The sequence below is a fragment of the Candidatus Pelagibacter sp. FZCC0015 genome, from assembly GCF_007833635.1.
Classification (GTDB): domain Bacteria; phylum Pseudomonadota; class Alphaproteobacteria; order Pelagibacterales; family Pelagibacteraceae; genus Pelagibacter.
In genome coordinates, this window is record NZ_CP031125.1 from 804,428 (window position 1) to 1,035,113 (window position 230,686).

245 protein-coding genes, 3 tRNA genes, 1 other RNA gene and 2 riboswitches (2 of these 251 cut by a window edge) are annotated in these 230,686 nt (G+C 29.0%); of the genes, 152 read left to right on the forward strand and 97 right to left on the reverse strand.

All coding sequences use genetic code 11. The annotated features are described in order from the left end of the window. From dnaG to DT059_RS04245, 4 genes are all read left to right on the forward strand, one after another. Positions 1-467 carry the final stretch of a DNA primase gene (gene dnaG, locus DT059_RS04230; RefSeq protein WP_145597035.1) on the forward strand. The gene continues 1,309 nt to the left of window position 1, outside the view, so the window shows 467 of its 1,776 coding nt (coding positions 1,310-1,776); its start codon lies beyond the left edge, outside the window; the stop codon is at positions 465-467. Between the two features lie 67 nt (positions 468-534). Beyond that, entirely contained in the window at positions 535-2,355 is a 1,821-nt protein-coding gene (gene rpoD / locus DT059_RS04235) for an RNA polymerase sigma factor RpoD (RefSeq protein WP_145597037.1), read from the forward strand. 4 nt (positions 2,356-2,359) lie between these two features. After that, positions 2,360-2,434 (forward strand) — tRNA-Val (locus DT059_RS04240). A gap of 58 nt (positions 2,435-2,492) precedes the next feature. After that, positions 2,493-2,569: transfer RNA gene (locus DT059_RS04245), tRNA-Ile, on the forward strand. A 44-nt stretch (positions 2,570-2,613) separates the two neighbouring features. Here the strand turns inward: DT059_RS04245 and DT059_RS04250 are convergent. Continuing rightward, positions 2,614-3,207 carry an MlaC/ttg2D family ABC transporter substrate-binding protein gene (locus DT059_RS04250; protein WP_145597039.1) on the reverse strand — a complete coding sequence of 198 codons (594 nt, stop codon included), beginning with the start codon at positions 3,205-3,207 and terminating at the stop codon, positions 2,614-2,616. Between the two features lie 19 nt (positions 3,208-3,226). Beyond that, on the reverse strand, positions 3,227-4,021 hold the full coding sequence (locus DT059_RS04255) for an MlaA family lipoprotein (protein ID WP_145597042.1): 795 nt from the start codon (positions 4,019-4,021) through the stop codon (positions 3,227-3,229). Positions 4,022-4,125: 104 nt separating this feature from the next. On the opposite strand from DT059_RS04255, the gene DT059_RS04260 reads away from it, so the two are divergent. The 20 genes from DT059_RS04260 to ligA all read left to right on the forward strand — a co-directional run bounded on the left by DT059_RS04260 (position 4,126) and on the right by ligA (position 26,257). Next, on the forward strand, positions 4,126-4,863 hold the full coding sequence (locus DT059_RS04260) for an N-acetylmuramoyl-L-alanine amidase (RefSeq protein ID WP_145597044.1): 738 nt from the start codon (positions 4,126-4,128) through the stop codon (positions 4,861-4,863). A 31-nt stretch (positions 4,864-4,894) separates the two neighbouring features. Next, positions 4,895-5,251: RNase P RNA component class A (rnpB, locus tag DT059_RS04265), an RNA gene on the forward strand. A gap of 177 nt (positions 5,252-5,428) precedes the next feature. Beyond that, positions 5,429-5,887 (forward strand): division/cell wall cluster transcriptional repressor MraZ, encoded by a 459-nt coding sequence (gene mraZ / locus DT059_RS04270; protein ID WP_145597046.1) that lies wholly within the window; start codon positions 5,429-5,431, stop codon positions 5,885-5,887. Between the two features lie 10 nt (positions 5,888-5,897). Next, positions 5,898-7,379: a cell division protein FtsZ gene (ftsZ, locus tag DT059_RS04275; protein WP_145597048.1), complete on the forward strand. Its 1,482-nt coding sequence runs from the start codon at positions 5,898-5,900 to the stop codon at positions 7,377-7,379. An 18-nt stretch (positions 7,380-7,397) separates the two neighbouring features. Continuing rightward, positions 7,398-8,408 (forward strand): 16S rRNA (cytosine(1402)-N(4))-methyltransferase RsmH, encoded by a 1,011-nt coding sequence (gene rsmH / locus DT059_RS04280; protein ID WP_145597050.1) that lies wholly within the window; start codon positions 7,398-7,400, stop codon positions 8,406-8,408. After that, a complete protein-coding gene (locus DT059_RS04285; protein WP_145597052.1) occupies positions 8,405-8,710 on the forward strand; it encodes a cell division protein FtsL in 306 nt (101 codons plus the stop codon). Before rsmH ends, DT059_RS04285 begins: the two co-directional genes overlap by 4 nt. Continuing rightward, positions 8,710-10,401, forward strand: a complete 1,692-nt coding sequence (locus DT059_RS04290; RefSeq protein ID WP_145597054.1) for a peptidoglycan D,D-transpeptidase FtsI family protein — start codon at positions 8,710-8,712, stop codon at positions 10,399-10,401. The genes DT059_RS04285 and DT059_RS04290 overlap by 1 nt, the downstream gene beginning before the upstream one ends. A gap of 2 nt (positions 10,402-10,403) precedes the next feature. Further along, positions 10,404-13,247, forward strand: coding sequence for a UDP-N-acetylmuramoyl-L-alanyl-D-glutamate--2,6-diaminopimelate ligase (locus DT059_RS04295; RefSeq protein WP_145597056.1), 2,844 nt, complete (start codon positions 10,404-10,406; stop codon positions 13,245-13,247). Continuing rightward, positions 13,248-14,333 carry a phospho-N-acetylmuramoyl-pentapeptide-transferase gene (mraY, locus tag DT059_RS04300; RefSeq protein WP_145597057.1) on the forward strand — a complete coding sequence of 362 codons (1,086 nt, stop codon included), beginning with the start codon at positions 13,248-13,250 and terminating at the stop codon, positions 14,331-14,333. After that, entirely contained in the window at positions 14,333-15,631 is a 1,299-nt protein-coding gene (gene murD, locus DT059_RS04305; RefSeq protein WP_145597059.1) for a UDP-N-acetylmuramoyl-L-alanine--D-glutamate ligase, read from the forward strand. The genes mraY and murD overlap by 1 nt, the downstream gene beginning before the upstream one ends. Then, positions 15,618-16,739: an FtsW/RodA/SpoVE family cell cycle protein gene (locus DT059_RS04310; protein WP_145597063.1), complete on the forward strand. Its 1,122-nt coding sequence runs from the start codon at positions 15,618-15,620 to the stop codon at positions 16,737-16,739. The genes murD and DT059_RS04310 overlap by 14 nt, the downstream gene beginning before the upstream one ends. 3 nt (positions 16,740-16,742) lie before the next feature. Continuing rightward, positions 16,743-17,807: a UDP-N-acetylglucosamine--N-acetylmuramyl-(pentapeptide) pyrophosphoryl-undecaprenol N-acetylglucosamine transferase gene (locus DT059_RS04315; protein WP_145597069.1), complete on the forward strand. Its 1,065-nt coding sequence runs from the start codon at positions 16,743-16,745 to the stop codon at positions 17,805-17,807. Next, positions 17,797-19,194, forward strand: coding sequence for a UDP-N-acetylmuramate--L-alanine ligase (gene murC / locus DT059_RS04320; protein WP_145597070.1), 1,398 nt, complete (start codon positions 17,797-17,799; stop codon positions 19,192-19,194). Before DT059_RS04315 ends, murC begins: the two co-directional genes overlap by 11 nt. Then, positions 19,191-20,096 carry a UDP-N-acetylmuramate dehydrogenase gene (gene murB / locus DT059_RS04325; protein ID WP_145597072.1) on the forward strand — a complete coding sequence of 302 codons (906 nt, stop codon included), beginning with the start codon at positions 19,191-19,193 and terminating at the stop codon, positions 20,094-20,096. The genes murC and murB overlap by 4 nt, the downstream gene beginning before the upstream one ends. Before the next feature lies 1 nt (position 20,097). Beyond that, positions 20,098-21,009: a D-alanine--D-alanine ligase gene (locus tag DT059_RS04330; RefSeq protein ID WP_145597074.1), complete on the forward strand. Its 912-nt coding sequence runs from the start codon at positions 20,098-20,100 to the stop codon at positions 21,007-21,009. After that, positions 20,990-21,661, forward strand: coding sequence for a cell division protein FtsQ/DivIB (locus DT059_RS04335; protein ID WP_145597076.1), 672 nt, complete (start codon positions 20,990-20,992; stop codon positions 21,659-21,661). The genes DT059_RS04330 and DT059_RS04335 overlap by 20 nt, the downstream gene beginning before the upstream one ends. Next, entirely contained in the window at positions 21,654-22,355 is a 702-nt protein-coding gene (locus tag DT059_RS04340) for a hypothetical protein (RefSeq protein WP_145597078.1), read from the forward strand. The genes DT059_RS04335 and DT059_RS04340 overlap by 8 nt, the downstream gene beginning before the upstream one ends. A gap of 64 nt (positions 22,356-22,419) precedes the next feature. Continuing rightward, entirely contained in the window at positions 22,420-23,340 is a 921-nt protein-coding gene (gene lpxC / locus DT059_RS04345) for a UDP-3-O-acyl-N-acetylglucosamine deacetylase (protein ID WP_145597080.1), read from the forward strand. Between the two features lie 48 nt (positions 23,341-23,388). Further along, positions 23,389-24,234 carry an outer membrane protein assembly factor BamD gene (locus DT059_RS04350; protein ID WP_145597082.1) on the forward strand — a complete coding sequence of 282 codons (846 nt, stop codon included), beginning with the start codon at positions 23,389-23,391 and terminating at the stop codon, positions 24,232-24,234. After that, positions 24,227-26,257, forward strand: a complete 2,031-nt coding sequence (gene ligA / locus DT059_RS04355; protein WP_145597084.1) for an NAD-dependent DNA ligase LigA — start codon at positions 24,227-24,229, stop codon at positions 26,255-26,257. The genes DT059_RS04350 and ligA overlap by 8 nt, the downstream gene beginning before the upstream one ends. On the opposite strand, the gene DT059_RS04360 is transcribed toward ligA, so the two are convergent. Further along, the gene (locus tag DT059_RS04360; protein WP_145597086.1) at positions 26,240-27,934 is read right to left on the reverse strand and encodes an aminopeptidase P family protein; all 1,695 of its coding nucleotides are present in this window, start codon (positions 27,932-27,934) and stop codon (positions 26,240-26,242) included. The genes ligA and DT059_RS04360 overlap by 18 nt on opposite strands. Next, positions 27,931-29,967 (reverse strand): ATP-dependent helicase, encoded by a 2,037-nt coding sequence (locus DT059_RS04365; protein ID WP_145597088.1) that lies wholly within the window; start codon positions 29,965-29,967, stop codon positions 27,931-27,933. The genes DT059_RS04360 and DT059_RS04365 overlap by 4 nt, the downstream gene beginning before the upstream one ends. A gap of 35 nt (positions 29,968-30,002) precedes the next feature. On the opposite strand from DT059_RS04365, the gene DT059_RS04370 reads away from it, so the two are divergent. Further along, the gene (locus DT059_RS04370) at positions 30,003-31,493 is read left to right on the forward strand and encodes a hypothetical protein (protein ID WP_145597090.1); all 1,491 of its coding nucleotides are present in this window, start codon (positions 30,003-30,005) and stop codon (positions 31,491-31,493) included. On the opposite strand, the gene fumC is transcribed toward DT059_RS04370, so the two are convergent. After that, positions 31,481-32,869, reverse strand: a complete 1,389-nt coding sequence (fumC, locus tag DT059_RS04375; RefSeq protein ID WP_145597091.1) for a class II fumarate hydratase — start codon at positions 32,867-32,869, stop codon at positions 31,481-31,483. The genes DT059_RS04370 and fumC overlap by 13 nt on opposite strands. Before the next feature lie 67 nt (positions 32,870-32,936). On the opposite strand from fumC, the gene DT059_RS04380 reads away from it, so the two are divergent. Continuing rightward, entirely contained in the window at positions 32,937-33,308 is a 372-nt protein-coding gene (locus tag DT059_RS04380; protein WP_145597092.1) for a nucleoside triphosphate pyrophosphohydrolase family protein, read from the forward strand. Here the strand turns inward: DT059_RS04380 and nadC are convergent. Together nadC and nadA are read right to left on the reverse strand one after the other, a co-directional pair. After that, positions 33,305-34,138, reverse strand: a complete 834-nt coding sequence (nadC, locus tag DT059_RS04385; protein WP_145597094.1) for a carboxylating nicotinate-nucleotide diphosphorylase — start codon at positions 34,136-34,138, stop codon at positions 33,305-33,307. The two genes, DT059_RS04380 and nadC, sit on opposite strands and share 4 nt — an antisense overlap. A 4-nt stretch (positions 34,139-34,142) precedes the next feature. Continuing rightward, positions 34,143-35,132: a quinolinate synthase NadA gene (gene nadA, locus DT059_RS04390; RefSeq protein ID WP_145597095.1), complete on the reverse strand. Its 990-nt coding sequence runs from the start codon at positions 35,130-35,132 to the stop codon at positions 34,143-34,145. Positions 35,133-35,187: 55 nt separating this feature from the next. Between nadA and DT059_RS04395 the strand changes: the two genes are divergently transcribed. After that, a tRNA-Leu gene (locus DT059_RS04395) sits at positions 35,188-35,273 on the forward strand. Positions 35,274-35,299: 26 nt separating this feature from the next. After that, positions 35,300-35,461 (forward strand): hypothetical protein, encoded by a 162-nt coding sequence (locus DT059_RS07290; RefSeq protein ID WP_168189245.1) that lies wholly within the window; start codon positions 35,300-35,302, stop codon positions 35,459-35,461. Positions 35,462-35,466: 5 nt separating this feature from the next. Here the strand turns inward: DT059_RS07290 and ygfZ are convergent, their stop codons facing one another. Next, complete coding sequence (gene ygfZ, locus DT059_RS04400; RefSeq protein WP_145597097.1) at positions 35,467-36,357, reverse strand: CAF17-like 4Fe-4S cluster assembly/insertion protein YgfZ; 891 nt, start codon at positions 36,355-36,357, stop codon at positions 35,467-35,469. 43 nt (positions 36,358-36,400) lie between these two features. On the opposite strand from ygfZ, the gene DT059_RS04405 reads away from it, so the two are divergent. After that, complete coding sequence (locus DT059_RS04405) at positions 36,401-37,708, forward strand: dihydroorotase (protein ID WP_145597099.1); 1,308 nt, start codon at positions 36,401-36,403, stop codon at positions 37,706-37,708. Here the strand turns inward: DT059_RS04405 and DT059_RS04410 are convergent. After that, positions 37,701-38,036 carry a DMT family transporter gene (locus DT059_RS04410; protein WP_023854905.1) on the reverse strand — a complete coding sequence of 112 codons (336 nt, stop codon included), beginning with the start codon at positions 38,034-38,036 and terminating at the stop codon, positions 37,701-37,703. The genes DT059_RS04405 and DT059_RS04410 overlap by 8 nt on opposite strands. Next, entirely contained in the window at positions 38,036-39,931 is a 1,896-nt protein-coding gene (locus DT059_RS04415; RefSeq protein ID WP_145597101.1) for a propionyl-CoA synthetase, read from the reverse strand. Before DT059_RS04415 ends, DT059_RS04410 begins: the two co-directional genes overlap by 1 nt. A 212-nt stretch (positions 39,932-40,143) precedes the next feature. Between DT059_RS04415 and DT059_RS04420 the strand changes: the two genes are divergently transcribed. The 5 genes from DT059_RS04420 (at position 40,144) to DT059_RS04440 (ending at position 44,037) form a co-directional block, all read left to right on the forward strand. Beyond that, positions 40,144-40,911 (forward strand): bacteriorhodopsin-like, encoded by a 768-nt coding sequence (locus DT059_RS04420; protein WP_023854907.1) that lies wholly within the window; start codon positions 40,144-40,146, stop codon positions 40,909-40,911. A gap of 102 nt (positions 40,912-41,013) precedes the next feature. Next, on the forward strand, positions 41,014-42,015 hold the full coding sequence (locus DT059_RS04425; RefSeq protein ID WP_145597103.1) for a fatty acid desaturase: 1,002 nt from the start codon (positions 41,014-41,016) through the stop codon (positions 42,013-42,015). 61 nt (positions 42,016-42,076) lie between these two features. Further along, positions 42,077-42,397 (forward strand): 2Fe-2S iron-sulfur cluster-binding protein, encoded by a 321-nt coding sequence (locus tag DT059_RS04430; protein WP_145597105.1) that lies wholly within the window; start codon positions 42,077-42,079, stop codon positions 42,395-42,397. Then, entirely contained in the window at positions 42,398-43,414 is a 1,017-nt protein-coding gene (locus DT059_RS04435) for an NAD(P)/FAD-dependent oxidoreductase (protein WP_145597106.1), read from the forward strand. Continuing rightward, positions 43,411-44,037, forward strand: coding sequence for a glutathione S-transferase family protein (locus DT059_RS04440; protein ID WP_145597108.1), 627 nt, complete (start codon positions 43,411-43,413; stop codon positions 44,035-44,037). Before DT059_RS04435 ends, DT059_RS04440 begins: the two co-directional genes overlap by 4 nt. On the opposite strand, the gene DT059_RS04445 is transcribed toward DT059_RS04440, so the two are convergent. Beyond that, positions 44,038-44,553 (reverse strand): TraR/DksA family transcriptional regulator, encoded by a 516-nt coding sequence (locus DT059_RS04445; protein WP_145597109.1) that lies wholly within the window; start codon positions 44,551-44,553, stop codon positions 44,038-44,040. It abuts the gene before it with no gap. Between the two features lie 78 nt (positions 44,554-44,631). Here DT059_RS04445 and DT059_RS04450 point away from each other — a divergent pair, with 78 nt between their 5' ends. The 4 genes from DT059_RS04450 to DT059_RS04465 are packed head-to-tail and all read left to right on the forward strand — an operon-like array spanning position 44,632 to position 49,429. Further along, positions 44,632-45,954: a glycosyltransferase family 39 protein gene (locus DT059_RS04450; protein ID WP_145597111.1), complete on the forward strand. Its 1,323-nt coding sequence runs from the start codon at positions 44,632-44,634 to the stop codon at positions 45,952-45,954. Next, a complete protein-coding gene (locus tag DT059_RS04455; protein WP_145597112.1) occupies positions 45,955-46,824 on the forward strand; it encodes a glycosyltransferase in 870 nt (289 codons plus the stop codon). Between the two features lie 2 nt (positions 46,825-46,826). Continuing rightward, positions 46,827-48,272, forward strand: coding sequence for a DUF1800 family protein (locus DT059_RS04460; protein WP_145597113.1), 1,446 nt, complete (start codon positions 46,827-46,829; stop codon positions 48,270-48,272). After that, positions 48,269-49,429: a DUF1501 domain-containing protein gene (locus DT059_RS04465; RefSeq protein ID WP_145597115.1), complete on the forward strand. Its 1,161-nt coding sequence runs from the start codon at positions 48,269-48,271 to the stop codon at positions 49,427-49,429. Before DT059_RS04460 ends, DT059_RS04465 begins: the two co-directional genes overlap by 4 nt. Here the strand turns inward: DT059_RS04465 and DT059_RS04470 are convergent, their stop codons facing one another. Both DT059_RS04470 and DT059_RS04475 read right to left on the reverse strand, forming a co-directional pair. Continuing rightward, entirely contained in the window at positions 49,430-50,707 is a 1,278-nt protein-coding gene (locus DT059_RS04470) for a Y-family DNA polymerase (RefSeq protein ID WP_145597116.1), read from the reverse strand. Next, entirely contained in the window at positions 50,685-51,080 is a 396-nt protein-coding gene (locus tag DT059_RS04475; RefSeq protein ID WP_034390305.1) for a LexA family protein, read from the reverse strand. Before DT059_RS04475 ends, DT059_RS04470 begins: the two co-directional genes overlap by 23 nt. 187 nt (positions 51,081-51,267) lie before the next feature. Here DT059_RS04475 and DT059_RS04480 point away from each other — a divergent pair, with 187 nt between their 5' ends. The 6 genes from DT059_RS04480 to alaS all read left to right on the forward strand — a co-directional run bounded on the left by DT059_RS04480 (position 51,268) and on the right by alaS (position 58,277). Beyond that, positions 51,268-51,651, forward strand: coding sequence for a VOC family protein (locus tag DT059_RS04480; protein WP_145597117.1), 384 nt, complete (start codon positions 51,268-51,270; stop codon positions 51,649-51,651). 12 nt (positions 51,652-51,663) lie between these two features. Then, complete coding sequence (locus tag DT059_RS04485) at positions 51,664-52,029, forward strand: GFA family protein (RefSeq protein ID WP_145597119.1); 366 nt, start codon at positions 51,664-51,666, stop codon at positions 52,027-52,029. After that, positions 51,995-52,966, forward strand: a complete 972-nt coding sequence (locus tag DT059_RS04490) for a uridine kinase (RefSeq protein ID WP_240704585.1) — start codon at positions 51,995-51,997, stop codon at positions 52,964-52,966. The genes DT059_RS04485 and DT059_RS04490 overlap by 35 nt, the downstream gene beginning before the upstream one ends. Further along, on the forward strand, positions 52,963-54,255 hold the full coding sequence (locus DT059_RS04495; RefSeq protein WP_145597120.1) for a TolC family outer membrane protein: 1,293 nt from the start codon (positions 52,963-52,965) through the stop codon (positions 54,253-54,255). Before DT059_RS04490 ends, DT059_RS04495 begins: the two co-directional genes overlap by 4 nt. 107 nt (positions 54,256-54,362) lie before the next feature. Continuing rightward, positions 54,363-55,517: a recombinase RecA gene (gene recA / locus DT059_RS04500; protein WP_023854927.1), complete on the forward strand. Its 1,155-nt coding sequence runs from the start codon at positions 54,363-54,365 to the stop codon at positions 55,515-55,517. Positions 55,518-55,610: 93 nt separating this feature from the next. Next, a complete protein-coding gene (alaS, locus tag DT059_RS04505; protein WP_145597122.1) occupies positions 55,611-58,277 on the forward strand; it encodes an alanine--tRNA ligase in 2,667 nt (888 codons plus the stop codon). Here the strand turns inward: alaS and DT059_RS04510 are convergent. Beyond that, positions 58,269-59,483, reverse strand: coding sequence for an NADP-dependent isocitrate dehydrogenase (locus tag DT059_RS04510; protein ID WP_145597123.1), 1,215 nt, complete (start codon positions 59,481-59,483; stop codon positions 58,269-58,271). The genes alaS and DT059_RS04510 overlap by 9 nt on opposite strands. A 76-nt stretch (positions 59,484-59,559) precedes the next feature. Between DT059_RS04510 and DT059_RS04515 the strand changes: the two genes are divergently transcribed. From DT059_RS04515 to panB, 9 genes are read left to right on the forward strand one after another with little or no spacing between them, the layout of a single operon-like run. After that, positions 59,560-60,207, forward strand: a complete 648-nt coding sequence (locus DT059_RS04515; protein ID WP_145597125.1) for a phosphatidylserine decarboxylase — start codon at positions 59,560-59,562, stop codon at positions 60,205-60,207. A 3-nt stretch (positions 60,208-60,210) separates the two neighbouring features. Then, positions 60,211-61,020, forward strand: coding sequence for a CDP-diacylglycerol--serine O-phosphatidyltransferase (pssA, locus tag DT059_RS04520; RefSeq protein ID WP_145597126.1), 810 nt, complete (start codon positions 60,211-60,213; stop codon positions 61,018-61,020). Continuing rightward, on the forward strand, positions 61,020-61,931 hold the full coding sequence (locus tag DT059_RS04525; protein WP_145597128.1) for a glycosyltransferase: 912 nt from the start codon (positions 61,020-61,022) through the stop codon (positions 61,929-61,931). The genes pssA and DT059_RS04525 overlap by 1 nt, the downstream gene beginning before the upstream one ends. Then, a complete protein-coding gene (locus DT059_RS04530; protein ID WP_145597129.1) occupies positions 61,932-62,543 on the forward strand; it encodes an RlmE family RNA methyltransferase in 612 nt (203 codons plus the stop codon). A gap of 37 nt (positions 62,544-62,580) precedes the next feature. Then, positions 62,581-63,657, forward strand: a complete 1,077-nt coding sequence (guaB, locus tag DT059_RS04535; RefSeq protein WP_145597130.1) for an IMP dehydrogenase — start codon at positions 62,581-62,583, stop codon at positions 63,655-63,657. Beyond that, entirely contained in the window at positions 63,657-64,097 is a 441-nt protein-coding gene (locus tag DT059_RS04540; RefSeq protein WP_145597132.1) for a tetratricopeptide repeat protein, read from the forward strand. The genes guaB and DT059_RS04540 overlap by 1 nt, the downstream gene beginning before the upstream one ends. Then, positions 64,087-65,649, forward strand: coding sequence for a glutamine-hydrolyzing GMP synthase (gene guaA / locus DT059_RS04545; RefSeq protein ID WP_145597134.1), 1,563 nt, complete (start codon positions 64,087-64,089; stop codon positions 65,647-65,649). Before DT059_RS04540 ends, guaA begins: the two co-directional genes overlap by 11 nt. A 22-nt stretch (positions 65,650-65,671) precedes the next feature. Next, the gene (locus DT059_RS04550; RefSeq protein WP_145597135.1) at positions 65,672-66,091 is read left to right on the forward strand and encodes a VOC family protein; all 420 of its coding nucleotides are present in this window, start codon (positions 65,672-65,674) and stop codon (positions 66,089-66,091) included. Positions 66,092-66,095: 4 nt separating this feature from the next. Further along, positions 66,096-66,869, forward strand: a complete 774-nt coding sequence (panB, locus tag DT059_RS04555) for a 3-methyl-2-oxobutanoate hydroxymethyltransferase (protein WP_145597137.1) — start codon at positions 66,096-66,098, stop codon at positions 66,867-66,869. On the opposite strand, the gene DT059_RS04560 is transcribed toward panB, so the two are convergent. Then, positions 66,870-67,481 carry a TerC family protein gene (locus DT059_RS04560; RefSeq protein ID WP_145597139.1) on the reverse strand — a complete coding sequence of 204 codons (612 nt, stop codon included), beginning with the start codon at positions 67,479-67,481 and terminating at the stop codon, positions 66,870-66,872. Between the two features lie 111 nt (positions 67,482-67,592). On the opposite strand from DT059_RS04560, the gene DT059_RS04565 reads away from it, so the two are divergent. From DT059_RS04565 to DT059_RS04575, 3 genes are read left to right on the forward strand one after another with little or no spacing between them, the layout of a single operon-like run. Next, positions 67,593-68,564, forward strand: a complete 972-nt coding sequence (locus DT059_RS04565) for a TRAP transporter substrate-binding protein (RefSeq protein WP_145597144.1) — start codon at positions 67,593-67,595, stop codon at positions 68,562-68,564. A gap of 49 nt (positions 68,565-68,613) precedes the next feature. Next, the gene (locus DT059_RS04570) at positions 68,614-69,102 is read left to right on the forward strand and encodes a TRAP transporter small permease (protein WP_075484649.1); all 489 of its coding nucleotides are present in this window, start codon (positions 68,614-68,616) and stop codon (positions 69,100-69,102) included. Continuing rightward, complete coding sequence (locus DT059_RS04575; protein WP_145597146.1) at positions 69,095-70,405, forward strand: TRAP transporter large permease; 1,311 nt, start codon at positions 69,095-69,097, stop codon at positions 70,403-70,405. Before DT059_RS04570 ends, DT059_RS04575 begins: the two co-directional genes overlap by 8 nt. On the opposite strand, the gene DT059_RS04580 is transcribed toward DT059_RS04575, so the two are convergent. Beyond that, entirely contained in the window at positions 70,402-70,887 is a 486-nt protein-coding gene (locus tag DT059_RS04580; RefSeq protein WP_240704586.1) for a tetratricopeptide repeat protein, read from the reverse strand. The two genes, DT059_RS04575 and DT059_RS04580, sit on opposite strands and share 4 nt — an antisense overlap. After that, positions 70,884-71,657: a 5-oxoprolinase subunit PxpA gene (locus DT059_RS04585; protein WP_240704587.1), complete on the reverse strand. Its 774-nt coding sequence runs from the start codon at positions 71,655-71,657 to the stop codon at positions 70,884-70,886. The genes DT059_RS04580 and DT059_RS04585 overlap by 4 nt, the downstream gene beginning before the upstream one ends. Positions 71,658-71,684: 27 nt before the next feature. Between DT059_RS04585 and DT059_RS04590 the strand changes: the two genes are divergently transcribed. From DT059_RS04590 to DT059_RS04635, 10 genes are all read left to right on the forward strand, one after another. Continuing rightward, the gene (locus tag DT059_RS04590) at positions 71,685-72,359 is read left to right on the forward strand and encodes a 5-oxoprolinase subunit B family protein (protein ID WP_145597149.1); all 675 of its coding nucleotides are present in this window, start codon (positions 71,685-71,687) and stop codon (positions 72,357-72,359) included. Continuing rightward, complete coding sequence (locus DT059_RS04595) at positions 72,352-73,296, forward strand: 5-oxoprolinase subunit C family protein (RefSeq protein ID WP_145597151.1); 945 nt, start codon at positions 72,352-72,354, stop codon at positions 73,294-73,296. Before DT059_RS04590 ends, DT059_RS04595 begins: the two co-directional genes overlap by 8 nt. Beyond that, a complete protein-coding gene (locus DT059_RS04600) occupies positions 73,296-74,168 on the forward strand; it encodes a DMT family transporter (RefSeq protein ID WP_145597153.1) in 873 nt (290 codons plus the stop codon). Before DT059_RS04595 ends, DT059_RS04600 begins: the two co-directional genes overlap by 1 nt. 30 nt (positions 74,169-74,198) lie before the next feature. Continuing rightward, positions 74,199-74,284: riboswitch (glycine riboswitch) on the forward strand. A gap of 77 nt (positions 74,285-74,361) precedes the next feature. Beyond that, on the forward strand, positions 74,362-75,465 hold the full coding sequence (gcvT, locus tag DT059_RS04605) for a glycine cleavage system aminomethyltransferase GcvT (RefSeq protein WP_145597155.1): 1,104 nt from the start codon (positions 74,362-74,364) through the stop codon (positions 75,463-75,465). Then, the gene (gcvH, locus tag DT059_RS04610; protein ID WP_023854947.1) at positions 75,465-75,845 is read left to right on the forward strand and encodes a glycine cleavage system protein GcvH; all 381 of its coding nucleotides are present in this window, start codon (positions 75,465-75,467) and stop codon (positions 75,843-75,845) included. The genes gcvT and gcvH overlap by 1 nt, the downstream gene beginning before the upstream one ends. Further along, positions 75,845-78,715, forward strand: coding sequence for an aminomethyl-transferring glycine dehydrogenase (gene gcvP / locus DT059_RS04615; RefSeq protein WP_145597157.1), 2,871 nt, complete (start codon positions 75,845-75,847; stop codon positions 78,713-78,715). Before gcvH ends, gcvP begins: the two co-directional genes overlap by 1 nt. A 6-nt stretch (positions 78,716-78,721) precedes the next feature. Continuing rightward, a complete protein-coding gene (locus DT059_RS04620) occupies positions 78,722-79,960 on the forward strand; it encodes an NAD(P)/FAD-dependent oxidoreductase (protein WP_145597159.1) in 1,239 nt (412 codons plus the stop codon). Beyond that, a complete protein-coding gene (locus DT059_RS04625) occupies positions 79,953-80,717 on the forward strand; it encodes a DUF1365 domain-containing protein (protein ID WP_145597161.1) in 765 nt (254 codons plus the stop codon). The genes DT059_RS04620 and DT059_RS04625 overlap by 8 nt, the downstream gene beginning before the upstream one ends. Further along, on the forward strand, positions 80,717-81,895 hold the full coding sequence (locus DT059_RS04630; RefSeq protein WP_145597163.1) for an SAM-dependent methyltransferase: 1,179 nt from the start codon (positions 80,717-80,719) through the stop codon (positions 81,893-81,895). The genes DT059_RS04625 and DT059_RS04630 overlap by 1 nt, the downstream gene beginning before the upstream one ends. A gap of 98 nt (positions 81,896-81,993) precedes the next feature. Continuing rightward, positions 81,994-82,461, forward strand: a complete 468-nt coding sequence (locus DT059_RS04635; protein ID WP_240704588.1) for a DUF3833 domain-containing protein — start codon at positions 81,994-81,996, stop codon at positions 82,459-82,461. Here the strand turns inward: DT059_RS04635 and DT059_RS04640 are convergent, their stop codons facing one another. Next, the gene (locus DT059_RS04640; protein WP_145597165.1) at positions 82,462-83,220 is read right to left on the reverse strand and encodes an SDR family NAD(P)-dependent oxidoreductase; all 759 of its coding nucleotides are present in this window, start codon (positions 83,218-83,220) and stop codon (positions 82,462-82,464) included. Positions 83,221-83,243: 23 nt separating this feature from the next. On the opposite strand from DT059_RS04640, the gene DT059_RS04645 reads away from it, so the two are divergent. Together DT059_RS04645 and DT059_RS04650 are read left to right on the forward strand one after the other, a co-directional pair. After that, on the forward strand, positions 83,244-83,711 hold the full coding sequence (locus DT059_RS04645; protein ID WP_145598050.1) for a TspO/MBR family protein: 468 nt from the start codon (positions 83,244-83,246) through the stop codon (positions 83,709-83,711). Between the two features lie 2 nt (positions 83,712-83,713). After that, entirely contained in the window at positions 83,714-84,817 is a 1,104-nt protein-coding gene (locus DT059_RS04650) for an NAD(P)/FAD-dependent oxidoreductase (protein WP_145597166.1), read from the forward strand. Position 84,818: 1 nt separating this feature from the next. Here DT059_RS04650 and DT059_RS04655 read toward each other — a convergent pair whose 3' ends face one another. The 6 genes from DT059_RS04655 to DT059_RS04680 are packed head-to-tail and all read right to left on the reverse strand — an operon-like array spanning position 84,819 to position 92,430. Then, positions 84,819-86,264, reverse strand: coding sequence for a protein adenylyltransferase SelO (locus tag DT059_RS04655; RefSeq protein ID WP_145597168.1), 1,446 nt, complete (start codon positions 86,262-86,264; stop codon positions 84,819-84,821). A 5-nt stretch (positions 86,265-86,269) separates the two neighbouring features. Next, positions 86,270-89,038 (reverse strand): formate dehydrogenase subunit alpha, encoded by a 2,769-nt coding sequence (gene fdhF, locus DT059_RS04660; protein ID WP_072090153.1) that lies wholly within the window; start codon positions 89,036-89,038, stop codon positions 86,270-86,272. Continuing rightward, positions 89,038-90,693 carry an NADH-ubiquinone oxidoreductase-F iron-sulfur binding region domain-containing protein gene (locus tag DT059_RS04665; protein ID WP_145597170.1) on the reverse strand — a complete coding sequence of 552 codons (1,656 nt, stop codon included), beginning with the start codon at positions 90,691-90,693 and terminating at the stop codon, positions 89,038-89,040. Before DT059_RS04665 ends, fdhF begins: the two co-directional genes overlap by 1 nt. An 18-nt stretch (positions 90,694-90,711) precedes the next feature. Continuing rightward, entirely contained in the window at positions 90,712-91,551 is an 840-nt protein-coding gene (fdhD, locus tag DT059_RS04670; protein WP_145597172.1) for a formate dehydrogenase accessory sulfurtransferase FdhD, read from the reverse strand. A gap of 3 nt (positions 91,552-91,554) precedes the next feature. Beyond that, on the reverse strand, positions 91,555-92,031 hold the full coding sequence (locus DT059_RS04675) for an HPP family protein (RefSeq protein ID WP_145597174.1): 477 nt from the start codon (positions 92,029-92,031) through the stop codon (positions 91,555-91,557). After that, positions 92,032-92,430 carry an iron-sulfur cluster assembly scaffold protein gene (locus DT059_RS04680; protein ID WP_145597176.1) on the reverse strand — a complete coding sequence of 133 codons (399 nt, stop codon included), beginning with the start codon at positions 92,428-92,430 and terminating at the stop codon, positions 92,032-92,034. It abuts the gene before it with no gap. A gap of 42 nt (positions 92,431-92,472) precedes the next feature. Here DT059_RS04680 and mobA point away from each other — a divergent pair, with 42 nt between their 5' ends. The 6 genes from mobA to DT059_RS04710 are packed head-to-tail and all read left to right on the forward strand — an operon-like array spanning position 92,473 to position 98,665. Further along, on the forward strand, positions 92,473-93,081 hold the full coding sequence (gene mobA, locus DT059_RS04685) for a molybdenum cofactor guanylyltransferase (RefSeq protein WP_145597178.1): 609 nt from the start codon (positions 92,473-92,475) through the stop codon (positions 93,079-93,081). After that, the gene (locus DT059_RS04690; RefSeq protein WP_145597180.1) at positions 93,074-94,318 is read left to right on the forward strand and encodes a molybdopterin molybdotransferase MoeA; all 1,245 of its coding nucleotides are present in this window, start codon (positions 93,074-93,076) and stop codon (positions 94,316-94,318) included. The genes mobA and DT059_RS04690 overlap by 8 nt, the downstream gene beginning before the upstream one ends. Positions 94,319-94,367: 49 nt before the next feature. Beyond that, on the forward strand, positions 94,368-95,273 hold the full coding sequence (locus DT059_RS04695) for a DMT family transporter (RefSeq protein ID WP_145597182.1): 906 nt from the start codon (positions 94,368-94,370) through the stop codon (positions 95,271-95,273). Position 95,274: 1 nt separating this feature from the next. After that, on the forward strand, positions 95,275-96,492 hold the full coding sequence (locus DT059_RS04700) for an aminopeptidase P family protein (protein WP_145597184.1): 1,218 nt from the start codon (positions 95,275-95,277) through the stop codon (positions 96,490-96,492). A gap of 5 nt (positions 96,493-96,497) precedes the next feature. Beyond that, on the forward strand, positions 96,498-97,613 hold the full coding sequence (locus DT059_RS04705) for a serine/threonine protein kinase (RefSeq protein ID WP_145597186.1): 1,116 nt from the start codon (positions 96,498-96,500) through the stop codon (positions 97,611-97,613). A gap of 2 nt (positions 97,614-97,615) precedes the next feature. Further along, positions 97,616-98,665 (forward strand): threonine aldolase family protein, encoded by a 1,050-nt coding sequence (locus tag DT059_RS04710; protein ID WP_145597188.1) that lies wholly within the window; start codon positions 97,616-97,618, stop codon positions 98,663-98,665. On the opposite strand, the gene DT059_RS04715 is transcribed toward DT059_RS04710, so the two are convergent. Both DT059_RS04715 and DT059_RS04720 read right to left on the reverse strand, forming a co-directional pair. Further along, on the reverse strand, positions 98,658-98,885 hold the full coding sequence (locus tag DT059_RS04715; RefSeq protein WP_145597190.1) for a hypothetical protein: 228 nt from the start codon (positions 98,883-98,885) through the stop codon (positions 98,658-98,660). The genes DT059_RS04710 and DT059_RS04715 overlap by 8 nt on opposite strands. Positions 98,886-98,954: 69 nt before the next feature. Then, complete coding sequence (locus DT059_RS04720; protein ID WP_168189258.1) at positions 98,955-99,416, reverse strand: hypothetical protein; 462 nt, start codon at positions 99,414-99,416, stop codon at positions 98,955-98,957. Positions 99,417-99,826: 410 nt separating this feature from the next. Here DT059_RS04720 and DT059_RS04725 point away from each other — a divergent pair, with 410 nt between their 5' ends. Genes DT059_RS04725 through DT059_RS04745 form a run of 6 tightly spaced genes read left to right on the forward strand, consistent with a single transcriptional unit; the run spans position 99,827 to position 102,562 of the window. Next, on the forward strand, positions 99,827-100,795 hold the full coding sequence (locus tag DT059_RS04725) for a DUF4268 domain-containing protein (protein WP_145597194.1): 969 nt from the start codon (positions 99,827-99,829) through the stop codon (positions 100,793-100,795). Between the two features lies 1 nt (position 100,796). Then, complete coding sequence (locus DT059_RS04730; protein ID WP_145597196.1) at positions 100,797-101,069, forward strand: hypothetical protein; 273 nt, start codon at positions 100,797-100,799, stop codon at positions 101,067-101,069. Next, positions 101,069-101,728: a hypothetical protein gene (locus DT059_RS04735; RefSeq protein ID WP_145597198.1), complete on the forward strand. Its 660-nt coding sequence runs from the start codon at positions 101,069-101,071 to the stop codon at positions 101,726-101,728. Before DT059_RS04730 ends, DT059_RS04735 begins: the two co-directional genes overlap by 1 nt. Beyond that, entirely contained in the window at positions 101,703-101,903 is a 201-nt protein-coding gene (locus tag DT059_RS04740) for a hypothetical protein (protein WP_145597200.1), read from the forward strand. The genes DT059_RS04735 and DT059_RS04740 overlap by 26 nt, the downstream gene beginning before the upstream one ends. Then, complete coding sequence (locus DT059_RS07295) at positions 101,904-102,071, forward strand: hypothetical protein (RefSeq protein WP_168189259.1); 168 nt, start codon at positions 101,904-101,906, stop codon at positions 102,069-102,071. Continuing rightward, complete coding sequence (locus DT059_RS04745) at positions 102,071-102,562, forward strand: hypothetical protein (RefSeq protein ID WP_205713264.1); 492 nt, start codon at positions 102,071-102,073, stop codon at positions 102,560-102,562. Before DT059_RS07295 ends, DT059_RS04745 begins: the two co-directional genes overlap by 1 nt. A gap of 312 nt (positions 102,563-102,874) precedes the next feature. Here the strand turns inward: DT059_RS04745 and DT059_RS04750 are convergent, their stop codons facing one another. The 10 genes from DT059_RS04750 to DT059_RS04795 form a co-directional block, all read right to left on the reverse strand. Beyond that, the gene (locus DT059_RS04750) at positions 102,875-103,420 is read right to left on the reverse strand and encodes a TetR family transcriptional regulator (protein ID WP_145597204.1); all 546 of its coding nucleotides are present in this window, start codon (positions 103,418-103,420) and stop codon (positions 102,875-102,877) included. 107 nt (positions 103,421-103,527) lie between these two features. Further along, a complete protein-coding gene (locus tag DT059_RS04755; RefSeq protein WP_205713265.1) occupies positions 103,528-104,481 on the reverse strand; it encodes an SDR family NAD(P)-dependent oxidoreductase in 954 nt (317 codons plus the stop codon). A gap of 437 nt (positions 104,482-104,918) precedes the next feature. After that, the gene (locus DT059_RS04760; RefSeq protein ID WP_145597207.1) at positions 104,919-105,209 is read right to left on the reverse strand and encodes a hypothetical protein; all 291 of its coding nucleotides are present in this window, start codon (positions 105,207-105,209) and stop codon (positions 104,919-104,921) included. Between the two features lie 3 nt (positions 105,210-105,212). Further along, positions 105,213-105,755, reverse strand: coding sequence for a hypothetical protein (locus tag DT059_RS04765; RefSeq protein WP_145597209.1), 543 nt, complete (start codon positions 105,753-105,755; stop codon positions 105,213-105,215). Continuing rightward, a complete protein-coding gene (locus DT059_RS04770) occupies positions 105,752-106,135 on the reverse strand; it encodes a hypothetical protein (protein WP_145597211.1) in 384 nt (127 codons plus the stop codon). Before DT059_RS04770 ends, DT059_RS04765 begins: the two co-directional genes overlap by 4 nt. After that, positions 106,135-106,584 (reverse strand): hypothetical protein, encoded by a 450-nt coding sequence (locus tag DT059_RS04775; RefSeq protein ID WP_145597213.1) that lies wholly within the window; start codon positions 106,582-106,584, stop codon positions 106,135-106,137. Before DT059_RS04775 ends, DT059_RS04770 begins: the two co-directional genes overlap by 1 nt. Positions 106,585-106,863: 279 nt before the next feature. Continuing rightward, positions 106,864-107,331 (reverse strand): hypothetical protein, encoded by a 468-nt coding sequence (locus DT059_RS04780; protein WP_145597215.1) that lies wholly within the window; start codon positions 107,329-107,331, stop codon positions 106,864-106,866. A 2-nt stretch (positions 107,332-107,333) separates the two neighbouring features. Beyond that, the gene (locus DT059_RS04785) at positions 107,334-108,413 is read right to left on the reverse strand and encodes a Gfo/Idh/MocA family protein (RefSeq protein WP_145597217.1); all 1,080 of its coding nucleotides are present in this window, start codon (positions 108,411-108,413) and stop codon (positions 107,334-107,336) included. Next, positions 108,410-109,420 carry a Gfo/Idh/MocA family protein gene (locus DT059_RS04790; protein ID WP_145597219.1) on the reverse strand — a complete coding sequence of 337 codons (1,011 nt, stop codon included), beginning with the start codon at positions 109,418-109,420 and terminating at the stop codon, positions 108,410-108,412. The genes DT059_RS04785 and DT059_RS04790 overlap by 4 nt, the downstream gene beginning before the upstream one ends. A 3-nt stretch (positions 109,421-109,423) precedes the next feature. Next, positions 109,424-110,248 carry a phytanoyl-CoA dioxygenase family protein gene (locus DT059_RS04795; RefSeq protein ID WP_145597221.1) on the reverse strand — a complete coding sequence of 275 codons (825 nt, stop codon included), beginning with the start codon at positions 110,246-110,248 and terminating at the stop codon, positions 109,424-109,426. 47 nt (positions 110,249-110,295) lie between these two features. Between DT059_RS04795 and DT059_RS04800 the strand changes: the two genes are divergently transcribed. Further along, positions 110,296-110,742, forward strand: coding sequence for an MOSC domain-containing protein (locus tag DT059_RS04800; protein ID WP_145597223.1), 447 nt, complete (start codon positions 110,296-110,298; stop codon positions 110,740-110,742). Here DT059_RS04800 and DT059_RS04805 read toward each other — a convergent pair. The 12 genes from DT059_RS04805 to rpsF all read right to left on the reverse strand — a co-directional run bounded on the left by DT059_RS04805 (position 110,739) and on the right by rpsF (position 122,717). Continuing rightward, the gene (locus DT059_RS04805) at positions 110,739-112,043 is read right to left on the reverse strand and encodes an MFS transporter (protein ID WP_145597225.1); all 1,305 of its coding nucleotides are present in this window, start codon (positions 112,041-112,043) and stop codon (positions 110,739-110,741) included. The two genes, DT059_RS04800 and DT059_RS04805, sit on opposite strands and share 4 nt — an antisense overlap. 29 nt (positions 112,044-112,072) lie before the next feature. Then, positions 112,073-112,948 carry a DMT family transporter gene (locus DT059_RS04810; RefSeq protein ID WP_145597226.1) on the reverse strand — a complete coding sequence of 292 codons (876 nt, stop codon included), beginning with the start codon at positions 112,946-112,948 and terminating at the stop codon, positions 112,073-112,075. Next, positions 112,945-113,871, reverse strand: coding sequence for a glutathione synthase (gene gshB / locus DT059_RS04815; RefSeq protein WP_145597228.1), 927 nt, complete (start codon positions 113,869-113,871; stop codon positions 112,945-112,947). The genes DT059_RS04810 and gshB overlap by 4 nt, the downstream gene beginning before the upstream one ends. Further along, positions 113,861-115,156, reverse strand: a complete 1,296-nt coding sequence (locus DT059_RS04820) for a glutamate--cysteine ligase (protein WP_145597229.1) — start codon at positions 115,154-115,156, stop codon at positions 113,861-113,863. Before DT059_RS04820 ends, gshB begins: the two co-directional genes overlap by 11 nt. Before the next feature lie 29 nt (positions 115,157-115,185). After that, entirely contained in the window at positions 115,186-115,743 is a 558-nt protein-coding gene (locus tag DT059_RS04825) for an HD domain-containing protein (protein WP_145597231.1), read from the reverse strand. Between the two features lie 3 nt (positions 115,744-115,746). Next, on the reverse strand, positions 115,747-117,228 hold the full coding sequence (gene purF, locus DT059_RS04830) for an amidophosphoribosyltransferase (RefSeq protein WP_145597233.1): 1,482 nt from the start codon (positions 117,226-117,228) through the stop codon (positions 115,747-115,749). Next, on the reverse strand, positions 117,182-117,727 hold the full coding sequence (locus tag DT059_RS04835; RefSeq protein WP_145597235.1) for a CvpA family protein: 546 nt from the start codon (positions 117,725-117,727) through the stop codon (positions 117,182-117,184). Before DT059_RS04835 ends, purF begins: the two co-directional genes overlap by 47 nt. Then, the gene (locus DT059_RS04840; protein ID WP_145597237.1) at positions 117,727-120,123 is read right to left on the reverse strand and encodes an efflux RND transporter permease subunit; all 2,397 of its coding nucleotides are present in this window, start codon (positions 120,121-120,123) and stop codon (positions 117,727-117,729) included. The genes DT059_RS04835 and DT059_RS04840 overlap by 1 nt, the downstream gene beginning before the upstream one ends. A 21-nt stretch (positions 120,124-120,144) precedes the next feature. Beyond that, entirely contained in the window at positions 120,145-121,563 is a 1,419-nt protein-coding gene (locus DT059_RS04845; RefSeq protein WP_145597239.1) for a replicative DNA helicase, read from the reverse strand. Between the two features lie 68 nt (positions 121,564-121,631). Beyond that, positions 121,632-122,090 (reverse strand): 50S ribosomal protein L9, encoded by a 459-nt coding sequence (rplI, locus tag DT059_RS04850; protein ID WP_145597241.1) that lies wholly within the window; start codon positions 122,088-122,090, stop codon positions 121,632-121,634. 1 nt (position 122,091) lies between these two features. Next, positions 122,092-122,364, reverse strand: a complete 273-nt coding sequence (gene rpsR, locus DT059_RS04855) for a 30S ribosomal protein S18 (RefSeq protein ID WP_145597243.1) — start codon at positions 122,362-122,364, stop codon at positions 122,092-122,094. After that, entirely contained in the window at positions 122,364-122,717 is a 354-nt protein-coding gene (rpsF, locus tag DT059_RS04860) for a 30S ribosomal protein S6 (RefSeq protein WP_145597245.1), read from the reverse strand. Before rpsF ends, rpsR begins: the two co-directional genes overlap by 1 nt. An 86-nt stretch (positions 122,718-122,803) precedes the next feature. Between rpsF and fabD the strand changes: the two genes are divergently transcribed. From fabD to gmk, 4 genes are read left to right on the forward strand one after another with little or no spacing between them, the layout of a single operon-like run. Continuing rightward, positions 122,804-123,730 (forward strand): ACP S-malonyltransferase, encoded by a 927-nt coding sequence (gene fabD, locus DT059_RS04865; RefSeq protein WP_145597246.1) that lies wholly within the window; start codon positions 122,804-122,806, stop codon positions 123,728-123,730. Then, complete coding sequence (gene fabG, locus DT059_RS04870; RefSeq protein WP_145597248.1) at positions 123,727-124,464, forward strand: 3-oxoacyl-[acyl-carrier-protein] reductase; 738 nt, start codon at positions 123,727-123,729, stop codon at positions 124,462-124,464. Before fabD ends, fabG begins: the two co-directional genes overlap by 4 nt. 48 nt (positions 124,465-124,512) lie before the next feature. Then, positions 124,513-124,752, forward strand: coding sequence for an acyl carrier protein (locus tag DT059_RS04875; RefSeq protein ID WP_008544320.1), 240 nt, complete (start codon positions 124,513-124,515; stop codon positions 124,750-124,752). Positions 124,753-124,760: 8 nt separating this feature from the next. Then, entirely contained in the window at positions 124,761-125,393 is a 633-nt protein-coding gene (gene gmk, locus DT059_RS04880) for a guanylate kinase (RefSeq protein WP_145597250.1), read from the forward strand. Here the strand turns inward: gmk and rsmA are convergent. From rsmA to DT059_RS04910, 6 genes are read right to left on the reverse strand one after another with little or no spacing between them, the layout of a single operon-like run. Next, positions 125,382-126,167, reverse strand: coding sequence for a 16S rRNA (adenine(1518)-N(6)/adenine(1519)-N(6))-dimethyltransferase RsmA (gene rsmA / locus DT059_RS04885; RefSeq protein ID WP_145597251.1), 786 nt, complete (start codon positions 126,165-126,167; stop codon positions 125,382-125,384). The genes gmk and rsmA overlap by 12 nt on opposite strands. Then, positions 126,164-127,129, reverse strand: a complete 966-nt coding sequence (locus DT059_RS04890; protein WP_145597253.1) for a 4-hydroxythreonine-4-phosphate dehydrogenase PdxA — start codon at positions 127,127-127,129, stop codon at positions 126,164-126,166. The genes rsmA and DT059_RS04890 overlap by 4 nt, the downstream gene beginning before the upstream one ends. Further along, on the reverse strand, positions 127,119-128,054 hold the full coding sequence (locus DT059_RS04895) for a peptidylprolyl isomerase (protein WP_168189260.1): 936 nt from the start codon (positions 128,052-128,054) through the stop codon (positions 127,119-127,121). The genes DT059_RS04890 and DT059_RS04895 overlap by 11 nt, the downstream gene beginning before the upstream one ends. After that, positions 128,032-130,662 carry an LPS assembly protein LptD gene (gene lptD, locus DT059_RS04900; RefSeq protein WP_145597256.1) on the reverse strand — a complete coding sequence of 877 codons (2,631 nt, stop codon included), beginning with the start codon at positions 130,660-130,662 and terminating at the stop codon, positions 128,032-128,034. Before lptD ends, DT059_RS04895 begins: the two co-directional genes overlap by 23 nt. Next, positions 130,652-131,725 (reverse strand): LptF/LptG family permease, encoded by a 1,074-nt coding sequence (locus DT059_RS04905; protein ID WP_145597258.1) that lies wholly within the window; start codon positions 131,723-131,725, stop codon positions 130,652-130,654. The genes lptD and DT059_RS04905 overlap by 11 nt, the downstream gene beginning before the upstream one ends. Further along, the gene (locus DT059_RS04910; protein WP_145597260.1) at positions 131,725-132,855 is read right to left on the reverse strand and encodes an LptF/LptG family permease; all 1,131 of its coding nucleotides are present in this window, start codon (positions 132,853-132,855) and stop codon (positions 131,725-131,727) included. The genes DT059_RS04905 and DT059_RS04910 overlap by 1 nt, the downstream gene beginning before the upstream one ends. Positions 132,856-132,916: 61 nt before the next feature. Here DT059_RS04910 and DT059_RS04915 point away from each other — a divergent pair, with 61 nt between their 5' ends. Continuing rightward, positions 132,917-134,371 (forward strand): leucyl aminopeptidase, encoded by a 1,455-nt coding sequence (locus tag DT059_RS04915; RefSeq protein WP_145597262.1) that lies wholly within the window; start codon positions 132,917-132,919, stop codon positions 134,369-134,371. Beyond that, positions 134,364-134,774 carry a nucleoside-diphosphate kinase gene (ndk, locus tag DT059_RS04920; protein WP_145597264.1) on the forward strand — a complete coding sequence of 137 codons (411 nt, stop codon included), beginning with the start codon at positions 134,364-134,366 and terminating at the stop codon, positions 134,772-134,774. The genes DT059_RS04915 and ndk overlap by 8 nt, the downstream gene beginning before the upstream one ends. Here ndk and purN read toward each other — a convergent pair. Both purN and purM read right to left on the reverse strand, forming a co-directional pair. Continuing rightward, positions 134,764-135,345: a phosphoribosylglycinamide formyltransferase gene (purN, locus tag DT059_RS04925; protein ID WP_145597266.1), complete on the reverse strand. Its 582-nt coding sequence runs from the start codon at positions 135,343-135,345 to the stop codon at positions 134,764-134,766. The genes ndk and purN overlap by 11 nt on opposite strands. Then, a complete protein-coding gene (gene purM, locus DT059_RS04930) occupies positions 135,320-136,351 on the reverse strand; it encodes a phosphoribosylformylglycinamidine cyclo-ligase (RefSeq protein ID WP_145597267.1) in 1,032 nt (343 codons plus the stop codon). Before purM ends, purN begins: the two co-directional genes overlap by 26 nt. A gap of 11 nt (positions 136,352-136,362) precedes the next feature. Between purM and DT059_RS04935 the strand changes: the two genes are divergently transcribed. From DT059_RS04935 to aspS, 3 genes are read left to right on the forward strand one after another with little or no spacing between them, the layout of a single operon-like run. Next, complete coding sequence (locus DT059_RS04935) at positions 136,363-137,451, forward strand: hypothetical protein (RefSeq protein ID WP_145597269.1); 1,089 nt, start codon at positions 136,363-136,365, stop codon at positions 137,449-137,451. Further along, positions 137,438-138,100, forward strand: coding sequence for a DNA replication protein (locus DT059_RS04940; RefSeq protein WP_145597271.1), 663 nt, complete (start codon positions 137,438-137,440; stop codon positions 138,098-138,100). The genes DT059_RS04935 and DT059_RS04940 overlap by 14 nt, the downstream gene beginning before the upstream one ends. After that, positions 138,101-139,885 carry an aspartate--tRNA ligase gene (aspS, locus tag DT059_RS04945; protein WP_145597273.1) on the forward strand — a complete coding sequence of 595 codons (1,785 nt, stop codon included), beginning with the start codon at positions 138,101-138,103 and terminating at the stop codon, positions 139,883-139,885. Between the two features lies 1 nt (position 139,886). Here the strand turns inward: aspS and DT059_RS04950 are convergent, their stop codons facing one another. After that, positions 139,887-140,711 (reverse strand): TSCPD domain-containing protein, encoded by an 825-nt coding sequence (locus DT059_RS04950; RefSeq protein ID WP_145597275.1) that lies wholly within the window; start codon positions 140,709-140,711, stop codon positions 139,887-139,889. Positions 140,712-140,825: 114 nt separating this feature from the next. On the opposite strand from DT059_RS04950, the gene DT059_RS04955 reads away from it, so the two are divergent. Together DT059_RS04955 and DT059_RS04960 are read left to right on the forward strand one after the other, a co-directional pair. Then, the gene (locus tag DT059_RS04955) at positions 140,826-141,185 is read left to right on the forward strand and encodes an NADH-ubiquinone oxidoreductase subunit NDUFA12 family protein (protein ID WP_075504265.1); all 360 of its coding nucleotides are present in this window, start codon (positions 140,826-140,828) and stop codon (positions 141,183-141,185) included. After that, entirely contained in the window at positions 141,148-141,555 is a 408-nt protein-coding gene (locus tag DT059_RS04960) for a DUF2155 domain-containing protein (RefSeq protein WP_145597278.1), read from the forward strand. Before DT059_RS04955 ends, DT059_RS04960 begins: the two co-directional genes overlap by 38 nt. Here the strand turns inward: DT059_RS04960 and accC are convergent. From accC to aroQ, 3 genes are read right to left on the reverse strand one after another with little or no spacing between them, the layout of a single operon-like run. Beyond that, a complete protein-coding gene (gene accC / locus DT059_RS04965) occupies positions 141,552-142,889 on the reverse strand; it encodes an acetyl-CoA carboxylase biotin carboxylase subunit (protein ID WP_145597280.1) in 1,338 nt (445 codons plus the stop codon). The genes DT059_RS04960 and accC overlap by 4 nt on opposite strands. A 3-nt stretch (positions 142,890-142,892) precedes the next feature. Then, on the reverse strand, positions 142,893-143,327 hold the full coding sequence (locus DT059_RS04970) for an acetyl-CoA carboxylase biotin carboxyl carrier protein (protein ID WP_145597282.1): 435 nt from the start codon (positions 143,325-143,327) through the stop codon (positions 142,893-142,895). Beyond that, a complete protein-coding gene (aroQ, locus tag DT059_RS04975) occupies positions 143,314-143,763 on the reverse strand; it encodes a type II 3-dehydroquinate dehydratase (protein WP_145597284.1) in 450 nt (149 codons plus the stop codon). Before aroQ ends, DT059_RS04970 begins: the two co-directional genes overlap by 14 nt. 16 nt (positions 143,764-143,779) lie before the next feature. On the opposite strand from aroQ, the gene thiS reads away from it, so the two are divergent. Then, on the forward strand, positions 143,780-143,998 hold the full coding sequence (gene thiS / locus DT059_RS04980) for a sulfur carrier protein ThiS (RefSeq protein ID WP_145597285.1): 219 nt from the start codon (positions 143,780-143,782) through the stop codon (positions 143,996-143,998). Between the two features lies 1 nt (position 143,999). Beyond that, a complete protein-coding gene (locus tag DT059_RS04985) occupies positions 144,000-144,773 on the forward strand; it encodes a thiazole synthase (RefSeq protein WP_145597287.1) in 774 nt (257 codons plus the stop codon). Here DT059_RS04985 and DT059_RS04990 read toward each other — a convergent pair. Next, a complete protein-coding gene (locus DT059_RS04990) occupies positions 144,766-146,583 on the reverse strand; it encodes an Rne/Rng family ribonuclease (RefSeq protein WP_145597289.1) in 1,818 nt (605 codons plus the stop codon). The genes DT059_RS04985 and DT059_RS04990 overlap by 8 nt on opposite strands. Positions 146,584-146,683: 100 nt before the next feature. On the opposite strand from DT059_RS04990, the gene DT059_RS04995 reads away from it, so the two are divergent. The 3 genes from DT059_RS04995 (at position 146,684) to DT059_RS05005 (ending at position 152,540) form a co-directional block, all read left to right on the forward strand. After that, positions 146,684-149,020: a penicillin-binding protein 1A gene (locus DT059_RS04995; RefSeq protein ID WP_145597291.1), complete on the forward strand. Its 2,337-nt coding sequence runs from the start codon at positions 146,684-146,686 to the stop codon at positions 149,018-149,020. Then, positions 149,020-150,121, forward strand: a protein-coding gene (prfB, locus tag DT059_RS05000) for a peptide chain release factor 2 (RefSeq protein ID WP_445082355.1) whose coding sequence is annotated in 2 segments (ribosomal slippage) — positions 149,020-149,088 and positions 149,090-150,121 — 1,101 coding nt in all. Because the reading frame shifts where the segments join, the coding sequence is not laid out codon by codon here. The genes DT059_RS04995 and prfB overlap by 1 nt, the downstream gene beginning before the upstream one ends. Next, complete coding sequence (locus tag DT059_RS05005; RefSeq protein WP_145597295.1) at positions 150,111-152,540, forward strand: AsmA-like C-terminal region-containing protein; 2,430 nt, start codon at positions 150,111-150,113, stop codon at positions 152,538-152,540. Before prfB ends, DT059_RS05005 begins: the two co-directional genes overlap by 11 nt. On the opposite strand, the gene tyrS is transcribed toward DT059_RS05005, so the two are convergent. Continuing rightward, positions 152,537-153,766 carry a tyrosine--tRNA ligase gene (tyrS, locus tag DT059_RS05010; protein WP_145597297.1) on the reverse strand — a complete coding sequence of 410 codons (1,230 nt, stop codon included), beginning with the start codon at positions 153,764-153,766 and terminating at the stop codon, positions 152,537-152,539. The genes DT059_RS05005 and tyrS overlap by 4 nt on opposite strands. Positions 153,767-153,811: 45 nt before the next feature. Here tyrS and DT059_RS05015 point away from each other — a divergent pair, with 45 nt between their 5' ends. Continuing rightward, complete coding sequence (locus tag DT059_RS05015; RefSeq protein ID WP_145597299.1) at positions 153,812-154,954, forward strand: anhydro-N-acetylmuramic acid kinase; 1,143 nt, start codon at positions 153,812-153,814, stop codon at positions 154,952-154,954. On the opposite strand, the gene DT059_RS05020 is transcribed toward DT059_RS05015, so the two are convergent. Beyond that, positions 154,951-155,595 carry an alpha/beta hydrolase gene (locus tag DT059_RS05020; RefSeq protein ID WP_445082358.1) on the reverse strand — a complete coding sequence of 215 codons (645 nt, stop codon included), beginning with the start codon at positions 155,593-155,595 and terminating at the stop codon, positions 154,951-154,953. The genes DT059_RS05015 and DT059_RS05020 overlap by 4 nt on opposite strands. A 149-nt stretch (positions 155,596-155,744) precedes the next feature. Between DT059_RS05020 and DT059_RS05025 the strand changes: the two genes are divergently transcribed. The 9 genes from DT059_RS05025 to DT059_RS07300 all read left to right on the forward strand — a co-directional run bounded on the left by DT059_RS05025 (position 155,745) and on the right by DT059_RS07300 (position 162,139). Next, entirely contained in the window at positions 155,745-156,170 is a 426-nt protein-coding gene (locus DT059_RS05025) for an Rrf2 family transcriptional regulator (protein ID WP_145597304.1), read from the forward strand. Position 156,171: 1 nt separating this feature from the next. Further along, positions 156,172-157,614: a Fe-S cluster assembly protein SufB gene (gene sufB, locus DT059_RS05030; protein WP_145597306.1), complete on the forward strand. Its 1,443-nt coding sequence runs from the start codon at positions 156,172-156,174 to the stop codon at positions 157,612-157,614. After that, entirely contained in the window at positions 157,615-158,349 is a 735-nt protein-coding gene (gene sufC / locus DT059_RS05035) for a Fe-S cluster assembly ATPase SufC (protein WP_145597311.1), read from the forward strand. Further along, positions 158,349-159,587 carry a Fe-S cluster assembly protein SufD gene (gene sufD / locus DT059_RS05040; protein ID WP_145597313.1) on the forward strand — a complete coding sequence of 413 codons (1,239 nt, stop codon included), beginning with the start codon at positions 158,349-158,351 and terminating at the stop codon, positions 159,585-159,587. Before sufC ends, sufD begins: the two co-directional genes overlap by 1 nt. Further along, positions 159,584-160,801, forward strand: coding sequence for an aminotransferase class V-fold PLP-dependent enzyme (locus DT059_RS05045; protein ID WP_145597315.1), 1,218 nt, complete (start codon positions 159,584-159,586; stop codon positions 160,799-160,801). Before sufD ends, DT059_RS05045 begins: the two co-directional genes overlap by 4 nt. Continuing rightward, on the forward strand, positions 160,801-161,265 hold the full coding sequence (gene sufU / locus DT059_RS05050; protein ID WP_075504904.1) for a Fe-S cluster assembly sulfur transfer protein SufU: 465 nt from the start codon (positions 160,801-160,803) through the stop codon (positions 161,263-161,265). Before DT059_RS05045 ends, sufU begins: the two co-directional genes overlap by 1 nt. Before the next feature lie 2 nt (positions 161,266-161,267). Continuing rightward, positions 161,268-161,567 (forward strand): SUF system Fe-S cluster assembly protein, encoded by a 300-nt coding sequence (locus DT059_RS05055; protein WP_145597317.1) that lies wholly within the window; start codon positions 161,268-161,270, stop codon positions 161,565-161,567. Next, entirely contained in the window at positions 161,567-161,902 is a 336-nt protein-coding gene (locus tag DT059_RS05060) for a HesB/IscA family protein (protein ID WP_145597319.1), read from the forward strand. Before DT059_RS05055 ends, DT059_RS05060 begins: the two co-directional genes overlap by 1 nt. Positions 161,903-161,968: 66 nt before the next feature. Beyond that, entirely contained in the window at positions 161,969-162,139 is a 171-nt protein-coding gene (locus DT059_RS07300; RefSeq protein WP_023855029.1) for a hypothetical protein, read from the forward strand. Between the two features lie 9 nt (positions 162,140-162,148). Here the strand turns inward: DT059_RS07300 and glnA are convergent, their stop codons facing one another. Then, positions 162,149-163,555: a type I glutamate--ammonia ligase gene (glnA, locus tag DT059_RS05065; RefSeq protein ID WP_075504906.1), complete on the reverse strand. Its 1,407-nt coding sequence runs from the start codon at positions 163,553-163,555 to the stop codon at positions 162,149-162,151. Positions 163,556-163,692: 137 nt separating this feature from the next. Between glnA and DT059_RS05070 the strand changes: the two genes are divergently transcribed. After that, positions 163,693-164,175, forward strand: a complete 483-nt coding sequence (locus tag DT059_RS05070) for a YbaK/EbsC family protein (RefSeq protein ID WP_145597321.1) — start codon at positions 163,693-163,695, stop codon at positions 164,173-164,175. Further along, positions 164,172-165,059, forward strand: a complete 888-nt coding sequence (locus DT059_RS05075) for a DMT family transporter (RefSeq protein ID WP_145597323.1) — start codon at positions 164,172-164,174, stop codon at positions 165,057-165,059. Before DT059_RS05070 ends, DT059_RS05075 begins: the two co-directional genes overlap by 4 nt. Here DT059_RS05075 and DT059_RS05080 read toward each other — a convergent pair. From DT059_RS05080 to DT059_RS05090, 3 genes are all read right to left on the reverse strand, one after another. Continuing rightward, positions 165,052-165,954 (reverse strand): homocysteine S-methyltransferase family protein, encoded by a 903-nt coding sequence (locus tag DT059_RS05080; protein ID WP_145597324.1) that lies wholly within the window; start codon positions 165,952-165,954, stop codon positions 165,052-165,054. The genes DT059_RS05075 and DT059_RS05080 overlap by 8 nt on opposite strands. A gap of 7 nt (positions 165,955-165,961) precedes the next feature. Beyond that, positions 165,962-166,025, reverse strand: a riboswitch (SAM riboswitch). Positions 166,026-166,117: 92 nt separating this feature from the next. Continuing rightward, on the reverse strand, positions 166,118-166,708 hold the full coding sequence (locus DT059_RS05085; protein ID WP_145597326.1) for a putative 2OG-Fe(II) oxygenase: 591 nt from the start codon (positions 166,706-166,708) through the stop codon (positions 166,118-166,120). Between the two features lie 37 nt (positions 166,709-166,745). Continuing rightward, positions 166,746-167,492 carry a sulfite exporter TauE/SafE family protein gene (locus tag DT059_RS05090; protein ID WP_145597327.1) on the reverse strand — a complete coding sequence of 249 codons (747 nt, stop codon included), beginning with the start codon at positions 167,490-167,492 and terminating at the stop codon, positions 166,746-166,748. 9 nt (positions 167,493-167,501) lie between these two features. On the opposite strand from DT059_RS05090, the gene DT059_RS05095 reads away from it, so the two are divergent. After that, positions 167,502-168,002 carry a molybdenum cofactor synthesis domain-containing protein gene (locus DT059_RS05095; protein WP_145597328.1) on the forward strand — a complete coding sequence of 167 codons (501 nt, stop codon included), beginning with the start codon at positions 167,502-167,504 and terminating at the stop codon, positions 168,000-168,002. Here DT059_RS05095 and DT059_RS05100 read toward each other — a convergent pair whose 3' ends face one another. Then, positions 168,003-168,248 (reverse strand): DUF1244 domain-containing protein, encoded by a 246-nt coding sequence (locus tag DT059_RS05100; RefSeq protein ID WP_072091233.1) that lies wholly within the window; start codon positions 168,246-168,248, stop codon positions 168,003-168,005. Positions 168,249-168,269: 21 nt separating this feature from the next. Between DT059_RS05100 and DT059_RS05105 the strand changes: the two genes are divergently transcribed. The 8 genes from DT059_RS05105 to DT059_RS05140 all read left to right on the forward strand — a co-directional run bounded on the left by DT059_RS05105 (position 168,270) and on the right by DT059_RS05140 (position 174,609). Further along, complete coding sequence (locus tag DT059_RS05105) at positions 168,270-168,836, forward strand: SRPBCC family protein (protein WP_145597330.1); 567 nt, start codon at positions 168,270-168,272, stop codon at positions 168,834-168,836. 87 nt (positions 168,837-168,923) lie between these two features. Then, on the forward strand, positions 168,924-169,385 hold the full coding sequence (locus DT059_RS05110; protein ID WP_145597331.1) for a (2Fe-2S)-binding protein: 462 nt from the start codon (positions 168,924-168,926) through the stop codon (positions 169,383-169,385). Positions 169,386-169,406: 21 nt separating this feature from the next. Beyond that, positions 169,407-171,785, forward strand: a complete 2,379-nt coding sequence (locus tag DT059_RS05115) for a xanthine dehydrogenase family protein molybdopterin-binding subunit (protein WP_145597332.1) — start codon at positions 169,407-169,409, stop codon at positions 171,783-171,785. A 7-nt stretch (positions 171,786-171,792) separates the two neighbouring features. Next, positions 171,793-172,578, forward strand: a complete 786-nt coding sequence (locus tag DT059_RS05120) for an FAD binding domain-containing protein (protein ID WP_145597333.1) — start codon at positions 171,793-171,795, stop codon at positions 172,576-172,578. A gap of 21 nt (positions 172,579-172,599) precedes the next feature. Further along, positions 172,600-172,929 carry an XdhC family protein gene (locus DT059_RS05125; RefSeq protein ID WP_145597335.1) on the forward strand — a complete coding sequence of 110 codons (330 nt, stop codon included), beginning with the start codon at positions 172,600-172,602 and terminating at the stop codon, positions 172,927-172,929. Further along, positions 172,929-173,609, forward strand: coding sequence for an XdhC family protein (locus tag DT059_RS05130; protein WP_145597337.1), 681 nt, complete (start codon positions 172,929-172,931; stop codon positions 173,607-173,609). The genes DT059_RS05125 and DT059_RS05130 overlap by 1 nt, the downstream gene beginning before the upstream one ends. Next, entirely contained in the window at positions 173,606-174,037 is a 432-nt protein-coding gene (locus tag DT059_RS05135; protein ID WP_145597339.1) for a GNAT family N-acetyltransferase, read from the forward strand. The genes DT059_RS05130 and DT059_RS05135 overlap by 4 nt, the downstream gene beginning before the upstream one ends. Further along, complete coding sequence (locus DT059_RS05140) at positions 174,034-174,609, forward strand: nucleotidyltransferase family protein (RefSeq protein ID WP_145597341.1); 576 nt, start codon at positions 174,034-174,036, stop codon at positions 174,607-174,609. The genes DT059_RS05135 and DT059_RS05140 overlap by 4 nt, the downstream gene beginning before the upstream one ends. On the opposite strand, the gene DT059_RS05145 is transcribed toward DT059_RS05140, so the two are convergent. From DT059_RS05145 to DT059_RS05200, 12 genes are all read right to left on the reverse strand, one after another. After that, positions 174,592-175,074 (reverse strand): sulfite oxidase heme-binding subunit YedZ, encoded by a 483-nt coding sequence (locus DT059_RS05145; RefSeq protein ID WP_240704589.1) that lies wholly within the window; start codon positions 175,072-175,074, stop codon positions 174,592-174,594. The genes DT059_RS05140 and DT059_RS05145 overlap by 18 nt on opposite strands. Before the next feature lie 105 nt (positions 175,075-175,179). Further along, positions 175,180-176,085, reverse strand: a complete 906-nt coding sequence (msrP, locus tag DT059_RS05150) for a protein-methionine-sulfoxide reductase catalytic subunit MsrP (RefSeq protein ID WP_145597345.1) — start codon at positions 176,083-176,085, stop codon at positions 175,180-175,182. 1 nt (position 176,086) lies between these two features. Further along, positions 176,087-176,533 (reverse strand): molybdopterin synthase catalytic subunit, encoded by a 447-nt coding sequence (locus DT059_RS05155; RefSeq protein WP_145597347.1) that lies wholly within the window; start codon positions 176,531-176,533, stop codon positions 176,087-176,089. Next, complete coding sequence (locus DT059_RS05160) at positions 176,533-176,802, reverse strand: MoaD/ThiS family protein (protein WP_145597351.1); 270 nt, start codon at positions 176,800-176,802, stop codon at positions 176,533-176,535. Before DT059_RS05160 ends, DT059_RS05155 begins: the two co-directional genes overlap by 1 nt. Next, entirely contained in the window at positions 176,802-177,347 is a 546-nt protein-coding gene (moaC, locus tag DT059_RS05165; RefSeq protein WP_145597353.1) for a cyclic pyranopterin monophosphate synthase MoaC, read from the reverse strand. Before moaC ends, DT059_RS05160 begins: the two co-directional genes overlap by 1 nt. Further along, positions 177,347-178,333, reverse strand: coding sequence for a GTP 3',8-cyclase MoaA (gene moaA / locus DT059_RS05170; protein WP_145597355.1), 987 nt, complete (start codon positions 178,331-178,333; stop codon positions 177,347-177,349). The genes moaC and moaA overlap by 1 nt, the downstream gene beginning before the upstream one ends. 73 nt (positions 178,334-178,406) lie before the next feature. Beyond that, the gene (locus tag DT059_RS05175) at positions 178,407-178,730 is read right to left on the reverse strand and encodes a GYD domain-containing protein (protein WP_080986929.1); all 324 of its coding nucleotides are present in this window, start codon (positions 178,728-178,730) and stop codon (positions 178,407-178,409) included. Between the two features lie 86 nt (positions 178,731-178,816). Then, on the reverse strand, positions 178,817-179,611 hold the full coding sequence (locus DT059_RS05180) for an ATP-binding cassette domain-containing protein (protein ID WP_072091256.1): 795 nt from the start codon (positions 179,609-179,611) through the stop codon (positions 178,817-178,819). Beyond that, entirely contained in the window at positions 179,611-180,738 is a 1,128-nt protein-coding gene (locus DT059_RS05185; protein WP_023854056.1) for an ABC transporter permease, read from the reverse strand. Before DT059_RS05185 ends, DT059_RS05180 begins: the two co-directional genes overlap by 1 nt. 64 nt (positions 180,739-180,802) lie before the next feature. Then, complete coding sequence (locus DT059_RS05190) at positions 180,803-181,726, reverse strand: sugar ABC transporter substrate-binding protein (protein WP_023854055.1); 924 nt, start codon at positions 181,724-181,726, stop codon at positions 180,803-180,805. Between the two features lie 147 nt (positions 181,727-181,873). Continuing rightward, a complete protein-coding gene (gene iolG / locus DT059_RS05195; RefSeq protein WP_023854054.1) occupies positions 181,874-182,875 on the reverse strand; it encodes an inositol 2-dehydrogenase in 1,002 nt (333 codons plus the stop codon). After that, the gene (locus DT059_RS05200; protein ID WP_145597357.1) at positions 182,872-183,999 is read right to left on the reverse strand and encodes a Gfo/Idh/MocA family protein; all 1,128 of its coding nucleotides are present in this window, start codon (positions 183,997-183,999) and stop codon (positions 182,872-182,874) included. The genes iolG and DT059_RS05200 overlap by 4 nt, the downstream gene beginning before the upstream one ends. 30 nt (positions 184,000-184,029) lie before the next feature. Here DT059_RS05200 and iolE point away from each other — a divergent pair, with 30 nt between their 5' ends. Next, on the forward strand, positions 184,030-184,932 hold the full coding sequence (iolE, locus tag DT059_RS05205; protein ID WP_145597359.1) for a myo-inosose-2 dehydratase: 903 nt from the start codon (positions 184,030-184,032) through the stop codon (positions 184,930-184,932). On the opposite strand, the gene DT059_RS05210 is transcribed toward iolE, so the two are convergent. The 5 genes from DT059_RS05210 to DT059_RS05230 are packed head-to-tail and all read right to left on the reverse strand — an operon-like array spanning position 184,933 to position 189,262. Further along, positions 184,933-185,433, reverse strand: coding sequence for a hypothetical protein (locus DT059_RS05210; protein WP_145597363.1), 501 nt, complete (start codon positions 185,431-185,433; stop codon positions 184,933-184,935). Between the two features lies 1 nt (position 185,434). Beyond that, the gene (locus DT059_RS05215; RefSeq protein ID WP_145597365.1) at positions 185,435-186,391 is read right to left on the reverse strand and encodes a hydroxyacid dehydrogenase; all 957 of its coding nucleotides are present in this window, start codon (positions 186,389-186,391) and stop codon (positions 185,435-185,437) included. Between the two features lie 42 nt (positions 186,392-186,433). After that, a complete protein-coding gene (locus DT059_RS05220; RefSeq protein WP_145597367.1) occupies positions 186,434-187,420 on the reverse strand; it encodes a phytanoyl-CoA dioxygenase family protein in 987 nt (328 codons plus the stop codon). 28 nt (positions 187,421-187,448) lie between these two features. Continuing rightward, on the reverse strand, positions 187,449-188,318 hold the full coding sequence (locus DT059_RS05225) for a 2OG-Fe(II) oxygenase (protein ID WP_145597369.1): 870 nt from the start codon (positions 188,316-188,318) through the stop codon (positions 187,449-187,451). Beyond that, the gene (locus DT059_RS05230; RefSeq protein WP_145597371.1) at positions 188,318-189,262 is read right to left on the reverse strand and encodes a ketopantoate reductase family protein; all 945 of its coding nucleotides are present in this window, start codon (positions 189,260-189,262) and stop codon (positions 188,318-188,320) included. Before DT059_RS05230 ends, DT059_RS05225 begins: the two co-directional genes overlap by 1 nt. Before the next feature lie 87 nt (positions 189,263-189,349). On the opposite strand from DT059_RS05230, the gene DT059_RS05235 reads away from it, so the two are divergent. The 3 genes from DT059_RS05235 to DT059_RS05245 are packed head-to-tail and all read left to right on the forward strand — an operon-like array spanning position 189,350 to position 191,587. Then, a complete protein-coding gene (locus tag DT059_RS05235; protein ID WP_145597373.1) occupies positions 189,350-190,327 on the forward strand; it encodes a DUF1907 domain-containing protein in 978 nt (325 codons plus the stop codon). A gap of 28 nt (positions 190,328-190,355) precedes the next feature. Then, on the forward strand, positions 190,356-190,772 hold the full coding sequence (locus DT059_RS05240; protein WP_072090655.1) for a MarR family transcriptional regulator: 417 nt from the start codon (positions 190,356-190,358) through the stop codon (positions 190,770-190,772). After that, positions 190,772-191,587, forward strand: coding sequence for a 3-methyl-2-oxobutanoate hydroxymethyltransferase (locus DT059_RS05245; protein ID WP_145597375.1), 816 nt, complete (start codon positions 190,772-190,774; stop codon positions 191,585-191,587). Before DT059_RS05240 ends, DT059_RS05245 begins: the two co-directional genes overlap by 1 nt. Here the strand turns inward: DT059_RS05245 and DT059_RS05250 are convergent. Beyond that, positions 191,584-192,375, reverse strand: a complete 792-nt coding sequence (locus DT059_RS05250; RefSeq protein ID WP_145597377.1) for an HpcH/HpaI aldolase family protein — start codon at positions 192,373-192,375, stop codon at positions 191,584-191,586. The two genes, DT059_RS05245 and DT059_RS05250, sit on opposite strands and share 4 nt — an antisense overlap. Positions 192,376-192,377: 2 nt before the next feature. After that, positions 192,378-193,820 carry an NAD-dependent succinate-semialdehyde dehydrogenase gene (locus DT059_RS05255; protein ID WP_145597379.1) on the reverse strand — a complete coding sequence of 481 codons (1,443 nt, stop codon included), beginning with the start codon at positions 193,818-193,820 and terminating at the stop codon, positions 192,378-192,380. Positions 193,821-193,912: 92 nt separating this feature from the next. Between DT059_RS05255 and iolD the strand changes: the two genes are divergently transcribed. Further along, a complete protein-coding gene (gene iolD, locus DT059_RS05260; RefSeq protein ID WP_145597380.1) occupies positions 193,913-195,757 on the forward strand; it encodes a 3D-(3,5/4)-trihydroxycyclohexane-1,2-dione acylhydrolase (decyclizing) in 1,845 nt (614 codons plus the stop codon). A 6-nt stretch (positions 195,758-195,763) separates the two neighbouring features. Then, positions 195,764-196,921, forward strand: coding sequence for a Gfo/Idh/MocA family protein (locus DT059_RS05265; RefSeq protein ID WP_145597382.1), 1,158 nt, complete (start codon positions 195,764-195,766; stop codon positions 196,919-196,921). A gap of 14 nt (positions 196,922-196,935) precedes the next feature. On the opposite strand, the gene DT059_RS05270 is transcribed toward DT059_RS05265, so the two are convergent. Next, positions 196,936-197,940, reverse strand: coding sequence for a 4-hydroxythreonine-4-phosphate dehydrogenase PdxA (locus DT059_RS05270; protein ID WP_145597383.1), 1,005 nt, complete (start codon positions 197,938-197,940; stop codon positions 196,936-196,938). Positions 197,941-198,009: 69 nt separating this feature from the next. Between DT059_RS05270 and DT059_RS05275 the strand changes: the two genes are divergently transcribed. From DT059_RS05275 to DT059_RS05330, 12 genes are all read left to right on the forward strand, one after another. Next, positions 198,010-198,984 (forward strand): Bug family tripartite tricarboxylate transporter substrate binding protein, encoded by a 975-nt coding sequence (locus DT059_RS05275; protein WP_145597385.1) that lies wholly within the window; start codon positions 198,010-198,012, stop codon positions 198,982-198,984. Between the two features lie 23 nt (positions 198,985-199,007). Continuing rightward, positions 199,008-199,514: a tripartite tricarboxylate transporter TctB family protein gene (locus DT059_RS05280; protein ID WP_145597387.1), complete on the forward strand. Its 507-nt coding sequence runs from the start codon at positions 199,008-199,010 to the stop codon at positions 199,512-199,514. After that, positions 199,515-200,993 carry a tripartite tricarboxylate transporter permease gene (locus DT059_RS05285; RefSeq protein WP_145597388.1) on the forward strand — a complete coding sequence of 493 codons (1,479 nt, stop codon included), beginning with the start codon at positions 199,515-199,517 and terminating at the stop codon, positions 200,991-200,993. Then, positions 200,990-201,739, forward strand: a complete 750-nt coding sequence (locus tag DT059_RS05290) for an SDR family NAD(P)-dependent oxidoreductase (protein WP_145597390.1) — start codon at positions 200,990-200,992, stop codon at positions 201,737-201,739. The genes DT059_RS05285 and DT059_RS05290 overlap by 4 nt, the downstream gene beginning before the upstream one ends. Before the next feature lie 2 nt (positions 201,740-201,741). Beyond that, on the forward strand, positions 201,742-202,644 hold the full coding sequence (locus tag DT059_RS05295; protein ID WP_145597391.1) for an ROK family protein: 903 nt from the start codon (positions 201,742-201,744) through the stop codon (positions 202,642-202,644). A gap of 182 nt (positions 202,645-202,826) precedes the next feature. Then, complete coding sequence (locus DT059_RS05300; RefSeq protein ID WP_145597393.1) at positions 202,827-204,083, forward strand: ABC transporter substrate-binding protein; 1,257 nt, start codon at positions 202,827-202,829, stop codon at positions 204,081-204,083. A gap of 72 nt (positions 204,084-204,155) precedes the next feature. Beyond that, positions 204,156-205,031 carry a carbohydrate ABC transporter permease gene (locus DT059_RS05305; RefSeq protein ID WP_023854022.1) on the forward strand — a complete coding sequence of 292 codons (876 nt, stop codon included), beginning with the start codon at positions 204,156-204,158 and terminating at the stop codon, positions 205,029-205,031. After that, positions 205,021-205,926: a carbohydrate ABC transporter permease gene (locus DT059_RS05310; protein ID WP_023854021.1), complete on the forward strand. Its 906-nt coding sequence runs from the start codon at positions 205,021-205,023 to the stop codon at positions 205,924-205,926. Before DT059_RS05305 ends, DT059_RS05310 begins: the two co-directional genes overlap by 11 nt. A gap of 2 nt (positions 205,927-205,928) precedes the next feature. Further along, a complete protein-coding gene (locus DT059_RS05315; RefSeq protein WP_145597395.1) occupies positions 205,929-207,023 on the forward strand; it encodes an ABC transporter ATP-binding protein in 1,095 nt (364 codons plus the stop codon). Position 207,024: 1 nt separating this feature from the next. Next, entirely contained in the window at positions 207,025-207,786 is a 762-nt protein-coding gene (locus tag DT059_RS05320) for an SDR family NAD(P)-dependent oxidoreductase (RefSeq protein ID WP_023854019.1), read from the forward strand. Between the two features lie 5 nt (positions 207,787-207,791). Beyond that, positions 207,792-208,760, forward strand: a complete 969-nt coding sequence (locus tag DT059_RS05325) for an aldose epimerase family protein (RefSeq protein WP_145597397.1) — start codon at positions 207,792-207,794, stop codon at positions 208,758-208,760. Positions 208,761-208,763: 3 nt separating this feature from the next. Further along, entirely contained in the window at positions 208,764-209,801 is a 1,038-nt protein-coding gene (locus DT059_RS05330) for a Gfo/Idh/MocA family protein (protein ID WP_145597399.1), read from the forward strand. Here DT059_RS05330 and DT059_RS05335 read toward each other — a convergent pair. Beyond that, positions 209,798-210,862: a tartrate dehydrogenase gene (locus tag DT059_RS05335; protein ID WP_145597400.1), complete on the reverse strand. Its 1,065-nt coding sequence runs from the start codon at positions 210,860-210,862 to the stop codon at positions 209,798-209,800. The genes DT059_RS05330 and DT059_RS05335 overlap by 4 nt on opposite strands. Positions 210,863-210,966: 104 nt before the next feature. On the opposite strand from DT059_RS05335, the gene DT059_RS05340 reads away from it, so the two are divergent. The 3 genes from DT059_RS05340 to DT059_RS05350 all read left to right on the forward strand — a co-directional run bounded on the left by DT059_RS05340 (position 210,967) and on the right by DT059_RS05350 (position 213,409). Next, positions 210,967-211,476, forward strand: a complete 510-nt coding sequence (locus DT059_RS05340; RefSeq protein ID WP_023854015.1) for a pentapeptide repeat-containing protein — start codon at positions 210,967-210,969, stop codon at positions 211,474-211,476. Positions 211,477-211,479: 3 nt separating this feature from the next. Continuing rightward, positions 211,480-211,773 carry a hypothetical protein gene (locus DT059_RS05345; protein ID WP_075504651.1) on the forward strand — a complete coding sequence of 98 codons (294 nt, stop codon included), beginning with the start codon at positions 211,480-211,482 and terminating at the stop codon, positions 211,771-211,773. Between the two features lie 196 nt (positions 211,774-211,969). Next, positions 211,970-213,409 (forward strand): sodium:solute symporter family transporter, encoded by a 1,440-nt coding sequence (locus DT059_RS05350; protein ID WP_145597402.1) that lies wholly within the window; start codon positions 211,970-211,972, stop codon positions 213,407-213,409. Here DT059_RS05350 and DT059_RS05355 read toward each other — a convergent pair. Next, the gene (locus DT059_RS05355) at positions 213,402-213,770 is read right to left on the reverse strand and encodes a thioredoxin family protein (protein ID WP_145597403.1); all 369 of its coding nucleotides are present in this window, start codon (positions 213,768-213,770) and stop codon (positions 213,402-213,404) included. The two genes, DT059_RS05350 and DT059_RS05355, sit on opposite strands and share 8 nt — an antisense overlap. Positions 213,771-213,839: 69 nt before the next feature. On the opposite strand from DT059_RS05355, the gene DT059_RS05360 reads away from it, so the two are divergent. Together DT059_RS05360 and DT059_RS05365 are read left to right on the forward strand one after the other, a co-directional pair. Next, positions 213,840-214,775, forward strand: a complete 936-nt coding sequence (locus tag DT059_RS05360; RefSeq protein ID WP_145597405.1) for an ABC transporter ATP-binding protein — start codon at positions 213,840-213,842, stop codon at positions 214,773-214,775. Continuing rightward, positions 214,765-215,532 (forward strand): ABC transporter permease, encoded by a 768-nt coding sequence (locus DT059_RS05365; RefSeq protein WP_023854010.1) that lies wholly within the window; start codon positions 214,765-214,767, stop codon positions 215,530-215,532. The genes DT059_RS05360 and DT059_RS05365 overlap by 11 nt, the downstream gene beginning before the upstream one ends. Here DT059_RS05365 and DT059_RS05370 read toward each other — a convergent pair. From DT059_RS05370 to DT059_RS07305, 3 genes are all read right to left on the reverse strand, one after another. After that, the gene (locus DT059_RS05370; RefSeq protein WP_145597407.1) at positions 215,529-216,668 is read right to left on the reverse strand and encodes a glycine cleavage T C-terminal barrel domain-containing protein; all 1,140 of its coding nucleotides are present in this window, start codon (positions 216,666-216,668) and stop codon (positions 215,529-215,531) included. The genes DT059_RS05365 and DT059_RS05370 overlap by 4 nt on opposite strands. A gap of 90 nt (positions 216,669-216,758) precedes the next feature. Further along, positions 216,759-218,033: an isocitrate lyase gene (aceA, locus tag DT059_RS05375; protein WP_145597408.1), complete on the reverse strand. Its 1,275-nt coding sequence runs from the start codon at positions 218,031-218,033 to the stop codon at positions 216,759-216,761. 51 nt (positions 218,034-218,084) lie between these two features. After that, positions 218,085-218,246 (reverse strand): hypothetical protein, encoded by a 162-nt coding sequence (locus tag DT059_RS07305; protein WP_023854007.1) that lies wholly within the window; start codon positions 218,244-218,246, stop codon positions 218,085-218,087. A 112-nt stretch (positions 218,247-218,358) separates the two neighbouring features. On the opposite strand from DT059_RS07305, the gene DT059_RS05380 reads away from it, so the two are divergent. From DT059_RS05380 to DT059_RS05405, 6 genes are all read left to right on the forward strand, one after another. Further along, positions 218,359-219,792 (forward strand): helix-turn-helix domain-containing protein, encoded by a 1,434-nt coding sequence (locus DT059_RS05380; protein WP_023854006.1) that lies wholly within the window; start codon positions 218,359-218,361, stop codon positions 219,790-219,792. A 172-nt stretch (positions 219,793-219,964) separates the two neighbouring features. Further along, the gene (locus DT059_RS05385; RefSeq protein WP_145597410.1) at positions 219,965-220,234 is read left to right on the forward strand and encodes a GNAT family N-acetyltransferase; all 270 of its coding nucleotides are present in this window, start codon (positions 219,965-219,967) and stop codon (positions 220,232-220,234) included. After that, positions 220,225-220,971 (forward strand): sulfite exporter TauE/SafE family protein, encoded by a 747-nt coding sequence (locus tag DT059_RS05390; protein WP_145597412.1) that lies wholly within the window; start codon positions 220,225-220,227, stop codon positions 220,969-220,971. Before DT059_RS05385 ends, DT059_RS05390 begins: the two co-directional genes overlap by 10 nt. Positions 220,972-221,021: 50 nt before the next feature. Next, the gene (locus tag DT059_RS05395) at positions 221,022-221,576 is read left to right on the forward strand and encodes a hypothetical protein (protein ID WP_145597414.1); all 555 of its coding nucleotides are present in this window, start codon (positions 221,022-221,024) and stop codon (positions 221,574-221,576) included. Positions 221,577-221,578: 2 nt separating this feature from the next. Beyond that, a complete protein-coding gene (locus DT059_RS05400) occupies positions 221,579-222,145 on the forward strand; it encodes an SOUL family heme-binding protein (RefSeq protein WP_240704590.1) in 567 nt (188 codons plus the stop codon). Beyond that, complete coding sequence (locus DT059_RS05405) at positions 222,145-222,558, forward strand: carbonic anhydrase (protein WP_145597416.1); 414 nt, start codon at positions 222,145-222,147, stop codon at positions 222,556-222,558. Before DT059_RS05400 ends, DT059_RS05405 begins: the two co-directional genes overlap by 1 nt. Here the strand turns inward: DT059_RS05405 and DT059_RS05410 are convergent, their stop codons facing one another. Together DT059_RS05410 and DT059_RS05415 are read right to left on the reverse strand one after the other, a co-directional pair. Next, positions 222,559-225,093: an ABC transporter permease gene (locus DT059_RS05410; RefSeq protein ID WP_145597418.1), complete on the reverse strand. Its 2,535-nt coding sequence runs from the start codon at positions 225,091-225,093 to the stop codon at positions 222,559-222,561. It lies immediately after the preceding gene. Continuing rightward, complete coding sequence (locus DT059_RS05415; RefSeq protein WP_145597420.1) at positions 225,077-225,742, reverse strand: ABC transporter ATP-binding protein; 666 nt, start codon at positions 225,740-225,742, stop codon at positions 225,077-225,079. Before DT059_RS05415 ends, DT059_RS05410 begins: the two co-directional genes overlap by 17 nt. Between DT059_RS05415 and DT059_RS05420 the strand changes: the two genes are divergently transcribed. The 4 genes from DT059_RS05420 to DT059_RS05435 are packed head-to-tail and all read left to right on the forward strand — an operon-like array spanning position 225,741 to position 228,017. Continuing rightward, on the forward strand, positions 225,741-226,352 hold the full coding sequence (locus DT059_RS05420; protein WP_145597422.1) for an arylesterase: 612 nt from the start codon (positions 225,741-225,743) through the stop codon (positions 226,350-226,352). The two genes, DT059_RS05415 and DT059_RS05420, sit on opposite strands and share 2 nt — an antisense overlap. Then, positions 226,353-226,808, forward strand: coding sequence for a hypothetical protein (locus tag DT059_RS05425; protein ID WP_145597424.1), 456 nt, complete (start codon positions 226,353-226,355; stop codon positions 226,806-226,808). A 40-nt stretch (positions 226,809-226,848) separates the two neighbouring features. After that, the gene (locus DT059_RS05430) at positions 226,849-227,397 is read left to right on the forward strand and encodes a tetratricopeptide repeat protein (protein WP_145597425.1); all 549 of its coding nucleotides are present in this window, start codon (positions 226,849-226,851) and stop codon (positions 227,395-227,397) included. Continuing rightward, positions 227,397-228,017, forward strand: a complete 621-nt coding sequence (locus tag DT059_RS05435) for an SOS response-associated peptidase (protein ID WP_145597427.1) — start codon at positions 227,397-227,399, stop codon at positions 228,015-228,017. The genes DT059_RS05430 and DT059_RS05435 overlap by 1 nt, the downstream gene beginning before the upstream one ends. Positions 228,018-228,019: 2 nt before the next feature. On the opposite strand, the gene DT059_RS05440 is transcribed toward DT059_RS05435, so the two are convergent. Both DT059_RS05440 and DT059_RS05445 read right to left on the reverse strand, forming a co-directional pair. After that, positions 228,020-229,315, reverse strand: coding sequence for a DEAD/DEAH box helicase (locus tag DT059_RS05440; RefSeq protein WP_240704591.1), 1,296 nt, complete (start codon positions 229,313-229,315; stop codon positions 228,020-228,022). Positions 229,316-229,395: 80 nt separating this feature from the next. Further along, the gene (locus DT059_RS05445; RefSeq protein ID WP_145597431.1) at positions 229,396-229,881 is read right to left on the reverse strand and encodes a YajQ family cyclic di-GMP-binding protein; all 486 of its coding nucleotides are present in this window, start codon (positions 229,879-229,881) and stop codon (positions 229,396-229,398) included. Positions 229,882-230,063: 182 nt separating this feature from the next. Between DT059_RS05445 and rseP the strand changes: the two genes are divergently transcribed. Continuing rightward, positions 230,064-230,686, forward strand: partial view of an RIP metalloprotease RseP gene (gene rseP / locus DT059_RS05450; protein WP_145597433.1) — the 5' portion only. 490 nt of this gene lie beyond the right edge of the window; 623 of the gene's 1,113 nt are visible here — the first part of the coding sequence; its start codon is at positions 230,064-230,066; its stop codon lies off the right edge, out of view.

A 230,686-nucleotide genomic window follows, 5' to 3' on the forward strand; every position in this document is an offset into this window, starting at 1 on the left:
AATCTTTAGAAAGTACAAAAAAATATTTTCAAGAAAGCCAGTCTTTGACTGGAGTCGAATTAAAAGAGTTTTCTTTATTATATCTGGTCATAAATAAATTAGATTTGTTGCAAGCCAATATTCATTTGATCGAAAATATTAAATTATTTACCGAGTTTAATAAAAAAATATTTGAAATGATTATTAAAAAATTAAAATCTGGTTCACAAATAACAACCCAAGATCTTGACTTAGATGTTCAATTAATTGAAAAAATAAACAAATTTGCTCCAATCAAACATATCCTAAAAAAACAATCTGATGACGATCAAAAAATAATTGAATTATTAGAGGACATCTCTAGAGATTTGATGAATTACGATCTTGAGTTCAGAATCCAGGAATTAGAATCGAAGTTTTCTGTGGATATGAGCGAGTCCACATTTAATGAGTTAAAAGAGCTCAAAAAAAAGCAGAATCTCAATTAAACTGACAAAATTATTAATAGATTTTTATTTAATTGACATTATATAAGACCTCTAAACTCAAATTATCGTGGAAAGAATTATTACAAAATCATTTGCTAGACTTATGGGTAGAGGAACTCATAGAGGTTTTATTACTTATGAAGAGTTAAGTAAATCTCTTGGCAAAAGAAATTTATCTGATGAAAATCTGTCTCAAGCTTTTATTCATATTTTAAATGAAAATATTACATTAGTTGAAAAAAAATCTGATTTTAAAGTTCTTAGAAAAAAAGAAAATTCAAATAAAGAAGAGGGTAAGACAATTGAAAAAAGTGACGACCCTATACGAATGTATCTAAGAGAAATGGGTGGAGTTGAATTACTTTCAAGAGAAGGTGAAATTGCAATTGCTAAAAGAATAGAGGCCGGTAAAGATGTAATGCTTATAGCACTTTCTCAAAGTCCAATTACAGCTCAACAATTTTTTGAATGGAATGAACAATTACAAAAAGATGAGATACTTGTTAGAGAAATAATTGATATTGATACAAACTATATGGAAGATGAAACTACAGGTCCAAGTGCTAAACAAAAAAATTCAGGTGAAACAGAAAAGGATGAGAGTGCCTCAGATGATGATGATTTTAACCCTACACTTGCTGCAATGGAAACTGAAATCAAACCAAAAGTATTAAAAACAGTAAGCACACTCACTAAAGAATACTCAAAACTTATAAAGTATCAAAAAGAAAAATTAGAATGTGTTTTAAATTCACAAAATTTTTCAACTGCAAAAGAAAAAGGATATCAAAAAATTGTAAATGATATTCTTGAAAATATTAAATCACTTCAATTATCTCCATCAGTTTTAGAAGATCTTGTTCAAAAACATTATGTAGAAAATAAAAAAATAATTTCATTAGAAGGAAATTTGTTAAGGCTAGCAATAGATCATAATATTCAAAGGAATGAGTTTATTAAATTTTATGTTGGAAATGAAATTAATCCAAATTTAAAAAAATTTTTAGACACAAATTCAATTTGGAAACAGTTTTTTAATAAAAATAAAGACGAATTTAAAAATATTAGAGATAGATTAATTGAAATTAGCTACAAACTCGGGGTTTCAGTTACAGATTTTAAAAAGCTTGTAAGTAGAATCCAAAAAGGTGAAAAAGAGTCAAGAATTGCAAAAAAAGAAATGGTTGAAGCTAACCTAAGATTAGTGATTTCAATTGCAAAAAAATACACAAATAGAGGTCTTCAATTTCTAGACTTAATACAAGAAGGCAATATAGGATTGATGAAAGCAGTAGACAAGTTTGAATATAGAAGAGGATATAAATTTTCTACTTATGCAACATGGTGGATTAGACAAGCAATAACAAGATCAATTGCAGATCAGGCAAGAACTATACGTATTCCAGTTCATATGATTGAAACAATAAATAAAATTGTTAGAACCCAGAGATTAATTTTAAGTGAATTTGGTAGGGAAGCGACACCTGAGGAATTAGCTAAAAAACTTAGAATGCCGCTGGATAAAGTTAGAAAAGTTCTAAAAATATCTAAAGAACCTGTATCTTTAGAAAAGCCAGTTGGAGATGAAGAAGATAGTAGTTTAGGTGATTTCATAGAGGACACGAAAGCTTTAGCACCGTTAGAACAGGCAATTAAGTCAAATCTTGGAGAGGCAACAACAAAAATTTTATCTACACTTACACCAAGAGAGGAAAGAGTTTTGAGAATGAGATTTGGTGTTGGAATGAATACAGATCATACATTAGAAGAAGTTGGTTTACAGTTTTCAGTTACTAGGGAAAGAATTAGACAAATTGAAGCTAAAGCTCTTAGAAAATTGAAACATCCTAGTAGATCAAAACAATTGAAAAGTTTCTTGGAAAGTTAATACTGGGCCGTTAGCTCAATAGTAGAGTACTGCATTGACATTGCAGGGGTAGTTGGAGCGTAACCAACACGGCCCACCAAAATTACTTTATCTTTAATTGATAACTTAGTAAAAATGATATAACTAACAAGAAGTTTGGGCCTGTAGCTCAGTTGGTTAGAGCAGTACACTCATAATGTATTGGTCCCAGGTTCGAGTCCTGGCGGGCCCACCAAATCCAGTAAAATTAACGTTTAGGAATTTTGAATTTTTAATATTTTAATTTTTAGAAAATTTTTCTAAAGTATCAAAAAGAGCATTTATGTCTCCATCATTAGAATTTAAAATAGAAGCGAATTCTTCTTTTTGGGTTCTTGCTAAACTAAGGCCTTCTATAATCAAATCTCTGATTAATGGATTATCAGGATTTTTTGTATAAATTCTCCAATCAATTTTTATTTCTGGTCTTTCATTAGTTGCAATTAATATGCTATTAACAATAGTATAATTTTTATTTAATACTTCTTTTCCATTTACTTCAATTTTTGGATTAGTATACTCAGACAGTCTGCTTGAAAAACTTTTTAAAAAATAACTTTCAAATAAATCAAAGAATATTTTTTTCTGATCTTCATCTAAATTTTTTCTTGCTGAACCAAGTGAATAAAATCCAACGCCTCTAATATCAACTGTTTCTTTTGCGATTGATTTTAGCTCATCAATTTTTTGTTCTTTTGAAATATTCTTTGATAGAATTTGGGACGCTCTATTTACTGTTGATTGAACAAATACATCAGGCTCAATTGAATAAACAAAACTATGGTGTAGCGAGATAAATAATACAATTAATAGAATTTTTTTTATATTATTCATTTTTTTATATAAATTTTAGCTATTTGTTATCTATTTCTTCCCAGTCGTTTTCATCTTTATAAAGAACTTCAATATTTCCTCTTTGATTGTTATTTATTTTATTTTCTCTATCTTGTAGATATAAACTTTTAACTGAGGCATAAAAATCGATTGAATTTGTCTCAAGGTTTTCAAATGATTCAATATTGTTTGCTCTAAAATCGATTCCGCTTAAAGCTTTAGAGGTTAAATAAAGACGCTCACTTAAAAACTCATTGTTACCATGTGTTGAAGCATTGTACCATGGGTCTCCACCTAACACATTGGCAAAAGATCCCGCTGTATCTCTTAAGGTTGATGGTCCTAATACTGGAAGAACCAAGTAACAACCTGAACCTACACCCCAAACAGCTAATGTCTGACCATAATCCTCTTTTTCATATTTTGGAAAACCCATTTTGTTTGCAACATCAATAGTACCAAGTACTCCTATAGTTGTGTTTACAGCAAGTCTGGCAGTATTAATTATTGCTGTCTTTATATCACCCTGAAGCAAGTTATTAGGTATTGTAATTAGGGCAGAAAGGTTTTTAACAGCATTGCTCGTGCCTTTTTGGATCGGGTCCGGTAAATTTTTGTATCCTTTTGCAATTGGTTTAATTACAGTTTTATCAAGACCTTGATTAAATGCAAAAGTAGCCCTGTTTAACTTTTCAAAACAATCATTTATTTTTTCTGGCTCTGATGCTTTCAACGCTAAGTCACCGTCAGAACCAGCATTTGCGTTGAATGCAAAAAAAGTTAGAAGTATTGTTATTACTAATTTTTTATACATATTAAATTATATATTATATTAAATAATTTTGTAAAATAACATTTAAATAAAAATGATGTCTAGAAAGTGTTTATAAATGGTCTAAATTTATACAAAAATTTAGTATGTATACAACCTTGAATTACTCACCAAACTTTGAACCAAAAAAAAGAAAATTATCAGACATAAAGTTTATAATTTTTCATTACACAGGAATGAGAAGTGAAAAAAGTGCAATAAATAAATTAACCAACAAGAACTCAAAAGTAAGCTGTCATTATTTTATCAAAAATAATGGTGAAGTTTTAACTTTAGTTCCTGATTTGTATACTTCTTGGCACGCAGGTATTTCATCTTGGAAAAAGTTTAAATTTTTAAATAATAATTCTATTGGTATTGAAATTAATAACCCAGGTCACAACTATAAATATAAAAAATTTTCAAAAAAACAAATTAATTCAGTTTTAAAATTAAGTAAATTTTTGATTAAAAAATATAAAATTAAATCTACTTGTATTTTAGGTCACTCAGATATTGCACCTAGTAGAAAAAAAGATCCAGGTGAAAAATTTCCTTGGAAATATTTATCTGAAAATAAAATTGGTTATTGGCATAATTTAAATCAAGATATTATTTTAAAGAAAAGAAATATTAATTTAGAAAAGAAAGAAAAACTAAAATTTGTTCATAATTTATATAAAATTGGATATTCAAAAAATTACAAATTATCAGATAGAAAACATTTAAAATTAATCACAACAGCCTTTCAAAGAAGATTTAGACAGCAATTGGTTAACGGCATTATTGATCTTGAATGCTTATTAATAAGCAACAATATCGTAAAAAAAATTAAATTTTCTTGAAATTTTTATAATTCTAAATAAATTAACACTGCCAGATAAACGACTTATCGCTTTAAATTTTTTTAAAGAGGAAAGTCCGGGCTCTACAAGGACACAGTGCCAGGTAACACCTGGCGGGGGAAACCCTAGGGACAGTGCCACAGAAAATAAACCGCCATAACATGGCAAGGGTGAAAAGGTGTGGTAAGAGCACACCGGTTCTATTGGTAACAATGAACGCTGGAAAACCCCACTGGGAGCAAGACTAAGTAGAGATGACATTGTTGAAAAACTAAAAGCCGTCCTTGGCTAGTCATCAGGGTTAGTTGCTTGAGCTTAAGAGTGATCTTAAGTCTAGACAAATGATAGGTTTAAATGACTGAACCCGGCTTATAGTTTATCTGGCACTTCAAATTAAAATCACTTTAAGTTTCTAAGTTTGAGCTCATTTTATATGTACAAGTGGCTATTTTATTTATTACTAAAACAATAATAGCACTAAAATATTAGGTGTTGACGTCTGGTTGTAAAACCCATAATATCCCATAAATTCCCATTTATATGGGAATAAAGGAAATTATGTTTTATGTTTTTATCAACATACGAAAACAAATTAGACAAAAAAGGGAGAGTATCTGTGCCTGCTAGTTTTAGGTCACATTTATCCAACTTAGGATACAATGGTGTTATATGTTATCCATCATTTAATAACTCATCTATAGAAGCATGCTCCCAAGATAGAATTGAAAAAATTTCTTCAGCAATTGATTCCTTAAATCCCTTTGAAGAAAAAAGAGATTACTTTGCAACATCAATATTATCAGAAAGTATAAATTTACAATTTGATAGTGAGGGCAGAATTTTACTTTCATCAAAATTATTAAAACATGCAAAAATAAAAAATAGCATGTTGTTTGTTGGTCAAGGCCAAACATTTCAAATATGGGAACCAACAGCATTTGAAAAATTTAAGATAACAGCGAGGAAAAAAGCAAATATTAATCGTGGTAATCTTAAATGGGAGCTTCAACATAACAAACAATAGGGGATAAAAGATGACAATTAATTTTAAAGCACCAGAGATAAAAGAGCTACAGCCACGATTACTAGTCTTAGGAGTTGGTGGGGCTGGCGGAAATGCAATTAATGAAATGATAGAAAATAATCTACAAGGAGTAGAGTTTATTGCAGTAAATACTGATGCTCAAGATTTGAAGCTTAGTAAAGCAAAAACAAGAATTCAAATTGGATTAAATTTAACAAAAGGTTTAGGAGCTGGTGCAAAACTTGATATTGGACAAGCTGCAGCCGATGAGTCTTTAAATGAAATTGTAAATACACTTCAAGGTGCTAACATGGTTTTTATAGCAGCTGGTATGGGTGGCGGAACGGGCACTGGTGCTGCTCATGTCATCGCAAGAGCTGCTAAAGAATTAAACATATTGACAGTAGGTGTTGTGACTCTTCCATTTTTATATGAAGGCCCCTCTAGAATGAGAAGAGCACAACAAGGTTTAGAAGAGTTAAGAAAACATGTTGATACAATAATTGTTATTCCTAACCAAAACTTATTTAAAATAGCTAACGAACAGACAACTTTTGAAGAGTCATTTAACCTTTCAAATAATGTTTTGATGCATGGGGTTCAAAGTATAACTGATTTGATGGTTAGACCCGGTTTAATCAACTTAGATTTTGCTGATGTTGAAACTGTAATGGCAGCAATGGGTAAAGCTATGATGGGAACTGGAGAAGCTGAAGGAGAAGGTAGAGCTCTAAAAGCAGCTGAGATGGCAATTAGTAATCCTTTAATTGATGACTATACTTTAAAAGGTGCAAAAGGTTTATTAGTAAATATTACTGGTGGTAAAGATCTAAAACTTTTTGAAGTTGATGAAGCTGTAAATAAAGTAAGAGCAGAAGTTGATCCTGAAGCAGAATTAATTATTGGTGCAATTACTGATACAGAACTTGATGGAAAAATGAGAGTTTCAATTGTTGCAACCTCATTAGATGGTCAGCAACCTGAATCAAAATCTGTTGTAAACATGGTTCATCGAATTCAAAATCGTAATCCTGGTTACTCTGATTTTTCAAACATGGGATCATCTCAATCTTTTAATTTTTCAAATACAACAGCATCAAATCCAATTACACATGGTGCGAATGCCTTAAAGCTTGAAAATGAGGTAATCCAGGAACAACAAACTGAGAGTACTCATAATCAGATGATGAGTGAAGAAGTTGTCCTAAATAGCAGTATGGAAAGTGAAAGTATAGTTGAGGATAATTTAGTTAATGAAATGGAAAAATCGTTTGCTCAAGAGGCTATGGAAACACCCGATGAAGAAATTCAAGGCACCGATAGCAAGGAAGAAGCGTCTAATGATCTAAGAGAATTTGGAGTTGATTCTGATGCACCAGATTTATTTAGCTCAGAATCTGATAATTCAAGCCCTGAAGATTTATTGACTTCAGATGAAGAGAAAGAAGATGATCTTGAGATACCAGCATTCTTAAGAAGACAAAAAAATTAATGGTCTTCCAAGAGATAAATGGACGCCACCATAGTACCGAAAATGCAAAAGCATTATCCGGTACTGCTAAAAGAAATTATTAGCGTTATTTCCCCTCAACATGGTGGCACATTTATCGACTGTACTTTCGGTCAAGGTGGTTATTCCAAAAAAATTTTAGATTTTAAAAATACAAAAGTAATAGCTATTGATAGAGACATAGAGAGTGCAAAAATTGCTAATCAATTAAAAGAAAGCTTTGAAGATAGATTTATTTTTAAAAATATAAAATTTAGTCAATTAAGTAATTTAAAGCTCAAAAACGAAAACATAAGAGGAATAATTTTTGATCTTGGTTATTCTTATACTCAAATTAAAGACCCACAAAAAGGACTATCATTTGAAGCAGATGGCAAATTAAATATGCAGCTGGGTTTAAATAATTATTCAGCAGAAGACTCAATTAATAAACTTGATGAAAAAGAATTAGAAAAGATTTTTAAATTTTTTGGAGATGAAAAAGAAGCAAAATACATTGCACGAAATATTATAAAAGAGAGATTAAAAAATAAAATTGATACTAAAATTTTAGTTGAAATTATCGATAAATCAAAAAAAAGAAAAAACTTTAAAGTTCATAATGCGACCAAGGTTTTTCAGGCACTTAGAATATTTGTAAATAAAGAAATAAGTGAATTAATCTATGGCCTTGTTAATGCGACTAAAGTTTTAAAAAAAGGAGGTGTTTTAGGTGTGGTAACATTTCATTCTTTAGAGGATAAAATAGTAAAATATTTTTTTAAAAGTCTCTCTGAAAATAAAAGTATTTCACGATATAGCCCTGTTGTAAAACAAGCAGAAACATTATTTAATTTAATTCAAAAAAAACCAATAACTCCTTCAGTTGAAGAGGTAAATGAAAATCCACCATCTAGATCTGCTAAATTTAGATATGTAATAAAAAAGGATGATTTTTACAATTTTGATACTGATATAGAGGAGCAATTCAGAAATTATATTGAAATTGAAAATTACGGAGACAAACTGTGAAAAAGTTTGCTTTAGCAGTAGTGATTTTTTTTTTAGTTCTATCAACAGCAATAATAAAAAATACCACAAAACAGATTGAAGATGAAATATTTACGGCAAAAGAGAATATTAGAGTTTTAAAATCTGAATTTGAAAATGTATCTTTGGAGTATGATTATTTAAGTTCAGCAGAAAAATTACTTGAATATCAATCTCTATATTTTGAGAATGAGTTAATTCAAAAAAATATAAACGACATAAAAATCTATAATATTTCAGATGATATAAATAAAATCCAAAATTATAATATTATTAAAGAGTAATGGCTGATAATAAATCAAAATTAACCATCGAAGATTATAAAAGTGATTTTACATTCAAGAAAAAAGAAAATGGATTAAATATTCAATTTAATCGTGTCGCTTTTATTTTCTTTATTTTTTTTATTATCTATTCGATTTATACAATACATTTAATTCATTTAGGTTCTCGAAAGGATAATTCAGAAAAAGTATATAATATTCCTATATCTAAAAGCAAACTTTATCGTGCAGATATTACAGATATTAATGGAAATTATTTAGCTAAGACAGTTAAATCGATTGATATTGGTTTAAAAACTTCGGATATAATTAATGAAAAAAAATTACTTCTAAGTTTAAATATTATTTTTCCTGATAAAAATTTTGATGAAATTAAAAAAAAAATAAAAACTAAAAAATTTTTTTATTTAGAGAAGAAAATTTCAGAGGAAAATTATGAAAAAATAATGAAATTAGGGGACAAATCTTTAATCCCAGAAGAAAGAGTTTTAAGAATGTATCCACAAAAAAATCTTTTTAGTCATGTTTTAGGTCAGATAGATGATGATAACAATGGTATTTCTGGATTAGAAAAATCGTTAAATGATGAACTTAGAAAATCTAAAAAGTCAATTAAACTTACATTAGATAAAGATATTCAATTTTTAATTAGAAAAGAATTAATTAAATATCAGGAAATTTTTAAAAGCAAAGGTAGTGCAGCTATTTTAATGGATGTTAACAATGGCAATATTTTATCATTAGTTTCTTTGCCTGATTTCAATCCAAATGAAAGACAATATATTACTGATGTAAATTATATTAACAGAGTAACTAAAGGAACATATGAACTTGGGTCTGTATTTAAAGTTTTTACATTTGCAAATGCTCTTAATGAAAAATTAATAGAGCCGGAAACAGAATTTTTAAATTTACCAAAATCATTAAGTTGTTATGGTTTCCCAATAAGAGAATATGACAATAAAATTCCATCTAATTTAACTGCAGAGCAAATTTTAATTAGGTCAGGTAATATAGGGTCTGTTAGAATTGCACAAAAAATTGGTGCTGAAAAATTTAAAACTTTTTTAGAAAAAATAGGAGTCCTTAGTCAAATAACATTTGATATAGAGGAAGTTGCACCACAAAAAAACTACGAATTTAGCAAATGTAAATTAGCTACAGCATCTTATGGACATGGAATAGCAACTACAATCCTTCAGTTGGCAAAAGGATATGCAATTTTATCTAACGGTGGTTTTGAAATTAACCCAACCCTTATTAATAAAAATTTAGAAAAACATGCAAAAGGAACAAGGTTATTAAACAAAGGTGTTTCTGAGCAAGTAGTTTCGGCTTTAAGAAAAATAGTTAGCACTGAAGAGGGAACAGCAAAATTAGCAAATGTTCCTAATTATGAAATTGGAGGCAAAACAGGAACAGCAGATAAAGTTCTAGATGGAGTATATTCAGAAGGGAAAGTGAATACTTTCGCTTCAATTTTCCCAACTTCAAATCCAAAGTTTGTTTTTGTTGTAATGTTAGATGGTCCACAAAAATCTAAAGATTATTATTATAAATATAGACATCGAGACGGAGGTTGGAAGGGCACACTTTTTAATACTGCTGGATGGACTTCAGTAGAAGTAGCTGGAAAGGTGATAGATAAAATTGGGCCTATTTTAGCCACAAAATATATAGAGATTAATTAATAATGCTCTTAGGAAATTATTTTCACAACATAAACAAAAATTATAAAAATTTTTATTTTTCAGGAATTTCGTTTGACACAAATAGCATAAAAAAAAATAATGTTTTTTTTGCAATCAAAGGCAATAGTTTTGACGGTAATAAATTTATTCCAGAAGCAATTAAAAAAGGATCTAAAATTATTGTAACTGAAAAAAAAGGAAATGATTTTCAAAATGGAATTTTGTATATTTATACAAGTAATATAAGAAAATTATTAGCTGAAATTGCTTTCAAAATTTATCATAAAAAACCAAAAAATTTGATTGCAGTTACAGGTACAAATGGGAAATCGTCAGTTGCTGATTTTTACTATCAATTATTAAAATTAAACAATAAAAAAGTTGCTTCAATTGGTACATTAGGTGTTAAATCAAAAAGAATTAATTTGAATTTATCTAATACCACAATAGATCCAATTCAATTAGCTAAAATTTTGACTAAGTTAAAAACTCAAAAAATAGAAAATGTAATCATGGAAGCCTCAAGTCATGGTTTGAAACAAAATAGATTAGATGGTTTGAAGTTTAATTCAGGTATATTTACCAATTTATCCCAGGATCATCTTGATTATCATAAAAATTTAAAAAATTATTTAAAAGCAAAACTTTATTTATTTGAAAAACTAATTCAAAAAAGAGGCAATGTAATTACAGATCAATTAATTCCAGAGTTTAAAAAAATAAAAAAAATTACAATTAATAAGAAATTAAAATTGCATACACTAAATGATAAGAAAAATAATCTAGAGCTTTTATCTCATAACTTTAAAGGAGAGGGGCAAGTTCTAAGAATTAAATTAAATAGTTCAATACAGGATCTAAATTTAAATTTAATAGGAAAAGTACAATTGAAAAATGTTTTAATGGCAATAATTGCTGCAAAATACAGCGGTGTAAGTTTAAATAAAATTTTAAATACAATTCCAAAATTGAAACCAGTTGAAGGAAGATTTGAAAAAATAGGTAAAATTAAAAATCAATCAAAAGTAATTCTTGATTATGCTCATACGCCTGATGCTTTAAAAACGTGTCTTTTAAATCTTAGAGAACAATTTTCTAATAAAAAAATCAAAGTTCTATTTGGTTGTGGGGGAAATAGAGATCAAAACAAAAGATCAAAAATGGGTAAAATAGCTAGTGATTTTGCAGATAACATCATTCTAACTAATGATAATCCTAGATTTGAAAATCCTCAAAAAATAAGAAGAGATATAAAAAAGGGAATTAAAAAAAAGAGAATTATTGAAATACCCAATAGAGCTATAGCAATAACTCAAGCTATTTATAATTTGAATTCAGGTGATATTTTGTTAGTTGCCGGGAAAGGCCACGAGAAAACACAAGATATTGGAAATAAGAAAGTTTTCTTTTCAGATAGAAAAGTAATTCTAAATGCTATTAAGCATAAAAATAATAATTTATCAGATAATTTAAAATTAAATGTGGTTAAAGAGGCAGCAAAAATTAAAAAATTGTCTACATCCATATCTTTAAAAAAAGCAAGAATAAATTCTCATGAAGTTAATAAAAATGATATTTTTTTTGCTATTAGAGGAAAAAAAAATGATGGTAATAAATATGTTGCAGAATCATTTAAGAGAAAAGCATCGTTAGCTGTATTAAATAAAATTCAAAATAAATTAAATAAAAGTCGACAGATTAAAGTAAAAAATACTTTAAAATTCTTAACAGATATTTCAAAAACTTTTAGGAAAAGTATTGATACAAATATTATAGCTATCACAGGCAGTTGTGGCAAAACTACACTTAAAGAATTATTGGGCAATGTATTAAGTAAAATTTCAAAAGTAAGTATTTCTCCAAAATCTTATAACAATAAATTTGGGGTTCCTTTAAGTCTTTTTAATTTAAAACAAAATGATGAATTTGGAATTTTAGAAATTGGAATGGATAAAAAAGGAGAAATTGATTATTTATCAAAAATTATAAAACCAGATGTTGGTGTGATAACAAATATAAATTATGCACATGCTAAAAATTTTAAAAATATTAAACAAATTGCTTTAGCAAAATCTGAAATTATTAATAATATAAAACCTAATGGTTATGCTGTATTAAATGCAGATGACAGCTTTTTTCAATTACATAAAAAAATTGCCATAGAAAATAAAATTAAAGTAGTTTCTTTTGGTATTAAAAGTCAGAAATCAGACATTAAATTAATTAATATACAGCCCTTTGGAAAAAAATTTAGAATTAATGTTAGATCAAATAATAAAAAAAAGTATTTCACATTATCAAACGATTTTCAAAACAATATATACAATACACTTTCTGCTTTAGCAGTTATCAGTATTTATAAAAATATATTTAAACTTAATGAAAATATTTTTCTTAATTTCAAAATTCCAGTTGGAAGAGGAGATCATTCTCTAGTAAAAATTGATAATAAAAAAATTAATTTAATTGATCAAAGTTATAATTCAAATCCTCTATCATTAAAATCAGCAATAAAAAATTTTGATAAAATAAACTCAAAAAAATCAAATAAATATCTACTAATTGGTGACATGTTAGAACTTGGTAGACATTCAAAAAAACTTCATCAATCTATTGCTCCAACAATTAATCAAACTAAGATAGATAAGGTATTCGTTAAAGGCAAAATGGCATCTATAATATTTGCAGGTGTCTCAAAAGCCAAAAAAGGCAGGATTTTATTAAACAAATCTCAAATTATTGAATTGATTAGAAAAGATATAAAGAATAATGATTATTTAATGATTAAGGCCTCACTTGCGACAGGATTCAACGAAATAGTAAAAGATCTGAAAGGATTGCATTAAATGCTTTATCAATTTTTATTAAATTTTGTAGATACTTTTAGTTTTTTAAATGTATTTAAATATTTAACTTTTAGAACAGGTTTATCTTTTTTCACCTCATTGGTTATTGTGTTGATTATTGGAGGTCCTTTTATTCGATTTTTTTCAAAACAAAAAATTTTAAATCCAATTCGGGACGATGGACCTGAAGATCATATAGTTAAAAAAATTGGTACACCAACAATGGGAGGTTTAATAATTTTATTTGGCTTATTGGTATCAGTAATATTTTGGGCAGATTTATCAAATATTAATATTTTATTTTGTATTTACATAGCAATTACTTTTGGTTTATTGGGAGCATATGACGACTTTAAGAAGATTAAATATAGCAACTCATCAGGAATTTCTTCAAAGTTTAAAATAATTTCACAAATAATATTAGCAATTATAGGAGTGAGTTTATTTGTTTATTTTAATGATTATCAAAATTTAAATAATTTATATTTTCCATTCTTTAAAAATTTAATCATAAACCTTGGATGGTTTTTTGTACCATTTGCAATATTTGTAATTATAGGTTCATCTAATGCCGTTAATCTTACAGATGGATTAGATGGTCTAGCAACAGTGCCTGTAATATTAGTTGCAGCATGTTTTGCTTTTATAAGTTATGTTACTGGAAATATCGTATTTTCAAATTATTTACAAATTCCCTACATCGAAGGAACAGGTGAGGTAGCAATTTTTTGTGGGGCAATTATTGGCTCTTGTCTAGGTTTCTTATGGTTCAATGCTCCACCTGCTAAAATTTTTATGGGTGATACAGGTTCATTATCTCTTGGAGGATCTTTAGGTGCAGTAGGAATTATCACAAAGCATGAAATAGTTTTAGCTATTACTGGTGGACTTTTTGTACTAGAGGCAGTTTCAGTAATGGTTCAGGTGATTTCATTTAAACTTACTGGAAAAAGAATTTTTAGAATGGCGCCTATTCATCATCATTTTGAGAAAAAGGGATGGCCAGAGTCTACAGTTGTAATTAGGTTTTGGATTATCTCTATCATCCTAGCAATGATTGGTTTAGCTACCTTAAAATTAAGATAATGAAAATATTTAATAATATTTTTTTAAGAAAAAAAATATTAATTTATGGTTTAGGAAAGAGTGGCATTTCATCTTATAAGTTTTTAAAAAACAAGTCTGATGTATATTTGTTTGATGACAATCAAAAAATTAAATTTAAATTTAAAAAAAAAATTATTAAACTAGAGCAAATTCAAAAAATAAATTTTGATAGAATTATTATTAGTCCCGGAATTGATATCTCAAATTGTAAGTTATCAAAATTTTTAAAGAAAAATTTTAAAAAAATTCATACCGACCTTGATGTTTTGTTTTCATTTTATAACAATGAAAGCATTACTATTACCGGAACCAACGGTAAATCTACAACTGCTAAAATTTTACATGATGCTTTAATTGATCAAAAAAGAGACTCAAGACTTATTGGGAATATTGGTAATCCAGCATTATCAGAAAAAAATATTACAAAAAAAACAATCTTTGTAATAGAGGCTTCTTCTTATCAACTAGATTACAGTAGCGTATTTAGATCAAAATATGCGGTAATTTTAAACATAACTGCAGACCACATTGAAAGACATAAAAGTTTAAAAAATTATGTAGATGTAAAATTTAAATTATTAAAATCTCAAATAAGAGGATCTTTTGCATACGTAAAAAAAGAGGATGAACTAATAACTAAAAAATTAAATAAAAATAAATATAATTCAGAAATCTACAGAGTACAGACTTCAAGTATAGATAAAAAGTTTAATAAAATTACTAATAAATATTTCCTATCTGATGGCAATAAAGAAAATTTATCATTTATATTAAAAATTGCTCCAAGATTAAAACTTAATTACAAAAAATTAATTAAAACTATTAATAAATTTAAAGGTCTAGATTTCAGACAACAAATTATATTTGATAAAAAAGATCTCACAATAATTAACGACTCTAAATCTACAAGTTTTGCTTCCTCAGAAAATATATTAAAAAATTTAAATCATGCATATTGGATCTTAGGAGGAATTCCTAAAAAAGGAGATAAATTTAAACTATCAAAAATAAAGTGTAAAAATATCAAAGCTTATATTTTTGGATCACATCATAGAAAATTTAAAAAAATTTTAAAAAATAGATTAAAAATTGAAAATTTTAAGAATTTAAAAGAAACTCTTAAAGTTATTTTTTCAGAAATTAATATACAAAAATCTAAAAAAAATATTATTTTTTTCAGTCCAGCTGGAGCTTCATTCGATAGTTTCAAAAATTTTGAAGATAGAGGGTATTATTTCAATCAGATAATTAAAAAATATATAAATGCAAAGCGATAGTATTGTTTACAAATTTTATTATCAGTGGTGGAAAAACATAGATAAATCTATTTTTTTACTAATAAGTTTATTATTTATTATTGGATTATTTTTTTCTTTAGTTTCAACTTCTCTAATAGCTTCTGATAAGTTAGATACCAACAGTTATTTCTTCTTTTTTAAACATTTGATTTATGTGTTAATTGGAATATCTCTTATTTTTATATTTTCATCATTAAATTCAGATCAATTATATAAATACTCTATTATTCTTTTTTTTGTTTCACTTATTTCTTTATTTTTAGTTCCATTCATTGGTGTTGAAGTTAAAGGTTCTAAAAGATGGATAGACTTATTTTTTTTACCAAGATTTCAGCCAATAGAAGTTCTAAAACCATTTTTGATAATAATTTTAGCAACTATTCTATGTGATATAAAATCAAATATTTTATTTAAGTATTTGATATCTATTTTTTTGATATCTTTCATTTCTTTATTGTTAATAGCTCAACCAGATATTGGCCAAACTTTATTAGTGATATTTTGTTGGGCAGTTCTAATCTTCACATCAGGAATTAATATATACATTCTTTTAGCAATATTTATTGCTGGTGCATCTTTACTTGCTTATCTTATTATTTATGTTCCAAGGTTTGATTATATTCAAGGACGTATTTTTTCATTTTTTAAAAGAGAAACAGGTACTCATAACTTCCAATCTGATAAAGCAATAGAGTCAATTACAAGTGGAGGCTTTTTTGGAAAAGGTATAGGTGAAGGAGTTCTTAAAAATAGAGTTCCCGAAGCTCATACTGACTACATTATTTCAGTAATTTCTGAAGAGTTTGGTGTTGTTGCCATAATGTTAATATTATTATTGTTTTTGATCTTAATTTATATGGTTTTTAAAAAAATAAGCTTTGAGACAAATGATAAAGTTAAACTTATTTTAATAGGATCAATTAGTTTAATATTAATGCAGGCCACAATTCATGTGGGCGTTAATATAAGATTATTTCCAACTACTGGAATGACATTGCCTTTTTTAAGTTATGGTGGTTCATCGATAATAAGCACATCAATATTAGGTGGAATAATTTTAAATTTAACAAAAAGAAAAATAACTTAATAAATGACAAAAAAAGTTTTAATTTCCACAGGTGGATCTGGAGGTCATGTGATACCAGCAATTACAATTTATAATCATATAAAGCATAAGCATGAAACCTTGATTACTACTGATATCAGAGGTCTTAAATATTTAGAAAAGAATTATAAAGCAATTATAATTAATACTCCAAAATTAAATAATTATTTGTTACTTCCTTTTTCACTTTTAAAAATACTTTTTCTCACTTTTAAATCTTTTTTTATTTTAAAAAAAAATAATATTTCAATTTTAATTTCTACAGGTGGCTATATGTCTTTGCCAATATGTTTAGCAGCAAAAATATTGGGAATTAATATTTTTTTAATTGAACCAAATATGGTTCTTGGAAGAGCAAATAAATTTTTTTTAAATTTTTCAAGAAAATTAATATGTTATTCAAAGAATTTAATTAATTTACCATCTGGAATTAATAACAAATTAATTACTGTCAAACCTTTGATACGAAAAGAATATTACGAAACTAGTGCGTATCAAAAAACTGATAATCTATTCACAATTATAATCATAGGAGGTAGTCAAGGTGCAAAAATCTTTGATGAGCTTTTAAATAAATTTTTTGTGAGTATAGCAAAACAGGTTCCTATAAAAATTATTCATCAAACAAGTGAGAAAAATGTTAATTTTTTAAAAAATTTTTATTCTCAAAATAATATTGAAAGTAGAGTTTTCAGTTTTGATCACAATCTTAATGAAGTTTTAAAACAAGGGGATTTATGCATAACGAGAGCAGGTGCATCAAGTTTAGCTGAACTATCTTTTTTAAATATTCCATTTATAGCAATACCACTTCCGTCATCAAAAGATAATCACCAGTATGAAAATGCAAAATATTATGAGGAACAGGATTGTTGTTGGATAATTGATCAAAAAAATTTTGACGACCAAAAATTTGAGAAATTTTTATTAGAATTGACAAATAAAAGCCAGGATTACATGACAAAAAAAAATAATTTACAGAAATTAAATTATCAAAATACATGGAATAATGTTAATCAAAAAATATTAAAAACTATTAATGAAAATTAAATTAGCAAAAACAGAACTTATACATTTTGTAGGAATAGGTGGAATAGGCATGAGTGGCTTAGCACTTATTATGAAAGGTAAGGGTTTTAAAGTTCAAGGCAGCGATATTGCAAATAATAAAAATATTGAAAGATTAAGAAAAGAAAAAATAAAAGTTTTCATTGGACATAAGATACAAAATATAGAAAAGGGGACTATCCTAGTTGTGTCTTCTGCTATTAAAAAAAATAATCCAGAGCTTCTTGCGGCCAAAAAAAAACAATTACCTATATATAAAAGAGGAGAAATGCTCGCCAATATTGTTTCTTTAACGAAAAATATTGTAGTAGTTGGATCACACGGTAAAACTACTACAACATCTTTAATAGCATCTATATTTCAAGAAACAAAAATTGATCCCACAATCATCAATGGTGGAGTAATAAATTCGATTAATAATTCGGCAAAGCTTGGAAAAAGTGATTGGTCTATATTAGAGGCAGATGAGTCAGATGGAAGTTTTGTTTACATACCTCCAACATACTCAATCATCACTAACATAGATCGAGAGCATATGGATTATTATGGCACTATGGATAAATTAAATAAATATTTTGAAAATTTTGTTAACAAAGTTCCTTCATTTGGAAAATCATTTATTTGTTTAGATGAAAAAAATAATAGAAATTTAATTAAAAATATTAAAAATAAAAACTTCTATACATATGGTTTGGATAAAAAATCAAATTTTTGTATAAAAAATATAAAACAATTAAAAGAATTCTCTGAGTTTGACTTAAATATAAAATTACCTAATAAAAAAAACCAATTAATAAAAAAATTCAAAATTCCATTATTGGGAAATCATAATATTAAAAATTCTGTAGCTGCGGCAGCATTAGCGTTAACAGTAGGGTTACCAATTAACAATATAAAAAAAGGACTTAAAAATTTTAAAGGGGTTCAAAGAAGATTTAATAAAATTTTCAATTTTAATAATGTAGATTTTTATGATGATTATGCTCACCATCCTACAGAAATCAAAGAAGTACTAGATGGTGTAAAAAAAGTTTATAAAGATTATGAAAAGATATGTATTTTCCAACCACACAGAATATCAAGATTAAAAGATTTAAGAAAAGAATTTACATATGCTTTTAAAGATGCGGATAAAGTTATTTTGTTTCCAATTTATACCGCAGGAGAAAAATTAAAACTTGGATTTAGCTATATTAATTTTGCAAAGGAAATAATTAAAAACTCAAGAGTTCAGTTATTTTTAGTAGATGATAAATTTCAATTAGCAAAATTTATTAAATCAAATATATACGGAAAAAAAATAGTTATAGGCATGGGTGCAGGAACTATTTCAAGTTGGATACGAGAATTACCAAATTTATTATCATGAAAGTTAATTTCAAAGAATTGATGGATGAGTTTAGTGATAATTTAAAGCTAGATTATGATTTAAAAAAAAAAAATTGGTTTAACATAGGAGGCAAAACAAAAGCTTTCTATAAGGCAGATAATTTAAAAGAATTAATTAAATTTCTTAAAAAAATTCAAAAAGAAAAAAAAATATTTATATTAGGGGCCGGCTCTAATACCTTGATATCTGATAACAAATTTGATGGAGTTGTAATCAAACTTACTCAAAATTTTAATAATATTTCTTTACATTCTGAACAAATTATAGTGGCAGGTAGTGCAGTTACAGATAAATCATTATCTGAATTTGCAATGGAAAATAGTTTAGGCGGTTTTGAATTTCTATCATGCATACCAGGAACAGTGGGTGGTGGTATTAAAATGAATGCTGGTTGTTTTCAAAGGGAGTTTAAAGATATTCTTGTTTCTATTCAGGCAGTAAATAAATCAGGTCAGGTAATAACTATACCAGCAAAAGAGATAAATTTTAAATATAGAGATAGCGGATTATCTGAAGATCTTATTTTTTTAAGTGCATCATTTAAAGGTTTCAAGAAAGATAAGAATTTAATTAATAATGAGATAAGGTTATTAAAAGAAAAAAAAAAACAAGCTCAACCAACAAAAATTAAGACTAGTGGCAGCACATTTAAGAATCCTATAGATCAATCTGATAAAAAAGTTTGGCAACTAATCAAAGAATCTGTGCCATTAGAAAAATCCTTTGGAGATGCATCAATTTCTCAAAAACATTGTAATTTTTTTGTAAATAGAGGTAATGCTAAGTTTGAAGATATGAAAAAATTGATAAATTTTGTGTCTGAATGTGTATTTAAGAAAACAGGGGTTAAATTAGAAACAGAAATTAAAATTTTAGAATAAATTGAAAAAAAAAATACTTATACTATCTGGAGGAATTTCCAAAGAAAGATTAATTAGTCTTGATACGGGATATCAAGTTGCCAAGGAGTTAAAAAAAAATGGATATAAAGTTAAAATTTCTGAACCTGATAAATTAACAGAAAATATTAAACAATTTAAACCCGATATAGTATTTAATGCTCTCCATGGGCAGTTTGGTGAAGATGGATATATTCAAAGTGTACTTGAAAGATTTAAGATTCCATATACACACTCAGGTGTCGTTGCATCATCAATAGCAATGGATAAAGAAATCTCAAAAAAATTATTTATTAAAAATAAAATTAATACCCCAAAATCATTTATTTATTTTTTTGATATAAAAAATTCAGATTTGATAAAAAAAATTAATAAAGAATTAAAATTTCCAGTTGTAATTAAACCACTTAATGAAGGATCAAGTGTAAATGTATTTATTTGTTCTAGAAAAAATATAATTAAGAATTTAAAGAAGATTAAGCACTATAAGAAAATTATGATTGAAAAATTTATTGGCGGTAGAGAAATTCAAGTCGCGATAATGGGCGATAAAAAATTAGGAGCAATTGAATTAAAACCAAAAAGAAAATTTTATGATTACCAGGCCAAATATAATTCTAAGGCAAAAACAGAGCATATTATTCCTGTAAATTTAATTAAAAAAAATTTAGATCGGGTAATGAATATGGCGCTAAAAGCACACAAAGTAATTGGGTGTAGGGGTATAACGAGGTCAGATTTTAAATATAATAATGGGAAGTTTTATTTGTTAGAAATTAATACTCAACCAGGAATGACTAAATTGTCTTTAGTGCCTGAAATAGCTGCATATAAAGGGATTAGCTTTATTAAGTTAATTGAGTGGATTTTAAAAGATGCAACAAAGAAAAAGTAAAAAAATTTTAATTTATTTTTTTTTATTAATAATTTTGGGATCTGTAAATAATTTAAGCCTAAGTAAAATTAAATTCAATAAAGTTGAAAATATTAATATTTCAGGATTAGATAGTTCAAATAGCGCAATTATTCAAAATGATCTAAAAAGCTTAAATCTAGGAAGCATTTTTTTTCTTGATGAAAATTCAATTGGCAAAGTTATAGATTCAAACACTTTAATTCAAAAATACAAAATTTTTAAAGAGTACCCATCAACACTGGATATAGAAATTGAAAAAACGGATTTTCTAGCGAAAATAAATCAAGAAGGCAAAACTTTCATTATAGGATCTAATGGAAAATTAATTAAAAATAATTCATCTATTAATAACCTTCCATTTATATTTGGCAATCCAGATATATCAGAATTTTTAAATTTAAAAAAAATTATAGATAGTTCAAATATTTTATATGATGAGATTGAAAATTTTTATTTCTTTAAATCTAATAGATGGGATGTTGAGCTAAAAAATAATATATTGATAAAACTATCCAAAGATAATCTTAAAATATCTTTAAATAATGCTTTTAAATTACTGAATAATATTAATTTAGAAAACATAAAAGTAATAGATGCTAGAATAAAAAATCAAATAATACTAAATGATTGAAGAATTTGATATTGAAACATATTTATATATTTCACCAAGTGAATTTTGGATTTATTTATTTGATAAAAAAAATTTAAAAAATTTATATAAAAAAGGTATTAAATTTAAAAATAATTATTTTATTGATGTAAATAATTTAGATAAATTTATAGAAGACAATATTTTTAAAATTGAGAAATTAGCAGGACATTTTGTTAAAAATATTGTGTTAGTTGTTGAAAATGATCAAATTATTGATTTGAATTTTGGAATAAAAAAAAAAAATTATAATAAAATTGTAGACAAGAAATTTTTACAAAATGTATTAACAGATGCAAAGGATTTATTTAGAGAAAATTATCATGATAGTAAGATAATGCATATTTTAATATGTAGATATTTAGAAAATGGAAATTATCACTCATCTTATAATGATAAATTTAAAGGAGACTATCTCTGTATAGAATTTCAATTTAAATATATTGCAAGCAATTTTATTTTTAATATTGATAAAATTTTAGAAAAATATCAAATAAAAGTAACTGGTTGTATGGATGGTAAATATATAAAAAATTACTTTTCTGACAAAAAAATAGATTTTGCTGAAATGATTTATAAAATTCAGAATGGTTTCAATGAAAATGAGGTAAGATTAATTCCAAAAAACTATAAAAATATGGGGTTTTTTGAGAAATTTTTTCAACTATTCAGTTAGAAGTGTTTTTTACTGTAACATTAGTTGTTTTCTAATTATGAAAGATCCAAACTAAAAGTTATGAGTGTCTTATTTAACTCAAAAAACAATAAAGGATAAAGTTTTATTCAAAGGAATAGCTTTACACAGCGGGCACAATGTCAGCATCTGCATCAAACCAGCTCAACCTAACTTTGGTATAGTTTTTAAAAGAGTAGACTTAAATAAAGATAACCTAGTATATCCAAATTTTATGAATGTTACTAACACATCATTAAACACTACTATTCAAAATGAGTATGGAGTAAAGGTTGCAACTATTGAACATTTAATGGGCGCTTTGTTTGGTCTAGGGATCGATAATGCTTTAATTGAAATTGATAATGAGGAAGTTCCGATATTAGATGGCTCAGCAAAAGAATTTATTAATCAAATAATTTTGTCAGGGATTGAGATAAGCAATGAACCAATAAAAATTATTAAGATAAATAAAGATATAGAATATAAAGATGGAGAAAGATTTATATCTATTCAGCCATCAACATTAAGTCTAGACATAGATTTTGAGCTTAAATATAAAAATCCGATTATTGGCAATCAAAGAAATAAAGTGAAAGTTTATGAAGATGATTTAACAAATGTTTATAACTCAAGAACTTTTTGTTTATATGAGGATATAGAATTAATTAGACAGAATGGTTTAGCAAAAGGTGGAAATTTAAATAATGCAATTGTGGTAAAAGATCACGAAATTCTTAATCCTGGAGGATTGAGAAATGAAAAAGAATTTGTTAATCATAAAATATTGGATTGTATAGGTGATTTATATACGTCAGGATATAGAATTGTAGCAAACGTAATTTGCTCTCAAGGAGGTCATTATTTAACAAACCAGCTACTAAGAAAAGTATTCAAAAATAAAGAAAATTTTTCAATTTTAGAAATTAAAGAAAAAAACTTGCCACACACTCTTATCAATAGAAATTTATTAAGATCAATTGCATAGTTAATAAAGATATCTTTATAATTTCAATTAAAAAAGTATAAATTAAATATGAACTTTAAAAGTTTTTTAAATTTTGTTTTAATTATTTTTTTATTTTTTTCGTGCTCAAAAGAGATTGAAAAAAAATCTATAATTAAGGAAAAAAGTTTAGACTTACAAGTTTTAGAGGCTTATACAGAGGGAAAAAATTCTTTAGAAGCTGGTGATGTGTTATATGCTGCAAAAAAATTTAATGAAGCAGAATTATTATATCCACAATCAAACTGGGCGCCAAAGTCTGCACTCATGGCGGCTTATTCATATTATATTCAAGATTATTACGGTGACTCAATTGCCGAATTAGAAAGATTTATTAAAATTTATTCTCAAAATAAAAATATTGATTATGCATATTATTTATTAGCTGTATGTTATTATGAACAGATAGTTGATGAAAAAAAGGATTTACAATCAATTATAAAAGCTAAACAAACATTTAATAAAGTAATTTCTGATTTTCCAAATACAGATTATGCAATTGATGCAAAATATAAGATTAATTTAATTAATAACCTTTTAGCATCAAAAGAAATGTATGTTGGCCGCTATTATGTTAAAAAAAAGAAATGGATACCAGCTATTAATCGTTTTAGAGTTGTAGTAGATGAGTATGATACAACTATTTATGTGGAAGAAGCATTACACAGATTGGTTGAAGTTTATTTTATATTAGGTTTAAAATCTGAGGCACAGAAGTATGCTAATTTGTTAGGTTATAATTATCAATCTTCAAAATGGTATGAAAATTCGTATAGTAATTTTAATAAAAGTTATAAAAAACAAATTATAGAAAAAGAAAAAAAGAAAAATTCTATATTGCGTAAAGCCAAATCTCTTTTTGACTTAGATGGATAAAAATAAAGTAATAAAGGAATATAAAAAAAAAATTAATTTACTTAAAAAGTACGATAAATTTTATTATCAGAAGAGTGATCCAATAGTTTCAGATAAAGAATATGATGAATTAAAAAAATGGGTTTTAAAAATTGAGTCTGAATATAAAGATATTAAATCAAAAAATTCACCTTCAGGAAAAGTAGGTTATAAACCTTCCAAAAATTTTCAAAAAGTTTCGCACAGAGTTCCAATGTTATCACTTGCCAATGCATTTACAGAGGAAGATTTATTAAATTTTGAAAAAAAAATTTTAAATTTTTTATCTGAAAATAAGGGGTTTAAAATTTCTTACAGTGCTGAACCAAAAATAGACGGTATTTCTGCCTCATTAATTTATAGAAATGGTATTTTTGAAAAAGGATTATCTAGAGGAGATGGAAGAGAAGGCGAAGATATAACTGCAAATTTAGAGACAATAAAAGATATCCCAAAAATAATACCAGATAAAGATTTTCCTAAAGATATTGATGTTAGAGGAGAGGTATTTATTCAAAATAGTAATTTTGAGAATTTGAAGGATAAGTTTGCTAACCCTAGAAATGCTGCCTCAGGTTCTTTGAGGCAAAAAAATCCTGAGGATACAAAAAAAATACCCTTAAATTTTATAGCTTATACTTTTGGTTTTGAGCAGGGTTTAAAGCAAAAAAAACAATCTGATTATTTGAAAAAATTAGATGAATGGGGCTTTAAAACTAATCCACTCAACAAAACAGTTGCTGGTATAAAAAACTTAATTCAAAATTATAATGAAGTTGAACAACAAAGAGCAAATTTAAATTTTGATATAGATGGTATTGTTTACAAAGTTAATGATTTTGACTTACAAAAAAGATTAGGAAATGTTGCTAATGCTCCGAGATGGGCTATTGCGCATAAGTTCTCATCAAATAAAGCAATATCTAAAATTTTAGATATTGATATTCAAATTGGCAGAACAGGAGCATTAACTCCTGTAGCAAAAATAAAACCCATAAATATTGGCGGAGTGTTAGTTTCTAATGCAACTTTACATAATGAGGATGAAATTAATAGAAAAGATATCCGAATTGGTGACACAGTAACCGTTGAAAGAGCTGGGGATGTGATCCCACATATCTTATCAGTTGATATTAATAAAAGAGAAAAAAATAGTTCTAAATTTATTTTTCCAAATAAATGTCCTTTTTGTGGCTCAAAAACAGTTAAAGAGTTTAATAAGGTCACTAAAAAAATTGATGCTGTGAGGAGGTGTTCTAGTGAAGATTATTATTGTGATAAAATTTCAATCGAAAAATTAAAACATTTTGTTTCGAAAGATGCATTTAATATAGATGGTCTAGGAAAAAAGATCATAGAAGGGTTTTGGCAATTAAATTTTATAAAATTTCCACAGGATATATTTAAACTAGATTATAAAAAAATTGAAAAACTAGAAGGATGGGGAAAACTATCTACCGAAAACTTAAAGTATTCTATAAATGAAAAAAAAAATATTTCTCTAGAAAGGTTAATTTTTGCTTTAGGTATTAGGCACATAGGATTAGAAAATGCAAAATTATTAGCTAAACATTTTATATCTTTTTTGAAATTTCAAAGTCTTTCCAAGACAAAAAATTACGATGATTTATTAAATATCGATGGAATTGGAGAAACCCAGGTAAGCTCAATGAAAGTTTTTTTCTCAAATAAAATAAATTTAAAAGTTTTAGATGAATTAGGAAAAATTTTGGTAATAAAAAATGCTACAGCCGCAAAACAAAACGGATTATTTAAAAACAAAACATTTTTAGTGACTGGTAAATTGAGTGGAATTAGCAGAGCTGAGGTTAAATCCTTAATTGAAGAAAATTCTGGAATTACAGTAAGTTCTGTCACAAATAAACTAAAGTATTTAATTATTGGAGAAAAACCAACAAGAAGAAAAGTAGAAAGTGCTAAACAACTTGATATTAAAATTATAAATCAAGAAGATTTTTTAAAAATGCTAAATAAAACTAGCTAACCATTTTTTTTCTTTTGTATTTAAAAATTTTGATATTTTTGAGTAAACCTCTAAATGATACTTAAATAGATAGTTTTTCTCAGAAATAGTCAATAAATCAAAATTAATTAAGTCTTTTTCTATTGGTACCATTGTTAAATTTTTAAAAAATATTTTTTCATCTATTTTATCTACATAAACTAAATTTTCTATACGTATTCCAAAATAATTCTTCTCATAGTAACCAGGCTCATTACTTAATATCATTCCTGATTTTATTTTAATTTTATTTATCTTAGTTATTGATTGTGGTCCTTCGTGCACGTTTAGAAAAAAACCTACTCCGTGGCCAGTTCCATGCGCATAATCTAAATTACTTTCATTTAAAAATTTTCTTGCTCTGCTATCAATTTTTTTACCAATATTATCTTTATTTATATTAGTTGTAGCAACTGCAATATGTCCCTTTAAAACTTTAGTAAAAATATTTTTTATATATTGGCTTTGATTAGAAAAACAAATTGTTCTAGTAACATCTGTGGTTCCATATTTGTATTGACCACCTGAGTCACAAAGAAAAATATCTTTTTTATTTATATATCTACAATTTTCTTTTTTAGCGCGATAATGTACTATAGCACCATTTTTACCAGAACCTGCAATGGTATCAAAACTAGGATAAAGAAAGCTTTTATTCATTTTTCTAAATTGTTCCAATTTTCTAGCCGCTTCTACTTCAGTAATTTTATTTTTATTTATTTTTTTAATCCAATAAATAAATTTTGTTAATGCTACACCATCTAAAATATGAGCATTAATCATATTGTTAATTTCTATTTTATTTTTAATCGCTTTAAAATGATAGGTAGGGTCTTCTCTACCAACAATTTTAAATTTTGATTTAATTAAATTTTCGAAGTATATAGAACATGATTTGTCATCAACTAAAAATTTTTTACCTTTAAGTTTAACTATTTTATCTGATAATTTGTTTATATCTAAAAACTGATTTAATTTAATAATTTTATTTTTTATTAATTTTTTAGATTTTTCTTTTTTACTTATTAATAATATTTTTTTTGTTTTGCTTATTATTAACCTTGAATTGGGAATTGGACTATTTGGACTATCACTTCCTCTAATATTTAATAACCATGCAACATTTTCTGGTGCACTAATAAAAATATAATCACATTTTTTTTTTTTTAAATATTTAGTTATTCTATTTAATTTTGAATTAATACTTTCACCAACGATATTTTTATTTAAAGAAAAAAAAGGGATAGAAGCATGTTCTTTCTGTTTTTTAATTTCATCTATTAGATTTTTTTCAACATATTTTATTTTATTATGTTTTAAAAAATAATTTTTAATTTGAGAATTTGTAAATAGTTTTGGATCAATACCTAAAGTTAAATTTTTAAATAACTTACAGTTTATTAACTTTTCAAATCCAAAAATTTGAAAATTTTTTCCACTTTCAGATTGACTCTGAATTGTGTATCTTCCGTCAGTAAATAAATAATTTTTATTTTTAAGAATTATGGCTAAGCCTGCAGATCCACTAAAGTTTGAGATTATTTCTAATCGATTTAATTTTGAGTATTCTGTAAAATAATCGTCATTTTTTGGAATCACATAGCCATCAATTTCATATTTCTTAAATTTACTTCTTAATTCTTTTATGTAATTTTTCATTTAATTCTCTTTTGATATCTTATCCAACCAGGACTTCTTTTACCTTCCTCAATTTCAAAATCTTGATTAAAATCAAAATCATCATCATTATTAATTTCCTCATCAAAGAATGAGTTTTTTTCTAAATATTTTTCTGGAAGTTCATCAACAAATCTTGAAGCCATGCTATCAATCCAATCTCCTTGATAAAATCTATTCATTGAAAAGGAAATTATAGCTTTTTTCTTTGCTCTTGTAATTCCTACATATGCTAACCGTCTTTCTTCCTCAAGGCCATTTTGACCTTTTTCTTCGATAGATTTTTGATGTGGAAACAACCCTTCCTCCCATCCAGGTAAAAATACAACATCAAACTCTAAACCTTTTGCTGCGTGCATAGTCATCATGTTAATTTTTTCGCCATCCCATTCCTGATCTACAGAAGTTGCTAATGAAACGTGTTCTAAAAAACTTTCTAGATTGTCAAATTCTTTCATTGCACTTAATAACTCTTTAATATTTTCTAATCTATTTTCATTATCCAAGTCTTTTTTATTTTTAAGCATTGCTGAATATCCTGATTCATCCAAAACAATTTGTAATAATTTTATATGACTTGATTTTTTTACAATTAAATCGTTTCTCCACTTCATTAAAGAATTGATAAATAAACTAAGACCAATTTTAGCTTTTGGCTTGATTAAATTTTGTTCAAGCATTTTTATTGATGATCTTTCTAAATTTAAATTATTTTCCTTAGCAAACTCATGAATGTTTTTTAAAGTACTATCACCTATCGATCTCTTAGGGTTATTCACTATCCTTTCAAAAGCCAAGTCATCTTTTTCCTGATGAATTAATCTTAAATATGCAACACAATCTTTAATTTCAGCTCTTTCGTAAAATTTTGTACCACCTAATATTCTGTAAGGCATACCAATTTTAAGAAATCTTTCCTCAAATTCACGTGTTTGAAAAATGGCCCTAACTAAAATTGCAATATTATTATAAGAAAACTTTTTTTTTATTTTTTTTTCAATTTCATCAGAAATCCCAATTGCTTCATCTTTACCATTTTTAAAACAGTTTAATTGCACTGGATCACCCTCTTCCATTGTAGTAATCAATGTTTTTCCAACTCTATTTTGATTATTAGAAATAAGGTCTGAAGCCACAGATAAAATATTCTGAGAAGATCTATAATTTTGTTCTAATCTTATTACTTTTGTATTTTTATAAACTTGATCAAATTCTAAAAAATTTTTTATTTCTGCACCCCTCCAACTATAAATCGATTGATCATCATCACCTACACAACAAATATTTTTATTTTTTTCTGAAAGAAGATTAAGCCATTTGCTTTGAATAAAATTTGTATCTTGATATTCGTCGACAAGAATATATTTAAAATTTTTTGAATATATTTCTCTAATATCTGAATTGAATTCTAAAATCTTTACTGCATGCAAGATTAGATCGCCAAAATCACAGGAGTTTAAGTCAGTTAATTTTTGTTGATAAATTTTATAAAGAGGAAGAATTGTTTTTTCATATAAATCTTTTTTATTAATTACAACTTCATCTGGATAAAATCCTTTATTTTTCCAACGATCTATTATTGCCAATATAAACCTCGGGGATAATTTTTTGATGTCAATATTTTCAGCTTTGCAAATATTTTTGATAAGTCTGATCTGATCATCCGTGTCTATAATAGTAAAGTTAGAATTTAGATTTACTGCAGATGCATGTTTTCTTAATAATTTAGCACAAATTGAATGAAATGTTCCAAGCCAAGGTAGTCCAATTGCGGATGATCCAAGTATTTTACTTACTCTATTTTGCATTTCTTTAGCAGCCTTGTTAGTAAAAGTGACTGCTAAAATCTGATTTGGAAAAGACTTTTTTTCATTGATAATATTAGCTATTCTTGAAGTTAAAACTTTCGTTTTTCCTGACCCTGCTCCAGCAACAATCAAAAGAGGTCCATCAAGATGCAGAACAGCTTCTTTTTGGGCCTCATTTAAATTTTTTAAATAATCTTTGTTTATCATTTAAAATAATACTTTATAAGCTTTCTTTAATTGTTATGAGCAAAACAAATTTTTTTTTAAAATATTTAAAAAAAATCACTACTTTTATTAATAATCTTTTAGAAAAAAATTTAAACAAATTAAATTTTAAGAATCTAAGCTTTTTATTTAAAAATAATAAAATAATTTTAACTTTTGTCGCACTTTTTGTTATTTTAATTTCTTATTTATTATTACCTACTTTTTATAATCAAAATGATATTTCAAATAAGCTGAAAAATGAGATTCAAAGTAAATTCGATTTAAATTTTAAATTTTCTAAAAATTTAAAATATAATTTTTTTCCTAAACCTCATTTTATAATCACAGACTCCAAAATTCTTAATAATGAAAAAGAAATTTCAAAAATTGGTAAATTAAAAATTTTTATTTCATTTGATGATCTTTTTTCTTTAAAAAATATTAGAGTAAGAGATTTAATATTAGAAAATGCTAATTTTCATTTAAACATAAAAAATTATAATTTCTTTGTAGAATTATTAAACAGAAGTTTCCAAGATGGAGATATAATAATTAATAATAGTAATGTTTTTTTTAAACATATAGAGGATGAAGTTTTGTTTATAATCAAAATTTTTAAAATGAAATATTATTTCGACTCAAAGGAATTAAAAAATATTTTCTATTCAGAAAATGAAATATTTAACATTCCTTTTTCAGTGGAATCCTTTTTTAGTGAAGATAACAAGAAAATTTTATCTAAAATTAATCTTAATTTAATTAAACTAAATATTGAAAATGAATTGATCTTAGAGAATGATAAAAAAGTTGGTAAATCAAGATTTAATTTAAATAAAATAAAAAGATTTGTAGATTATAAAATTGAAAAAAATTTATTGAATTTTCATGTTTTTGACAAAATAGATCAACCAAATATTTCTTATAAGGGAAAGTTTAATTTTAAACCATTTCATGCAAATTTAGAGGGTAAATCAGCTGAAATAAATTTAAATTACTTATTTGGTTCTAATGCAATCATTGCTCAACTTTTAAAAACTGAAATATTTAATAATAAAAATATTGATTTTAAATTAAGTATAAATGCAGACAATGTTTATAATAATGCAAACTTTAGAAATATTAATTTAAATTCAAAAATTCAAGAGGGATTAATTGATACTGATAATACAAAATTTGATTGGAGGAATTTTGCAAATTTTGAATTATTTGAAAGCTTAATTTTTGTTAGAAATGGAGAGTTAGTTTTGGATGGAAAATTAAAAATAAATGTGAAAGATTATAACGAGATATATAAATTTCTTTTAACACCTAAAAATTATAGAAATAAAATCGATCAAATAGATTTAAGTTTTACTTATAATTTCGATCAAAAAATAGCAGCTTTAAAGGATATTAAAATTGATAATAAAATTAATCAGAATATTAATGAAATTCTAAGTAATGTAATTTTAAAAAAAGATGATTTACAAAATAAAATTTATTTTAAAAATTTATTAAATGAAGCAATTAAGAGTTATGCTGGATAAATCATCTTTTTAGGATCCACTATCTTATTGTAATCTTTTTCGTTTATTAATCCTGTTTTTAAAGTTTCATATTTTAAAGTAGTATTATTTTTGAGTGCAGTTTTTGCAATTTTTGCTGCATTATCGTAACCAATATGTGGAGCTAAAGCAGTTACCAGCATAAGTGAATTATCTAAATGTTCTTGGATTTTCTTTTTATTAGCTTTTATTCCTTTGACACAATATAGAGCAAAATTTTTTGTGCTGTCAGCAATCAAGTCGATTGATTGTAAAATATTATGAGCAATTAAAGGTTTAAAAACGTTTAGCTCAAAATGACCATGAGATCCTGCCATAGTTATACCATTATGATTACCAATAACTTTTACACAAACCATTGTTACAGCTTCACATTGTGTTGGATTAACCTTCCCTGGCATAATTGATGAACCTGGTTCGTTTTCAGGTAAAATCAACTCTCCATAACCGGCTCTCGGACCAGAACCTAAAAATCTAATATCATTTGATATCTTCATAAGTGCAACCGCACAAGTATTTAAAGTGCCAGAAAAATTTACAATTGCATCATGAGCCGCAAGTTCAGCAAATTTATTTGGAGCTGGTTTAAATTTTATTTTTGTAAATTTAGCAATCTCTTTAACAATTTTCTTGTCAAAATTTTTCTTTGAATTTATTCCAGTGCCAACAGCAGTACCACCTTGTGCAAGAAATAAAATTTCTTTTAAAGCATACTCTATTCTTTCGATACTTTTTTTAACTTGAAAATGATATCCAGAAAACTCTTGACCAAGAGAAAGTGGAGTAGCATCCTGCAAATGAGTTCTTCCAATTTTAACAATATTTTTAAATTCGTTAGTTTTTTTTTTTAATTCTTTTTCTAAAATTTTTAAGCTTGGCAGCATTTTACTTATTGTCTGTTGAGCTACAGAGATATGCATTGCAGTTGGAAAAACATCATTTGTAGATTGTGATTTATTTACATGATCATTTGGATGAACAGGTTTTTTTGTTCCTTTTTTTCCACCTAAAATTTCTATTGCCCTGTTAGCAATGACCTCATTTACATTCATGTTTGTTTGTGTTCCAGAACCTGTTTGCCAGACCTTTAATGGAAAGTTTTCATCTAATTTACCTTTGATTACTTCATGTGATGCTTTGACTATTGCTTTAGAAATTTTACCATCAATTAATTTATCTTTAGCATGCACAATTGCAGCTGATCTTTTAATAATTGCTATTGATTTAATGATTGAAATATTAACTAAAATTTTACCTATATTAAAAAATTTATTAGATCTCTGAGTAGATGCTCCCCAATATTTATCATTTGGGACATTTATGCTTCCAATACTGTCAAATTCTTTTCTTAATTTCATTGATTAATTTTTAAGTAACAAATAATTATTAACATACAATAAATTATTAAAAACATACAGGAGCATTATGTCGAATTTTAGCAAAGTTGGCACTTTCATGAAAACTTTTGGTCAGGAAGTAAAAACAAAACCATCATTTAGTACTGACAAAATAAATAAATTAAGGATAGATTTAATAAAAGAGGAGCTAGAGGAGCTTACAGAAGCTATGAATAATAAGGACTTATTGGAAGTAGCTGATGCGCTAACAGACATATTATATGTAACTTATGGAGCAGGACATGCATTTGGAATTGATCTAGATAAATGTTTTGATGAGGTTCAAAATTCAAACATGAGCAAGTTAGACGAAAATGGAAAACCAATTTACAATGAGTCTGGAAAAGTCATGAAAGGTCCTAACTATTTTAAGCCGGATCTATCAAAATTTGTGAATTAAATTTCTAACTTAAAGTCAATTGCAGTAGCGCTGTGTGTAATACTGCCAACAGAAATTCTATTTACTCCAGTAGAAGCAATTCTTTTTACAGTTTTTAAAGTAACATTGCCTGAGGCTTCAGTCTCATAATGATTTTTAGCAATTTTAACACCCTCTCTTAAATTTTTAATACTCATATTATCAAGCAGAACAGTATTAAATTTTAGACCTAATATTGATTTAAGTTGTTTTATTTTATCAACCTCAACCGTAATTTTTTTTCCTTTTTTATTTTTTATTGCCTTTAAGACCAAAGTTTTTAAATCTGAACTAGCTATGTGGTTATCTTTAATCAGATATTCATCACTTAAATTAAATCTATGATTTGTACCACCACCTAATTTTACAGCATACTTTTGGATTACTCTTAAATTTGGGATTGTTTTTCTTGTACAACAAATTTTAATTTTTTTTCCTGCTAATTTAACAAATTTATTTGTTTTAGTTGCTATACCAGAAATATGAGACAAAAAATTTAAAGCTACTCTTTCAGCGATTAGAATATTTTTTGCATTGCCTTTAATTAAAGCTACTAAATTCCCCTTTTTAACTCTAGAACCATCTTTTTTCTTAATAATAAATTTTATTTTATCATCAATTAATGAAAAAGTTTGTTTAGCAAATAACAATCCTGCAACAATTGCACTTTGATTTGCAATTAATTTAACCGTTACAATTTTATCATCTTTAATTAAACTTGAAGTGATATCTCCTGAAGGATAAAGATCTTCGTTTAATGCTAGCTTAACAGTACTTTTGATAAATTCTTTGCTTAGTTTTATTTTGGACACTTAATTATCTGCCAATGGCTGCCATTCTTTCTACAGATATTCTGGCTTTATCAATTGTTTCTTTGTCCATAATTATTTCACCAGTTTCATTCTCTAGACAATCTAATATTTTTGGAAGTGTAATTTTTTTCATATGAGGACACATATTACATGGTTTAACAAAATCTACATTTGGATTTTCTATCTGGATATTGTCACTCATTGAGCACTCAGTAACCATCATTACTTTTTTTGGTTGATTATCTTTTACATATTTGATCATTCCAGATGTTGATCCTGCAAAATCACTTGCTTCAATTACATCAGGAGGACATTCTGGATGTGCAATAATTTTAATTCCTGGATTATTTTTTCTAATATCCTCTATTTCTTTTTTATTAAATTGATCATGAACAATACAAATTCCTTTCCATGAAATAATTTCAACATCAGTCTGAGATGCAACATATTTAGCCAAGTAATCATCAGGTAAAAATATTACTCTTTTTACCCCAAGTGATTTAACTATTTTAACTGCGTTTGCAGATGTACAACAAACATCTGTTTCCGCCTTAACTTCTGCTGAAGTATTGACATAAGATACAACAGGAACGCCTGGATATTTTTCTTTTAATAACCTAACATCTTTACCTGTAATAGATGATGATAGAGAACAGCCAGCATCCATATCAGGAAGAATAACTTTTTTATTAGGGCTCATTAATTTTGCAGTTTCTGCCATGAAATGTACTCCAGCCATTAAAATAATATCAGCTGAAGTTTTTGAGGCCTCAATTGCTAATGCAAGAGAGTCCGCAGAAAAATCTGCTACACCATGATAAATTTCTGGTGTTTGGTAGTTGTGGGCTAGAATTACAGCATTCTTCTCTTTTTTTAATTTATTAATTTTATAAATATAAGGAGCATGCACAGACCATTCAATTTCAGGCATTACCTTAGAAATTTTTTGATAAATGGGATCTGTTGCTTTACGCACTTCTTGTGTAAATTCCATGGGGATTTTTACCAATTTGAATCATGATTGTCATTCATTTATTATGGGACATATCGCGGTCGTGCTGAAATTGGTAGACAGGCACGGTTGAGGGCCGTGTGGACATAGTCCATGAGAGTTCGAGTCTCTCCGACCGCACCAAAGTGAATTTTATATAGGAGTTTTTGATGGATAAATTACTTTCAGTAATATTTATGGTTGGTGTTTTGCTTTTAGTTCTACCAAGTTTTTTACAATCAAATTCTCAGTTAAAGCAATTTCTTAAAAATCTAAGTATTTGGATTATTGTAGTTTTTATAATTTTAATGATTGTTTATTTATTTAAATAAGAAAATTAGTTTTTTATCCAATCAGGTTTATTGACATTTATTGAAGCTTCTTTAGTTTTAAAATTTACTTTTTCATCAAAGTTTTCATTTAAATATTTAATTAAAGCAAAAGGGTAGTCGCTATCAATTAAAACCTTACCTATTTCAACTTCATTGTTATAAATACTTTCACCTTCGTACAGTTTTCCATGAATTACATTTATTGGAAACAATCTTTTTGAAAGCTTGTTCTTTAATTTAATTCGCGCTGTATTTTCTTGGCCAACATAACAACCTTTTTTGAAATCAATTCCATTTAATTCTTCAAAATTACATTCAATACCAAACAATTTGTCTTTCAATTTATTTAAATCTTTAGGAACTATTCCAAGGCTATGACTAAATGAATAATATTCTTTAAGATTAGCGTCATGAAGATCTAGTTTTTTTAAAGATAAATAAAGTTTTTCTAAATTAATAATTAATCTAGCGCCCAAATCCTTATTTCTTGGATCTAAAAATATTGGATCTTCTCTATATTTAATTGTGTATCCAGGTTGATCTTTTGCTTTATCAAAAGTTAAGAATTTTTCGTAAGAAAATGCTGCTACAACAAATTCATTAGTTAAATTAAGAATTTCAAGTTTTGATCTTAGCTTATATAGGGATAATTGTTTAAATAATTCCTCTGCCTGAGGTTTTTCACAATCTAAAATATATCCAGACTTGTGTTTTACGATTATAAATTCATATAAAAATTTTCCTTGGGGTGTAAGCAATGAACTAAAACAACTATTTACATCAGTTACTTTATTTATATCGTTACTGATGAGATTTTGAAGAAACTCTTTTGCATCTTCTCCGTTAATATAAAGAATTGCTCTGTCATCTAAAATGTAAACGTTTTTAATATTCATAATTGATTAATTATAGAATGTAATATAGTAACCATTTCTAAAAATGTTAGATCTTTTAATTAAAAACGGACAATGTTACATCGATGGTGAATTAAAAGATGTTGATGTTGCTATAAAAGATGGAAAAATTCAACAGATTGGAGATATTTCAGAAGAAGCAAAAGAAACAATTAATGCAGAAGGCCACACAGTATTACCTGGTTGCATAGATACTCAAACACATTTTAGAGAACCAGGATCAACGGATACAGAGGATCTTCATTCAGGAAGTAGAGCAGCAATAGCAGGAGGTATTACAAGTGTATTTGAAATGCCGAATACCAATCCACCTACTTCTAATATGAAGGAATTTCAGAGAAAATTAGATCTCGCTAAAAATAGAATGTATTGTAACTATGCTTTTTATTTTGGAGCAACAGCAGACAATGCAGATGATTTAGCAAGTTTAGAAGGTTTGGAAGGATGTTGTGGCATTAAACTTTTTGCAGGATCTTCAACCGGAAATTTATTAGTTGCTGAAGAGGATGATATAGATAAGGTTTTTCAAAATGCTTCAAAAGTAGTAGCGGTTCATTCTGAAGATGAGGCAATTTTAAATGTTAATAAGAAATTAATAAAAGAGGGTGATGTTCATACCCATCCAGTATGGAGAAGTGCTGAATGTGCAATAGCTTCTACTAGACGAATTGTTCGAATAGCAGAAAAGCACAACAAAAAAGCTCATGTGCTTCATATTACTACAAAAGAGGAAATTGATTTTCTATCTCAACATAAAGGAAATATTACATTTGAGATTACTCCTCAGCATTTAACTCTTTATGCACCAGATTGTTATGACAAGCTTGGGACTTATGCTCAGATGAACCCGCCACTAAGAGATAAATCTCATTATGACAGATTATGGTATGGAGTGAGAAATAACTTTAATGACACTATTGGATCTGATCATGCTCCGCATTTAAAAGAAAATAAAGATAAGGTATATCCAAATACTCCTTCAGGGATGCCAGGGGTTCAAACTTTAATGCCTGTAATGTTAAATCACATTAATGATGGAAAATTATCTCTAAACCAATTGATGAATTTTGTTTGTGAAAATCCAGTTAAGATTTTTGGAATTAAAAACAAAGGATTTATTAAAGAGGGCTATGATGCAGACTTTACAATTGTTGATATGAACAAAACAATCGAAATTAAAAATGAAAATATAGAAAGTAAATGTAAATGGTCTCCATTTAATGGATTTAAATTTAAAGGAACACCCACACATACAATTATTGCAGGAAACATTAAGATGCAGGATGGAAAAATTTTAGGAGAGCCAGAGGGAACTCCTTTGACTTTTAGTTAATGGTTTTAGAAGAATAAATATTTACGAGCGTTAAACCTAATACAATTAAGAACATTCCTAAAATAACTTGCCAGCTTAAAGACTGTCCATAAAAAATATATCCAAGTATAGCAATTGTAAAAATTCCTAAACCGCACCATGTTGCATAAACTACTGCCAATGGAAGTTTAGTTACTACAATTGAGAGACAAAAAAATGCACATACATAAAAAAATATTAAAGCTCCAGTTGGTACTGGTTTTGTAAAACCTTTTGTAACAGGCAAAAGCATTGTTCCTGAAACTTCAAAGATAGTTGCTGCGATTAAAATTAGATATGTTTTTAACATTATTTTATAATTCCATTTTGAACTAAGTTTTCTTTAATTTCATCTAAAATTATTGGATCATCAATTGTAGGCGGCACTTTATAATCAATACCGTCTGCAATTTTTCTTATTGTCCCTCTTAAAATTTTACCTGATCTTGTTTTTGGTAATCTTTTAATCACAATCGCTACTTTAAATGCAGCAACTGGTCCAATTTTATCTCTAACCATTTGAACACATTCTTTAGATATAGTGTCATTATCTTTATCAACACCAGATTTTAAAACGACTAGACCAATAGGTAATTGACCTTTTAACTTATCTGCTATTCCAAGTACTGCACATTCAGCAACCGATTGATGCTCAGATAAAACTTCTTCAATGGCACCAGTCGACAACCTGTGACCTGCTACATTTATAATGTCATCAGTTCTAGACATTATCCAAATATAACCATCATCATCAATATGACCTGCATCATATGTTTGATAATACCCTTCATAATTAGACATATAGTTTTCTTTATACCTTTTATCTGCATTCCATAGAGTTGGGAATGTTCCCGGAGGCAGTGGGAGCTTTACAACGATGTCTCCCATCTCATTTGGTTTGGCCAATGATTGGTCAGGTTTGATTATTTTTACATCGTAACCAGGAACAGCTTTACAGGCTGAACCATATTTCGTTTCCATCATTTCAATACCAGTACAATTTGAGCTTATTGCCCAACTAGTCTCTGTTTGCCACCAATGATCAATCACTGGTACTTTAAGTAAATTCTCTGCCCACTTAATTGTATCTGGATCAGCTCTTTCTCCAGCAAGGAACAGGCTTTCAAAACTACTCAAATCATATTTTGAGAAAAATTTACCTTCAGGATCTTCTTTCTTAATTGCTCTAAAAGCTGTTGGAGCTGTAAAAAGAGATTTTACTTTGTAATCTGAAATAATTTTCCAAAAAACTCCTGCATCTGGTGTTCCGACAGGCTTACCTTCAAATAAAACTGTAGTGCATCCTTTAAATAATGGAGCGTAGACTATATATGAGTGACCCACAATCCAACCAATGTCACTTGCAGACCACCAAATATCATCTGAATCTATGTTGTAGATATTTTTCATAGTCCATTTGAGAGCAACAATGTGACCCCCAATGTCTCTTACTATCCCTTTAGGGGTTCCGGTTGTACCAGATGTATATAAAATGTATGCAAACTCATTTGAATTCATCTCTACACAGTCTGCATCTTTAGCAATAGATACAACTTCTTTCCAGCTGACTTCGTTTGGCGCATTTAATTTTACCTCGTGACCAGGTCTTTGGAATAATATCATCTTTTCAATTTTGTGACTGGCTATTTTAATAGCCTCATCAACAAGTGGCTTGTACTCAACTGTTCTTCCAGGCTCAAAACCACATGAAGCAGTTACTAATAACTTTGCTTTACTATCATCAATTCTGCTTGCAAGCTCATTTGAGGCAAAACCACCAAAGACAACAGAGTGAATTGCACCTATTCTTGCACAAGCTAGCATAGCAACCACTGCTTCAGGGATCATTGGCATGTAAATAATCACCCGATCACCTTTATTAGCTCCTTGAGCTTTTAATGCTCCTGCAAACTTAGAGACCTTTGACCTTAATTCTTCATAAGTGAACTTACTTTTATTACCTGTAATAGGACTATCATAGATTAAAGCTGTTTTTTGACCTCTTCCTTGATCAATATGGATGTCTAAAGCATTATAACATGTGTTTGTGACCCCATCCTCAAACCATTTGTAGAATGGTGGGTTAGATTTATTTAAAATTTTAGTCGGTTTTTTAAACCAAAAGATATTTTCAGAAGCTTCTTGCCAAAACTTTTCAGGATTTTTTATAGAATTTTCGTAAATTTCATTAAACTTAGAAGACATAAAGATTTGATTCGATTTCCTTATTTTTTTTGGTTTTTAACTTATAAATTGTATTTAATTTTAAAAATTAAGTAAAATCAATGCTTATTAGTGACAATTAAGTCTTCATAAAACTAATTTAATTTGCTATTTAACCACAACTTTGGCTTGGGGTAACTCAAGTCTAGTTTATATAAACTAAAAAATAAAAACTAACGAAGAGGGAGTTTTTTATGAAAAAACTTAAATTGTTTGCTCTTACAGTTGTTGCTCTTATGGGCGTAACTGGTGCAGCAAACGCAGAAACTGTGCTTTTAGCCTCTGATGACTTTGTTGGAATTTCATTCTGGCTAGTATCAATGGCTTGTTTAGCTGCTACTGTATTCTTTTTCTTAGAAAGAAGTTCGGTTCCAGCTGGATGGAGAGTTTCAATGACTGTTGCTGGTCTAGTAACTGGTATTGCATTCGTACACTACATTTACATGAGAGAAGTATGGATCATGACTGGTGAGTCACCAACAGTTTACAGATATATTGACTGGTTAATTACAGTGCCATTATTGATGTTAGAATTCTACTTTGTTCTAGCAGCAGTAAACAAATCAGACTCTGGAATTTTCTGGAGACTAATGATTGGTACATTAGTAATGCTAGTAGGTGGATACTTAGGAGAAGCTGGATACATCAACGCTACACTTGGTTTCATAATCGGTATGGCTGGTTGGGTATACATCTTATATGAAGTATTCTCTGGTGAAGCAGGTAAGAGAGCGGCGAAAAGTGGTAACAAATCACTTGTAACTGCTTTTGGTGCAATGAGAATGATCGTTACAGTAGGTTGGGCAATCTACCCATTAGGTTACATTTTTGGTTACCTAACAGGTGGTGTAGATGCTAACTCACTAAACGTGATTTACAACGCAGCTGACTTCTTGAACAAGATCGCTTTCGGTCTGATCATTTGGGCAGCAGCTATGCAACAACCTGGTAGAGCTAAGTAGTTTTACTTAAAATTTAAATTAAGGGCAGGTACAATTTTGTACTTGCCCTTTTTTTTTACCTTTAATAAAATTATGTATAATAACTATACATAATTTTTTGCTATGGATGTTAAATTAGAAAAATGGCACAAATGTCAAGTTGATAAAGAAGTTCTTAAAGAGCTTTCAAAGAAATCAGATTTAAAAGGACTGCAACATGTTTCGGTTTTTTTTGGACTATTATTGGTAACTGGAATTCTAGCTTATCAAACTTGGGGTACATGGTGGTCAGTATTTTGGTTTTTAGTTTATGGAAATATTTACTCTTTTTCTAATCCATTATGGCATGAGACAGGTCACAAAACTGCTTTTCATTCAAAATTTTTAAACGAACTTTTTTATTACATTTCCTCCTATATGGCTAACTTTGAACCAACAAGATGGAGATACACACATTTTGTTCATCATGGAAATACTTATTCAACAGAAAATCCTTTTGATCATGAAATTGAATATGGCAATGATTTAAAAGAAACACCAAAAAGATTAATTATAAATATTATTCCATTTTTGGATTTAATTTTTTTTAAAAAACATATTTCATTTGAAATTATTCAGCATGCATTTGGAATTAAAACAAAAGTCATGCAAGATAGCATTCCAGAAAGTGCACAAGCAAAAGCAATTTTTATTTCAAGAATTTATGTTGCTATTTGGCTTTTAATTATTTTATGGTCTATATTAGTTTCTTCTTGGATGCCTCTATTATATTTTGTGTTACCACAATTTTATGGAAAAACTTTACATAAACTTGTTGCATTCACTCAGCACGCTGGTTTAGCAAGAAACGTCAAAGATCATAGGGTTACATCCCGTGAAATGTATTTAAATCCAATACTAAGTTTTTTATATTGGAAAATGGAATATCATTTAACTCATCATATGTTTCCAACAGTTCCATCATATAACCTGGACAAATTGCATCACCATATTAAAGATCAGTTACCAAAACCAAATGATGGATTAATAGATGCTTATAAAGAAATTATTCCTGCCTTAATGAAACAAAAAGAAGATACAAGCTATTTTATAAAAAAAGAACTACCCGAACCTCAAAATATTTAAAAATATACTAAGTATGATTTTACTTACTTGTCCTATTTAGATAAGAAACTATATATAACGCATGGCAAAAATTACTTATCACACTCACGATAACAAAACTCACACGATCGATGTTCAAAACGGTTTAACTGTAATGGAAGGTGCTGTTCAAAATGATATTCCAGGAATTGATGCAGATTGTGGAGGTGGAATGGCGTGTGCTACCTGCCATGTTTATGTCAAAGAAGAATGGTTAGATAAGCTTCCAGCAAAAGAAGATGGTGAGGAAGATATGCTTGATATGGCTTTTGAACCAAAAAGTAATAGTAGGTTGAGTTGTCAGTTAATAGTTTCAGATGAGCTGGATGGATTAGAAGTAAACATTCCATCAAAGCAAGGATAAATGAATAAAACAGATGTATTAATTATTGGAGCAGGGCCTACGGGTTTATTTTGTGCTCATCAACTTGGAATTATAGGCTTGAGCTGTGAGATAGTCGACAATCTTGATAAAGCAGGTGGTCAATGTATCGAGCTTTATCCTGACAAACCGATTTATGATATCCCAGCTGTACCAGAGTGTACTGGTGAAGAGTTAACTAATAATCTTTTACAACAAATTAAACCTTTCAATGTCAAATTTCATTTAAATGAAAGAGTAGAAGAGTTAAAAAAAAATCAAAATAGATGGCATGTTAAAACTTCTGGTGGAGTAGAGTTTGATGTTGCAGCAATTGTAATAGCTGGTGGTGTTGGTTCTTTTGAGCCAAGAAAATTTTCAGTAAAAGAATGTGAAAAATTTGAGGGAAATTCTTTATTTTATTCAATTAAAGATAAATCAATATTTAAAGATAAATCTATTTCAATTTTTGGTGGAGGGGATTCAGCTTTAGATTGGGCAATTGAATTATCAAATACATCTAAAGTAAATTTAATACATAGAAGAGATGGTTTTAGTGGAGCAGAGTCTAGTGTTCAAAAAGTAAAAGATCTTAATGATCAAGGAAAGTTAAATTTATTTACGAAATATCAAATGGATTCGGTAACTGGAGATAAACAAATTGAAACTGTTAAAATAAAACATGATGAAGGTGAAATTAAAGAAATTAAATCTGATTATGTATTAGGTTTCTTTGGTTTAATCATGCAGCTTGGGCCAATTTTAGATTGGGGTTTAAATATAAATAAAAAAACTGTTGAAGTTAATACCGAAAATTTTGAAACCAATGTAGACGGAATTTTTGCAATTGGTGATATTTGTTCTTATCCAGGAAAATTAAAATTAATTCTTTCAGGTTTTCATGAGGGAGCTTTAGCAGCTAGAGGTTGTTTTAAATATGCTAAACCAGATGAAAAATTAAGATTTGAATTCACAACAACTTCTAAAGCTGCACAAGAAAGACTTGGAATTAAAAAATGATAGAACTTTTTTCTGCTAATACTCCTAATGGATGGAAAATAAGTATTATGCTTGAAGAAATTGGTTATGAGTACAAAGTAACCAAAGTTGATTTAGGTAAAGATGAACAATTTAAACCAGAGTACTTAAAAATTAGTCCATTTGGTAAAATTCCCGTCATCATTGATCATGAGAACACTAAAAGCATCTTCGAGTCTGGTGCAATCTTAATGTATTTAGGTGAGAAAAGTGGAAAATTTTATAATGAAAAAGATAGACTGGTTATTAATCAATGGTTAATGGCTCAAATGGGAACCGTAGGTCCAATGATTGGCCAACATCACCAGTTTCATCACTATAATCCTGGCAAAAGTGAATTTGGGGAAGAAAGATATTTTAAAATTACTAAAAGAATTTATGGAGAATTAGACACAAGATTAAAACAATCTAAATTTCTTGCAGGTCCTGAATACACAATTGCTGATATTGCAACATGGCCATGGATGGCGAGACATGAGTGGCATGATATTGGTTTGAAAAATTATCAAAACTTATCTAGATGGTACCAAGAAATAGCTGAACGTGAGGCTGTAGTTAAAGGTTATGCTTTTATGGATAAAGAGGCAAAAATTCCAAAAGTTTAATTAATCATCAGCATGAACTTTTTCTTCTTTTTCATGCTTTTCTTGTGCTGCAATAGTGTATTTAGCAACAGGTCTTGCCATTAATCTTTTTAATCCAATTGGCTCTGCTGTATCTAAACAATAACCATAAGTATCTTCTCTAATTCTTCTTAACGCTTTATCTATTTCTGAGATTAATTTAATCTGTCTGTTAATTGCTTTCATCTCTACATTACTATCAATATAAGAGTTTGCCTGATCAACAATATCTGCAGAAATATTATTATCATCCATCCCACCATTGTAGAGAGCTTCATTATTAGCTTTGATTAGTTCTTTTTTCCATTCAGTTAGTCTCATTCTAAAAAATACTTTATGTTTTTCACACATATATTTTTCAGTATCTTTTGGAACATAAGTTTTTGAAATTTTTACAGGACCTTTGGCTGCAACTTTAGTTGTAGTTGGTTTTGCTTTACTCACAACTTTAGTTTTTGGTTTTGATACTTTTTTCTTTGCTTTAGTAGTCTTTGGCATAGCGTAATTTTAATCGCTCGCAGTATATTCAGCAAATTAGGGGTGTCAAGCAAGCTTAATTGATATAAATATTTATAAATGACTATTAATAACAAAAATATTGATAATGTTTTTTATATTTTTGTTACAGCTCATCTAATTTTTTGGACATTGATTCCATCAATTACAAATCACAATTTACCACTGGATACAATCGAAGCTTTAGCTTGGGGAAGTAATTTAGATTGGGGATTTAATAAACATCCACCCATGAGTGCTTTTTTTCCAGAAATTTTTTATCAAATTTTTGGATCACAAGATTGGGTTTATTATTTGTTAAGTCAAATTTTTGTAATTATTTCTTTTTATTATGTTTTCAAATTTTCAAATGAAATATTTAACAACAAATTATTAGGTTTAATTTCTGTATTATTAATTGAAGCTATTTACTTTTATAATTTCACCACACCTGAATTTAATGTGAATGTATGTCAATTACCCTTCTGGTCTTTAACAGTTTATTATTCCTGGAAAATATATAGTGGTTATGAAATAAAGTTTTTAGATTGTTTTTTAGTAGGTCTGTTTGCTGCTTTTGGATTCTTGTCAAAATATTTATTTATTTATTTGTTAGCATCCATCGATCTTTTATTTATTTATTTATTTTTTTTCAAAAAGGAGAAAAAATTTGATTTTAAATATCTTATTACTATTGAAGTTTTTTTAGTTGTTTTAGTCCCACATTTTATATGGCTATATAATAATGATTTTATTACTATTACATATGGATTAGCTAGAACTGGCTTAGAGCAATCTAGTTTTTTAGATCATATTAAATTTCCAATAATCTTTTTGATAAAACAAATTGGAATATTAGTTCCATTTTTAATTTTATCTTGGCTTTTGGTTAAAAAAATTAAATTGAATTTAAATTTGAAGGATAAAAAATTACTATTTTTGTTAGCAATTAATATTTTACCCATTGTTTTAATGTTTTTAACTTCATTAATTACCGGATCGAAAATTAGAACTATGTGGATGACACCATTCTATTTATTTATTGGTACATTATTCGTTTATTTGTTCCAGGCACAAATCAATTTAAAAAAATTAAAGCCATTTATGATTGGATTTGTTTTCTTTTTCTTTTTATCACCAGCACTTTACGCTTATATTTCAATATCAAAAGACGATAAGAGAACTGATTATATGGGCAAAGAAATTGCATTGAAAACTCAATATGCTTGGGATCAACAATTTGACACCAAAATAAATGTAGTTTTGGGCGATGAATGGAATGCTGGAAACTTATCTTATCATTTAAAATCTCGACCAGTTTGGGAAGGCTTTGTTGAAAGAGAAAAACTTGATCAATTGAAAGATTATATGTGCCTTGATAGTATTTGTGTAGGATCAAGATAGATGAAATACGTGGTTTTAATTCCAATTTATAACGACAGAGAGTCTCTAAAAAAACTGGTAGAAAATATTAATTCTGAAATAAAAGATTTAAATCATGAGATATCAATAGTTGTTATAAATGATGCTTCTTCTCAACAGATAGTTGATACCTACCCAAATATTAAGAATATTAGTTCAATTGAGATAGTTAACATGAAAGAGAACAGAGGCCATGCAAGATGTATTGCATCTGGTTTAAAATATATCTTTGAAAAAAAAGAATTCGATTTTGTCATCCCAATGGATGGAGATGGAGAGGATAGACCAGAAGAAATCAAAAATTTTATTGAACTTTCAGAACAATCTAGTGAAAAATCTTTAATAGGCGAGAGGGTAAAAAGATCTGAGGGAATAATTTTTAAAACTTGTTATCAATTTCATAAATTTCTAACTTTAGCATTTACGGGACAATCAATTAAATTTGGTAACTTTACATGTCTATCCAAATCAACTGTAAAAAAACTACTAGATGAAAAAGCTACTTGGAATAGTTTTTCTGGTTCACTAAAAAAAGTAGAGAAAGAACTTGTTTCAATGTCATCTATTAGAGGAAAAAGATATTTTGGCCCATCTCAGATGAGTTTTTTTAATTTATTAAAGCATTCACTTTCAATAATCAGTGTATTTAGAAAAACCGTTCTTATTCGCTCAGCATTATTTATTATTTTTTATATATTACTGATCAAAAGCTATGCCTCGGTAATTACCTCATTACCATTAGTTTTGTTATTGATAATGATTTATTCAATTTCTAGTTTAGCTTTAAGAGAAAATATTGAAGAATTTAATAATTCCTTAACAAATATTCACGATATTGATAAAATAAAATAGTTATGAAAAACTTTTTTAGAAAAGTTGCATTTGGCTTAAAGCCTGATGAAAAAGCTCCTTCCGATCCATTAGTTTGGGCTCAAAAACAGGTCGAGTCAATTCCGGAATTTAATTGGAAGGGGAAACATATCTATTCTGAAAAAGAAATGAGAAAGTATTGGATAACGCAAAGGGTTGAAGAAAATACTACATTAAGAAAAAAATATAAAAATGATCCAGAAGGTTTTAGGAGAGCTGAACGTAAATTAGAGGCTGATACTGGAAAAAAACTTTGGCCTGCTAACGAACTGTGCATCAGACACGCAGAAGGTATAAGAAGCGACCATCCAGTTTTAGCTAAACTTTGGTATTTTTGGGGAAATCATTTTACGATAAGCGACACACAAACATTAGGCTCATATTCTACTGGAGCTTATCAGAGAGATTTTATTAGAGCCAATATGGATAAAAATTTTGAAACTATGGCAACTGAAGCAACTCTAGCTTGGCCAATGATTATGCATCTTGATAATAAAGAAAATGTAGGCCCTAAGTCTGAAAGTGCAAAGCAAGAATGGAGAAGAAGAGAAAAGAGACCGGCAACACTAAATGAAAATCATGCAAGAGAATTAATGGAGCTTCACACTATTTCTCCAAAAGCAGGTTATACGCAAGAAGATGTAATAGAGTTAGCAAAAATTATGACTGGATGGAGACCTAAGTGGAGTAAATCAAAAGATAATGGAAGTGATGTGAGATTTGATAGAGAAAGACATGAGCCAGGAAAGAAGCAAGTATTAGGAAAAATTTATAAAAGTGGAAAAAAAGGCATAGGACTTGCAATAAAAGATTTGGTTAACCATCCATCTTGTAGAGAGTTTATTTCAACAAAGCTTTGTAGATATTTGATTACCGACGAACCAACACCTGAAATGATTGCTCCAGTTATAAAAGCGTGGGAACGATCAGATGGATTTTTGCCAGAAGTTCATAAAGCTGCAATTAAAGTTGCGTTCGAATACAATGAGAAATATCGAAAATTTCAAAACCCAGAAAATTGGTGGCTTACAACGATAAATATGTCAGGATCAACTTACTCATATCCAACTAAAGAGAAGGAAATTGATAGTCTCCCACTAGGAATTAAACCTTTTGGACAAATCAGTTGGCAAGGTTGGTTTTTAGAGGATTTAGGTTGTCATCCTTATAGACAAAAACAACCTAATGGATTTTCAGATCTTGAAAAAGACTGGCTATCAACAGAATTAATTATAAGAAGAATAATGTTTGCTAAAACTGCTTTCCATAAATTCAACACACAAGATATGTTAGATGACAATATTCATGAAAAAATAATTCGTAATAACTTTGATAATCCAGATAAAATTTTAAAAATTGTATCAAAGGCAAAGACTAACGAGGAAAAACATATATTATTATTTAACTTACCGGAGGTATTAAAGGCATGAAGATATCAAGAAGAGATTTTTTAAAAGGAACTGCAACTTCTTTATTTTTAGCTGGATTTAATTTCCCAGTTTTAGCCTCAACTTCCAAAAAGAAAAATTTAATTGTTATTATGCTTAGAGGAGGAATGGATGGTCTTTGTGCTGTTCCTGTTATTGGAGATAAACGTTTTGAAAAAATTAGAAAAGGTATTTTAATTGAAAATCCTATGAAACTCGATGCTGACTTTGCTTTGCATCCTAAGCTGAAGGGGTTTAGTGAATGTTGGCATGACAATTCGGGTGCAATTGTTCATGCAACCAGTATTCCATACACAGCTCGATCACATTTTGAAGGGCAAAATTTAATGGAGTCTGGTGGAAGAGTTCCTTATCAAGAAAAAACAGGATGGCTTGGACGGGGAATGAAACTTGCAAATCTTAAGGGAGAAGGTTTGGCATTATCCTTGCCGATGCCGTTATTATTAAGAGGTGTTCCTAAAAATGACAATTATTATCCAACAGACGGAAGACTTCCAAGAGAAGAAACGCTTGAGCTTTTAAAATCAGTTTACGCAGATAGTTCAGAAGAAGAATTATTAGATATGATGAATTTTATTAAAAAGCGTAAAAATGAACAGATGGGTACAGGAGCAAGTTACAATAAAAGAAATAATAAAAATCTTGCAATGAAAGCAGGACAACTTATGTCGAATCCAAATGGTCCAAGAGTTGCGGTGTTCGAAGTGAATGGTTTTGATACTCATGCGGCACAAGGTGGAATTAATGGTACTCACACAAGATGTTTGGTTGAAATGGATACGATTATTCAAAATTTAAAAATATCTAGAACGACTTATGCAAATTCAATTATCTTAACCGTTACAGAATTTGGCAGAACAATTAAGAAAAATGGTGGAAATGGAACTGAGCACGGTTATGGAACAGCAGTATTCTTAGCTGGAGGTTTAGTGAAAAAAAGCCAAGTTCACACTGATTGGCCAGGTCTAAAACGAAAAGAGCTTTTTGATGGAAGGGACTTGAATGCTACGATTGATGCAAGATCTGTTTATGCTTCTGCCATGTCTACAGTATTTGATTTAGATTTTAACAGAATCCAAAAAGAAGTTTTCTTTGGAGATAAATTACAAAATTTATCTGATAAGCTTTTTAAAGCTTAGTTAAGCTCTAATCGTTGGTAAACAATAAAAATCAGCTGTATCGATTTTAGAAGAATATTGTCTTCTCATATTCCACTTTTTATGAACGCCTGCACTTGCAACGCTTAAAGTAGATCTTCCATATCGGTGATTAGTGTTATCAATTGATCGCATTAAGCTATTTATTTTTTCATCCTTTTCAGATGTAAATAAATTTGTTTTGTCACTTGCATTAGAAAGTCCTGTTAGCATCACACCTGCTTTTTGATAACGGTAACCATTTTTAAATATGCTTTCTAATATTGAAACTGCTGTCTTAACTGTTTCAATACTATTGTTTGTTGCAATTGGAAAATCAACTGTCTTTGCATTTGAATAGTAACCAAAATTCCTTTGGAAGGGACTGGTTCTAACAAATACTGTAATTGCTTTTGCAACTAACGACTCTGATCTGATTTTTTCAGAGGCATTTAGGCAATAATTTGCAACTGCTTCTTTTAATTCCTGAAACGTTTCAATTCTTTTTCCAAATGATCTTGAAACTACACAGCTCTTTCTTTTAGTTGTAGTAGTCTCTAATCCAATACAAGAAATTCCCCTAAGCTCCATTGCAGTTCTTGAACTTAGAACATTTGAAGATTTTTTGATCCAGGTATTAGATTTATTTTTTAACTGCTTAGCATTATAAATTCCATGCTTTTGATAAAATTTAGTTAGTTGTCTACCAACACCCCAAACATCATTAATTTCAACTTTTTCTAAAATAGGATCTAAGTTTTCAATTCCAATTAAGCTTGTTACCCCTGATTGTTTTTTCTTTGCAATATGATTTGCAACTTTACTTAATGTTTTTGTATTTGCTATTCCAATACTTGTTGGGATACCAGTCCATTGTAAAACTGTTTCTCTAATTTCTTTTCCAACCTTTTCCACTTCACTATCAGGAAAGTTTGATAAATCTAAAAAAGCTTCATCAATTGAATAAACTTCTATTTCTGAATTAAATCTCTTAAGAGTTCGCATCACTCTTCTTGATAAATCTCCGTATAAAGAATAATTAGATGAAAAAACTTCAACTTTATTTTTAAGAATAATATCTTTTGCTTTAAAATAGGGCTCTCCCATTTTAATCCCTAAAGCTTTTGCTTCATTTGATCTTGAAATAATACAGCCATCATTATTAGATAAAACAACAACAGGCTTTCTTCTTATTTTTGGATTGAACAATCTTTCACATGAGACGTAAAAAGAATTACAATCAATTAATGCTATTTTTTTAGTATGTTGAATGGATGACATAAGTAACAACTCCCCAAATAAAAATATCTTGTTCTTCGTTAATTAAAATTCTGTCAGAAAACTCTTTAGATCCAGAAGTTAAAAATTTTTTATCTCTTTCTTGAACTAAAGTTTTAACCACAAGCTCATCATGAACATTTGCAATCACCGTTGAAAAGTTTTTTGGTTTTAAACTTTTATCAACCACTAATAAGTCACCATCATTAATCCCAACATCGACCATGGATTTACCTTGAACTCTAATGATGAAAGTTGCTGGAACATTTCTTATTAAATGCATGTTCAGATCAATATCTTCTTCGATATAATCAGTAGCGGGGGAAGGAAAACCAGCGCCTGCTTTATGTAGATAATAAGGGATTGTTAGTTTCATGTTCTTGTTTTGTTCTACTTTATAGACTATTTATACAATACACTCAAGAGGTTGTATTTTGAGTCCGTAATTGAATCAAAAGTGAATCAAAACGTGAACATCGAAACTACATTTTGTATGCTTGTGGATAACTTCAACCACTAGTAGTTTAAGTTGTTTATTAAGTTATATAAATTTTAATTTGATTATGAGTATTTTAGATTTTGTAATGGTTGGTTCTAATGATTATAAAAAATCAAGTGAGTTCTATGATGCTATTCTGGAACCTTTAAAATTAAAAAAAACCGTAACAACAGAAAAGTATATTGGTTATGCTCATTCAAGTGATCCTGACAAAACTCTATTCTACGTAACAAACCCTGTAAATGGTGAACCAGCAACCTTCGGTAATGGGACACAAATAACTTTATTAGCAGACTCTAAAGAAGCCGTTGAAAAATTTTATGAAATTGCAATGTCAAAAGGAGCTACTGACGAAGGAGGACCAGGAGTAAGAAGTGATGGAAATTATTATGCTTATATCCGTGATTTAGATGGAAATAAGATTGCAGCTAAAAGTAATTTAAAATAAAAAAGGAGATATATGAAATTAAATTGTCATTGTGGAGCTGTTGAAGCAGAAATTAATGCGACAGTTAACGAATTAGCAAAAATTGTAAGATGTAATTGCTCTATTTGTAAAAGAAAAAATGCAACAATGGGAATGGTTAAAAACGAAGATTTTAAAGTTACTAAAGGAGAGGATAAATTAACTTTATATAAATATCATACTAAAGTAGCTAATCATTACTTTTGCAAAGAGTGTGGAATTTATACTCATCACAATCCAAGAAGTGCACCAGCTATGACTGGATTTAATATGGGATGTGTAGACGAGGTTAAAGTAGAAGATTTAAAAGAGGTAGCTTTCTTTGATGGTCTTAACCATCCGATGGATCAAGAAAAATAAAAATTTAATGCAATCTACTGCTGAGTGTTTTAAAAAAGTTAAAAGTGATTGTTATAAATTTATAAAATCACAAGAAACTTCAAAAGAAAAATTTAGTAACAAAGACAAGATGTTAAAGTCTTTCTTGATACCTGTAAGTTTTTGGATTGCAAAAAAAGCAGATAATAAAAAACCTTATTTTGTTGGATTAGCAGGAGGACAAGGAACAGGCAAAACAACTATAAGTTCAATAATAAAGATAATATTAGAAAAGTATTTTAAACTAAAAGTATTCAAGATCTCTATTGATGATTTTTATAAAACTAGAAAAGAAAGAATAGGTTTATCAAAAAAAGTACACCCAATGTTATTGACTAGAGGGGTTCCTGGAACTCATGATATCAGTATGATGCTAGATTTCTTTAAAAAATCTAAAGCAAAAAAATTTAAAAATATGAAGTTACCAAATTTTAATAAGGCAATTGATGACAGATTTCCTAAAAACAAATGGAACACAATCCATAAAAGACCAGATGTAATTATTTTTGAAGGATGGTGTGTCGGAGCAAGAGCAGAAACTAACAAGACATTAAAAAAATCTATTAATTCTATGGAAAAAGCTAATGATGATAAACTGGTTTGGAGAAAATATGTTAATCAACAATTAAAGACTAAATATAAAAAGCTATATTCTCAGTTAAATTGTATGATTTACTTAAAGGCAAAAAACTTTAGTTTATTACAAAAGTGGAGATTAAAGCAGGAACACAAACTATGGTTAAAAACAAAGAAAAAAGGTGGTCATAAAATAATGAGTAAAGGGGACGTAATAAATTTTATGCAAACTTACCAAAGAGTTACTCAAAACATGTTCAAAAATATGCCTAAATATGCATCTATAATTTTAAATTTAAACAGTAAACATCAAATTAAAACTGCTGTATATAAATCGAAATGAAAAAAATATTTATAATAGTTATCGCATCAATATTATATTTTAGTAATGCTTTCGCAGTTACGCTTCTTGATGCATTAAATCAGACATATAAAAATAATATTCAATTAAATGCTGAAAGAGAAAATATTAAAGTCTCAGAAGAAGATGTGAACATTGCAAAAGCTGATTACAAACCTTCTCTAACTGTTAAAGGATCAAAAAGTATTGAGGAAACAAATAAACTTACTAATCAAAGCGGAGGTGATGCAAGTGTAACTGATGTAGATCCGTTCACCACTTCAATTAAATTAGAACAAACCTTATTAGATTTTGGTAGAGGTTTAACTCTTGAAAAAAATTTAACTGCTTTAGATTTAGCAAAAGCTCAGTTAGTTAAAAAAGAACAAGATATTTTACATAAAGCAATTGATGCATTCACAAACTTAATTCTTGCTAGAGAAACGCTAGATATTAACACTAAAAATTTAAATCTTTTAATTAGACAAGTTGAAAATGATAAAATTAGAAGAGACAGAGGTCAAATTACAAATACTGATTTAGCACAATCTGAATCATCGCTTGCAGGTGCTCAAGCACAATTTGCTAAAGCAAAAAGTGACTTATTAATCAGTAAACTAAATTATGAGAATATAATTGGTAAAATCAGTGATCCAAATCAATTACAAAAAAATTCAAATGCGATAGTTAGTATTCCAAGTACTTTAAACGAAGCAATTAATCTTTCAAAACAAAACAACCCTGATATTCAAATAGCAAAATTTGATTTAGCTAAAGCGGAGAAAGAATTAGCAATTTCAGAGTCAGATTTAAAGCCGACTGCTTCTTTATCATTAGAAAGATCTTATACAGAAGACCTTAGTTCAACTTATGATGAGAGAGAAAAAGATATTTTAAAAGCAGAGATTAGTTGGCCGTTTTATTCAGGTGGAAAAAAGAGATCAACTATCAATAAAAATTCAAATTTAACTACAAGAAAAAGACTATTATTGGATGATGCTGTCAGAACTAATGAAACCAATGTAGCAAGTGCTTGGTCTAGTCTAGAATCTTCAGAAAGTTTTTTAAATTCAGTTAGAGTTCAAGTAAATGCTGCTGAAATAGCTAATGAAGGAATAGCTGCGGAATACGAAAGAGGTTCGAGAACAACTTTAGATGTTATCCAATCTAATTCTTTATTACTTTCTGCTCAAATTTCTCTAGCAAATTCAGAGAAAAACTATCTAATGGCTCAATACAATCTGCTTAAAGTAGTAGGCTTGCTTAATAGCCAATATCTAAAACTTAAGTAATTATTTGATTTTTAAGGCCAAAAAATAAATATATTGCTAATGAGAACAAAATGTGTACATTTATTTCATGATTCGAGTGTTAAAAAATTTAAAAAAAGAGGCAAAAAATGACGAAAAATAACCTAAAAGTAGTTAAATCTACTAAAGATCAAGAAATGGACGTTAAAGAAAAGAACAAAGCGTTAGACGCTGCGATAGCTCAAATTACAGATAATTTTGGAAAAGGCTCTGTAATGAAGCTTGGTGAAAAGAGAGCGATGGATATCGAATCTGTTTCGACAGGTTCTTTAAGTCTTGATTTAGCTTTAGGTATAGGTGGATTACCAAAAGGAAGAATTATTGAAGTTTATGGACCAGAGTCATCAGGTAAAACAACATTAGCATTACAAGTTGTTGCTGAAGCTCAAAAATCTGGTGGAATTTGTGCATTCGTTGATGCAGAACACGCATTAGATCCAGTTTATGCAAAAAAATTAGGTGTAAATACTGAAGAACTTTTAATTTCACAGCCAGATACTGGTGAACAAGCATTAGAAATTGCTGATACACTAGTAAAATCAGGCTCTATTTCAGTAATCGTTATTGACTCTGTAGCAGCTTTAACACCAAAAGCTGAAATTGATGGCGAAATGGGAGATCATCATGTTGGTCTTCAATCAAGATTAATGAGTCAGGCTTTAAGAAAATTAACAAGCTCAATTTCAAATACAAATACAATGATGATTTTCATTAACCAAATCAGAATGAAAATCGGAGTTATGTTTGGAAGTCCAGAGACAACATCAGGTGGTAATGCACTTAAGTTTTACTCATCTGTAAGAATGGACATTAGAAGAATTGGTGCCATCAAAGATAAAGATGAAATTATTGGTAACTCTACAAGAGTTAAGGTAGTTAAGAATAAAGTAGCACCACCATTTAAAGTTGTTGAGTTTGACTTGATGTATGGAAGAGGAATTAGCAAGATGGGTGAATTAGTCGATCTTGGTTCTAAAGCAGATATAATTGAAAAATCAGGTGCATGGTATGCTTATAAAGGTGAGAAGATTGGTCAAGGCAGAGAGAATGCTAAGACTTATTTAGCTCAAAACCCTAAAGTTGCTGCAGAGATTGAAATGGCAATTAGAGAAAAAGCAGGTGTGATTTCTAAGAAAATAGAAGGAAATCCAATTGATCCTGAAAAATTGGAGAAAGAAAAGAAAGTAGCTGAAAAAGAAGAAGCTGAAAAAGCAGAAGCTACTCCTCCATCTAAAAAGAATTAATAGGTCATCTTTATTAATAAAAGGCGCTTAATTTAAGCGCCTTTTTTCCCTTCGATATCTAGACATAGAATAAAAAAGCTGTATTTTAAAAATATGGCAGACAAAACGCTCAATGAAATAAGAAATACTTTCTTAAAGTATTTTGAAAAGAACGATCACAAAATTGTGGAATCTAGTAATTTAGTTCCCAATAACGATCCTACATTGATGTTTGCCAATTCTGGAATGGTCCAGTTTAAGAATGTTTTCACAGGGTTAGAAAAAAGAGATTATGTAAGAGCAACCACATCGCAAAAATGTGTAAGGGCAGGTGGTAAGCATAACGATTTAGAGAATGTTGGTTACACACCAAGACACCATACTTTTTTTGAGATGTTAGGAAACTTTTCTTTTGGTGATTACTTCAAAGAACAAGCAATTCATTATGCTTGGAACTTAATTACAAAAGATTTTGGAATAGATAAAAACAAACTTTATGTGACTGTATTTCATGAAGACGATGAAGCCTTTAATTTTTGGAAGAAAATAGCGGGTTTTAGCGATGATAGAATTATAAGAATAGCAACCTCAGATAATTTTTGGTCAATGGGTGAGACAGGTCCTTGTGGTCCATGCTCGGAAATATTCTTTGATCATGGTGATCATTTACCAGGTGGATTGCCTGGTACTAAAGATGAAGATGGAGATAGATTTATAGAAATTTGGAACTTAGTCTTTATGCAATTTGAGCAAGTCACAAAAGATAAAAGAATAAATCTTCCAAAACCATCTGTTGATACAGGAATGGGACTTGAGCGAATAGCAGCTTTACTACAAGGTACTCATGATAATTATGAAACAGATCATTTTAAAAAAATAATTAATTCAGCCTCTGAAATTGTAAAAGTTAAATCAGATAAATCTAACCTATCTAGTTTTAGAGTAATTGCTGATCATTTAAGAGCTAGCTCATTTTTAATTGCTGAAGGTGTTTTACCTTCAAATGAAGGAAGAGGTTATGTTCTTAGAAGAATTATGAGAAGAGGGATGAGACATTCTCATTTACTTGGATCCAAGGAACCAGTTTTTTATAATTTGTTTGACACGCTTAAAAATGAAATGTCAGGAAACTATCCAGAATTAGTTAGAGCTGAGTCTTTAATTAAAGAAACTTTAAAAATGGAAGAAGAAAAATTTTTAGTTTTATTAGACAGAGGAATAAAAATTTTAAATGATGAAATATCCAAAATAGATAAAGTGTTGCCAGGTGAAGTAGCTTTTAAATTATATGATACTTATGGTTTCCCATTAGATCTTACCGAAGATATTTTAAGAAATAAATCAATGTCAATCGATACTGAAAAGTTTCAATCTTTAATGAAAGAAAGTAGAGAACTTGCTAAGAAAAATTGGAAAGGTTCTGGTGATGCAGCGGTTGAAGATATCTGGTTTGGAATAAAAGATAAATTAGAAGCAACTGAATTTTTAGGATACGAAACTAATCAAGCTGAAGGTGTCGTTTTATCTCTTTTAAAAGACAACAAAGAAGTAGATCAGTTAAAAGAAAATGATGAAGGAATGATTATAGTGAATCAAACTCCTTTCTATGGTGAGTCTGGAGGTCAGGTCGGTGATACTGGTGAAATAGTATCAAATGATTTTAAATTTGAAGTAACCGATGTCCAAAAAAAACTAGGAGATTTATTTGTCCATTATGGAAAGGTTAAAAGTGGATCTATTAAACTTCAGGAAAGTGTAGAGTTAAAAATTAATGTAGAAAGAAGGGATAATACTCGTGCTTATCACTCAGCAACCCATTTACTACATGAATCTTTACGAAGAGTTCTTGGTACGCATGTTACTCAAAAGGGATCTTTAGTAGAGCCAAGTAGGTTAAGGTTTGATTTTAGTCACATGAAGCCTATTTTGAACGAGGAAATTGATAAAATAGAACAGTTTGTAAACACAATGGTTTCAAAAAAATCTGAAGTAAAAACTAGACTAATGACACCTGACGAGGCAGTTGAAAATGGTGCTTTAGCATTGTTTGGTGAAAAATATGGAGATGAAGTACGGGTTCTTTCGATGGGAGATGAGGACGGTAAGTATTTTTCTACTGAATTATGCGGTGGAACACACGTCAAAAACACTGGAGATATTGGTAAATTTAAGATTGTTAGTCAGTCATCAATTGCTGCAGGTGTTAGAAGGATTGAGGCTTTGAGAGACAAACAATTAGAGGAATATTTAAAAAATAAAGAGAAATTATCAAACCTATCTGCAGAAAAAGATGAGGAAACAATTAAAGATTTAAGTCAGCAAATTATAAAACTTGGAGGAAAACCAAGTTTAGAAGAAGCTGATCAAAAAACTTTAATTAAAAATTTAACTAAACAATTAGAGACTATCTCAGTAAATGCAATTTTAGAGGACAAATCAAAAAATATTATTAAAGACGAAGAAATTAATGGAGTTAAGTTAAGACTTCAAAAAATAGATGGATTACCTCCAAAAGAATTAAGAAAACTTGTAGATAAAGGTAAAAAAGATTTAGGTGAAGGTATTGTGGTTGTGTTTGCAAATAAAGATGACAAAGTTGGATTAGCTGTTGGAGTAACTGATAATTTAATTAACAAGTTTGATGCAGTTCAGTTTGTTAAAGTTGGATCTGAAATAATTGGTGGAAAAGGTGGTGGAGGCAGAAAAGACTTTGCTCAAGCTGGTGGTCAAGATCAATCAAAAATTGAAGAAGCTTTTAAAAAGCTTAAAAGTTTAGTTTAATTTCTTTTTTAAATTACCATCAATTTCATCTAAAAATTGATTTGTGGTTAAGAATTTACTATTTGGACCAACAAGAATTGCTAAATCTTTTGTCATTGATCCGCTTTCCACACATTCAATACAAACTTTTTCTAAAGTTTGTGCAAATTTGATCAGTTCTTCATTGCCATCTAATTTACCTCTATGAGCTAATCCTCTAGTCCAAGCAAAAATTGATGCGATAGGGTTGGTTGAGGTTTCTTTTCCTTGTTGATGCATTCTATAATGTCTAGTTACTGTTCCGTGTGCGGCTTCCGCTTCCATTACTTTTCCATCTGGAGTTAATAATGTACTTGTCATTAATCCTAAAGATCCATAACCTTGTGCCATAGTATCTGATTGCACATCTCCATCATAATTTTTACAAGCCCAAATATATTTACCACTCCACTTCATAGCACATGCAACCATGTCATCAATTAATCTGTGTTCGTAAGTTAAATTATTTTTTTCAAATTCATTCTTATATTCTTTGTCAAAAATTTCTTGGAAAATATCTTTAAATCTTCCATCGTATTGTTTTAGAATTGTATTTTTTGTAGACATATAAACAGGCCATTTTTTAATTAACCCATAACTGAAACAAGATCTTGCAAAGTCTTCAATAGACTTATCTAAATTGTACATTGATAAAGCCACACCAGGACCTGTAAAATTAAATACTTCATATTTAATTTCATCTTTTCCATCTTCAGATGTCCACTTCACTTCCATTTTTCCTTTTCCAGGAACTTTAAAATCTGTTGCTCTGTATTGATCACCAAAAGCATGTCTTCCAATAATCACTGGATCAGTCCAAGAGGGAACAAGTTTTGGAATATTTTTACAAATAATTGGTTCTCTGAAAACTGTTCCTCCAATTATATTTCTTATGGTTCCGTTAGGGGATCTCCACATTTTTTTTAAATCAAACTCTTCTACTCTTGCTTCATCAGGGGTAATTGTTGCACACTTTATGCCAACACCAATTTTTTTAATTGCATTTGCAGAGTCGATGGTAATCTGATCATCAGTATTATCTCTGCTTTTCATGCCTAAATCGTAATATTCAATACCAAGATCTAAATATGGAAGGATTAATTTATTTTTGATGAACTCCCATATAATACGAGTCATTTCATCGCCATCCAGCTCGACAACTGGGTTTTTTACCTTGATTTTGCTCATTAAATAAAAATTATCTTATTAATTGAATTTGATCGTTTTATATACATATTAATCGAAAATTAGCAAATAGAAGAATATGTTTAGTAAGATATTTCCAAAGATTCACACAGAAGGATACAAGTTTATAGTCATAGCTGTATTCATAACTATCATTTTTCTAATTATTAATAATTTTTTAGGATTAATAGGAATTTTACTAAGTGTCTGGGTTTATTATTTTTTTAGAGATCCAGAGAGAACAATTATAGGAGATGATAATTACCTAGTAAGTCCTGCTGATGGAGAAGTGATTAAAGTTGAAGAGGTAGATGGTCCAAAAGAACTTGGACTAGAAAATAAAAAATTTAAAAAAATAAGTATTTTCATGAACGTCTTTGATTGTCATGTAAACAGAACACCGTGCTCAGGTATTGTTGAGGATATTTTATACAAACCAGGAAAATTTTTAAATGCATCTTTAGATAAAGCAAGCGAAGACAATGAGAGAAATTATTATAAAATTAAAGATAAGCATGGAAACGATATTGTAGTCGTTCAAATTGCAGGATTAGTTGCAAGAAGAATAGTTTGCGAAACAAATAAAAATCAGGAATTAAATCAAGGTGATAGAATTGGGATGATTAGATTTGGCAGTAGAGCAGATGTTTATTATGAAAATTATGAACCACTAGTTAAAGTTGGTCAAACAGCAATTTCAGGAGAAACACTGCTGGCTAAAAATTAATTTATGGAACAGCCAAAAAACAATTTAAAAATTGTTACAGATAAAAAAACCAACGCAAGAGTGATTTTACCTAACATGCTAACTCTTATTGGAGTTTGTATAGGTTTGTCATCAATAAGATTTGCATTAGATGGAAAATTTGAATTTGCGATTATAGCAATTATGTTTGCTGCTCTTATAGATGGATTAGATGGAAGAATAGCAAGATTAATTAAAGGGACATCAAAAGTTGGTAAGGAATTAGACTCCCTTACAGATATGATAAGTTTTGGAGTAGCCCCAGCATTTATTATGTATTTTTGGAAACTAAATACATTAGGAAGATTTGGATGGTTGTTATGTTTAATATATGTAATTTGTGTTGCATTACGTTTAGCTCGTTTCAATGTAAATACAGGTCAAGCACCTTCTTGGAGAGATAATTTTTTTGAAGGAGTTCCATCCCCAGCAGGAGGCATTTTAGTTTTAACTCCATTGATATTTAGTCTTACAAGCTTTGATTTTATAAAGATAAATTATGATGTTGTTGTTCCAATTTTTTTTATTGTAACATCTTTATTACTGATCAGTAAATTTCCAAGTTATTCATTCAAAAAAATTGTAATTCAAAGAAAAGCAACCATTTTTCTTTTATTTGGAATAGTTTTATTTTTTGGATTACTTTTAATATATCCATTTAACGTTATATCTATTAGTGCAATCATATACTTATGTATGCTTCCAATCAGTTTTGTTCATTATCAAAAATTAAAAAAACAAAACGAAGATCAGAATTATAAAGATGAAGATGACGATCTCGAAGATATTTTGTGATGAAAAAAAATGTCATTGTATCATTAGCTGATTCAAATTATTTCCCTTTATTAAATGAGCTAATAGACTCTATTAAAAGATTTAAAGAGAGCTCTGAAGTTGCAATATGTATTTTGAATGCTGGTTTATCAGAGGATCAAAAAACAGAATTATCATCAAAAGTAGATGAAATAAAATCAGCAGAGTGGGATATAAAAGTTCCTGATAGTAAAATTAAAGGGCGTGAATGGTTAAAGAGCCAAGTATCTAGGGCTTTTTTACCCAAATATTTTCCAAGCTATGAAAAATATTTATGGATTGATTGTGATGCTTGGGTCAATGATTGGCAATCAGTTGATCTTTATTTTAAAGCGTGTGAGAATGGCAAATTAGGAATTACACAAACTATTGGACCAGGTTACAAGATTACTTCTAGGGTAAATTGGGTTTTTGGAAAACTAGCAATTATTAAATCTCAAAATTTTAAACATGCAATAAAATCTAATATTAATTTAGAAAAAGCTAGAAAGTTAGCCTTTGCTCCTCATATCAACATTGGTGTTTTTTCTTTAGAAAAAAATTCAACCTGCTGGAATTCGTGGCAGGAAAACTTAAAGCAAACACTTATGGGTGGAGAAATATTTGGCTCTGAACAATTAGCAATGAATATGTCTGTGTATGTTGATAATGTTGAAACTGAATTCCTTCCATTAAACTGTAATTGGATCACTAGCAATCTTTTGCCAAAGTTTGATGAGGATAAAGATACATGGGTAGAGCCTTATTTACCTAATTATAAAATTGGAATTATGCATTTGGCTGCTGGTATCTGGAAAGATAATGAAGATATGAGACTTAACAAGAGTATTAAGATTGATATTCAAACTCTTACAGGTAAAATTTTAAATAAAAGTTTAAGATTTAATAATTAATTGAAAAAAAATAAAATATCCAAGAACTGGGTTAATAAGCAGCGTAGAGATATCTATGTAAGACAATCTAAAGTAGATGGGTATCGCGCTAGATCAGCTTACAAATTAATTGAAATTGATGAAAAATTTAAAATTTTTAAAGGTGGATTGTCAGTAATTGATATTGGTGCAGCCCCAGGAAGCTGGTCACAATATGCTCTTAAAGCAGCTAAAAGTGGAAAATTAATATCGATAGATTTAAAAAAAATGGAGCCCATAGGTAATAGTGTTCAAATCCAAGGAGATTTTATTGAAGAAAAAACTCAAGAAGAAATTAAAAAAAATATAAACGGCAAAGTTGATGTAGTAATGTCTGATATGGCCGTAGATACAACTGGTATTAAAAATATAGATTCAATACAAACTGGAGAACTGTGTAAAGAAGCAATGTTTTTTGCTAAAGATTTAATGAAAGAAAATGGATATTTTATTTCAAAAATTTTTATGGGAGGAACATTTAACGAAATCGTCGCAGAAGGAAAAAAATATTTTAAAGAAGTTAAGGTTTTTAAACCAAAATCTAGCAGAAAAGATTCAAAAGAAAGTTTTATAATTTGTAAAAAAATCCGATAGAGACTTTTAATTTAAAAGGAATCGTATATAAAAGATTATGGTTCCCATAAAAGAAGCACTTACCTTTGATGATGTTACATTAGCTCCAAAGTATTCAGAAATATTACCTTCTGATGCAGACACTGGTGTATCTTTAACAAAGCATTTGAAACTTAAAATTCCACTTTTATCATCTGCAATGGATACTGTCACAGAGAGCAGAATGGCAATAGCTATAGCTAAAGCTGGAGGTATTGGAGTAATTCACAGAAACCTTGATATAAAAAAACAATTATCAGAGATAAAAAAAGTAAAAAAACAAAAATTAATTGTTGGAGCAGCTGTAGGTGCAGCATCAAATGAATTTATCAGAGCTAAAGAAATAATTAAAGAAGGTGTAGATTTAATCGTAGTAGACACAGCACATGGCCATACAAAGAAAGTTGCCGAAATAATTAAATATATAAAAAAAATAAAAACTAACAAAATTGCTTTGTGTGCAGGAAATATTGCAACACCAGAAGCTGCAAAATTCCTAATAAAGTTAGGAGTAGATATAATTAAAATTGGTATAGGGCCAGGTTCTATTTGTACAACAAGACTGGTTGCTGGAATAGGAGTTCCTCAATTAAGCGCAATTTTAGATGTAAGAAGTGGTTTAAAAAATAAAAATGTTAAAATAATTTCAGATGGTGGAATAAAATATTCTGGTGATTTAGCAAAAGCTTTTGCTGCAGGAGCTGATGCTGTAATGATCGGTTCGCTATTTGCAGGTACAAATGAAACTCCAGGAAAATTAATTAAAAAAAATGGACAGCTTTTTAAAAGTTTTAGAGGAATGGGTTCTGTAGGAGCTATGAATAAAGGTTCAGCTGATAGATATTTTCAAAAAAAACAAAAAGACTCCTCAAAATATGTACCTGAAGGTGTTGAAGGTTTTGTAAAATATAAAGGAGATGTTGGAAGTATTATTTATAAATTAATTGGTGGATTGAAATCTTCTATGGGCTATCTTGGATCAAAAACAATCATTAAATTAAGAAATAAACCACAATTTGTGAAAATTACAAAAGCTGGATTTTATGAAAGTATGGTTCATAATGTAGATGTGGTAAAAAACGATAGTAAATATTAATGAGCAAATTTTTAAAATTAATAGGATTAATACTTTTAATAGCTTCTTTTAACAGTACGACTTTTAGTAAAGAAAATTTTTTTAATGAAGCTTTAAAGTTGTTTAAAAAAGAAAAATATGAAGATGCACGTTTTTTATTTGAAAGAAATATAGTTTTTAATCCAAAAGACGCAAACTCATATTTATATTTAGCAAAAATTTATAATAAAGAAGAAGATCAAAGAAAAGAAGAATACAATTTAGAAACAGCACTTTTAATTGATCCTGATAATGAGGAAGCTTTATTAATGTTAATGAAAATTGCTTTAGAAAAATCTAATTATGAAAAAGTTAAAGATCTTTCAGATAAGTTTGTAAAAGTTTGTAAAAATTTATGTGATGAAAACAAGGATATTCAAGAGTCATTAAAAAATATAGAACCTGAAAATAATGAGTCTTGATCAAAATCTTAACAAAATCTTAATAATAGATTTTGGTTCTCAATTTACTCAATTAATTGCAAGAAGAGTAAGAGAATTAGGTGTTTTTTCTGAAATAGTTAGTCACAAAAAAATAAAACTAAAAGACATAAATCACAGTATTAAAGGAATAGTATTATCTGGCGGTCCATTAAATGTTTATCAAATAAATAAATATTCATTTGATAAAAAAATTTTACAACTTGATGTACCAGTTCTTGGAATATGTTTTGGGCATCAAATTTTATCAAAACTCAACGGTGGAAGGGTTAAACAATCAAAACATAGAGAATTTGGTCTAGCTAATGTTTACAAAAAAAATACCAGTCTTTTAACAACTAATTTTTTTGGAAACAAAAAATCCAAACAAGTTTGGATGAGTCATGCCGATCAAGTTTCAAAACTTCCTAAGAGTTTTAAAGTTGTAGCATCAAGCACTAATTCAAAATTTGCAATTGTTGAAAATAAAATAAAAAAATATTATGGGGTACAATTCCACCCAGAGGTAACTCATACAGAGAATGGAAAAAAATTAATAAGTAATTTCATTTTTTTAATTTGTAAAATTAAAAGAAATTGGTCTTCTAGGGATCAAAAAAATCAGCTTATTAAAGATGTTAGAAAACAAGTTGGAAATAATAAAGTTATTTGTGCTTTATCAGGAGGTGTGGATAGTAGTGTAGTTGCTCAATTACTGAATAAAGCTATTGGTAAAAAACTTTATTGTATTTTTGTAAATACAGGTCTTTTAAGAAAAAATGAAGAAGTACAGGTAGTTCAAACTTTTAAGAAGCGTTTAAAAATGAATTTAATTTATGTAAATGCTGAAAAGGAATTCTTAAAAAAATTAAAAAATGTTTCTGATCCAGAAAAAAAGAGAAAAATAATTGGTAATTTATTTATCAAAATATTTGAGCGATACGCTAAGAAAATTAAAAATGTTAAATTTTTAGCTCAAGGAACTCTCTATCCAGACTTAATTGAAAGTAAATCAGTTACTGGCAGTCAAACTTCTAAAATTAAATCACATCATAATGTTGGTGGCTTACCAAAAAAAATGAATTTAAAATTAGTAGAACCACTAAAATTCTTATTTAAGGATGAGGTAAGAAAATTAGGTTTAGAGTTAAATTTAAGTAAAGAAATTATTTCAAGACATCCTTTTCCTGGACCAGGCTTAGCAATTCGAATGCCAGGTATTATTACTAATGAAAAAATTAAAATTTTAAAAGAAGCTGATTATTATTTTATTCAAGCTTTAAAAGATCACGGTCTTTATCATAAGATTTGGCAAGCATATGCAGCATTGCTGCCAGTTAAAACTGTAGGTGTTATGGGAGACAATCGAACTTATGAATATTTATGTTTATTAAGAGCAATTACATCTGAAGACGGAATGACAGCTGACTATTATGAATTTAAAAAGTCTTTTATGCAAATTATTTCAAACAAAATAGTTAACAGTATAAGAGGTATAAATAGGGTAGTGTATGACGTTACTTCAAAACCACCAAGCACTATTGAATTAGAGTAGTTTTTAATTATAAATTAAGATTATGAAATATTTACATACAATGATTAGAGTTAAAGACGTGGATGAGTCTCTAAGATTTTTCTGCGATGGGCTTGGTTTAAAAGAAACAAGAAGAATGGAAAATGAAAAAGGAAGATATACTTTAATTTTTCTTGCAGCCCCTAATGATGAAAAAGCAGAAATAGAATTAACATATAATTGGGATGGTGATGAACTTGGAGAAGGTTCAAGAAATTTCGGTCATCTTGCCTATAGAGTAGATAATATTTATGAAACTTGCCAAAGATTAATGGATATGGGCTACACGATTAATAGACCACCAAGAGATGGTCATATGGCTTTTGTTAGATCGCCAGACAAAATTTCAATTGAGATTCTTCAAGAAGGAAATTTAGAACCTAAAGAACCTTGGGCTTCAATGGAAAATACTGGCTCTTGGTAAGTCGATGAAAAAAAAAATTTCAGATTTAATTAAAAAAAAAAATAAACAAAAAATTGTAAGTTTAACTGCTTACTCAAAAAACGTAGCATCAATTTTAGATAATCATTGCGATATTATACTTGTTGGAGATTCTCTTGGTTCGGTTTTATACAATTATAAATCTACAAGAGAAGTAACTTTGAGTACTATGATTGAACATTCTAAAAGTGTCAGAATGGGTATAAAAAAAAGTTTAATGATTGTTGATATGCCACATAACACCTATCGAACTCCTAAAGAAGCAGTAAAAAATGCAAAGCAAATAATGAAAAAAACAAAATGTGACGGTGTAAAATTAGAAGGTGGAAAAAAAATTTACGAAACAATCAAATCTTTAGTTAAAAACAAAATTCCAGTTATGGGTCATTTAGGTCTGCTTCCCCAGTCAGATAAAACTTTCAAGTTTAAAGGAAAAAAAAAGTTAGAGAGAAACAACATTATAAGAGACTCGCAATTATTAGAAAAAGCTGGAGTGTTTTCAATTGTTTTGGAATGTGTTGAAACTTCTTTAGCAAAGCTTGTCACTCAAAATTTAAAGATACCAACTATTGGTATTGGAGCTTCCAAATATTGTGATGGTCAAATATTAGTTTTTGATGATTTAATTGGTCTTAATCCAATGAATTATAAGTTTGTAAAAAAATATGCAAATATTAGAAATGATATTTCTAAAGCTGTTTCAAATTATTCAAAAGAAGTTAGAAAAATTAAATTTCCTAATAAAAAAAATTCTTTTTAATTAAAAGTATTTTTTAAATTCTTCATTAATTTTTAGTATTTCAAGATCAACTAATCCGCCAATTACTAATTGTAGACCTACGATTAAGATAAATATTAAACCAACATAAGCTATCCAAATATGCTTTTGTATATAATTAGCCATATATGTTGCTAATGCACCAGTAAGAACTACTGACAAAACAAGTCCAAATATCATAAATCCAAAATAACCTTTCGCTGCAGCTACAACACCAATAACGTTATCGAAACTAATCATGATATCTGCAAACAAAACTTTTCCAATACTACTTATGTAAGAAGGTTCTTTGCTTTTTTTTGTTGTAGGTTTTACTTTTTTAATGTCTAATAAATCTTTCCTTAAATCATTAACGATCCAAATTAATAATAAACCACCTAAAATCTTTATAAAATAAAATTCAAACAAAAAAGTCGCAAAAATTGCAAAAAAGATTTTAAAAACGAATGCTCCAATTATACCCCAAAGAATTATTTGTTTTCTATTTTTTGGAACAAAATTTGAAGCTATAGATCCGACTATAACAGCGTTATCTGCTGTTAATATAATTGTGATAAAAATTATATTGGTTAAAATTATGAGCTCTTCAATCAAGATAACATTATAATAGTATAATCTGACAATTTTTCAATGAGACCATAATGATAATTTTATTGATTTAATCTCTAAGAGATAATTAAATATTAATTTTAAAAAGGAGGATAGATGAAATTATTCAAATTATTTATATCTATAATTACTTCAGTATTGTTATTTGCAAACGTTTCTTTAGCTGAAAAATGGGATATGGCACTGGCTTATGGTGCTGGAAACTTTCATTCTGCTAATGCAACAGAATTTGCAAAGAATGTAACTGAAAAAAGTGGTGGAAAACTTACAATTGTTACTCACCCAGGTGGTTCATTATTTAAAGGTGGTGAAATTTTCAGAGCTGTAAGAACAGGTCAAGCACCTATCGGTGAAAGATTTATGTCTGCTCTTGGAAAAGAAGATCCTTTATATGAAATTGACTCATTACCTTTCTTAGCAACTACTTATGATGATGCTATGAAATTATATGAAGCTTCAAAGCCATATATTGTTAAGAGTCTTGACGAAAAAGGATTGGTATTTCTTTATGCAGTACCATGGCCTGCTCAAGGACTTTACAGTAAAAAGCAAATTAAAAAAGTTGGTGATCTAAATGGATTAAAATTTAGAGCATACAACTCTGCAACAATTAGGATTGCAGAGTTAACAGGAATGGCGCCAACTAAAATTGAAGCAGCTGAAATTAGCCAAGCATTTTCTACAGGTGCCGTTGAAAGTATGATTACTTCTCCTACAACTGGAAAAAATAGCAAGATTTGGGAAAATGGTGTTAAATATTTTTATGATATAGCAGCATGGTTTCCAAAAAATATGATCATAGCTAATAAAGCCGCTTGGAATAAACTTGATAAAGCAACTCAAGATCTTGTCATGAACCAAGCAGCAATTGCTGAAGAAAAGGGTTGGGAATTATCTAAACAAGGTAATACTGGAGACAAGAAAGCTTTAGCAGATGCTGGAATGGAAGTAGGCGAAGTTAATTCAGCTTTGAAAAAACATTTTGAAAAAGTTGGAGCAACAATGTCTGAAGAATGGAAAGCAAAAGCTGGAGACAGAGGTGCTGCAGTTTTATCTGCTTACAAATAAATAATCTTAAAAAAAAGGCCAACTTGTAGTAAGTTGGCCTTTTTACTAAATGTTTCAATCAATAAATAATAATCTAAATAAACTTTACAAATTTTCAGGTTATTTAGCTGCTTTTTTTTTAATACTTGTTGCAGTTTTTATTTTAATTGGAATTTCCTCGAGGATTTTTGGTTTTTACATAAGGGGTTTAGCTGAGTACTCAGGCTACTGCATGGCTGCAGCCTCTTTTTATGCTTTAGCTTTTACTTTTGTTGAGGGTGGACATATTCGAATTACTCTTTTCTTAGAAAAAGCCTCTTCATCTTATAAGAGATTTTTAGAAATATGGTGTCTGATTGTAGCAACAATTTTTTCAGGTTATTTGTCTTTTTACTTATGGAAAATGTTATTAATCTCTTATGATTTTCAAGAGAGAAGCGAAGGTGCAGATGAGATCTTAATTTGGATACCTCAAACCAGTGTAGCTATTGGATCTTTAATTCTATTTATAGCTGTTTTACATAAATTTATTTTAACAATTTTAAATAAGAATGACTGAAATATTTCTCATAATATTTTTTATAAGTGTACTTTTATTCTTTCTTGGATCTGGCATCTGGGTAGCAATAAGCATGATAGGTGTTTCAACAATTGGGATGATGTTATTTACTTCAAGACCAGTTGGGGATGCCATGGCAACTACGATATGGGGAACTTCATCATCATGGACATTAACAGCTTTACCATTGTTTGTTTGGATGGGTGAAATATTATTTAGGACCAAGTTATCTGAAAATTTATTTGCTGGACTATCACCATGGATGCAAAAATTACCTGGTGGATTAATTCATGTAAATGTTGTTGGTTGTGCACTTTTTGCTGCAATTTCTGGCTCTTCTGCTGCAACCGTTGCAACAGTAGGCAAGATGTCTATTCCAGAACTAAGAAAAAGAAAATATCCAGAAAAAATTTTGTTAGGCAGTCTAGCTGGCTCAGGAACTTTAGGGCTTCTTATACCTCCCTCAATAATACTAATAATTTATGGAGTAACCGTTCAAGAATCCATAGCAAAGCTATTTATTGCAGGAATTATTCCAGGGATAATGATTGCACTTATATTTATGTCTTACGTGATGATTTGGTCTTTAATAAATAAAAAAAGCATGCCAAAGTATGTAGAAAATTTTTCCTTTCTAGAAAAAATAAGAAAATCAAAACAATTATTACCAGTAATTATTTTAATATCAGCTGTGATTGGATCAATATACACTGGGGTTGCAACAGCAACTGAGGCTGCTTCTTTAGGTGTAGTAGGGGCTTTAATTTTATCTTACTTTCAAAAGAGCTTAACTATTGAAACATTTAAACAATCCTTGTTAGGAGCAACTAAAACATCTTGTATGATTGCTTTTATTTTAGCTGGCTCTACATTTTTATCATTAGCTATGGGATTTACGGGTCTTCCAAGAAATCTAGCTATCTGGATACAAAATATGGAGCTATCACCTTATGTATTAATTTTTGTATTAATGATTTTTTATATTATTCTTGGAATGTTTCTTGATGGAATTTCAGCAGTAGTATTAACAATGGCAATTATTGAACCAATGATTAGACAGGCTGGTTTTGATATGATTTGGTTTGGTATATTTTTAGTTATTGTAGTTGAGATGGCTCAAATTACTCCACCTGTAGGATTTAATTTATTTGTTTTACAAGGAATGGCTAACAAAGATATGGGATTTATTGCAAGAAGTGCTTTTCCATTATTTTTATTAATGATACTTGCAGTAATACTCGTTGTTATTTTTCCTGAAATTGCATTATGGATGCCTCAACAAATGGTTCAAAATATTAATTAATATTTTGATTGTTTTGTTCCATCAATAATTTCTTTTAATTCAGTGTACTCTTCGCAATTACAACTTTCTAATACTTTTAATCTTTCTTTAGCTAAATCTAATCTATTTGTGACAACATATAATTCACCCAAATATTCATTTATACCTACGTGGTTTGGATCAATTTCTAAACCTAAAAGATAATACTTTTCTCCATTTTCAAAATCTCCAAGTTTCCTAGTTGTAAAACCAAGATAGTTTAAAGTATCTGCTTGGAGTGGTTTTTTTTTGTTTGATTTGATTAATAAGGCCTGAGCTTTTTCATATCGTTTGTTGGCTTTTTCTATTTTCCCTTTTTTTTCATATTTTTTAGCCGCTTTAATTAAAGTAACAGCCTGACTATAATCTGATTTAACTTTACTAGTACTGTCTGACCCTGCGGAATATGAATTTGTTGATAGTAAAACTAAAAACAAAAGTGAATAAAAAGTTTTTTTGATCATATAAATTTTTTCATTTGGTTAAGTGGTTTTAATTGCAGCCCATTTTCTATTAAATTTTCTCTTATTGATTTTGCAGTAGATAATGAACTTTCATTATCCCCATGTATGCACACAGAGTCTATTTCACAAGGTATCTGCTTTCCACTGTGACAATTAAGTGACTGATTTTTAACCATATTTAATACGTGTTTTTTAGCTTCTTCTGGATCAGTAATAAGAGCGTGTTGTTTTTTTCTAGAAACCAAATTGCCATCATCCTCATAATTTCTATCTGCAAAAATTTCACAAGCTATACGCATGTTTAGTTTTTTGGCTGCTTCTTCCATTTTAGATCCTGTAGGAACCAAATAAATTAAATCTTTACTAATTTCGTTTATAGCTTTTGCTAAAGTAGTAGCTAAATCTATATCCTCACAAGCCATATTATTTAAAGCACCGTGTGGTTTTATGTGAGTAACATTCTCTCCATGATTTTGAGCAATTTTTTGAAGAATTTCATATTGATCAATAATCAATTGCCTTACCTCATTAGGTGAAAGGTTCATTCTTTGCCTGCCAAAATTTTCAGGGTCATTAAATGACGGATGCGCTCCAATACTAACACCATTTTTTTTTGAAATTTGAACTACTTGATTCATCGACTCATCATCACCTGCGTGATAACCACATGCGACATTTGCAGAATTAACTATTTCTAGTAAATCTGGATCATGCTTATTTGAATGATGTTTTGATTTTTCACCTAAATCGCAATTTATATTAATTTCCATAGTCTCTAATGTTAAGTATAACATGTCATGATAAAAAATATATCAAATCTTGGTGACGCAGCTTTGTACTGTGATTTTGGTAATGAAGTAAATAAATCAATTAATTCACAAGTAATAAAATATTTTAAAACTATTAAAGAAAAAAAATTTGAAGGCATAAATAATTTAACACCTTCTTATAATAAACTAATTATTTCTTTTGATCTAAAAAAAACAAATTTTAAAGAAGTAAAAAATTATATTGAAAACATTAATGCTCAAGACTCAAAAGATATAAATTCAAAAAAATTAGAAATACCAGTTTGTTGTCATGAAAATTTTTCAATGGACATTAAAAGATTGGAAGAAATATTAAAATTAAGTAGAGAAAAAATTTTAGAGAATTTTTTAAATAAGGAATATTTTTGTTACATGACAGGGTTTATTGCTGGCATGCCTTTTCTTGGTGACTTAGATGAGAATATGCGAGCTCAACGTTTAGAAACCCCAAGAGTAAAAGTACCCAAGGGATCTGTTGCATTAACTGAGCAATTTGCAAACATTTATACATTTGAAAGCCCAGGTGGATGGAATATTTTAGGAAATACCCCTTTGGATGTTTTTGATAGTTCAAAAGAAGATAAACCAAATCTAATTAACCCAGGAGATACAGTAATTTTCAAGGAAATTACTTTAGATCAGTATAAAAATTATAATGAGTAGTAATTATCTAGATATAATCAGACCTGGAATTAATACTACCTTTCAAGATAAAGGTAGGGATCATCTTTATCATATTGGTATTCCATTTAGTGGTGCTATGGATAACCGAAATTATCTTATAGCTAATAAACTTGTTAATAATAATTTAGACTCTGCAGTGATAGAGTTTGCATATCAAGGTCCTCACATAAAGTATTCAGGAGAAAAAATTAATTTTGCTATTACTGGTGATGTAATTTTTTCCATTAAAAAAAAAGATACTGAAATCGAGGGCAAATGTTACGAAAGTTATCAAATTGAAAATGGAGATGAGATAAATATCATATCTACAAATAAATCAGTTTATGGATATTTAGCATTAGGTGGAAAGTTCGATTTAAAATTTCAATGGAATAGTTATTCTATAAATACTAAAGCAAATATTGGATCTAACGATGGAAAAAAATTAGATTTAGGGCAAAGAATTAATTTAAAAAAAATAAATTCAAATAAGGATATTAAAAAAACTAATTACATTAATACTAAAATAGAAAACATAAGAGTGATTAAAGGCACTAATTTTGATTACTTTTCTGAAGAAGGTAAAAAAATATTTTATGAAAAGGAATTCACAGTATCCAAACTTTCAGACAGAATGGGCATGAGACTAGAGGGACCTAAAATTGAGAATATTGTGAACACCAACATAAAATCAGAGGGTTTGATTAAAGGTGTAATCCAAGTACCGGCAGATGGAAATCCAATTATAATGCTTTCAGATCATGGTACTATTGGTGGCTATCCAAAAATTGGAGTTGTGGCTAGTGTCGATTATGACCGATTAGTACAGATGTCTCCTGGTTCAAAAATAAAATTTAAAGAGATTAATTTATCTGATGCAGAGACTTTATTTAAGTTATATGAAATGGAAACTCAAAATTTACTATCACAAATTTAATGAATTTTTTATCAAAAATACCAGGACCTTTTTTAGTTTTTTTAGGAGCTTGTGCGTTAAGTTTTGGAGGTTTAATTGTTAAGTCTTTCGATGGATCTACACTTTGGCAAATATTATTTTGGAGATCACTTTTCTTTATTGGAGTAATTACAATTTTTTTAATCTTTACTTACAGAGGAAAAATTTTCAGTGCTCTTTATAAATCTGGAATTCCAGGTTTATTTGGAGGTATAATTTTATCTATTGGATTTGCTAGCTATGTGTTTGCTATGTATGAAACAACAGTAGCTAATGCAAACTTTATAATTCAAACTCAAGCTTTGTTTTTAGCAATTTTTGGTTACGTATTTTTAAAAGAAAAAATTTCAAAAATTACATTAACTTGCATTATTACAGCAGTAGTTGGTATCATTTTAATGTTAGGAAGTTCACTAACACCAGGTCAAATGACTGGAAACCTAGTTGCATTTATCATGCCGATATCATTTGCAATCTTAATTTTAATTGTCAGAAAATATCCAAAAGTCGACATGATACCTTTACAATTGGTTGCTGGAATTTTTGCAACACTAATAGGTTTGTTTATGTCACCGAGTATTTTGGTTTCAACAAATGATATTTTTTTAGGTTTTATTGCAGGATTTTTTCAAGTTGGACTTGGATTTATACTTATAACAATTGGAGCAAGATCAACTCCTTCAGCATTTGTTGGAATCATTATGTTAACTGAAGCTGTTCTAGGACCCATGTGGGCATGGATGTTTGCAAACGAAAACCCGCCACTTACTGTACTTTTTGGGGGAGCCGTAGTTATAACAGCAGTAGTTATACAGTTTTTGTCTCCATTACTTGTTAAAAAACTAGCCAAATAAATTTCACATAAACATTTTAAATGTGTTATAAATTTATATACGGGAGAGACTACTTTTGTAGCGCCGAAGGAGCAACCACCCCGGAAACTCTCAGGCAAAAGGACCGTACATATTAACTCTGGAAAGAGAATTATTCTCGCCGAAGGAGCAAATCTCTCAGGCACCAAGACAGAGGGGGCAAAGAAGAGTTAATATGGAAATAAAAAAAACATCACTAAATAAACTTCATCAAAGTAACAACGCTAAGTTTGTTGAATTTGCTGGCTATGAAATGCCTATTCAGTATAGCAAAGGAATTATTGAAGAGCATAAATTCACAAGATCCCACTCCGGAATATTTGATGTATCACATATGGGCCAGCTATTCATACATGGTGATGAAAGTTTAACAGAAGAATTAGAAAAAATTTTTCCATTAGATTTAAAAAATCTGAAACAAAATTGCTCAAAGTATAGTTTTTTAATGAATGAGGATGCGGGAATTTATGATGATTTAATCATTACTAAAATCGAGGAAGGATATTTAATTATCTTAAATGCTGCATGCAAAGATAAAGATTTTGAGATTTTATCTAATTTACTAGGTTCGAAATTTAAAATGAATTTAGATAACAGTAGATCTTTGATAGCAATTCAAGGACCCAAGTCTGTTGAAATTTTAAACTCAATTATAAATGGGGTTGATCAACTAAATTTTATGACAGGAAATTGGTTCGATTCTGATAATCAAAAATTATTTGTTACAAGATCAGGTTATACAGGGGAAGATGGATTTGAAATTTCAATTTCTAACGATAAAGCTGAAAAATTCGTTGAAAATTTAATAAAAAAGGGAGCACAACTTATAGGACTTGGGGCAAGAGATACCTTGAGATTAGAAGCTGGATTATGTTTATATGGTCACGAATTAGATATTAATAAAACACCGGTTGAGGCAAACCTTAGATGGGCAATCTCAAAATCTAGATTATCAAACGGAGGTTTTATTGGATCAAAAAAAATTATGAACCAAATGCAAGATGGAGCAAGCCAAGTAAGAGTAGGGATTAAACCCGAAGGTAGATTGATTGCTAGAGAAAAAACTAAAATATTTGATGATACAGATACACAAATTGGTGAGATAACTAGTGGCACGTTTGGACCAAGTGTAAATGGCCCTATAGCGATGGGTTATGTTAATAAAGAATTTTCAAAAGTTGATACTAAAATTTTGCTTGAGGTAAGAGGAAAAAAACATCCAGCAAATGTTTGCGCATTACCATTTTATAAAAAAAATTATGTGAAAGGAGTAAATTAATGAGTGAAGTAAAATTTTCAAAAGAACATGAGTGGATTACTTTAGAGGGAGATGTAGCCACAATAGGAATTACAAAACATGCAACAGAAATGCTCGGCGACATTGTTTTTGCAGAACTTCCTGAAAAAGGATCTAATGTTGAAAAAGATGGTACTGCAGGAGTAGTAGAGTCCACGAAAGCTGCTAGTGATGTTTACACTCCAGTTAGTGGTGAGGTAGTAGATACTAATCAAGCTATTGTAGACGATCCTTCTAAAATTAATGAAGATCCAGAAGGTTCAGCATGGTTTTTTAAACTTAAAATGAAAGATCAATCTGAAATGGATAGTCTTATGAACAAAGAAGAATACGATAAATTTGCAAAGGAGAGTGCTAGCTAATGTTACATAATTCTCAAAAAGATTTTTTAAAAAGACATATTGGACCTTCAGATGAAGATCAAAATAAAATGCTTAAGGAACTTAATTACAAATCACTTGATGATTTAATCAAAAGCACAGTGCCAGAAAAAATCCAATTGAAAGATGAATTAAATATTGGAGAATCTAATTCAGAATATGAAGCATTAAGAAAATTAAAAGCAATTTCAAAAAAAAATCAAATTTATTCCAACTTCATAGGAATGGGTTACTACGGCACTTATACGCCATATGTAATTCTGAGAAATATTTTAGAAAATCCAGGTTGGTATACTTCTTATACACCTTATCAACCCGAGGTAGCTCAAGGAAGATTAGAAATGCTGCTTAATTTCCAACAAATGATAGTTGATTTTACAGGAATGGATATAGCAAATGCATCTTTATTAGATGAAGGAACAGCAGCCGCAGAAGCAATGGGATTAAGTCATAGATTAAATAAAAAAGATAGTAATTTAGTTTTTGTCTCAGAAAATTGTCATCCACAAACAATAGATGTAATCCAAACAAGAGCAGAACCAATGGGATTAAAAGTACTTGTTGGAAATGAAGATGAAGTATTAGATCAATTAAAAGAAGATTTAGTTTGCGGTATATTACAATATCCAGGAACATTAGGAGATATAGTAGATCCTAGTGAGGCAATAAGTAAAATTCATAAAAAAAATGGTAAAGCAATTTTAGCTTGTGATTTATTAGCACTTGCTAAGTTAAAAACACCAAGAGAACTAGGAGCAGATATTGCTGTTGGAAGTTCTCAAAGGTTTGGAATTCCAATGGGTTATGGTGGACCTCACGCAGCTTTCTTTGCAACTAAAGACGAGTTCAAAAGATCTATGCCAGGAAGAATTATCGGTGTGTCTGTTGATAGACATGGAAACAAAGCATATAGATTATCATTACAAACTAGGGAACAACATATCAGAAGAGATAAAGCGACAAGTAATATTTGTACTGCCCAAGCTTTATTAGCAATTGTTTCTGCAGCTTATGCTATTTATCATGGTCCAGAGGGTATCAGAACTATTGCTGAGAGAGTTTCTCAATTAGCTAAAAATTTTGCAGATAAATTGAAACAATCTGGATATGAAATTTATTCAGATCATTTCTTTGATACAGTTACAATTGTAACAAAAGATAAAACTGATCAAATTTATAAAAATGCTTTGGATCAAAAGGTAAACATTAGAAGAGTAAATTCTGAAATGTTGGCAGTTTCTTTTGATGAAAAGAAAAATGTTTATAGAGTAAATCAATTGTTGAAAATTTTTAATGCAGCTGAGTCGATTAAAAAAGAAGACCCAACAGTAAGTCTGCCTAACTTACCAAAAAATTTATTAAGAACTTCAAAATATTTAGAACATCCTGTTTTTAATTCATATCACTCAGAAACTGAGATGCTTAGATATTTAAAAAAATTAGAAGATAAAGATATAGCTTTAAATAGAACAATGATTGCACTTGGTTCATGTACTATGAAATTAAACGCTACTGCAGAAATGATACCTATTTCGTGGAGAGAGTTAGCAGAGCCTCATCCATTTGTTCCTATTGAGCAGATGGAAGGATATAGAGATTTATTCACTGATCTTAAAAATTGGCTGAGATCAATTACAGGTTTTTCTGGTGTTTCACTTCAACCAAATGCAGGCGCTCAAGGTGAATATGCAGGGTTAATGGTTATAAGAAAATATCATTTAGATAGAGGCGAAGAAAACAGAAATATATGTTTAATACCTAGCTCAGCACATGGAACCAATCCTGCTAGCGCACAAATGGTAGGAATGAAAGTTGTCGTTGTTGATTGTGACAAAGAAGGAAATGTTGATTTTGAGGATTTAAAGAAAAAAGCAGAAATGCATTCTGAAAATCTTGGAGCATTAATGGTCACTTATCCGTCTACTCACGGAGTATTTGAGGAAAAAATTACAGATATATGTGAATTAATTCATAAACACGGTGGCCAAGTTTATATGGATGGCGCAAATTTAAATGCGCTTGTTGGTATTGCAAGACCTGGAAATTTTGGTCCAGATGTTTGTCACATAAACTTGCACAAAACATTCTGTATTCCACATGGTGGTGGAGGACCAGGAATGGGTCCAATTGCATGTAAAAGACATTTACAAGTTTATTTGCCTAATCATCCAGTTGTTAAGGACTGTGGACCTGCCACAGGAATAGGAGCAGTTTCAGCAGCACCTTGGGGAAGTTCAAGTATTTTATCAATTTCATGGATGTATATTAAAATGATGGGTTCTGAAGGTTTAAAATTAGCTACTCAAATTGCAATATTAAATGCAAATTATATAGCTCATAGACTTAAAGATCATTACCCAATTCTTTATAAAGGTTCAAACGGAAATGTAGCACATGAATGTATTATTGATATTCGATCTATTAAAACTGAAACAGGGATTACTGAAGAAGATATAGCCAAAAGATTGATCGATTATGGTTTTCATGCACCAACAATGTCATGGCCAGTAGCAGGCACAATGATGATTGAACCAACTGAAAGTGAAAGCTTGTCCGAACTAGATAGATTTTGTGATACTTTGATTAGCATTAAATCAGAAATAGATATGATCAAATCAGGAAAATTTGATAAAGTTGATAATCCAATTAAAAATGCACCTCATACAGATATTGAATTAACTTCAGATGAGTGGAATCATAAATATTCAAGAGAGCAAGCTGCGTATCCTGCAAAATTCTTAAAAGCAAATAAATTTTGGCCTCCGGTTGCAAGAGTAGATAACGTGTACGGAGATAAAAATATTTTTTGTACTTGTCCAAGCATGGATGAGTTTAAAGAAGATGCAGCATAATAATTAATGAAAATTGCTGTTGTTGGCTCAGGTATTTCCGGATTAAGTGCTGCTTATTATTTATCTAAAAAACATCATGTAGATCTTTTCGAGCGAGAAGATCATTTTGGTGGACACTCACACACAATAGATATTTTTTTTGATGAAAAAAAAGTTTCTGTAGATATTGGTTTCATTGTTTTTAATTTTCAAACTTATCCAAACTTAATTAATTTTTTTAAGGAAAATGATATTCAAATTGAAAAAAGCAACATGTCATTTTCAGTTTCAGTAGATAATACAAACTTTGAATATTGTGGAAAAGGTTTGAGTGGAATTTTCTCTAATAAATCAAATTTGTTTAATATAGAGTTCTTAAAAATGTTTTTTGATATCATTAAATTTTATAAAAAAAGTGATCAAGTAAATGTATCAAATGATAAAATTACTTTAGGTGAATATTTAAAAATTAATAAACTATCAAAAACATTTGTTGATTATCATATAATACCAATGGTATCTGCAATTTGGTCTATGCCTCCTTATGAAGCGAGTAAGATGCCAATTAGCTTCTTTCTTAGATTTTTCCAAAATCATGGATTGTTTAAATTGAAAAATAGACCGCAGTGGTACACAGTAACTAATAGAAGCAGAACTTATGTTAGTAAAATACTTTCCCAAATAAGTGGTGAACACTACAAAAATTACAAAGTTACAAAAGTTAAAAGAAAGTCATCAGGATTAGACCTATACTATGGTGGAGAAAGCGAATTTTTTGATTATGATAAAGTAGTTTTGGCAACACATGCTGATGAAGCCTTAAAGTTAATTGAAAATCCAACTGAGGATGAGAAAAATATTCTTTCGAATTTTAGCTACAAAGAAAATATAGCTTACATACATACAGATCAGCGGGCCATGCCAAAGAATAAAAAAGCCTGGTCTTCTTGGAATTCATCAATAGATGACAAGAATTTAGAGAAAAATTCAATTACCTACTGGTTAAATTTATTACAAAATTTAAAGTGTGATGAAAATATTTTCTTAACACTAAATCCTTACTTCAATATTGATGAGAAAAAAATATTGAGAAAAGTAAAATTTACACATCCATATTACGATCAAAAAGCGTTAGATGCTCAATCAGAGCTTATTAAAATACAAAATCAAAAAGATTTACTTTTTTGTGGCAGTTATTTTGGTTACGGATTTCATGAAGATGGAATAAAATCATCTATTGAAATGCTGAAAAACCTTAATGATTAGTTCTTGTATATATAATGGAAATGTAACCCATAAGAGATTTAAACCAAAAGAACATTTTTTTAAGTATAAAGTATTTTCATTATTTATAGATCTATCAGAGCTAAATGAGCTTAATGATAAATTAAAATTTTTTTCATTAAATAAATTTAATCTTATTAGTTTTTATGAGAAAGATCATGGTGATCGTGATGGGTCATCTCTTTTTGAATGGGTAAAAAAAAATCTAATTAATAACGAAATCAGTACAGAGAACATTAAAGTTAAACTTTTATGCTATCCAAGAATATTTGGTTATGTTTTTAATCCACTAAGTATTTTTTTTGTATATGATAGAAATGATAATTTAATTTCTATTTTATACGAAGTTAAGAATACATTTGGCGAGCAACACACATATGTTTTTAAAGTAGAGGGACAAAATAAATTAATTCAAAATAATTGCTCAAAGAAATTTCATGTTTCACCATTTATTGAAATGGATTGTAATTATTTTTTTAGAATATTAAATCCAGAGCAGAAGTTGTCAGTTGTAATTGATCAATATGATCAAGAAGGAAAAATTCTTTTTGCATCTCAAGATGGTGAAAGATCTGATTTGACAAGTAAAAACTTAATGAATTCTTATCTTAAACACCCTTTAATGACGTTTAAAATTATCTCTGCGATACATTTTGAAGCGTTTAAATTGTGGATTAAAGGAATTAAATTTATAAAGAAAAAATTTAAAATTAAAAATAATATAACAGTAGAAAATTAATGTTTTTAAATAACGCTGCAGATAAATTAGTTTTTAAATTTCTTGATAAAATAAGTCATGGTTATCTAGAGCTTACTACATATGATGGAAAAGTTTTAAAGTTTGGAAATCCAAATGAAAAATTGCATGCAAATATTTTAATCAAAAAACCAGATTTTAATTATAATTTAATTAGAGGCGGCAGTATTGGATTTGCTGAGAGCTACATGAGAGGTGAATTTGAAACTGATAATTTATCAAATTTAATTGAATTAACTGCAAGAAATATAGAAGTCATATATAAATTTTCAGGCCTTCTTGATTTTCCAATAATTAATTTTGTAAAAAATAAAATAATTAAAAATACAAAAAGTAGAAGCAAAGAAAATATTGCTAAACACTATGATCTTGGAAATGACTTTTTTTCTCTTTGGTTAGATGACACCCTTACTTACTCTAGTGCTATATTTGATGATAAATCAAAAAATCTTTCTGATGCTCAAAATAACAAATATCAAAAATTAATTGATTTAATTAAACCAAATAATGGCGACAAAGTTTTAGAAATAGGATGTGGTTGGGGAGGTTTTGCTGAGTACTTAGGTAAAAAATATGATGTTAAACTTGACTGTATCACAATATCAAAAAAACAATTTGAATACGCAAAAGAAAGAATTTTTAATTGTGGTTTAAACGAAAAAGTGAATATTGAAATAAAAGATTACAGAGATCTTAAAGGCAAATATAATTCAATTGCCTCTATAGAGATGATTGAGGCAGTTGGTCAAAATTATTTAGAGGGTTATTTTAAAACTATTAAAACCAACTTATCTGATGGTGGTAAAGCAGCTATTCAAGCAATTACTATCGATGATAGGTTGTTTGACAGATACAAAAACAAACAAGATTTTATTCAAAAATATATTTTTCCTGGTGGTTTTTTACCAAATAAAAATAGCATTAATCGTTATGTTTCTGATAATGGTTTAACTATAAATTCATATATTTCTTATGCTGACCATTATGCAAATACATTGGCTATATGGAGAAATGAGTTTTTAAAAAAATGGGATTTAATAAAAAATCAAGGTTTTGACTTAACATTTAAAAGAATGTGGGAGTTTTACCTTTCTTATTGTGAAGCTGGATTTAAGTCAAAAAATATTGATCTGATACAATTTTCAATGCAAAACAAATAAAAATAATGGAGATATTTATGCGACATATAAAAATTATTAAGTCAATTTCATTGATAATTTCATTATTCTTAATTACAAGTTGCTCAAATAATAGCGCTATGAAACCAGAAGACTTTAAAAACAAAGAACCAAGATTAATTATTGAGGAATACTTATCTGGAAATGTTAAGGCCTGGGGTGTTCTGCAAAATAGATCAGGAAAAGTTACAAGACAATTTTCTGCAGATTTAAATGGAACCTGGGATGGAAAGCAATTAATTCTTAAAGAAAAATTTAATTGGGATGATGGTGAAGTTCAAGACCGAGAATGGACAATAAACAAAATTGATGAGCATAATTACGAAGGAACAGCAGGAGATGTTGTAGGTAAAGCAATAGGATATTCTTATGGACCAGCCTTTAAATTTGAATATGTTTTATTAGTTCCAGTTAAAGGTAAAGAATTAAAAATAACTTTCGATGATTGGATTTTTAAACAAGATGATAGAGTTGCAATTAATAGAGCTACAATGACTAAATTTGGTTTTAAAGTAGCTGAATTGACAGTTGTATTTGTAAAAGATTAACTATTTTTTTTGATATTTTGTTAGTTTTCCAACTAAACCAAAATAAATTTTACTCGGTAAAAAACTCAATAGTTTTAATGTAATTGTAAGTGATTTTGGAAAATGTATTTCAAATATATTTTTGTTAATTAAACCTTCATAAATTTGATCTGCAGCATACTCAGGAGTTTTTAAAAAAGGCATTTTAAAATCATTTTTATCTGTCATTGGTGTTTTAATAAATCCAGGAGACACTAAACAAACACGTACATTGTATCTTTTAAAATCAAAGTACAAACTTTCAGCTAAGTTATTTAATGCAGATTTAGATGGTCCATATCCAGTTGAATTAGGTAACCCCCTATATCCTGCAATTGAAGAAACAATAGTAATTATACCGTTTTTTTTATCTCTAAAGTATTGTTCAACTGCTTTGATGCTATTCACAGTTCCAAAAAAATTTACTTTAAAGACATCTTCCATTTGTTCGACATCTATATCTTTTTCTTTTTTGGGATCCCATGTTCCAGTTGAAAAAAAACAAATATCTATATTTTCATATTTGTTTTTAATTTCATTAAATACTTCTTTGCATTTTTCCTTATCTGTTACATCTAAAGGAAAACCTGAAATATTTTCATAAGAATTTGAAAGCTCATTTAGTAATTCAGCTCTTCTTGCAGATATAGCAACATTCCATCCCTTACTTGCAAACTTAATCGCTAAAGCTTTTCCAATACCAGTACTACCGCCTGTAATCCAAATAGTTTTTTTAGTCATTTTTTGTTATGTATATATCTAACATGTTTAAAAATAAATTTTTAACATTTATATTGTTTCTTGCTATTACATTCTCTGCTTCATTGATTGGCGGTTTAGCTACTGTTACTTTTAAAGAGCCATGGTACTCATTACTAAATAAACCATCATTTAATCCACCCGATTGGATATTCGGACCTGTTTGGACCACCTTGTATACATTGATGACAGTTGCAATATGGCTTTATTGGCATACGAAAAATAGAGATATGAATACTGTTTATATTTATTTTATCCATTTAGTATTCAATACAACTTGGAGTGTAGTTTTTTTTGTTTTTCACAATATGGTTTTGGCTCTTTTAGTATTAATCATACTAATAGCATTGATAATCAATCTTATTTTAAGGTTTAAACGCGTCAAGTTGTTGAGTGCCTACCTAATGATTCCATATTTACTTTGGTGTAGCTTTGCACTAATTCTGAATACAAGCTTAATTATGTTAAATTAGATATGGATGATGTTGTAGTAATTGGTGGTGGAATTATAGGGGCGGCGACTGCTTATTTTTTATCCAAAGAGGGTAGAAAAGTAAAAGTTATTGAAAGAGACCCTACTTATAAAACAGCCTCATTCCCATTATCTTTAGGTGGTTTTAGAAGACAATTTTTCCAAAAAGAAAATATTTTATTAGGAAAATTTGCAAGAGAATTTATTTTCCAAATACCAGAATTATTAAAAACAGAAAAAAATCCTAATCCAACAGCTAGTATGGTAACCAATGGATATCTTTTAATGTTTGGTCCTGAACACGCTGAAGAACAATATAGAGCATTAGAAAATCACAAAGAATGTGATGCAGGAACAAAAAATATTAAAGGTTCAGAATTATCAAAAGTTTTTCCTTATGTGAATAGTGAAGGAATAGAGACAGCAACTTATACGGATAATCAAAGTGAAGGATGGATTGATCCATTTATGTTTCATAGTGCTCTTAAAAGTAAAGCAATAGAGCTTGGAGCAGAGTTTATTAAAGGTGAAGTAAAAAGTATTTCAGAAATAAATGCTAAAACAATTGTTTCTGCGGCTGGTTGTTGGACAAAAGAATTGTTAGAAGATATTCCTGTTGTTCCTCAAAAGCATACCGTGTTTAGAGTAAAATGCCCAACATATATAAAAGAGATGCCACTCAGTGGAGACTTAACAACTGGTGTTTATTGGAGACCAGAAGGTGGGGAATATTTAGCAGGATCACCTATTTCTGTATTTGATGCAAATGATTTGGAACCAGCTTGGAATGATTTTGAGGAATTAGTTTGGCCAGCTCTCGCAAAGAGAATACCTGCCTTTGAAGAATTGAAGTTAACTGGTGGATGGGCAGGTTACTATGATTGTAATAGATTAGATAATAATGCAGTTGTTGGTAAGCATCCAAAATATGACAATGTTTATATGGCCTCTGGATTTACAGGCCGAGGATTAATGCAGGCACCAGGTATCGGTAGAGCCTTAACTGAATTAATCACAACAGGATCATACCAAACAATTGATATAAGTGATTTTGCAGTTGAGAGAGTTTTGGGTAAAACCGCTAGGCCAGAGCCCTACGTTCTATAAATTAAGTTCCACAAAAAGTTTGATATTTTTCGTTGCTCGATGGAGCAGGTGTTTGATATTCTTCAATATTAATCTGATTGTCATAAGGATTTTTTAAAATAGCTAATAACTTTTTCATTTTATCTAAACTTCCTTTATCTGCTTCAGCTAAAGCTTCCTCTACTTTATGGTTTCTAGGAATTACAATTGGATTATTTGATTTCATAAGTTTGCTTTGTTTTTCCGTAGTTGAATTATTTAACTCAGATCTTTTTTTCCATTTATTTTTCCAATCGATAAAATCATTACTTTTGTAAACTTCATCAGAATTGATATCCATTAAATTACAAAAAGTATTTGTATAATCTGCTTTATTTTTTTCCATCCAATTAAACAAATCATTAATTAATTTTTTATCATTTTTATCTTCACCAAATAGACCAAGCTTGTCTCTCATCATATTCAGCCATTTATCTTCATAAATATTTTGAAAGTTATCTATTAAATCAGTTGCTAATTTAATTGCAGTATCTTCATTTTTATCAATTAGAGGAATTAAACATTCTGCAAATCTTGCTAAATTCCATTTTGTAATTGGTGGTTGATTAGAAAAGGCATATCTTCCAAATTTATCGATTGAGCTAAATACAGTTTTTGGATCATAATGATCCATAAATGCGCAAGGACCATAATCTATTGTTTCGCCTGAAATTGCCATGTTATCAGTATTCATAACTCCATGAATAAATCCAACTCTCATCCAATTGATTACTAGCTGGCATTGCTTTTCCATTACAAGATTTAACAGATCTAATGCTTTTGAATTTGATGTTTTAATTTCTGGATAATGTCTGTTTATTGTGTAGTCGACTAAAGTATTTAAATTTTCAATGTTTTGAGTTGCAGCAATATATTGAAATGTTCCAACTCGAAGATGACTTGATGCAACTCTTGTTAAAATAGCGCCTTGTAAAAGATTTTCTCTTACAACTTTTTCTCCTGTTTTGACTACAGCAAGGCTTCTCGTAGTTGGAATATTTAATGAATATATCGCTTCACTGATAATATATTCTCTAAGCATAGGTCCTAGTGCTGCTCTTCCATCACCACCTCTAGAAAAAGAAGTTCTTCCCGAACCTTTAAACTGAATGTCAAAACGATTGTCATTGTTTACTAAATGCTCACCCAATAAAACCGCTCTACCATCTCCCAACATAGTAAAGTGTCCAAATTGATGACCTGCATATGCTTGCGCAATAGTATTAGTTTCTTCCGGTATGGAGTTTCCAGAAAATATTTCTGCTAATTTTTTTTTGTCCGTTTTTGAAAAATCTAAATTTAAATTAGAGGCTAGTTCCTCATTTAAAATTACCAATTCAGGATCATGAACAGGAGTTGGTTTAATATTTTCTTTAAAAGTATTTGATAACTTTGAATATGTATTATCAAAATGCCAACCAATGGTCATTTTAATTAACTAACTTCAGCTTGATTTTCTTTTGGTTTAACTTCTGTTTTAAATTGATTAGAAATTTTTTGTACTTCAACAGAAGATACTTTGTATTCCGCACACATTGTTTCTTCATCTTTACCATGACCTGTAACCATATTAACCATATGCTCTGGGAAATGGAACGTAGTAAACACAATTCCTTCTTTAACTTTATCTGTAACCTCGACTTTAAGCGCAACCTCACCTCTACCTGAATAAAGTCTTCCAATATCACCAGTATTTAAATCTCTATGAGCCGCATCTTTAGGATGAATTAATAAAACATCTTCATCAACAATATTTATATTTTTTGTTCTTCTAGTCATTGTTGCTGCATTGTAATGTTGTAAAACTCTACTAGTTGTTAAAATCAGAGGATAGTCTTTTTGATTAGCTTCTATTTCTGATGATTCTTTCCAATCAAAGTTTTTTAGTCTGCCTTTACCTAATTTAAATGTTTCTGTATGTAAAATTTTTGTATCAGTTCCATCTTCTTGAACTGGCCATTGTAATCCAAATTTTCCAAGTCTCTCTCTAGTAACACCCTTAAAGAAAGGAACGATATCAGCAATTTCTGCTAGAACTTGATCTGCATCATAAGTTGGCTGATCAAATCCTAATTTCTGCATCATCTCAGTTACAATTAATCCATCAGGTTTAGTGCCTGGTAGAGGAGGTACAGCTCTGTTCACTCTTTGAATTCTTCTCTCAGTGTTAGTAAAAGTTCCATCTTTTTCTAAGAACGTTGTACCTGGCAGAACAACAGTTGCTAATTTTGCTGTTTCACTCATAAATATTTCTTGAACAACTAAAAGTTCTAAAGAATTCATAGCTTCAATTACATGAGCACTATTAGGATCTGTTTGAACAATATCTTCTCCAATGATCCATAAACCTTTTAATTCCTTGTTTATTGCAGCTTCAAACATTTGAGGAATTTTTAATCCTGGTTTAGTTGGGTGAGTTACTCCATATTTTTCAGTATAGAATTCTTGATGTTTTTCATCAGCTACAGGAAAATATCCAGCACCTTGGTGTGGTTGACATCCCATATCTGCTGCACCTTGAACATTGTTTTGACCTCTTAAAGGATTAACTCCGACACCTTTTCGTCCAATGTTTCCAGTAATCATTGCTAGATCTGCAATTAACATTACAGTTTTAGATCCCTGTTCATGCTCAGTAACTCCTAAACCATGGAACTCCATTGAATTTCTTGCAGTAGCATATGCAATTGCTGCTTCTTTAACTAATTGTTTATCTACACCAGCTACTTTTGCTAAATGATCAACATCTTGTCTTTCAATTTCTTTTAAGAAATTATCAAAACCTTCAGTTCTATCTCTAACAAAATCTGCATTATAAAGTTTTGATTTAATAATAAAGTGCAACATCATATTTAGAACTGCAACGTTAGTTCCTGGTCTTAGTTTAATATGATAATCAGCAAGTTTTGCAAGTTCAGTTGTAACTGGATCAAGTACAATTAATTTTTTACCTTTCATAACTTGCTGTTTTATTTTTGCACCTGTTACAGGATGAGCATTTGTTGGATTAGCTCCAATTACCAAAAATAAATCTGCATGATAAATATCTTCTGTAGAGTTAGTTGCTGCCCCAGTCCCAAAAGTTTGTTGCATTCCCCAAGCTGTTGGAGAATGACAAATTCTTGCACAACAATCTACACTGTTAGTTCCCACAGCCGCTCTAATCATTTTTTGAAAAACATAATTTTCTTCATTCGTACATCTTGCAGAAGAAATTCCAGCAAAGGCATCTGGACCATTATCTTTTGTAATTCTGTTCATTTCTTTTTTAATAAAATCATAAGCTTCATCCCAAGAAGCTTCTTCAAACTTTCCATTTCTTTTAATCAAAGGTGTTTTTAATCTGTCTGGATGATCATAAAAACTAAATGCATATCTTCCTTTAATACATGTATGACCAGCATTTACCTCTGTTTGTTTTGGAGTATCTATTGCAACAACTTTATCATCTTTTATTGATGCTTCTAAATTACATCCAACACCACAGTATGAACAAGTTGTTCTAACTTTTTTATCTACAGCTGCAGATTTAGATTGAAAAACATCTGAAATAGCATCTGTTGGACATGTATGCGCACATGCTCCACAAGATACACACGAACTATCTCCAAACATCATATCATTATCAGTTGTTATTCTAGATTCAAAACCTCTTCCGCTCATTGTTAGTACAAATGAACCTTGAATTTCATCACAAGCTCTGACACATCTTCCACAATTAATACAGTTGTCTAAGTTCATTCTCATGTAATCGTGAGAAGTATCTCTTGGTATACCTTTGTGTTGTTTAGGACTGTTGTATCTGTGATCAGCAACTCCTAAATCGTTTGCTACTGTTTGTAATTCACAATTATTATTTACCTCACAAGTATCACACTCCATTGGATGGTCTGTTAAAACTAATTCAACAATATTTTTTCTTAGACTTGTTAAAGCTTCATTTGAAGTAAAGATATGTTGGTTTTCAGCAACTGGAGTATGACAAGATGCAACCACTCTTGTTGGACCATCTTTTTCTAAAGCAACTTCTACAGAGCAAACTCTGCAAGCTCCATAAGGAGCTAGGTTTGGATCATCACATAAAGTAGGTACTTTTTTTTCACCTACATAGCTTTTTACAAATTTTAAAATAGATGTGTGTTTAGGACCAATTTCGTATGGTTTTCCATCAATATAAGCAATTTTTCTTTTTTCTGAGCTCATTAATTATCTTTCACCATATCATTTTTCATTTCATCACCAAAGTATTTTAGAATGTTCTGAATTGGAGTTGGGATTGCTCCACAAAGTGCACATAGGCATCCTTTTTGCATGGTAACCAACAATTCTTCTAGTAATTTTAAAGGAATTTTAGCTGTTTTATTCTTAGCTTGATCAAACATCTCCTTACCTCTGTAAGATCCAAGTCTTCCTGGGAAACATTTCCCGCACGATTCTTCTGCTGAGAATTCAAACAAGTGATGAATATATTCAGCCATTGGAAAATCTTTTGGAATACTAACTACACTTGCGTGACCTAACATAAAACCTTTTGCTGTGAACTCTTGAAAATCCAAATTTAAATTTTCTATTTCATTTAAAGGAACAACCCCACCTAAAGGGCCTCCTATTTGAAATGCTTTAACAGGTTCTTTGTATCCACCACCAATTTCATTAAATATTTTTTTCATTGGTGTACCCATATCAATTTCATAAACACCTGGGTTGTTAAAGAAACTATCTAAACAAACTAATTTTGTTCCAGCTGATTTTTTATTTCCAACTGAAGAAAATTTTTCTGATCCATTTAATAAAATTCCAGTTGCAGCAGCTAATGTTTCGACATTATTAACCACAGTTGGTTTTTTATATAATCCTTCGGTAACAGGGAAGGGAGGTCTAACATCAACCTCTGCTCTTCTTCCTTCAATAGATGCAATCAAAGCTGTTTCTTCTCCACAAATATAAGCACCTTGACCAATACAAATTCCAAGATCAAAAGAAAAATCAGTTCCTAAAATATTTTCACCTAGTAAATTTAATTTTTTAAGTTCATTGATGCAGCCATTAATTGCTTCAATAGATTTAGGATATTCACCTCTAATGTATAATACTCCTTCATTACTTCCTATCACATAACCACAAATTACCATTCCAAAAATAACTTTTAAAGGTTGGTCCTCTAATAAGTATCTGTCTGAGAAAGCTCCAGAGTCACCCTCATCTGCATTACAGATAACATATTTTTTATCTCCTTTTGCTTTGCTACAGAAATCCCATTTCATTCCTGTTGGAAAACCTGCACCACCTCTTCCTGTTAAATTTGAGTCTAATAATGATTTTATTATTTCTTTTTTATCTGTTTTTATAAATTTACTTAATTGCTCTTTGAATTGATTTGTTGATGATAATTTGTCATCCATTAAAAAACTTGTTGTAGCAAAACTTTTTGAGAAAAATTTTTCTTGCTTAATTTCCTCACCTTTAATTATTTGGTCAATTTTTTCTATATCTTTACCAGCATAATTTTCTCCATCATAATGGAAAGCATGGTTTTCATAACAATGACCTAAGCAGAACATTTCTCCAACTTTGTCATCACCTAGTTTTTCTTTTAATTTATCTTTTAATTTGTCTTGAGTACCTGCACACATGCATGCACTACCGTTACAAACAAAAGCTTTCTTTTCTCTATGAGAGGGTCTCAAAAATTCATAAAAGGATTCTGCACCATGGAGAGTTGAAACACCTAGGTTATGTTTTTTGGCAATCTCTTTAATATCTTGTGGATTATCGCTCAAGGTATTTTCTGAGATTTGCTTAAATAGGTTGTCTTTTAAGCCTATTCTGCCTGATAAATTACTTATATTTTTTGACACAAATACCCTTTTATTAATTTAGCCCACAATAACTTTTTTGTTATTTGTGTAAATATTAAAACTGTCCCTCTTTACGAAACCAACAAGGGTAATGTCAAATTTATTCGCTAAATCGATAGCAAGACTAGTTGGCGCACCAACGCCTATCATTATGCCTATATCTGTCATCAAAACCTTTTGAACCAATTCAAAATTTAGTCTACCTGAGCATGTTATAAATTGGTTTTTCGGATCAATTTGATTGTTCTTTAATGCACAACCAATAAGTTTATCTAGAGCATTATGTCTTCCTACATCCTCTCTGACAGCAACCAACTCTCCATTACTATTAAAAAGACCACTTGCATGAATTCCACCTGTTTTACTAAATTCTGATTGACCTTCTCTCAATGTATCTGGCGATTTAACAATTACCTCTTTTTTGATTTTGGGTTCTGATGAATGTGTTTTGTTTTTTTTAATTATTTCTAGAGCATCAAGTGAAGATTTTCCACACACACCACATGAGGAATTAGTTAAAAAGTCTCTTTTTATTTTTGCAATATTTATATTTTTAGAATTATTTAAAGTTGCTAAAATTTTATTTTGAATATTGTATTGACCAACTTTATCTCCATAACTTTCTATTGAATCAATATCACTAATATTTGTTATAATTTGTTCATTATATAAAAACCCTCTTACAAGATCCTCATCATCGCCAGGAGTTCTCATTGTTATAGATAAACTTTGATTTATCCATTTGTCTGTTTCTTTATACTTTAATGAAATCTCCAATGGTTCTTCAATTGAAATTAAATCATCTATATTTTCAAACTTATTAGATGAATACTTTAAAACTTTGTATTTTGAATTCATAAACTATTTTAATGGATAGTTCTTTTTTAATAAATATTTGTTAATTATGATTGCTAGTAACAATATAATTATACAACCAAAAATTATTGGATTGATTAAATAATCATAAGAGGCACTTCCAATAATAACTATAATTGGATTTCCACCAGCAGGTGGATGAACAATATTAAATACAATCATTAAAAAAACTCCAGCTCCAACAGCAATTGCAATATTGATATAAATAGGTAGCGGAATAAAGTTTACAAAAATTACTCCTACTAGTGCTGTTACCAAATGTCCAAAAAAAACATTTTTTGGTTGCGCAAATGGGCTTTCAGGAAAACCAAATAGTAAAACCATTGAGGAACCGAATGAAGCTGCAATAAAATATCCGAGTGTACTTTTATAAGTAAGGACTGTTAGCACACCAATTGTAAATGCAGAAAAAAAACCTGCAATTAATGCTTTTTGCAATAAGGGTTTTGTAATTTTGATCATTTATATTTTTAATGCTTTCGCAATAGTTCTTAAAGGTAAAAGCAAACACTCTTTCCTTGAAAGATTTTTTTTATTTAAAATTTCTTTAAAATCTTTCCAATGTTTTTCCATACTTACTTTTGCGTCCTCAAAAAGTTGCTCACCAACTTTTATAAATTTTTTAACATCATCAACTTTTTTTTCCTTAATTTTTCTGGATAATAGACTGACTGATGCCTGACAATAAACACACGATTTACACTGATAACCCATATCTTTTACAACATCTTCTTTAACAATAAGACTTATTTCCATCTCATCACCACATATTGGATTTTTGTTTTTTGATTTATGAGTATAGTTTTCAAGAACTTTATTGTTTTCAGTGTGTGAGGCGATTTCTAAAATTCTTAAATCCATTTAATTTCTTTAATTCAACTTTGAATGTTTTATATTTTATAGATGGATCATAACAATATTTTAGGCACTGTGCTAGCAGGCGGTAAGTCACAAAGGTTTGGAGAAGATAAATCCCAAGTAAAGTTAGCTGGTAAATTGTTAATTGATCACATGTTGACTGAAATTATTGATGAATTCAAAGAACTCTTAATAGTGTCAAATAATAAAATTAGTTTTCATAACTCAGAAAAAATTTCAATAATCGAAGATTATGAAAAAGGTCTTGGTCCGTTAGGTGGAGTTTTATCAGCTATGAAATGGATAAAAGAAAATCAAAAAGACTTCAAATGGATAGCAACTTTCCCTGTTGATACGCCTTTTTTTAAGAGACAAATACTTAAAGATTTTATTCAAAATATTAATTTCAATGAAAGTGATTTATTTTTCATTAAGTCAAACGACACACGACATAATATATTTGGCTTATGGTCGATTAATTTATTAGATAAGTTAGAGAAGGATCTAAAAAATGGAGAAAGAAAAGTAGAGTTGTGGGCTAATAATACTGGGGTAAAAATAATTAATATGGAGTTTTCAAATAATGATCCTTTCTTTAATATAAATACAAAAGAAGATTTAAAAAAAGCTGAAGAAATATTCAAAAATGATTAGTTACGATAAATCAAAAACAATTTTAAAAAAAGCCAAAATTAAAATTAAAGACGAAACTATAAAGAGTATAAATTCTCTAAATAGAGTAGTTACTACCAATATTTATTCTAATATAAATTATCCAGCAGGGAACAATGCTGCATTTGATGGTTATGCAATTAATTCAAAAGATACTAATGGATTAAAAAAAAAATTACCAAAAAAATTTAAAATTATTGGTTCAATTGCTGCAGGAATGAAACCATTTAAAAAAAAGATAAAAAAATTTGATACTGCTGAAATAATGACTGGAGGAATTATCCCAAAGGGTTTCGATACAATTATTCCTATAGAACAAATAATTTTTGCTTCTAATAAAAAATATATTTTAATTGAAAAAAAAATAAAAAAATTTAATCATGTTAGGTTTGCAGGTTCAGATTATAGAAAAGGGGAAGTTGTAATAAAAAAAAATACAATTATCCAACCAAACCATATTTTAGCTTTTAAAAGTTTAGGTATTAAACAAATTAAAGTAAAAAAAAAGATTAATATATTATTTTTTTCAACTGGAAACGAGATATCAAACAAAGATAATATTCCAAATTGGATGGTAAGAAATTCCAACACACACTATATTAAAAACTTAAATCAAAATTTTTTATTTAATTTTAAAAGTGGAAGTATATTAAGAGATAATCATCAAAATATTTTTAAACAAAAAATAAATAAATTAATTAAATCTAAAGATGATATTATTATTACGTCAGGCGCTGTATCTGCAGGTAAATTTGATTTTATACCCGATGTTGTTAAAAAATTTAAGTTATCAAGCTATTTCAAAAGTGCTGCAATAAGGCCTGGTAAACCAATAATGTTTGCAAAAATCAAAGGAAAAGAAAAGGCAATATTTGGACTCCCTGGAAATCCAATCTCTTCAGCCGCATGTTTTAGATTTTTTGTAATTCCATACATTTTAAATGCTTTAGGATTACCAGAAGAAAAATCAATTAAAGCTATTTTGACGAATGGATTTGATAAAAAAAAGAATTTCACAAGATTTGTAAAGAGTCAATTAAGCACAACTAAAAATGGAAAACTAAATGTTGAAATTTTAAAAGGTCAAGAGTCTTTTAGAATTAAATCATTTGTAAAATCAAATATTTGGGTTTTGTTACCAGCGGGAAAATCAAAATTTAAGAAGGGAGATATCGTTGATTGCTTTTTCCCCAACCTTTCAAATCAAAATTTAGTTTAGAAACGTATTTTTGTTGTAGAAAATTCTATTTACAATTAGATTTCTCATTATGTTAGAGTTAAGAAATCCAAGAATAGCCATTCCTGTTGTACTTTTTGCCGGTCTGTTGTGGTCGTTTGGTCCATTAGTGGTTCGATACATGGATAATCCGCAATTGGCACCTTGGCAGTATATTTTTGGCAGAGGTTTAACAATTTTCATCCTTTTAAATCTTTATTTATTTTTCGAGGAAGGAAAAAATTTTTACAAAAACTATTATAAAATCGGTTTATCTGGAGTAATCGGTGGATCTGGATTGGGGATCGCTATGATTACATTTATTTATTCAATTACAAATACTAGTGCTGCAGTTACTTTGCTTTGTTTAGCAGCAATGCCTTTTTTTACAGCATTATTGGCATTTTTATTTTTACAAGAAAAAATTTCTCTTAATGTTTGGATATCGATAATAATTGCAACAGTTGGTATCATTATTATGGCATTTGGAAATACTGGCGAAAAATCATTAATTGGTTTTGTATTTGGTTTAACTTCTTCAATAGGTTTCTCAGTTTTTTCTGTAACGCTTAGATGGAGAAAAGAAACACCAAAATTCACAACAGTAGCTTTTGCAGGTTTCTTTTGTTTTGTGTTTGCAACAATTATGATTTTATCAAACAACTTAGTTTTCTTTTCATCTAGCTATAATGGAGCTTTATTTTCTTTGCATGGGACACTAGTTTGTTTTGGTTTAATCTTATATTCAATTGGATCTAAAGCGATACCAGCAGCAGAATTGACTTTATTATCTTTAACTGAAGTTGTAGGTGGAATTTTTTGGGTTTGGTTGCCATTATTTGGTATTAATGAAGTACCATCCACAAATACAATAATCGGAGGCTTTTTTCTTTTTGTATCTATATTTTATTACAGTTTAATAATGAGATGGAACAAAAGATATATAGCATTAAATTAATATGGAACGACCAGATTTTTTTGAACTTAAAAACGGTGAAAAAGTAAAATTACCATTTACCGATAAAGAATATAACGATCGAGTAAGTAAACTTAGATCAGTGATGGACCAAAATGGTCTCGATATGGTTATCTTAACATCTATGCATAACGTTGCATATTACACCGGATTTATTTATTGCTCCTTTGGTAGACCATACGGATGTGTGATTACTCAAAATAAAATTTCAACAATTTCAGCTAACATTGATGCAAGTCAACCATGGCGTAGATCCCATTGCGATAACGTTATTTATACTGATTGGAAAAGGGATAATTTTTTAAGAGCCATTGTTTCAATCATTGGGAGAGATGAACCTCCAAAAAATATTGGAATTGAAAATGATCATGTCACGTTAGATATGAGGGAAAAAATAGGGTCTATTTTTACTTTCTCAGTGTTTAGCGATGTTTCAAAAGATCTAATGAAACTTAGAATGATTAAATCGAACGAAGAAATAGAGATCATTAGAAATGGCGCAAGAATTGCAGACATTGGTGGTGAAGAAATAGTTAAAAATATTAGAGAAAATAATACGGAGATCGAAGTAGCAATAGCTGCAAGAGATAGAATGGAAAGAGAGATTGTTAAAAGTTATCCAGGCGCAGAGTACATGGATACTTGGGTGTGGTTTCAATCAGGTATCAATACAGATGGAGCTCACAATCCAAAGACTAATAGAAAATTAGTTAAAGGAGATATTTTATCTTTAAATACTTTTCCAATGATCTCAGGATACTACACTGCACTAGAGAGAACTTTATTTTTAGATCATGCCGATGATGCTTCTCTTAAAGCTTGGGAGGCAAATGTTAAAGTTCATAAAAGAGGATTAGAATTAATTAAACCAGGTGTTAAATGTTCAGATATTTGTCATGAGCTAAATGAATTATTTGCCGAGCTTGGTTATCTTCAGTATCGAACATTTGGTTACGGACATTCATTTGGTATGCTTTCACACTTTTATGGAAGAGAAGCTGGTTTAGAATTAAGAGAAGATATTGATACTGTTCTTGAGGAAAATATGGTGGTGTCTATGGAGCCAATGATAATGATCCCAGAAGGTAATCCTGGTGCAGGTGGATATAGAGAACACGATATTTTGGTGATTGGTAAAGATGGAACAGAAAATATTACAAAATTTCCTTTCGGCCCTGAGCATAATATTATAAAAAACTAATCTTTATGAGCGAGAATAAAACTATTGTTAATAGTTGGAACGAGTGGGATCCATTAAAACATGTAATTGTTGGAAGAGCGGATGGAACTTGTATTCCAGCACCAGAACCAGCATTAGATGCAAAAGTTCCAGAAGATAGTGATATGCGAGGTCAGTTTGGACCAAGAACAAAAGATACTGTCGATAAAGCAAATGAATTATTAGATAACTTTTCAAACATGCTTGAAAAAAGAGGCATTAAAGTTGATCGACCCACACCAATAGATTTTAATCAAAAAACATCAACACCTGATTGGGAAGCAGAAACCATGTTTGGCTGTATGCCTCCAAGAGATGTTTTGTTAACAGTAGGAAACGAAATTTTAGAAGCTACAATGAGTTATCGTTGTCGTTGGTTTGAATATTTATGTTACCGACCACTTCTAAAAGATTATTATAATCAAGATCCTAATATGAGACACGAGTCTGCTCCAAAACCAAGATTAACGGATGCAGATTACAGAAAAGATTATTTATCAGATAAAATTGGTGTTCAAAAAAGATTAGAGTGGACTGAAAAAAAATATTTTGTAACCACTGAAGAAGAACCATTATTTGATGCAGCAGATGTATTGAGATTTGGGAAAGACTTGGTTGTACAACATGGATTCACAACAAATTTAAAAGGAATTGATTGGCTAAAGAGACATTATAAAGATCACAGAGTTCATGCTGTTAACTTCCCAGGTGATCCTTATCCAATTCATATTGATGCAACTTTTACCCCAATTAAAGAGGGTTTAATTATCAATAACCCACAAAGAAGACTTCCTAAGGAACAAAGAAAATTATTTGAAGACAATGGTTGGGAAATCGTAGACAGCGCACAGCCAGCACATAACGAACCACCGCCATTATGTTATTCATCAACTTGGCTATCAATGAATGTTTTAGTTTTAGATCCTAAAACTGTATGTGTCGAAAAAAGTGAAAAATACCAAGCTGAACAATTAGATAAATTAGGAATGGAAGTTATACCAGTAGAACTTAGAGATGCCTACGCTTTTGGTGGGGGTTTACACTGTTGTACTGCAGATGTTTATCGAGAGGGTGAACTTAAAGATTACTTTCCAAAACAATAATTATGGCAAAAATTAAAATAAAAAGAGAGCGAGTTAAATTCGCTTCTGATAATGTTGCAGGTGCCTGTCCCGAGGTATTAGATGCAATTTTAAAAGCCAATGAAGGAGATAGTACTCCTTATGGAAATGATCCAATCTCAACAGAGTTACAAGATAAGTTTTCAGAAATATTTGAAAAAGAAGTAATTGTTTTTCCTACTGCCTCAGGAACAGCTGCTAATGCTTTAGCATTATCTACAATGACACCTTCTTATGGAAACATTTATTGTCATAAGATGTCTCATATAAATACCGATGAATGTGGTGCACCTGAATTTTATACAGGAGGAGGAAAGTTGGTTCCTTTAAATGGAATAATGGGAAAAATAACTGCAGAGGAGTTGGATCAATCGATAGGTGGAAAAGGAATTGTTCATCATACTCAACCTTCATCAGTTAGCATTACTCAGGTTTGTGAAACAGGTGAAGTTTATCAATTAGATGAAATAAAAAAAATTGCAGAAATCACCCATAAACATAATCTAAATTTACATATGGATGGAGCAAGGTTTGCTAATGCACTGGTTTCTTTAAATGTAACTCCTGCCGAAATGACATGGAAATCAGGGGTTGATGTATTGTCATTTGGAGCAACTAAAAATGGATGTTTAGCAGCTGAAGCAATTATATTTTTTAAGAAAGAATTAGTAGGGGACATTGCTTTTTTAATGAAACGAGCAGGGCATTTGTTATCTAAAATGCGTTTTGTCTCTGCACAACTCGATGCATATATATCAAATGATGTTTGGTTGAGAAACGCAAAACACGCTAATGCAATGGGTAAAAAGTTAAGTGACGGTCTAAGTAAACATAATGATATTGAAATTGCTTATCCGACTGAGGCAAATGAAGTTTTTGCAAAATTTCCAAGAGAAAAAATAGAACATCTAAATTCTGAAGGTTATAAAATGAATGAAGAAGAATTAGATGGTAAAGCGGTAAGATTAGTTGCTGCTTGGAATACTAAAGATAGCGATGTTGATGAATTGTTAAATACAATTAAAGCTAACTAGGATTTTCTTTTAAAAACTCAATATATTTTATCACTTCATCATATTGTTCGTCAGGAATGTCTTTATAACTTGCGTTAAACTTACTCTTCACACAAATAGCAACATGAGCATAGGGGTTTCTTCCTTTAGGGTGATTTGGGTGGTCAGGTAATTGCCCCACCAAATAATCGCCAGCTTCCTGAATAAATTTCCACAGTTTACTTGCGTTTTCTTTATTCAAACTACTTCAATCCTTGTTTTATCTCTTCTGTGTCGAGTTAGTGTCGAGTTATCCTATAAAATCCTATAATTAATCTAAAGCTTTTTTTAGCGTACTTATTTTTTCCTCAACTTCAGCAATTGCTTTGTAGATTTCTTCTTTTTCAGCTTTGCTGATGGATGCTCCACCCGGACTGTTTTCTTGCATTGCCTTTTCTGTTACACCCATTAGTTTTCCTAATCTTTCTCCCATGTTTAGTAAGGTTCTCGAAATATCTGGTTTTAAATTACTTCCTTCTATTGCTTTATCCATAATGGCTTGGTGTACATCAAGTAAGGGATGACCTTTGTTTTTCTTCATTAATGCCACATCAATATTTATAGAATCCAAGTGAGATATGTTTCGATCTCCCTCTTTTGGATTAGCATATCTAGTGAAATGAACCTTTTCTCTTTTAGTATTTTCTAAAATTTCATTTTCTGAAAGTTGCTCTAATGCATAGTTTAGAGCTTGTTCAATTGATAAAAACTCTCTTGTTTGCTTTTTTGGCATATTTTTTTTGTACATATAAAGTCATCTTATGTACAGCAATAAAATATACTTTTTAGTATTTAAAAAGTAAAACTAAATCATTCATATCTTGATACCCCCGGGCTTCTCTCCCCGGGGGTTTTTTTTACCTAAATAATTTAATAAATTTTCCGTACATACAAAGTCACTTTATGTACAGCAATAAAATATACTTTTTAGTTTTTTGAAAGTAGAAAGATTTCATATTGTTTTGTTTTTCTTTCTAGTTACCCCCGGGCTTATCTCCCCCGGGGGTTTTTTTTAGATCAAATTTTAAGCTTAATTTTTTGTACATAAAAAAATTTTTTATGTACATCAATAAAGTAGAAAGAAAATTTTTAATAAATATTCTGATTTCATAACTAATTAACAACAAAAGAAAGGAAATAGTTATGGATAGGCAAATAAGCACGTTAGAAAATGTGGATATAAGAAATATATGGAATAATGAAGCTTCTGACTTCACTCCATGGTTAGCAGAAAATATTGATAGACTGGGAGATGTTATAGACATGGATCTAACAGTTATCGAAGAAGAAAAACCAGTTGGAGTATTTAGTGCTGACATATACTGCAAAGATGAAAATACTGAGAATAATGTTGTAATAGAAAATCAATTAGATACGAGTGACCACAAGCATTTAGGACAACTATTAACCTACGCAACAGGTTTAAATGCTAAATCAATAGTGTGGCTTAGTTCCGAATTTAAAGATGAACATAGAGCAGTATTAGATAGGTTAAATGAAATAACTGATCCAGATATTAATTTCTTTGGTATTAAAATTGAAGCTGTTAAAATTGGGAATTCAGATATTGCTGTTAATTTCAAAGTTATTAGTCAACCAAATGAGTGGATTAAAACTAGAAGTAACTATGGCTATAGATGTTCTGGAAAATTAACTCCTAGTAAAATCTTAAAACAGGATTTCTGGACTCATTTAAATAATAAAATTCAAAGCAAAGGTAGTTTTTTATCTACTCGAAAGCCAAGAGCTCAACATTATCATACTTTTAAACTTGGAAATGGAAAATCACATTTGTCTGGTTTGTTGAATAAAAGAGAAAAGTATGTAGCAGCTGAAGTTTATATACCTAAAGATCAAAGTTTATACGAGGCATTAAAACGAAATAAAACTGAGATCGAAAAGGAATTTGGAGAACCTTTAGATTGGCAAGATCTAGATGATAGTAAAGCTAGCAGAATTAAGGTCTTCAAATATAACTTCAATATTGAAAATCAAGATCAATGGGAAAGTAATTCTGATTGGTTAATAGATAGAGTTGAAAAACTGTATAAAGTTTTTTCACCTAGAATTAAACAGATCAATAACCCTGATAATCAATTTAGCATTAACTAATATGAAAAAATTATTAATAATTGTTGGTACAATTGCCTTAGCTTCCTGCACGTATAAACCCGTTATAGATACTGCAGGAAGATCGGGTACATTTAATGAAAATAAAGCTGATCAGATAACAAACGATTTGCAGCATTGTAAACAGGTAGCCAAGGAAAATACTAATCTTGTAAGAAACGTTAGTTCTTGGATGTTAAGTGAAACAATGGAAAGTAGATACCAAGTTCTCTACAAAAATTGTCTGAAAAACAGAGGCCACAGCGTTTTAAACTAATGCAATTAAAATATTGTAAAAATTGTGGAGATAGTTTTGAGACAAAAAATTTAAGAAAAGTTTTTTGTAAAGATAAGTGTCAAAGACAACACTATAGAAAAAGTCCTCAGGGGAAATTGAAAGATAAAATTTGGCGTCAATCCACTGAAGGTAAAGAATGGTGGAAAAAATACAAAAAGAGCTCTACCTGGAAAAAATGTAATGAAAATTATCAAAATGGTGATGCCTCAAAAGCAAGATATAAAAAATATAGACAATCAAAAAAAAGAAAGGTTGTTTATATTAGATACTTAAATAGCAAACCAGAAGTAAGAATAGCTAAAAATCTTAGAAGAAGACTAAATAAAATTTTAAACTTACAAAATCAAACTAAAAAAGAACATACCCTGAATTTAATTGGATGTACTGTAACTGATCTGAAAATTCATTTAGAAAAAAAATTCAAAAAAGGTATGAGTTGGTCTAACTATGGAGTTCATGGTTGGCACATAGATCACTTAATTCCGTGTTCAAAATTTAATTTAAAAAATTTAGATGAGCAAAAAAAATGCTTTAACTATGAAAACCTTCAACCCTTGTGGGCAGAAGAAAATATAAAAAAATCAAACAAACTAATCAGTGAAAGGAAATGTTATGAGCAAGAAAAAAAAGCAGGTTAAATCAGATCAGGAACAAATTGATGATATTTATAAAAATTATGAACCTGATGGTAGAGATCTAGCAGAACATCTAGCGTCCCAGGAACAATGGGTTGCTGATAATCCAGATGTTAAAATGGAAGATGTTGCTGAATATCAAGCTGAGCTTCAAAGTGAAATTGAAAGAGGCAAGTAAATGATTTCTAGCATTCTATTTTTAGTGATACTTTCTATAGTGATCTTATCTGTCGTTTTATTTTTTATTAAAAAGAAAAATGATAAAAAATCTCTAGCATTAGAGAGAATACAGATAAGGGATTATGGTAGAAAAATTAACGAAAAAACAAGATCTAGAAATAGATAATGCTGGGAAGTTTAGAGATTAAGCCTATGAAAGCTGTTAAATATAAAAATAAATTTTATAAAAGTCTCTATAATCTTTACCAATTAAATAAAACAGAAGAGACCCCTTCATTTGAGACTTTTAGAAAAAAACTATTAAAAACAAAATCGATAAGCCTAGCATTAAAGAAATCTAACAAAAAAATTCGAACTGAATATTATCAAAAATTATATCAAGAAAACAAAAATGAAAAATCAGTAAGCGAAGCATTATTTATTAGAAGAATGAGAAATGGAGCTAAATTGAGTCATGCTTTAAATAGAAAAGAAAGCAAAATACTTAAATCACCTATTACAATTGATGGTTATTCATTTTATAGTTTAACTAAATTAGCCCAGCATTTTAATTTGTTACCAAGCACAGTTATCACTAGATACAACAGAGGCCTTAGGGGAAAAAGATTAATTAAATCAAAAAAATTATGTGGTTTAGGCGATTTAGAAGAGATTTAACCACTTAATAAAATTTAAATAAACAAACTTTGTTTTATCTCTTTTGTGTCGAGTTGGTGATCGAGTTTTTTAATTAAATTGATGAATCTTTAAGCGATTTATTCAATGTAAATTTTTGATTATCCGCATAAGTACTGTAGTTTAATGTAGCTTAATGTGGAATATGTTGTCCCTCTATTCCCCCAAATAATCGCCAGCTTCCTGAATAATTTTCCAGAGTTTACTTGCGTTTTCTTTGTTCATACAACCCAATAACGTGTTTTATCTCTTCTAGTTCGAGTGTAGTTCGAGTTATCCTATTAAATCCTATAATTAATTTTTATAATTCAACGCTGCATTAAATAAATGCCTTAATACCTTTTCATATTCTCTATCATTCAGTTTGCTTAAAATAGGATTGTCGAGAGTTTTTCGTGCAACAGAAACCCCTACTAAAATTGCACCCATTAAATCATAATTAATAGGTTTAATTTTTTTCTTTATCCCATCAATTACTGGTTTTCTCATTTTTTCTCTATGAAATTTTTTAACTATATGTCCAACTTCTGGATCACCAGAATTCATACACAGCATTCTAACAAGGTTTACATCATCTTTTGGATTTGAATTTTCCATTAGGCCTTCAACCATAAAATCAACAATATTATTTGGATTTACATCAACAAACCATTCTGCAACATCTTTTAATGTTTCTTCAAAAAGCTTTTTCTTACTGCCGAAGTACCTTGAGATAAGAGCGATGTCATATTTAGATTGTTTGGCAATATCTCGAACTGAAACATTTGAATAACCTTTCGTCCAGAAAAGCTTTTTAGCAGTATTAAAAATTATTTTTTTTGAATTATTTGAATTTCTCATCTTTTAAAAAAATATAACAAGTCACCTTATAATAAATACAAGGTGACTTATAGTTTTTTAGATCAATTCAAATAGGGTCTTAAAGATTGATCCGAGAGGAAGAATATTTAAGCAGTATTCCGAGCAAATAAACCTGCTGCTACTCCTAGAACTTCACCAGTAATTTTTTCACCACTTTTACTAGCAAAGAATTTAACCATTTCACCAATCTCATTAGGGTTATATGCTCCCATTGGAAGAGGGTTTCTCCATTGTTTCATTAACGTTTCTAAACCTTCCCATGTTGGGTTTTCAGGAGACATTGCTCCTAGAACATATTTATTGTTCATGAGTTTAGTTTTTACAACAGTTGGACATATAGCATTACAAGTAACGTTATGCTTTCCCATAATTAAAGCGGTACTTTTTGCTAATCCAATTACAGCCCACTTAGTACCAGAATAAACTGGAAACCACTCTTCACCCATACGTCCTAAAACTGAAGATAAAATAGTTATTCCCCCAGAATTTTGTTTTCTCATAACTGGTATAGAAGCTTGTATAGTTTTCACAACTCCAGTCACATTTATATCAATTACAGTTTGAATTTCTTTTTCACTGAAATATTCCATCATTCCAATTTGTGTTACTCCTGCATTTGCTACAACATGATCTAATGTTCCAAACTGCTTAACAGCCATACCAACAGCATCTGATAGGGCAGATCTATCTCTTACATCTCCTTTATAAGAAATACATTTAACACCATAAGACTCTACTTTACTTTTTGCATTTGCTAGATCTAAATCAGTGGCCAAAGGATAATTTACACCCTCTAAATCACTTGCTACATCAAAAAGAACGATATTTGCTCCTGCTTTTGCAAGCTCTTCAGCACTAGCCAAACCAATGCCACGTGCTCCACCTGTGATCAGAGCTGTTTTTCCTTCAAGTTCTTTTTTTGTTTTTTTTTCATTCGCTTTAGCAGTACTTGAAGCTGCTAATGCTGTGGTACCTAATGCTACTGCACCAATTCCCTTAATTGCTTGTCTTCGACTCATATTCTTATTTTCATTATTCATAATTACTCCTTTTTGAAAATAAAGTTTAGAATCTATCATTTAAAGAGTCAACAACTGTTGACTTATATTATTATTTTATCAACAACTGTTGACAAAGACTTATTTTGATATAAATTACTGTTTTGATTTATCTATTTTAATTCGAGTATAGTTCGAGTTTAAGAGAAGAAATTGATGAGTCTTAGTCTGATTTATTTTAAGTTAATTTTTAATTACTCGCATTATTACTGTAGTTTGATGTAGCTTAATGTGGAATAATGTGTCCCTCTAATCCCCCAAATAATCGCCAGCTTCCTGAATAATTTTCCAGAGTTTACTTGCGTTTTCTTTATTCACACTATCCCATTTCTTGATTTATCTCTTCATTATCGAGTTATTATCGAGTTATCCTATAAAATCCTATAACCCAGAACTTAAATAACTAAAAATTTTTTCATTTATTTTTTTTTTTTATTATTTTTTCGATTTTTGAAATATTTTACTATGTAATAAGCAATAATTGATTGAATGGTTGCTGCTATAATTCTTAACAATATTTTATCACCAAAATCTTGTCCAGGATTTAATGATGAAGATATTACTTCTGCAATCAAACCTCCTAAAATCCCATATACTAAAATTGTTTTTTTATTTAGTAATAAAAAATTAAGAACAAGCACAATGACAAATATTATTGGATCTGCAGCCATAACTGCTATTGTGACTAGTAGAATCAGAAGAGTTGTCATTTTTTAATTACCTAAACACATTTTTTTACCTTCTTTTAAAGCTTTGTATACATTCTTTAAATTCCAAGAGTTTGTTAGTTCATCAAAAAATTCTTCTGCAGGAGCAATTTTTTTTCCAGAATCATCATAAACATTAATCAAATTTACTTTTAACTTTTCATGTTGATCTAGAAATCTTCCATGTTTTTCCAAATCATATAATCCATTTGTGAACCATACTAAGTGTCCTAACATTGCGGGATATACAGTTCTTATCTTTGAATATATCTCTACACCTAAAGTTTCGACTTTAACGGTTTTGCCAATAATTTTCATAATATTTGGATTATTTTTTGTTGTATAAAATACAAAATTATCCTCAACAGTTTTGCATACATTATTATTTCTTATAAGTAATTTGTATTCAGCACCATAAGTTATAAGCCCAGTTGTAGAAACTTGAGTATATTTATCATCTATAACTTTTTTAATTTCCCAATTTTCAATAGCATATGAATTTCCAATAAATAAAAGCCAAAGAATAGTTGTCTTTAAAATTTTTTTCATTTCTTAACTATTGTTTCGGTAATTTTATTTTTAATGACTTTTACAATTCGTAAGTCACCATTTGCTAAAGGGACAACTAGTTCAAATGTAGGTTTTTGACCATCAATATTAACTGGCCTGATGTACCAATCGTCTTTAGTTATATATCCCAAAACATATTCTCCCTTGTCATCAAAGACATCTAAAGCGCATCCATTTACACCACAATAATCATTTTGTTTTGTACAGCTGTCGTATGTAGAATAAACTATTTTTTCTGTGTCAGATGATCCTCCTAAATCTAAAATAATTTCTGGATTCAGATCTTTACAGTTTTCATCTGCTAATATTGGAATAATCCATATAAAACTTAGAAATACAATTCCTAAAAGCTTTTTCATTAAAATGGTGCCTCTGATTTTACTGAAAATCTTTTTACAACTTCCTCAATTACTGACTTTTCCATTCCTCCTGTGAAACTTTCTTTATCTTCAACATCTAGTGTAGCAATAAACCAATCTTTATTCTTAAGTTTAAAACCTAAGTTTATTTTAAGATCTTTTTTTGTTTTATTACCCGTAATCATTGCACCTATGATAGCTCCTACACCACCTGTAAGTAAACCCCCAACTAAAGCTCCACCTGTTTTCTTAAGAGCACTACTTGTTTTAAAAGGCTTTGAATTTTCGTCCAGAACCTTAAATTCTTTTACATCATCACATGCTATTTCGTAGTTTTTACCTATTCCTAATACTTTCCAACCAATAACTATTTTGTCTTTTCTAGCATTAAATATGAAGTCTCTACTAATATAATCTTTTTTATTTGATTGAGTAATTGTCAAAGGCATAAACTAGATTAGCAAATCCTGAAACCAGAGTCTATTTGCTTTAAAAATAGTTATTTGATTTATCTTTTTATTATCGAGTTATGGATCGAGTTTTTTTATTAAATTGATGAGTCTTTAAGCGATTTATTCAATGTAAATTTTTGATTATCCGCATAAGTACTGTAGTTTAATGTAGCTTAATGTGGAATGTGTTGTCCCTCTATTCCCCCAAATAATCGCCAGCTTCCTGGATCATTTTCCAGAGTTTACTTGCGTTTTCTTTGTTCATACAGTTTAGTTTTACCTAAAAAATAAACTTTTTCTAATATCTATAATTTCTCTGATTTGTTTGTCTTTAATAGCATTCCAAGAAACAAATAAAGTACATAATTGATATAAGGCAAATATCTCATTTTTTTGATTTTGAGACAAATCACCATCTGCCTCTACATAGTTTTCAAAATAAGAAATATTATTTCTCGCACAGTTTAAATAATATTTACAAGCGTCTGTTACTGTAGCAGTTGACCACCAGTTTGAATCTCTAAAAAGATTAGATATTTCTTGGTAGAAAGAACTTGTTTCAGAAATAGCTAAATCCTTTTGAACATTTTCTGAAAATTGATCTAATTCAAATTGGATTAAAGCTAAAATCTTTTTTTCGCTACTTCTCTTTACAAGTAGTTCAATGACGTTTTTATACGACATTGATTGGATTTTATTCCAATTATCAAAAAAATCGTTTGGTGCTTTATTTGAATCTGACATGTTTAATTATTTAAAGGTAACCAAGAATTATATAAAGGATTATCTTTATTGATTGGAAGTTTAATATTCTTATTTTGTCTAGAAGAATCATACACAGCGGTTACAAATTCTAGAGATTTTCTAGCATCTGATAAAGTTACTTCATCACTAGGAGATCCATCTAGTTTATTTGCAATTTCATCAAACATACCTGCATACCATGATTTTGGTTCTTTTACTTTTGATAGTACTTCATCTATTTGAGTTTGAGTTATAGGAGCTCTTGGTAAAAAGTCCCATTTATCATCAGCTGGATTATATGGTTTATCTGGTGATGCACCAGACTCAGCTGTTAACCCTTCAAAACAAAATCGAAGTCTACTCGTATCATTTGCTGCACCCAATGTAATTGAACTTGTCACTAGAGTTCCATTTTCCATTTCAATAGAAAGGGCCGAACAATCTTCAACTTCAATATCATTTACTCTAGTTGTTAATTTTGCAAAAACATTTGAAACAGGACCTAAGATCATACTAACTAAATCATGAATATGAATAGAGTGACTTAAAATTGCTCCACCTTGTTCACCTTTCCAAGTTCCTCTCCAAGGTTTTGAATAATAATCTTTACCTCTATTCCAATGAGTTTCTAAAGATGCAACCAAAGGGTTTCCTGCTAAACCAGATTTGATCAATGCTTTTAATTTTGAAAATCCTAGACCATATCGATATTGAAATACTGGGAAAATAATCTTACCAGTTTCTCTGCTAATTTTTTCTAATTCGTCTACTTCTTTAAGACTTGAAACTAATGGTTTTTCACAAATCACATGCTTTCCAGCTTCCATAGCTTTTTTACAAGCAGAAAAATGCAAATGGGGTGGAAGGCAAATATCAATGATATCAATTTCTTTAACTTTTAATACATCGTCAAAATTTAGAGAAACTTTTGTCTCAGTATTTGATTGTAATATTTTATCAATAGCCTCCCTAGTTAAACCACATAATGTGTGAACATTAAATCTCTCTGATACTTTTTGAAAATCTTCAAAATGTTTTGCCCCTATATTGGTTCCAATTATTGCTACTTGATACTTTTTCATTTTTTTTCAGCTTGCTCTTGAGCTTTAATAGCAAGTTCCATTGAAAGATAAGTAAGATCTTGAGGACATGCAGTTTCCGTTCTGTTTAAAACATCATTAATTAAATTACTAAAGTAAGGCAGCTTAACATTAGAACAATCAATATGTTTCACCTCATCATTATTTGCTAAAAATAAATGATTACCTTTTTCTGATTTTGCTAAATCTGTATATTTTCTTATTTCAATAAAACCTTTGTCTCCAAGGATTAACAATCTTCCATCTCCCCAGGTTGGGAGGGCATCTGGAGTAAACCAATCTAGGCGAACATAACCATGCCCGCCATTTCCAGTAAGGTTCACTTCACCAAAATCTTGAAAACCAGGCATATCTTTCTTTGTCGTATTTTCTATTAATGCATGGTTGATTTTTGCCTGATTTGAGTTTGTAAAAACTAAAAATTGATGAATTTGGTGAGAACCAATATCGGTAATGATACCTCCATAACTTTGACGATTATAAAACCAATCAGGTCTTTCATAATTACCCTGTCTATGAGGACCAGTTCCAATAGTTTGTTTTACTTTTCCTATTTTGCCTTCATTTACTAAATCTTCAGCTTTAGCAACTGCAGCAACGTGAAATCTTTCAGAAAAATTTATAGACCAGATCTTTCCAGTTTCTTTAACAGTGTTTTTCAAATTATTTAATTGATCTAAGGTAGTACAGCCTGGTTTATCTACCATAACATCTTTCCCAGCTTTTAATGCATCTATTGAATGACCAGCTCTATCTACAGGGATTGAAGATATTAAAATCATATCAATAGATGAGTCCTTTAATATTTCCTCTTTATTTTCTTTTCTTTTTATATTTGGATATTTTTTTTTAAATTCTTGAAGAGTTAAAGGATCTCCATCTGTCCAAAAAGAATTACAACTACAACCTTCTTTAATCATTTCATCTAGCATATCGAAAATATGACCATGATCTATTCCAATTACTCCTAGGTTAAGTGTTTCTTTCATAAACTAATAAGAACCTTTTTGTTTTGCACCTTTATAAAAAATTTCTTGCAAGTAATAATTTTCTTTTTTTCGAAGCAAAATACTTTCTTCACTCATTAAAGCATTAGTTCTATTTATAATTTCATGATGATAATATTTATCCTCACCTCTTGCAATTTGAACACTATTTTTTCCTAAAGTTTGTTTTACGTTTGTGCCTATATAACTTTGGATAACAAATCCTATTCTTCTATCATTACTTTTATTTATCCCTGATCCATGTACTACTCTTGGATGATGCAATGACATTTGACCGGCTTTTAGTTCTATAGATTTAACTTCATCTTCAGGTACATTCTCTACTGTTTGTCCTCTGGTAAGTAAATTTCCTTCATTAAATTTCTCATTATGGTCTTTAATATTTAAATGTGATTTAGGCCACATTTTCATACATCCATTGTTTTCGTTCGAATCTGTTAATGCCACCCATGCTGTGACCCAATTGTGTGGTTCTAATCCTATGTACTTTGCATCTTGGTGATAGCTTACAAAACCCTGTTCGTTAGGGTTTTTAATAAATAAAGTAGTGCTGCAAACTAAGATATTTTTTCCAATAATACTTTCTACTGCATCTAAAATTTTTGAATTATGAACAATCGAATCAAGTTTTGGTGAAATTAAATGAACATTATATCTTCCCGACTTATCTATTTCATTTGGTAGTTTTTTTTCAATTAATTCAATTTCCTTTCTTGCCTCTAATGCTTCACGACTAGACAAAACTTCAATAGGGGATATGTAACCTTGATCTTCATACTGTTTAAGTTGATTTGATGTTAGATAAGTCATATTATTTTAAAAAGATTATATGAGCTCAACTATTTCTTCAATAATTTATGGCCGAAGTATTTAAATTAGGAATTACCGCCAACAACAATCAACCAATTAAGGAAGTAAATTCAATTGAGGTTTTAGCAAATAAAGGAATAGTAGGAGATCGACATTTTCATGATTTTAATGATCCTTACAATCAATTATCTTTAATAGAGGCTGAGAATATTGATGAATATAATATTAAATTTGGGCTCGATATACCTTACATCAATTTTAGACGGAACGTTGTTACAAAAGGTATTCAGTTAAACGATTTAATTGGAAAAAAATTGAAAGTAGGAAATGTTGAATTAGAGGGAATTGAATTATGTAGACCGTGTCGACATTTGACCGAAATGCTTGATCAAAAAAATATTCTTAAAGAATTTATGAGAAAAGGAGGCCTTAGATGTCAAATTCTCACATCTTCCAAAATTAATGTCGGTGATAAAATAGAAATAATTAATTAAGGTTTTGCAGTTTCATTAACTGGATTTTCATCAAGTGTTGCAGGTGTATCGGGGTCTAGTTCTAGTCCAGCAGGTGTAATTGTTGCTGGTATAGGTGTAAAAGTTGAGTCCGGGTTTTCAACAGTTTCTCTAACTTTCATCCTATATAAACCAAATCCACCAATTATCGCATGCGCAATAATTAAAAAAACAAATAAACCATTTAATCCAAACCATTCCATAAACACAGAACATAAAATAGGACCACTAATTGCGCCTACACCAAAGATAAACTGCAAACCACCTCCAGCTGCTACGAATTTTGATTTAGGAACAAAGTCATTTGTGTGAGCAAGGTTAAGTGAAAACAAAGGAAGACATAAACTTGAATACAAACCTACAGCAATAAAAAAAATAATTTTTCTAAAAGCAAATTCATCCATGTAATAAATATTTTGAATAGGATCATTTGAAGTTAGAATTGAAATAAAGGCTAAAAAACAACTTCCAAAAGTTGTAATAACAATTACTTTTCTTCTATCAAATGTATCCGAAAAATAACCTATAGGTCCTTGGCCAATCACTCCCGCAATTGTTGCAATAAATAAAAGTATTGATGTTTCAACCAAAGAAAATTTTGCAAGTGTTGCGTAAACAGATATTAAAGAAAAAAATGCTGCATGAATGATACCAGTAAAGAATGAGCTCAATGAACCAAGTGGTGAAATCTTATACAATTCTTTAATACTTATCGTATCTATTTTTTTAAATTTAGGGGCAGGTCTTTTAGTTAATAAAATAGGAACAAGCGCAAGAGAAAGTAAAATGGAAACTAAAATAAATGGTTCGTAGTCTTCTGGTTTGCTAACATTAAGTAGCAACATACCTATAGCTAATCCAAAATAGATTACCATCATATAAGCAGACAATAGTTGTCCTCTATTTTTATTAGTCGCTCTATCATTTAACCAGCTTTCTGTAACCACATAACAACTGACTAAACTTATACCTGTTATGAATCTACTAATTGTCCACATAAATGGATTTACATAAACAACAGCGATTAAAGCACTTAAAGATGCAAGTGAAGCGAATGCAGCAAAAACTCTTATATGACCAACTTTTTGAACAAAGTTAGGTGTTGTTCTTGAGCCCACAAAGTAACCAACATAATATCCAGACATAAAGATACCAGTTGTAAAAACACTAAAATCTTCAAGTACTGATCGAATACCCATAACTTGCATTTGCAAACCATGAGCAATCATCATTACCCCTATCCCTATAAATAGAGCCCAAGACTTTTTTACTTCTTTTTGCATATATAGTTTTTAACTTTAATATTTTCTGGCTACGTAGTTTTGGTTTGTGTTTTTTTTATGGCCAGTAAAGAATGAATTGCTATCGTAATAATGATAACGATACCCCCATAGATAGTCTCGTTAGAGGGCTGTTCTTTAATAACCATCCAAACCCATATCGGTCCCAGGATAGTTTCTAATAGGAAAAATAGATTAACTTCAGCTGCAGTTATAAATCTTGGTGCTATGGTGACCAAAACAAATGGTATAGCTACACACATTACACACATTAAAGGTATATAAAAAAGATCATTTCCAACTAAAGCAAAGTCTTTAACAAAGAAAAAGGCAAATATAGCAACGCACGATTTTCCAATTACAGCAGCAGGTACTAAATCAATAGTTTTAGCGTATCTCGCAATGTTAGCATTACAAGCTAATCCAAAAGAAGTGATTAAACCAAACATATCTCCATAAAAATTGCCAAGACTTAAAGAGTCGTAAAAAATATAAACACAAGCAACAAAGGTAATTATTATAGCAACCCAAGTTTTATTATCTGGTTTTTCTTTTAAGAAAATAGCCCCTAAGATTGCTGAAAGCATTGGTGCAAGAGCCACCATTAATAAAGTATTTGCTACATTAGTATTTTGAATTGAAATAATAAAAGTAATATTACAAATAGAAAAACTAATTACATAAAAAATACCTGGATAACCAATTTTAAACAAAGCTTTTAAGAAATTATTTTTATAAAATAAAAGAAGACCAACTAAAACTACCATAAACGGTATTGCCCCTCTGTAAAAAAGCATTCCCCAAGTATCAATATTTGACAATCTTATGAGCAAAGAATCTGGAGTTATAAACATAACTCCTATAAAAGCCATCAATGAACCTTTTTGCTGATTGGTTAAATTTTTCACGCTTTAAGCTCTTTCCAAAAAGTTTTAGCTAAATTTTTTCCTGATAAGTCATAAAGTGTTTTAAGTCCAGTTGGAGAGGTAACATTTATATCTCCATTGAGTTTTTGATCTATAAAATCAATTCCTGCAAAAAAAATATTTTCTTTTTTTAAATCTTTTGCAATTAATTTTGAAATTTTAATTTCTTTACTTTTTAATTTTATATTAGTTGGTTTTGCTCCTTTACTCATATTACTTAAAATCGAACCTTTCTTTGGAACCCTTGAAATTGCACCACATACTTTTCCATTAATGATAAAAACCCTTTTATCTCCCTTACTTATTTTAGGAAGAAATTTTTGGCACATGATATGATCATGTTTTTTTATAAATTTATTAACTAATTTTGAATTAAATTTGGTTAATAAATGAATATCATTTCCACTGAAACTATGGATGGGCTTTAAAATAACTTTTTTGTTTTTTTTGAAAAATTTTTTAATTTCATCCATATTTTGAGTAAAAATAGTAGCTGGCATGTATTTTTGATATTTAGATGAATACAATTTTTCAGAAATATTCCTTACAGCGGTAGGGTTGTTAATTATTTTAACTTTAGTCTTAATTGTATCTAAAATGTAAGTTGTTGAAATATACTCAAGATTAAAAGGTGGATCTTGGCGAATAAGAATAAATTTACATTTTGTTAAGTCTAGATTTTGTTTTTTTGTAATTTTATAGAATTTTTTATTGCTATAGTTAAATTTAATAAAAAAACCCTTAGCTGTAACTTTTGAATTAACAACTGATAAGTCTTTTGGATCGTAATAGAAAATTTTATATTTTTTGTTCTGAATTTCGTTTGCTAAAAAAACACTTGTATCCGTTAAAGGTTTCAGTTTAGAAGGATGGTTTCCTTGAATAGCAACAATTTTATTTATCATATAATTCGTCTAAATTTTCGTTTTTTGAAAATTTACTAATCATATGATCTGCATTTGTTGTCTTATTATCAATTACTTTTTGTAGATGGTTTAGGAATACAGTCTCGTTATTACCTTTTTTACTTAAAACATCTCTATTCTCTAAACCTTTTCTTGAAAGGTCTAAAAGTGTAGATGACCAATAAAGAAGATCTTTACCCATTAATTGAGTGTTAAATCCCTTTTGTGGCGCCTCTAGATAAGCATTAATTATTTTATCGATCTCCCATGTTGAAATTAGTTCATCAACTTCATCTAAATTTCCATAAAGCATACCTATATTGAAAGCTGGTCCTGCACATAAACAATCCCAACCACAGGTATCCATCGATCTTAATTCAATGTATTTTTTAACTCTGTTTTCAGTAAATATTGTACTTAAGTGAGTTGTTAAGTCTGCTTCAGTTGGAAGCCTATTTCCAATTTCTTGAATTTTTCCTTCCATAAAATCCTTAAAAATATATTTCCTACCCGAAATATACTGATCTTCATTTTGTATAAATAATATAGGAAAATTAATTACAAAATCTGCATATTTTTCAAAATTCATATTTTCGAAAAATAATTTAGGCAATCCACCTCTAGAAGTGCTTTGCCAAACTTTAGATCTATAAGATGAATAGTTACTATTTTTTTTCTCAACAATTGAGGAATTAGCAAATAAAGCAATTGCAATAGGCACTATAGAATTTGCTACTCTGAACTTTTTAATAAAATCTTCTTCTGAACTATAATCTATATTTAATTGTGTGCCACATGTTCGATACATCATATCTAAACTAAGTTCACCACCTAAAGGCATATCCTTAGTCATCAATTCATATCGTTGTTTTGGATTGTTTGGGATTTCACTTAATTTAGATATTGGATCGAACCCTGCACTAACAATTTTAATATCTAATTTTTTTGTAACTTGTTTTAATTCAAACAAATAGTCTTGTGACTCTGCACAAGCTTCGTGCATATGATTTAATTTATCTCCTGATAATTCTATCTGATTGCCTGGTTCAAGCGTTATATTTTTACCACCTTTATTAAGTGCAATAATATTTTCTTTTTCAAAAACTGGATTCCAGCCAAATTCAAGTAAGGCTGTAAACATTTCTTTTATTTTTGAATAATTAATCCTTTTATTGTTTGAATTATTAAATAAAAACTTTTCATGCTCGATCCCAATTTTGAATTTTTTGGGATCTTTAATACCTGATTTAAAATAATTTATAATTTTTTCTTTTGAATCAATCATGCGCTGTAAGTAATGATTTATACCTAAATTTAAAGATAATAATAAGGCTCTTTTGCAAATATTTTTTTAACTAATGGCTTAAAATCATCCAAAGTCATACTTTTGTAATCAGGGTCAAAAGAGCATTGGTCATATTTTTCACAAAAATCTATAGTGTCTTGATAATATTTGTGGTCTTTAAATTTATCTCTTGCATTTCTGTCACCACCTAAGTGATGAGCGCTGTAGTAAGTTTGAAAAAGACCATGGTGTAGAACAATCCAATAAGTTCTTTCTGAAACATAAGGTCTTAGTATAGATGCAGCATATTGAGAATGATTCATTGGTGCTAAATCATCTCCAATATCATGAAGTAAAGTTGCAACAACCATTTCATCACTTTCTTTATTTTTAAAAGCTCTTGTTGCAGCTTGTAAGGAGTGTTCTAGTCTAGTGATTTTGTAACCTTCTAAAGTAGTGTTTTGTTTAGATAAATAATTTAAAACTCTATCAGCTGTTTGTCTTTCAAAGTTTTTCTCAAATTTTTCAAGAAGCTCATAATCTTCCTTAGTTCCATTTTTCATTTCAGTAAAATTTACTGTTTTCATAATTTAATTGTTCGATCCTGTGCTTAGTAAAGATAACTGAGTTATTTTATTATCTCCTAATTCATCCACTAATTTAACAGGGTATTCACCTGTAAAATAATGATCTGTTAATTGTGGATATGTTTCGTTTCTTTTTTCATAACCAATAGCTTTATACAATCCTTCAATTGATAAAAATCTCAAAGATTTAGCTCCAATATATTCACATATTTCATCATTTGTTTTATTTGCTGCTAACAATTCCTTTTTTGTTGGTGTGTCTACGCCATAGAAATCTGGGTATCTTATTTCAGGGCATGCAATTTTAACATGAACTTCTTTCGCACCAGCATCATAAAGCATTTTAACAATTTTGTATGACGTTGTTCCTCGAACAAGAGAGTCATCAATTAGAATAATTTTTTTATCTTTAATTGTTGTTTGATTAGCATTTAATTTTAATTTAACACCTAAGCTTCTAATTTTTTGGCTTGGTTCGATGAAAGTTCTTCCAACATAATGATTTCTAATTAACCCATGTTCAAAGTTCATTTTTAATTCTTGAGCAAAACCCATAGCAGCAGCATTTCCAGAATCTGGAACTGGAACCACTATATCGGCATCAGTATCATTTTCTTTTGCAAGCTCTCTACCGATATTTTTTCTATGCTCATATGCTGTTTTTCCTCCAATCAGGCTGTCTGGTCTTGAAAAATAAATATACTCAAAAACACAAGGTCTAACTTTTTTAGCAGGAAAGGGCTTAATACTTTTCAGTTCATTATTTTCAATTAAAACTATCTCGCCATTTTCAACTTCTCTTACAAATTTTGCACCAATTATATCAAAGGCACAAGTTTCAGATGCTAAGACATAACTATTGCCAAGCTTACCAATTACTAGTGGTCTAATTCCGTAAGGATCTCTAACGCCAATTAAAGAGTTTTGAGTTAACATCACTAATGCATAGCCACCTTGAATTTGAAAAATTGCATCAATTACTTTATCAATCGTTTTTGGTCTCTTTGATTTAGCAATTAATTGAACAATCGTTTCAGTATCTGAGGTAGTGTAAAATATAGCTCCATCCTCAACTAGTTTATTTCTCAAAGCTATTGAATTAGTAAGATTTCCATTATGTGAAACTCCAATTCCACCGGCATTGGTGTCAGCAAAAAAAGGCTGAATGTTTCTTAATATATTGTTTCCAGTCGTACTGTATCTGTTATGGCCAATTGCATAATTTCCCTTAAGATTGTTAAGTACCTTTTCTTTGTTAAAATTATCTCCGACTAAGCCAAATCTTTTTTCAGAATAATATTTTTCCCCATCAAAAGTAACTATTCCACAACCTTCTTGACCTCTGTGTTGTAGAGCGTGCAGTCCAAGTGCTGTTAGGGCCGAAGCATCTTTTGCATTGCTAATACCAAAAACTCCACATTCTTCCTTTAATCTTGGATTATAGCTCTGTAATTTTTTCTTTAGAATCTTGATATGTTTTTTCATTAGGAAATTCTTTTATCAGATAACTACTACCTTTTTCTAAATATGGAAAGACGTATGATTTGTCAAAATTTATTGGCCATTTATCATAATTATAAACAATATGAACACCTGAAAAGATACATACAGAAATAATGTAAGCTCTTATAAAACCAAAAAAGAATCCAAATGTCGTATCTAAACCACCGATTCCCGTATATCTGACTGCTTTACTAATTCCCTTATTAACCAATAGAACCAAAAAGATAACAACAACAAATATTACTATTCCTAAACCAACATCGAGTACATACTCATTATCAATTATGTCTTTTACATAGGGTTTAATTTTTGGAAATAGAATTAATGTAATTATGTATGCCAGCAACCATTTAGCCATTGAGAGAATGCTTAAAATGAAGCCTTTTTTGTAACAACTTATCAAAGAAAGGATTGTCAAAATTAAATAAATTAAATCAATTATTGATATTGCTTTATAAAAATCTTTTATGATTTCTAACATTAAGATGATTTGCCAAAAGGTTTAATAATTAAGATTAATGCAGGAAGTAGAGTTAATACCGATATCATTGCTAATAACATAGCTAGTCCTGTAAACACACCAAAATAAATTGTTGGGATAAACTTTGATAACACCAAAATTGAAAATCCAAAAACAATCGTTATTGAAGTGTTTAGTATAGCGACCCCAACAGTTGAATGACACGTTTTTAATGTTTTGTTGTAATCCTTTATTTTATTAAACTCTTCTTTAAATCTATAAATATAGTGAATACTGTTATCTACTGCGATACCTATTGTTATTGCTGCAATAGTTATAGTCATCATATCTAACGGTATTTCTAATAATCCAATTATTCCCAGTATAAAAAAAGCTGCAATAAAATTTGGAACAACACCAATCAATGAAAGTTTTATATTTCTAAATAAGATTATGAACATTGAAAATATTCCAATCATAACCAATCCTAATGTTAAAATTTGAGATTTAAATAAGCTTTGTAATAAATTATTAAACAATATTAATACACCTGCTAATTTATAATCCTTATCTTCTAAACCAAATTTATCTTTTAGATCAAAATTTATTTTGTTTATTAAATCATTTCTTCTTAAATCTTCTTGAGAGTCTATAATTCTTAAACTAATTCGAGCCTCATTATCTTTAATTGAAAGATAGGGATCAATAATTTCAGTTTTAATACTCTCAGGAATTTTTGAGTAAAGCACTCCCATTTCTAAAGTACCTAAAGGCTTATTATTATTTAATTGAGTAGCTACTTCAATAATTGATGAAAAAGAGAGAACTTTACCAATTTCTGGTAAACTATCTAAGTAATTATGAACAGATGTAATTAGATCAATTTTATCTTTGGTGAACCAGTATTTTTCATCATTAGTATCTTCTTCATCACTCCAATCCTCAAACTCGTCATCTTCTTCAGATTTTTGCACCTTTTCTTTCTCAGGAAATTTTATAATAACCTCTAAAGGAGTGGTTCCACCTAGCTCCTCATCTATAAGTTTCATACCTTTATAAATTTCGGTATTCTTATCAAAGTAATTTATAAAGCTATTTTCAACTTCAAGCTTACTAATTCCAATAATACTAAAAATTACAACTACTCCAGTTACTAAGAAGATAGAGTTTTTATTATTTATAGAAATTAAACTAAGTAAATTTGTAATCTTAGATTTCTGTTCTTTCTTCACTGTAATATTGTTTGTAGGTGCAAAGTTTAAAAGGGTAGGAAGCAAAGTAAATGTAATGATAAATGATGTAATTAAACCAAAAGTCATCATCCAGCCAAAATCAATAATAGGTTTTATTTCACTAAAAATTAAAGATAAGAATGCAAAAATTGTTGTTAAAACAGTATACAGAATTGGCCAAAACATTTTTGAAGTAGTTAGTGAAATAATTTCAAAATTATTTTTTGATGGAAAATCTTTTTTAAGTTGAAGAAACCTAGTGCTCATATGAATATTCATTGCCATTGTTAGAATTAACATCAGTGCAATAAAATTTGATGAAATAACAGTAACTTTCCATCCTAGCAACCCAAGTAATCCCATCATTATTATCACAGAAAAAAGACAACTGCTTACAGGAACCACAATCCAAAGAAGATTTCTAAAAACAAACCATAAAGTAGTAATTATAAATAATAGAACCCCTAAACCAAAAACAATTATATCGCTTTTGATAAAAGTCATCATATCATCAGCAATCATTGGTATTCCTCCAAGATATATTTTTCCAACATCGCCATAACTTTGAATCACTTGTCTAATTTCTAAAATATTCTGGTGGTTTTGTTTTTTGATTTGATCTTTAATTAGTTCAACTTCTTGTTTTGATTTATTTTCTATATCTTCTAATTTTTGAGACTGTTTAATGTTAACAATAATTCCACTAGTTTTTCCATCTTCGCTAATGACAAAATTTCGAAAAACAGGACTATTTAAAATTTCTTTAAAACCTCGATTTCTATCAACATCTTCATCTTTTAATGTTTTGAAGCTTTCTAGTCTTTCTTGAAGGGGAGCTTCTGAATTATTTAAAAGCGGAATATCTAATAATGTAATTACACTATGGACCCAATTAAGGCTCTGAATTTTATATTTTAAACTTAATAAATTATTAATTGATGAGTCAGTTGCCATTCCCTCATTTGGTGTATAGGTAAGAATTAAAAATTCTTTAGATCCATACCTTTCAGAGACTTCTTTCAAGTATGCTAAATCTGGGTCACCCTCTATTAATAAGGTTTCTGATGAAGCATCTAGCCTAAAATTTTTTGAATAATATCCAAAACTTAAAATAGCAATAACTAACAATACAAATATTGCTTTAGGATTTTTAAGGATAACGTTTTGATAAAAATGAGCTATCATTCAAGCTCTTTATATTGGAATTTAACTTAATTGAGTATCCTTAAATTTTGTAAATCTTTCTTCAAATTCAAGAGTTACATTGCCAATAGGGCCATGTCTTTGTTTTCCAATTATAATTTGTGCTAAATGGGCAACCTCATTCATTTTTGCTTGCCACTCCGCATGTTCCACTGTGGCTTCTCTTGGCTCTTTCCTTTGCAAATAATATCCTTCTCTATAAACAAACATTACAACATCGGCATCTTGTTCAATAGAACCAGATTCTCTTAAATCTGCCAACTGAGGCTTATGATCATCTCTCTGTTCTACTTGTCTAGACAACTGTGAAAGAGCAACCACAGGAACAGAGAGTTCTTTGGCTATTGCTTTAAGTCCTTGAGTAATTTGCGATATTTCTTGAACTCTCCCATCTTTGTTAAATGAAGTTCCTCTCATTAGCTGAATATAATCAACCACAATCATATCTAGACCACTTTTTCTTTTAATTCTTCTAGCCCTATTACTCATAGCAGCAATACTTATAGCTGGTGTTTCATCTATCATTAGAGGAAGGTCAGCTATATCTTTTGAAGTTTCTAAAAATTTATCAAATTGATCATCGGTAATTCTTCCTTGTCTTATGTCGTTTGAGCTAATTCTTGCTTGTTCAGAAATAATTCTTGTAGACAATTGTTCAGAAGACATTTCAAGTGAAAAAAAAGCTATCGTAGATTCTTTTCCACTATCCTGTAAGTTCTTTGCTGCATTGAATGCGATGTTAGTTGCTAATGATGTTTTACCCATTGAAGGACGTCCTGCTATAATAATCAAATCGGACTGATGTAAACCACCGAGTTTATAATCTAAATCACGAAGCCCGGTTGGAACTCCTACAATACCACCTTCATTTTTGTAAGCCGCAGAAGCCATATCTATGGTTTGTTTCAATGCTTGATCAAATTTCATTATATTTGAACTAGCTGAACCTTTCTCTGCTAAATCAAATAATGATTTTTCAGTTTTCTCGATGATATTTTGTCCATTTGTGTCAAGGTCGTTTACTTTAACATCATCAACAGTTTGTTCAGAAATTTTAATTAATTCTCTTCGCACAAACATATCGTAAATAATTTTAGAGTACTCTATAGCTTGCCTAACTGATGTAGAAAATTTAGTTACTTTTACTAAGTACTCAGGAACGTTTAAATCATCTTTTTCATCTTCAAAATAATTTTTTAGAGTAATTGGATTTGCTAAAAGCCCTTTGTAAATTAAACTTGAGATAGATTCAAAAATTTTTTGATGCATGGGATCATAGAAATTAGCAGCTTCAATGATGGTACTTATTTCATCGAATATTTCGTTACTTACAAGAATAGATCCTATTACAGCTTGTTCAGCTTCAATGTTGTTTGGCAATTCTTTAAATTGATCTTTGACTATACTTAAATTGTTTTCCATGAAGATAAATTTACATGAAATAGAATTAAATCAAATTGTATATTTCTACTGGGGAAAAGAATGTATAATTATTGAATTGTATCAGCTGAAGAAACATTGATTGTGATTTCAGCATCAACTTCTGAGTGTAAAGAAATTTTAACTTTAAATTTTCCTAATGCTTTTATTTCTTCAACTGGCTGGATCATTGAAGGTTTTATATCAATTTTATTTTGTCCTTGAATAAGTTTTGAAATTTCAGTTGGTTTGACCGAACCATACAATTCATTATTTTCTGTACTTAGTTTTTTGACAGAATACTCTTTACCATTAATTTGCTCAGCAATTTGAGATGCTTCTTTTTTCTTTTCGTTATCCTTTTTAGACAGCTCAGCTTTAATTTTTTCAACTTCTTTTATATTTTCTTTTGAAGCATATAAGGCTTTTTTATTTGCAATCAGAAAGTTTCTAGCAAAACCTCTTTTTACATCTATTACTTCACCAATAGATCCTATTCTTTTCACGTTTTCTAATAAAATTACTTTCATTCTATATTAGTGCTAAATTTCTAGCTCTTTTGATTGAAAGAGAGAGTTCTCTTTGTTTTTTTTGAGATACATTTGTGATTCTTGAAGGTAAAATTTTACCATTTTCAGATACATATTTTTTTAATAGTTTAATATTTTTATAGTCTACTTCTGGAGCACCTTTAATTGATAACGGACAAGTTTTTTTGAATTTATATTTATTTGGTTGAAAAATACTTAATTTTGCAAAGTTACTTTGTTTACTTTTTTTGTTTCCACTTTGTCTTTTTGGCATTAGTTTTTAACACTTTCCTTTTTTTCGCTATCTTCTTTTTTTCCAAAATAGTTAGTTTTTAAGTCAAACTTTTTTACTCTAACTGTTAAATATCTAAGTAATTTTTTATCAATAGCTTCATTTTTTTCCAATTCATCAATTACATTTCCTCTACCCTTTATTTTAAAGTGTATGTAACTTCCTTTTTTATTCTTTTTGATAAGATAAGATAGGTTTAACAATCCCCAATTCTCAGTTTTAACAACCTCTCCATCATTTTTTTCAACAATTTTAGAATATTTCTCTGTCAGTTGCTTTAATTCACTCGGTGAAGTATCTTGCCTAGCTATAATTGTATGTTCGTATAAATTCATTTAAGTTCTTTAATAAAAAGTGAGGATATACTATTATAAAAGTTCAATTACAATAGTTAAAAAGGCAAAATAATTAGTTTTTTTATATGTTTTCAGTAATTTTTCCAGGGCAGGGATCTCAAATAGTAGGTATGGGAAAAGAACTCTATGATAATTTTGATACAGTTAAAAATCTGTTTAAAAAAGCAGATGACACATTAAATTTTCCTATTTCTAAGCTTATTTTAGAGGGTCCAAAAGAAGAGTTAGATTTAACAGTAAATACACAACCTGCAATATTTTTAATTAGCTATTCAATATTTAATTTAACAAAAAATGAATTCAACTTAGATTTAAATAAAGCGAAATACTTTGCTGGACACTCTTTAGGTGAATATTCTGCTTTATCATGTGCAGGATATCTAGATTTTTCAGATACTTTAAAAATATTAAAAATTAGAGGGGATGCTATGCAAAATGCTGTGCCTAAAGGACAAGGAGGGATGGTTGCGGTATTAGGCTCAACAGTTGATGTGATTGAAAAAATTTTGATAGAAAATAAAGAAAATTTTAAAGTACAAATTGCAAATGACAATTCTGAAGGTCAAATAGTTTTGAGTGGAAAAATAGAGGATTTAGAAAAGTTAATTCAAATTTTAAAGAATAGTTCAATTAAAAACATCAAACTACCAGTAAGTGCACCCTTCCACTGCGATTTGATGAAAAATGCTACAAAAATTATGACTGAAGAGTTAAATAAACTTAATTTTAAAAATGGACAAAATAAATTAATCTCAAATGTAACAGCTAATGAAATCAAAGATCCAGTTGAGCTCAAAAATCTTTTGATTAAACAAATAGAGAATAGAGTTAGATGGAGAGAAAGTGTGATAAATATGATAGAAAATGATGTAAATCATTTTATAGAAATTGGACCTGGGAAAGTTTTGTCAGGTTTGGTAAAAAGAATTAATAGGAATATAAAAATTGACACAATTAATAGTCAAAGTGAAATTCAAGGTCTAAAAATATGACAGATTTAAAAGGTAAAAATATTATCGTTACAGGTGCTTCAGGTGGGATTGGATATTCAATAATTGAAAAATTAAATCAATCAGGAGCAAATATTTTAGCTTCAGGTACAAGAATAGAAAAACTTGAGGAACTAAAAAGTAAATATGTAAATATTAAAACATTAAAGTTTGATATTTCTCAAAGCAATAAAATTGAGGAGTTTGTTGAAAACGCAACCAAAGAACTTGGTGGTAGTTTAGATTGCATAGTTAATAATGCAGGTATTACTCAAGATAATTTAGCAATAAGAATGAACCTAGATGAATGGAGAAAAGTAATCGATGTTAATTTAACATCAACTTTTTTAATGAGTAAATCAGCAATTAAAAAAATGCTTAAAAATAAATCTGGAAAGATTGTTAATATTACCTCAGTTGTTGGACATACAGGTAATTTAGGACAGGCCAATTACACAGCTTCTAAAGCAGGTATTATTGCTATGTCTAAGAGTTTGGCAATAGAATATGCTAAAAAAAATATAAATATAAATTGTATTTCACCTGGTTTTATTAAAACAGCTATGACGGATAAATTAGATGACAAATTTAAAGAGGCTATAATATCAAAAATTCCTTCTGCCCGATTAGGAGAGCCAGATGATGTTGCAAATGCAGTGCTTTTTTTATGCTCAGATAAATCAAATTATATAAATGGTGAAACATTGCATGTTAATGGAGGCATGTATATGGCTTGACAAAACAAGTTTTTAAACTATTAAGAATTTATAACAAAAAGGATCAATATGTCAGAAGACGTTTCAAGCAAAGTAAAAAAAATTGTAGCAGATCACTTAGGTATTGACGAAGCTAAAGTTACTGAAGAGTCAAGTTTTATAGACGACTTAGGTGCTGATAGTTTGGATACAGTTGAATTAGTGATGGCTTTCGAGGAAGAATTTGGATCTGAAATTTCAGATAGTGAAGCTGAGAAAATTTTAACTGTAGGCGATGCAGTTAAATTTATCGAAGGTAAAGCTAACTAGAATTCTTAATGCCCTCACATAAAGATGGGGTAATGATTATTTTATCCTCTCCCTCAGGAGCTGGAAAAACTACTCTGGTTAAAAAGTTATCTGAAAAAGATAATTTTGAAATTTCAATATCACATACAACAAGACAACCTAGACCAAACGAAAAACAAAATAAAGATTATTTCTTTATTGATGAATCAGAATTTAAAAGATTAATAAAAAACGAGGAGTTTCTTGAATATGCAAAAGTATTTAATAATCTTTATGGTACAACAAGAACTCCAGTTATAGATAAATTAAATAAAGGAAAAAATGTTCTCTTTGATATTGATTGGCAAGGAGCTGATCAAATTAAGAATAAAAAATTAGATTATAAATTGATTACTTTTTTTATACTTCCTCCTAGTAAAGAAGTTTTGTTTGAAAGATTATCTAAACGACATTCAAGTGATAAATTAATAGCTAAAGAAAGGATGAAGCAATTTGAAAGAGATGTGTTGCACTGGATAAATTATGATTATGTAGTTATCAATAATCACTTGAATGAATGTTTTAATAAAATAACTAATTTGATTGAAGCAGTAATAAATAATGGATCTAAAGATTATGATCTAGATTACATCAGAAGACATATTGATAAATTAACATCTTAGATTTTCATATTCACAAACTAGTTTATAATAAGTTTCTAAGTTAATGTTTTGGGGCCTCTTTGTTAAATCAATTTTAAGTTTATCTAGAACTCTTTGATCTCCATTAAAAAGTTGATTAAAAGGTTTCTTTAACATTTTTCTTCTTTGATTAAAAAAAATTCTAGTAATTTTTTCTAAGTTGTTAGGATCTTTAATTCTTACAAAATTTTTTTTTGGATAAAAAAATAGTAATGAGCTATCTACCTTTGGCTTTGGAAAAAATGCGCTCGCCTTTATATAATACATTTTTTTTATATTTAATTTCCAGTTACAAATAATTGATAATCTTCCATAGTTAGATGTATTAAATTCTGCAATTATTCTATCTGCAACTTCTTTTTGAAACATTAATATTAGTGACTCAAACCAAAAATTTTCTTTTAAATTTAATATCCATTTACAAAGAATTTCAGTTGAAATGTTATAAGGCAAATTACCAAAAACTATAACTTTTTCCCCAAAAAGACTTGTTTCATCTACTTTTAAAACATCATCATTGATAACTGTTAGCTGATTTTTAAATTTATTTTCAAGATTAGCTGCAAGCTCATTATCTTTTTCAATTACAATCATTTTTTTTGGTTTTTTTCTAAGAATATATGATGTGAGATTTCCAGTACCTGGCCCAATTTCAAGAATTGATTTATTTTTAATCATAGTAATACTTGAAATTTTTTCTAGAATCTCTTTATCAATTAAAAAATTTTGTCCTAAGCTTTTTTTTGCTTTAATCAATTTTTATCCAAAAATTTTATTGCTTTAATTAAGCTTAATGGATTTGAGATATTTTTTCCTATCATTTTTTCATTCGGACCATGATCAGGTGACACTCTTAGAAATGGCAAACCTAGAGTAATATTAATAGCATCATATTCAAACAAAGTTTTTATAGGCGTTAAAACTTGATCATGATACATACCTATTATCACATTAAATTTTTTTCTGTTTTGCTTTAAAAAACAGGTATCAGCAGAATGAGGTCCAGATATATGAATTTTTTTTGTTTCAAATAATTTTTTGATAGTTGGTTTGATAATTTTTTGGTCTTCGTTAAATTTACTGACACTCTCACAGTGTGGATTTAATCCAAGCACTCCTATTTTAGGCTTAAAACCAAATCTTTTTCTATAAAAATTGTCTATTAATTTTACTTGGTTAATGATTTTTTTTTCACTAATTTTTTTAACTACATTCTTTAATGGCAAATGAGTTGTTAACGGACATACAGACAAATTTTTATTATAAATAAGCATCGCACTTTCTTTAATCTTATATTTGGATGAAATATATTCAGTTATTCCAAGGTATTTATTTTTTAAAAAATTTTTTTTTGAAATAGGACCATTGATAAGTTTATAAGAAAAACCACTATTGAGTATTTTAAAGGCAATTTTAAAAGAGTTACTAATATATGTATTCGATTTTTTGGAGATTTTTGAAAATATTTTTTTTTGATTATAATTTACATCAATTAAATTTACATATTTGTTATTAAGCTTATATTCTTCTAGTTTTTTATAATTAATTAATTTTATTTTTTTATAATATTTAAGTTTACTCATTTGTTTTTCTATAATTATTTTAGAAGCAATAAGTATTATTGGACTTTTAATTTTTTTTTTTAACGATTTAAAAAAGATTTCTAAAAAAATACTATTAGGTTCTCCAGCAACAATTATGATTGGTTTATAATTCATTAATTGAGAAATCTTTCTTGATTTTATTAAAATATATATTTGATAATTGATTTAATTGTTGGTTTCTTTTTTCTTTCAATATTTTATCAAATTCTTTTTCTAAATTAATTTTTTCTTTAATTATTCTTTTGTCCCCAATTTTTAGTATTAAAAAACCTCCAGGAACCACAATTGGTTCAGAAAAGTCTCCAGAATTAACATTAATTAAATTTTTTAAGATATTTTTGTTTATTAAAGTTTCTTTTATCCATCCAAGTTGCCCATTATTCTTTGCTGTATCTGAAATACTATAAATTAGAACGGCTTGCGCAAATCCTTTTTCGTTAATTGTTTTTTTGATCAATTTAAACTTTTCATCTAACTTTTCTCCTTCTTTTAAATCAAATAAAATTTCTGATAAAAATAACTCATTTTGTTTTTCATTAATTAATTTATTTTTAATTTCATCTATATTTATTTTAACTTTATTGTTAAATTTACTAAAAATTAATTGGTTCCAAATTATTTCAATACTTATTTTTTGTTTAATTAATGATGGTTCAATATTTTGTGTTAAAAAAAACTGATGAAAATCAGTCATCGATTTTATGTTTAAGTAATTAAAGTTATTTAAAATAATATCGTTTAATACCTTCTCATCTATTTTAATTTCATCTATGTATTTTAAAATTTCAATTTGTTTTATTTTTTCTCTTATAATTGAGTTTTTTGCAATTTCGTATGAAGTAATATTATCAGTATTGTTAAATTCTTTATTAACAATTTTTAAATAATTAATTTCATTTAACAAATCTAGACTTGTGATTATCTCATTATTTACTTTAAATAATATTTTATTTTCTTTAGCAGTTAATAAATTGCTAAAAAAAATACTAAAAATAAAAAAAATTAAAAAACCTTTCTTAAAGTAGATCTTGTGCATCATGTTCATATGTAGTTAGAGGGAATAAGGTTATTGTAAATAATAAGTTCTCAGTTGGTTTAAGATCCCTATCTTCATAATACGATTTCTTGTATTTAATTCCTGCTATTAAACAATCGTTTTTGTATTCATATACCAAATCATAATATTCTGTTAGGTTTAGTTTTCGATTTCTTCTTGTATTAAATGATATATAGTTTTGTTCATCAAATTTATAACTAATCTCATTTTCAAAAACATTGCTATCACCCATCTCTCCATTTTCTTCAATAAAATTAAAACTAGTAATTAAATTATTTATTGAAAAAGTAGCATTTAAATTATTATATTCAAAATTTTTATAATTGTTATCTAAGGCAAAATTATAATTTATATTTAAATTATCAGAAATATTACTTGTAATTGAACCAAATAAGTTGGAACTTTTTCTATTGATAGTACTTTTTGCAGGTATAAAGTTTTCCTCTTTATCTCTAAGTACGGTTGCTAATTTAAGCTCAAAATACCTGTTTATATTGTCTAGGTCATTCTTATTTTCTTTTTTATAATCTAACCCTAGAGTAAGTGATCTACCAGACTCAAACGTATCACTTAAACCAAGTCTGTTATTAGCAAAAATATTCCCTACATTTATTGTATTTGATGAATCTGAGTAATTTTTCATATCACTAGGATTTACTTTAAGTGAAATTTTTGGAGTTAAATAATTATTATATTTTTCAGTATTTTTAATTAATGGAAGGCTAGTATCAATATTAAACAAACTAATAAATTTTGATTGTGGACTAGATTTATAATTTTTAATTTTTTTGCCCATAGTATTCAAATTTTTGATGTTTATATTGTAACTAGTACTTAATCCTAAATCAGAGTAATAATTTAAACTATTAAAATTTAGATCATTAATTATTTCTGATTTTAGATTATTTGTATCTTGCAAGATATTGCTACCACTGGAATTTAAATTAAATGTGCCTTCATATCTATTTTTTAAAATTTCAGTATTAAAATTATAGTATGGGAGAATAAATTGGTATCTATCGCTTTTATTAACTTGCAAATCTTCATATACATCAATCCCAGTGTTAAAATTAAATTTGTCATTATTTAATATAAATTTCATATGACTATTCAATTTATTTAAATCATTAGGTCTAGCTTTAGACTTTGTAATTTGTTGATCAAATACTTTTAAATAAGTATCGTTTGAAACATTTTCTATTGATAAGATAAAATCACTTGTATCATAATTTTCTAAATTTAAATCATGATTTAATTTAAGAAATAAATGGGAAAGATTTTTTTTCTTTTTGGTTGTAGGTGAATCATAATTCTTAACAAAACCTACATCTGCAAGTAAATCATAATTTTTTTTTGTTTGTCTAAATTCGTTCTCTATCATAAAAATATTTTTATCAAAAACAGATGGAGTAAATGTATTATCTTTATTTTCAGAAATTTTTTTAAAATAAGGTAATGTGATTGAGCTTCCTAATACATTAGAATTATTTATCTCAGGTGTTAAAAACCCAGTTTGCCTTGTGACTGTCGGGTCCGGATGAAAAAATTTTGGAAAATACAGAATTGGTATATCAAAAATATTCAAATAAGCATTTTCATAAATTAACTCTTTTTTTATTTTGTTATGAACTATTTTTTTTGCGCTAATTGACCAAGGTGGACAAGTATCGTTAATTTTACAGCTAGTGAATATACCCTTATTTACAACAGTCAATTCACTATCACCTCTTGAAGAACTTCCAAGTAGTCTAGGGTCATTTTCAGGATTGCTAAATACATTTTTGTGGACTCTAATATCTATATCTTTGGCTATAAATTCTCTACTATTAAGATTAATCATGGCATTCTTAAAATAAAATTTATCACTATTTGGTAAACCTTCATTGGTTATGATTAATATTTTTTCACCTTTAAGTATTTCGTCATTAATTTGATAATGAAATTTTGAAAGATGGTAATTTTGAAAATTTCTATCTTTAACAATTGTCTTTTTATTGGAAATTAAATATTCTTTATTAATAAAATAGCTTACATCGGAAGAAATAATTTCATATTTAGATTGAATAAATGCTTTTGTATTTCCTATAGAGACAATTTTTTCCTCATTTTTATAATAAGTGATATTTTCACCTAAAATTTTATGGTTTTTAGTTGGGTCTATAATTATAACATTTTCTTGTGCATTCAAAATTTTTGAATTTTTATTAAATTCAAACTTTTTAGCATCAATTGTAAAATTTTTTTTATAAATAGCTTTTGAATTACCATATGTGTTTACTATTTCATTATTTTTAAAATAAATAATTTTATCTGCTAAAATTTGATATTCATTTTTTTCATCTAAAAAATTTACAGAGCCTTCAGCTTCTAGGACATTTGTTGATTTATTATAAATAAATTTATTTGCATTTATGATTATACCATCATTAGTAGTAACCCTTCCTTTTTTAGACCCAATAATCTTATTTCCCTCATCCAATATTTCTATTTCAGTAACATCAAAATTAAATTGTTCATTAGCATGTGAGTCAAAAAAAAATACAAAATAAATTAATAGTAATGACAAAAAAAAATTAATATTATTTTTCATTTATATTTTTTAACATTAAAATATTTATTAGAGCCAACATTGTTAATGGAGTAAATATTGAGGCCATTAAAGACAATCTTTCAGTGCTTCCCATTATAAAAAAGAAATTACTTATATAGTAAATAATTACAGAAAAAAACAATCCTATTGCAATTTTAATTGTAACACCGTCATATTTTTTTATTTTAAGCATGATTATAGACGAAAAAATTGTCATCAAAAGTAAATATATAGGATAAGAAATTAATTTCAAAATTTGTAAATCAATCTCAGTGAGAGAATAATTTAATTTTTTATAATTTTCCCTTAATTCATATAATAAAAAAATATTTAAAGATGATAAATTAGAATACAGACTTTGTATTCTTTTAAAATCAAAATTTGTTTTTAATTTTAATTCATCTTTTATGATGTAATTATTTTTTTCAAATACTTTTGCATTGTAAATTATCCACTCATTATTACTAATATCAATTTTGCTGCTTCTTATATTTTTTTGTACAATATAATTTTTATCAAAAACAGTTATAAAACTATTGATAAGTGAGTTTGGTTCAATTTTTGATGAATTAATTATAATTATTTCTTGATTAAGTTCATCTTTGATCCATAACCCATTTTGGGTAATTACAGCAAGATATTTTCCATCAGATGTATAATCTGACTTCAAACTAATGTAAAAATTCTTTAAGTTTGATGAAAAATTATAGAAAATAGTTATTAATGCAAGTCCAATTACAAAGGTTAGAAGACTTATAATTATTATTATTTTAGAATTTTTTAATCCTGAATATTTAAAAATTTCAATCTCTTTATTGTTGAAAAGTTTTATAAAAAATAATTGAGTAGTTATTAAAAAAACAAATGGAAACATGTCAAAAATCATTGAAGGTGTATTGAGCAATGATAATAATAAAGTGAAATATGTTTCTACTTTAATGTCTTTAAAAAATTCGAGCTCAGTAAGTAGATTTAATATAAATACTAAACTAAGAATTACAAATAAAACATACAATAATGATTTAGAATAGATTGTAACTAGAAATTTAATATAGGTTTTCATTAATTAAACTTTCTTATACTGAAATTTTTTAGAAAAAATAAATATAAAAATAAGAAAATTATTATTGGAATTATAGAGATAGTAAAATTAAATAAAAAAATCTCAGAGACAAATCTAATTGTAGTTTCTGAAAATATTATTGAAAACAACCCAATTAAAAATGTTAATAGTTTAATTTTATTATAGTTTGAACTTTCTTTAGAAGAAATAATTAATAATAAAGGAACAAGAGTTAACAATGGGATATAAAGTGGAACAATTAATCTTTTATAAAATTCTTTATAAATATTATTAAGGTTTTGTTTTGAACAATTTTCAATATTTGTTTTTATTATATCAGATTTAGTTTTTTGAATAATTTCAATACATAAAAATAAATTTTTTGTAGAGAGCTCTTGGGTTTTTGTGTATGTCATAGTATTAGTTTCAATATTTTTAAGTGGAAAATCTGATTTAGTAAAACCAATATTTGTAGTTTGACCATCTTTAACAGTTATAGTTTGCCCATCAAATAAAACTAAAATAGGAAATTTATTTATTTCTTTAAAAAAACCTTTTTTTGCGTAAGTAATTTGAAAATTATTAATATCTGTCTCTTTCTTTAAATACAGATTAAATAAATTGCCATCAGAATCTTTTTTTTCACTGTATATTGTTACATTCTTTATAGTATCGTTGAATCTTTGAGGTTTAATAAAGTTTCCAAAAAAATTTACGCTAGATGATCTTAAAAAAGATCTTGCTATGTCTTGAGTACTAGGAACAATTAATGAAGCTAATAAAATTTGAACAACCATAAATATTAATGAAATTTTCATGATAAAATTAATCAGTTCAATTTTATGAACTCCAAAGTTCCAAAAAATAATTAACTCATTATTGGTTTCGTACTTAGTTGTCACATAAAACAAGCTGAAAAATAATGCAAAAGGGTAAATTTTGTTAATAATTTTAGGTAAACTTAATAATGAATACTTTATATAAACTGTATAATCACGACCATCTTCAATCATAATATCTAGAAAATTAACAGCCTGAAAAACCCAGATAATAATACTTGCACTAAATAACGAAATAATAAAAAACTTTAAGTAGTCAAGTAACAGTTTTCTAAATAATATTTTTTTCATTGAAATATGCTCTTTTTATTCATATATAGCATTCATCTAGTTTAGAGTGTATTTAAAATTTATGTCAGTTCAAATTAAGTATAAAAATAATTCTTACAAAGAGAAACCATCAAATCTCGTTTTATTTGTTGATGAAAAGTTCAATATTTTAAGTTTAAAAAAATATATTTTAAACTCTGAATATGCATTTATTTCTGATTTATTAAAAGTTGAAGATAAAGAAAAAAAAATCATATCTTTTGATATTAATTCTAAAAGAAAAATTATATTAGTTTCTTTAAAAAAAAATATTTCATCATCAGATTTAGAAAATTTAGGAGCAAAATTTTATGATCTCTTTAAGAATTTGAGGCAAAAAAAATATAACGTAAACACTGATACACTTCCAAATAATTTTAAAAAAATTATCGGACATTTTTTGCATGGTATTAAACTTAAATCTTATTCTTTTGATAAATACAAATCAAAAAAAAATGATAAAGATTTTTTTATAACTGTATTTGGAAAAAATATTTTACAACCAAAAGATCAAATAAAATTTAAAGCTATTGAAGAAGGAACATTTTATACAAGAGATCTAGTATCTGAACCTGGGAATGTTTTGCATCCAGATGAATATGCAAAAAGAATAAATTCATTAAGGAAACTTGGGTTAAAAATAAATATTTTAGATGAAAAAAAATTAAAAAAATTAGGTATGAATACTTTATTAGGCGTCGGCCAAGGAAGCATTAGAGGATCATATCTTGTAACAATGGAATGGAAAGGTTTAAAAAATAACTCTAAGCCCGTAGCTTTTGTGGGTAAAGGAGTCTGTTTTGATACTGGTGGTATTTCATTAAAACCTGCCAAGTTTATGGAAGATATGACTTATGATATGGCAGGATCGGCTGTTGTGGTTGGATTGATGAAAAGTTTAGCTTTAAGAAAAGCAAAAATAAATGCTGTTGGTGTTGTAGGTTTAGTAGAAAATATGCCTGGAGGTAACGCACAAAGACCAGGAGATATAGTAAAATCTTATAGTGGCAAAACTGTAGAAATTTTAAACACAGATGCTGAAGGAAGACTCGTATTAGCTGATGCCTTAACTTATACAGAAGAAAAGTTTAAACCAAAATTTATAATAGATTTAGCAACACTTACTGGAGCAATTATTGTTTCTCTTGGATCTGAATATGCAGGTTTGTTTTCAAATGATGACAAATTATCAAATCAGTTAATTAATGCAGGTGAACATGTAGAAGAGAAAGTTTGGAGAATGCCATTAAATAAAAATTTTGACAAACTTATAGACTCCAAAAACGCTGATATGCAAAATATAAATTATGTTGGAGGTGCAGGATCTACAACTGCAGCTCAATTTTTACAGAGATTTATTTTAAATAAAACACCTTGGGCACATTTAGATATAGCTGGAATGGCATTTTCTAAATATGGAGGAGCTTTAAATTCAGGCGGCGCTACAGGTTATGGAGTAAGATTATTAAACAAACTAATAGAGGATCATTATGAGTAATTTAGAACAAACCTTATCAATTATAAAACCAGATGCAGTGGAAAGAAATTTAGAAAACGAAATTAAAGAAATGTTTAAATCTAATGGTTTTAAAATTTTAAAAGAAAAAAAAATCCAAATTGAAAAATCAGAAGCTGAAAAATTTTATAAAGTTCATGAAACCAAACCATTTTATAATGATTTATGTGCCTATTTATCATCAGGTCCGATTGTTGTAATGGTTCTTGAAAAAGATAATGCAGTTTTAGAAAATAGAGAATTAATGGGTGCTACAAATCCAGAAGATGCAGAAGAGGGTACTATTAGAAAAAAATATGGGATTTCAATAGACAAAAACTCTGTGCATGGATCAGATAGTGTTGAAAATGCTAAAATTGAAATAGATTTTTTCTTTAAAGATTAAAAACTTTTAATATAGCTTTTGGGTACAGTTTATGCTCTTGAACTAAAATTTTTTTAGCAAGTGAGATCTCTGTATCTTTTTTTGAAATTTTTACTTTTTTTTGTAGAATAATTTTCCCCGAGTCTAATCTAGCATTTACAAAATGAACAGTGCATCCTGAGTATTTTTCTTTATTATTTAGTACTCTTTGATGAGTATTTAATCCTTTATATTTAGGTAGTAAAGAGGGGTGTATATTTAAAATTTTTCCTTTAAATTTTTTTATAAAATTTTTTGACAAAATTTTCATAAATCCAGCTAGACAAATCATTTCAATATTATTTTTTTTCAAGATAGAAAGTAGATTATTTTCGCTTAATTTTTTGTTTTTAAAATTTAAAACTTTTTTTTTAATTTTAAATTTTTTGGCATAATTTAAACCTTTTGCCTTAGAGTTATTTGAAACAATAAATTCAATTGATATAGGAGATAATTTAGTTTTAGAAAATTTAACTAAAGATTTTAAATTACTGCCCGTCCCTGAAATAAATACAGCTGTTCTAATTCTATTGATACCAGTTGATAGAACCATTTAACTTAACTTTGTTTTTATTACTTAAAATTCTTCCAATAACATATGGCTTGTATTCTTTTGAAAAAAATTTACTTATTTTTTTTAAATTTTTACTTTCAACAATAAGACAAAAACCAACTCCACAATTAAATGTTTTCAGCATTTCTTTATCAGAAATTCCATTATTTTTAAGCCAATTAAATATTTTAGAAGTTTTAATTTTATCTAAACTTATATGTGCAGAGAGCTTATCTGGTATTATTCTTTTAATATTATCAGACAAACCTCCCCCAGTTATATTTGCACAGCCATTGATTAAGTTATAGTTTATCAAATTCATTATTTCTTTAACATATATTTTAGTTGGTTTTAGAAGCTCAGATTTTAAAAATTTATTTTTTTTAATATTTATTTTTTTTTGTTTTAATAAATATCTTACAAGAGAATACCCATTAGAATGTAAACCGCTGGAAGGAATTGCAACTATAAGATTATTTTTTTTTATTTTATTTTTATTTAAAATTCTATTCTTTCCTACAACACCTACAGCAAAACCTGCGATATCAAATTTACCTTTTTCATACGTACCTGGCATTTCAGCAGTTTCTCCACCAACGAGTTCACATTCTGATTCATTACAGCCTTTGTTAATTCCTTTGATAATTGATTTAAGTTTTCTAAGATCAATTTTATTTATTGAAATATAATCTAAAAAAAGTAAAGGTTTAGCTCCTTGAACAATTAAATCATTAACACTCATAGCAACCAAATCAATACCAATAGTATCAAATTTATTTAACATATTAGCAATTTCAATTTTAGTTCCCACACCATCAGTACAAGCAACTATTTTAGGTTGTTTAATATTACCTGGTATATTTGTGATTGAACCAAACCCTCCTATATTAGAGAACTTTTTTTTGCCTCTTTTTTTTGCTGAAACTGTAGAAATGAAATCAACAAACTTATCTGCAGCCTTAATATTAACTCCACTTTTTTTATAGGTAAATTTTTTTTTATTCATTAATATGTTTTATGAAATTTATTTCTCTACTTAGTAATTTAAAGCTTTTATATAATTTTTTTTTATTTCTTGCTTTAATAAATATTTTCTTTTCCACAGGAAAAAGTTATGCAAAGACATTTTCTATAAATGATATTGAAATATCAACACCTTTTGAAATAAATTTTAATAAAAATGAAATTATCGATGAAGGATTTGTAAAGGCATTTAATGAACTTATTTTGTCAATTGTCCAAAGTAAAGATCAGGTAAAATTAAAAAATACATCAATTAATCAAATAAAAGGAATGATAGAAACTTTCTCAATTAAGGAAGAAAAGTTTATTGATGAAATTTATTATCTTGCCTTAAATGTTTCATTTAATAAAAAAAATATATTTGATTTATTAGAAACAAAAAATATTTTTCCATCTTTACCTGTGAAAAAAGATTTTTTATTCATCCCCGTACTTGTTGATCAAAATAAAAATCAAGTTTTAATGTTCTCTGAGAATAAATTATTTTACAGTTGGAATTTAAATACTAAAAAATACAGTCTTTTAAATTATATTTTGCCCACTGAGGATTTAGAAGATTTTAGATTAATAAAACAAAATATTAATATTTTAGAAACTTATGATTTCAAAGAAATTATAAATAAATACAATATAAATGACCACATTATTATGATTGTGTTTAAGGATAATAATAAAATAAGAGTATTTAACAAAATTTTTTTTAATAAAAATAACAATTTAAAAAATTTAAATTATACTGAGGTTAATTTTGATGATGAAGAAGAGTTATTTGAATTTATTGATAATTTAAAATTAGTCTACGAAGATTTTTGGAAATCACAAAATCAAATCAATACTTCAGTAAAGTTGTCTTTAAATATTTCTATTGATAACTCTAATAATATAAAAATTAATAAATTTGAAAAAATTTTATCTGATATAGATTTGATATATAATTTTTCAATTTATAAGTTCGATAATCGAAATAATTTTTATAAAGTTATTTTTAATGGAACACCTGATAAGTTTTTAGAAGTTATGAATGATCAAAATTATGATTTTGAAATAAAAAATAAAATTTGGGTTTTAAATGAAAAATCTTAATCAGCAAATACTTAAATTTGATTATGATCAAAATTTTAAAGATCAGGATTTTTATGTTTCAAGCAGCAACGAACACTCTTTTAGCCTTTTAAATAGTTGGCCAAAATGGGATAAAAATTTTATAAACTTAATAGGTGAAAAGTTTTCAGGAAAAAGTCATTTAATAAATATATTTTTAAAAAAGCATAAAGGAATCAAAATTAATGCGGAAGATATTAATAATGACTTTCTTCAACAAATTAAAATATATGAAAATATTATTGTTGAGGATTTAACTGAGAAAATAAATGAAAACTTATTATTTACACTTATAAATATAATAGATCAGGATAATAAGTACTTAATAGTAACCTCAAAAATACCAATAGTTGACTTTAAATTTAAATTAAATGATCTTAATTCAAGATCTGCTAATTTTATATTATCTCAAATTGAAAAACCTGGTGATGATTTAATTTATGCACTAATTTTAAAAAATCTTTCTGATCGTCAAATATCAATAGACCAAAAACTTATTGAATTTATAATTAAGAGAATTGATAGAACTTATGGCAAAATTTCCGATTTCATATATAAAATCGACGAAATTAGTTTAAAAAGAAAGAAACCAATCGATTTTAAAATTATAAAAGAAGCATTAGAGGTTTAATTGAATAAATACAGGACACATAGGTGTAATGAATTAAGAAAAGAGGATGTAGATAAAAAAATTTCTCTTTCAGGCTGGATAAATAAAAAAAGAGATCATGGGAATTTATTATTTATTGATTTGAGAGATAATTATGGAATTACCCAATGTATAATTGATAAAGATAATAAATATTTTTCTGATTTAGAAAAAATGCAATTAGAAACAGTAATTAAAGTTGAGGGAAAAGTCGTTAACAGATCTAAAGAAACAATTAATTCTGAAATTGACACTGGTGAAATTGAAGTTGTTATTGAGCAGCATGAAGTTTTAGGTACTTGTAAAGAGCTCCCTATGCCAATTTTTAGTGATCAAGAATATGCAGAGGAAATAAGATTGAAATATAGATTCTTAGATTTAAGAAGAAAAAAAATTCATGAAAATATTATTTTAAGATCTAAGGTTATTTCATACATCCGAAATGAAATGACTAAATTAGGTTTCTTAGAATTTCAAACACCAATTTTAACCTCATCTAGCCCAGAGGGTGCTAGGGATTTTTTAGTACCTAGTCGTTTAAATCCAGGAAAATTTTATGCACTACCACAAGCTCCTCAGCAATTTAAACAATTAATAATGGTTTCGGGCTTTGATAGATACTTTCAAATTGCACCTTGTTTCAGAGATGAGGATGCAAGAGCAGACAGAAGTCCTGGGGAGTTTTATCAATTAGATTTGGAAATGTCATTTGTTGAACAAGAGGATGTATTTAATGTTGTTGAAAAGTTAATGGTTAATACATTTAAAAATTTTTCAACTAAAAAACTGATGTTTGATAAATTTCCTAAGATTTCATACAAGGAAGCAATGCTTAAATATGGTACTGATAAACCAGATTTAAGAAACCCACTAATTATAAATGATATAACTGAAATTTTTACAAGAGAAGATGTTTCATTTGAAATATTTAAAAAATTAGTAAAATCTGGATCTAAAGTAAGATGTATTGTTACAAAAAATACAAAAGATAAGCCTAGAAGTTTTTTTGATAATATTGATAAATGGGCTAAAGAAGAAGGTGCCTCTGGTTTAGCTTATTTTACTTTTGAAAAAGATAAAGATATTTCAGCAAAAGGCCCTATAGGAAAATTCTTTTCTCAAGACGCATTGGTTGAAATCATGAAAAAAACAAACTGTGAAATAGGGGATAGTATTTTCATGGCTTGTGGAAAACAAGACGAATTAGAAAAAATTACTGCACTAGCACGAGATAAAATAGCAAAAGATCTTGATTTAATTGATGAAAATATTTTCGCATTTTGTTGGATTGTAGATTATCCAATGTTCGAAAAAGATGAATCAACAAAAAAAATTGAATTTAGTCACAATCCATTTTCAATGCCTCAAGGTGATTTAAGTGATAAAGATTTTGAAAACCCATTAGATATACTTGCTTATCAATACGATATAGTTTGTAATGGTATAGAATTATCTTCGGGAGCAATTAGAAATCATAAACCAGAACTTATGTATAAACTTTTCTCGATCGCAGGATATGATAAAAATCAAGTAGATGAAAAATTTAGTGGTATGATTAATGCACTTAGTTATGGCGCACCTCCACACGGAGGAATAGCACCTGGTATTGATAGAATCGTAATGTTACTAGCTAATGAGAAAAATATAAGGGAAGTTACTATGTTTCCAATGAACCAAAACGCACAAGATTTGATGATGAATGCACCATCTGAGGTAAATCCAGATCAATTGAAAGAATTAAATTTAGCTTTAAAAACTAAAAAATAATTTATTTTTTACCTTTTAAACTTATTTTTACATCTGAAAGATCAACTAGATTTTTTTTATAATTATTTCTCACGAAACCTTTGCTAGTAATATCTTTTACAATTTTTAATAATTGATTTTGATCCTCAGAATTTTGATCTTCTGTACTGATAGTGTCATTTCCTCCAATAGCCGGAGTATGGGCCAGATCTTCTCTATTTTGATATGAAATAGCTAATTCTCTGAAAATATAATCTAAAATTGATGTAGCACTTAAAATTCTATCATTACCATGTACTTTGCCTGATGGTTCAAATTTTGTGCCAACAAATGCACTTATAAACTCATCTAACGGAACACCATATTGAAGTCCTAGAGATACAGCAATTGCAAAATTATTCATTAAGGCTTTAACAAGCTCACCTTCTTTACTGGTATCAATAAATATTTCTCCAATTTTTCCGTCTTCATATTCTCCGGTATGTAGGTAAACTTTGTGGTCACCAATAGTAGCTTTTTGAATATATCCTTTTCTTCTGTCAGGCATACTAAATCTTTTACCTGACTTCTCGTTAGCTGTGTTTATACTTGTTATTATACTTTCTTTATTTATTGGGTTTTTTTTATCATTTTCAGTAACTACTTCTACTTTTTTGTTTTCAAGCACTTTATTGTTTTTAGGATCTAGACTTTTTGTTTTTCTGTTATCAAGTTTTACGTCTAAAACCTCAAATTTGCCATCATCTCTTTTCTCTAAATTTTTTAACTCTGCCTCGTTAATATCATCTAAATAATGATTTACTTTAAAAGTACAGGTATAATAAGTTTCAACTAAATACTTTGCCATTTGACCTCAACTTAAATTTTAATTTGAATAATGAATCAATTTATTTATATACATATTCATATTTTAGTCTAATTTAAATTTTACAATTTTTAATTGAATAAATAAAAAAATATTATGTTGACACTTTTAAGAAAAATTTTCACTTGGTGGAATCAAGATACTTTTGGAACAAGACTAAAAACTATTTTTTTTGGAAAACTAGTTGGTACTGATGAGCTAGGTAATAAATACTATGAGAGTAAAAACGGAAAAAGATGGGTTATCTATTCAAATACAATTGACGCATCAAAAATTCCAGTAGAATGGTATTCTTGGATACATTTTACACCAAATAAAATTGAGAAAAAACATACCTTAGAAAAATACGAATGGCAAAAACCACATCAAGAAAATTTAACCGGCACTGACGCAGCATATTATCCCAATAAAAATCAAGATGGTATTAAAAAGAAATACTCAAGTTGGAAAGAATAATTTTAAATTAATCTATTTAGTTTTTTTATTTTATTTTTGCTTAGTTTTAAACTTAAATGCAAAAAGTAATTTAGAGGGAACTTTTACTGATATAAAAATTTTAGATAAAATAAGTTCTAAAAACACCTTGCTTAAACTTAAAAATGGTGAATTAGTAAATTTTAAAGATTTATCAATTAAAAGTCTAAAATGTAAAAATTCAGAATTTGATGATAATCCAGAAATAACTGCCTATATACAAGTTCGAGATCTGACTAATAAAAATAATGATGAAGTTTTTGTTTTTAATGGTTGGATGTTTTCATCAAGTCCATCAATTACACCTTTTGATCATCCTGTTTATGATGTTTGGCTTGTAAACTGTTATTAAACAATTGAATCTTTATCTAGCCAACTAACGTTAAAATCCGAATTGATAAATTTTTTGTGGTTTAGTAATTTTTTATGCAGAGGTATTGTTGTGGTTATTCCTTCAATAACAAATTCATCTAAAGATCTATTCATTCTTTGTATTGCCTCTGTTCTGTTTCTACCATGACAAATTAACTTACAAACCATACTATCGTAATAAGGTGTTACTTTATATCCTTGAAATATTGCACCATCTACTCTGGTTCTAAAACCAGATGGTTGATGACACATAGTAATAACTCCAGGCGAAGGCTGAAAGTTTTTACTAGCATCCTCAGCATTTATTCTACATTCAATTGCATGTCCTCTAGGGTTTATATCACTTTGCTTCAAAGCTGTTTCTCCTGAAAAAGCGATCCAGATTTGTTCTTTAATTATATCAACCCCTGTAACCATTTCTGTCACAGGATGTTCAACTTGAACTCTTGTATTCATCTCAAGAAAATAAAATTTACCATCTTCATATATAAATTCAACAGTCCCAGCCCCCATATAACCAATTTTTTCAACCATTTTTACTGTTCTTTCAAATAAATCTTTTCTTATTTCATCATTTAAAACTGGACTTGGTGTTTCTTCTATTAATTTTTGATGTCTTCTTTGAACCGAACAATCTCTTTCGTGTAGGTGTACTGCTCTATTTTTTCCAGCTAATATTTGAACCTCAATATGTCTTGGATTTTGAAAAAATTTTTCAATATATACTTCATCATTACCAAAGTATTTTTGTGCTTCTGATTTTGCAGTTGAAAACAGCATTTCAAATTCTTCTTCCTTATAAACTATTTTCATACCTTTGCCTCCACCTCCACCTGAGGCTTTAATTAAAACAGGAAAACCAATTTTTTTACAAAGTTCTTTTGCTTCAGATATATCTTTTACTCCTCCTTCAGACCCTTCAATAACGGGCAATCCATTTTCTTTAGCTATTCTCTTTGCTTGGATTTTATCACCCATCATTTCTATATGTTTTGATGAAGCTCCAATAAAATTAATTTTGTTCTCTTCTAAAATTCTCGCAAAATTTGCATTTTCAGAGAGAAAACCATATCCAGGATGAACAGCATCAGCATTTGTAAGTTCTATAGCTGACATTAATGCTGGAATATTTAAATAACTATTTGCTGGTTGATGAGAACCTATACAAACACTTTCATCTGCCATTCTCACATGCATGCTTTCTCTATCTACATCAGAATGAACAGCAACAGTAGGTATTCCCCATTCTTTACATGCTCTAATAATTCTAACTGCAATTTCCCCGCGGTTTGCAATTAAAATTTTTTTAAACATTATTTATTCTAGGACAATAATAGTTTGACCAAATTCTACAGGCTGGCCATCTTCAACACAAATTTCTTTTACTACACCATCTGCTGTTGAGGGAACATGATTCATGGTTTTCATTGCCTCAACAATCATTATTGTATCACCTTTTTTAATTTTTTTTCCAATCTCAACAAATTTTTTAGCACCTGGTTCTGGAGCATGATAGGCAGTTCCAATTATAGGTGAAGTAATTTCAGTTCCTGATTTAATATTTTGAGTTTGAGTAGGTGATGAACTTGATGCAGGTGATGAGGACGAGATAACTTGAGGTTGATTACTTATTGAAACATTATTTTTTGATACTTTAATTTTTGTATCCTTTTCAGTTATCTCTATTTCAGTAAGATTAAATTCTTTTAAATAATCACTTAATTCTTTAATTATTTTTTTATCTATTTTCATTATGCAAAGCCTTTTGTAATGAAATTATGGCCAAAATATATCCTTCAGCACCCAATCCAAAAATTCCTCCTGTTACGACACCACTTATAAGTGATTTATGTCTAAATTCCTCTCTTTTATAAATATTAGATAAATGTATCTCGATGATTGGTTTTTTAAATAAATCTAGAGCATCTCTTATAGCTACAGAAGTATGAGTAAATGCAGCAGCATTTATAATCATACCATCAAATTTTTTCCTAGCATCTTGAATAATATTAACAAGCTCTCCTTCAACATTAGATTGAGCAAATTCAACATCAAGACCAATTTCTTTTGCTTTTTTAGAACAATTCTCTTTAAGCTGGTCATACGTAGTTGATCCATATTGTGATTGTTCTCTTTCTCCTAATAGATTAAGATTTGGACCGTTAATAATAATTATTTTATTATTCATTCAGCACTTATATACGATGAAAAAAATAAAAAAAATAAAAATTAAAATAAATGGTAAAATCAAATCTATAAATCAAGATTCTAACCTTTCTGTAGTGTTAAAAAATCTAAAAATTCCATTAAATAAAGTAGCTATTGAGCTTAATAAAGAAATAATAGATAAAAAAAAAATTAATAAAATAAAATTAAATAAAAATGATAAAATTGAAATAGTTCATTTTATTGGAGGTGGTTAATTTGAAAAAAGATAGTCTAATTATTGCGAATAAAAAATATAATTCCAGATTAATCGTTGGAACTGGAAAATATAAAAGTATGACTGAGTGTTCAAAAGCAATTAAACTCTCAGGAGCAGAAATTGTAACAGTTGCCGTAAGAAGGGTTAATATTTCAGATAAAAATAAGCCTTTGCTTATGGATTATATTGATCCAAAAAAAATTACATATTTGCCCAATACTGCTGGATGTTTTAATTCAAAAGAGGCTTTGAGAACTTTGAGATTAGCAAGAGAAATAGGTGGTTGGAAGTTAGTTAAATTAGAAGTTTTAGGAGATAAAAAGAATTTATTTCCCGACATGATTGAAACTTTAAAATCTACAGAAGTTCTCGCTAAAGAAGGTTTTAAGGTAATGGTTTATTGTAATGATGATCCTTTAATGGCTAAGCGTTTAGAGAATTCAGGTGCTGACGCAATTATGCCCTTAGCTGCACCAATTGGATCAGGACTAGGTATACAAAACAAAATCAATATTCAAATAATTAGAAAACAAACCAAACTTCCATTGATTATTGATGCTGGTTTGGGTCAAGCTTCAGACGCTACAATTGCAATGGAATTAGGATGTGACGGAGTGCTTGTTAACACCGCTATAGCAAAAGCAAAAAAACCATTTGAAATGGCGCTTGCTTTTAAAAATGCTGTTATCGCTGGTAGACAATCCTACAAGTCTGGAAGAATAGATAAAATTTTAATGGGTAATCCATCCTCACCATCAAAAGGAATTATTTAGTCTTTTTATAATACCTTTTTTTATTATATTTTTTTTTATTAATCTTTTTATTTTCTTTTTTTTCTGAAAATTTATCTTCTTTATTTTGTGTTTCTAAATTTTTTAATTTTTCATAATTTTCAATTAGCTCTATTGTCTTTTTTGATTTATTTTTAATATCTATAATGTACTCAGGTATAATTAAAGAATTATCGCTAATAATATCTATTTTCATTTTATTTTTTTTCTCAAAATAAGTTAAGTCATTAACAAAATTTTCTTTAAGGAAATCTGAAATTTTTTCACAAACTTTTAATTCAACGAATTTAGCTTTGTTAATTACAGCTTTTAACTCAACAATTTTTAAAAGTTTTTGAGCAAAAGACTCGTCTGTTAATGTAACCTTCCATTTTATTGCGCTTTCCCTCAGTCTTTGTCTTGACATCTCCAGAAGACCAAAATTACTTATTCTTCCAATTTGAATTCTAGCTCTATCTGACCTGCATTTTTCTTTAAGTTTTCTTTCTACTAACCTCCTATTTCCATAACTTAGCATATCAATAAAATCTATAATGATTAAACCAGACAAATCTCTTATCTTTATTTGTCTTGCAATTTCTTCTGCAGCTTCAATATTCGTATCTAGAGCAGTGCTTTCAACATTTTTTCCTTTTATTGAACTTCCAGAATTTATATCGATAGAAACTAAAGCTTCTGTCGGGTTAATAACCAAATATCCTCCTGACTTTAGTTTAATTTCAGAGTCAAAAATTTGATTTAACTTTTGTTCGATATTTTCTTGAATAAATAGTGGAATTTTTCCTCTATATTTTTTTACTTTTCTGACATTTGATGGCATCATTGTTTTCATGAATGATTGAGCTTTTTTATAACCCTCGTTACCTTCTACAATTATATTTTGGGTATTTTCGTCAAACATATCTCTCAATGTTCTTTTTATTATTTCACTTTCTTGATGTATTAAAGAAGGAGCAATAGAGTTTATTGCATTTTCTTTTATTTGACTCCAAGAATTAATCAAAGTTTCTAAATCACTATTTATTTCATTTTTTGTTTTATTGCTTCCAGCAGTTCTGACAATTAATCCCATCTCTTTAGGTATTTCAATTTCATTTAAAATTGATCTTATTTTTTTTCTATCAGAAGGATTAAATATTTTTCTTGATATGCCACCTCCTTTAGGAGTGTTAGGCATTAATACTATATACTTACCAGCAATAGAAATAAAAGTGCTTAAAGCTGCACCTTTTTGACCTCTCTCATCTTTAATAACTTGTACCAGAATTACCTGGTTAGGTTTAATTACTTCCTGAATTTTATATCTTTTAAATTTAAATCTATGCTCTTTCTTTTTTTCTTTTCCATCATATAAATTTTCTTTTTCAGCATTATTTTCTTTATTATTTGAATCTTCTTCTATTTGTTCTTCTGATATCTTTTCTATAGGATCATCAATTTCAAGTTTTCCTTCAGCAATATTTTCCTCTTCTTTAGCCTCAACTTCTCTTGAAAGTTCTTCTCTAGCTTTTTCCTCCTCTTCTTTAATTCTTTCTAAATCTGCTTTTGGTATCTGATAATAATCCGATTGAATGTCATTAAAAGATAAAAACCCATGCCTTTCTCTTCCAAAATCAACAAAGGCTGCTTGCAAAGAGGGCTCAATTCTACTTACTTTGCCTAAATAAATATTATTTTTAATTAAGTTGTTTTTTAAACCTTCGTACTCGTAATCTTCAATATTTTCACCTGATTTAAGAACAACTCTAGTTTCGTTAGGATGCGAAGCATCGATATATAAATTTTTTTCCATAATTTTGTGAATGTTAATTTCATTAGTAATTTAGTTTTTAAAATTTTGTTTAATTTTCTTGCCATATCTTTAACAAATTCCAAGATATAATGAAATTAAAATGAATAAATTTTTTAGAAATATCTTTATTTTAATTACTTCTTTTATTCTATTATCAACGATTTCGATAATAAGTGTTTTATGGACTTATTCTAATGATTTGCCCGATTATAAATTTCTTAAAAGTTACAAACCTCCTGTTTCCAGTAAAGTTTACTCTGGTAATGGTGATTTGGTGGCAGATTTTTCACAGGAAAAAAGAGTATTTGTTCCATTTAATTCAATTCCAAAAAATGTAATTAATGCATTTTTATCTGCTGAAGATAAAAATTTTTTCAAACATCCGGGTGTTGATGCTAAAGGTGTTATTAGGGCTGTAATAAATAATATTTCAAATATTTTATCATCTAAAAGGTTAGAGGGAGCATCTACAATTACTCAACAGGTAGCAAAAAACTTTTTATTAACGAATGAAATAAGTTTAAATAGAAAAATTAAGGAGGCAATTCTAGCTTTTAGAATAGAGAGAGCTTTATCTAAAGAAAGAATTCTAGAACTTTATCTAAACCAAATTTATCTTGGAAGTGGAGCATATGGAGTAGCTGCTGCAAGCTTAGAATATTTTGATAAATCTATTAAAGATTTAAATTACTCAGAAGCCGCTTTATTAGCAGCTTTGCCAAAAGCACCTAGTAGATATAATCCTTATAGAGATCCAGATATAGCAAAATTTAGAAGAAATTTAGTTTTAAAAAATTTGCTAGATAATAATTATTTAACCTCAGAATGGTATGAAAAACTTATAAAAGAGAAAATAATTTTAAAAAAAAATAAAAAAATTTTTTTAGAAGATGCTCAATATTTTATTGAAGATGTGAGAAAGAGCGTAATTGAAACTTTGAGCTATGATAAAGTTTACAAACAAGGTTTTAATATCAATACTCCAATAGATTTAAATTTACAAACAATTGCAACAAAATCACTTAGAGATGGATTAATAGCATATGATAAAAGAAAGGGATGGAGAGGACCACTTACTAACAAGATTTATAATTCAGAATGGAAAAAAGATTTAGAAAAGTATAAATTAGAAAATTCAATTAATTGGAAATTAGCAATAGTCAAAAAGATAAATAAATTTTCAGCAGAAATAGAAACAGAAGATAATATCGAAGGTGTTATTGAATATCAGAGCATTTCTTGGACAAAAAAAGAATTTAATAAATTATTAAAACCTGGTGATATTGTTTATGTTAAAAATCTTAAAGAAAATATTTTTAACTTACAACAATTACCAAAGGTGAATGGTGGAATTGTTGTGATGGATCCATTTACTGGAAGAGTTTTAGCACTAAGTGGTGGTTTTAGTTTTAAACAAAGTGAATTTAACAGAGCAACTCAAGCTAAAAGACAGCCTGGATCAGCTTTTAAACCATTTGTTTATGCATTAGCCTTAGAGAATAATTTTACACCAACATCATTAGTTCTAGACGCACCACTGGTTTTAGACCAAGGAGATGATTTAAAAATGTGGAAACCAGAAAATTATGGAAAAAAATTTTATGGGCCGTCGACTTTAAGGGTTGGTTTAGAGAAATCTAGAAATTTAATGACAGTAAGAATAGCCCAAAATCTTGGTGTAGAGAAAATAGTTGATTTTTCAAAAGCATTAAAAATTTATGATAATCCAGAAGAACTTTTATCCATATCTTTGGGATCCGCTGAAACAACTTTATTAAAACTTACATCTGCTTATTCAGTTTTTGTTAATGGAGGAAAACTTGTTGAACCAATACTGATAGATAGAATTCAGGACAGTGAGGGAAATACTATTTTTAATAATGATAAAAGAAAATGTATTAATTGTGATCAAATTTCTTATTTAACCAATGATTATCCAGAAATTAAAAATAACTATACACAAATTTTTTCTCCACAAACAGCTTTTCAAATGACATCAATTTTAGAAGGAGTTGTTCAAAGAGGTACAGCTAAAAAACTAAAAGACTTAAATTTAAATATTGCAGGTAAAACTGGAACAACAAATAAAAATACAGATACTTGGTTTATAGGTTTTACCTCAAATGTACTAGTTGGTGTTTATGTTGGTTCAGATAATCCAACTCCATTAGGAAAATATGAAACAGGATCCAAAACGGCTTTACCAATATTCAAAAGTTTTATAAGTGATTCTGTTAAAAAATATGATGCGAGACCATTTAAGGCTGCTAAAGGTACATTGATGATGGTTGTTGACCCTTTAACAGGTCAAAAAGCAAAATTTAACTCAAAGAATACTATTATTGAGGTTTTTAAAAAAGAAAATGTGGTTAATGGAAAAGTACTTTATACAAATTCAGATAGATTAGATTCAAATAATATATTAAAGTTTTACTAATGGATAATAATTATCAAAATTTTAAAGAAGAAGTTGAAAAGATAAATCAAAAAATACAGGAGTATCTTTGAAAAAAACAATATCCATTCAAAACTACAATCTTTAAATTCACAAATGCTGAGTGCCGATTTTTGGCAAGATAAAAATAACTCTCAAAAAGTAATCAAAGAAAAGAAATTTTATGAAGATTTAACTAACTCTTTAAATAATAATGTTGAAAAACTTAAAGATCTAGATGATTTAAATCAACTGGCGCTTGAAGAAGAGAATTTACAGGTCCAAAAAGAAGTTCTTCAAAATATTAAAGACTTAAGATGTGAAGTTAAAAAAAATGAAATTAAATGTTTTTTATCTAATGAAGCAGACCCTTTAAATTGTTACATAGAAATACATGCTGGAGCTGGAGGCACAGAAAGTCAAGATTGGGCCGATATGTTAAGAAGAATGTATTTAAAATGGTCTGATAAAAAAAATTTTAAGTCAAGTTTGATTAGTGAACATAGAGGTGACGAGGCTGGTATAAAGTCTGCAACAATTAAAATAGATGGTGACTATGTTTTTGGATGGTTAAAAAAAGAGTCGGGAATACATAGATTAGTTAGGATATCTCCATTTGACTCCGGAGCAAGAAGACACACAAGTTTTGCAAGTGTTTGGATTTATCCAGTTGTAGATGAAAATATAAATATAGAAATTTTAGAAAAAGATTTAAGAATAGACACATATCGTTCTAGTGGAGCAGGTGGTCAGCATGTTAACACCACTGATAGTGCAGTTAGAATAACTCACATTCCATCAAAAATTGTTGTTCAATGTCAAAATGAAAGATCGCAACATAAAAATAAAGAAACATGCATGAATATGTTGAAAGCAAGATTATATGATTATGAAATAAAAAAAAGAGAGGAAGAAAATCAAAATGTTGAAAGTTCTAAATCTGAAATAGGGTGGGGCCATCAAATTAGATCATATGTTTTACAACCTTACAGACTTGTAAAAGATAATAGAACTAGTTTTGAAAGTACTAGTCCTGATAAAGTATTAGATGGTGACATCGATGAATTTTTAGAACAATCGCTTTATAAATTAAATGAAAAATAATATTTTAAAATATTTTATTCTGCTCCTGTCGGTGTTAGTTATTTTGATAGTTTACCTCAGCACTGTAGGTATAGAGACAGATAAATTTAACGATCAAATAAAAAAAAGAATTACACTAATAAATAAAAAGATAGATATAGATTTAAACAAAATTAAATTAACTCTAGATCCTTTTAAACTAAAAATTTATGCAAAAACAGTTGGTACCACAGTATATTTTTCAAAAAAACCTTTAGCATTAGAAAGCATTAAAACGCAAGTTTCACTCAGTTCTTTAATTAAAAATAAGATTTCATCATCAAATATAGAGGTAAAAACGAAGTCTATATTATTAAATGATTTAATTAAATTTATTCGTACAACAAATAACAAACATGAATTATTTATATTAGAAAAAATTGTAAAAAAAGGTCACGTAATTATAGATCTGAGTTTGAACATCGATGAAAAGGGTAAACTTAAAAATGATTATATCATTGAAGGTTTGATAAAAGATGCAAGTATTAATTTTTTAGATAGGGCTAATTTTAAAAATATAAATTTTAATTTCAATTTTCAAAAAGATAATTATCATTTTGATAAAATAAATTTTAAAGCAGAAGAAGTAGATTTTATTTCAAAAAAACTTAACGTAAAAAGAAAAAAAAATAGCTTTTTAATTGATGCTGTTGTTGAAAACGATCAATCAAGTTTAAATTCAAATATATTAAAATTATTAAATTTAAGTTTTGAAAATATAATTGTTGATGATACTAAATTTAAAACAAATAATGAATTTTCTTTGGAAATAAATGAAAAATTCAAAGTTAAAAATGTTATTTTAAATTCTGATATAAATATTACTCAGCTAAAATATAAAAATTTAAAAATAATTAATAAATATTTTCCAGAAGTTGATGATCTAATTTTACTAGATAATCATAAATTAAATTTAAATTATAAGGACAAAAATTTATCAATTAAGGGTGAGGGACAAATTCAGTTTAATGCTGAAGAAGTAGATGATATTAAATATTTTATAAATAAAAAAGATAATGATTTAAGCATAGATTCAGAATTATTTTTAAAAAATATAGTTTTAGAACAGCAAGACTTTTTAAAAATTTTCTTCCCTCAAACAAATAAAAATATTAATTTTAATAATCAAAAATTAAAAATTAATTTTAAAAATAATAACCTTACTTTTTCAGGGTATGGAAAATTCAAAATCGATAAAGATTTTGAAGATATTGATTATTTAATTGAGAAAGAAAAAAATAAAATAAGTTTTAATACTAATTTAAATGTAAAAAATACAAAATTCATAATTGATAATATTAATTATGAAAAAAGAGATGATAGCCAAATGTATCTTCAAATTAATGGAGAAATAAAAAATAATAAAAATCTAAATATAAATAACTTTATTATTAATGAAGAAAATAATAACATTAAAATTAAAAATTTATCTCTTAACGATTCTAATCAAATAATAAAAGTTGATGAGGCAAATTTCAATTATGTAGATATAGAAAATAAAAAAAATATTTACAATATAAAAAAAGTAGAAGGAAAAAAATATTTAATTGATGGCACTTTATTTAATGCAAATTCTTTAATTTCGAATTTGCTAGATGCCGATGATAAAAAAGAAAACAATTTTTTTGAAAATAATATAAGTATGGACCTAAATTTTGATGAAGTTTACTTGGATAAAGTATACTTTGTTAAGGATTTAAAAGGAAAGATAAATATTATTAATAACAAAGTAGAGGAAGCCGATATTTTAGCCTTTTATAATAATTCACAAAATATAAAGTTTACAATTAAAACAAATAATCAAGGTGAAAAAATTACTACCCTTTTCTCATCTAAGGCAAAACCCCTAGTAGATAGATATAAATTTATTAAAGGATTTAAAGATGATAGAGAGGGATATTTAGACTTTTACTCTTTGAAAAAAGATGGAGTATCAACATCTAAATTAGTAATTGATAATTTTAAAGTTAAAGAAATTCCAGCGCTAGCCAAGTTGTTGGCTCTTGCATCTCTTCAAGGAATAGCAGACTTACTTACAGGAGAGGGAATTAGATTTACAGATTTTGAAATGAATTTTACTAATCAAGATAAACTAATGAAAATTCAAGAATTATATGCAATTGGTCCAGCAATATCTATTTTATTGGAAGGATACATTGAGGAGGATAAATTAATTAGTTTAAGAGGAACCTTGGTTCCAGCGACAACAATTAATAGATCTATCGCTTCAATACCTTTGCTTGGAGATTTATTGATTGGAAAGAAAGTAGGTGATGGTGTTTTTGGAGTCAGCTTTAAAATTAAAGGTCCCCCTAAAGATTTAGAAACTACTGTAAATCCTATAAAAACTCTAACACCCAGGTTTATTACTAGAACTTTAGAGAAAATTAAAAAAAATTAATTTAATTCTATTTTAATATGTCTTTTTTTTCCGAGGGAAAGTTTAAGATAATTATCTTTAAATAAGTTTTTATTAATTTCAAATTTTTCATCTGAAATAACATCGTCATTAATTTTTACCGCATTCCCTTTTATAAGCCTTCTGATTTCGCTTTTCGAGTTTTCTAGTTTAGATAATAAAACAAGGTCTACTATATTTATTTTTTCTTCTATTTTATTTGATTGAATATTAACTTTAGGTAAGTTCGAACCTAGAGTGTTTCCGGAGAAAGCTTCTTTTGCTGCTTGCTCAGAATTTTTAGCTGCTTCCTTTCCATGTAACATTTCTGTGGTTTTATTAGCAAGTAGTATTTTTAATTCATTTATATCTTTATTTTTAATTGTTTCTATTTCCTTAATTTCAATTTCAGTAAACATTTTTAAAAATTTAATTACATCTCTATCATCTACGTTTCTCCAAAATTGCCAATAGTCATAAGCTGATAAGTATTTTTCATCCAACCAAATAGCCCCGCTTTCAGTTTTTCCCATTTTAGCACCAGTTGCTAGTGTAATTAAAGGTGTTGTTAAACCAAAGGTTTGATTATTAGAATATCTTTTAATTAGCTCAACACCATTAACAATGTTTCCCCATTGATCTGAACCCCCGATTTGCAAGACACAATTTTCTTTCTTATTTAATTCAAGAAAATCATATGCTTGTAAAATCATATAATTAAACTCCATATAGCTTAGAGATTGTTCTCTATCTAATCTGAGTTTTACACTATCAAATGTTAGCATTCTATTTATCGTGAAATGTTTTCCGATATCTCTCAAAAACGAAATATAATTTAAATCTTTAAGCCAAGTATAATTGTTTACAAATATTGGCTTTGTATTCGGATCATCATTATCTAAAAATTTTTTTAAAATATTTTTGATATTTTTAATATTTTTTTCAATCACATCCTCACTTAATATTTTTCTAGTTTTATCTTTACCAGATGGATCCCCAATTCTTGTAGTTCCTCCACCAAGTAAAACTATTGGTCGATGTCCATTTTTTTGAAGTAGTCGTAAACACATTATTTGAAGTAAGCTACCCACATGTAAGCTTTCAGCTGTACAATCAAAACCTATGTAGCCTTTAATCTTTTCTTCATCTAATTGTTTGGATAGTTCATCTTCACTTGTACATTGATAGAAAAAACCTCTATCTTTAAATTCTTTTAAAAATTTATTCATAAGTTTATAGTTACAATATACAAATTTTTTTTAAAAAACATATCAATGAAAAAAAAATTATATACTGCAATTGGACTAATGAGCGGAACTTCTATGGATGGTATTGATTTATCTATAATTAGTTCAGATGGATGCGATGAATTTTCAAATATTTTAGATGATTATTATGAGTATGATAAAAATCTTCAGGATAAGTTAGTTCGATTAAGAGATTTAGTTTTAACAAAGAAAGATCTTTTACAAAATTTAGAAAAATTAGGAGAATTAGAGCGTAATTTAACTCTTTTTCATGCCGATGCAGTTAATCAATCATTAAAAAAATATAGAGACCCTATTGATTTGATAGGTTTTCATGGCCAAACAATTTTTCATAACCCAAATGAGAAAATTACCAATCAATTAGGAGATGGAAAATTGTTATCTCAAATGATCAAAAAAAAAGTCATATATGATTTTAGACAAGCGGATATTCAAAATAATGGCCAAGGTGCACCTTTAACACCAATTTTTCATCATATTTTATCAAAAAAATTTAATCAAAATTTTAATATTAATTTTCCAATAGGTTTCTTGAATATTGGTGGTATCGCAAATGTTACAAAAGTTATTAATGACTCTAATAATTTTCAAAATAACCTTTCTGCTTTTGATATAGGCCCTGGTAATTGTTTAATTGATGAATGGATAAGAAATAATTCTAATAAAAAATTTGATAAAAATGGTGAACTAGCTAATGCAGGTAAGGTTGATCAATTAATTCTAAATCAGGCAATAGATAATTTTAAAATAAATTCTTACTCCCAGTCATTGGATATTAAAGATTTTGATGTGTCATTTGCAAGAGGGTTATCTTTAGAAGATGGTTGTGCTACTATAACAGATTTTACAGCATATTTGATTGCAGAAGGATTAAAATATATTAGCCAAAAAAACAGTATTAAATTTTTACTCTGCGGTGGTGGAAGAAAAAATAGTAATTTAATTAATCGTATAAAAAATTACATATCAAATGAAAATAATATTACTTTGGAAATTATAGACAATTATAATTTAAATGGTGATTACATTGAATCACAGGCATTCGGATTTTTGGCTATAAGATCTTTTTTAAATTTACCAATTTCTTTTAGCACAACAACTGGATGTAAAGAATTTACAGTAGGTGGAAAATTGGTAGAAAATTTTTAATAAAGTGCTGTTTCTTTTTTTATATACTTATCAAGATGCTTAACTAAAGCATCACTTGTTTTTGAAAAGAAATGATTAGCCTCTGATATTGCATTAAATTCTACTTTAATTCCTTTTTGAGCACTTAATCTTTTATCTAATTCTGTAATGTATTCTACTGGTACCAATTCATCTTTTTTACCATAAACAACCAAGCCTGAAGTTGGACATGGAGATAAAAAAGAAAAATCATAAACATTTGGTTGAGGTGAAATAGCTATAAATCTGTTTATTTCTGGTCTTCTCATTAATAATTGCATTGCAATCAAAGATCCAAATGAAAATCCCGAAACCCAACATTGTGAATTGTCAAAATTTTCTCTTTCCAACCAATCTAAAGCTGCTGCTGCATCGGCGAGTTCGCCTTGACCATTATCAAATTCTCCATCGCTTTTACCAACACCTCTGAAATTTACTCTGCAAACAGAAAAATCGTTATCCATAAATGCATAAAAAGTGTCTACTACTACTTTATTATTCATAGTTCCTCCATATTGGGGATGAGGCTGTAATACTAAAGCAATTGGAGATGTATTTTTTTTACTTTTATAATATTTAGCCTCAAGTCTTCCTGCTGGACCAGGTATAAATATTTCTAAAATCTTATTATCCATATGCGATATTGATTATTATTCTCAAAAAAAATGTACGTTTATCACAAGTCAGCGACAATATGTTAGTTTTTTTTTATACTCTAAACTTGACCATTTTAGTCAAGTATGTATAAAAACCCACAAATTAAGGGTAAAAAATGAAACTTACATCAAAAGGTAGATATGCTGTAATGGCATTAGTTGATTTAGCTAGGTTTGATAGTATCAATCCAGTATCGCTAAGAGATATATCATTAAGACAAGGTATATCTTTAGATTACCTAGAACAGATTTTTTCTAAATTAAAAAAAAATGAAATTGTAAAAAGTATTAGAGGAACTCAGGGAGGATATGTTCTTAATAAAAACCCAAACGATATTAAATTAACAAATATTTTCCATGCTGTAGATGAGAAAGTAAAAACTGTTCAATGTAAAAAAGAATCAAAAAGAGGATGCAACGGTAAAGCTACAAAATGTATAACTCATAATCTTTGGGATGAATTGGAGACACATATAAACACATTTTTTGAGAACAAAAGTTTAGAAGACCTAATAAAAAATAATAAAGAAACAAGAGTTTAAAATGGATAGCAGACAAAAAGAAATAGAAAATTTAAAAGACTATAAATACGGTTTTTCTACCGACATTGAAAATATTCGAGCACCAAAAGGTTTGAGTGAAGAAGTAATAAAATTTATTTCTAAAATAAAAAAAGAACCTGAATGGATGTTAAATTTTAGATTAAAAGCTTTTGAACGTTTTAAACAATTAAAAGAACCAAATTGGCAAAAACCAAAATATCCAAAAATTGATTATCAAGACCTTTATTATTATTCAGCACCAAAAAGTATGAAGGATAAGCCAAAAAGTTTAGATGAGCTAGATCCTAAACTTTTAGAAACATATAAAAAATTAGGCATACCTCTACAAGAACAAGCAAGATTAAATGGTATAGCAGTGGATGCTGTATTTGACTCTGTTTCTGTAGCCACAACATTTAAAGAAGAATTAACAAAACAAGGAATTATTTTCTGCTCAATGTCAGAAGCAATTCAAAAACACCCAGAATTAGTAAAAAAATATTTAGGAACTGTTATTCCAACAACTGATCATTTTTTTGCAACTTTAAATTCTGCAGTTTTTACAGATGGGTCATTTGTATATATTCCTGAGGGCGTTAAATGCCCAATGGAACTTTCAACTTATTTTAGAATAAATGCATCTGAAACAGGACAATTTGAAAGAACTTTAATTATTGCAGACAAAGGAAGTTATGTCAGTTATTTAGAAGGTTGCACAGCTCCAATGAGAGATGAAAATCAATTACATGCTGCAAACGTTGAATTAATTGCACTCGATGATGCAGAAATAAAATATTCAACAGTTCAAAACTGGTATCCAGGCGATAAAGACGGTAAGGGAGGAATTTATAATTTTGTAACCAAAAGAGGTTTATGTAAAGGTAAAAATTCTAAAATTTCATGGACACAAGTTGAAACAGGATCAGCAATAACATGGAAGTATCCAAGCTGCATTTTAAAAGGTGATAATTCAGTTGGTGAGTTTTATTCAATAGCAATAACAAATAATCATCAAAAGGCTGACACCGGAACTAAAATGATCCACCTTGGAAAAAACACAAAAAGCAAAATTATTTCTAAAGGAATTTCGGCTGGACAATCTGATATGATGTATAGAGGTCTTGTAGATATCTCATCAAAAGCAGATAATTCAAGGAATTTTACTCAATGTGACTCCTTATTAATGGGAAATAAATGTGGAGCTCACACAATACCTTATATAAAAAATAAAAACCTTAAATCAAACATAGAGCATGAAGCAACTACATCAAAAATAAGTGATGAACAGCTATATTATTGCAATCAAAGAGGATTAAATCAAGAAGAGGCAGTAAGTTTAATTGTTAATGGTTTCTGTAAAGAAGTCTTGCAACAGTTACCAATGGAGTTTGCCGTTGAAGCCCAAAAATTAGTGGGCATTAGTCTAGAGGGGAGTGTCGGTTAAATGTTATCTATAGAAAATTTAAAGGCAAAAATAGATGAAAAAGAAATTTTAAAAGGTTTAAATTTGAATATTAAACCAGGGGAAGTACATGCAATTATGGGTCCTAATGGGTCAGGAAAAAGTACTTTATCAAACATTTTATCAGGAAAAAAAGGTTATGAAGTAAATGGAAATATAAAATTTGAGGGAGAAAATCTTTTAGAGCTAGAAACTGAAGAAAGAGCACATAAAGGAATATTTTTAGCATTTCAATATCCATTAGAAATACCTGGGGTTAATACAAATACATTTTTAAAAACTTCAATTAATGCAATCAAAAAGGCTAGAGGAGAAAAAGAATTGGATGCAATTGAATTTTTAAAATTAATCAAACAAAAATCTTCAGAATTAAAGTTTGATCAAGCAATTTTGAATAGACAATTAAATGTTGGCTTCTCAGGCGGTGAAAAAAAGAAAAATGAAATACTCCAAATGTCAATTTTAAATCCTAAATTATCAATTTTAGACGAAACAGATTCAGGTCTTGATATTGATGCGTTAAGAATAGTTTCTGAAGGAGTAAATTCATTAAGAAACAAAGATAATTCTTTCTTAATAATTACTCACTACCAAAGATTATTAGATTATATCAAACCAGACTTTGTACACGTTTTAAAAAATGGACAAATTATTAAATCAGGAAACTTTGAATTAGCTAAAGAACTAGAAAAAGTAGGTTACGAGAATTTTAATTAATGGAAAATCAAATTAAATCAAACTTTAAAAAAATAATTAGTAAATTGGATTTTACTAATGCTCAAAAAGAAATTAAGGAAAAAAATATCGACAATTTTTTAAAAAAAGGATTTCCAAACAAAAGACTTGAGGATTGGAAATTTTCTGACTTAAAGCAGATAATTTCAAATAATTTTGAAGATTTAAATTTTTTAAATGAGAATAATACTGAATTAAAAAAAGGTGAGATAATTGAGGACTTAGAAGCAAATAAACTAATTTTTGTTAATGGTGTTTTGTCTAACATTGACTTTAAATACGAAAATCTTGAAAAGATTGAAATTGAAAAAAATGCTGATCTTAATGAAGAGGTAAATCAAAACGCTTTACTAAACTTAAACTCTGCATTTGTTTCAAATTGCATTAAAGTAACTATTAAAGCCGGATATCAATTTAAAAAACCATTGGTATTGTATAATTATTTAACAGAGGGGTTAAACTCATCAGGAATAAACACTAGACTGGATTTAGATTTAGAAAATGATGTTGCGTTAGATATAGTTAATGTTTCTAACAAATCATCAAATAAAAATTTTCTTAACTTTAGACAAAAAATTAATATTGGTCAAAATTCAATACTAAAAAATTACAGTTTAGATATAAACCAAACAGACAGTATTAAATATATGCATAAAGAAATTAATCTTAGTAAAAATAGTCATTTAGAATATTTCATTTTATCAGCTGGTTCTAAATTCTTAAAACATGATATCAATTGTTCATTAAATAGTGAGTATGGATCAATTTCATTAAATGGAATTATCAATTTGAAGAATGACCAACATCACGAGATCAAAACAGTTATTAACCACAATGAAGAGAATTGTAAGAGCTATCAATTAATCAAAAGTGTATTGAGCGATGATTCAAAAGGAGTTTATCAGGGCAAAATATTTGTTGATCCAAAAGCTCAAAAAACTGACGGTTACCAATTAAGTAGAGCTATTTTACTAAATGAAAATGTAGAGTTTAATGCAAAACCTGAATTAGAAATTTATGCAGATGACGTTAAATGTTCTCATGGCTCTACATCAGGAAATATAGATGAAAATTCAATATTTTATTTAATGTCCCGGGGACTTAGTTATTCAGATTCAAAAAAATTATTAACAAATGGTTTTTTAAATGAAGTTATTGAGAAAATTACAAATGAAAATATTAAAAATTTCGTAAAAAAAATTACAGGTATAGAAGTATGAACATAGATTTAGTTAAAAAAGAGTTTCCAATTTTCGATGAGAAAATTCAAAATAATGATTTAGTTTACTTAGATAGTGCTAATTCTTCACAAAAGCCTAAGGTAGTAATTGATAGAATTAATGAATTTTATACGAAACAATTTTCTAATGTTGGAAGAAGTGTTCATTATCTTGCTGTGGCAGCAACTAATTTATATGAAAATACTAGAACCTCAGTTCAAAAATACATAAATGCTAAAGATAAAAATGAAATTGTTTTTACCAAAGGTGCTACAGAAGCATTAAATCTTGTTGCAAATACTTTAGGACAAAACTATTTACAAGAGGAAGATGAGGTTTTAATCACTGAATTAGAGCATCATTCAAATTATGTTCCATGGCATTTTTTAAGAAAATCTAAAAATATAAAAATAAATTTTGCTGAAATAAATGAAGAGGGTGAAATTACGTTAGAAGAAATAGAGAAAAAAATTACACCAAAAACTAAAATTATATCTATTACTCACTTATCAAATGTTACAGGTGCAATTTTACCTGTTAAAGAAATTACTGATCTTGCACATTCTAAAGGAATAATAGTCGTTGTTGATGGATGCCAAGGAGCGCCACACTTAAAATTAGATATGCAAGATTTAGATTGTGATTTTTATGCAATTTCTTGTCACAAAATGTATGGGCCTACAGGTTTAGGAGTTCTTTATGGTAAGAAAAAGTGGTTAGAGGAATTGCCTCCATACCAGGGTGGTGGTGGAATGATAAGTGAAGTTAAAAAAGATAGAATTTCCTATGGTGATTTACCAAATAAATATGAGGCTGGCACCATGGCTACTGCGCAAGTAATTGCTTTTGATCAATCAATTAAGTTTTTAGAAAGTATTGGAATTGAAAATGTTATGAAACATGAAGCAGAATTAGTTGAGTATGGGCAAGAATTATTAAAAAAGAATAATTCAGTTAAACTGATTGGTAATCCAAAAATTAAAGGAGGAGTGTTATCTTTTATTTTAGAAGGAGTACATCCTCATGATATAGCAACAATATTAGATGAGGATGGTGTAGCAATAAGAGCAGGCCATCATTGTTGTCAAATTTTACATGACAAATTAAATATTCCTGCGAGCGCGAGAGCATCAATTGGAGTTTATAATACAAAAGATGATTTAGATCAGCTAAATGAGTCGATTAATAAATGTAAAAAAATATTTAATTTATAATGAATTTAAAAGAATTATATCAAGAAATAATATTGGAGCATGGAAAAAATCCAAGAAATCTTCGTAAGACTGAAGATTTTAACAAAGATGCTAAAGGAAATAATCCTTTGTGTGGAGACAATGTTCATGTTTATTTAAAATTAAACGGACAAAGAATTGTAGAGGATATTTCCTTTGAAGGTAGTGGATGTGCAATTTCAATGGCATCAGCTTCTATAATGACAGATTTAATCAAAGGTAAAAACGAACATGAGGCCAAAGAAATAGTAGAAGACTTCCTAGGCATGATTAAAGAAAATCCAGAATTAGAGTCAGAAAATTTAGATGAAGATGAAAAGACTAAGCTGATGAGTTTATCTGGAGTAAAACAGTATCCAATGAGAGTTAAGTGCGCAACACTATCATGGCATACTTTAGTTTCTGCTTTTGATGAAAATAAAGAAGAGGTAAAAACCGAGAATTAAATATGTCTAAAAAAGAACAGATTATAGAAGAGATAAGAAAAATTTATGATCCAGAGCTACCTGTAAATATATACGAATTGGGATTAATTTATGATATTAAAGTAGAGGAGGATAAGTTTGCTAAAATTAAAATGACTTTGACTACACCAAATTGTCCAGTAGCAGAAAGTTTACCTAAAGAAGTAAAAGATGGTGCAATGCAAGTTGAAGGTATAGAGGATGTTGATCTTGAGTTAGTTTGGGATCCACCGTGGAACAAAGATATGATGTCAGAAGCAGCAAAATTGGAATTGAATCTATAATGAACCCGATAATTAAATTAAGTGATAACGCAGCATTAAGAATAAAAGAAATAATGGCTAATGCTGAAAAAGATTCTATTGGTGTCAGAGTATCAGTCAAATCAGGTGGTTGTGCAGGGATGTCTTATGTAATGGAGTATACAAAAGAGTTAAATCCTAATGATGAAATTATTGAAGATAAGGGTGTGAAGGTATTCGTTGATTCAGCTGCTATTATGTATCTTCTTGGCACTGAAATGGATTATAAAAAAGAAGAATTATCCTCGTCATTTGTATTTAACAATCCAAATGAAACTGAGAGATGTGGTTGCGGAGAGTCCTTCAAAATATCATAAGTTGTATTATCCCATTCCTTGCATATCTGTATTGCATCATATGCATATCTAGTATATAGATTCTATATGAACAAATTTGAGTTTAAAAATCTTGTTAAAAACTTAAAAGATTCTTTAAAGGAAAAAACATTCTTTAAAGAACTTCGTAAAGAAGTGGAAACCGGTGCTAACGGAACACAAGATTACGTAGTCAAAAAAGGTGTTAACAAAGATACAATTGCTACAACTAGACAGTAATTAAGTTTATTAGCTACTGTAATACATCTCAAACTCTACAGGATGAGGTGCATGTTCGAATTTGTGAATTTCTTCAAATTTCAGAGCAATATAAGCGTCAATTTGATCATCAGTAAAGACACCACCTTGAGTTAAAAATTCTCTGTCTTTATCTAAACTCTCCATTGCTTCTCTTAAAGAACCACAAACTGTTGGGATAGCTTTAACTTCTTCAGGTGGTAATTCATATAAATCTTTATCAAAAGACTCACCTGGATGAATTTTATTTTTTATTCCATCAATTCCAGCCATTAACATAGCTGCAAAAGTTAAATACGGGTTTCCTGCAGCATCTGGGAATCTAATCTCACATCTTGCACCTTTTTTACTTAACGTGATCGGTATTCTACAAGAGGCAGATCTATTTCTTGCTGAATACGCAAGAAGAACTGGAGCTTCAAAACCAGGAATTAATCTTTTGTAACTGTTTGTTGTAGAGTTAGCAAAAGCATTAATTGCTTTAGCATGTTTTAGAATTCCGCCAATGTAATGTAGTGCAGTTTCACTTAATCCAGAATACGCATCACCTGAAAATACTGGCGTATCACCTTTCCAAATAGATTGATGGATGTGCATCCCTGAACCATTATCACCAGCAACTGGCTTTGGCATAAATGTTGCAGTTTTTCCAAATGAATGTGTAACCATTTGAACAACATATTTATATAATTGTACGTTATCAGCTTGATTTACTAAAGTTCCAAAATACATTCCAAGTTCGTGCTGACTAGGAGCAACTTCATGGTGATGTTTTTCAACTTTAATACCAACTTCTTTCAAATTTTTAAGATACTCACCACGCATGTCTTGTTCACTATCAACTGGTGGTACTGGGAAATATCCTCCTTTAATTTGAGGTCTATGACCCATATTTCCATTTTCGTATTCTTTACCTGAATTGTAAGGACCTTCTTTACTATCTAATTTAAATCCACACTCATTCATATCATTTTTAATTCTTACATCGTCAAAAACAAAAAATTCTGGCTCAGGTCCAAAAAAAGCTTTATCACCTATACCTGAAGCTTTTAAATATTCTTCAGCTTTTTTAGCAACACCTCTTGGATCTCTTTCATAAGGATCTTTTTTAATTGCATCTAGAATGTCACAAAACAAAACCACAGTATTATGAGACGTAAAAGGATCCATGAACATTCTTGCAGTATCTGGTTTTAAAATCATGTCAGACTCATTAATTGCTTTCCAACCAGCTATAGATGAACCATCAAAAAAGACGCCCTCATTCAACATATCTTCATCAACTATAGAAGCATCCATAGTTAAGTGTTGAAGTTTTCCTCTTGGATCTGTAAATCTTAGATCTACAAATTCTGCTTCTTTTTCTTTGATAAATTTTAATACGTTTGCTGCACTCATTTTGTCTCCTATGTAATTTTGTTTGGACTAATTAGCAAAAAAATGCTTAAAAATATTGCTTATTTAATAAATAACACCTATGCAATTTTCACATAAGTAGTGTAATTAGTCACTAAAATATTAAATTTATTAAACTTGTGAATTCAATACTAAATAAAGAACCAGTTTTAAGAGCTGAAAAATCATTGAAACAATTTAGCCCAGATCTAAAAGTGATTGTTTTAGAACAAACCGCAAGAACAGCAAAAGATGCAGCTACAGCTTTAGGTTGCAAAGTCGGAGCTATTGTTAAAAGCTTACTATTCAAAGCAGGGGACAGTTTTGTTTTATGTTTAGTATCTGGAGACAAAAGATGTTCATTAAATAAATTAAAAAAAATTTTAGATGAAAAAGATGTTTCAATGGCAAACCCTGATGATGTTAAAAAAATTACCGGATATACAATTGGTGGAGTATCGCCAACAGGACATTTAATAAAAATAAAAATTTTTATAGATGAAACCTTAAGTAGATTCTCTTCAATTTTTGCAGCTGCAGGCCATCCTAATGCAGTTTTTGAAATAAATTTTGAAAATCTAATTGCTTTAACTTCTGGTGAAATAAAAGAAATAACAGAATGAGAAAACCACAATTAGTTGATTATTTATTGTTATCTTTGTTGTCATTAATATGGGCTTCTGCTTTTTTTAATATAAAGATTGCTACATACTCATTTGGACCCATTACAATAGGTTTTTTAAGATCTTTTTTAGGAGCTATACCAGTTTTAATTTTATGTTTTTATAAAAATATTAAAATTGAAGCATTTTCAAAGGATTGGAAGTGGTTTGCAATCATTGGATTGGTAAATTTAGTTATTCCATTCATACTAATATCTTATGGAGTGAATTTTGTTCAAAGCAACTTAGCAGCTATCTTGATGTCTACGACACCATTAAGCTCAACAGTTCTAGCTCACTTTTTTTTAAAAGGAGAAAAATTTAATCTTTTAAAAACAATTGGATTATTAATTGGATTTTCAGGAATAGTATTTTTGTTTTCAGATAACTTTTTAATTAATGAAAATAACTTTATTGCTGCACTTTTGATTCTTCTTGGATCTACCTGTTATGTAATCGGAGGAGTTATAACTTTAAAAATAAGCAACAAAGAAAATGAAAATGTTACGGGTTCAATTTTAATTTGGTCTACAATTATACTTCTTCCATTCACTTTAATTTTTGAAAAACCTTGGATGTTAAATCCTTCAACAGAATCTATTATATCTGTAATATATTTAGGAATTTTTCCTACTGGGATAGCATGGTTATTGAGATTCAGAATTTTAAAAACAAATGGTCTCATATTTCATTCACAGGTTTCATATATCATTCCAATATTTGGAATTATTTTAGGATACATATTTCTTAATGAAATAATTACCTCAAAAATTATTGTTGCATTAATTGCTGTATTTATTGGAATATATTTAGCAAGAAAAGCAGATTATAAAAACGTTACTTAAGCTTTGCCATTGCTTTTATGTGAGCAGGACCAGTTTCACAACAACCTCCAATAATTGTTGCTCCATTTTCTTTAAATTTTTTTGCAATTTCATGAAATTTATCTGGTGTAAGATCATGTCTTTTTCCTAAAAACTCATTTGGATTTCCCTTAGTTTTTAAATAATTAGCTGTGTATCCGTTTTTTGGTTTAGTGGTCATAAATCCATTTAATTTAAATCCAAATGGTACGTTTAATTTTTTGATTTCTTCAAGATTTTGCTCATAATTTTCAGGTGAAACACAAGACAACATAACGCCTAAAAGATTTCCATCAATAATACTTTTAATATCCGAAATTTTTTCACCACTAGGTAACTTTGTACCTTCTGAAATATGAATTCCTATTAAATAAGGTTTTTTGAATTCTTTAATTGCCTCAATACCACATTTAAACTCTCTAATGCTGCTCCAAACATCAAAGTAATAAAAATCTACGTATTCATTTAATAATCTAGCCTGTTCATTAAAGTCTTTAGTGATTTCAACCTCACTTCTTATATCCTCTTCATAAGTTAAACGTTGAGGTGGCAAACCTCCAGCAATCATTATATTTGGATATTCATTTTTTACTTTTAAAGCAATTTCTCCTGCTTTTTTATTAAGATATTCGAATTTACCTTCAATGTTGTTTTCACTTAGTCTTTTTCTTCTTGTGGTAAAAGTTGTTGTAACAATTACTTCTGCCCCAGCTTTTACAAAATCTTTGTGAGTACTCTCTACCAATTCATGATATTCAGAATTTAGTATCGCATTAGCGCTCCATAAAGTTCCATTAGGCTTCATACCTCGAGCCAAAAGCTCTTGACCCATTCCACCATCCAATATTCTCGTTTCTTTAAAAAAATTAATATTCATTGTGTCCTCACTTTTTTAGTGCTTTAGCTTAATGCTAGGTGCACAATACAGTTCAACTACCTTGCTTATTTGATTATTTTGGGATTTCCATTTTAGCAGTTTATGCCCGCAATAGGATCAAATCGGCAATTACCCTTTTAAATGATAATTAAATATTTGTAAACTATCTATTTAAAATAATTTTAGCATTAAAAGAAAAAGATCTTCTTTCAGCATTAATATTAAATGGATAAGCAGTATGCATTAAATAGTTTGGAAAAATTATTAAGTCTCTTTCTTTTGGCACAATATTATAAATACTTCTGCTCAAAAAACCTCTTTGTCCGTTAATAAAATCAATTGTGCCGTTAGTCTTATCTTTTTTGTTTTTTAAAAATTTATTTTTAGTCATATTTTTTGGTACTTTTAAATAACCAACACCAGATAAATCTCCATCATGATAATGGATTGGGTTATATTCATCTTTAAATTGACTAACTACCCATAAATTTAATATCTTTATATCTTTAACTTTTTTAATCTTTTCATTTTTAAGAAAATTTTTGATATTCTTTTTTATTTCTCTTTCTAAATTTTTTTTTATAAAATTATTTGAAATTTTAATTTCTTTTTTAATCTGACTAGCTAATTTAGAACTATAATCATTATTTTTTGTTAAAACTCTATTATCAATCTCTTTATTTAAGATATCTAAAAATTTCTTTGAAATTTTTGTCTTTCCTATGGATGGACCAAAGGGTTTTATATTTTTCATAATTCTCTAAATATCTTAAAAGCAAATTTATTCAATATTAAGCTATAAGTTTAATTCCCATTCTTATTGCGACAAAAATTACAAGAAAAGAAGTTAGTATAGCTAATATTTTGTTCGATAAAAATTTAATGTTTAATAAGCTACCAATTTGTCCTCCAATAAGCACCGTTAAAAACAATGGCCAATAGTTAGTAACCTGATCTAAAACCTGATCTTTTGTAAGCTGTCCAGCTATTCCAAAGATAGAATTGATTAAAATAAATAAAGATGCACTGCTGGTTATATGTCTTGGGTATCCAGCTTTCATTAAAAATAGAAGGGGGCTTAAAAAAATTCCTCCACCAATTCCTACTAACCCTGACATAAAGCCAATTATAGATCCAATAGAAATTGAGATTATTCTTGGTATTTGGTTAATTTTAATTTTCTCTTTATTAAAAGATTTACTCTCAATTAATAAAAAAATGCCTGCAACCAACAAAACACAAAATAATAAAATCTCAAATAAACTTTTTTCAATTGTTATTGATCCTCCAATAAATGCAAAAGGAATAGAGCCAATTAAATAAGGAAAAAGTAAATTAAAGTTTATATTTTTAGATCTTATAAAATTAATAGAATTACCAGATACAACAATAATATTACATACAAGGGCTATAACGGGAAATATTGCGTAAGGTACACCCCAAATTAAAAGTATTGCAAGATATGTTGAGCCTCCCCCAAAACCAACACTTGAGTATATTAATGCAGTTACAAAAAAAAGAATTGATAATATAATCATTTTTAAATTATGGATGTAAATATAGCTTTATTAACTGTAACAGATACAAGAACATTTGATAATGATAAATCGGGTGCAATCTTAGTTGAAAAAATTAAAGAAGCTAAACATCAATTAATTGATAGAAAAATTTGCAAAGATAATAAAGAAGATATTGTAAAAATTCTAAAAGAATGGACTAATCAAAAAGATATAGATGTCATTATAACTACGGGAGGAACTGGTCTTACAGGAAGAGATATAACCCCTGAAGCGATTGACGAAATTGCAGATAAACATATACCTGGTTTTGGAGAGGTTTTTAGAACAATAAGTCTTAAAACAGTTGGAACATCGTCTATACAATCTAGAGCTTGCGCAGTTTTATCCAATGGTAAATATATATTTGCATTACCTGGATCTTCTGGAGGTGTTACTGATGCATGGGAAGGAATATTAAAACATCAGCTAGATATCAATCACAAACCTTGTAATTTTGTTGAATTATTTCCTAGACTTAAGGAAAAATAATTATTTTTGATATTTGTCTTTCCATTCAGAGTAAGGCATTCCGTATACATGCTCTCTTGCATCAGGATCAGAAATTTCAATCCCCTTTTTTCCAGCCTCTTCTCTGTACCACTTGGAAAGACAGTTTCTGCAAAAACCTGCAAGATTCATTAGATCTATATTTTGCACATCTTTTCTTTCTCTAAGGTGAGATATAAGTCTTTCAAATGCTGCAGACTGTAATTCTTTTTTTGTATTTTCGTCCATAATTTATTATATGTTTAATTTATGAAATTAACAGGATCTTATAAAATTAATTTAGAAAAACAAAAAGTTTGGGATGCTTTAAATGATCCAGAAATATTAAAACAAGCTATTCCTGGATGTGAAGAATTTAATAAAAAATCTGATACAGAATTTTCTGCAAAAGCCACAAATAAAATCGGACCTTTTAATGCTACATTTTCTGGTGATATAGAATTGAAAGATTTAAATCCTCCTAACAGCTACAAGATTTCAGGATCTGGAAATTCTTTGGTTGGTTTTGCTTCAGGAGAAGCTAAAGTTAAACTTGAAGATACAGACAAAGGAACAAATTTAATTTATTCTGTTGAAGCACAAGTAGGTGGTAAAATTGCACAAGTAGGTTCAAGACTTATTGATATGACAGCAAAAAAGATGGCAGATATTTTTTTTGGTAAATTTTCGGAATTAATTTCTTCTGAAAAAGTTGAAGAAAAAGAAAACTCATCAATAGCTGATCTAAAAACCCCTGAAAAAAAAATTGATTATGGTTATTTAACTGCCGCAGTAGTTCTTGGAATCTTCTTAATTTATTGGATGTTTTTAAAATAAAATTCTAGTCTAAGTAGTGTTCAATTTGATGCTTGCCTTCATATTCTCAAAATGATTAAATCCTATTATTATTTATAAGGAGAGATTATGGGTAAAATTTCATTAGAAGTTAATGGAAGAAAAGTTGAAAAAGAAGCTCCTGATAACACTTTACTATCTACATTTTTAAGAGAGCATTTACAGCTAACAGGTACACATATTGGATGTGATACTAGTCAATGCGGAGCATGTGTAGTTCATGTTGATGGAAATTCTTTAAAAAGTTGTACTGCTTTAGCAGCAGATGTTAATGGATCAAAAGTTACAACTATTGAAGGTTTAGAAACAAATGGAAACATGCATCCAATGCAAGAAGCATTTAAAAAACTTCACGGTTTACAGTGTGGTTTTTGTACACCAGGAATGGTTATGAGTGCAATTGATCTTCTACAAAAAAATAAAAAACCATCAGATACAGAAATTAGAGATTGGTTAGAGGGAAATATTTGTAGATGCACCGGATACCAAAATATTGTTGCCGCGGTTAAAGAAGCAGCAACAAAAATGTAATTTTAAGGAGGAAAAAAGAAAATGGCAAGTTTAGTAGGTTCTAGAGTTGAGAGAAAAGAGGATAAAAGGTTTTTAACTGGTAAAGGCAGATATACAGCAGATATTAATTTAGCAAATCAAACTTACGCGATTTTTGTTAGGTCTCCACATGCAAGAGCATCAATTAAAAAATTAAATATTGATAAAGCATTAAAATCATCAGGTGTAGTAAGTATACTTACTGGTAAAGAAATAGCTGATGATAAAATTGGAGGTTTGATTGCGGGTTGGGCAATTAGAAGTGAGGACGGTACAGAAATGAAGTGTCCTGGAAATCCACCATTAGCTAAAGACAATGTAAATTTTGTTGGAGACCCTGTTGCTGTTGTAATTGCTGAAAGTTTAGCAGAAGCAAAAGAAGCTGCGGAAAAAGTTGAAGTTGATTACAAAGTATTAAAAGCAGTAACAAGTACTGCAGACGCTATGAATGGAGATACTATCCATGAAGGAATTGATAAAAATCTTTGTTTTGACTGGCTATTAGGGGATAGACAAAAAGTTAAAGAAGCATTTGATAAGGCTGACAAAGTAATTTCTATTGATATCATTAATAATAGATTAATTCCAAACGCAATGGAGCCAAGAGCATGTGTTGCTGATTACAACGCAGCATCTGAAGAGATTACTTTATATACAACAAGTCAAAATCCACATTTATCAAGATTGATAATGTCTGCTTTTGGAAATGTAGCTCCTGAACATAAGTTAAGAGTTGTAGCTCCAGATGTTGGCGGTGGTTTTGGTTCAAAAATTAATGTCTATAACGAAGATATTGTTTGTAGCTGGGCAGCTAAAAAAATTAATAGAGCTATTAAGTGGGTTGCAGAAAGATCAGAATCTTTTTTAACTGATATTCATGGAAGAGATCATGTTACTCATGCAGAATTAGCGGTTACTAAAGATGGAAAGTTTCTTGGTTTTAAAAATGAAACTATAGCAAACCTTGGAGCTTATGCTCGAGTATTTGGCACAGTGACACCAACTTATTTATTTGGACCTTGTGCAACTGGAGTTTATGAAATTCCAGCAGCTTATACAAACGTCAAAGCTGTATATACAAATACAGCTCCAGTAGATGCTTATAGAGGTGCAGGTAGACCTGAAGCTACATACACAATTGAGAGATTAGTTGAAAAAGCTTCCATGGAACTAGGGATAGATAAAACTGAACTTAGAATTAAAAATTTCCCTACGGCATTCCCTTTTAAACAGACTTTAGTTCATACAGTAGATTCTGGAGATTATGTTGCTGGAATGGAAAAAGCTAAACAGATGGCAGACTATAAAGGTTTTGAGGCAAGAAGAAGAGAGTCTGAAGCTAAAGGCAAACTTAGAGGTATTGGTGTTACCTCTTATTTTGAAGCATGTGGTATTGCTCCTTCTGCTGCAGTAATGTCTTTAGGATGCGGAGTGGGATTATGGGAGTCTGCAGAAGTAAGATTCAATCCAACGGGACAAGTCACTGTTTACACAGGTTCACACAGCCATGGACAAAGTCACCAAACAACTTTTGCTCAAATAGCTGCGGATGAGTTAGGTGTACCAATAGAAAATATAGACATTGTTCATGGAGATACAGATAAAGGAACATTTGGAATGGGAACCTATGGTTCTAGATCTTTAGCTGTGGGTGGTATTGCTATTGTTAATGCTTGTAAAAAAATAGTTGAAAAAGGTAAAAGAGTTACAGCAAAAATGTTAGAGGCAAATCCTGAAGATGTTGAGTTTAAAGATGGTGAATTTATTGTTTCTAAATCGAATAAAAAGAAAACAATAGGAGAAGTAGCTTTTGCTTGTTATTTACCTGGTGTTAGAGATGAAATGAAATCTCCATTACCAGAAGGTGACGAACCTGGTTTAAAAGAAACTTCTTTTTATGACCCTTCAAACTTTTCTTTCCCAGCAGGAACACATATTGCAGAAGTTGAGATAGATCCTGAAACAGGACATGTGAAGCTTGAAAAATATACAGCTTGTGATGACTTTGGAAGAATAATTAATCCAATGGTTGTAGAGGGACAAGTTCATGGAGGTCTTGCTCAAGGTATAGGTCAAGCATTGTATGAAAACGCAGAGTATGATGAGACTGGTCAGTTGATGACAGGGTCTTATATGGATTATACGATGCCACGTGCAGATAATTTTCCTGAGTTCAATATTGGATATACTTGCACACACGCAACCACAAATCCTTTGGGAGTTAAAGGTTGTGGAGAAGCTGGAGCTATAGCAGCACCACCAACAGTAATGAATGCTGTAATTGATGCTTTAGGTGGACAAGAAGTTACTATGCCAGCTACGGCTGAAAAAGTGTGGAAGGCTTGTAAAAATCTAAAAAAATCTAACTCAAAAGCAGCATAGGAGGTTTATGAAAGATTTTAATTATCATTCAGCAAAAGATAGCAAAGAAGCATCTAAACTTGCTTCATCTAGTTCTGCTTTTTTAGCAGGAGGGATGACTACTATTCCTTCAATGAAGTTAGGTTTAGCCACTTATAAGGATTTAATTGATATAAAAAATATTAAAAAATTAAGTGGAATAAAAGTAAGCGGTAAATCAGTTACAATAGGAGCTGCAACTAAACATGTTGAAGTTGCTAATTCTAAAGATGTTAAAAAAGCAATTCCGTCATTGTCTAGTTTGGCTGAAGGAATTGGCGATCCACAAGTAAGAAATAGAGGAACGATAGGCGGTTCAATCGCAAATAACGATCCATCAGCTGATTATCCATCAGCATGTATAGCTTTAAACGCTACAATACATACTAACGAAAGAAAAATTGAAGCGTCAAAGTTTTTCAAAGGAATGTTCGAAACAGCTTTAAAAAAAGGTGAGTTAATTGAAGCTGTAGAATTTCAGATACCAGAAAAATCAAGCTATCAAAAACATCCTAATCCTGCATCCAGGTATGCAGTTGTAGGTGTGTATGTCGCAAAACATAAAAGTGATGTAAACGTTGCTGTTACAGGTGCAAAATCATGTGTTTATAATGATAAAGAAATAGCAAAAGCACTTTCAGGCAATTTTTATTCTTCATCAATAGACGGAATGGATCTTGATAGTTCTGATATGAACTCAGATATCCATGCTTCTGCAGAGTATAGAGCTAGTTTAGTTGTCACGCAGGCTAAAAAAGCCGTTGATGCTTGTTAGTTAAAAACTATATTTTATCAGATGAAAAATTCATTTGATGAGAAAATTTTAGACGAAGCTCAAGATTGGATAAAAGCTAATCAAAAAGTAGTTTTAGCAACGGTAATTCAAACCTGGGGATCATCACCGAGACAAGTTGGTAGCAGAATGATTGTCAATGAAAAGGGAGATTTTTCAGGTTCTGTTTCTGGCGGATGTGTTGAGTCTGCAGTTGTAAGTGAATGCCTGTCATTAATTAAAGACAATAAGCCTTGTAAAAAAATAGAATTTAAAGTTTCAAACGAGAGTGCATGGGAAGTGGGACTCGCATGTGGTGGAGAAATTGCAGTATATATTGAGCAGATACACTAATGAAATTTAAAACACTTGAAGAAATTTTAAAAAAAAAATCATCAAAAACTGAGTTTGCAATTCTTACAAATTTAGAAAACGGGAATAGTGAGATTTATATACCTGGGACTTCTCCAGAAGGAGAGTTTTCAAAATACACAAATGAAATAGAAAAATTTTTTAAGTCAAAAAAAAATGGGGTTATAGAAAATTCAGAAATATTTGTTGAAACTTATATAAAACCAATAAAAGTAATTATTGTCGGTGCTGTACATATTGCACAATACTTAGTTGATTTTGCAAAAAGTTTAAATTTTGAAATTAGTATCATAGACCCAAGAGGATATTTTGCATCTGAGCAAAGATTTCCTGATATTAGAGTTATTAATAAATGGCCAAAAGAGGCTTTTGAAGAAATTGAAACAAATTCAAATACAGCCTTAATAGCTTTAACACATGACCCAAAAATAGATGATCCTGCTTTACAATTCGCTCTAAAGAATAAATTTTATTATATCGGAGCACTTGGTAGTAAAAAAACTCATGAAAACAGATGTCAAAGATTAAGTGAAGCTGGATTTACTAATGATGAAATCAATTCAATTCATGGACCAATTGGAATTAAACTTGGAGGTAAATCTGCTCCAGAAATTGCTTTATCTATTATAGCTCAACTAGTTTCTGAAACTTATAAAAAGTGATTAGACCAATTAAAATAGAAGATAAAAAAGATTGGGAAAAACTCTATAAAGGCTATGCGGATTTTTATAAAGTTGAAATGAATGATGAAATATTAACAACAGTATGGAAATGGTTATTTGATGAAAATAATGAAGTAAGTGGTGTAGTTTATGAAGAAAATTCTAAAGTAATTGCACTGGCTCACTATAGAAAAATGCCAAGTCCATTAAGAGGAAAATACATCGGTTTTTTAGATGATTTGTTTGTGGATCCAGAGCATAGAGGAAAAAAAATAGGAGAAAAAATAATAAATGAGTTAAAAAATATATCTGTAAAGAATGGTTGGGGATTAATTAGATGGATAACAAGAAACGACAATAAAATAGCTAAAAGCTTATACGATAAAGTCTCTGAAAAAACTACTTGGGATACCTACGAATTAAAATGATTAAAATTATATTGCTTGCCGCTGGTTTGTCCAAAAGAATGAAATCAGAAAATAAACTTATTAAATTATATAAAAATAAACCTCTAATTAATTATTCACTAAATGTATTAAAAAAAAGTAAAGCAAATAAAATCATTATAGTTCTTGGTCATCAATATAAAGAAGTAAAAAAAATAATTAAAAAAAATAAAAAGATTATTTTTACCTATAACAAAAACTATAAAAAAGGAATGGCCTCTTCTATAAAAATGGGATTAAAAAAAGTATCTAAAAATGACGACGGCTTTATTGTAGCTCAGTCTGATATGCCATTTGTTAAACAATCAGACATTAATAAAATTTGCAGATCTATAAAAACTAAAAAATTTTTAGTTCACGCATTAAAATATAAAAATAGATTAGGTAATCCCATTGGTTTTGATATTTCTTTGATAAAAAAATTTAAAAATATTAAAGGTCAGTTTGGAGCAAAGTTTATGGTTAAAAGGCTTAAAAATAGAACAAATTTTATTAATATAAGTAGCCTTAAATCCTTTAAAGATTTCGATAAGGTTTCAGATTTTAGAAGCTGATTTAGTAATTTTAACCCTAAAAAGTAAAAGAATTATTAAAAGTATTAAAAATATAAGTGGCTTAAAAAATATTGTTTTTGATAGCCAAATATAATGAAGTACGCCAAAAATCCCAATTATATAAATTAATCTATGAATTTTTTTCCAATTTTGCTTCAACAGTCTAACCATTTTTTCAGATGATGTTACAGCAAGAGGGATTAATAAAAGCCAAGCTGAAAAACCAATAAAAATAAACTTCTTTTTTAAAACATCATTTATCAATGGTTCAAAATCAAATCTGTAATCTAGACCAACGTAACTCAGCATATGAACAGATGCATAAAAAAACGCGAACAAACCAAGCATTCTTCTAAATTTGATCCATTCTAACGATTTAGTTATTTTCCTAAGTGGTGTCATTGAAAGAGTTAAAAAAATAAAAATTAATGTCCATTCACCAAAGTGATTAATAATTCTATCCACAGGCTCTGGACCTAATTGGTTAAAAACTATTTGATAAGTAATTAAGTAGATTGGCCAAAGCGAGAGAAAAAAAACTATAATTTTAGAATAGCTTCTCAATTTAATTTAATAATTTTTTTTTAAATCCATACCACTATAGAGACTTGCAACTTCATCTCCATAACCATTAAACATTAAGGTCTTTACTCTAGGCGCCCAAACACCTTCACCAATTATTCTTTCAGTTGCTTGAGACCATCTTGGATGATCAACATTAGGATTAACATTTGAGTAAAACCCATATTCTCTAGGAGAAGCCCACATCCAGGACGAGGTAGGCATTTTTTCTACAAATTTAATTTTAACAATTGCTTTGGCACTTTTAAAACCGTACTTCCATGGAATAAATATTCTAAGTGGTGCTCCATTTTGATTTGGGAGTTTTTTACCATATAAACCTGTCACAACTGTTGTTAAAGGATGCATAGCTTCATCAATTCTTAAACCTTCTTTATACGGCCAGTTCAAAACAGGATATCTTTGACCTTTCATCTGCTCAGGATCGTATACACTTTCAAATTCAACAAATTTTGCATTATTAGTTGGATTAACTTTTAATAGTAACTCGCTTAGAGAAAAACCCATCCACGGAATTACCATTGACCAACCTTCAACACACCTTAAACGATATATTCTTTCCTCAGAAACAAACATTTCTGAGATTTCTTCCATTGATAATTTAATTGGTTTTTCAACTTCTCCTTCAATAGCTATTTCCCAAGGGGTTGTTTTAAATATTTGAGAATTTCTATGAGGATCACTCTTTGATGTTCCAAACTCATAATAATTATTATAAGTCGTAATATCTTTATAACTTGTTAATTTATCTCTCTCGCTTGCTAAAGATTTATTTACAAATGGTATAGTAGACATAGCTAGTGAGCTTGCTCCAAGACCTATAGATTTTATGAAAAATCTTCTTTTTTTATAAATACTTTCTGGTGTAATTTCTGAATATTTAAATTTTATCATTTTAATTATTTAGAGATACTCCTTTCAACCACTCACTATCCTCATTTTGATAATGTTCTTTTTTCCAAATCGGAGATCTTTTTTTAATTTCCTCAATTATATATCTAGATAACACAAAAGCTTGATCTCTATGTTTGCAAGCCACACCAATAATAATGCTTTTTTCTTTTAAACTTACATAACCTTTAACATGTTCAATAAATACTGCTTTTTCTTTAATATTTAACTTGTTATCTGCTTCCTCATAAATTTCTTCAAAACTTTTTATAACCATACTTTCTTTGGCATCATAGGTAATACCAGTAACTGATTTATTTTCATTTAAATCTCTTACAGTTCCAACAAAATATATTACAGCGCCAAATTTAGATTGATTTAAAAAATTTTCTGCTTTTGAAATCTCAATCTTCTCATTTTTTGAAGTATCAATAATTTTGGTATGTAGCATTAACCGCCTCCTATAGGAGGTATAATGCTAAAGTTTTGTTTTTTAACTATTTTATAATTGTCTGAGACAATTTTATCATCAGACGAACAAAAAGCTGATGATTTTATAATTTTTTTGAAAGATTCATTTCCTTTAAATTTCATATCAATAAACTCTATCATTTGGTTTCTAAGATCTTTTATTGAGGAATTTTCAATTAATTCAAAATCTAAATGTGATTTAGTGCTAAATTCTCTAGCTGCGCCAAAAAGTTCAACTGATATTTTCATTAAAAAATATTTTCTAAAAAATCTGGAAGCCCATCAGGATTTTTCCATAATCCACTTTTTCCACCTTCTTTAATTAATAATTTTACGTTATCAATTTCAAGATGTGGATTTACTATTTTGCTTAAATCATAAATTGTAATTAAGGCTGAGTTAACTCCCATTATAGCTTCCATCTCAACACCTGTTTTTGCAACTGCAGAAACTACACAAAAAACTTCTAATGAATTGTCTAATTCATTCATAATTATTTTAGTGGCCGTATGGTCAATTGGAAGTGGGTGACACAAAGGAATAAGCTCGCTTGTTTTTTTTACACCCAATACAGCAGATACCTCAGCTAAAGTAATAGGGTCTCCTTTAGGCATCTTCTTATTTTTAATAAGATCGAAAACCTCTTTTCCAACATAAATTTTACCTGACGCAAGCGCTCTTCTAAAAGTTTCTTTTTTTGAAGAAACATCAACCATATTGAAAGAATTTTTTTGAAATATTTCTTTAGCCCAATCTTTAAGATCTTCTTGATTTATAATTTTTAATTTTGACATTAGCCGCCTGTGGTAGATAAATTTTTAGTTAAACCAGTTTCACCAAGTTCCAAATGGTGAGATTCTTTTTTAAATTTCATTTGACCCATTATAAGATCTTGCAATTCATCTATTTGATTATCTTTTTGCAATAAATGTCTTATACTTATTCCAGTATTTCCAAATAGGCATAATCTCAAATCTCCTCTTGATGTAATTCTTAATCTATTACAGCTTCTACAAAAATCTTTAGAGTAGGGCGCGATAATTCCAAATTTCCCTTTGTATTCTGGATTGATATAATTTAGTGACGGCCCAGCATCTTTACCTAAGGTTTGGTAAATCCAATTATTTTTATTTAAATATTCTTTGAAGATTTTTGAGGATACATGGTATTTTTTAAAATAATCTAGGTTATCACCTGTTTGCATTAATTCTATATATCGAAAATCTACTTTGTTGTTTTTTATAAATTCTCCCCAAGAATCAAAATCTTTTTCTGATGCATTTATTCCATTTAAAAGAACTGCATTAATCTTAATATTTTCAAAATTTAAATCTTGTAGGATGTTAATTCCTTTTAAAATCTCTGGTAATCGATCATGACCTGTAACATTTTTGAATGTATTTCTATCCAAACTATCAATGCTAATATTAATACCATTTATCCCACTATCTACTAACATCTTTGCTTTTTTGTCTAAATGATAACCATTTGTGGTAATCACAACTTTTTTTATTCCAGCTTCATCTTTTAAGATTTTAATTATTTCAAAAAAATCATTTCTTACTGTTGGTTCACCGCCAGTAAGTCTTATTTTATTTACACCTAGTTTTGAAAAAACTTTTGCGAGACGTCTTATTTCATCAAGATGAAGAAATTTTCTATTGTCAATTTTATCAATTTGATAACCATTAGGTAAACAATACCCACACTTAAAATTACAAACATCTGTAATTGAAAGTCTTATATATGGAAATGTTCTACCGAAACTATCTATAAGCATGTTTTTTTTATTATTTTTTTATCTTAATAAAAAAAATTACCAACTTCTAGTCTTAGAACCTTTCATTAAAGTTTTATTTTCCAACTGGTCGATAAGAAGATGCAGCTTTTGCAGCTTTTTCTGCTGCTTTGTTAAAATCAACAGCTTCCATGATATTCATGTCTTCAATTGTGCCAGTTGATTGCATTAACATCTTCATACCTGCCATAGTTTCAAAATCTGATCCTTCAATAATAGCTATGAAATCATATGCTCCTCTAAGAGTCATCATTTCTATAAGTTTTCCACCAGCAGCTTCAGTTATTTTTTTTGCAGCTTCTTGTCTATTATCTGAAGGGTTCTTAACGAAACCAGCAAGACCTTGAGTTGAGTATTTACCTAGTACAACAAACTTCATTATTCCTCCTTTTTTATATTTAAATTATAACAAAATTCTCATTTGTTAAAAATGATTTAGGATTAATATGGTTTGAAAATTATTAACTAATTTTTACTTAGTCTATCCATCTCTTTTAATTCAACTTCAAGTTTATCTAGCTCTTCTCCACCAGCCATCATTCCTAATAGCTCTTCTCGGCTAATATCTTTTTTATTAAAAGTTCCTAAGCTTTTACCTCTATTAAGAACAGTAAAACTATTTCCCACAGGATATGCGTGGTGAACATTATGCGTAATTAAAATTACAGCTAAACCTTGTGAAGCCGCTTTTACAATATATTTTAAAACCATTGATGCTTGATGAACACCAAGTGCAGAAGTTGGTTCATCTAAAACTAAAACTTTTGCACCAAAATATATAGCTCTTGATATAGCTAAACATTGTCTCTCACCACCAGACATTGTACCAACTGCTTGAGAAGGATCTCTTACATCAATTCCAATTTGACCCATTCTTTCAGCAGCAATTTGATTTGCCTTTTCAATATCGAAAGTTTTTAAAAAAGGTAGTCCCTTTAATGGCTCTCTTCCCATAAAAAAGTTTCTTGTGACACTCATTAATGGAACCAGAGCTAAGTCTTGGTAAACTGTTCCAATTCCCATATCCAAAGCATCTTTTGGTGAGTCAAAAACAGTTTTTTTACCTTCGATTACTATTTCACCTTCATCAGGTTTATGAACACCAGCTAAAGTTTTTATTAATGTAGATTTTCCAGCACCATTGTCACCAAGTAAACACATGATCTCACCTTTTTTTAATTTCATAGTGACATCTTTAAGAGCAATCACTTTTCCAAAAAATTTACTAATGTTGTTAAATTCAATTAAATTTTCTGACATTATTTTGTCTCTGTTACTCGTTTTCTAATGTAATTATTAAATACTACAGCAATCAACATCATTGCTCCTAAAAAAACTTTAAACCAATCAGTATCAACATCTGTATAAAATATTCCCATCGAAACAGTTCCAAATATTAATGCACCAAAAGCTGCACCAATTGCGGAACCATACCCTCCGGTTAACAAGCACCCACCAACGACTGCTGCTGCAATTGCTTCTAATTCTTTTAAATTTCCTCTCATAGTATCTGCAGAACCAGCATCTAAAACTTGAATAGTTGCAAAAATAGTTGCTGCAACTGCTGTCCCAATAAATAAACTTATTTTAACTCTTCCAACAGGCACACCAACATTTGTTGCACCATTCTTGTCTCCTCCTGATGCAAAAATCCAGTTCCCATATCTAGTCTTCATCAATATCCATGTTGCAAAAAGCGTAGCTGCAATAAACCATATTACTGAAGGAGGAATGCCAGTAGCTAATGGAGTTCCATCAGTTCTTAATGCGATTAAATTCATTGAACCTAACCAAGTAAACAACCATTTGAAAGTGTCAGTTGCAAACATCCACGCGATTGGATCATTCTCAATTAAAACTCTTAAGCCTGGAACTTGTGTTCTTCCTGTAATTAATCTTGTAATTGCTAATGTTGCTCCTCTTAAAATAAACAACATTGCAAGAGTTACTATAAAAGATGGAAGTCCTGTTCTAACAACAAGGATACCATTGAAATAACCAACTAGTACTGCCATAGCAAAAGCAAAAATAATACTTATCCATAAAGGCCAACCCCAATAAATTGCAGGTATTGCTATACAAATTCCTGCAAAACCAATCATTGATCCAATTGATAAATCAAATTCACCACCAATCATTAGCATCGCTGCTGCAATTGCAATTATTCCTAAATTTGCGGAAACATCTAAAAAGTTTAGAGTTCCGTAAGCACTGAACATGCCAGTATCACCTGCAACTATCCCAAAAAATATAAATACTAAAATTGCACCACCAACAGCGCCTAATTCAGGTCTATTTAAAAGTAATCTTAGTTTTGATACTTCTTTAAGTCTTTCGTCTTGACCAGAAGTTTTTTTTGATGCGATACTTTTAGCTTTATCTGACATTAATTTGAATTTTGTTTAGAAAAAAGGCCTAACTAAAAGTTAGCTAGGCCTTTTAAAGTATTTTTTATCTGTAACCTTGAGCTGCCCACTTAATTACTTTAGCTGCATTATCAGGAGTTACGAAACCAGGACCAGTCATAACTACTCCAGCTGGCATAGTTCCATATCTCATGTACTGACCAAAAATTGCTATTGGTAAGTAACCTTGTAGGTATTGTTGTTGGTCAATTAAAAACTCTACTTTACCTGCAGCAGCAGCTTTTAACATTCCTGGTGACATATCGAATGTACCAAGTTTAACAGAACCAACTTTTCCTGCAGCTTCTAAAGCTTTAAGAGCAGCTTCACCTGCAAGACCAGCACCTAAAGTTAGGATAGTATCATATCCACCACCTAATTTAGCAGCAACAGCTTTTTGAATTTCTGTTGGGTCATTAGAAGTTCCTAAGATGTCAACTGATCCACCAAAACCTTTTTTGAATCCAGCACATCTTCTATCTAGCGCAACGTTTCCAACTTCGTGGTTAACACATAGTGCTTTTTTACCACCAGCAGCTTTCATTTTTTGTCCGCCACCTACACCAGCTTCAAACTCAGTTTGTCCAACGTGAGCACTGATACCTAGTGAAGCAAAGTCATCTGAACCAGAGTTCATTGAAATTACTGGAATACCAGCAGCAATAGCAGCTTTAACAGATTTTCCTAAAGCAGCAGCATCTGGAAGAGTAATCACAATACCTTTTGGTTTTTGTGAAACTGCGTTGTCAATTAATTTAGCCATTTCAACCATGTCGAAAGTAGCAGGTGCAGTGTACTTGCAAGATATTCCCATATCTGCACATCCTTTATCTACACCATTCTTAGCAACAGACCAAAACGGGTCGTTAGCTTGTCCGTGAGATACAACGATCACATCTACCGCTAAAGCAGACACTGAAAGCATAACCCAAGCAACAAAAGCTAATAACGATTTATATAATGTTTTCATTATTTTTTCCTCTCGTTTAAATAAAAGTTAACTTTTAATGCGCGGACGTTAACATAAAAAAAACTAGGTTGTAAAGATGACAACTTTAAAATGTATAGGTTTTATACACAGTTTATAATTATTGTAGATTTTCTATTATTAGTTGTATTAAAATTTTATTTTAATTTGTTTTTTTTGTTTCAAAGAACTTGATGCAGCATTAGCGATGATAAGAGCTCTTCTTCCATCTTCAAAACTAGATATGGGTTTGTTTTTCTTAATTGTATATCTAGCCAGTTCATCCAGTTGAAGCTTGTATGCATCAACATATCTATCAATAAAAAAATTAAGAAGAGGTTTTTTTTGAGAAGTGTTATTTTTGGTAAATATTTCCGTCTCGTTTTCTTTTTTATTTCCAGAAATCAACATTCCTTTAGATCCAAACAACTCTACTCTTTGATCATAGCCAAAACTACAATGTCTTGAATTAGCAATTATACATTGCACACCTTTTTTTGATCTTAAAATGCATGAGGCAAGCTCATAATCTTTAATTTTATCAAATTTTTTGTCAGAAATATTGCTTCCTGTTGAATAAATTGACTCTATCTCATCTTTTTCCAAATAAAATCTAGCTAAATCAAAGTCATGTATCATCATGTCTTTAAATATACCTCCCGAAACTTTTAAATAACTTAAAGGAGGAGGGGCAGGATCTCTACTTGTTATTATAATTTTTTCTAGCCGTCCTATTTTTCCTTTTTGAAGCTCTTTTTTTAACGAACTATGACCCGGGTCATACCTTCTATTAAATCCTAACTGTATTTTTGGATTTAGTTTTTTTATTTTTCTTAGGCATTTGTTAACTTTATCAATATTTAAATCTAAAGGTTTTTCACAAAAAATTACCTTTTTGTATTTAGCTGCTTCCTCAATTAATTTGATATGCGTTGGTGTACTTGAGGCAATAAATATTAGATCTATATTTTTATCTTTGAAAGCAATTTGAGGATTGTTAATAGATGTTGAGTTAAATTTTTTCGATAATTTTTGATTAAGTTTTGTATCGATATCAAAAGTATATTTTAATTTAAAACTTTTATGAGAAAATAAGTTCTCAGCATGCATTTGACCAATTCTTCCAAGACCAATTAACGCAACGTTAATCATAGTTTAACCCATTTTTTTGATTTACTAGATTTTTTACATGCATGAATAAATTTAGCAGTTTCATATCCATCATCTTCATTAGGATAAAAAACTCTTTTTTTTGATTTTAATGACTCAGCAAACTCTCTATAAATGTTAGAAAAAGCATCCAAATAACCTTCAGGATGACCAAATTTTATTCTAGAAAATTTTTTTGAAAAACTTGCGTCATGAAATCCTCTTTCTAATATTCTGACAGCTCCTTTTGATGGATTATATTTTAAATAAGTTGGATCATTTTGTACCCATTCTAAACTTCCTTTAGATCCAAAAATTCTTATTCTTAAACCATAAACTCCACCTCTTGCAGTACAACTTGTCCAAAACATTCCTTTAGCACCATTATCAAATTCAATTAATACTTTAGCGTTGTTATCCATTTTAACTATTTTTGATACTTGAGTGATATCAGCAAAAACTTTTTTTGTTTTTAATCCAGACATATAACCGGCAAGGTGACAAGCATGAGACCCAAGTTCGTTTAAAACTGTAGAGACGCCTACAATTTTTTTATCAAGTTTCCAACGAAACATTTTTCTAGAGTTTTTTTTATTTATTGTTTTTCCTTCACTCCAGTCTTGAACATACTCAAAATTAATATCTTCTACTTTGCCAATTTTTCCTTTTTCAATTAATACTTTGGCTTCTCGAACCATGGGGTAGGCTGAATAATTATGTGTTAGAGCATATTTAATTTTTTTATTTTTTTTTATTTTATTAAATAAACTTTTTGCTTGTTTCAGATCAGCGGCAAAAGGTTTATCAGAAATTATATGAATGTTTTTATCGATAAACTTTTCAGCAATAATTTGATGACTTCCTGGCGGTGTCATTATTGACACAACATCAATTTTATCTTTTCGAAGACTTTCTTTGTTGGCCATGGTTAAATAATTTGAATAACATCTATCTTCACTCACACCGATGCTTTTTCCAAACGAAGTTGATTGTTTTGAATCTCTTGAAAAAACTCCTGCTACAATTTCATATTTGTCATCAAACCTTGATGAAATTCTGTGCACGTGACCAATCCAGGAATTAGGTCCACCTCCAATGATACCTAGTTTTAATTTTTTAGATTTCATTTTTAAAACTTATATATATAAGACTTATTTATGTCAGTAAAATTAGGAATAGCGCCGATTGCATGGAGTAATGATGACATGCCAGAATTAGGAGGTGATACTTCTTTAGAACAATGCTTGTCAGAAGCAAGTAAGGCAGGTTTTATTGGAATTGAGTCTGGAGGAAAATTTCCCAAAACATCTGAGGAGTTAATACCTAAATTAAAAGAGTTTAATTTAAATCTTTGCTCAGGTTGGTATGGAGCAAACTTAAGAAAAAATAGTATTACAGAGGAAAAAAATTTAATTCAAGATCAGCTAAAATTATTTAAAGATTGCAATTCACCTTGTATGGTTTTTGCTGAAGTTTCAGGATCGATCCAAGGAGATCCAAACAGAAGACTTTCCACAAGACCAAAAATGGATCTTGATGAAGCTAAAGAGTACTATTCAAAAATTTCTGAAATGGGAAAATATTTAGAAGATGAAGGAATGCCTCTTGCTTACCATCATCACATGGGAACAGTTATAGAAACTGAGGAAGATACCATAAGATTGTTAGAAAATACTGATGACAGTGTTAAACTTACTTTAGATACTGGCCATATGTTGTTTGCTCAGGGTAATTCTCTAAAAATATTAAAAGATTTCAGTGAAAGACTTATTCATATGCACTGCAAAGATATTAGAAAAAATGTTTTAGAAAAATCTTTGAAAGAAGATTTAAGTTTTAGAGGAGCATTTTTAGAGGGTGCTTTTACAGTACCTGGAGACGGCTGTATTGATTACAAGCCACTATTTGATGTATTAAAAGAAAAAAATTATTCAGGTTGGTTGGTAGTTGAAGCTGAGCAAGATCCAGCAAAAGCAAATCCTTTTGAATATGCAAAGATTGGTTATAAATATTTAACTGAAACCTTAAATAGCAGTAATATAGAGATTTTTAAAAATTGATTATCTATAAATAGAAGTAAGTTCGTTGTTTCCTGCTGCAACACAAGGTGATTTAAAACAAGTACCAACAATCCACTCTGAACCTGGATCAGGTAAAAAATTCGAAGACATTACAAAGATCACTCCCATTTCAACGGCTTGACCAGCTTTACCTTCAGCTTTTATTCTTGGATCAGGATCAGTTTTTACTTTTGAGTCATCAGAAAATGGATTTTCAATTTTTAAATTTTCATTGATATAATTAACAACTTTATCAGCTATCCATTCACCATTACATGGATCACCCCAAACAGTGAATTTACCTTCATCGTTATTACCACATTTGTTAATTTCATCATTAATTAGATCAACGACTTTGTTATGATTTTCTTTTACTAAATTAGCTTTAGCTTCAACTGCAGGTCTAGTACTTGCCGTCCAAATTAACATACCAACTACAAAGATTGCAGATGCTGATACTAAAAATTCTAAAAAACCAAAATTTTTGAAATTAATTTTCATTTTATAATTTTACAGTCTTTGATTTTTCCAACTTTTTGTCAAAAAAATCAATAATATTTTGGATTGTTTCTTTACCCATTCTTGTCATGCATTCCTCTGTGAACGCAGCAGTATGTGGACTTAAAAATACTTTATTATTTTTTAATAAAGGATTATTTGGATCAGGTGGCTCGATCTCAAAAACGTCTAAACCAGCTCCAAGAATTAAATTTTCATTTAAAGCTTTATTTAGATCAATTTCATTTATAACTCCACCTCTTGCAGCATTAATTATAATGCAATTTTTTTTCATATTTTTCAGCAAGTTGTAATTGATAATATTCTTTGTTTTTTCATTAAGAGGCACATGAAGAGATATAGCATCCATGTTTTTTGAAGCTTCTTCTAAACTATCTACTTTTGTACCACCATGCTTTTCAATTATTTCTTTGGACACAAAAGGATCATACACAAAAACTTTCATTTCAAATCCCTGACATCTTTTTATTAAAGCCTGTCCAATACGACCAAATCCAGCAATCAATATATTTTTATTCCACAATTCAACAGTTTTGGGTAATTTATTTCGGTCATTGAATTTACCACTTTTAACAGTTTCATCGTACATATTTCCTTTTTTGGAAATATTTAGCAGCATAAACATTACATGCTCAGCTACAGCCACTGCATTTGCGGTTGCTGTAATTGCAAGAGTAATGTCATTTTTTTTTGTGCTTTTTAAGTCTATATTGTCATAACCAACACCATGTCTTGAAATAATTTTAAGTTTATTTGCACTATCAATTACTTCTCCAGCTAGTTTTGCAGTTCTAATTGAAACGCCATCACAATCTTTTATTTTTGTTTTAAGAAATTCGTTATCTGTATTTTCTATAACCTCAAATTCGTAATCTGGATTATTTTTTATAAGCTCTATCCCAGCTTCATGTATAGGTTGGATTACTAATATTTTTTTCATAAGCACTTATACACAAATATAAGTTTTATAAAATATTAATTATTAAATTAAATTAGATAAATCTCTTTTATTATTTTTGAAAGTAGGCAGAGGATATTTAAAAGCAAATTTTCTTGGAATACATTTTTCTTTAGCTTTTTCCCAGAGAGCTAGCCATTGTTTAAAATTTTTAATTTTAAGATTTTTTTTATTTTTACTTCTAACGTAAAAATTGGGAAGGGGCTCTCGTCCTGATGGCTGTCCAGCAACATTATATCTAAGATCAGCACTTATTCTAAAATCATTTGATCTATTTGGTAAAGAACAGTGTATTGAATGTTTGTGCAGAAGTATCACATCACCAATGTTAGCCTCTAAATAAATATGTTTCATATCATCTAACAATTCACTATTTTTTAGTTCTACTTGTCCCCTGTATCCTGAAACGTGATTTAGTAATCCTATTTTATTGATTTTTTTAACAGTAATCATACATCCATTTTTTTTTGTAGTTTTAGTAAAAGGAATCCATACAGTAACCATGTCAGTTAATTTTTGTCCTTTTGTATTTAATACAGCCGCATCCTGATGCCAAGGCGTTCTTCCGCTTAGACCATCATGAATTGAACCTTTTGGTAATTTTTTTTCGGGCTGTTTAATTCTAGTATTTTGAACAGGGTTAGACATTATTTCTTTGCCCAAAATATTTTCTACAACATCCAGAATATTTTTATTAGTAATTAAATTCCATAATGATTGAGTAGCAAAATAATCACTATCTTTTTTTACGTGGTCTCTTGGTAATCGAGTATTAAAATATTGATCCAAATCATTAATATTAAGTTTAGAAATATAAGAGTATTTTTTTTTAAAATCGAAATTAAGAACTTTTTTTACGTCTCTCTTTTTTGCATATTTTTGGATGAGACAATCCATAACAAATTCCATATCATTAAGAATTGGTTTTAAGTCTCTTCTAAAGTTAAGTACATTTTTAATAATCAAGTACCCATTCTCATATAATTTTTTTTGAAGACTATTTGTCATCATTAAAATTTATTTTATCATTCACAATATTTCAATGTTTTGGTGCTGTGGTTAAATAGTTCGCATCATGAAAAGAGGTTAACATTCTTTTTTTGGTACTAATTATGTGAGGATAATATGAGATACCTTTGTAATTCCATATAACTGGTTTATTTAATGCATAACTTCCATAAATAAAAAAACGCTTTGGACAGTTTTTTTCTACAAAGCGCTTAACTCCATGATAGGAGTTTGGAGTAGATTGGAAAAAAACAACAGTTCCTTTCTTTGGGGTGAAAGCTTTGACTACTTCCAGTTCACCTATTTTTGGAAATCTTCTGAAACTTTTTCTTAAATTTTTCTTAGATTTTTTTCTATAAATTGTAAGTGATCCTCCATTTTTTTTTGGAATATCTGTCAGGTAAATTAAGAAATTATATAATCTAGTTATATCATCTCTATGAGGACGTAATCTATATCCTCCTTTAGAAACTGAAAAATCAATATCTAAATTAACTTTTGGGTTAGTGTAATTATTTCCTAACAATTTTTTTAATTCGCTTGAATTTAGTTTCTTTTTAATAGTAAATTTTTTTTGATTAAATATTTTTGGTTTGTGAGTGTTTGTCCAAGATCCATCTTTAAAATTTTTAGAAAAAAGAGTTTCAATTTTTTTATAAAAAGTTTTGCTATTAAAAAGTTTAAATAGTTTTGCAGAATTATTTGAAGATTTAATATAGTTATTAAAATTTTTTGAGCCTTTGTTAATTCTGCTTCGACCACCCATAATCATGTCGTCAAAGGCTTTAGATTTACTAATCTCATCAATTAATAAATTACAAGTATTTTTCTCAACAACTTTATCTCCAACCAATACAGGAAAATTACTTTTAATTTTTTTTAATCGATTGATTTTAAGCATTAACTATACATACCTTCTTTAACCTTAATCATTTTATACATCAGGTCATTTAAAGGTGTTTTTACTCCATGTTTTTTTCCTATTTTAGAAACCGCTCCACTAATAAAATCAATTTCAGTTTTTCTTTTGTACTGAACATCAAAAGCCATTGAAGATTTGTTAGTTTGCATAGAATCTACAATTTTATTGAACATAAATAGACATTCATCTTCAGAAACATTAACTCCATCAGCAAGTGCCACTTCTCTTGTCTCTAAAATGATTTCTTTACCAAGTCCTCTTGAAACATCATTAGCCTTATTATTTACGTAAAGATCAGTGTGATGTAGATCAAATATAGCTGAAAGAGGACCTATTGCTGTTAGAGCAAAAAGCTTCATCCATTTTCTTTTTTTTACATCTTCAGCTGCAATCATTTCAAGATTATGTGCAGTAAAAGTATCAGCTATTTCTGTAATTCTCTTTGTTATTCCTCCTTCATATTCTCCAATCCATGAAGGTAATGCGCCATGGTTCATTATATGACCTGGTCCTAAAATATTTGAAGCTTGCGTCGTTGTTCCACCGATTACCTTTTCATTTCCAACGATACTTTGAATTATTGCCTCATGACCAATCCCATTTTGAAATGACATGAAGACTGTTTTTTCACCAATAATATTTTTAATACTTTTTAATGCTGGTTCTAATGCAGTTGCTTTACACATAACAATGACTGCATCCATTTTATCTAACGATGATGGATCTGAAGTAGCATTAACTTTAATTATACGATCTCCTCCATGACCATCCATTTTTAAACCATCTTTATTAATCGCATCAACATGTTCTTTCCAAACATCAATTAAAGTTACATTTAAACCTTTTTCAGCTAGCAACCCTCCAAACAGACATCCCATTGCACCTGCACCTAATACTGCTACTTTTAAATCTTTATTTATCATCGTTACCTTTTTAAAATTATTTATGTATAGAAATTATATATATTATCTATAGACAATATGCAAAATAAATTATAGCCTATTAACATTATGCAATTAAAAATAGAAAAAGGAACTTTCACAAATCATTCACTTGAAGATATAGCGAGTGCATTAAAAAAAGGACTTTCAGAAAATTTTAAAAATGTTGAAGTAGAAGTTGTAGTTTGTCCTAATCTTCGTGAATGGGATTGTCCATCTGAAGGAATAAGCGGTAACCAAAAAATTATAGATGTTGGTGGTGAGCCATACATGCATGATCCTAATTTTATTGGTGCAGAATTTGATTATGAAGAAATTTCAAAAATGATCGGATCAGAAAAATCTTATGCTTTAGGCGCAGGATCTGGTGCAATGTCGTGTTTGGATGGTCACTGTGGTGAATTAGTAATTAATGAAAATTTAATTACTAATGAGTCTAGATCTATAATTGCAAGAGTAAGTCCTGATAAAAAATGTATCGTTGAAAAATATAGCGCAAGAAAACATGGTGGACTTGGAAACATTTATTATACCGATGGTAAACAAGGAAAAGTAATTAAAATAAAAATCAAAGGAAGATCAGGAGATCAAGGTTCATTGCCACAAGCAATGAGGTCTTCATTGTCAAATAATTTAAATCTTAAAGCAAATGAACAGATTGCTCTTGCAGGTGTATTTAGAATTCTAGAGGGAAAAGTAAGATCTCATGTTCAACCAGATTATAAAGATATCAAACATGAATACTATGATCCAAAACAAATGAAGTGTGTAAAAGATTTTCTTCAATTTTATGAACCTGTTGGTCCAAAGTTACAGTGTTATACAGTTCTTTGGACTGGAGATCCTACAGGAGGGGAGTTAAATTTAAGAGAGTCTGGTGAACATACTCACTTTCATTCTTATGAACATGATAAAGACGCTGGACATTATCATTTTGATGTCACACCTGAAGAAATAGAATATGAAGGTTATTTTAATACTGCTACTGAAGTACATAGAGTAAATAACATTTATAAAGAACTATTAAGTAAAAATAGTATTGAATAGAAAACTCAATGAGTTTAAATTTATTTAAATGAAAAGACAGTTCAAGTATCCTAAGCACTTTGAAGAACAAAAAAAAATTCCAAAACTTACTCAAAAAAGAATTCAATTAGCAGAAATATCACTTGGAGATTTTGAAGGAAGATTAGCTAACGAGTTATTGAATTGGTTTTCTTTAACCCCACAACATTGGATAATGTTGCATATGGTGATGCTTGCTTATTACAAAAATAAATCAATTACAAAAAATCAATTACTTAAAGTGATAGAGAAATCATATTTAACCTCAAATGTTTATATCGATACTGCAATAAAAAAAGGTTATTTTAGAATTATAAGAAATGAGCGAGATAAAAGATCTATATTTATATTACCATCAGTAATTACCATTAAAACCTTCGAGGAATTTATTGATAGGAGAGATATTCTTTATAAAGGTGTTAAATAATGAAGAATATCTATACTTGGGCTGCTAAACCGGCAAAACGAACTTTGACTGTTGGGGATTTAAAAGCAGCAAAAGGAAAAAGAAAATTTACACAAGTTACAGCGAATAGTGTTGAAGAAGCCGAGGCAGCTGAAAAGGCAGGATTCGATATGATTATATCAAATGCAAAAAATGTAATTCCTGTAAGAGAAGGTTCAAAAAATTTATTTTTAACAGCTGCTTTAGTTTTAAATGAGTTTGTAACTGCAGAGGATGTTATGCGTGGAGCTTTTAAAGCATTGGAGAATGGTGCGGACGCAGTCATGACTCCAAGAAGTATGGATATAGTTGAAATGCTGGCTAAAGAAGATGTTCCAGTAATGGGGCATTTAGGTTTAGTTCCAAGAAAATCTACTTGGATTGGTGGCTTAAGAGCTGTGGGTAAAACTGCTGATGAAGCGTACGAACTTTTTCAAAAATTTAAAAGATTAGAAGATGCAGGTGCTTTTTCGGCTGAGTGTGAAGTAATACCTGAAAATGTAATGGGTGAAATTTCAAAGCGTACAGATATAGTTACTGTTTCATTAGGTTCAGGTAAAAACGCTGATGTAATGTATTTATTTATGGAAGATATCTGTGGCGATACAGAAAATCCCCCAAGACATTCAAAAGCGTATGGAAATTTATTGAAACTTAGAAATGAAATAAAACTAGAAAGAGTAAAAGCTCTTAAGGCTTTTAAAAAAGATTCAATGAATGGAAAATTTCCAGGAAAGAAACAATCTTCAAATTTAGAAAAAAAACAATTTGAAGAATTTATAAATCAACTAGATTAATAAGCTTTAGACTCTTCTTTTTTTGAAGAACCTTTCATTTTTTCTACAACTGCTTTTGCACCAGCACTTAAAGCTCTCTGATCAGCTCCAATAGTTACAAAATTAAAACCTTTACCTATCATTTTTTGTGCATATTCAGGTGTACCATTATGAATACCTGCAAATATATTGTTCTTCTTTGCGTGCTCTAATATTCTTAATATTTCCGAATAAGCCTTTGTGTTTTCTGCTCTATCAAAACCAGGCTCTTCACCTATTGCTAAACTTAAATCAGCTGGTCCAATATAAATTCCATCAACGCCTGGTGTTGACATAATTTCATCTAGCTTTTCTAAAGATTCTTTTGTTTCTATCATTGCTAGTTTAAGCATTTCATCATTTGCATGTTTTGCATAATCTGAACCTCCATAGATTAACCCCCTGACAGGACCAAAACTTCTATAACCATGAGGAGGGTACATGCAAGCTTGAACAAATCTTTCTGCTTCTTCTTTATTACTTACCATTGGACATATAATTCCATAACAACCCGCATCTAGAATTTTCATTATTTGACCTGGTTCATTCCAGTTTACTCTAGCCAAAGGGGTTACATCTGTTGTTGAAATTGTTTGAAGCATTGGGAGTGCATTAGTGTAATCAACTAAACCATGCTGCATATCAATTGTCAGAGAATCCCATCCTTGGTGAGCCATTACTTCTGCTGAAACGGTACTAGGTATTTGAAGCCAACCATTGATAACAGGTTTCCCCGCTTTCATCATTTCTTTAACTTTATTTTTTCTCATTTTTAGATTTTTAAGCCCATGTGAGTATATTTCACATTTAGATAATCTTTGATAGCACCTGATCCACCTTCACGACCATAACCAGTTTGTTTTATTCCTCCAAAAGGTGCTTCAGCAATAGCAACAACTCCAGTATTAACTGCAACACAACCAGACTCTAGTTTTTCAGATCCAATATGAGCTTTATCCATAGAATTTGTATAAAGGTAACTGCATAAACCTAAGTCGTTATCATTTGCTCTTTCAATTACTTCATCAAAGGTTTTAAAAGTTAATATTGGAACTAGTGGACCAAAAGGTTCTTCCTTCATTATTGTAAAATTATCTTTTACATCATCAAAAACAGTTGGTTCGTAATAATATCCTTTATTAAAACCAGAAGGTCTTTGTCCACCCATCAATACTTTAGCTCCTTCTTTTTTAGTTGTTTCAACCAACTTTTCTATTTCTTCTAATCTCTTAGCAGTAGTTAAAGGTCCAAGATCCACACCTTCATCCATACCGTTTCCAATTTTTAATTTTTTTGCCCTTTCAATAAAAGCATTAACAAAATCTTCTTTTCTATTTTCTTGGATATAAAATCTATTAGGTGAAATACAGACTTGACCGTTATTTCTAAATTTACCAGTTATTGCTATATCAGCTACTTTGTTCATATCTACATCTTCACATACAATAAAAGGTGAATGTCCGCTAAGCTCCATAGTAACTCTTTGAACTTTATCAGCTGCTTTTTTTAAAATAATTTTACCAACTCTAGTAGATCCAGTAACTGATACTTTTTTAATTATATCAGATTCCATTAATTCATTTGATATTTCAGCAGGATCACCTGACAAAAGACTTACAACACCATCAGGCACGCCAGCTTCTTTACAAATGTTTACTAATTCCATTACAGCACCAGGGGTAATTACGTCTGGCTTACAAATTACAGAACATCCTGCAGCTAGAGCAGTAGAAATTTTTCTAGATGCTAAAACTATTGGGAAATTCCAAGGAACTAAAGCTGCAACAACTCCAACTGGTTGATAATAAACATGAACCCTTGTATCTGGAAATCTACTTTGTTGAGTTTGACCATAAATTCTTTTTGTTTCTTCAGCATTCCACTCAAAAATATCAGCTCCACCACCAACTTCACCAACTGCTTCCGCAAGAGGTTTTCCAACTTCAAGAGTTAACCATTTTGCAATAACATCTTTTTTCTCTCTCATCATGTCTGCAATTTTTCTAAGCACATATGCTCTTTGCCAAGGCGCAGTGTTTTTCCAAACTTCCAAACCTTTTTCTGCAGACTTTAATGCTTTTTGTACTTCAATAGATGAAGCTTTTGATGCTTTTCCAATTACTTCTTCTGTTGCAGGGTTGATTACGTCGTAAGTTTCTTTTTTTTCAGCTTGTTGCCATTTACCGTCAATGAATTGTCCAAATTTTTCGTACATAGAATTTATTTTTAAGTTTACTTAATTAGGTTTTTTAATTTATAAATAGAATTATATATAAACATTATACATATTAAAAGATAAACATATTTATGAAAAAAATTACCCTCACATGTGCTCATGCGATAGTTAAATATTTAATTTCTCAGAAAATATTAATTAACGGTAAAAAAGAACCTTTATTTCCAGGTGTCTTCGGAATTTTTGGACATGGAAATGTAGCATGTTTAGGTCAGGCACTAGAGGAAAATAAAAAAGATCTTCCAACATATAGAGGGCATCACGAACAAAATATGGCACTTACAGGAATTGGCTATGCTAGAGCAAAAAGAAGACAACAAATTTTTGTAGCAACATCTTCTGTTGGACCTGGGGCAACAAATATGGTTACAGCTGCTGCAGTTGCTATGAGTAACAGATTACCAATTTTATTTTTACCTGGAGACACTTATGCAAATAGAATGCCAGATCCAGTATTGCAACAAGTTGAGCATTTTAATAATCCTGGTATTACAGCTAATGATGCGTTTAAACCTGTAACAAGATATTTTGATCGAATAACCAGACCAGAGCAGATTATTCAATCATTTCCAGCGGCAGTTCAAACTATGTTAGATCCTGCAGATTGTGGTCCTGCATGTATCGCTTTAAGTCAAGATATACAAGGACAAACTTTTGATTACCCTGAAGAATTTTTCAATGAAAGAGTCCACGCGATTAGAAGACCAAGACCAGATGAATTTCAAATTAAAGAGGCAGCAGAAAAAATTAAGTCATCAAAAAATCCAATTATAATTTCTGGTGGTGGAGTTTTTTACTCAGATGCAATGGATGAGTTAAGTCAATTTGCAATTAAACACAACATACCAGTTACTCAAACAGTAATGGGATATTCTACAATGAAAAGGGACCATTCTCATTTTGCTGGTCAGATTGGTGGTTTAGGTGGAAAAAATACAAATACATTAGCAAAAGAAACAGATTTAGCAATTGCAGTTGGAACCAAACTTGCAGATTTTACAACTGGATCATGGGCAAATTTTGAAAACGAAAATTTTAAACTGGTTTCAATAAATGTATCAAGATTTGATGCTAACAAACATTTAGCGCGAGCGGTCATTGGAGATGCTAAAGTTTCATTAACAGAGCTTTCACAAGCACTAGGTAGTTGGAAAGCTGGAGAAGAATGGAATAAAAAATCTCTAACTGAACTCAAATCATGGAATGAACATATAGATAAAGAGAGCGCGCCAACAAATCAAGAAGTTCCAAGTTATGTTCAGGTAATTGGTGCAATTTACAGAAACTCTGACCCAACAGATATTGCTGTTACTGCAGCAGGAGGTTTAGTTGGTGAAGTTGTTCAAGTTTGGAGGCCTAGAGAATTAAATACTCATGAAACAGAGTGGGGCTTTAGTTGTATGAGTTATGAAATTTCTGGAGCGCTTGGAATAAAAATGGCTAATCCAGATAAAGAAGTAATTTCTTTTGTAGGAGATGGCTCTTATCTTTTAAATAACACAGATATATATTCATCAGTTATTACAAAAAATAAATTAATAATTATAGTTTGTGATAACGGTGGGTTTGCAGTTATCAATCGACTTCAATTATTTAAAGGTGGTAAAGAATATAATAATTTATTAAAGAGCTCTAATACTCCTGGACTAGTTGATGTTGATTTTGCAAAACATGCAGAAAGTATGGGAGCTAAATCTGAACATGTTAATTCAATTTCAGATCTTGAAGCTGCATTTAAGAGAGCAAAAGCATCCGATGTAACATACGTTATTTCGATAAAAACCCATGCTTACAAATGGGTTGAGGGATCAGCTTTTTGGGATAGCCCTACACTAGAAATTCCGACTACTAAAGAAAACGAAGAAGCTTTAAAACTTTACAAAGAAGGAAAAGGCAAACAAAGACAAGGTGTATAAACCTGTATGAACAAAGTATTTAAAGTTGGTCTCATAGGGTGTGGTCATATTTCTGAAACTTATTTTAGAGCTGAAAAATATTTTAATAATATCAAAATTGTAAAGTGTGCAGATATCAATCATAACAACGCTCTTAAGTGTGCGAAGATTTATAAAATCCAAGCTTTAAGTGTAAGAGATTTATTAAAAGATAAAGAGGTTGAAATAATTTTAAATTTAACCATTCCTAAAGTGCATTATCAAGTTGCAAAGCAAGCTTTACTAAATAATAAACATGTTTATTCAGAAAAACCATTAGCTATTAATTTTAAAGATGGAAAAGATCTACTTAAAATAGCTAAAAAGAAAAAACTTTATATTGGTAATGCACCAGATACATTTTTAGGTGGCGGTATTCAGAAATCAAAAGAATTGGTAGATAAAAAAATAATTGGAAAAATAAAATTAGGTAATGCCATTTTTGCTTTTCCTGGAGTACAATCTTATCATCCAAACCCTGAACCATGGTTTTCAAAAAAAGAAGGTGGCCCAGTAATTGACATGGGTCCTTATTATTTAACAGCTTTAGTGAATTTATTAGGACCAGCAAAAAAAGTTACTGGAAGCATAGTTAATGGAGTTAAAAGAAGAACTATTGGAATAGGCCCAAGAAAAAATAAAACATTCAAAGTTGAGTGTTCAACAACATATTTATCAACCATTACATTTGAGAACGGAACAATTATTAGATTAACTTTGTCGTTTGATGTAATCGCTCATCAAAGAAATCATATTGAGCTATATGGAGATAAAGGCTCTATGATTGTACCAGATCCAAATATGTTTGGAGGTTCAGTTTATATTTGTAAAAAGTTAGGGGATCCTTGGAAAGAATACAAAACTAATAAAATGCCATTAGGAAAAATTAATATTAGAACACAAAGTTCTAGGGCAAACGAGTCACCAACTAATGCAAATTATAGAGGAGCAGGTCTGGCGGAAATGGCTTATTCAATTGAAAAAAAAAAAATAAACAAATGTAATGGAGAATTATCTTTACATGTTTTAGATATTATTCAATCTACAATGAAAGCTTGTAAAACTAATAAAACACAATTAATTAAAACAAGCTGTAAAAAACCAAAACCTTTCACTCTTAAAGAAATCAAAAAAATATTAAATTAATAAAAATTGAGTTTTTAGTTTATTGATTTATTTTTGTTTTCAGCCATTGATAATGCAATCTTAAATGAATTTAAAATTGGTGCTAAGTTTGCCTTATTTTTTCCCGCAATAGCAAATGCAGAACCATGAGCAGTAGTTGTGACTGGTACAGTTAATCCACCTTGAACTGTTACCCCTCTATCAAAACCAAATGCTTTAAGACCAGATTGAAGTGCATCATGATACATGCCTACCATACAATCATGATTTTTATTTTTGTAAGCTACTACGAATGATGTATCACATGGTAACGGACCATCAACATTGTAACCAAGTTTTTTTGCTTCCTCAATCGCAGGAATTATTTCATCTTTTTCTTCTGTACCAAACTCCGCATGGGGATTAAGTGCTTGAATAGCAATTCGAGGTTTCTTCACACCGTTTAGCTCCATAACTTCATTAATTAATTTTATCGGCTTCATTATATTTTCTTTTGTAATATGTTGAGCCACTTCTTTAATAGGAATATGAGATGTTACTCTTGCTGTCCAAAAATTATCTATAACATTAAACTCACAACAGAAACTATTTACGTCAAGTTTTTCAGCCATTAATTGCAATTCATCTGAGTGTTTATTTCCTCCAAGTTTTAAACTTGTTTTATTCATTGGCGCAAAATTAATAGCGTCTATTTTTTTTTCTTTAGCAAGGGTTAAAGCTAAATCTAAAGCCTCCAATACACTCTCACCGGATTCTTTTGATGGTTCAGCTAATTTATATTTATGATTTTTTCCTTTAGAAATATCTAATAGAAATCTATTTGCTTTATTAAAATCAATTTCATCAAAATTTTCAACAACATCTATATTATGTGAAATTCCTGTAATACTATTTCCGTTTTCAAATACGTGTTTTTCACCAATGATGACGATGTTTGCTTTTTTAGTCATTTCATCATTTAAAAGTTTTGAAATTAATTCTGGACCGATGCCTGCGGGATCACCTAGTAGTAAAGCAATGTTAGATTTGTTTTGAGCCATTTTTTTCTTTACGTCTTGTATCAGATTATGTTTAAATTATTAAATATAAATTAACTAAAGAGGGAAATAATGAAAAAAAGCTTTAAACTATTTTTAGCAGCTGCTTTTCTAGTAACTGAATTTTTTGTTGTAGCTCTTCCATTAATGATCACATCGGCTAAAGCTGACGGTCATCCAATACAAGCAATTACTCACGCAGGTTTTGGTGGTGGAACTGACGTTACTACTAGAATGATGTTATTAAGAGCAAGAAGAGTTCTTAAGCAGGATATGCAATTAGTAAACAAAAAAGGCGGTGGTGGAGCAGCATCTATGGATTACATGATGTCTTTACCTGCAGATGGTAACCACACTTTAACTTGGACAACAGGTCATGCTGTATCTATGGCTTTAGGTAAAACTAAAGTTAAGTTAAGTGATATGCAACCACTTGCTAGAGGAACTGATGATCCTCAATTATTTGTTGTAAATTGTAAAAACGATATCAAAGATGCTAAAAAATTTATTAGCACACAAAAATCAAAATCACTAAAGTATGGAACTACTCACACTGGTGGTATTGATGATGTTAGTGCAATTGCATTTACAAAAAAAGGTGGATTAAAAGATCCAACTATCGTTGCTTACAAAGGTGTTGCACCAATTAAAACTAACCTAATCAAAGGAGATATTGATGTGGGTGTTTTAAACTTAGGTGAAGCTTTAACTGAAATTAATGAAGGTAAACTTTGTGTATCAGTTGTACTTGCAAACGAAAGAATGGCTAAAATTGGAGACTCTCCAACAGCTAAAGAATTAGGAATACCTGTTTCTTTATCTACTGTTAGAGGATTTGTAACTAAAAAAGGTGCTCCAGCAGACAGAGTAAAACAATTAGAAGCTGGAATGCTTAAAGCAATGAGTCACAACTATTACAAAAATTTCTTAACAGAAATTGGTCTTGATGACACTAGTGTAGTTGGTGCTGACGAGTGGGGTAAGCAAATGGAAGAAATGCTTGCGGAAATGACTGCTCAGCTTAAAGCTTTAGGTTACATTAACTAATCTAATTAAAAGTACATTTGCATATGATTAATGTACGAAAACAAAAAAGGGCAAACAAAAGTTTGCCCTTTTTTTTTAAAGATGAATTTAAAGTTTCATTTGTAATTATTTTTGTATCAGCGATTTTACTTATAACTACTTTTACATTCGACATAGTACCTCCAATTTTAAATAGAGGAATTCAGCCAGCAACATTTCCTAAAGCATTACTAATTTTAATAATAACAATGACATTAATTATTTATTATTTAGCAACTAAAAATCCTTGGAAAGTTGAGAAAAAATTACCAAAATCATTCTTTCTAACTTTATTAAGTTTTGTAATTTTTATTGTAGTTTCTAAAACACTTGATTTCTTTTTAGCAATCTCAGCTTTATCTATATTTGTTTCTTATTGTTGGGGAGAAAAAAGATTATTTTATTTATTATTAGTTGGGATTATTTTTCCAATTATTGTTTTTATATTTTTTGAAACGATTTTGGGTTTAAGATTTCCTCCAGGAATAATTACGAACATTTACTATAGCTAAATGGATAATTTATTATTAATGCTGGCACCACTTTTCAGTTCTAAACTGTTATTAGTTTTATTTTTTGGAACATTATTCGGTTTGATATTAGGTGTGTTGCCTGGGTTAGGACCAACAACAGGTGGAGCATTAATCTTACCTTTTACAATGACTCTAGATCCATTATCTGCAATTGTTTTATTAACATCTATTTATTGTGCTGGAACATATGGTGGTGCAATAACTGCTGTACTTATAAATACTCCTGGAACCCCAGCAGCTGCAGCAACTTGTTTAGATGGCTATCCATTAGCACAAAAAGGTGAAGCAGGAAGAGCTTTGGGTATGGCAACAGTATCAAGTACTGTGGGAGGTATTTTCAGTGTAATTATATTAGTTTTCTTTGCACCTATATTAGCACAACTCGCTTATGAGTTTGGTCAGCCAGAATATTTTGCATTAGCAATATTTGGTTTAACAATGCTTGCATCAATTGGTGAAGGTAGTCCAATTAAAAATTTAATTGCAGGTGCATTTGGAATATTGATTTCTACAGTTGGTAAAGATTTTATGACTTCAATTGATCGTTTTACTTTTGGGATCAATGAATTAACTGAGGGAATAGGTTTTATACCAGTAGTAGTTGGACTTTTTGCAATGAGTGAAATGTTAACTCAATCAACTTTAATCAATCAAGTATTTAACAGAATAGCTTTAAAAGCAATTAAGCTTCCAAGCAAAGATGATTATAAGAAAACTTGGAAAACAATATTACGATCAAGTGGAATTGGTTCTTTTATAGGGGTATTGCCAGCAGAAGGAGGAACAGTTGCCTCTTTGATTGGATATTCTGAGGCTAAAAGATTTTCAAAAAAACCAGAAGAATTTGGGAAAGGTTCAATTGAGGGTATTGCTGGAGCAGAAGCGGCAAATAATGCAGCAACAGGAGGTGCGATGGTTCCAACCTTAGCTCTTGGTATTCCTGGTAGTGCAACAACAGCAGTTATTCTAACTGGATTAATTATCCATGGTGTTAGACCTGGACCAGATTTATTTAGAGAGCAACCAGATTTCTTATATGGAATTTTTGGCTCTATGTTGATCGCGAATATTCTTTTCTTCATATTTGGTTTTTTTGGTGCAAAAATTTTTGCAAGAATAACTTTGGTTCCTAATAAAATTTTGTGGCCAATGATTTTTGCAGTTTCAGTTTGTGGAACATATTCACTTAATCAATCAATAATAGATGTTTGGATAATGTTATTTTTTGGTGTGCTTGGTTTCTTTATGAGAAGATATGGTTTTTCAGTTGTACCAGTTATTATTGGATTAATTTTAGGGGAATTAGTTGAAGGAACGTTAAGACAATCCTTGGTTATTTTTGAGGGTAATTGGTTGATGTTTTTTACAAGACCAATTGCTTTAACATTCTTTATTTTGTCTTTAATTGCTTTGGCTTTTCCTTTAATAAGATCAAGAAAAATTAAAAAGAAAAAATGATTAAGTTTGATTTAAATAATAGAGTGGCAGTTGTTACTGGCGGAGCTCAAGGATTTGGTTTAGCAATAACCGAAAGATTTATCGAAGCAGGTGCAAAAGTTGTAATTTGGGATATTGATGAAAGTGCAGCTAAAGAGGCTATAGATAAAGTGAAATCAGAAAATCTAAGTCATCAAATAGTAGACGTAACAAATTTTGAAATAGTAAATAAAAATTTAGTAGAAATAGAAAAAAAACATGGAAAAATAGATATTTTCGTTAACAACGCAGGTATTGCAGGGATGAATACTACTGTAGCTGAATATCCTTTAGATGAATGGAAAAAAGTAATGAACTTAAATTTAAATTCTGTTTTCTATTGTTGTAAAGCAGTTGTTCCATTTATGCTAAAAAATGATTATGGAAGGATAGTTAATATTGCATCAATTGCTGGAAAAGAAGGCAATCCAAATGCAAGTGCATACAGCACATCTAAGGCAGGAGTTATTGGTTTAACAAAATCTCTAGGTAAAGAGCTTGCGCAAAAAAATATAGCTGTAAATTGTGTAACACCAGCAGCAGCTAAAACAAGAATTTTTGATCAAATGACTGAGGAACACATCAATTATATGTTATCAAAAATTCCTAGAAACAAATTTGCAAAAGTTGAAGAATTAGCATCATTAGTAACTTGGTTAGCTAGTGAAGAAAATTCTTTTTCAACTGCAGCAGTTTTTGATTTAAGTGGTGGAAGAGCTACATATTAGTTATGCAAGTAGGTATTGATGTAGGAGCGACTAAAATTGAGAGTGTTGTACTTCAAGATAATGGAAATGAAAAACATAGATCGAGAATATCTTGTCCAAAAGAGTATACTCAAATTATAACTGCGATAAGAGATATTCATAGACAATTAGAACAGGAATTTAAAAGAGAACTTCCAATTGGAGTTTGTCATCCAGGAGTTCATTCTCCTCAAACAGGATTAGTAAAAAATGCTCCTAATATTACCTGGTTAGAAAAAAAACCTTTTCAAAATGATTTACGTAAAGCACTTGGTAAAGAAGTGTTTTGTGAAAATGATGCTAATTGTTTTGCTTTGTCAGAAGCTATAGATGGATCAGGCAAACACTACAAAATTGTTTATGGTATTATCTTAGGATCTGGAGTTGGTGGTGGTTTAGTTATTGATAAAAAAATAGTAAGTGGACCAAATGGTGTTGCGGGAGAATGGGGTCACAATCAAATTCCTTATTTTGCTGCAAAAAAAGAAAATTTTGACTCAAGCAATGCCAGAGAAGCAGAAATTGAGAGTTTTTTATCTGGATTAGGACTAGCTAAAAGATTTAATAAACTTTACGGAAAAAACTTAAAAACGAACGAAATTTTCGAATTAAATAGAAAACATGATTTAGACGCTGAAAGATTTATCGACGATTTCAAGGTAAATTTAGCAATGTCTCTTTCAAGTATCATTAATATTTTGGATCCTGATGCTTTTGTTTTTGGAGGAGGAGTTTCAAACGAAATAGATTTTTTACATGAAATAGATTCACTAGTTAGAAAATTTGTGATCGGTAGAGAATACGAAGGTGTATTTTTAAAACCTAGATATGGAGACGCTAGTGGCGTTAGAGGTGCTGCAAGACTGGGTAGAAGCGCGACATATTAAAAATACAACTCTTAATTGAATTATAAAAATAAATATTTTTTTAAAACCAAAAAAAAATTAAAAAATTTTCTTAAAAAATAAATTCAACTTATAAGTGTAATTAATTTTTTAATTATCAATTGAACGTTAATCTACTTATAGTTTCGAATATAAAAAACTAGTTAACTAATAAAGAGGAAGATATGAAAAAACTATTGATCGCTTTAATTACATTAGCGTTCACATCTACTTCATCAATTGCAGGACCTAAGATCGAGGTATTGCACTGGTGGACGTCTGGTGGTGAAGCTGCTGCACTTAAAGTTTTAAAAGATGATTTCGCTGCAAACGGCGGTGAATGGATGGACATGCCTGTAACAGGTGGTGGTGGAGACGCTGCTAACGTTGCACTTAAAGCAAGAATCGTTGCTGGAGATCCTCCATCAGCATCACAAATTAAAGGACCTACAATTCAAGAGTATGACCAAGAAGGTGTTGTAGCTCCATATAACATTGACTCAGTTGCTAAATCAGAAGGTTGGGACAATTTATTAGATCCAATGATTGCAGCTATTCACAAGTGTGAAAATAACAGCGGACCTTATTGTGCTGCTCCAGTAAATATTCACAGAATTGACTGGATGTGGGCAAACAAAGCTGTATTTGATGCAAACGGTATTTCAGTTCCAACTACTTGGGATGAGTTAAATGCTGCTGCTGAAAAATTACAAGCTGCTGGTATCATTCCATTTGCGCACGGTGGACAAGCTTGGCAAGATGCTACAGTATTTGAAGCAGTTGCTATGGGTCTTGGAGGAAATAATTACTACAAAAACTGTTACGTAGATCTTAAAGAAAGTTGTTTAAGAAGCGAAACAACAGTTAAAGTATTTGACCAAATGAGAAAGCTTAAAGGCTTTACTGATGAAGGTAGTCCAGGAAGAGACTGGAACGTTGCAACTGGTATGGTTATTGAAGGAAAAGCTGGTTTCCAAATTATGGGTGACTGGGCAAAAGGTGAATTTACAGCTGCTGGAAAAGTTCCAGGTGTAGATTACTACTGTGCAGCTACTCCTTCAAACAATGGATACTTATATAACGTAGATAGTTTTATCTTTTACAAATCTAGTGATCCAGATAAACAAGCTGGTCAAAAGTTACTAGCTAAGCTTATGATGGGTAAAAACTTCCAAAAAGTTTTTAATCTATACAAAGGTTCTATCCCAGCTCGTTTAGATGTACCAATGGATGAATTTGACAAATGTGCAAAAACATCTAACGCAGATATTAAAACTGCTGGTGCTAGCGGTGGATTAGTTCCAAGCTTTGCTCACGGTATGGCTCAAGGTAATACTATGAAAGCTGCCCTACAAGATATCATCACAGAGCACTTCAACTCTGATATGTCATCTGTAGATGCTGCTAACGCTTTAGCTGACTCAGTTTTAGCTAATATGTAGTACATAAAAATTAAAAGGCCACTTTTGATTAAGTGGCCTTTTTTTTAAATCTAAAAATAAAAAATATTTGTAATGTTCAAGTGGTTAGAAAAAAATTTACCTAAAATTGTAATGGCTCCTGCTGTTGGGTTAATAGGTTGGTTTGTATATGGCTTTGTACTTTGGACTTTATATATATCTTTTACTAATTCAAAAATTTTACCGAAATATGAATTATGGGGTTTTGGGCAGTATGAAAAGTTATGGGCATCTCGAAAATGGCTTATATCAGTAGATAATTTGCTTGTTTTTACAGCTTTATTTTTAATTTTTTGTATTGTGATTGGTATAATTCTAGCAATCTTTCTAGATCAAAAAATAAGAGCAGAAGGGGTTTTAAGAACAATTTATTTATACCCAATGGCTTTATCATTTATCGTAACAGGTACTGCCTGGAAATGGATTTTAAACCCAACCCTTGGTATTCAAAAAATGTTTATAGATTGGGGCTTTGAGAACTTTACTTTTGATTGGCTGGTTAATAGGGAAATGGCAATTTACACCATAGTCATTGCAGGTGTTTGGCAATCCGCAGGATTTGTCATGGCTTTATTTTTAGCAGGATTAAGATCCGTTGAGGATGAAATCGTTAAAGCTGCAAAAATTGATGGTGCTGGTTTGTTTACAGTTTATTGGAGAATATTGTTACCAATGATGAGACCAGTATTTTTTACAAGCTTTGTAATTTTAGTTCATATATCAATTAAAAGTTATGATTTGATTGTCGCCTTAACTCAAGGTGGTCCAGGTATCTCTACTACGATGCCAGCTTTATTTATGACACAAACCGCATTTCACAAAAGTCAAGTTGGGTTATCTGCAGCAAGTGCGATGATGATGTTTATGGCAGTAGCTGCAGTCATTATTCCATATTTATATTCAGAATTAAGGAGAGAAAATGCAAGATAATACACAATCATCTTCTTACCAGCAGCTTGAACAAAAATCAAAATACACAAATATGTTTTTAAGATGGTTTTTGTATTTTGTTTTAATTCTATTTGCTTCTTATTTTATTTTTCCTTTATATGTAATGATTGTTACCTCATTAAAAACGATGGAAGAAATACGTCAAGGAACACTTTTATCTTGGCCGAGTGGATTAAATTTTGAATCTTGGGCAGTTGCTTGGGGAGGAAGAGGATATGGAGCAGGAGATACTTTTTTAAGACCTTATTTTTGGAATTCCATTAAGATGGTGGTACCTGCTGTATTTTTTTCTACCTTTATTGGAGCAATGACTGGATATGTTTTAACTAAATGGAGATTTAAAGGTGATAGTTGGGTGTTCTTATTTTTATTATTTGGATGTTTTATACCTTTTCAAGCAATATTACTTCCAATGGCTAGAACTTTGGGAGTATTAGGTATTTCAAATTCAATAATTGGGTTAGTTTTAGTTCATACCGTTTACGGTATTCCATTTACCACTTTATTTTTTAGAAATTACTATGTGTCAGTTCCAACAGAATTAGTAAAAGCTGCAAGAATTGACGGAGCTGGTTTCTTTAAAATATTTTTCAAAATTTTACTTCCAATATCAGCACCGATAATTGTGGTAACAGTTATTTGGCAGTTTACTCAAATTTGGAATGACTTTTTATTTGGATCAACTTTTTCATTTGGTGAAGCAGCACCAATTCAAGTTGCTTTAAATAACATGGTTTTATCTAGTACAAGTGTTAAAGAATACAATGTTGATATGGCGTCAGCAATCATAGCAGGAGTGCCAACACTTATTGTGTATGTTTTAGCAGGCAAATATTTTATTAGAGGATTAACTTCAGGAGCAGTGAAAGGATAACAATGAAAACATTAAAAATTGAAGATCTATCAAAAAATTTTGGGTCTACAGAAGTATTAAGAAAAATTAATTTAGAGATAGATGAGGGAAATTTTTTAGTTTTATTAGGTCCTTCAGGATGCGGAAAATCTACATTACTAAATATTATTGCAGGTTTAGAGACAATCAACGAAGGTAACGTTTTTATTGATGATTATAATGTCAGTAAAGTAGAGCCAAAAGACAGAAATATTGCAATGGTTTTCCAATCATACGCTTTATATCCTTCGATGAATGTAAGAGAGAATATGATTTTTGGTCTGAAACAAGCAAAGACTTCAAAAGAAAAAATTGAACAACAGCTAGAGAAGGTATCTAAATTTTTACAAGTTGATCAATTATTAGAAAGAAAACCATCTCAATTGTCTGGAGGACAGAGACAAAGGGTTGCTATTGGAAGAGCATTAGTAAGAGAACCTAGAATATTTTTATTTGATGAACCTTTATCTAACTTAGATGCAAAATTAAGAGTAGAGATGAGAAGAGAAATTAAAAAACTTCACCAACAATTAAAAACAACAGTTGTATATGTAACTCATGATCAAACTGAAGCGATGAGTTTAGGGACAAGAATTGCAATTATGAATCATGGTGTTATTCAACAAAATGATACACCTGAAAATATTTATAATAAACCAAGCAACACATTTGTAGCTGATTTTATTGGATCACCATCTATGAATTTAATTAAAGGAATTTTAAAAGAAAGCTCAGGTGAAATATCTTTTTCAGTAAGTGGTTCTAATGTTGAAATTCCAATTAAAGATTATGAATTTATAGATAAATCTAATTTAAATAATAAAGAAGTTTTCTTTGGTATAAGACCAGAACATATTTACTTTAAAAAATCTAATGAAAGTGATTTTGAAATTAATTTAAGAGCGGATTTAAGTGAGTATATCGGTCACGAACAGATAATGACTTTTGATTATGCTAATCAAGAAATCTTAGCTAAATTTCCTTCAACAATTAAAATTGAATTATCAAAAGAAACAAAATTATATTTTGATTTAACTCAAACATCATTATTTGATGCTCAAACTGAGGAGAGAATATAAGATGAAGGTTAAATATTCTGATTTAAAAAATAAAAGAGTGTTTATTACTGGTGGCGGTTCAGGGATTGGAGCCTCAATAGTCGAACATTTTTGTGAACAAGGAAGCGAAGTTTATTTTGTAGATATTGATCTAAAAGAAACCAAAAAACTTTTAAATAAAATTAAGAAAAATAAATTTAGAACTCCAACATTCATTGAATGTAATTTGTTAGATATTAATAAATTAGAAAAAACAATTAAAAATATTATTGCAAAAAAAGGTCCAATACATGCTTTAATTAATAATGCAGCTAATGATGATAGACACACAACAGATCAGGTTGATGAAAAATATTGGGAAAATAGAATGGCAATTAACTTAAAACATTATTTTTTTGCAGCTAAAGCTGTTGTTAAATCTATGAAAAAAATGAAAGCTGGTTCAATTGTAAATTTAAGTTCGGTGTCATGGATGCTAGGTGAAGGTGATAAAGTTGTTTATGAAACTGCAAAATCTGCAGTAGTCGGTTTAACAAGATCTTTTGCACAAGAGTATGGAAAATATAATATCAGAACCAATTCAGTAGTTCCTGGATCTATAGCTACTGAAAGACAAATAAAACATTGGTTAACACCAAAGTACAAAAAACTTATTTTAGACAGCCAAGCTTTAAAAAGACAATTAAAACCTAATGATGTAGCTCAAATGGTGATGTTTTTAGCATCAGATCAATCATCTGGATGCACAAAACAAAGCTTTATTGTTGATGGTGGTATAACTTGATCTAGGTGAAAGTTGAAAGTTCTACAATTCAAAATAAATTTCTAAGAGTTCAAACTCTTAATTATGGCGCTAGTCTTTTTGAAGTTTATCACAAGAAAAAGAAAATAAATTTAATTTTAAATTTAGGATCAAAACAAAACTATCGGTACAAACATCCAAGTGTTGGATCTACTTGTGGAAGATATGCAGGTAGAATTTCCAATGCAAAATTTAAGATAGGTAATAAAAAATTTAATTTAAATAGAAATGAGGGAAAAAATATACTGCATGGTGGTAAAGTTGGTTTCTCAATTCTTCCATGGAAAAAATTAAATCAAACAAAAGATAAAATAGTATATCAACTTCATTCAGCAAATGATGATCAAGGCTTTCCGGGAGATCTTGTTGTCAATTGTACTTATCAATTAATAAATAAATATCTAATTATAAAATATGAATACAAATCCAATAAAAGCACTCATGTTAATTTAACCAATCATAGTTATTGGAACTTAGAAAAAAATAAAAAAAATATGATTTATAGTCATGAGTTAAAATTAAACTCATATAAATATCTTCAAATAAATAAAAATTTAATTCCAACTGGTAGATTTAAAAATGTAAACAAATCTATTTACGATTTTTCGAATTTTGAAAACATTAGAAAAAAATTAGATTATTTTAAAAATAAAAAACTTAATGTTAAATTTAAAGGTTTTGATAACACTTTTGTTGTAAAGAAAAATATTAGAAATTATGTTGGAACTTTAAAAAATAATAATACTAACATTCAAGTTGATTTTTTTTCAAATTTACCCGGTGTTCAACTTTATTCAGCACAAAATCTAAATTACAAAAAAAAATTATTTCCCTATCAAGGTATTTGTTTAGAAACACAATATTTTCCTGATGCTCCTAACAAAAAAAATTTTCCTAGCACTTTAATTAAACCTAATAAAAGGTATACATGCTTTACAAAAATTAAAATTAATTAATTTATGAGTAAAAAAATTAATATCTCTATAGTTGGAACAGGATTAATGGGTTTACAACATATTAAAGCCATTAAAAAATCAAAGAAAGCAAATCTTCATTCAATAGTAGATATTAGTAACAACGCTAAAAATTTATCAAAAAAATATAAAATCCCATTATATTCTAATGTATTAGAGCTTTTAAATTCAAAAAAACTAGATGCTGTAATAGTTGCTACTCCCAATCAATTGCATGAAAAACATACAGTAAGTTTTTTAAAAAATAAAATACCTGTTCTGTTAGAAAAACCTATTTCAGATAACATTCAATCTGCAAAAAAAATTATAAGTAGTGCTAATAAGAATAAAACACCATTATTGATTGGATATCATCGTCGGCACAATTCTATAGTCTCTAAAGCAAAAGAGATTATTAACAAAGGTAAATTGGGCAACATCGTTTCTGCAAATGTTTTGTGTTGGTTGTACAAACACAAAGCTTATTACAATGAAAAATGGAGAGTCAGGAAAGGTGGGGGGCCTTTAGGAATTAATTTAGTGCATGATATTGATATGATTTGTTATTTATTAGGTTCAATAAAATATGTGCAAGCATTTACAACAAATAAAACTAGAAAATTTCAAGTAGAGGATACAGCTACAATAAGCTTGATCTTTGATTCAGGAGTGCTTTGTACACTTAATTTGTCAGATACAATTGTTGCACCGTGGAGTTATGAATTAACTGCTGGAGAAAATCCTGCATACCCAATTACCAACCAATCTGCTTATATGATTGGAGGTACTAAAGGTTCTTTACAGTTTCCCAATCTTAAATATTGGTTTTATAAAAAAGAAAGAAGTTGGTGGAACAAAATTTTTGTTAATGAAGATAAAAACAAAAAAGATGATAATACATTAGTAAATCAAATTGATCATTTTGCTGATGTTGTAACAAAAAAGGCTAAACCAAAAGTTAATGGTAATGATGGTTTAATCTCTCTTAAAATTTTTGCTGCTATAACTAAAAGTGCAAAAACTGGAAAGAAAATTAAAATTTAAAGATTAGCTAAAATAGAATTAGAAGATTTAATAGTATCAGCATCACCCCCTAAATCTTTAGTTCTGTTACTTTTATCACTTAAAGATTTTTCAATTGCTTCAACTATTGAATTAGATGCTTCTTTTTCACCTAAATAATCTAGCATCATTGCTCCAGACCAAATTTGTCCTACAGGATTAGCAATTCCTTTTCCTGCAATATCAGGGGCAGAACCGTGAACTGGTTCAAACAAAGATGGAAATTTATTTTCTGGATTAATATTTCCAGAGGGGGCAATTCCAATTGTTCCTGTGCAAGCAGGCCCTAAGTCTGAAAGAATATCTCCAAATAAATTCGATGCTACTACAACATCAAACCATTCAGGATTGAGCACAAATCTAGCAACTAAAATATCAATATGAAATTGATCTGTTTTAATTTCAGGATAGTTTTTTTTCATTTCATTAAATCTTTCATCCCAAAAAGGCATTGTAATTGAAATTCCGTTTGATTTTGTTGCATTTGTTAATTTTTTTCTTTTTCGTTGTTTAGCTAATTCAAAAGCAAATTTCTGAACTCTGTCTATTCCATGTGCCGACATAATAGTTTCTTGAATTGCAATTTCTCTATCAGTATTTTTATACATTCTTCCGCCTACAGTAGAATATTCTCCCTCTGTATTCTCTCTAACAATCAACATATCGATATCACCAGGTTTTTTGTTGGCTAGAGGAGGATTAATACCAGGGAAAAGTTTTACGGGTCTAAGATTTATGTATTGATCAAATTCTCTTCTAAACTGAAGCAAGGATCCCCATAAAGAAATATGATCTGGTACTCTATCTGGCATACCAACTGCTCCAAAAAATATAGCATCATGTTTTCCTAATTTTTCTTTCCAATCATCAGGAAGCATTTTTCCATGTTTTTCGTAATAATCACAGGAAGCAAAATCATATTCTGTAAAATTTATTTTAAATTGATGTTTTAAAGCAACATCTTTTAAAACTTTTAAGCCTTCAGGTAACACCTCTTTACCAATCCCGTCACCAGCTATTGAAGCAATGTTATATTCTTTCATTAGTTGATTTTTATACTGCAAAATATCAATAAATTACATTGTTAAATTAATATTAAATTTTAAACCTTCATTGTTTTGACATATTTTTTTTGCTAACTTTGCTTATGAAAAAAATAATCCTACTTGCTTTATTTAGTTTATTATTTTTCACAAATTCAAATGCTGCATGTGACGATCCTTTAACAGAAGGTGTTGATTATTCTAATTGTAGATTTTCAGACTCACAAGATTTACAAGGAAGTTATCTTCCAAATTCAAATCTTTCCTTTGCAAGTTTCATTCAAGTAAACTTTGATAAAAGTATAATGATGACTTCAAATCTATCGTTTGGAACTTTTCCAGAGTCTACCTTTGTAAGAGCTAACCTTTATGAATCAGTTTCTATAGGGGCAAATTTTGAAAAAACTAATTTTACTGGTGCTAACTTAACTCGAGTTGATTTTATGGGAGCAACCTTAATCGAAGCAAATTTTCAAAACTCTAATTTAATGGAAGCTAACTTTACTTCTTCTAACATCACTAACGCTAATTTCGATGGAGCTAATTTGACTGGAGCAACGTGGACCAATGGTCAAACTTGTGGTCCAGAATCTATTGGTACTTGTAAACAATAATTAATGAATACTTCAGTAAATACTGATGATGTTATCTTTAATTTTTTTAAACAAATTTGTGATGAAAAAGATGATAAAAAATGTGTTGAGCTTGGAAACGAGTGGATAAAGGCAATGGAAACTAATTTATCTGAAATGGAGAAAAATCTAAATGGGGCTGATTATATTAAGCATAAAGATGACATTCAAAGTAACAGAAACCATCTTGATAGTTTAAAAAACAAAACTTCATCTGAATGGAGACAGTACGCTACACAATGTATGATCGAAATAATGAATCATAAAGGCCAGAAATAATGAGTAATCAGGAAAGAGTTTTTTTAATCATTTGTGCTTCTTTGATCATCTTCACTTTGCACTATTTAATTGAAAAACATTTTTTTTAAAAAGACTATCAATAATTATAAAAATACATTAAATACTTAATAAGGGGTGTCTTAACAGACTGAGATCATACCCTAAGAACCTGTCCGGTAATTCAGAAAGGGATAAAATGGATAAAACATATTTTTTAACTCAATCAACATCATTAATATTAGTAATCGCAATTAGTTTAATATTTGCTTTTTTAGGAATTCTTCATTCTAAAAAATTTACAGGAATTAATAATTATTTAACTGCAAATAGAAACATCAGTTTATTTTCACTTACCACAAGTCTTGTAGCATCAGCTTTAGGTGCTTGGATTTTATTTGGTCCAGTGGCGGCTGCAACATGGGGTGGAGTAGGCGCTGTTATTGGTTATGCATTAGGCACAGCTTTTCCAATGATTTTCTTAATTTATTTTGGAAAAAAAATTAGAAATGAGTTTCCAAAAGGATCTTCTTTAGTTGAGTTTATGAGAAAGAGATTTGGCAAAAGTCTTTTTAAGCTAATTTTGTTAATGACAATCTTTTACATGTTCATTTTTCTTTGCGCAGAAGTAACGGCAGTTGCTGTATTAATTAATTATATATCAGGAACAGAATTATGGATTACAGCATTAATAGTCTTGGTAGCTACCTTAAGCTACACCCTTTATGGTGGATTAAGAGCATCAATATTTACTGATAATATTCAAATGATTGTAATTGGTGTTTTATTATTTATTTTGATTTCAATTATTAGTTCATCTTCAGGAGATAATTTTTCTTTTTCTTTAATTAATGAGAAAAACCCTCAACTAATAAGTTCAAATTATATTCCAGGATATACTGCTGGATTAACTTTCTTTATAGCAGTTGCAGCAACAAATTTATTTCATCAAGGAAACTGGCAAAGAGTGTATGCAGCAAAAGATTATCAAACATTAAAAACTAGTTTGATAATTTCTTTCTTTATTATTATTCCAATAGTTTTTTTAATGGGTTTTATTGGAATGGTTTCATTTTCAATGGATTCATCTGTTAGACCTGATTTAGGTTTTTTTAGTTTATTATTAAAAGATCAAACTGAAATTTTATCCTTATTGATTATTATTCTTGGTCTTGCATTAACAATTTCTACTGTTGATACTTTGGTTAATGCTATTTCTAGTTTATTTGTAGTTGATGGCAAAGCAACTTTTAATTTAGATAAAAAAACTGATTACTTAAAAATATCTAAATATTTCATTTTAATTTTATCTGTAATTACATTTGGTGTTGCTTCAAAAGGATTTGATATTTTATATTTATTCTTACTTGCAGATTTATTTTGTTGTGCGTTTGTAGTGACTGTTTTTTATAGCTTCTATAATAAAGTGGATGAAAAAACCGCTTATGTTTCAATTATAATTGGTTTAGTTGCTGGATTTTTAATGTTTCCATTTCCAGATTTTTCTAAAAGTTTATTAGTGGGAGTATTTTTGTCTAAAGACCTGTTTTCACCATTTATAGCTCAATCTTTATTATTTTTATCTTTTTTGATTGCAACATTCTTGCCTGCAATAATTTTAAAAATTAAATTTAGATAGAGGATTTTAAAGCATCATAAATAAGTTCTTTAGTGGTCTCACCAATGCTTCTGTAAACTTCTTTATTATCTTTAAAAATTAAAAGTGTTGTTTGATATTGAACGTTAAAAATTTGAGCAATTTCTTTATTTGTTACATCAAAAGCAAAGTACTCCATATTATCAAAATCATTTTTTGCTTTTTCAAGAACTTTCATTTGGCTAGCACAAGATGTACAATATTTAATCCAAGAACTAACTACCACAACTTTTCCCTCTGATAGAGCTTTATCAAACAACTCTTTACTATAAGTGGTTTCTTTTCCAATTGCCTTGGTGCTAAATGCTAATACAAAACAGATAAATACTAAAAATTTTTTCATTAAACCAAAATTAAGCTAAATTTTAATTTATTGTAATACTATAAATTGTCTCTATATATGCCTAACCACATGTCAAACGAGCAAATAAGCATAAATAACCTGTCAAAAGTATACGATAATGGTTTTGAGGCATTAAAAAAAATAAACCTAAATATTAAGAAGGGTGAAATTTTTGCAATGCTTGGACCAAATGGTGCAGGAAAAACTACACTTATAAGTATTATCTGTGGAATAGTAAGACCATCTTCTGGGAAAGTTACAGTAGATGAATTTGATATTATTGATGATTATAGAGAAACAAGATCTAGAATTGGATTAGTTCCTCAAGAGTTAACTTTAGAGCAATTTGAAACTGTATTTAATAACGTTTCATATTCTAGAGGTTTGTACGGGAAAAAACCTGAACCTAAACATATTGAGAAAGTTTTAAAAGATCTAAGTCTATGGGATAAAAAAGATTTAAGGCTTAGACAATTATCTGGGGGAATGAAAAGAAGAGTTTTAATTGCAAAAGCATTATCTCATGAACCAACCATTTTATTTTTAGATGAACCAACTGCTGGTGTTGATGTTGAGTTAAGGCAGGATATGTGGAAAGTTGTTGAGAGTTTAAGAAAAACTGGTGTTACAATAATTTTAACAACACACTACATAGAGGAAGCCGAAGCTATTGCAGATAGAGTAGGGGTAATCAATCAAGGAGAAATTATAGTGGTTGATGAAACAAAAGAATTATTAAAGAAAATGGGCCACAAGAAACTCACTGTGGACTTACAAGAAGAAGTTAAAGAATTACCAAGCAGTTTAGAAAAATATAATCTTGAAATTGGTAAAGATAAAATGTCAATTGATTACACTTATAATGTTCAAGCAAAACAAACAGGGATTACAAATTTACTTCAAGATTTAAAAGATGCAGGTTTAAAATTAAAAGATTTAAAAACAGAACAAAGCACATTAGAAAAAATATTTGTCAGTTTAGTAAAGGAAAATAATGAAATTTAATTATTATGCTTTTAAAGCAATTTATCTACATGAGATGGATAGATTTAAACGAACATTGATGCAATCGTTGTTATCGCCAGTTTTATCTACCTCTTTATATTTTATTGTTTTTGGATCAGTAATTGGAGGCTATGTAGAAAATATTGATGGGATTAGTTATGGATCATACATTGTTCCAGGTTTATTGATGCTTACTCTTTTAACTCAATCAATCAGTAACACATCCTTTGGTATATTTTTTCCTAAATTTAATGGAACTATTTATGAAATCTTGGCAGCTCCCATATCAACTTTAGAAATTGTTCTTGCTTTTGTTGGTGCTGGTGCAACAAAAACTTTAATTGTAGGTTTTGTAATTTTTATAACGGCAACATTTTTTGTAGAGGTAGATGTAAAATATCCTTTATTAATGATATTTTTATTAGTTTTAGTTGCTTTTACTTTTGCCTTGTTTGGTTTTTTAATCGGATTGATGAGTTCTAACTTTGAGCAAATGTCAATTATACCAACACTAGTTATTACTCCGATGGTATTTTTAGGTGGAAGTTTATATTCTTTAGATATGCTGCCAGAATTTTGGCAGATGGTTACATATTTTAATCCAGTAGTTTATTTAATAAATGGATTAAGATTTTCATTTTATGGAGTATCAGATTTTAATATTTGGGTTAGTATCGTTTCTATGGTTGCTTTTTTATTAGGATGCATCACGATTGTTACTATCTTACTTAAAAAAGGGTACAATATTAAATCTTAGCTACTAGCTATTTTCTTTTTAGGATCATAAAAAGGTTTTTCTACAATTGTAGCAGAATATTTTCCTTCATGAGTTTGAACATCTAATTGATTCCCTAATTCAGAATAATTTATTTCTATCATTGCAAGTGCAATATTCTTTTTTAATCTAGGTGAATATACAGCTGAAGTTACTTTACCAATTATTTTACCATCTTTTTCAATTGGCCAAAAAGTTGTGTTAGGTCCTGATAAAGGATCACAATCAATGATAAGGCCAACCTGTTTTCTTTTTATTCCATTTTGCTTAATCTTTTTTAGAGCTTCTTTACCTATAAAGTCTATATCAGTTTCTAAATTTACTAATCTATCAAATCCTAATTCGTATGGATTTGTATGAATATCTGCGTCTGCATGATATGAAAGCATACCGCCTTCAATCCTTCTAATTGATGATGTATGACCTGGTTGAATTCCATGTTCTTTACCAGCAGCCATAATTTTTTCATATAATTCATTTCCTTTTGAACCATCTCTTAAATATATTTCGTAACCAAGTTCACTTGACCAACCTGTTCTTGAAACAATTAATGGAATTCCATCAAGTTTATATTCTCTTAGCCAATAATATTTAAGATCTCTGATATCTTCACCAAATAGTTTGACCATTATTTCTTGTGAGGTAGGACCTTGTAACTGCAGAGGGGATACATCTGGTTCAGATATTTTAACATCTAAACCTGAATTAATCGCAACACCTTGTGCCCATAACAAAACATCACTATCTGCCAAGGATAACCAAAAATGATTTTCTGCTAATCTTAGTAAAACTGGATCGTTTAATATGCCTCCATCGTTATTTACGATTAATACATATTTACACTGTCCTATTGATAATTTTGAAAGGTCTCTAGGAGTTAATAATTGAATAAATTTGTAGGCATCAGGACCAGTTATTTCAACCTGTCTCTCAACCGCCACATCACATAAAATTGATTTTTCAATAAGGTTCCAAAAGTTTTGCTCAGGACTTCCAAAGTCTCTTGGAATATACATATGATTATATACAGAAAAACCTGTAGCCCCCCATTTTACAGTAGAGTCAAAATATGGAGACTTTCTTATTTGTGTTCCAAAACCAAAGTTTTTATTAGACATTTGTGACCCTTAACAGTCTTGGTATGAATTACAAACAAAAAAATAGCCCTGTTAAGGGCTACTAAAAAAATGGAGAGGGAAGTTATTTTTTTAAAACTGTTCTGACTCTGTAGATCCAGCCATTGCTGTAGTTGAGCTTTGACCGCTACTGATAGTATTTGATACTGCATCAAAATAAGATGTACCAACTTCTCTTTGGTGTTTAACACTAGTATAACCATCTTTTTCTCGAGCAAATTCTTGTTGTTGAATTCTAGAGTATGCAGTCATACCTTCTTTTCTATATTTTTCAGCAAGTTCAAAGATTGCAATATTTTGAGTATGAAAACCAGCAAGAGTAATAAATTGAAATTTATAACCCATTTTTGCAATTTCTTGTTGGAATGAAGCAATTTCATCATCGCTTAAATGTTTTTTCCAATTAAAAGAAGGTGAACAATTATAAGCTAAAAGTTTTCCAGGAAATTTTTCATGTATTGCATCAGCAAACTTTTTAGCTTCTGCTAAATTAGGCGTTGCTGTTTCACACCAAATTAAATCAGCATAAGGTGCATAAGCTAAACCTCTAGAGATAGCTTGTTCAATTCCATCTTTTACATAATGAAAACCTTCAGGAGATCTTTCACCTGTTAAAAATGGTTTATCATTTTCATCAAAATCATTCGTAATTAGTTTTGCAGCATTTGCATCTGTTCTAGCCAAAATAATTAATGGAACTTCTGCAATATCAGCAGCTAACCTTGCAGCTTTAAGATTTTTTACCATTGTTCCTGTTGGCACCAAAACCTTACCACCCATATGACCACATTTTTTTTCACTAGCTAGCTGATCTTCAAAGTGTACACCTGCAGCACCTGCTCTTATAAATTTTTTAGTTAATTCAAATACATTTAATGGACCACCAAATCCTGCTTCACCATCAGCAATAATAGGCAACATATAATCTGTTCTATCCTCTTTTTTCATATCACCATCTTGCATTTCCATATGTTGAATTTGATCAGCTCTAATTAAAGAATTATTCATAGATTCAACTAATTTTGGTGCACTGTCATATGGATATAGAGATTGATCCGGGTACATTTCACCAGCTGTATTAGCATCAGCAGCAACTTGCCATCCGCTTAAATAAATTGCTTTTAAACCAGCTTTTGCATGTTGAACTGCTTGATTACCTGACAAAGAGCCGAGCGTGTTCACGTATGGCTCAGAATTTAATAATTTCCAAAGTTTTTGAGATTGGTTTTTACACAAAGAATACTCAATTTTAATTGAGCCTCTTAATCTTTCAACTTCTTCCTCAGTATAGTCTCTTTTTATTCCAGCAAATCTTTTTAAGTCGTATGAGATTTTTTCTGCACTCATTTGTTAGTTTCCTTTGTGTTTTAATTTAGAAAATTGAATAAGAAGAATGAACTAGTTGCTATCGTCTAAGGCTTTGATTAGCTCACTCATTCCACTTGAACCCCAATCACAATGATCATCTCTCATATAGATTCCTCTACTGTTGTGTTGATCTAAGTCCTCTTTTTTGATGATTTGAGCTTCATTTTCTGTGTTTTTTAAATTTTTATCCATGTAAATTATATATTTTACAGAATTTACAAAATCTATAAAAAACGTTAAAAAGCTTTGTAAATAGGGAAAAAATATTGTAAAAATAAATTTACAAAATTTACAAATAGTAAATATGAGTCAAATAGATTTAAAAATAGGCCCAAAAATCAAGTCTTTTAGAAGACAGCTTGGTCTACAAGCAAACAAATTAGCAGAAGATTTAAACATTTCACCAAGTTATTTAAATCTTATTGAAAGTGGAAAAAGAAAAATTGATGGTGATCTACTATTAAACTTATGTGAAAGATTAAATATTCAGTTATCAGATCTTACTTCAAAAACAGATATTAATCTTCAAAATACAATCTCAGAAATTTTAGATGATAGTTTATTTGAGGATTTAGATATTTTAGGACCTGAAGTAAAAGATTTAGTTAGTACCAATCCAAAAATTGGAAAAGCAATTGTAAGACTTGGAGATATTTTAAAAAAAAAAGATCACGAGCTAATTAATAAGATAGAAAAAATTTCTGGTAAAATTGTTGATAATAGAAAAAATTCTTTTCCAGGAGAAGTTATTTCAGACTTTTTACAAGAAAATAAAAATTACTTTCCTAAGTTAGAAGAATTTGCCAATAAAGTATTTGATAAGATTCAAAAAAATAATCGTACAAGATACATAGCTTTATGTGAATATTTATATTCAGAATATTCAATTACTGTAAAAGATGTAATTCCTGATGAAAGCAAACCATTTTCAAAAATTTATAATAAAAATAAAAAAGAGTTATTGCTTAGTGATTACAGTTCACTGGAAACAAAAAAATTACATGCAGCTGCACAAATAGCACAAGAAGGTGCAAATAAAGAAATTGATGACTATCTTTCTAAATTTAGTTTTCCATCTGAGGAGTCAAAAAAGTTAACTAAAGTTGCTTTGCTAAATTATTGCGGAGCAGCTATTTTAATGCCTTATAAATTATTTCATTCTGAGTGTAAAAAGCTAAAATATGATTTAGAGTTACTTCAAAATACTTTTGCAACATCTTTTGAACAAGTAGCTCACAGAGTAACGTGTCTTCAAGACCCAAAACTTCCTGGAATTCCTTTTCATTTTTTAAGAGTTGATATGGCAGGTAACATTTCTAAAAGATTTTCTTTATCAGGTATAGATATCCCAAGATATGGTGGTGCTTGTCCACGATGGAATGTTTATTCTGCTTTTACTAGACCAGGGGTTATTCAAGCAGCTGTTAGTAAAATGAATAATGGTGAAAAATACGTTTGTATTGCAAGAACTGTTGAAAAAGGTATTGGACGATTTGGTCAAGCTAAAAGTGTTTTATCTATAGGACTTGGTTGTGATGCAAAATACGCAAAAGATTTTGTTTATACTGAAAACGTAAATATAAATGATAAATCTACTGAAATTCCAATTGGAGTTTCTTGCAGAACCTGTGACAGATTAGATTGTTCACAAAGAGCATTCCCCCCATTACATAAAAAATTTGATGTTGATTTAAATACAAGAGGTGTTTCGGTTTATGTCAGCGATGACAAAGCTTAATTATGATTAAATATATACTGCCAGCTATAATTATTTTTTTATTAGTATTATTCTGGGAACAAATCACTGAGTTCGTAGAAAAAAAATTCAATATTAAGCTTAATTATATTGTTGTTAGCTCCATTATTGCTGCGATAGCAGTTATCCTTTTACTCCTAAATTACTAGGATTCATGAACAGTCTGGAAGTTTCAAATTTTGAAATTGAGGAAACTGAGGGAGTTTTTACCTTTAAAAATGAAAATACAACAATAGGCTTTGTTAGATTTAATGAAAAAGGTGAGGTAGAGTATATTTTTGTTAATCCAATTTTTAGAAAACAAGGGTTAGCAACTAAACTATTACAATTAGTAAAACAAAAAACTGGAAAAGAAATAATACTTCAGGAACCAATTAGCCCTTTAGGATCGAAATTATTAAAATCATTAAATAAATGGAAATAAACTTATTATTTTTTTTTACAGTTGTTCCAGCCATAATTTTATACGGAATTGCAAAATCAGGCCTAGGTGGATCCATGACTTTAATTTCTGTTCCGTTAATGACAATAGTGATGCCGCTAAATCAAGCTTTAGGAATTATTTTACCGATTTTAATATTTTCAGATTTCATAGCTGTCTATAAATATAGAAAAGAATTTGATTTAGGAACTTTAAAATTGATGGTTCCATTTGCAGCGATTGGTATAATTATTGGCTCTTTAACCTTTTCATATTTTTCAGAAGATTTATTAAAATTTGTAATTGGAGTAATGGGTTTCTTGTTTGCAGGTCATTATTTCTTTTTTAAAAAAGACAAAGAAAAAAAATCAGAGAAAAATTTTTTAAAAGGCGGAATATGTTCGGTGGTTGCAGGTTTTACAAGTTTTTGTGTCCATGCTGGAGGAACTCCAACCAGTCTTTACTTACTTCCACTTAGAATGAAAAAAGAAATCTATGTTGGAACAAGAATATTTTTTTTCACTTTTGTGAATTTAATTAAACTTCCTTTGTATATTAATTTATCTATGACAAATATAGAATCTTTTAAACAGTCAGCAATATTATTTCCAGTTGCGTTATTAGGGATATTGATCGGATATAAATTACTTAAAATTATCGAAGAAAAATTATTTTATAATTTTATATATGCTCTAATTTTCATAACTAGCACAAAGCTTTTATATGATTATCTAATATGATTTTTTTACACATACTAAATTTTAAATAAATGTTTAAATTTAGTTAAATTATGAAAAAAAAATTTAATCCAAGAATTAAAGCTAGATTAAGAAAAAATCGACAAGTCTTAAGTAAAAATATTGATAACTTTTTTGGTTGGGTTAAAGGTGCAAAACTCGTTGAGCTTAAAGAATGCAATACAGATGAAGATCCTGTAAGACCAGAGTTAGATAATAAGTTTAGAACAGGATATGGAAGAAAAATTTTTGGAGTTGAATATAAAGGAGAAATTCATGCTGTTATGTGTTTTGCTTATACAAACGAAATTCCAAAAAGTGTTGAAGAGTTAGAAAAACTTAGTACCGATGCATTTCTACAAACTGCTATGCGAGATCAGTCCGGTGGTCAAATAGCAATTGCTTATACAGTATGGTCTAAAAAAAAGGGTGGAGGAAAGTTAATTGTAAAAGAAGTGTTCAAAAAAATTAAAAAATCTAATCATTTAAATAGATTAGTAACCCTCTCACCTTTAACAGAAATGGCAACTCATTTTCATGAGAGAAATGGTGCTAAATTAATTCAAATTAATGAAACTACACAAAATTTTGAATATAAAGTTATGTAATAATGAAAATTATAAAATTTTATTTTATAGTAATTTGTACTTTATTTATTTTACCTTATTCTGCAGTTATGGCTTACGAAGAAGCAAATTATGAAGTTATCTCTAAAAATGAGATTTATGAGATTAGAAAATATTCTGATCGTTTAGCGGTCGAAACAATGACATCTGGAATAGATAGTAATTTTAGAAAATTATTTAATTACATTTCAGGCAGAAACGATACTCAAGAGAAAATTAAAATGACTACCCCAGTTACCCAAGTTGAGAAAAATGGAAATATGAGTATGCAATTTTATTTACCCTCTAAATTTAACTCAGAAAATGTACCAAATCCAAGTAGGAAAGATGTTAAAATAGTTAACATTGAAGGAGGATACTACGCAGTGCTTAGGTATTCTGGACGAGCATCAGATGGAAATTTTATTAAGCATAAAGAAATTTTAGAAAAAGAGTTACAAAAAAACAAGATATCAATTATAAGCCCACCAATTAGAGCAACTTATGATAGCCCATTTACCCTTCCAATGAATAGAAGAAACGAGGCTATGTTTAAAGTTGAATTAAATTGATGAAATCAAAATTTAAAGCGATGGTGTTATCTTGTATGGATCCAAGATTTCAACATTTAGTACATAATCATTTAAAGAAAAAAAAATTAACAGGAAAATACAGTGCATTCACAATTGCAGGTGCAGCTGTTGGGGTTACACATAATAAATTCAAAAAATGGCATAAAACGTTTTATGACAATTTAGCAACCTCTATTAAATTACATAAAATAGAAAAATTAATTGTAATTAATCATAAAGATTGTGGCGCAGCTAAAATTGCTAATGGAAATAAAGAATTTAGTCCGGTAAATGAAAAAAAAATTCATAAAGAGTCGTTTTCTAAAATTAAAAAACAAATAAAAAAAAAATTTCCAAAATTGAAAGTAGAATTAAATTTAATTTCTTTGGATAGTAAAATTACTAAATTCTAATTATTGATTTCTTATAAGGGGATAAACTTTAGGATTTAGATATTTTAAGTTTGTTAGCAATATTAAAATTAAAGTAACAAGGCCAATTGAAAATCCTAAATAGATTAAAACTTTAAAGTCAAACATCCACACTAGCTCAAAAATATTTTCCAAAATAAATTTTGAACCAATCACTGCAAAGAATATTGCAATTAAAATTACAGATTTAAAAATAATGATGAATTCAATTAACGATGAAAAAACAATTTGTTTTTTTGAAAAACCTAAAATTTTAAATACTAGATTTTGATATTCTTTTACTTTTCCTTGAACCATAATTGCGCTCGAAATTACAATTAAACCAATGACAATAGTAACTGCTGAAATTAAAGTAACTGCAATAAATACTTTATTCAAAACAGCTGTAACTTTAGATAAATAATCTGCAATTTTTATCATTGATAAACTTGGCATGATTTCAAGCATTTCAGTTTCATCAAATTTATTTGAATTAAATTTTGCAGTAGCCAAATATTCGTGTGGAATATTTTTTGCAAATTGAGGATTAAATAACATTGCAAAGTTGATGCTTAAATCTCGATAATCCACCTCTCTGAAATTAATTACTTTTCCATCAATTTCACGCCCATAAACATTTAAAGTAAAAATATCACCTAACTGGATATTTAAATCTTTAGCAACTTTTGCATCTAAAGATATTTGAAGTTGATCTGGGTTTGATAAATCCCACCATTCACCTTGTAAAATTGGATTATCTTCAGGAACATTTTCTACCCATGATGACCTTCGTTCGCTACCAATTACCCAATAACTATCATTATCTGGTTTAATATAAGTGTTAGGATCCACACCATTAATTTTAACAATTCCAGAAGATACCATTGGCACAATTTCAATAGATGCATTGGGATCCATATTTAAAATACCTTGCTCAAATTTCTCTCTTTCTCCTTTTTGAATACCGACGAAGAAATAATCAGGTGCAATATCTGGAATAGATTTAGCTATTTCTCTTTGAAAATTTGTACCAACTAAAGCTAATGTTAATAACAAAGTAACCCCTAAGCCAAGAGACATAACTGTAATGGGAGTTATACTTTTTGTTTGGGTAATATTTTTAATTGAGACTTTTAAAGAAATTATTGAACTAGTTTTGAATTTTTTTAGGAAAAAAATAATTAATTTTGAAAGTAAGAAAAATACAATTAAACATACAAAAAATGCAGCAAAGTAGCCCAAGCTATAAGAAGGCTGTTCAGATCCAACTGTGAATAATAAAATTAAGATAGATAATAAAACAAAGCTAAGAACAACTGATCTTTTAGAATAATAAAATTGAAGATTTTGAAATACGTTTCTAAATAAATTAGACGCTTTTACTTGATCAATAGAACTGATTGTTGGGATAGAAAAAATTACTAGAACCAATAATCCCACTAAAAATATTTTTAAAAAATTTAGTAAAGAAAACACTGGATAAACATTCAATCCTAGTCCGTCAGATAAATATTTATCTGCTATTGGTACAATTAAAAAACTCGATCCATAAGCAACAACAGTGATGATAAATAAAAGTATAAATAACTGCAGATAATATAGGGTTTTAATATTGCCCGAATAAAAGCCAACTGCCTTTCTAACAGCTATTGACATGTTGTTTTGATTAATAAAAGAAAGCAGAGTATTTGCTATTCCAATACCCGCTATCAACATTGCACTGATAGATACAAGGGATAAAAATTGAGAAAAATTATTAATTATTCTTTTTATTCCACTTGCAGAATTTTCAGGATATCTAAGTTTAACTTTTTGATCGTCTTTAAAGATTTCTTCAATTCGTTTCTCAATTTCTTCTGGCTTATCATTTTGATTGAACTTTACTTTGTATTCATAGTTTAAAAAGCTTCCAATTCCATTTAGTTTTAAAATTTCTAAAGTTTGTTTTCCTGCTAAAGCCCAATCGCCAAATGCAACAAATCCACTTACATCTGGCACTGATTTAATAATTCCAATTACTTTAAAATTTTGATCTTGGACTTTTACTAATTCATTAATTTTAATATTCAGGGTTTTTGATAAACTTTCATTGATAAGGATAGTATTAGGTTCTCTTTGCATTCTTTCATAAGCACCAATTGGCTCATACACAACATTTCCATATAAAGGATATTTTTCATCTACAGTCTTAATTCTAGTAAATAATGATTTATTTTTTTCTCTGCCAGTAGTTGAAAGCATAGTACTGAACTCAATCATTTGAGAAACAGTTGCAAATTCTTTTACTTTGTCAACTAGATCTAAATTTCCTTGATTACGATTGTAATCAATCTCTAAATCTCCACCCAAAAGAGCTTTAGCATTATCATTAAGTTCTTTTTTAAGACTATCCTCAATTGTGAAAATAGCACTTAAGATAAAAAGACTTATAAATAGCGTAACAATGATACTAGAAATTTTATGATAATTTCTACTTAAGTCTTTTAAAGCATATTTAAAAATCAAACTAAATTCTGAAGGATTATTTAATTTTTCCATCTTTAATTTTTATTTTTCTTTTAGCTTTGTCAGCAAGTTTAGGATCATGAGTTACCATGATTAAAGACGAACCTTCTTCTTTTACATATTTAAATAAAATATTTGCAATCATGACAGAATTTTCAGTATCTAAGTTTCCGGTTGGTTCATCTGCTAAGATTAGTTCTGGTTTCATCGCAATTGCTCTAGCTATAGCAACTCTTTGCTGTTCACCACCTGATAATTGACTTGGTAAATTATTAAAACGATGTTTCAAACCAAAACGATCTAATAAAATTTTTGCTTCTTTTTCAGGATTTTTAAAATTATTAAGTTCAAGGGTTAAAGCAACGTTTTCAACTGCTGTGTAATTAGGAATTAAATAAAACGATTGAAATATTATTCCAATATTTTTCTTTCTTATCTCAGATACTTCATCTTCACTAAGGCCTGTTATTTCTTGATCATTAAAAATTATTTTACCAGAGGTTGGTTTTTCTAAGCCTCCAATTAACATTATTAAACTTGTTTTCCCTGAGCCACTTTCTCCAACTACTGAAACAGTTTCTTTTTTCTTAATATTTAAATCAATATTCTTTAAAACACTGATACTATCTTTGCCAGTTTGGTATTTGAGATTTATTTTTTTTAATTTAAGAAGAGCACTCATGAATAAAACTATATTTATTAAAATTTTGATATTCTTTCTAGTGCACATAAACGCAAGTGCAATAGAAAAGGTAGTTTTATTCGGCGATAGTTTGATGGCTGGTTATGGATTACCTAAAGAACATCATTTATCAATAGTTTTAGAAAACAATCTTAAACAAGCTGGTTTAAATATTAAAGTTATTAATGGAAGTGTCTCTGGAAGTACATCATCAGGTGGATTGAATAGAGCAGATTGGAGTTTATCAGAGCCAGGTATTGATTTAATTATTTTAGGATTAGGAGCCAATGATATGCTTAGAGGGATTCAACCAGAGGAAACAGAAAGAAATTTAGAACAAATAATAAAAGTTGCTCAGAATAAAAAAATTAAAATTATTTTAGCTGGAATGGTGGCTCCAGATACTCATGGGGCAAAATACAAAAAAGAGTTTGATGCTATTTATCCAAAGTTATCAAAAAAATATAATTTAGCATTAATCCCATTTCTTCTTGAAGGTGTGGCACTTAATCCAAGTTTGAATCAACAAGATGGTATACACCCCAACAAAGATGGAACAATTAAAGTAAGTGAAACAATTAAAAAAACTATTATTAATATAATTAATTAAATGAAAATCTTTCTATCAATATTTAGCTTATTATGTTGCTTTAATTTTGCTCAAGCTCAAAATACAAATATTACTTTAAATTCTGAATTAAACTTAAATTGTAAATTTGAAAAAGTAATTTTAAAAAATCCAGACCATAACTTTGAATCTTTCACAAAAGATCAAATTAAAAGAAAAGATATTAATAAATTAATAATCGAGTCTAAAACACCAGATGTTCTAAATGTTAAAAATTTATCAGAATTTTTTAATAAAATTGATTTAGAAGTTAAAATTTCAAATAAGGATATATTCTTAATTCAAGCATTTGATAAAGAGAGGAATTATTCTGAGTCTGCAGTCTATACTAGAAAAACAGGCGAACTTATTCACGAAATCACAACCAACATAAAACAAGAGGAAAAAGAAAAAGATATTTCTTTTTATAGTTGTAAAAATAACAACAAAGACACTTAAGACCAAAGACTCTAATTCTAATATTTGATAATATTAAAATATGAAGAAGTTATTCTTAATAATTTTGGTTTATTTATTTTCACAGGTTAGCTCTTTTGCAAACGAAAGGGATACCAGACTGAACCAGTTGTTTAATGAGTTAAAAGCAAATAAATCGAAAGTAGCTTTTATAATTGAACAAGAAATTTGGGCTTTATGGAGTACCCATCCAACAGATGAAAAACTTACTGCAAGATTAGAGGAGGGCTCTCAATTTGTGAGAGATCAAAACTATATAAAAGCAAAAGATATTTTTACTGAAGTTATTAATCTAGATCAAAGTTGGGCTGAAGCTTGGAATAAAAGAGCAACTGTGCTTTATATGCTAGGAGAATTTCAAAAATCTCAAGATGATATAGATCAAGTATTAGCCTTAGAACAAAGACACTTTGGGGCTTTAGCAGGACAGGGTTTGGTAAATATTCAGCTTAAGAATTATGAAAAAGCAATTAGAAGTTATGAACAAGCACAAGAAATTTATCCTGCTATGAGATCACCAAAAATAATGATTAAGCAAATTGAAGAATTAATGAAACAACAAACAATATAATGTGTGGAAGATACGTAGTAAAAAACCCTGTAACCAAAACAAATAAATTAGTGAAATCAGCAATTCAGGTTGAAGATACTGAAAACTATAATGCTCATCCGTATCAGAAACTACCTGTAATAAAAAAATATAAAAATGGAAATACTTTAGAAAATCTACAGTGGGGCTTGGTACCTAGTTGGGCTAAAGATAAAGATTTTAAAGCTTTAATTAATGCAAGGTTAGAGACTATTGATGAAAAAATTTCTTTTAAAAAACTAATAAAAAACAACCGATGTGTTGCTGTGGCAGATGGTTTTTATGAATGGAAAAGAGAAGAGAAAGAAAAAACTCCCCATTATTTTACTCGTGAAGATACAAATCCTATTTATTTTGCTGGGATATTTGAAAATGATCAGTTTTGTTTAATTACAGAGGAAGCAAAAGAAAATATAAATGAAATTCATCACAGACAACCAGTTATTTTAAACCAAGCTGATATTAATCGTTATTTAAATTTAGAATTACAAGGTTCAGCGTTTTTAAAAGAACGTAAAATTTCAAATTTAATTTTTCATGAAGTATCAAAAGATGTTAATAAACCTACAAATAACAGCGCTTCTCTAATTCAAAAAGTATAATTTTATTTACGTTTATTTTTCTTAAATCTAAAATTTTTAGGTCTTTTTCTATTTTTAAATTTTCTTTTATTATTTTTATTTTCGAATTTTTTAAATTTCTTCTTTTTACTTAATTTATTATTAGAAAATTTCTTTTTAAATTTATTTTTAAATTTATTTTTTTTATTAAATTTCTTTCCTTTTTGATTATTTGGTTTTGCTTCTTCTTTAACTTTAAAGTCTGGATCAATTAGTTTTTGAATTGATCTCCACATATTTCTGTCATTGTTAGTCAAAAAAGTTAAAGCCGAACCATCTTTTCCTGCTCTACCAGTTCTTCCTATTCGATGAATATAATCTTCTGGTACTTGCGGTAGATCATAATTAATTACATGTTTTATAACCGGTATATCTAATCCACGTGCGGCTACATCAGTTGCAACTAAAATTCGACTGTTACCATTTCTAAAACCTTTAATTACACGATCTCTTTTACTTTGTCTTAGATTTCCGTGAATAGCATCAGCTTTATGTCCATCATATTTTAATCGCTTAACTATTTTATCAGCACCATGTTTAGTCTTCACAAAAACTAAAATAGAACCAGTTCTTTCAACTAACTGATTTATTAGTTCATGATATTTTTTATCAGGTGTAATCTGAAAAGTTTCTTGTTTAATTTTTTCAATTGGTGTTGATAAAGATCCAACTGAAACTCTTTCAGGATTATTAAGATATTTTTGTGAAATTTTTAAAATATTTTCAGGTAAAGTAGCTGAAAATAATAATGTTTGATGTTTCTTTGGCACGAATTTTAAAATCAATTCAATTTGCGGGGTAAAACCCATATCTAACATTCGATCAGTTTCATCAAGAACCAGGTAATTTACTTTTGATAGATTTAAACTTTTACGCTCAATGTGATCATTAATTCTTCCTGGTGTTCCAACAATAATTCTTGCTCTTTTATTTAGTTGTCTGAGTTGTTTTTGCATACTCTCACCACCAATTAAAAGAGCATTTCCAATCCCTATCTCTCTAACATTTAACTTTAAAACTGTTTCCATTACTTGAGTTGCAAGTTCTCTTGTTGGACAAATAATTAGTGCCATCGCTTGTTTGTCTTTAAGAAGTTTGTTCAACATTGGGATCGTAAAAGCTAAGGTTTTACCAGTACCTGTTTGTGCGGTACCTAGAACATCTTTTCCTTCTAAACTAATTGGTATCGATTGACTTTGAATAGGTGTTGGAACTTTAAAATCAGCTAATTCAATTGATTTTTTTAATTTGCTTTCGATATTGAGATCAGAGAAATTCATTATGTAGGGAAGATATATTTATGTAATTGAGTGACTGCTTATATCTTTTTGCACCAAATACAACAAATAGTTTGAAAAGATTAATCTCTAAAATTTACAAAGTCTATTGGAAGACCTATATCAATTCCTTTGATTGCAGCGATAGCTTCTTGAAGATCATCTTTCTTTTTGCCATCTACTCTTAATTCATCGCCTTGGATTTTAATTTGAATTTTAAGTTTAAGTTTTTTTATGTCAGCAATAACTTTTTTAGCATTTTCTTGGCTAATTCCTTCTTTTAATTCACTTACTTGTCTAATAGATCCTCCTGACGCTCCTTCAGAGCTTTTAACTTCTAAAACCCTTGGATCTACTTTTCTTCTAACTAAATGGGTTTGTAATAATTCATTTACTTGCTTTAATTTTAATTCATCAGGGGCAATGGTAGTCACCGTTTTATCTTTTCGTTCAATTGAAATATAAAGTCCTTTAAAATCATAACGATTACTAATTTCTCTTAAACAATTAGCTAAAGCGTTATCAAATTCTTGATAATTAATTTTGCTTATTACATCAAATGACGGCATAATATATTTATATAATAATTATGTTTGAGCTTATAGATATATTTTTTAATCAATATTTGAGGATTTTCGTAGGTATTGTATTGATTGGTCTTATTTTGTTTTCTTTATATTACAAATTTAAAGACAAAAAGTAACAGAATGCGGGGTTGTGAATAAATTAATAATCATTTAAAATTTAAAATATGCTTAGTTATATAATACCTTTTTTAATTTTAATTCTTGTAGTTGTATTTATTCATGAATATGGACATTATTATTTCGCAAGAAGATATGGTGTAGGTGTAACTGATTTTTCAATTGGGTTTGGTAAAGAATTATTTGGTTGGAACGATAAATTTGGAACAAGATGGAAAATTTGTGCAATTCCTTTAGGTGGATATGTAAAATTTTTTGGAGATAGAAATGTTTATTCACAAGCTGACCACCAAGAAATTTTAGATAAATATAACGAAGAAGAACGAGAAAAATTATTTATTTTAAAACCTTTATACCAGAGAGTTTTAATTGTATTTGGTGGTCCTTTAGCTAATTTTTTACTAGCTTTATTAATTTTTTTTTCAATTTATACCTTTGTGGGTAAAGATTTTACTCCTGCAGTCATAAACGAAGTTCAAAAAGATAGTCCAGCAATGGCAGGAGGTCTAAAAGCAGAGGATATAATTTTAGAAATAGACGGTAATGAAGTGAAAAGCATTATGGAGGTTTCTAAATTTATCACCATGTCTACTGGTGATTTTATAGACTTTAAAGTTAAGCGTTCTTATGATGAATTAATATTAAAAGTTAAACCCAATATAGTTGAAGG

Coding starts and splice junctions, on each gene's coding strand:
- DT059_RS04250 (WP_145597039.1), bottom strand. CDS start 3,207: ATGAATAATATAAAAAAAATTCTATTAATTGTATTATTTATCTCGCTA.
- DT059_RS04255 (WP_145597042.1), bottom strand. CDS start 4,021: ATGTATAAAAAATTAGTAATAACAATACTTCTAACTTTTTTTGCATTC.
- DT059_RS04260 (WP_145597044.1), top strand. CDS start 4,126: ATGTATACAACCTTGAATTACTCACCAAACTTTGAACCAAAAAAAAGA.
- mraZ (WP_145597046.1), top strand. CDS start 5,429: ATGTTTTTATCAACATACGAAAACAAATTAGACAAAAAAGGGAGAGTA.
- ftsZ (WP_145597048.1), top strand. CDS start 5,898: ATGACAATTAATTTTAAAGCACCAGAGATAAAAGAGCTACAGCCACGA.
- rsmH (WP_145597050.1), top strand. CDS start 7,398: ATGGACGCCACCATAGTACCGAAAATGCAAAAGCATTATCCGGTACTG.
- DT059_RS04290 (WP_145597054.1), top strand. CDS start 8,710: ATGGCTGATAATAAATCAAAATTAACCATCGAAGATTATAAAAGTGAT.
- DT059_RS04295 (WP_145597056.1), top strand. CDS start 10,404: ATGCTCTTAGGAAATTATTTTCACAACATAAACAAAAATTATAAAAAT.
- mraY (WP_145597057.1), top strand. CDS start 13,248: ATGCTTTATCAATTTTTATTAAATTTTGTAGATACTTTTAGTTTTTTA.
- murD (WP_145597059.1), top strand. CDS start 14,333: ATGAAAATATTTAATAATATTTTTTTAAGAAAAAAAATATTAATTTAT.
- DT059_RS04310 (WP_145597063.1), top strand. CDS start 15,618: ATGCAAAGCGATAGTATTGTTTACAAATTTTATTATCAGTGGTGGAAA.
- DT059_RS04315 (WP_145597069.1), top strand. CDS start 16,743: ATGACAAAAAAAGTTTTAATTTCCACAGGTGGATCTGGAGGTCATGTG.
- murC (WP_145597070.1), top strand. CDS start 17,797: ATGAAAATTAAATTAGCAAAAACAGAACTTATACATTTTGTAGGAATA.
- murB (WP_145597072.1), top strand. CDS start 19,191: ATGAAAGTTAATTTCAAAGAATTGATGGATGAGTTTAGTGATAATTTA.
- DT059_RS04335 (WP_145597076.1), top strand. CDS start 20,990: ATGCAACAAAGAAAAAGTAAAAAAATTTTAATTTATTTTTTTTTATTA.
- DT059_RS04340 (WP_145597078.1), top strand. CDS start 21,654: ATGATTGAAGAATTTGATATTGAAACATATTTATATATTTCACCAAGT.
- DT059_RS04350 (WP_145597082.1), top strand. CDS start 23,389: ATGAACTTTAAAAGTTTTTTAAATTTTGTTTTAATTATTTTTTTATTT.
- ligA (WP_145597084.1), top strand. CDS start 24,227: ATGGATAAAAATAAAGTAATAAAGGAATATAAAAAAAAAATTAATTTA.
- DT059_RS04360 (WP_145597086.1), bottom strand. CDS start 27,934: ATGAAAAATTACATAAAAGAATTAAGAAGTAAATTTAAGAAATATGAA.
- DT059_RS04365 (WP_145597088.1), bottom strand. CDS start 29,967: ATGATAAACAAAGATTATTTAAAAAATTTAAATGAGGCCCAAAAAGAA.
- DT059_RS04370 (WP_145597090.1), top strand. CDS start 30,003: ATGAGCAAAACAAATTTTTTTTTAAAATATTTAAAAAAAATCACTACT.
- fumC (WP_145597091.1), bottom strand. CDS start 32,869: ATGAAATTAAGAAAAGAATTTGACAGTATTGGAAGCATAAATGTCCCA.
- DT059_RS04380 (WP_145597092.1), top strand. CDS start 32,937: ATGTCGAATTTTAGCAAAGTTGGCACTTTCATGAAAACTTTTGGTCAG.
- nadA (WP_145597095.1), bottom strand. CDS start 35,132: ATGGAATTTACACAAGAAGTGCGTAAAGCAACAGATCCCATTTATCAA.
- DT059_RS07290 (WP_168189245.1), top strand. CDS start 35,300: ATGGATAAATTACTTTCAGTAATATTTATGGTTGGTGTTTTGCTTTTA.
- ygfZ (WP_145597097.1), bottom strand. CDS start 36,357: ATGAATATTAAAAACGTTTACATTTTAGATGACAGAGCAATTCTTTAT.
- DT059_RS04405 (WP_145597099.1), top strand. CDS start 36,401: ATGTTAGATCTTTTAATTAAAAACGGACAATGTTACATCGATGGTGAA.
- DT059_RS04410 (WP_023854905.1), bottom strand. CDS start 38,036: ATGTTAAAAACATATCTAATTTTAATCGCAGCAACTATCTTTGAAGTT.
- DT059_RS04415 (WP_145597101.1), bottom strand. CDS start 39,931: ATGTCTTCTAAGTTTAATGAAATTTACGAAAATTCTATAAAAAATCCT.
- DT059_RS04420 (WP_023854907.1), top strand. CDS start 40,144: ATGAAAAAACTTAAATTGTTTGCTCTTACAGTTGTTGCTCTTATGGGC.
- DT059_RS04425 (WP_145597103.1), top strand. CDS start 41,014: ATGGATGTTAAATTAGAAAAATGGCACAAATGTCAAGTTGATAAAGAA.
- DT059_RS04430 (WP_145597105.1), top strand. CDS start 42,077: ATGGCAAAAATTACTTATCACACTCACGATAACAAAACTCACACGATC.
- DT059_RS04435 (WP_145597106.1), top strand. CDS start 42,398: ATGAATAAAACAGATGTATTAATTATTGGAGCAGGGCCTACGGGTTTA.
- DT059_RS04440 (WP_145597108.1), top strand. CDS start 43,411: ATGATAGAACTTTTTTCTGCTAATACTCCTAATGGATGGAAAATAAGT.
- DT059_RS04445 (WP_145597109.1), bottom strand. CDS start 44,553: ATGCCAAAGACTACTAAAGCAAAGAAAAAAGTATCAAAACCAAAAACT.
- DT059_RS04450 (WP_145597111.1), top strand. CDS start 44,632: ATGACTATTAATAACAAAAATATTGATAATGTTTTTTATATTTTTGTT.
- DT059_RS04455 (WP_145597112.1), top strand. CDS start 45,955: ATGAAATACGTGGTTTTAATTCCAATTTATAACGACAGAGAGTCTCTA.
- DT059_RS04460 (WP_145597113.1), top strand. CDS start 46,827: ATGAAAAACTTTTTTAGAAAAGTTGCATTTGGCTTAAAGCCTGATGAA.
- DT059_RS04465 (WP_145597115.1), top strand. CDS start 48,269: ATGAAGATATCAAGAAGAGATTTTTTAAAAGGAACTGCAACTTCTTTA.
- DT059_RS04470 (WP_145597116.1), bottom strand. CDS start 50,707: ATGTCATCCATTCAACATACTAAAAAAATAGCATTAATTGATTGTAAT.
- DT059_RS04475 (WP_034390305.1), bottom strand. CDS start 51,080: ATGAAACTAACAATCCCTTATTATCTACATAAAGCAGGCGCTGGTTTT.
- DT059_RS04480 (WP_145597117.1), top strand. CDS start 51,268: ATGAGTATTTTAGATTTTGTAATGGTTGGTTCTAATGATTATAAAAAA.
- DT059_RS04485 (WP_145597119.1), top strand. CDS start 51,664: ATGAAATTAAATTGTCATTGTGGAGCTGTTGAAGCAGAAATTAATGCG.
- DT059_RS04490 (WP_240704585.1), top strand. CDS start 51,995: ATGGTCTTAACCATCCGATGGATCAAGAAAAATAAAAATTTAATGCAA.
- DT059_RS04495 (WP_145597120.1), top strand. CDS start 52,963: ATGAAAAAAATATTTATAATAGTTATCGCATCAATATTATATTTTAGT.
- recA (WP_023854927.1), top strand. CDS start 54,363: ATGACGAAAAATAACCTAAAAGTAGTTAAATCTACTAAAGATCAAGAA.
- alaS (WP_145597122.1), top strand. CDS start 55,611: ATGGCAGACAAAACGCTCAATGAAATAAGAAATACTTTCTTAAAGTAT.
- DT059_RS04510 (WP_145597123.1), bottom strand. CDS start 59,483: ATGAGCAAAATCAAGGTAAAAAACCCAGTTGTCGAGCTGGATGGCGAT.
- DT059_RS04515 (WP_145597125.1), top strand. CDS start 59,560: ATGTTTAGTAAGATATTTCCAAAGATTCACACAGAAGGATACAAGTTT.
- pssA (WP_145597126.1), top strand. CDS start 60,211: ATGGAACAGCCAAAAAACAATTTAAAAATTGTTACAGATAAAAAAACC.
- DT059_RS04525 (WP_145597128.1), top strand. CDS start 61,020: ATGAAAAAAAATGTCATTGTATCATTAGCTGATTCAAATTATTTCCCT.
- guaB (WP_145597130.1), top strand. CDS start 62,581: ATGGTTCCCATAAAAGAAGCACTTACCTTTGATGATGTTACATTAGCT.
- DT059_RS04540 (WP_145597132.1), top strand. CDS start 63,657: ATGAGCAAATTTTTAAAATTAATAGGATTAATACTTTTAATAGCTTCT.
- guaA (WP_145597134.1), top strand. CDS start 64,087: ATGAGTCTTGATCAAAATCTTAACAAAATCTTAATAATAGATTTTGGT.
- DT059_RS04550 (WP_145597135.1), top strand. CDS start 65,672: ATGAAATATTTACATACAATGATTAGAGTTAAAGACGTGGATGAGTCT.
- panB (WP_145597137.1), top strand. CDS start 66,096: ATGAAAAAAAAAATTTCAGATTTAATTAAAAAAAAAAATAAACAAAAA.
- DT059_RS04565 (WP_145597144.1), top strand. CDS start 67,593: ATGAAATTATTCAAATTATTTATATCTATAATTACTTCAGTATTGTTA.
- DT059_RS04570 (WP_075484649.1), top strand. CDS start 68,614: ATGTTTCAATCAATAAATAATAATCTAAATAAACTTTACAAATTTTCA.
- DT059_RS04575 (WP_145597146.1), top strand. CDS start 69,095: ATGACTGAAATATTTCTCATAATATTTTTTATAAGTGTACTTTTATTC.
- DT059_RS04580 (WP_240704586.1), bottom strand. CDS start 70,887: ATGATCAAAAAAACTTTTTATTCACTTTTGTTTTTAGTTTTACTATCA.
- DT059_RS04585 (WP_240704587.1), bottom strand. CDS start 71,657: ATGGAAATTAATATAAATTGCGATTTAGGTGAAAAATCAAAACATCAT.
- DT059_RS04590 (WP_145597149.1), top strand. CDS start 71,685: ATGATAAAAAATATATCAAATCTTGGTGACGCAGCTTTGTACTGTGAT.
- DT059_RS04595 (WP_145597151.1), top strand. CDS start 72,352: ATGAGTAGTAATTATCTAGATATAATCAGACCTGGAATTAATACTACC.
- DT059_RS04600 (WP_145597153.1), top strand. CDS start 73,296: ATGAATTTTTTATCAAAAATACCAGGACCTTTTTTAGTTTTTTTAGGA.
- gcvT (WP_145597155.1), top strand. CDS start 74,362: ATGGAAATAAAAAAAACATCACTAAATAAACTTCATCAAAGTAACAAC.
- gcvH (WP_023854947.1), top strand. CDS start 75,465: ATGAGTGAAGTAAAATTTTCAAAAGAACATGAGTGGATTACTTTAGAG.
- gcvP (WP_145597157.1), top strand. CDS start 75,845: ATGTTACATAATTCTCAAAAAGATTTTTTAAAAAGACATATTGGACCT.
- DT059_RS04620 (WP_145597159.1), top strand. CDS start 78,722: ATGAAAATTGCTGTTGTTGGCTCAGGTATTTCCGGATTAAGTGCTGCT.
- DT059_RS04625 (WP_145597161.1), top strand. CDS start 79,953: ATGATTAGTTCTTGTATATATAATGGAAATGTAACCCATAAGAGATTT.
- DT059_RS04630 (WP_145597163.1), top strand. CDS start 80,717: ATGTTTTTAAATAACGCTGCAGATAAATTAGTTTTTAAATTTCTTGAT.
- DT059_RS04635 (WP_240704588.1), top strand. CDS start 81,994: ATGAAACCAGAAGACTTTAAAAACAAAGAACCAAGATTAATTATTGAG.
- DT059_RS04640 (WP_145597165.1), bottom strand. CDS start 83,220: ATGACTAAAAAAACTATTTGGATTACAGGCGGTAGTACTGGTATTGGA.
- DT059_RS04645 (WP_145598050.1), top strand. CDS start 83,244: ATGTTTAAAAATAAATTTTTAACATTTATATTGTTTCTTGCTATTACA.
- DT059_RS04650 (WP_145597166.1), top strand. CDS start 83,714: ATGGATGATGTTGTAGTAATTGGTGGTGGAATTATAGGGGCGGCGACT.
- DT059_RS04655 (WP_145597168.1), bottom strand. CDS start 86,264: ATGACCATTGGTTGGCATTTTGATAATACATATTCAAAGTTATCAAAT.
- fdhF (WP_072090153.1), bottom strand. CDS start 89,038: ATGAGCTCAGAAAAAAGAAAAATTGCTTATATTGATGGAAAACCATAC.
- fdhD (WP_145597172.1), bottom strand. CDS start 91,551: ATGAATTCAAAATACAAAGTTTTAAAGTATTCATCTAATAAGTTTGAA.
- DT059_RS04675 (WP_145597174.1), bottom strand. CDS start 92,031: ATGATCAAAATTACAAAACCCTTATTGCAAAAAGCATTAATTGCAGGT.
- DT059_RS04680 (WP_145597176.1), bottom strand. CDS start 92,430: ATGGATTTAAGAATTTTAGAAATCGCCTCACACACTGAAAACAATAAA.
- mobA (WP_145597178.1), top strand. CDS start 92,473: ATGGATCATAACAATATTTTAGGCACTGTGCTAGCAGGCGGTAAGTCA.
- DT059_RS04690 (WP_145597180.1), top strand. CDS start 93,074: ATGATTAGTTACGATAAATCAAAAACAATTTTAAAAAAAGCCAAAATT.
- DT059_RS04695 (WP_145597182.1), top strand. CDS start 94,368: ATGTTAGAGTTAAGAAATCCAAGAATAGCCATTCCTGTTGTACTTTTT.
- DT059_RS04700 (WP_145597184.1), top strand. CDS start 95,275: ATGGAACGACCAGATTTTTTTGAACTTAAAAACGGTGAAAAAGTAAAA.
- DT059_RS04705 (WP_145597186.1), top strand. CDS start 96,498: ATGAGCGAGAATAAAACTATTGTTAATAGTTGGAACGAGTGGGATCCA.
- DT059_RS04710 (WP_145597188.1), top strand. CDS start 97,616: ATGGCAAAAATTAAAATAAAAAGAGAGCGAGTTAAATTCGCTTCTGAT.
- DT059_RS04720 (WP_168189258.1), bottom strand. CDS start 99,416: ATGCCAAAAAAGCAAACAAGAGAGTTTTTATCAATTGAACAAGCTCTA.
- DT059_RS04725 (WP_145597194.1), top strand. CDS start 99,827: ATGGATAGGCAAATAAGCACGTTAGAAAATGTGGATATAAGAAATATA.
- DT059_RS04730 (WP_145597196.1), top strand. CDS start 100,797: ATGAAAAAATTATTAATAATTGTTGGTACAATTGCCTTAGCTTCCTGC.
- DT059_RS04735 (WP_145597198.1), top strand. CDS start 101,069: ATGCAATTAAAATATTGTAAAAATTGTGGAGATAGTTTTGAGACAAAA.
- DT059_RS04740 (WP_145597200.1), top strand. CDS start 101,703: ATGAGCAAGAAAAAAAAGCAGGTTAAATCAGATCAGGAACAAATTGAT.
- DT059_RS07295 (WP_168189259.1), top strand. CDS start 101,904: ATGATTTCTAGCATTCTATTTTTAGTGATACTTTCTATAGTGATCTTA.
- DT059_RS04745 (WP_205713264.1), top strand. CDS start 102,071: ATGCTGGGAAGTTTAGAGATTAAGCCTATGAAAGCTGTTAAATATAAA.
- DT059_RS04750 (WP_145597204.1), bottom strand. CDS start 103,420: ATGAGAAATTCAAATAATTCAAAAAAAATAATTTTTAATACTGCTAAA.
- DT059_RS04755 (WP_205713265.1), bottom strand. CDS start 104,481: ATGAATAATGAAAATAAGAATATGAGTCGAAGACAAGCAATTAAGGGA.
- DT059_RS04760 (WP_145597207.1), bottom strand. CDS start 105,209: ATGACAACTCTTCTGATTCTACTAGTCACAATAGCAGTTATGGCTGCA.
- DT059_RS04765 (WP_145597209.1), bottom strand. CDS start 105,755: ATGAAAAAAATTTTAAAGACAACTATTCTTTGGCTTTTATTTATTGGA.
- DT059_RS04770 (WP_145597211.1), bottom strand. CDS start 106,135: ATGAAAAAGCTTTTAGGAATTGTATTTCTAAGTTTTATATGGATTATT.
- DT059_RS04775 (WP_145597213.1), bottom strand. CDS start 106,584: ATGCCTTTGACAATTACTCAATCAAATAAAAAAGATTATATTAGTAGA.
- DT059_RS04780 (WP_145597215.1), bottom strand. CDS start 107,331: ATGTCAGATTCAAATAAAGCACCAAACGATTTTTTTGATAATTGGAAT.
- DT059_RS04785 (WP_145597217.1), bottom strand. CDS start 108,413: ATGAAAAAGTATCAAGTAGCAATAATTGGAACCAATATAGGGGCAAAA.
- DT059_RS04790 (WP_145597219.1), bottom strand. CDS start 109,420: ATGAAAGAAACACTTAACCTAGGAGTAATTGGAATAGATCATGGTCAT.
- DT059_RS04795 (WP_145597221.1), bottom strand. CDS start 110,248: ATGACTTATCTAACATCAAATCAACTTAAACAGTATGAAGATCAAGGT.
- DT059_RS04800 (WP_145597223.1), top strand. CDS start 110,296: ATGGCCGAAGTATTTAAATTAGGAATTACCGCCAACAACAATCAACCA.
- DT059_RS04805 (WP_145597225.1), bottom strand. CDS start 112,043: ATGCAAAAAGAAGTAAAAAAGTCTTGGGCTCTATTTATAGGGATAGGG.
- gshB (WP_145597228.1), bottom strand. CDS start 113,871: ATGATAAATAAAATTGTTGCTATTCAAGGAAACCATCCTTCTAAACTG.
- DT059_RS04820 (WP_145597229.1), bottom strand. CDS start 115,156: ATGATTGATTCAAAAGAAAAAATTATAAATTATTTTAAATCAGGTATT.
- DT059_RS04825 (WP_145597231.1), bottom strand. CDS start 115,743: ATGAAAACAGTAAATTTTACTGAAATGAAAAATGGAACTAAGGAAGAT.
- purF (WP_145597233.1), bottom strand. CDS start 117,228: ATGAAAAAACATATCAAGATTCTAAAGAAAAAATTACAGAGCTATAAT.
- DT059_RS04835 (WP_145597235.1), bottom strand. CDS start 117,727: ATGTTAGAAATCATAAAAGATTTTTATAAAGCAATATCAATAATTGAT.
- DT059_RS04840 (WP_145597237.1), bottom strand. CDS start 120,123: ATGATAGCTCATTTTTATCAAAACGTTATCCTTAAAAATCCTAAAGCA.
- DT059_RS04845 (WP_145597239.1), bottom strand. CDS start 121,563: ATGGAAAACAATTTAAGTATAGTCAAAGATCAATTTAAAGAATTGCCA.
- rplI (WP_145597241.1), bottom strand. CDS start 122,090: ATGAAAGTAATTTTATTAGAAAACGTGAAAAGAATAGGATCTATTGGT.
- rpsR (WP_145597243.1), bottom strand. CDS start 122,364: ATGCCAAAAAGACAAAGTGGAAACAAAAAAAGTAAACAAAGTAACTTT.
- rpsF (WP_145597245.1), bottom strand. CDS start 122,717: ATGAATTTATACGAACATACAATTATAGCTAGGCAAGATACTTCACCG.
- fabD (WP_145597246.1), top strand. CDS start 122,804: ATGTTTTCAGTAATTTTTCCAGGGCAGGGATCTCAAATAGTAGGTATG.
- fabG (WP_145597248.1), top strand. CDS start 123,727: ATGACAGATTTAAAAGGTAAAAATATTATCGTTACAGGTGCTTCAGGT.
- DT059_RS04875 (WP_008544320.1), top strand. CDS start 124,513: ATGTCAGAAGACGTTTCAAGCAAAGTAAAAAAAATTGTAGCAGATCAC.
- gmk (WP_145597250.1), top strand. CDS start 124,761: ATGCCCTCACATAAAGATGGGGTAATGATTATTTTATCCTCTCCCTCA.
- DT059_RS04890 (WP_145597253.1), bottom strand. CDS start 127,129: ATGAATTATAAACCAATCATAATTGTTGCTGGAGAACCTAATAGTATT.
- DT059_RS04895 (WP_168189260.1), bottom strand. CDS start 128,054: ATGATGCACAAGATCTACTTTAAGAAAGGTTTTTTAATTTTTTTTATT.
- lptD (WP_145597256.1), bottom strand. CDS start 130,662: ATGAAAAATAATATTAATTTTTTTTTGTCATTACTATTAATTTATTTT.
- DT059_RS04905 (WP_145597258.1), bottom strand. CDS start 131,725: ATGAAAACCTATATTAAATTTCTAGTTACAATCTATTCTAAATCATTA.
- DT059_RS04910 (WP_145597260.1), bottom strand. CDS start 132,855: ATGAAAAAAATATTATTTAGAAAACTGTTACTTGACTACTTAAAGTTT.
- DT059_RS04915 (WP_145597262.1), top strand. CDS start 132,917: ATGTCAGTTCAAATTAAGTATAAAAATAATTCTTACAAAGAGAAACCA.
- ndk (WP_145597264.1), top strand. CDS start 134,364: ATGAGTAATTTAGAACAAACCTTATCAATTATAAAACCAGATGCAGTG.
- purN (WP_145597266.1), bottom strand. CDS start 135,345: ATGGTTCTATCAACTGGTATCAATAGAATTAGAACAGCTGTATTTATT.
- purM (WP_145597267.1), bottom strand. CDS start 136,351: ATGAATAAAAAAAAATTTACCTATAAAAAAAGTGGAGTTAATATTAAG.
- DT059_RS04935 (WP_145597269.1), top strand. CDS start 136,363: ATGAAATTTATTTCTCTACTTAGTAATTTAAAGCTTTTATATAATTTT.
- DT059_RS04940 (WP_145597271.1), top strand. CDS start 137,438: ATGAAAAATCTTAATCAGCAAATACTTAAATTTGATTATGATCAAAAT.
- DT059_RS04950 (WP_145597275.1), bottom strand. CDS start 140,711: ATGGCAAAGTATTTAGTTGAAACTTATTATACCTGTACTTTTAAAGTA.
- DT059_RS04955 (WP_075504265.1), top strand. CDS start 140,826: ATGTTGACACTTTTAAGAAAAATTTTCACTTGGTGGAATCAAGATACT.
- DT059_RS04960 (WP_145597278.1), top strand. CDS start 141,148: ATGGTATTAAAAAGAAATACTCAAGTTGGAAAGAATAATTTTAAATTA.
- accC (WP_145597280.1), bottom strand. CDS start 142,889: ATGTTTAAAAAAATTTTAATTGCAAACCGCGGGGAAATTGCAGTTAGA.
- DT059_RS04970 (WP_145597282.1), bottom strand. CDS start 143,327: ATGAAAATAGATAAAAAAATAATTAAAGAATTAAGTGATTATTTAAAA.
- aroQ (WP_145597284.1), bottom strand. CDS start 143,763: ATGAATAATAAAATAATTATTATTAACGGTCCAAATCTTAATCTATTA.
- thiS (WP_145597285.1), top strand. CDS start 143,780: ATGAAAAAAATAAAAAAAATAAAAATTAAAATAAATGGTAAAATCAAA.
- DT059_RS04990 (WP_145597289.1), bottom strand. CDS start 146,583: ATGGAAAAAAATTTATATATCGATGCTTCGCATCCTAACGAAACTAGA.
- DT059_RS04995 (WP_145597291.1), top strand. CDS start 146,684: ATGAATAAATTTTTTAGAAATATCTTTATTTTAATTACTTCTTTTATT.
- DT059_RS05005 (WP_145597295.1), top strand. CDS start 150,111: ATGAAAAATAATATTTTAAAATATTTTATTCTGCTCCTGTCGGTGTTA.
- tyrS (WP_145597297.1), bottom strand. CDS start 153,766: ATGAATAAATTTTTAAAAGAATTTAAAGATAGAGGTTTTTTCTATCAA.
- DT059_RS05015 (WP_145597299.1), top strand. CDS start 153,812: ATGAAAAAAAAATTATATACTGCAATTGGACTAATGAGCGGAACTTCT.
- DT059_RS05025 (WP_145597304.1), top strand. CDS start 155,745: ATGAAACTTACATCAAAAGGTAGATATGCTGTAATGGCATTAGTTGAT.
- sufB (WP_145597306.1), top strand. CDS start 156,172: ATGGATAGCAGACAAAAAGAAATAGAAAATTTAAAAGACTATAAATAC.
- sufC (WP_145597311.1), top strand. CDS start 157,615: ATGTTATCTATAGAAAATTTAAAGGCAAAAATAGATGAAAAAGAAATT.
- sufD (WP_145597313.1), top strand. CDS start 158,349: ATGGAAAATCAAATTAAATCAAACTTTAAAAAAATAATTAGTAAATTG.
- DT059_RS05045 (WP_145597315.1), top strand. CDS start 159,584: ATGAACATAGATTTAGTTAAAAAAGAGTTTCCAATTTTCGATGAGAAA.
- sufU (WP_075504904.1), top strand. CDS start 160,801: ATGAATTTAAAAGAATTATATCAAGAAATAATATTGGAGCATGGAAAA.
- DT059_RS05055 (WP_145597317.1), top strand. CDS start 161,268: ATGTCTAAAAAAGAACAGATTATAGAAGAGATAAGAAAAATTTATGAT.
- DT059_RS05060 (WP_145597319.1), top strand. CDS start 161,567: ATGAACCCGATAATTAAATTAAGTGATAACGCAGCATTAAGAATAAAA.
- DT059_RS07300 (WP_023855029.1), top strand. CDS start 161,969: ATGAACAAATTTGAGTTTAAAAATCTTGTTAAAAACTTAAAAGATTCT.
- glnA (WP_075504906.1), bottom strand. CDS start 163,555: ATGAGTGCAGCAAACGTATTAAAATTTATCAAAGAAAAAGAAGCAGAA.
- DT059_RS05075 (WP_145597323.1), top strand. CDS start 164,172: ATGAGAAAACCACAATTAGTTGATTATTTATTGTTATCTTTGTTGTCA.
- DT059_RS05080 (WP_145597324.1), bottom strand. CDS start 165,954: ATGAATATTAATTTTTTTAAAGAAACGAGAATATTGGATGGTGGAATG.
- DT059_RS05085 (WP_145597326.1), bottom strand. CDS start 166,708: ATGAAAAATATAAAACCCTTTGGTCCATCCATAGGAAAGACAAAAATT.
- DT059_RS05090 (WP_145597327.1), bottom strand. CDS start 167,492: ATGATTATATTATCAATTCTTTTTTTTGTAACTGCATTAATATACTCA.
- DT059_RS05095 (WP_145597328.1), top strand. CDS start 167,502: ATGGATGTAAATATAGCTTTATTAACTGTAACAGATACAAGAACATTT.
- DT059_RS05100 (WP_072091233.1), bottom strand. CDS start 168,248: ATGGACGAAAATACAAAAAAAGAATTACAGTCTGCAGCATTTGAAAGA.
- DT059_RS05105 (WP_145597330.1), top strand. CDS start 168,270: ATGAAATTAACAGGATCTTATAAAATTAATTTAGAAAAACAAAAAGTT.
- DT059_RS05110 (WP_145597331.1), top strand. CDS start 168,924: ATGGGTAAAATTTCATTAGAAGTTAATGGAAGAAAAGTTGAAAAAGAA.
- DT059_RS05115 (WP_145597332.1), top strand. CDS start 169,407: ATGGCAAGTTTAGTAGGTTCTAGAGTTGAGAGAAAAGAGGATAAAAGG.
- DT059_RS05120 (WP_145597333.1), top strand. CDS start 171,793: ATGAAAGATTTTAATTATCATTCAGCAAAAGATAGCAAAGAAGCATCT.
- DT059_RS05125 (WP_145597335.1), top strand. CDS start 172,600: ATGAAAAATTCATTTGATGAGAAAATTTTAGACGAAGCTCAAGATTGG.
- DT059_RS05130 (WP_145597337.1), top strand. CDS start 172,929: ATGAAATTTAAAACACTTGAAGAAATTTTAAAAAAAAAATCATCAAAA.
- DT059_RS05140 (WP_145597341.1), top strand. CDS start 174,034: ATGATTAAAATTATATTGCTTGCCGCTGGTTTGTCCAAAAGAATGAAA.
- msrP (WP_145597345.1), bottom strand. CDS start 176,085: ATGATAAAATTTAAATATTCAGAAATTACACCAGAAAGTATTTATAAA.
- DT059_RS05155 (WP_145597347.1), bottom strand. CDS start 176,533: ATGCTACATACCAAAATTATTGATACTTCAAAAAATGAGAAGATTGAG.
- DT059_RS05160 (WP_145597351.1), bottom strand. CDS start 176,802: ATGAAAATATCAGTTGAACTTTTTGGCGCAGCTAGAGAATTTAGCACT.
- moaC (WP_145597353.1), bottom strand. CDS start 177,347: ATGTCAAAATTAAAAATTATAAATCAAGAAGATCTTAAAGATTGGGCT.
- moaA (WP_145597355.1), bottom strand. CDS start 178,333: ATGCTTATAGATAGTTTCGGTAGAACATTTCCATATATAAGACTTTCA.
- DT059_RS05175 (WP_080986929.1), bottom strand. CDS start 178,730: ATGAAGTTTGTTGTACTAGGTAAATACTCAACTCAAGGTCTTGCTGGT.
- DT059_RS05180 (WP_072091256.1), bottom strand. CDS start 179,611: ATGTCAGAAAATTTAATTGAATTTAACAACATTAGTAAATTTTTTGGA.
- DT059_RS05185 (WP_023854056.1), bottom strand. CDS start 180,738: ATGTCAGATAAAGCTAAAAGTATCGCATCAAAAAAAACTTCTGGTCAA.
- DT059_RS05190 (WP_023854055.1), bottom strand. CDS start 181,726: ATGAAAACATTATATAAATCGTTATTAGCTTTTGTTGCTTGGGTTATG.
- iolG (WP_023854054.1), bottom strand. CDS start 182,875: ATGATTAACGTTGCGTTAATTGGTCTTGGAAGAATTGGTCAAATGCAT.
- DT059_RS05200 (WP_145597357.1), bottom strand. CDS start 183,999: ATGAAATCTAAAAAATTAAAACTAGGTATCATTGGAGGTGGACCTAAT.
- iolE (WP_145597359.1), top strand. CDS start 184,030: ATGTCAGTAAAATTAGGAATAGCGCCGATTGCATGGAGTAATGATGAC.
- DT059_RS05210 (WP_145597363.1), bottom strand. CDS start 185,433: ATGAAAATTAATTTCAAAAATTTTGGTTTTTTAGAATTTTTAGTATCA.
- DT059_RS05215 (WP_145597365.1), bottom strand. CDS start 186,391: ATGAAAAAAATATTAGTAATCCAACCTATACATGAAGCTGGGATAGAG.
- DT059_RS05220 (WP_145597367.1), bottom strand. CDS start 187,420: ATGATGACAAATAGTCTTCAAAAAAAATTATATGAGAATGGGTACTTG.
- DT059_RS05225 (WP_145597369.1), bottom strand. CDS start 188,318: ATGCTTAAAATCAATCGATTAAAAAAAATTAAAAGTAATTTTCCTGTA.
- DT059_RS05230 (WP_145597371.1), bottom strand. CDS start 189,262: ATGATAAATAAAGATTTAAAAGTAGCAGTATTAGGTGCAGGTGCAATG.
- DT059_RS05235 (WP_145597373.1), top strand. CDS start 189,350: ATGCAATTAAAAATAGAAAAAGGAACTTTCACAAATCATTCACTTGAA.
- DT059_RS05240 (WP_072090655.1), top strand. CDS start 190,356: ATGAAAAGACAGTTCAAGTATCCTAAGCACTTTGAAGAACAAAAAAAA.
- DT059_RS05245 (WP_145597375.1), top strand. CDS start 190,772: ATGAAGAATATCTATACTTGGGCTGCTAAACCGGCAAAACGAACTTTG.
- DT059_RS05250 (WP_145597377.1), bottom strand. CDS start 192,375: ATGAGAAAAAATAAAGTTAAAGAAATGATGAAAGCGGGGAAACCTGTT.
- DT059_RS05255 (WP_145597379.1), bottom strand. CDS start 193,820: ATGTACGAAAAATTTGGACAATTCATTGACGGTAAATGGCAACAAGCT.
- iolD (WP_145597380.1), top strand. CDS start 193,913: ATGAAAAAAATTACCCTCACATGTGCTCATGCGATAGTTAAATATTTA.
- DT059_RS05265 (WP_145597382.1), top strand. CDS start 195,764: ATGAACAAAGTATTTAAAGTTGGTCTCATAGGGTGTGGTCATATTTCT.
- DT059_RS05270 (WP_145597383.1), bottom strand. CDS start 197,940: ATGGCTCAAAACAAATCTAACATTGCTTTACTACTAGGTGATCCCGCA.
- DT059_RS05275 (WP_145597385.1), top strand. CDS start 198,010: ATGAAAAAAAGCTTTAAACTATTTTTAGCAGCTGCTTTTCTAGTAACT.
- DT059_RS05280 (WP_145597387.1), top strand. CDS start 199,008: ATGATTAATGTACGAAAACAAAAAAGGGCAAACAAAAGTTTGCCCTTT.
- DT059_RS05285 (WP_145597388.1), top strand. CDS start 199,515: ATGGATAATTTATTATTAATGCTGGCACCACTTTTCAGTTCTAAACTG.
- DT059_RS05290 (WP_145597390.1), top strand. CDS start 200,990: ATGATTAAGTTTGATTTAAATAATAGAGTGGCAGTTGTTACTGGCGGA.
- DT059_RS05295 (WP_145597391.1), top strand. CDS start 201,742: ATGCAAGTAGGTATTGATGTAGGAGCGACTAAAATTGAGAGTGTTGTA.
- DT059_RS05300 (WP_145597393.1), top strand. CDS start 202,827: ATGAAAAAACTATTGATCGCTTTAATTACATTAGCGTTCACATCTACT.
- DT059_RS05305 (WP_023854022.1), top strand. CDS start 204,156: ATGTTCAAGTGGTTAGAAAAAAATTTACCTAAAATTGTAATGGCTCCT.
- DT059_RS05310 (WP_023854021.1), top strand. CDS start 205,021: ATGCAAGATAATACACAATCATCTTCTTACCAGCAGCTTGAACAAAAA.
- DT059_RS05315 (WP_145597395.1), top strand. CDS start 205,929: ATGAAAACATTAAAAATTGAAGATCTATCAAAAAATTTTGGGTCTACA.
- DT059_RS05320 (WP_023854019.1), top strand. CDS start 207,025: ATGAAGGTTAAATATTCTGATTTAAAAAATAAAAGAGTGTTTATTACT.
- DT059_RS05330 (WP_145597399.1), top strand. CDS start 208,764: ATGAGTAAAAAAATTAATATCTCTATAGTTGGAACAGGATTAATGGGT.
- DT059_RS05335 (WP_145597400.1), bottom strand. CDS start 210,862: ATGAAAGAATATAACATTGCTTCAATAGCTGGTGACGGGATTGGTAAA.
- DT059_RS05340 (WP_023854015.1), top strand. CDS start 210,967: ATGAAAAAAATAATCCTACTTGCTTTATTTAGTTTATTATTTTTCACA.
- DT059_RS05345 (WP_075504651.1), top strand. CDS start 211,480: ATGAATACTTCAGTAAATACTGATGATGTTATCTTTAATTTTTTTAAA.
- DT059_RS05350 (WP_145597402.1), top strand. CDS start 211,970: ATGGATAAAACATATTTTTTAACTCAATCAACATCATTAATATTAGTA.
- DT059_RS05355 (WP_145597403.1), bottom strand. CDS start 213,770: ATGAAAAAATTTTTAGTATTTATCTGTTTTGTATTAGCATTTAGCACC.
- DT059_RS05360 (WP_145597405.1), top strand. CDS start 213,840: ATGTCAAACGAGCAAATAAGCATAAATAACCTGTCAAAAGTATACGAT.
- DT059_RS05365 (WP_023854010.1), top strand. CDS start 214,765: ATGAAATTTAATTATTATGCTTTTAAAGCAATTTATCTACATGAGATG.
- DT059_RS05370 (WP_145597407.1), bottom strand. CDS start 216,668: ATGTCTAATAAAAACTTTGGTTTTGGAACACAAATAAGAAAGTCTCCA.
- aceA (WP_145597408.1), bottom strand. CDS start 218,033: ATGAGTGCAGAAAAAATCTCATACGACTTAAAAAGATTTGCTGGAATA.
- DT059_RS07305 (WP_023854007.1), bottom strand. CDS start 218,246: ATGGATAAAAATTTAAAAAACACAGAAAATGAAGCTCAAATCATCAAA.
- DT059_RS05380 (WP_023854006.1), top strand. CDS start 218,359: ATGAGTCAAATAGATTTAAAAATAGGCCCAAAAATCAAGTCTTTTAGA.
- DT059_RS05385 (WP_145597410.1), top strand. CDS start 219,965: ATGAACAGTCTGGAAGTTTCAAATTTTGAAATTGAGGAAACTGAGGGA.
- DT059_RS05390 (WP_145597412.1), top strand. CDS start 220,225: ATGGAAATAAACTTATTATTTTTTTTTACAGTTGTTCCAGCCATAATT.
- DT059_RS05395 (WP_145597414.1), top strand. CDS start 221,022: ATGAAAAAAAAATTTAATCCAAGAATTAAAGCTAGATTAAGAAAAAAT.
- DT059_RS05400 (WP_240704590.1), top strand. CDS start 221,579: ATGAAAATTATAAAATTTTATTTTATAGTAATTTGTACTTTATTTATT.
- DT059_RS05405 (WP_145597416.1), top strand. CDS start 222,145: ATGAAATCAAAATTTAAAGCGATGGTGTTATCTTGTATGGATCCAAGA.
- DT059_RS05410 (WP_145597418.1), bottom strand. CDS start 225,093: ATGGAAAAATTAAATAATCCTTCAGAATTTAGTTTGATTTTTAAATAT.
- DT059_RS05420 (WP_145597422.1), top strand. CDS start 225,741: ATGAATAAAACTATATTTATTAAAATTTTGATATTCTTTCTAGTGCAC.
- DT059_RS05415 (WP_145597420.1), bottom strand. CDS start 225,742: ATGAGTGCTCTTCTTAAATTAAAAAAAATAAATCTCAAATACCAAACT.
- DT059_RS05425 (WP_145597424.1), top strand. CDS start 226,353: ATGAAAATCTTTCTATCAATATTTAGCTTATTATGTTGCTTTAATTTT.
- DT059_RS05430 (WP_145597425.1), top strand. CDS start 226,849: ATGAAGAAGTTATTCTTAATAATTTTGGTTTATTTATTTTCACAGGTT.
- DT059_RS05435 (WP_145597427.1), top strand. CDS start 227,397: ATGTGTGGAAGATACGTAGTAAAAAACCCTGTAACCAAAACAAATAAA.
- DT059_RS05440 (WP_240704591.1), bottom strand. CDS start 229,315: ATGAATTTCTCTGATCTCAATATCGAAAGCAAATTAAAAAAATCAATT.
- DT059_RS05445 (WP_145597431.1), bottom strand. CDS start 229,881: ATGCCGTCATTTGATGTAATAAGCAAAATTAATTATCAAGAATTTGAT.